Annotated in this window: 190 protein-coding genes and 3 pseudogenes (1 of these 193 cut by a window edge); 113 read left to right on the plus strand and 80 right to left on the minus strand. The window is 42.5% G+C overall.

Translation table 11 applies throughout. The features are described from left to right. Positions 1–222 precede the first annotated feature (222 nt). The gene (gene rlmF, locus PNC201_RS18015) at positions 223–1,080 is read right to left on the minus strand and encodes a 23S rRNA (adenine(1618)-N(6))-methyltransferase RlmF (protein WP_102057894.1); all 858 of its coding nucleotides are present in this window, start codon (positions 1,078–1,080) and stop codon (positions 223–225) included. Positions 1,081–1,256: 176 nt separating this feature from the next. Here rlmF and PNC201_RS18020 point away from each other — a divergent pair, with 176 nt between their 5' ends. Then, on the plus strand, positions 1,257–2,177 hold the full coding sequence (locus tag PNC201_RS18020) for an alpha/beta fold hydrolase (protein WP_102057895.1): 921 nt from the start codon (positions 1,257–1,259) through the stop codon (positions 2,175–2,177). Here the strand turns inward: PNC201_RS18020 and PNC201_RS18025 are convergent. Both PNC201_RS18025 and PNC201_RS18030 read right to left on the minus strand, forming a co-directional pair. Next, a complete protein-coding gene (locus PNC201_RS18025; RefSeq protein WP_102057896.1) occupies positions 2,119–3,585 on the minus strand; it encodes a tetratricopeptide repeat-containing sulfotransferase family protein in 1,467 nt (488 codons plus the stop codon). The genes PNC201_RS18020 and PNC201_RS18025 overlap by 59 nt on opposite strands. Positions 3,586–3,683: 98 nt before the next feature. Further along, the gene (locus tag PNC201_RS18030; protein ID WP_029215790.1) at positions 3,684–6,275 is read right to left on the minus strand and encodes a TonB-dependent receptor plug domain-containing protein; all 2,592 of its coding nucleotides are present in this window, start codon (positions 6,273–6,275) and stop codon (positions 3,684–3,686) included. Positions 6,276–6,806: 531 nt separating this feature from the next. On the opposite strand from PNC201_RS18030, the gene PNC201_RS18040 reads away from it, so the two are divergent. Next, positions 6,807–7,181 carry a hypothetical protein gene (locus PNC201_RS18040; protein WP_102057897.1) on the plus strand — a complete coding sequence of 125 codons (375 nt, stop codon included), beginning with the start codon at positions 6,807–6,809 and terminating at the stop codon, positions 7,179–7,181. Positions 7,182–7,236: 55 nt separating this feature from the next. Further along, the gene (locus PNC201_RS18045) at positions 7,237–8,598 is read left to right on the plus strand and encodes a leucyl aminopeptidase family protein (protein WP_102057898.1); all 1,362 of its coding nucleotides are present in this window, start codon (positions 7,237–7,239) and stop codon (positions 8,596–8,598) included. 101 nt (positions 8,599–8,699) lie between these two features. Here the strand turns inward: PNC201_RS18045 and PNC201_RS18050 are convergent, their stop codons facing one another. Together PNC201_RS18050 and PNC201_RS18055 are read right to left on the minus strand one after the other, a co-directional pair. Next, entirely contained in the window at positions 8,700–10,172 is a 1,473-nt protein-coding gene (locus tag PNC201_RS18050; protein WP_102057899.1) for an aminoacyl-histidine dipeptidase, read from the minus strand. 97 nt (positions 10,173–10,269) lie between these two features. Beyond that, positions 10,270–11,340 carry a ketoacyl-ACP synthase III gene (locus PNC201_RS18055; protein ID WP_010605206.1) on the minus strand — a complete coding sequence of 357 codons (1,071 nt, stop codon included), beginning with the start codon at positions 11,338–11,340 and terminating at the stop codon, positions 10,270–10,272. Between the two features lie 180 nt (positions 11,341–11,520). Here PNC201_RS18055 and PNC201_RS18060 point away from each other — a divergent pair, with 180 nt between their 5' ends. The 6 genes from PNC201_RS18060 (at position 11,521) to PNC201_RS18085 (ending at position 16,556) form a co-directional block, all read left to right on the plus strand. Beyond that, positions 11,521–12,762 carry an ATP-binding protein gene (locus tag PNC201_RS18060; protein ID WP_102057900.1) on the plus strand — a complete coding sequence of 414 codons (1,242 nt, stop codon included), beginning with the start codon at positions 11,521–11,523 and terminating at the stop codon, positions 12,760–12,762. Next, on the plus strand, positions 12,743–13,258 hold the full coding sequence (locus PNC201_RS18065; protein ID WP_102057901.1) for a response regulator transcription factor: 516 nt from the start codon (positions 12,743–12,745) through the stop codon (positions 13,256–13,258). The genes PNC201_RS18060 and PNC201_RS18065 overlap by 20 nt, the downstream gene beginning before the upstream one ends. Before the next feature lie 51 nt (positions 13,259–13,309). Then, entirely contained in the window at positions 13,310–13,720 is a 411-nt protein-coding gene (locus PNC201_RS18070; RefSeq protein ID WP_010605209.1) for a DUF1761 domain-containing protein, read from the plus strand. Between the two features lie 6 nt (positions 13,721–13,726). Then, complete coding sequence (locus tag PNC201_RS18075; protein WP_010605210.1) at positions 13,727–13,978, plus strand: hypothetical protein; 252 nt, start codon at positions 13,727–13,729, stop codon at positions 13,976–13,978. Positions 13,979–14,149: 171 nt separating this feature from the next. After that, the gene (locus PNC201_RS18080) at positions 14,150–14,410 is read left to right on the plus strand and encodes a CBU_0592 family membrane protein (RefSeq protein ID WP_010379248.1); all 261 of its coding nucleotides are present in this window, start codon (positions 14,150–14,152) and stop codon (positions 14,408–14,410) included. Positions 14,411–14,546: 136 nt separating this feature from the next. Beyond that, positions 14,547–16,556: a TonB-dependent receptor plug domain-containing protein gene (locus PNC201_RS18085; RefSeq protein ID WP_102057902.1), complete on the plus strand. Its 2,010-nt coding sequence runs from the start codon at positions 14,547–14,549 to the stop codon at positions 16,554–16,556. A 62-nt stretch (positions 16,557–16,618) separates the two neighbouring features. Here the strand turns inward: PNC201_RS18085 and PNC201_RS18090 are convergent, their stop codons facing one another. Beyond that, positions 16,619–19,000: a TonB-dependent receptor gene (locus PNC201_RS18090; protein WP_010605212.1), complete on the minus strand. Its 2,382-nt coding sequence runs from the start codon at positions 18,998–19,000 to the stop codon at positions 16,619–16,621. 205 nt (positions 19,001–19,205) lie between these two features. Between PNC201_RS18090 and PNC201_RS18095 the strand changes: the two genes are divergently transcribed. Next, a complete protein-coding gene (locus PNC201_RS18095; protein ID WP_102057903.1) occupies positions 19,206–20,009 on the plus strand; it encodes a kinase in 804 nt (267 codons plus the stop codon). 26 nt (positions 20,010–20,035) lie between these two features. On the opposite strand, the gene PNC201_RS18100 is transcribed toward PNC201_RS18095, so the two are convergent. From PNC201_RS18100 to PNC201_RS18140, 9 genes are all read right to left on the minus strand, one after another. After that, positions 20,036–20,881, minus strand: coding sequence for a Tim44 domain-containing protein (locus tag PNC201_RS18100; RefSeq protein ID WP_102057904.1), 846 nt, complete (start codon positions 20,879–20,881; stop codon positions 20,036–20,038). Positions 20,882–21,025: 144 nt separating this feature from the next. Further along, positions 21,026–21,745, minus strand: a complete 720-nt coding sequence (locus tag PNC201_RS18105; protein WP_102057905.1) for a DUF3379 family protein — start codon at positions 21,743–21,745, stop codon at positions 21,026–21,028. Beyond that, positions 21,745–22,260, minus strand: coding sequence for a sigma-70 family RNA polymerase sigma factor (locus tag PNC201_RS18110; protein WP_010605216.1), 516 nt, complete (start codon positions 22,258–22,260; stop codon positions 21,745–21,747). The genes PNC201_RS18105 and PNC201_RS18110 overlap by 1 nt, the downstream gene beginning before the upstream one ends. A gap of 156 nt (positions 22,261–22,416) precedes the next feature. Next, complete coding sequence (locus PNC201_RS18115; protein WP_102057906.1) at positions 22,417–24,048, minus strand: BatD family protein; 1,632 nt, start codon at positions 24,046–24,048, stop codon at positions 22,417–22,419. Next, entirely contained in the window at positions 24,042–26,024 is a 1,983-nt protein-coding gene (locus PNC201_RS18120) for a vWA domain-containing protein (RefSeq protein ID WP_102057907.1), read from the minus strand. Before PNC201_RS18120 ends, PNC201_RS18115 begins: the two co-directional genes overlap by 7 nt. 4 nt (positions 26,025–26,028) lie before the next feature. After that, positions 26,029–27,012, minus strand: coding sequence for a vWA domain-containing protein (locus PNC201_RS18125; protein WP_102057908.1), 984 nt, complete (start codon positions 27,010–27,012; stop codon positions 26,029–26,031). Further along, positions 27,005–27,436 carry a DUF4381 domain-containing protein gene (locus PNC201_RS18130; protein ID WP_102057909.1) on the minus strand — a complete coding sequence of 144 codons (432 nt, stop codon included), beginning with the start codon at positions 27,434–27,436 and terminating at the stop codon, positions 27,005–27,007. Before PNC201_RS18130 ends, PNC201_RS18125 begins: the two co-directional genes overlap by 8 nt. Next, positions 27,437–28,390, minus strand: coding sequence for a DUF58 domain-containing protein (locus PNC201_RS18135; RefSeq protein ID WP_010605221.1), 954 nt, complete (start codon positions 28,388–28,390; stop codon positions 27,437–27,439). It lies immediately after the preceding gene. Between the two features lie 4 nt (positions 28,391–28,394). Next, the gene (locus PNC201_RS18140; protein ID WP_010377722.1) at positions 28,395–29,351 is read right to left on the minus strand and encodes an AAA family ATPase; all 957 of its coding nucleotides are present in this window, start codon (positions 29,349–29,351) and stop codon (positions 28,395–28,397) included. 268 nt (positions 29,352–29,619) lie between these two features. Here PNC201_RS18140 and fadI point away from each other — a divergent pair, with 268 nt between their 5' ends. The 6 genes from fadI (at position 29,620) to PNC201_RS18170 (ending at position 36,812) form a co-directional block, all read left to right on the plus strand. Beyond that, positions 29,620–30,930: an acetyl-CoA C-acyltransferase FadI gene (gene fadI, locus PNC201_RS18145; protein ID WP_010605222.1), complete on the plus strand. Its 1,311-nt coding sequence runs from the start codon at positions 29,620–29,622 to the stop codon at positions 30,928–30,930. After that, a complete protein-coding gene (gene fadJ / locus PNC201_RS18150; protein ID WP_102057910.1) occupies positions 30,930–33,032 on the plus strand; it encodes a fatty acid oxidation complex subunit alpha FadJ in 2,103 nt (700 codons plus the stop codon). The genes fadI and fadJ overlap by 1 nt, the downstream gene beginning before the upstream one ends. Before the next feature lie 204 nt (positions 33,033–33,236). Continuing rightward, positions 33,237–34,769 (plus strand): sensor domain-containing diguanylate cyclase, encoded by a 1,533-nt coding sequence (locus tag PNC201_RS18155; protein ID WP_102057911.1) that lies wholly within the window; start codon positions 33,237–33,239, stop codon positions 34,767–34,769. Positions 34,770–34,845: 76 nt separating this feature from the next. Beyond that, entirely contained in the window at positions 34,846–35,412 is a 567-nt protein-coding gene (locus PNC201_RS18160) for an elongation factor P hydroxylase (protein ID WP_102057912.1), read from the plus strand. After that, complete coding sequence (locus PNC201_RS18165; protein WP_102057913.1) at positions 35,402–36,523, plus strand: ATP-NAD kinase family protein; 1,122 nt, start codon at positions 35,402–35,404, stop codon at positions 36,521–36,523. The genes PNC201_RS18160 and PNC201_RS18165 overlap by 11 nt, the downstream gene beginning before the upstream one ends. A 13-nt stretch (positions 36,524–36,536) precedes the next feature. After that, the gene (locus PNC201_RS18170) at positions 36,537–36,812 is read left to right on the plus strand and encodes a YfcL family protein (RefSeq protein ID WP_010377735.1); all 276 of its coding nucleotides are present in this window, start codon (positions 36,537–36,539) and stop codon (positions 36,810–36,812) included. Positions 36,813–36,881: 69 nt separating this feature from the next. Here PNC201_RS18170 and PNC201_RS18175 read toward each other — a convergent pair whose 3' ends face one another. Continuing rightward, the gene (locus PNC201_RS18175; RefSeq protein WP_102057914.1) at positions 36,882–38,114 is read right to left on the minus strand and encodes an NRAMP family divalent metal transporter; all 1,233 of its coding nucleotides are present in this window, start codon (positions 38,112–38,114) and stop codon (positions 36,882–36,884) included. 115 nt (positions 38,115–38,229) lie between these two features. Further along, positions 38,230–39,093, minus strand: coding sequence for an HDOD domain-containing protein (locus PNC201_RS18180; protein WP_010605228.1), 864 nt, complete (start codon positions 39,091–39,093; stop codon positions 38,230–38,232). Positions 39,094–39,279: 186 nt separating this feature from the next. Here PNC201_RS18180 and PNC201_RS18185 point away from each other — a divergent pair, with 186 nt between their 5' ends. Beyond that, positions 39,280–40,836: an AbgT family transporter gene (locus tag PNC201_RS18185; protein WP_010605229.1), complete on the plus strand. Its 1,557-nt coding sequence runs from the start codon at positions 39,280–39,282 to the stop codon at positions 40,834–40,836. 228 nt (positions 40,837–41,064) lie between these two features. On the opposite strand, the gene PNC201_RS18190 is transcribed toward PNC201_RS18185, so the two are convergent. Together PNC201_RS18190 and PNC201_RS18195 are read right to left on the minus strand one after the other, a co-directional pair. Next, entirely contained in the window at positions 41,065–41,784 is a 720-nt protein-coding gene (locus PNC201_RS18190) for a DUF4336 domain-containing protein (protein WP_102057915.1), read from the minus strand. A 120-nt stretch (positions 41,785–41,904) separates the two neighbouring features. Further along, positions 41,905–42,516 carry a TetR/AcrR family transcriptional regulator gene (locus PNC201_RS18195; protein WP_102058609.1) on the minus strand — a complete coding sequence of 204 codons (612 nt, stop codon included), beginning with the start codon at positions 42,514–42,516 and terminating at the stop codon, positions 41,905–41,907. Positions 42,517–42,713: 197 nt separating this feature from the next. Here PNC201_RS18195 and PNC201_RS18200 point away from each other — a divergent pair, with 197 nt between their 5' ends. Then, on the plus strand, positions 42,714–43,748 hold the full coding sequence (locus tag PNC201_RS18200) for an MBL fold metallo-hydrolase (protein WP_102057916.1): 1,035 nt from the start codon (positions 42,714–42,716) through the stop codon (positions 43,746–43,748). 68 nt (positions 43,749–43,816) lie between these two features. Here PNC201_RS18200 and PNC201_RS18205 read toward each other — a convergent pair whose 3' ends face one another. Beyond that, positions 43,817–44,446 (minus strand): LysE family translocator, encoded by a 630-nt coding sequence (locus PNC201_RS18205; protein ID WP_102057917.1) that lies wholly within the window; start codon positions 44,444–44,446, stop codon positions 43,817–43,819. Between the two features lie 116 nt (positions 44,447–44,562). On the opposite strand from PNC201_RS18205, the gene PNC201_RS18210 reads away from it, so the two are divergent. After that, entirely contained in the window at positions 44,563–45,480 is a 918-nt protein-coding gene (locus PNC201_RS18210) for a LysR family transcriptional regulator (RefSeq protein WP_102057918.1), read from the plus strand. A 33-nt stretch (positions 45,481–45,513) separates the two neighbouring features. On the opposite strand, the gene PNC201_RS18215 is transcribed toward PNC201_RS18210, so the two are convergent. Next, positions 45,514–46,122, minus strand: coding sequence for an outer membrane beta-barrel protein (locus tag PNC201_RS18215; protein ID WP_102057919.1), 609 nt, complete (start codon positions 46,120–46,122; stop codon positions 45,514–45,516). 151 nt (positions 46,123–46,273) lie between these two features. Between PNC201_RS18215 and PNC201_RS18220 the strand changes: the two genes are divergently transcribed. From PNC201_RS18220 to PNC201_RS18255, 8 genes are all read left to right on the plus strand, one after another. Next, positions 46,274–46,657 carry a hypothetical protein gene (locus tag PNC201_RS18220; RefSeq protein ID WP_233525278.1) on the plus strand — a complete coding sequence of 128 codons (384 nt, stop codon included), beginning with the start codon at positions 46,274–46,276 and terminating at the stop codon, positions 46,655–46,657. 124 nt (positions 46,658–46,781) lie between these two features. Further along, positions 46,782–47,255 carry a DUF411 domain-containing protein gene (locus PNC201_RS18225; RefSeq protein ID WP_102057921.1) on the plus strand — a complete coding sequence of 158 codons (474 nt, stop codon included), beginning with the start codon at positions 46,782–46,784 and terminating at the stop codon, positions 47,253–47,255. Continuing rightward, positions 47,255–48,577, plus strand: a complete 1,323-nt coding sequence (locus tag PNC201_RS18230; RefSeq protein WP_102057922.1) for a TolC family protein — start codon at positions 47,255–47,257, stop codon at positions 48,575–48,577. Before PNC201_RS18225 ends, PNC201_RS18230 begins: the two co-directional genes overlap by 1 nt. Further along, positions 48,570–50,297: an efflux RND transporter periplasmic adaptor subunit gene (locus tag PNC201_RS18235; RefSeq protein WP_102057923.1), complete on the plus strand. Its 1,728-nt coding sequence runs from the start codon at positions 48,570–48,572 to the stop codon at positions 50,295–50,297. The genes PNC201_RS18230 and PNC201_RS18235 overlap by 8 nt, the downstream gene beginning before the upstream one ends. 12 nt (positions 50,298–50,309) lie before the next feature. Further along, positions 50,310–53,426 carry an efflux RND transporter permease subunit gene (locus PNC201_RS18240; protein ID WP_102057924.1) on the plus strand — a complete coding sequence of 1,039 codons (3,117 nt, stop codon included), beginning with the start codon at positions 50,310–50,312 and terminating at the stop codon, positions 53,424–53,426. A gap of 398 nt (positions 53,427–53,824) precedes the next feature. Further along, on the plus strand, positions 53,825–54,487 hold the full coding sequence (locus tag PNC201_RS18245) for a hypothetical protein (RefSeq protein WP_102057925.1): 663 nt from the start codon (positions 53,825–53,827) through the stop codon (positions 54,485–54,487). Positions 54,488–54,557: 70 nt separating this feature from the next. Beyond that, complete coding sequence (locus tag PNC201_RS18250; RefSeq protein ID WP_102057926.1) at positions 54,558–55,151, plus strand: sulfotransferase family 2 domain-containing protein; 594 nt, start codon at positions 54,558–54,560, stop codon at positions 55,149–55,151. Between the two features lie 128 nt (positions 55,152–55,279). Then, positions 55,280–55,888, plus strand: a complete 609-nt coding sequence (locus tag PNC201_RS18255) for a GNAT family N-acetyltransferase (RefSeq protein WP_010605243.1) — start codon at positions 55,280–55,282, stop codon at positions 55,886–55,888. Between the two features lie 81 nt (positions 55,889–55,969). Here the strand turns inward: PNC201_RS18255 and PNC201_RS18260 are convergent, their stop codons facing one another. Then, positions 55,970–56,872 carry a phytanoyl-CoA dioxygenase family protein gene (locus PNC201_RS18260; protein ID WP_102057927.1) on the minus strand — a complete coding sequence of 301 codons (903 nt, stop codon included), beginning with the start codon at positions 56,870–56,872 and terminating at the stop codon, positions 55,970–55,972. A 262-nt stretch (positions 56,873–57,134) separates the two neighbouring features. Between PNC201_RS18260 and PNC201_RS18265 the strand changes: the two genes are divergently transcribed. Next, a complete protein-coding gene (locus PNC201_RS18265) occupies positions 57,135–59,318 on the plus strand; it encodes an OsmC domain/YcaO domain-containing protein (protein ID WP_102057928.1) in 2,184 nt (727 codons plus the stop codon). Between the two features lie 131 nt (positions 59,319–59,449). Here PNC201_RS18265 and PNC201_RS18270 read toward each other — a convergent pair whose 3' ends face one another. From PNC201_RS18270 to PNC201_RS18285, 4 genes are all read right to left on the minus strand, one after another. Further along, positions 59,450–61,039: a hypothetical protein gene (locus PNC201_RS18270; RefSeq protein WP_102057929.1), complete on the minus strand. Its 1,590-nt coding sequence runs from the start codon at positions 61,037–61,039 to the stop codon at positions 59,450–59,452. A 2-nt stretch (positions 61,040–61,041) separates the two neighbouring features. Continuing rightward, the gene (locus PNC201_RS18275) at positions 61,042–61,980 is read right to left on the minus strand and encodes a hypothetical protein (RefSeq protein WP_102057930.1); all 939 of its coding nucleotides are present in this window, start codon (positions 61,978–61,980) and stop codon (positions 61,042–61,044) included. 185 nt (positions 61,981–62,165) lie between these two features. Next, on the minus strand, positions 62,166–62,414 hold the full coding sequence (locus PNC201_RS18280) for a hypothetical protein (protein ID WP_010605248.1): 249 nt from the start codon (positions 62,412–62,414) through the stop codon (positions 62,166–62,168). Positions 62,415–62,424: 10 nt separating this feature from the next. Further along, positions 62,425–66,261, minus strand: coding sequence for a TOMM system kinase/cyclase fusion protein (locus PNC201_RS18285; RefSeq protein WP_102057931.1), 3,837 nt, complete (start codon positions 66,259–66,261; stop codon positions 62,425–62,427). A gap of 256 nt (positions 66,262–66,517) precedes the next feature. Between PNC201_RS18285 and PNC201_RS18290 the strand changes: the two genes are divergently transcribed. The 10 genes from PNC201_RS18290 to PNC201_RS18335 all read left to right on the plus strand — a co-directional run bounded on the left by PNC201_RS18290 (position 66,518) and on the right by PNC201_RS18335 (position 85,427). Next, a complete protein-coding gene (locus PNC201_RS18290) occupies positions 66,518–67,249 on the plus strand; it encodes a hypothetical protein (protein ID WP_102057932.1) in 732 nt (243 codons plus the stop codon). A 98-nt stretch (positions 67,250–67,347) separates the two neighbouring features. Next, complete coding sequence (locus tag PNC201_RS18295) at positions 67,348–67,965, plus strand: aspartyl/asparaginyl beta-hydroxylase domain-containing protein (protein ID WP_010377783.1); 618 nt, start codon at positions 67,348–67,350, stop codon at positions 67,963–67,965. Positions 67,966–68,023: 58 nt separating this feature from the next. Further along, positions 68,024–69,331, plus strand: coding sequence for a class I SAM-dependent methyltransferase (locus PNC201_RS18300; protein WP_102057933.1), 1,308 nt, complete (start codon positions 68,024–68,026; stop codon positions 69,329–69,331). Positions 69,332–69,349: 18 nt separating this feature from the next. Then, positions 69,350–69,859: a GNAT family N-acetyltransferase gene (locus PNC201_RS18305; protein ID WP_039494928.1), complete on the plus strand. Its 510-nt coding sequence runs from the start codon at positions 69,350–69,352 to the stop codon at positions 69,857–69,859. A 119-nt stretch (positions 69,860–69,978) separates the two neighbouring features. Continuing rightward, positions 69,979–70,272, plus strand: coding sequence for a DUF6916 family protein (locus tag PNC201_RS18310; protein ID WP_223192109.1), 294 nt, complete (start codon positions 69,979–69,981; stop codon positions 70,270–70,272). Between the two features lie 12 nt (positions 70,273–70,284). Further along, positions 70,285–70,806: a phage tail protein gene (locus PNC201_RS18315; RefSeq protein WP_102057934.1), complete on the plus strand. Its 522-nt coding sequence runs from the start codon at positions 70,285–70,287 to the stop codon at positions 70,804–70,806. Between the two features lie 11 nt (positions 70,807–70,817). Then, positions 70,818–71,342, plus strand: coding sequence for a phage tail protein (locus PNC201_RS18320; protein WP_102057935.1), 525 nt, complete (start codon positions 70,818–70,820; stop codon positions 71,340–71,342). 11 nt (positions 71,343–71,353) lie between these two features. Further along, on the plus strand, positions 71,354–71,887 hold the full coding sequence (locus tag PNC201_RS18325) for a phage tail protein (RefSeq protein ID WP_102057936.1): 534 nt from the start codon (positions 71,354–71,356) through the stop codon (positions 71,885–71,887). A gap of 139 nt (positions 71,888–72,026) precedes the next feature. Continuing rightward, a complete protein-coding gene (locus tag PNC201_RS18330; protein WP_102057937.1) occupies positions 72,027–73,358 on the plus strand; it encodes a S8 family peptidase in 1,332 nt (443 codons plus the stop codon). 93 nt (positions 73,359–73,451) lie between these two features. Beyond that, positions 73,452–85,427: an Ig-like domain-containing protein gene (locus tag PNC201_RS18335; protein ID WP_102057938.1), complete on the plus strand. Its 11,976-nt coding sequence runs from the start codon at positions 73,452–73,454 to the stop codon at positions 85,425–85,427. Positions 85,428–85,714: 287 nt separating this feature from the next. On the opposite strand, the gene PNC201_RS18340 is transcribed toward PNC201_RS18335, so the two are convergent. The 7 genes and pseudogenes from PNC201_RS18340 to PNC201_RS18370 all read right to left on the minus strand — a co-directional run bounded on the left by PNC201_RS18340 (position 85,715) and on the right by PNC201_RS18370 (position 94,975). Next, the gene (locus PNC201_RS18340; protein ID WP_102057939.1) at positions 85,715–86,470 is read right to left on the minus strand and encodes a hypothetical protein; all 756 of its coding nucleotides are present in this window, start codon (positions 86,468–86,470) and stop codon (positions 85,715–85,717) included. 198 nt (positions 86,471–86,668) lie between these two features. After that, positions 86,669–87,747: pseudogene (locus tag PNC201_RS18345) on the minus strand (alkaline phosphatase D family protein). Beyond that, complete coding sequence (locus PNC201_RS18350) at positions 87,744–88,871, minus strand: alkaline phosphatase family protein (RefSeq protein WP_102057940.1); 1,128 nt, start codon at positions 88,869–88,871, stop codon at positions 87,744–87,746. Before PNC201_RS18350 ends, PNC201_RS18345 begins: the two are co-directional and overlap by 4 nt. Positions 88,872–88,947: 76 nt before the next feature. After that, positions 88,948–91,284 (minus strand): TonB-dependent receptor, encoded by a 2,337-nt coding sequence (locus tag PNC201_RS18355; RefSeq protein ID WP_102057941.1) that lies wholly within the window; start codon positions 91,282–91,284, stop codon positions 88,948–88,950. Positions 91,285–91,546: 262 nt separating this feature from the next. Next, entirely contained in the window at positions 91,547–91,897 is a 351-nt protein-coding gene (locus PNC201_RS18360) for a gamma-glutamylcyclotransferase family protein (RefSeq protein ID WP_199539716.1), read from the minus strand. A 62-nt stretch (positions 91,898–91,959) separates the two neighbouring features. Next, positions 91,960–94,110 (minus strand): DUF6351 family protein, encoded by a 2,151-nt coding sequence (locus PNC201_RS18365; protein ID WP_102057943.1) that lies wholly within the window; start codon positions 94,108–94,110, stop codon positions 91,960–91,962. 115 nt (positions 94,111–94,225) lie between these two features. Next, entirely contained in the window at positions 94,226–94,975 is a 750-nt protein-coding gene (locus PNC201_RS18370) for a substrate-binding periplasmic protein (protein WP_102057944.1), read from the minus strand. 540 nt (positions 94,976–95,515) lie between these two features. On the opposite strand from PNC201_RS18370, the gene PNC201_RS18380 reads away from it, so the two are divergent. The 3 genes from PNC201_RS18380 (at position 95,516) to PNC201_RS18390 (ending at position 98,171) form a co-directional block, all read left to right on the plus strand. Next, positions 95,516–95,836 (plus strand): hypothetical protein, encoded by a 321-nt coding sequence (locus PNC201_RS18380; RefSeq protein ID WP_102057945.1) that lies wholly within the window; start codon positions 95,516–95,518, stop codon positions 95,834–95,836. Further along, positions 95,833–97,446: a PepSY domain-containing protein gene (locus PNC201_RS18385; RefSeq protein ID WP_102057946.1), complete on the plus strand. Its 1,614-nt coding sequence runs from the start codon at positions 95,833–95,835 to the stop codon at positions 97,444–97,446. The genes PNC201_RS18380 and PNC201_RS18385 overlap by 4 nt, the downstream gene beginning before the upstream one ends. Positions 97,447–97,550: 104 nt before the next feature. Beyond that, on the plus strand, positions 97,551–98,171 hold the full coding sequence (locus PNC201_RS18390; protein ID WP_102057947.1) for a LysE family translocator: 621 nt from the start codon (positions 97,551–97,553) through the stop codon (positions 98,169–98,171). Between the two features lie 53 nt (positions 98,172–98,224). Here the strand turns inward: PNC201_RS18390 and PNC201_RS18395 are convergent, their stop codons facing one another. Then, a complete protein-coding gene (locus PNC201_RS18395) occupies positions 98,225–98,833 on the minus strand; it encodes a hypothetical protein (protein ID WP_010605268.1) in 609 nt (202 codons plus the stop codon). A 331-nt stretch (positions 98,834–99,164) separates the two neighbouring features. Here PNC201_RS18395 and PNC201_RS18400 point away from each other — a divergent pair, with 331 nt between their 5' ends. Continuing rightward, the gene (locus tag PNC201_RS18400) at positions 99,165–99,863 is read left to right on the plus strand and encodes a hypothetical protein (protein WP_102057948.1); all 699 of its coding nucleotides are present in this window, start codon (positions 99,165–99,167) and stop codon (positions 99,861–99,863) included. Between the two features lie 204 nt (positions 99,864–100,067). Here the strand turns inward: PNC201_RS18400 and PNC201_RS18405 are convergent, their stop codons facing one another. Continuing rightward, on the minus strand, positions 100,068–101,027 hold the full coding sequence (locus PNC201_RS18405) for an integron integrase (protein WP_102057949.1): 960 nt from the start codon (positions 101,025–101,027) through the stop codon (positions 100,068–100,070). A gap of 246 nt (positions 101,028–101,273) precedes the next feature. Here PNC201_RS18405 and PNC201_RS18410 point away from each other — a divergent pair, with 246 nt between their 5' ends. From PNC201_RS18410 to PNC201_RS18425, 4 genes are all read left to right on the plus strand, one after another. Continuing rightward, positions 101,274–102,371 carry a hypothetical protein gene (locus PNC201_RS18410; protein ID WP_102057950.1) on the plus strand — a complete coding sequence of 366 codons (1,098 nt, stop codon included), beginning with the start codon at positions 101,274–101,276 and terminating at the stop codon, positions 102,369–102,371. 135 nt (positions 102,372–102,506) lie between these two features. After that, positions 102,507–103,358 (plus strand): hypothetical protein, encoded by an 852-nt coding sequence (locus PNC201_RS18415; RefSeq protein ID WP_102057951.1) that lies wholly within the window; start codon positions 102,507–102,509, stop codon positions 103,356–103,358. Positions 103,359–103,479: 121 nt separating this feature from the next. After that, a complete protein-coding gene (locus tag PNC201_RS18420; RefSeq protein WP_102057952.1) occupies positions 103,480–103,836 on the plus strand; it encodes a MerR family transcriptional regulator in 357 nt (118 codons plus the stop codon). 58 nt (positions 103,837–103,894) lie between these two features. Next, a complete protein-coding gene (locus PNC201_RS18425; RefSeq protein ID WP_102057953.1) occupies positions 103,895–104,272 on the plus strand; it encodes a carboxymuconolactone decarboxylase family protein in 378 nt (125 codons plus the stop codon). A gap of 479 nt (positions 104,273–104,751) precedes the next feature. On the opposite strand, the gene PNC201_RS18430 is transcribed toward PNC201_RS18425, so the two are convergent. Continuing rightward, on the minus strand, positions 104,752–105,723 hold the full coding sequence (locus PNC201_RS18430) for a transposase (protein WP_102057954.1): 972 nt from the start codon (positions 105,721–105,723) through the stop codon (positions 104,752–104,754). A gap of 154 nt (positions 105,724–105,877) precedes the next feature. Here PNC201_RS18430 and PNC201_RS18435 point away from each other — a divergent pair, with 154 nt between their 5' ends. The 5 genes and pseudogenes from PNC201_RS18435 to PNC201_RS18455 all read left to right on the plus strand — a co-directional run bounded on the left by PNC201_RS18435 (position 105,878) and on the right by PNC201_RS18455 (position 111,646). Beyond that, a complete protein-coding gene (locus PNC201_RS18435; protein WP_102056325.1) occupies positions 105,878–106,909 on the plus strand; it encodes an IS110 family transposase in 1,032 nt (343 codons plus the stop codon). A 400-nt stretch (positions 106,910–107,309) separates the two neighbouring features. Further along, a pseudogene (locus PNC201_RS18440) lies at positions 107,310–108,713 on the plus strand (transposase); the annotation flags it as partial. Between the two features lie 207 nt (positions 108,714–108,920). After that, positions 108,921–109,772, plus strand: coding sequence for a hypothetical protein (locus tag PNC201_RS18445; protein WP_102057955.1), 852 nt, complete (start codon positions 108,921–108,923; stop codon positions 109,770–109,772). A 79-nt stretch (positions 109,773–109,851) separates the two neighbouring features. After that, complete coding sequence (locus PNC201_RS18450; RefSeq protein WP_102057956.1) at positions 109,852–110,940, plus strand: hypothetical protein; 1,089 nt, start codon at positions 109,852–109,854, stop codon at positions 110,938–110,940. 124 nt (positions 110,941–111,064) lie between these two features. After that, positions 111,065–111,646 (plus strand): DUF6988 family protein, encoded by a 582-nt coding sequence (locus PNC201_RS18455; RefSeq protein ID WP_233525279.1) that lies wholly within the window; start codon positions 111,065–111,067, stop codon positions 111,644–111,646. A 32-nt stretch (positions 111,647–111,678) separates the two neighbouring features. On the opposite strand, the pseudogene PNC201_RS23535 reads toward PNC201_RS18455, so the two are convergent. Next, a pseudogene (locus PNC201_RS23535) lies at positions 111,679–111,774 on the minus strand (transposase); the annotation flags it as partial. 122 nt (positions 111,775–111,896) lie between these two features. On the opposite strand from PNC201_RS23535, the gene PNC201_RS18465 reads away from it, so the two are divergent. From PNC201_RS18465 to PNC201_RS18490, 6 genes are read left to right on the plus strand one after another with little or no spacing between them, the layout of a single operon-like run. Continuing rightward, on the plus strand, positions 111,897–112,931 hold the full coding sequence (locus PNC201_RS18465; RefSeq protein ID WP_010605285.1) for a sensor histidine kinase: 1,035 nt from the start codon (positions 111,897–111,899) through the stop codon (positions 112,929–112,931). Beyond that, a complete protein-coding gene (locus PNC201_RS18470; RefSeq protein WP_010605286.1) occupies positions 112,931–113,632 on the plus strand; it encodes a response regulator in 702 nt (233 codons plus the stop codon). The genes PNC201_RS18465 and PNC201_RS18470 overlap by 1 nt, the downstream gene beginning before the upstream one ends. 20 nt (positions 113,633–113,652) lie before the next feature. Next, positions 113,653–114,309: a potassium channel family protein gene (locus tag PNC201_RS18475; RefSeq protein WP_102057958.1), complete on the plus strand. Its 657-nt coding sequence runs from the start codon at positions 113,653–113,655 to the stop codon at positions 114,307–114,309. Then, the gene (locus PNC201_RS18480) at positions 114,309–115,679 is read left to right on the plus strand and encodes a TrkH family potassium uptake protein (RefSeq protein ID WP_199539717.1); all 1,371 of its coding nucleotides are present in this window, start codon (positions 114,309–114,311) and stop codon (positions 115,677–115,679) included. Before PNC201_RS18475 ends, PNC201_RS18480 begins: the two co-directional genes overlap by 1 nt. Positions 115,680–115,699: 20 nt before the next feature. Next, complete coding sequence (locus PNC201_RS18485; protein WP_233525280.1) at positions 115,700–116,731, plus strand: S66 family peptidase; 1,032 nt, start codon at positions 115,700–115,702, stop codon at positions 116,729–116,731. Further along, positions 116,728–117,171 (plus strand): GNAT family N-acetyltransferase, encoded by a 444-nt coding sequence (locus tag PNC201_RS18490; RefSeq protein WP_102057960.1) that lies wholly within the window; start codon positions 116,728–116,730, stop codon positions 117,169–117,171. The genes PNC201_RS18485 and PNC201_RS18490 overlap by 4 nt, the downstream gene beginning before the upstream one ends. A gap of 9 nt (positions 117,172–117,180) precedes the next feature. On the opposite strand, the gene PNC201_RS18495 is transcribed toward PNC201_RS18490, so the two are convergent. Both PNC201_RS18495 and PNC201_RS18500 read right to left on the minus strand, forming a co-directional pair. Continuing rightward, on the minus strand, positions 117,181–118,122 hold the full coding sequence (locus PNC201_RS18495; RefSeq protein WP_102057961.1) for a bile acid:sodium symporter family protein: 942 nt from the start codon (positions 118,120–118,122) through the stop codon (positions 117,181–117,183). Next, positions 118,119–118,970: an EamA family transporter gene (locus PNC201_RS18500; protein WP_102057962.1), complete on the minus strand. Its 852-nt coding sequence runs from the start codon at positions 118,968–118,970 to the stop codon at positions 118,119–118,121. The genes PNC201_RS18495 and PNC201_RS18500 overlap by 4 nt, the downstream gene beginning before the upstream one ends. Before the next feature lie 411 nt (positions 118,971–119,381). Here PNC201_RS18500 and PNC201_RS18505 point away from each other — a divergent pair, with 411 nt between their 5' ends. After that, positions 119,382–119,750 (plus strand): hypothetical protein, encoded by a 369-nt coding sequence (locus PNC201_RS18505; protein WP_102057963.1) that lies wholly within the window; start codon positions 119,382–119,384, stop codon positions 119,748–119,750. Between the two features lie 37 nt (positions 119,751–119,787). Continuing rightward, positions 119,788–120,159: a hypothetical protein gene (locus tag PNC201_RS18510; RefSeq protein WP_010605294.1), complete on the plus strand. Its 372-nt coding sequence runs from the start codon at positions 119,788–119,790 to the stop codon at positions 120,157–120,159. A 51-nt stretch (positions 120,160–120,210) separates the two neighbouring features. On the opposite strand, the gene PNC201_RS18515 is transcribed toward PNC201_RS18510, so the two are convergent. The 3 genes from PNC201_RS18515 to PNC201_RS18525 all read right to left on the minus strand — a co-directional run bounded on the left by PNC201_RS18515 (position 120,211) and on the right by PNC201_RS18525 (position 124,998). Then, the gene (locus PNC201_RS18515) at positions 120,211–121,182 is read right to left on the minus strand and encodes a carbohydrate kinase family protein (RefSeq protein WP_102057964.1); all 972 of its coding nucleotides are present in this window, start codon (positions 121,180–121,182) and stop codon (positions 120,211–120,213) included. A 15-nt stretch (positions 121,183–121,197) separates the two neighbouring features. After that, positions 121,198–123,588: a TonB-dependent receptor domain-containing protein gene (locus PNC201_RS18520; protein ID WP_102057965.1), complete on the minus strand. Its 2,391-nt coding sequence runs from the start codon at positions 123,586–123,588 to the stop codon at positions 121,198–121,200. A 183-nt stretch (positions 123,589–123,771) separates the two neighbouring features. Continuing rightward, complete coding sequence (locus PNC201_RS18525; RefSeq protein WP_102057966.1) at positions 123,772–124,998, minus strand: MFS transporter; 1,227 nt, start codon at positions 124,996–124,998, stop codon at positions 123,772–123,774. A gap of 186 nt (positions 124,999–125,184) precedes the next feature. Here PNC201_RS18525 and gtfA point away from each other — a divergent pair, with 186 nt between their 5' ends. The 5 genes from gtfA to PNC201_RS18550 all read left to right on the plus strand — a co-directional run bounded on the left by gtfA (position 125,185) and on the right by PNC201_RS18550 (position 131,021). Next, on the plus strand, positions 125,185–126,654 hold the full coding sequence (gene gtfA / locus PNC201_RS18530) for a sucrose phosphorylase (protein ID WP_102057967.1): 1,470 nt from the start codon (positions 125,185–125,187) through the stop codon (positions 126,652–126,654). A 182-nt stretch (positions 126,655–126,836) separates the two neighbouring features. Beyond that, complete coding sequence (locus PNC201_RS18535; RefSeq protein WP_233525281.1) at positions 126,837–127,598, plus strand: metalloregulator ArsR/SmtB family transcription factor; 762 nt, start codon at positions 126,837–126,839, stop codon at positions 127,596–127,598. A gap of 21 nt (positions 127,599–127,619) precedes the next feature. Beyond that, positions 127,620–128,630, plus strand: coding sequence for an ArsJ-associated glyceraldehyde-3-phosphate dehydrogenase (locus tag PNC201_RS18540; RefSeq protein ID WP_102057969.1), 1,011 nt, complete (start codon positions 127,620–127,622; stop codon positions 128,628–128,630). A 6-nt stretch (positions 128,631–128,636) separates the two neighbouring features. Continuing rightward, entirely contained in the window at positions 128,637–129,836 is a 1,200-nt protein-coding gene (gene arsJ, locus PNC201_RS18545; RefSeq protein WP_102057970.1) for an organoarsenical effux MFS transporter ArsJ, read from the plus strand. Between the two features lie 93 nt (positions 129,837–129,929). Further along, positions 129,930–131,021 carry a hypothetical protein gene (locus tag PNC201_RS18550; RefSeq protein ID WP_102057971.1) on the plus strand — a complete coding sequence of 364 codons (1,092 nt, stop codon included), beginning with the start codon at positions 129,930–129,932 and terminating at the stop codon, positions 131,019–131,021. Positions 131,022–131,057: 36 nt separating this feature from the next. On the opposite strand, the gene PNC201_RS18555 is transcribed toward PNC201_RS18550, so the two are convergent. After that, positions 131,058–132,089: a LacI family DNA-binding transcriptional regulator gene (locus PNC201_RS18555; RefSeq protein ID WP_102057972.1), complete on the minus strand. Its 1,032-nt coding sequence runs from the start codon at positions 132,087–132,089 to the stop codon at positions 131,058–131,060. Positions 132,090–132,259: 170 nt separating this feature from the next. Here PNC201_RS18555 and PNC201_RS18560 point away from each other — a divergent pair, with 170 nt between their 5' ends. From PNC201_RS18560 to PNC201_RS18590, 7 genes are all read left to right on the plus strand, one after another. Then, on the plus strand, positions 132,260–132,487 hold the full coding sequence (locus PNC201_RS18560) for a FeoA family protein (RefSeq protein WP_010605304.1): 228 nt from the start codon (positions 132,260–132,262) through the stop codon (positions 132,485–132,487). Positions 132,488–132,505: 18 nt separating this feature from the next. Beyond that, entirely contained in the window at positions 132,506–134,590 is a 2,085-nt protein-coding gene (gene feoB, locus PNC201_RS18565; RefSeq protein ID WP_102057973.1) for a ferrous iron transport protein B, read from the plus strand. A 267-nt stretch (positions 134,591–134,857) separates the two neighbouring features. Further along, positions 134,858–135,286, plus strand: coding sequence for a GNAT family N-acetyltransferase (locus tag PNC201_RS18570; protein WP_102057974.1), 429 nt, complete (start codon positions 134,858–134,860; stop codon positions 135,284–135,286). A gap of 105 nt (positions 135,287–135,391) precedes the next feature. Continuing rightward, positions 135,392–137,245 (plus strand): monovalent cation:proton antiporter-2 (CPA2) family protein, encoded by a 1,854-nt coding sequence (locus PNC201_RS18575; RefSeq protein WP_102057975.1) that lies wholly within the window; start codon positions 135,392–135,394, stop codon positions 137,243–137,245. 25 nt (positions 137,246–137,270) lie between these two features. Continuing rightward, a complete protein-coding gene (locus tag PNC201_RS18580) occupies positions 137,271–138,170 on the plus strand; it encodes a LysR family transcriptional regulator (protein WP_102057976.1) in 900 nt (299 codons plus the stop codon). 83 nt (positions 138,171–138,253) lie between these two features. After that, positions 138,254–138,943 (plus strand): pirin family protein, encoded by a 690-nt coding sequence (locus PNC201_RS18585; RefSeq protein WP_102057977.1) that lies wholly within the window; start codon positions 138,254–138,256, stop codon positions 138,941–138,943. Positions 138,944–138,989: 46 nt separating this feature from the next. Next, a complete protein-coding gene (locus PNC201_RS18590; RefSeq protein ID WP_102057978.1) occupies positions 138,990–139,727 on the plus strand; it encodes a sulfite exporter TauE/SafE family protein in 738 nt (245 codons plus the stop codon). Between the two features lie 62 nt (positions 139,728–139,789). Here the strand turns inward: PNC201_RS18590 and PNC201_RS18595 are convergent, their stop codons facing one another. After that, positions 139,790–140,224 carry a hemerythrin domain-containing protein gene (locus PNC201_RS18595; RefSeq protein WP_102057979.1) on the minus strand — a complete coding sequence of 145 codons (435 nt, stop codon included), beginning with the start codon at positions 140,222–140,224 and terminating at the stop codon, positions 139,790–139,792. A 282-nt stretch (positions 140,225–140,506) separates the two neighbouring features. Next, on the minus strand, positions 140,507–141,034 hold the full coding sequence (locus tag PNC201_RS18605; protein ID WP_102057981.1) for a hypothetical protein: 528 nt from the start codon (positions 141,032–141,034) through the stop codon (positions 140,507–140,509). 537 nt (positions 141,035–141,571) lie between these two features. On the opposite strand from PNC201_RS18605, the gene PNC201_RS18610 reads away from it, so the two are divergent. The 8 genes from PNC201_RS18610 to PNC201_RS18645 all read left to right on the plus strand — a co-directional run bounded on the left by PNC201_RS18610 (position 141,572) and on the right by PNC201_RS18645 (position 153,793). Further along, complete coding sequence (locus tag PNC201_RS18610; protein WP_102057982.1) at positions 141,572–143,755, plus strand: M4 family metallopeptidase; 2,184 nt, start codon at positions 141,572–141,574, stop codon at positions 143,753–143,755. A 136-nt stretch (positions 143,756–143,891) separates the two neighbouring features. Further along, positions 143,892–145,721, plus strand: a complete 1,830-nt coding sequence (locus PNC201_RS18615; RefSeq protein WP_102057983.1) for a M28 family metallopeptidase — start codon at positions 143,892–143,894, stop codon at positions 145,719–145,721. A 140-nt stretch (positions 145,722–145,861) separates the two neighbouring features. Continuing rightward, positions 145,862–147,583: a sensor histidine kinase gene (locus PNC201_RS18620; protein ID WP_102057984.1), complete on the plus strand. Its 1,722-nt coding sequence runs from the start codon at positions 145,862–145,864 to the stop codon at positions 147,581–147,583. Continuing rightward, positions 147,576–148,931 carry a sigma-54-dependent transcriptional regulator gene (locus PNC201_RS18625; RefSeq protein ID WP_102057985.1) on the plus strand — a complete coding sequence of 452 codons (1,356 nt, stop codon included), beginning with the start codon at positions 147,576–147,578 and terminating at the stop codon, positions 148,929–148,931. The genes PNC201_RS18620 and PNC201_RS18625 overlap by 8 nt, the downstream gene beginning before the upstream one ends. Before the next feature lie 161 nt (positions 148,932–149,092). After that, positions 149,093–150,043 carry a porin gene (locus PNC201_RS18630; protein WP_102057986.1) on the plus strand — a complete coding sequence of 317 codons (951 nt, stop codon included), beginning with the start codon at positions 149,093–149,095 and terminating at the stop codon, positions 150,041–150,043. 12 nt (positions 150,044–150,055) lie between these two features. Then, positions 150,056–151,504 (plus strand): SLC13 family permease, encoded by a 1,449-nt coding sequence (locus PNC201_RS18635; RefSeq protein ID WP_102057987.1) that lies wholly within the window; start codon positions 150,056–150,058, stop codon positions 151,502–151,504. A gap of 307 nt (positions 151,505–151,811) precedes the next feature. Next, on the plus strand, positions 151,812–153,215 hold the full coding sequence (locus PNC201_RS18640) for a coniferyl aldehyde dehydrogenase (protein ID WP_102057988.1): 1,404 nt from the start codon (positions 151,812–151,814) through the stop codon (positions 153,213–153,215). A gap of 203 nt (positions 153,216–153,418) precedes the next feature. Continuing rightward, entirely contained in the window at positions 153,419–153,793 is a 375-nt protein-coding gene (locus tag PNC201_RS18645) for a glyoxalase/bleomycin resistance/dioxygenase family protein (protein ID WP_010605320.1), read from the plus strand. A gap of 178 nt (positions 153,794–153,971) precedes the next feature. On the opposite strand, the gene PNC201_RS18650 is transcribed toward PNC201_RS18645, so the two are convergent. After that, positions 153,972–154,142, minus strand: a complete 171-nt coding sequence (locus PNC201_RS18650; RefSeq protein ID WP_102057989.1) for a DUF2986 domain-containing protein — start codon at positions 154,140–154,142, stop codon at positions 153,972–153,974. 184 nt (positions 154,143–154,326) lie between these two features. Then, on the minus strand, positions 154,327–155,052 hold the full coding sequence (locus PNC201_RS18655; protein ID WP_102057990.1) for a tetratricopeptide repeat protein: 726 nt from the start codon (positions 155,050–155,052) through the stop codon (positions 154,327–154,329). A gap of 140 nt (positions 155,053–155,192) precedes the next feature. Between PNC201_RS18655 and PNC201_RS18660 the strand changes: the two genes are divergently transcribed. Beyond that, positions 155,193–155,978: a DUF6279 family lipoprotein gene (locus tag PNC201_RS18660; protein ID WP_102057991.1), complete on the plus strand. Its 786-nt coding sequence runs from the start codon at positions 155,193–155,195 to the stop codon at positions 155,976–155,978. Between the two features lie 6 nt (positions 155,979–155,984). Here the strand turns inward: PNC201_RS18660 and PNC201_RS18665 are convergent, their stop codons facing one another. Genes PNC201_RS18665 through PNC201_RS18675 form a run of 3 tightly spaced genes read right to left on the minus strand, consistent with a single transcriptional unit; the run spans position 155,985 to position 157,741 of the window. Beyond that, on the minus strand, positions 155,985–156,626 hold the full coding sequence (locus PNC201_RS18665) for a flavin reductase family protein (protein WP_102057992.1): 642 nt from the start codon (positions 156,624–156,626) through the stop codon (positions 155,985–155,987). Positions 156,627–156,633: 7 nt separating this feature from the next. Beyond that, entirely contained in the window at positions 156,634–157,359 is a 726-nt protein-coding gene (locus PNC201_RS18670; protein ID WP_010605325.1) for an SDR family NAD(P)-dependent oxidoreductase, read from the minus strand. Next, positions 157,352–157,741: a thiol-disulfide oxidoreductase DCC family protein gene (locus PNC201_RS18675; protein ID WP_102057993.1), complete on the minus strand. Its 390-nt coding sequence runs from the start codon at positions 157,739–157,741 to the stop codon at positions 157,352–157,354. Before PNC201_RS18675 ends, PNC201_RS18670 begins: the two co-directional genes overlap by 8 nt. Before the next feature lie 125 nt (positions 157,742–157,866). Here PNC201_RS18675 and ppc point away from each other — a divergent pair, with 125 nt between their 5' ends. The 3 genes from ppc (at position 157,867) to cdd (ending at position 161,994) form a co-directional block, all read left to right on the plus strand. Further along, entirely contained in the window at positions 157,867–160,500 is a 2,634-nt protein-coding gene (gene ppc / locus PNC201_RS18680; protein WP_102057994.1) for a phosphoenolpyruvate carboxylase, read from the plus strand. A 266-nt stretch (positions 160,501–160,766) separates the two neighbouring features. Then, positions 160,767–161,084 (plus strand): hypothetical protein, encoded by a 318-nt coding sequence (locus PNC201_RS18685; RefSeq protein ID WP_223192100.1) that lies wholly within the window; start codon positions 160,767–160,769, stop codon positions 161,082–161,084. Positions 161,085–161,127: 43 nt separating this feature from the next. After that, positions 161,128–161,994, plus strand: a complete 867-nt coding sequence (gene cdd / locus PNC201_RS18690; protein ID WP_010605329.1) for a cytidine deaminase — start codon at positions 161,128–161,130, stop codon at positions 161,992–161,994. A 26-nt stretch (positions 161,995–162,020) separates the two neighbouring features. On the opposite strand, the gene udp is transcribed toward cdd, so the two are convergent. Then, positions 162,021–162,779: a uridine phosphorylase gene (udp, locus tag PNC201_RS18695; RefSeq protein ID WP_010605330.1), complete on the minus strand. Its 759-nt coding sequence runs from the start codon at positions 162,777–162,779 to the stop codon at positions 162,021–162,023. A gap of 377 nt (positions 162,780–163,156) precedes the next feature. Here udp and PNC201_RS18700 point away from each other — a divergent pair, with 377 nt between their 5' ends. The 3 genes from PNC201_RS18700 to PNC201_RS18710 all read left to right on the plus strand — a co-directional run bounded on the left by PNC201_RS18700 (position 163,157) and on the right by PNC201_RS18710 (position 166,241). Continuing rightward, a complete protein-coding gene (locus PNC201_RS18700; protein ID WP_010605331.1) occupies positions 163,157–163,936 on the plus strand; it encodes a DUF2189 domain-containing protein in 780 nt (259 codons plus the stop codon). A 296-nt stretch (positions 163,937–164,232) separates the two neighbouring features. Then, complete coding sequence (locus PNC201_RS18705; protein ID WP_010605332.1) at positions 164,233–165,345, plus strand: arginase family protein; 1,113 nt, start codon at positions 164,233–164,235, stop codon at positions 165,343–165,345. Positions 165,346–165,530: 185 nt separating this feature from the next. Next, the gene (locus tag PNC201_RS18710) at positions 165,531–166,241 is read left to right on the plus strand and encodes a transporter substrate-binding domain-containing protein (protein ID WP_102057995.1); all 711 of its coding nucleotides are present in this window, start codon (positions 165,531–165,533) and stop codon (positions 166,239–166,241) included. 16 nt (positions 166,242–166,257) lie between these two features. Here the strand turns inward: PNC201_RS18710 and PNC201_RS18715 are convergent, their stop codons facing one another. Further along, positions 166,258–166,500 carry a VF530 family DNA-binding protein gene (locus tag PNC201_RS18715; RefSeq protein ID WP_017216709.1) on the minus strand — a complete coding sequence of 81 codons (243 nt, stop codon included), beginning with the start codon at positions 166,498–166,500 and terminating at the stop codon, positions 166,258–166,260. A gap of 32 nt (positions 166,501–166,532) precedes the next feature. After that, positions 166,533–166,814 carry a DUF1496 domain-containing protein gene (locus PNC201_RS18720; protein WP_099028603.1) on the minus strand — a complete coding sequence of 94 codons (282 nt, stop codon included), beginning with the start codon at positions 166,812–166,814 and terminating at the stop codon, positions 166,533–166,535. Between the two features lie 60 nt (positions 166,815–166,874). On the opposite strand from PNC201_RS18720, the gene PNC201_RS18725 reads away from it, so the two are divergent. Continuing rightward, the gene (locus tag PNC201_RS18725; protein WP_010373121.1) at positions 166,875–167,105 is read left to right on the plus strand and encodes a TIGR02647 family protein; all 231 of its coding nucleotides are present in this window, start codon (positions 166,875–166,877) and stop codon (positions 167,103–167,105) included. A gap of 74 nt (positions 167,106–167,179) precedes the next feature. Here the strand turns inward: PNC201_RS18725 and maiA are convergent, their stop codons facing one another. Both maiA and hmgA read right to left on the minus strand, forming a co-directional pair. Further along, positions 167,180–167,806 (minus strand): maleylacetoacetate isomerase, encoded by a 627-nt coding sequence (gene maiA, locus PNC201_RS18730; protein WP_199539722.1) that lies wholly within the window; start codon positions 167,804–167,806, stop codon positions 167,180–167,182. 8 nt (positions 167,807–167,814) lie between these two features. Then, a complete protein-coding gene (hmgA, locus tag PNC201_RS18735; protein WP_102057997.1) occupies positions 167,815–169,110 on the minus strand; it encodes a homogentisate 1,2-dioxygenase in 1,296 nt (431 codons plus the stop codon). A gap of 112 nt (positions 169,111–169,222) precedes the next feature. Here hmgA and PNC201_RS18740 point away from each other — a divergent pair, with 112 nt between their 5' ends. Then, entirely contained in the window at positions 169,223–169,693 is a 471-nt protein-coding gene (locus PNC201_RS18740; protein WP_102057998.1) for a MarR family winged helix-turn-helix transcriptional regulator, read from the plus strand. 57 nt (positions 169,694–169,750) lie between these two features. Here PNC201_RS18740 and PNC201_RS18745 read toward each other — a convergent pair whose 3' ends face one another. The 3 genes from PNC201_RS18745 to PNC201_RS18755 form a co-directional block, all read right to left on the minus strand. Then, positions 169,751–173,029 carry a TonB-dependent receptor gene (locus PNC201_RS18745; RefSeq protein WP_010605339.1) on the minus strand — a complete coding sequence of 1,093 codons (3,279 nt, stop codon included), beginning with the start codon at positions 173,027–173,029 and terminating at the stop codon, positions 169,751–169,753. A 197-nt stretch (positions 173,030–173,226) separates the two neighbouring features. Next, positions 173,227–176,319, minus strand: coding sequence for a TonB-dependent receptor (locus tag PNC201_RS18750; RefSeq protein ID WP_102057999.1), 3,093 nt, complete (start codon positions 176,317–176,319; stop codon positions 173,227–173,229). A 36-nt stretch (positions 176,320–176,355) separates the two neighbouring features. Beyond that, positions 176,356–177,216 carry a S1/P1 nuclease gene (locus tag PNC201_RS18755; RefSeq protein ID WP_010605341.1) on the minus strand — a complete coding sequence of 287 codons (861 nt, stop codon included), beginning with the start codon at positions 177,214–177,216 and terminating at the stop codon, positions 176,356–176,358. A 378-nt stretch (positions 177,217–177,594) separates the two neighbouring features. Here PNC201_RS18755 and PNC201_RS18760 point away from each other — a divergent pair, with 378 nt between their 5' ends. Then, positions 177,595–178,332, plus strand: a complete 738-nt coding sequence (locus PNC201_RS18760) for a PhnD/SsuA/transferrin family substrate-binding protein (protein WP_010605342.1) — start codon at positions 177,595–177,597, stop codon at positions 178,330–178,332. Further along, a complete protein-coding gene (locus tag PNC201_RS18765) occupies positions 178,322–179,248 on the plus strand; it encodes a hypothetical protein (RefSeq protein WP_102058000.1) in 927 nt (308 codons plus the stop codon). The genes PNC201_RS18760 and PNC201_RS18765 overlap by 11 nt, the downstream gene beginning before the upstream one ends. 50 nt (positions 179,249–179,298) lie before the next feature. Here PNC201_RS18765 and ushA read toward each other — a convergent pair whose 3' ends face one another. From ushA to PNC201_RS18780, 3 genes are all read right to left on the minus strand, one after another. Continuing rightward, positions 179,299–180,888: a bifunctional UDP-sugar hydrolase/5'-nucleotidase UshA gene (ushA, locus tag PNC201_RS18770; RefSeq protein ID WP_102058001.1), complete on the minus strand. Its 1,590-nt coding sequence runs from the start codon at positions 180,886–180,888 to the stop codon at positions 179,299–179,301. Between the two features lie 63 nt (positions 180,889–180,951). Next, positions 180,952–181,143 (minus strand): hypothetical protein, encoded by a 192-nt coding sequence (locus PNC201_RS18775; protein ID WP_010605345.1) that lies wholly within the window; start codon positions 181,141–181,143, stop codon positions 180,952–180,954. Positions 181,144–181,245: 102 nt separating this feature from the next. Beyond that, positions 181,246–181,668, minus strand: coding sequence for an MAPEG family protein (locus PNC201_RS18780; protein ID WP_010605346.1), 423 nt, complete (start codon positions 181,666–181,668; stop codon positions 181,246–181,248). A 117-nt stretch (positions 181,669–181,785) separates the two neighbouring features. Between PNC201_RS18780 and PNC201_RS18785 the strand changes: the two genes are divergently transcribed. Then, positions 181,786–184,671, plus strand: a complete 2,886-nt coding sequence (locus PNC201_RS18785) for an insulinase family protein (RefSeq protein ID WP_010605347.1) — start codon at positions 181,786–181,788, stop codon at positions 184,669–184,671. Between the two features lie 118 nt (positions 184,672–184,789). Then, positions 184,790–185,299: a GNAT family N-acetyltransferase gene (locus PNC201_RS18790; protein ID WP_102058002.1), complete on the plus strand. Its 510-nt coding sequence runs from the start codon at positions 184,790–184,792 to the stop codon at positions 185,297–185,299. On the opposite strand, the gene PNC201_RS18795 is transcribed toward PNC201_RS18790, so the two are convergent. Genes PNC201_RS18795 through PNC201_RS18810 form a run of 4 tightly spaced genes read right to left on the minus strand, consistent with a single transcriptional unit; the run spans position 185,294 to position 189,573 of the window. Further along, a complete protein-coding gene (locus PNC201_RS18795; RefSeq protein WP_102058003.1) occupies positions 185,294–185,872 on the minus strand; it encodes a PqiC family protein in 579 nt (192 codons plus the stop codon). The genes PNC201_RS18790 and PNC201_RS18795 overlap by 6 nt on opposite strands. Next, positions 185,873–187,528 carry an intermembrane transport protein PqiB gene (pqiB, locus tag PNC201_RS18800; protein ID WP_102058004.1) on the minus strand — a complete coding sequence of 552 codons (1,656 nt, stop codon included), beginning with the start codon at positions 187,526–187,528 and terminating at the stop codon, positions 185,873–185,875. It abuts the gene before it with no gap. After that, positions 187,525–188,718 carry a PqiA/YebS family transporter subunit gene (locus PNC201_RS18805; RefSeq protein ID WP_010605351.1) on the minus strand — a complete coding sequence of 398 codons (1,194 nt, stop codon included), beginning with the start codon at positions 188,716–188,718 and terminating at the stop codon, positions 187,525–187,527. The genes pqiB and PNC201_RS18805 overlap by 4 nt, the downstream gene beginning before the upstream one ends. A 60-nt stretch (positions 188,719–188,778) precedes the next feature. After that, positions 188,779–189,573: an acyl-CoA thioesterase gene (locus PNC201_RS18810; protein ID WP_010605352.1), complete on the minus strand. Its 795-nt coding sequence runs from the start codon at positions 189,571–189,573 to the stop codon at positions 188,779–188,781. Positions 189,574–189,835: 262 nt separating this feature from the next. On the opposite strand from PNC201_RS18810, the gene dnaK reads away from it, so the two are divergent. The 6 genes from dnaK to PNC201_RS18840 all read left to right on the plus strand — a co-directional run bounded on the left by dnaK (position 189,836) and on the right by PNC201_RS18840 (position 198,400). After that, entirely contained in the window at positions 189,836–191,758 is a 1,923-nt protein-coding gene (dnaK, locus tag PNC201_RS18815; RefSeq protein ID WP_102058005.1) for a molecular chaperone DnaK, read from the plus strand. A gap of 153 nt (positions 191,759–191,911) precedes the next feature. Further along, on the plus strand, positions 191,912–193,048 hold the full coding sequence (gene dnaJ / locus PNC201_RS18820; protein ID WP_102058006.1) for a molecular chaperone DnaJ: 1,137 nt from the start codon (positions 191,912–191,914) through the stop codon (positions 193,046–193,048). 138 nt (positions 193,049–193,186) lie between these two features. Further along, entirely contained in the window at positions 193,187–193,645 is a 459-nt protein-coding gene (ybaK, locus tag PNC201_RS18825) for a Cys-tRNA(Pro) deacylase (RefSeq protein WP_102058007.1), read from the plus strand. Positions 193,646–193,922: 277 nt separating this feature from the next. Further along, positions 193,923–196,178, plus strand: a complete 2,256-nt coding sequence (locus PNC201_RS18830; protein WP_102058008.1) for an acyl-CoA dehydrogenase — start codon at positions 193,923–193,925, stop codon at positions 196,176–196,178. A gap of 449 nt (positions 196,179–196,627) precedes the next feature. After that, positions 196,628–197,566, plus strand: coding sequence for a phosphotransferase (locus tag PNC201_RS18835; RefSeq protein ID WP_102058009.1), 939 nt, complete (start codon positions 196,628–196,630; stop codon positions 197,564–197,566). A 3-nt stretch (positions 197,567–197,569) separates the two neighbouring features. Then, complete coding sequence (locus tag PNC201_RS18840; RefSeq protein WP_102058010.1) at positions 197,570–198,400, plus strand: EamA family transporter; 831 nt, start codon at positions 197,570–197,572, stop codon at positions 198,398–198,400. Positions 198,401–198,426: 26 nt separating this feature from the next. On the opposite strand, the gene PNC201_RS18845 is transcribed toward PNC201_RS18840, so the two are convergent. After that, on the minus strand, positions 198,427–200,070 hold the full coding sequence (locus PNC201_RS18845) for a S8 family serine peptidase (RefSeq protein WP_102058011.1): 1,644 nt from the start codon (positions 200,068–200,070) through the stop codon (positions 198,427–198,429). 142 nt (positions 200,071–200,212) lie between these two features. Continuing rightward, the gene (locus tag PNC201_RS18850) at positions 200,213–201,274 is read right to left on the minus strand and encodes an ABC transporter substrate-binding protein (protein ID WP_102058012.1); all 1,062 of its coding nucleotides are present in this window, start codon (positions 201,272–201,274) and stop codon (positions 200,213–200,215) included. Positions 201,275–201,463: 189 nt separating this feature from the next. On the opposite strand from PNC201_RS18850, the gene PNC201_RS18855 reads away from it, so the two are divergent. The 4 genes from PNC201_RS18855 to PNC201_RS18870 all read left to right on the plus strand — a co-directional run bounded on the left by PNC201_RS18855 (position 201,464) and on the right by PNC201_RS18870 (position 208,703). Then, positions 201,464–201,856, plus strand: coding sequence for a cytochrome b562 (locus tag PNC201_RS18855; RefSeq protein WP_102058013.1), 393 nt, complete (start codon positions 201,464–201,466; stop codon positions 201,854–201,856). Between the two features lie 281 nt (positions 201,857–202,137). Then, positions 202,138–203,586 carry a basic secretory protein-like protein gene (locus PNC201_RS18860; protein ID WP_102058014.1) on the plus strand — a complete coding sequence of 483 codons (1,449 nt, stop codon included), beginning with the start codon at positions 202,138–202,140 and terminating at the stop codon, positions 203,584–203,586. Positions 203,587–203,781: 195 nt separating this feature from the next. Next, the gene (locus PNC201_RS18865; RefSeq protein WP_102058015.1) at positions 203,782–206,610 is read left to right on the plus strand and encodes a TonB-dependent receptor domain-containing protein; all 2,829 of its coding nucleotides are present in this window, start codon (positions 203,782–203,784) and stop codon (positions 206,608–206,610) included. 17 nt (positions 206,611–206,627) lie between these two features. Further along, on the plus strand, positions 206,628–208,703 hold the full coding sequence (locus PNC201_RS18870) for a basic secretory protein-like protein (RefSeq protein WP_102058016.1): 2,076 nt from the start codon (positions 206,628–206,630) through the stop codon (positions 208,701–208,703). Between the two features lie 55 nt (positions 208,704–208,758). Here the strand turns inward: PNC201_RS18870 and ykgO are convergent, their stop codons facing one another. After that, positions 208,759–208,899, minus strand: coding sequence for a type B 50S ribosomal protein L36 (ykgO, locus tag PNC201_RS18875; protein ID WP_010373066.1), 141 nt, complete (start codon positions 208,897–208,899; stop codon positions 208,759–208,761). 5 nt (positions 208,900–208,904) lie between these two features. Beyond that, positions 208,905–209,162, minus strand: a complete 258-nt coding sequence (locus PNC201_RS18880) for a type B 50S ribosomal protein L31 (RefSeq protein WP_010373063.1) — start codon at positions 209,160–209,162, stop codon at positions 208,905–208,907. 458 nt (positions 209,163–209,620) lie between these two features. Here PNC201_RS18880 and PNC201_RS18885 point away from each other — a divergent pair, with 458 nt between their 5' ends. Then, entirely contained in the window at positions 209,621–209,875 is a 255-nt protein-coding gene (locus PNC201_RS18885) for a hypothetical protein (RefSeq protein ID WP_010373062.1), read from the plus strand. Between the two features lie 46 nt (positions 209,876–209,921). Here PNC201_RS18885 and PNC201_RS18890 read toward each other — a convergent pair whose 3' ends face one another. Beyond that, entirely contained in the window at positions 209,922–210,575 is a 654-nt protein-coding gene (locus tag PNC201_RS18890) for a DUF6058 family natural product biosynthesis protein (protein ID WP_029215798.1), read from the minus strand. Positions 210,576–210,749: 174 nt separating this feature from the next. Here PNC201_RS18890 and PNC201_RS18895 point away from each other — a divergent pair, with 174 nt between their 5' ends. From PNC201_RS18895 to PNC201_RS18915, 5 genes are all read left to right on the plus strand, one after another. Beyond that, positions 210,750–211,664 carry a dihydrodipicolinate synthase family protein gene (locus PNC201_RS18895; RefSeq protein WP_102058017.1) on the plus strand — a complete coding sequence of 305 codons (915 nt, stop codon included), beginning with the start codon at positions 210,750–210,752 and terminating at the stop codon, positions 211,662–211,664. 55 nt (positions 211,665–211,719) lie between these two features. Continuing rightward, positions 211,720–213,003, plus strand: a complete 1,284-nt coding sequence (locus PNC201_RS18900; protein ID WP_102058018.1) for a DEAD/DEAH box helicase — start codon at positions 211,720–211,722, stop codon at positions 213,001–213,003. Positions 213,004–213,248: 245 nt separating this feature from the next. Continuing rightward, entirely contained in the window at positions 213,249–214,145 is an 897-nt protein-coding gene (locus PNC201_RS18905) for a helix-turn-helix domain-containing protein (RefSeq protein ID WP_102058019.1), read from the plus strand. Positions 214,146–214,276: 131 nt separating this feature from the next. After that, positions 214,277–216,064 carry a TPR end-of-group domain-containing protein gene (locus PNC201_RS18910; RefSeq protein ID WP_233525284.1) on the plus strand — a complete coding sequence of 596 codons (1,788 nt, stop codon included), beginning with the start codon at positions 214,277–214,279 and terminating at the stop codon, positions 216,062–216,064. Positions 216,065–216,302: 238 nt separating this feature from the next. Further along, positions 216,303–217,499, plus strand: a complete 1,197-nt coding sequence (locus tag PNC201_RS18915; RefSeq protein WP_102058021.1) for an alpha/beta hydrolase-fold protein — start codon at positions 216,303–216,305, stop codon at positions 217,497–217,499. Positions 217,500–217,567: 68 nt separating this feature from the next. On the opposite strand, the gene PNC201_RS23540 is transcribed toward PNC201_RS18915, so the two are convergent. Beyond that, on the minus strand, positions 217,568–217,906 hold the full coding sequence (locus PNC201_RS23540) for a hypothetical protein (protein ID WP_233525285.1): 339 nt from the start codon (positions 217,904–217,906) through the stop codon (positions 217,568–217,570). Between the two features lie 659 nt (positions 217,907–218,565). Between PNC201_RS23540 and PNC201_RS18925 the strand changes: the two genes are divergently transcribed. Then, positions 218,566–219,435, plus strand: a complete 870-nt coding sequence (locus PNC201_RS18925) for a toll/interleukin-1 receptor domain-containing protein (RefSeq protein WP_102058022.1) — start codon at positions 218,566–218,568, stop codon at positions 219,433–219,435. A 122-nt stretch (positions 219,436–219,557) separates the two neighbouring features. On the opposite strand, the gene zapE is transcribed toward PNC201_RS18925, so the two are convergent. Next, complete coding sequence (zapE, locus tag PNC201_RS18930) at positions 219,558–220,646, minus strand: cell division protein ZapE (protein ID WP_102058023.1); 1,089 nt, start codon at positions 220,644–220,646, stop codon at positions 219,558–219,560. Positions 220,647–220,699: 53 nt separating this feature from the next. Between zapE and PNC201_RS18935 the strand changes: the two genes are divergently transcribed. The 3 genes from PNC201_RS18935 to PNC201_RS18945 all read left to right on the plus strand — a co-directional run bounded on the left by PNC201_RS18935 (position 220,700) and on the right by PNC201_RS18945 (position 222,448). Next, complete coding sequence (locus PNC201_RS18935; protein ID WP_102058024.1) at positions 220,700–221,299, plus strand: Crp/Fnr family transcriptional regulator; 600 nt, start codon at positions 220,700–220,702, stop codon at positions 221,297–221,299. Between the two features lie 61 nt (positions 221,300–221,360). Further along, positions 221,361–221,996 carry a nitroreductase family protein gene (locus tag PNC201_RS18940; protein WP_102058611.1) on the plus strand — a complete coding sequence of 212 codons (636 nt, stop codon included), beginning with the start codon at positions 221,361–221,363 and terminating at the stop codon, positions 221,994–221,996. A gap of 2 nt (positions 221,997–221,998) precedes the next feature. Next, the gene (locus PNC201_RS18945) at positions 221,999–222,448 is read left to right on the plus strand and encodes a DMT family transporter (protein ID WP_017216748.1); all 450 of its coding nucleotides are present in this window, start codon (positions 221,999–222,001) and stop codon (positions 222,446–222,448) included. Here the strand turns inward: PNC201_RS18945 and PNC201_RS18950 are convergent. From PNC201_RS18950 to PNC201_RS18975, 6 genes are all read right to left on the minus strand, one after another. Beyond that, positions 222,445–223,062, minus strand: a complete 618-nt coding sequence (locus PNC201_RS18950) for a glutathione S-transferase family protein (RefSeq protein WP_099028636.1) — start codon at positions 223,060–223,062, stop codon at positions 222,445–222,447. The two genes, PNC201_RS18945 and PNC201_RS18950, sit on opposite strands and share 4 nt — an antisense overlap. Before the next feature lie 222 nt (positions 223,063–223,284). Continuing rightward, on the minus strand, positions 223,285–224,889 hold the full coding sequence (locus tag PNC201_RS18955; RefSeq protein ID WP_102058025.1) for an AbgT family transporter: 1,605 nt from the start codon (positions 224,887–224,889) through the stop codon (positions 223,285–223,287). Positions 224,890–225,014: 125 nt separating this feature from the next. After that, positions 225,015–226,493, minus strand: a complete 1,479-nt coding sequence (locus tag PNC201_RS18960) for an FAD-binding domain-containing protein (protein WP_102058026.1) — start codon at positions 226,491–226,493, stop codon at positions 225,015–225,017. Next, positions 226,486–226,815: a hypothetical protein gene (locus PNC201_RS18965; RefSeq protein WP_102058027.1), complete on the minus strand. Its 330-nt coding sequence runs from the start codon at positions 226,813–226,815 to the stop codon at positions 226,486–226,488. Before PNC201_RS18965 ends, PNC201_RS18960 begins: the two co-directional genes overlap by 8 nt. Continuing rightward, complete coding sequence (locus PNC201_RS18970; RefSeq protein ID WP_010373027.1) at positions 226,808–227,071, minus strand: DUF3081 family protein; 264 nt, start codon at positions 227,069–227,071, stop codon at positions 226,808–226,810. Before PNC201_RS18970 ends, PNC201_RS18965 begins: the two co-directional genes overlap by 8 nt. A gap of 44 nt (positions 227,072–227,115) precedes the next feature. Further along, complete coding sequence (locus PNC201_RS18975; RefSeq protein WP_223193527.1) at positions 227,116–227,655, minus strand: isochorismatase family protein; 540 nt, start codon at positions 227,653–227,655, stop codon at positions 227,116–227,118. A gap of 103 nt (positions 227,656–227,758) precedes the next feature. Between PNC201_RS18975 and PNC201_RS18980 the strand changes: the two genes are divergently transcribed. Next, entirely contained in the window at positions 227,759–228,712 is a 954-nt protein-coding gene (locus PNC201_RS18980) for a ribonuclease Z (protein WP_199539718.1), read from the plus strand. Here the strand turns inward: PNC201_RS18980 and PNC201_RS18985 are convergent. After that, positions 228,709–230,022: a DUF2252 family protein gene (locus PNC201_RS18985; RefSeq protein ID WP_102058029.1), complete on the minus strand. Its 1,314-nt coding sequence runs from the start codon at positions 230,020–230,022 to the stop codon at positions 228,709–228,711. The two genes, PNC201_RS18980 and PNC201_RS18985, sit on opposite strands and share 4 nt — an antisense overlap. 3 nt (positions 230,023–230,025) lie before the next feature. Then, positions 230,026–230,686, minus strand: partial view of a polyphosphate kinase 2 family protein gene (locus PNC201_RS18990; protein WP_102058030.1) — the 3' portion only. It continues 170 nt past the right edge of the window; 661 of the gene's 831 nt are visible here — the last part of the coding sequence; its start codon lies off the right edge, out of view; its stop codon occupies positions 230,026–230,028.

Below are 230,686 nucleotides of genomic sequence, written 5' to 3' on the forward strand. Positions count from 1 at the left end.
GCAATGCGACGGGTTTTTTGCTATGTGTGATTTAAAAATCTCGCGAGGTAAACTCGCTCCTACCACAGTATAGGCACAGTGCAACATGGTGAGAGGTGGTTCACCCACCGATGGCTTGCAATGAAGTTCCAGCAAAAAATGTACCTCAAAACCCGTTGCAGTAATGCAACGGTGGGGTATAGAGAGTCACGCGAGGTGAGCTCGAGCCCACCATATACATTGCTAGGGTGTGAAAAAACTCCAGGCGATAAAACGGCTTGTCTTATTACCTTGCTCCATCTCGATCACTTTTACTTGCTCTGCAGCGAACTGTTTAAGTTGCTGTTTAAGTGGTTTGACGTTGTCTTTATTAGAGATAAGGGAAGTAAACCAATAAACTTGCTCTTTGAAAGTGGCACTCTCAGAGATCATATCCAGTATAAAACGCTTTTCTCCACCTTCACACCATAACTCTTGAGCTTGGCCGCCAAAATTTAGCGAGGCTTGTGGTGCTCGGTTAAGGTTTTTCCACTTTCTTTGCGTGCCCTTATTTGCATCTGCTTCACTGGAATGGAAGGGCGGGTTACACATTGAAAAATGATAAAACTGGTTTGCTTTTATTATTGTTTTAAAAAAGTGATTAGGCTGCTTTTGTTGCATCACTTTTACCGGCAGCTTATTTAGTTCTGCGATGGTTTTGGCACACTTCACAGCAAGAGGATTGATGTCAGAGGCCACAAAGCGCCAGTTATATTCTCTTGATCCCAAGATGGGATAGATCAAATTGGCACCAGTGCCAATATCTACGCCTTGCACCTTATCTGGCAAGTTACTTTCATCTAACAGATCTTTCAACGCATGGATATAGTCTGCTCTGCCTGGAACCGGCGGGCATAAAAATTGTGCGGGGATATCCCAAACTTGTATATCGTAGTCTGATTTAAGCAATGCTTTATTTAACAGTTTTACGGCATCTGGATTAGTGAAGTCGATGCTTTTTATGCCATCAGCTCGGTTGTAAGTAAAATTCTTTAAAGCGGGTTCAATCGCTATAAGCTTGTCTAGATCATAGCCTGAATTATGCTTGTTTCTTGGGTGCACAGGATTCTTCGAATAAATAAAAAGGATTATAACACTTTTAATCGAACGCTTAAGTCTTGAATACTGGCTTTATCTTAAAGGCATATCAACCCTTTTATTTGCTTCGTTTAAGAGTTTACTTATCAACCAGTCAACTGGTACGATGAGGTTAGTGTTAAAAGAATAAAAACAAAGAAATGATAGAGCAAAAATCACTATTAGTAGATATAGCAGATGGACATAAACTCCACCTCAGATATATAGCAAAACCGGATAGTAGCGGCCCCGCTGTGTTTTTTATGCATGGTGCGGTTGAAAATGGCAAAATTTTTTATACTGAAAGTAATAAAGGGCTAGCGCCTTTTTTAGCTGAACACGGCTATCGCTGTTTTGTTGGTGATCTTCGTGGGCGAGGAGAGAGCATACCTAAAATCGACGCTGAAGCGGATTATGGTCAAACTGAATCAATCTTGCACGAAATCCCTGAAATGCTGAATTTTATCGAACGATATACCGGATCTAGAGCACAATATTGGATTGCGCATTCTTGGGGAGGAGTATTGATGAATAGTGTTTTTGCACGCTTTCCTGAAGAAATTCAGCATGTTAAAGCATGTGTTTATTTTGGCTCTAAGCGTAGTTTACATAACAATCACCCGAGCAAATTACTTAAAGCAAACCTGATATGGTTTAACGTTGCGCACTATTATTCGAAAAAGCATGGGTACTTACCTGCGAAGAGACTTGGTTGGGGAAGTGATGATGAGTCTTTAAAGTCACATGCACAAAGCGCTGACTGGGCACAGAAGCACCCATGGGTTGACTCGGATGACGGTTTTAATTATGCCGCGGTATTACAAGACATGACGTTGCCTCCAATCTTGCACATTGCTGGCGTTAAAGATAAAGCACTGGCACAACCTGTCGATATTCAAGCGTTTATTTGTGAATCTGGAAAGGGGATACAAGAACTCAGAATTTATGGAAAAAAGCACGGCCATCGGCACAATTATGGGCACATAGACATGTTAACCCATAAACATGCACGTGATGATCAGTTTAAAGATTTGCTGGCGTGGTTTGATCGCTTTGTGGTTGAGCAATCATCTTCTCAATAAATGCTTCATAGCGCAGCCACTTTTCCAGTGGCTGCGTACTGATTGGCTTTCTGACCTGCGCCTTACTTAGGGTATGCACCGGCTTTTTAGATTTGTGAAACTCCAAGCATTCAGGTTCGTATTTTTGATATAAAAAGCTCAAGCATTGTCTGAGGGACTTTTCAGGCTCTGCAATAAGTTGTTCGTAACTGAGCGTAAAAATATCTCTTTTCATAAATTGGTTAAAATGTGACATCAAGTCGCTTTGCGCTTGCGCATACAAGGCAAATTCACTTAAAGAGCAAAAGTAAGGCTCGCTTTCGGCGAAATGATTACTGTAGACCGACCAGGCTGTTGCATTGAGGTTGCGAGTTAAATGAATAATTCGCGCCTCAGGGAAGAGCTTGTGGATTAAGCCCAGATTTTGAAAATTAGCTGGAAGTTTATTGATCACCACTTCTTCCGGCACTCGATGTCGCTTTATCTCGTCGACATAGAGTATGCGGCAATGATCTAACATAGAGTTACTTAGTTGGTCTAAACAACCTGGGAACTCTGAATTGTTGCGTTTACTGAGGTAAGGGACAATTTTATCGCTGATCACGGTATTCTCGCCTAGTGTACCAACATGTGAATGTTGTACTAGCATTTGTTCTAGGAGAGTCGAGCCAGTTCTTGGCAAACCAACAATAAAAACAGGGGTAAATGTTGTCTTAACCTTATCACTGGGTTTATCAAAAAACGCTTTGCCACAATACTTTTTGATTGATTCAAAAAATGGCAGCATGTCTACAGTACGAAACTCGCTCATCAGCAGCTGTGTATCATTCGCTAAAGCATAGTTATCTTGGGCTGCATTAAAGTTACCTAATTGTTCATGACACTTAGCAAGAGCATAGTGGACCACGGTTTTTAGTCTCGGTGCTTCAAACTCATTTTCCAATTTTTCTAAAATCGCTAAATATGTAGGTAATTCTTTGGCTGAGGACATTTGTACCAGTTCGTACAGCATAAAGGCAGTCACTGTACTATGAGGACAATCTAACCCCGCTTTAAAGACATTTTTGGCTTGTTCAATAAAGCCATAGTCCAGATAAAATTGACCGAGTTGGTAATGGGCTTGGGCATTATGTTTTGCCACGCTTAAGGTGTATTCAAGTACGGTTTTTGCGTCAACCGGTGAACCTACGGCTAAAAATGCATCGGCCAATGCGAAGAGCGGCTCAAGCATTTTTGGTAAATGTTCGCAGGCTCTTTTTAAATAGTAGATTGCGTTATCATACTGCTCTAAACGCATGCAAATGCGGCCTAGACCAAATAGAGCTGGACCGTTGTTTGGTGACTGTTTTAGTACAGACTTGTACATAAACTCAGCTTCTCTAAGCTTGTTTTCGGCTAATAATTCGTTGGCTCGCTTTAATAACAACATGTTTGTATTCAAAATTAACTGCTTTGTTATATAGGATAAAAATAAAAAGGCGAAATAGCTAATGCTAGTTCGCCTTTGTTTCTGGGTTACAGTAAAAGTTAGAACGTATAGGTTGCTTTCACATAGTAGAAACCACCATTAATACCGTATGGTGAAGTTTCATAGTATTTGCCACCCCAGTTGTTATTTGGGATACCTGTAGCGTCAAAGAAGTCTAGTTCTTCAGCATCTTGGTCAAAGATATTATTTGCACCAACAGATAGACTGATCGAATCTGTTGCAAAGTAGGTAAGCTCTGCATCAAATGTGATTGTCGCGTCCGCTGTTTTTGCTGTTGCATCATAATCGACGTGAACGCCTTGGTATTCGCCAAAGTAGTTCATACGAACAAAACCTGAGAAGTTATCCCATTGCTGAGCCCAAGTTAATGTGCCTCTGTGCTTCGGTAAGTCGTTTTCTAAACGAGATACCTTGAAGTCACCTGTGATAGCAGAGAAGCGGTCTACTTCGGTTTCATTCCAGTTGTATGCGGCACTGAATGTTGCATAACCACCCAGCATATCCATAGAATAGTTACCAACTAAGTCGATACCTTGAGTCGTGGTATCGAAGTCGTTAGTGAAGAAGCTCACCTGCGCTAAGTTATCAACGTTAGGAACACCCGCCGCTTTAAGGGCTGCTTTGTCAGCATCACTTAAAACGATTTTTTCAGACTGGCTTAGACGGTCAGTTACTTCAATGTTGTAGTAATCTAACGTAATAAATAAGTCGCCAGAGCGATATACCGCACCTAGTGTGTAACTTTCTGACTCTTCAGGAGTCAATTCAGTACCACCAAGCTGCTCTGAAACAGGGTTTGTTGGTGGTAATAGTGCTGAATCTACCAATACACCACTGCTTAAGTTTGTCTGCACGTTAGACACGTTAGCTTGACCTACCGTTGGCGCGCGGAAACCGGTACTGATTGAACCACGAACCGAGAAGTCTTCGGTAACATGATATTGACCCGTGATCTTAAAGTTTGTAGTCGAACCAAATGAATCGTAATCTTCGTAACGAAGCGCCCATCCCATCATAAACTCTTCAGTAAATGGGGTCTCGATATCCACATAAGCAGCATAGTTACGACGAGTGTATTCTCCTGCTGCAGAAGGTTTGAAGCCTGGGAAACCATTTGAACCTATCCCAAAGCCTTGCTCAGTCAGTGGCCCTGCAATAAATGATGCTTCATCACCTGAAAGTACTTCAAATGTTTCTTCATGCCACTCAAGACCTGCTGCAACGTTTACATCGTAAGCTAGGTCAAAGTCATAGCCTTTTGACACGTCAAAGTTAAAATTCTTTTCCAGTTGGATGTATTTACCTGGGCTGAAGTCCATAGGCGTATCTGCGCCAAGTGAAGCGTTTACCGTGTTAGTGATGAAGTAACGTGATTCGTTACGACCAACCGAGCCACTTAAGTCCCAGTAACCCCCCTCCAAAAAGCCGTCTTTAAACTCACCTTCAACGCCGATAGTTAGAGAGGTATCAGTGATGTTACCACCAAAGTTCGGCGTGAAACCTCCAGGTAAAATTTCATTAAAGGCAAAACAGTTTCTACCTAACTCGGTATCAGCAGCAATTAATTGATACGCTGGGATGTTCGCTACATTTTTATCCGTCAAGTTAACTACCGGACATTCGATACCCACACCTACACCATCTAAGTCTCCCACTAACAGCGTTTCACCACCGTCGTTAGAGTATACACCAGGACGGGTTTGTGGATTTCGATAATAGAATCCGCCTTTAACGTCTCGCTCGGAGTAGTTGCCAAACATATAGAATCGAGCATTGTCAGTGACATCTACGCCAACATTACCGAAGATACTTATATCATCTTTAATTTCTGGCGCACCCCAGATCTGCGCCGGGTCGCCAACTCCTTCAACTCCGGCACCAATGTAAGCTGCTGCATCAGGACGCTGAACACTGCGGCTAGTCGCATCCGCTTCTTTGTACTGAAAGCTTAAGTTAGCAAAACCATCATCTGTAAATGGCAAACCTACGTTACCTTCGATAACCGTCGTGTCGCCGTCACCTTCGTAGTATTCACCTTGACGAATAGAGAACGAGCCCCCTTCGCTAGCGTCTTTAAGTACAAAGTTCATTACACCCGCGATTGCATCTGAACCGTACTGCGCGGCAGCACCGTCGCGAAGTACCTCCACCTGTTTGAGCGCGATACTAGGGATCACTGAAATATCAGGACCTTGAGCACCGTCGTTAATACCGCCACCTAAAAAGGCAATAACCGATGAACGGTGGCGACGCTTACCATTTAACAAAATCAGCGTACTGTCCGCAGGCAATCCGCGTAAGTTAGCTGGCCTTACTAGAGTCGCTGCATCACTGATTGGGTTTGCATGTACGTTCAAAGATGGTACAGATCCTTTCAGTAATTCCAGCATGTCAGAGCCCGCAGCTTTCGACATATCTTCAGCACCGATGATGTCAATTGGCACTGGTGACTCGCCTACAGAGCGAGGAGCAGCCCGGGAGCCAACTACCGCGATTTTTTCAATTTTTTCATCTGCTTTTGCTTGGTTGGCTTCTTCAGCCATTGCGGTGGTAGTAAGAAGTGAGGTTGTTGCTGCTGAAGCGAGCGCGAAGCGAATTGCACGGCGCACCGTGTTACTTTTTAGTTTCATCCTGTTTCCCCAGTTGATTGTTGTTGTCATACCAATAAAAAGGCCATTTATAATATTTTTACCTTTAATACACATATAATTTAATTTGCTATGTGTTGGCAAGCGCTTTTTTAAAATTAGCAGTGATTTCTGAAACTGCAACTTTCTTAATAACTTTTTGTTTAGGCTAAGAAGAATTGCAAAGGTTGAATGATAAGTTATTGTTGAAGATGAACTTTTGGACGGTTTAACTAGTTTTGAAGAGAAACACCCAGTTGCTTATAATTTGTTGTTACAAAGTTTAGCGAGATTACGGAAATTTCATTATTCAGTTTTTGTAGATTAATTGAGCAATGCTAGGTGCTAGTCTTTGTGTGAGTGATTATTGTACAGTTTTGTGTGGTAATTGAGGTTGATTTTGTTCTAGTTCGTTGTTTTACACACTTTACGTATAACTTTACTCGTTAGAATAGCTAATTTGTACCAATGGCTAATAGCTAAAGTGCTAAAAATTTTGATAGACTCTGGACAACACTATCTTTGAGTTTATTAATGAAACTGATCAAAGTTGTCCATAAAGCACCGATGCGCGTTGCTCGGATCAGTAAACGCAGACAGCAAATAAGATTGCGCAGAGCAATGATTGCGCTCAAATGCGCACTAGAACAAGAGAAACAAGAAACGAAAGAAATGCTTGAGATATACAAGCGATATACTTTGGGGCGAGCGCATAAGGCTGAGTTAAAAACAGCAAACGCCCAACTTGTGGATATTCTCAAAGGATTAGGATTGGGTGTGTTTGCCGTTTTACCTTTTGCCCCCATTACCATTCCGATAATCGTAAAGGTCGGTCAATTAGTGGGCGTGGATGTTTTGCCTAGCTCATTCAACTTGAAAAAAAAGCCAACAAAAACCGAGGAACAGTGAATTTTCTTTTTAGCCTTGGTAATCTAAGTACGAACATAATAAATTTGAGGCCTACATGAACAACCTACTCGTTCACTCTGCGAAGGGTACACCCATTTCTATCTTCTCTGCTGCAGAATTAGCGTCATGGCAAGCGCAGCAGTCAAGTACGACACAGCTTTTCGTAAAAACCGCACAACTTCAATCGCAAAAAAATATTCTTATTCCGAATGCTGATTCTGGAGAAGTAGAGCGAGTTATTGTTATTGCTGAAGACGATGATTTTTGGCTATTGGGCGATCTTGCAAAGCAGTTACCAAAAGGTACTTATTTTATTGATATCGCTTCTGAGCAAGTTGAGAGCCACGCTATTGCGTTTTTACTGGGGGCGTATCAATTTTCTGCTTATAAAGAATTGCCAGCGATTGTCGCAAAGCTTGCTATCGAAGATGCTGATATATATGCCAAAGTAAAAGCGGCTGTCGAGTCTATTAATCTTGCAAGAGATTTAGTAAACACACCGGCTGCCGATATGATGCCTCAGCACATGGCTGAAGTAATGGAAGAACTTGCCGAGCAATATGGCGCATCATTTGAACAAATCATTGGTGATGAGTTATTGGAGCACAACTACCCAACAATCCACATGGTGGGCCGTGCGAGTGACAATGCTCCGCGTTTGCTTGACTTACGTTGGGGTAATGAAAACCACGCAAAACTTACGTTAGTTGGTAAAGGCGTATGTTTTGACTCTGGTGGTCTGGACTTAAAACCTGCGTCTGGAATGCGTAATATGAAAAAAGACATGGGCGGAGCGGCTCATGTTATCGCGTTGGCCAATATGATTATGGCGGCAAAACTGCCTGTAAGATTACGCGTACTTATCCCAGCGGTAGAAAATGCGGTTTCTCGCAATGCCTTTAGGCCAGGTGATGTGATCAAAACACGTAAAGGTATTACGGTTGAAATTGACAATACCGATGCCGAAGGACGCTTGGTTTTATGCGACGCATTGGCAGAAGCGCAAACAGAAGCGCCTGAGCTATTGATTGATTTCGCAACCTTGACTGGTGCGTGTCGCGTTGCACTTGGCACTGAACTACCTGGTTTTTATTCTACAGATCAAGCGATTGCTTCTGAGCTAATGGAAATTGGTCTGGGTAATGCGGATCCTATTTGGCAACTGCCTTTGTTTGATCAGTATAAGGCGCTGTTCAAGAGCGATATCGCCGATATTGCTAACTGTGGTTCGACGCCGTTTGGTGGTTCAATAACAGCTGCACTGTATCTAAAAGAATTTGTTGAGCCAGCCACGACACCTTGGCTACATTTTGATGTGATGGCTTGGAACGTGAGAGCGTTACCGGGTAGACCTGTTGGTGGTGAAGCATTGGGTCTTAGAACCATGTTTAGTTATCTTGAGAAAAAGTTCGGCTAATCACAATCACAGAGCCTGAAATCTATGAAAAACCCAGCTACGTAAGCTGGGCTTTTAGTTTGTCTAATAACCGAATTGGTATAATTAATTTTAGATTAGTTTTACTGCTTTTCAGGAATGTTTTCTAAGATCCCTTTCATTTGCTGCCAATATAGGCCAACGCTTGAAATTTCTACTTTTTCCTCGGGAGAGTGTGGAAATTTGATGGTTGGACCAAAAGAAATCATATCCATGTTCGGGTAAGGTTCTTTGAACAAACCACATTCAAGACCAGCATGAATAACCATAATATGTGGCTTTTCACCGTAGATTGATTCATACATATCACGGAAAATAGCTAATACTTCTGAGCTTGGATCAGGTTTCCAGCCTGGGTAAGCACCACTAAATTCAATGTCTGCTTGTGTCAGCTCAGCCAGTGAACGCAACATACCCTCGACATCACTGCGACCAGAATCAATTAATGAACGGATCAAACATAGGACTTCTAAACTGTTATCTGTAGTAGAAATTACACCCATATTAAGTGAGGTTTCAACAACACCTGGAATATCGTCGCTCATGCGTACAACACCATTAGGGCAAGCATTGAGAAGCGCTAATACTTTGCTTTCAGAAGCTTGGCTCATTGGCAACGTGGTACTTTTTGAGGTGCTGAGCGCAAATGTGATCCCGGTTTCTATGGCACATAATTCTTGCTTAATGATGGTTTCATAAGCTTCAATCAGCGCCTGGAACTCGCTTATTTGCGTTTCATCAAAACTAATGACAGCGTATGCTTCGCGCGGAATTGCATTGCGTAGGGAGCCGCCTCTGATCTCGATAAGTCTTAGATCAAAGTCTGCAATATGGTGTTTTAAGAATCTTGCGAGCAATTTATTAGCGTTTGCACGACCAGTGTGAATGTCGACGCCAGAGTGTCCGCCGCGTAAGCCTTTTAGAGACAGCTCAAAGATTTGATGGTGTTTAGGTAACGCTTCTCGCACGAGTTGTAGAGTTAAGGATGCATCTACACCACCTGCGCAACCCATATAGATTTCGCCTTCTTGCTCTGAATCGGTGTTGAGCAGAATTTCTCCTTCTAACCAGCCAGATTGCAAACCAAACGCGCCGCTCATGCCTGCTTCTTCATCAACGGTTAGTAACACCTCAAGTGGACCGTGTTTGATATCGTCAGCGTCTAATACGGCCAAACATGATGCCATGCCGATACCATTGTCTGCACCTAATGTAGTGCCAGTTGCAGTTACCCAATCATTATCAACATATGGTTTGATTGGATCGGTAACGAAGTCGTGTGCTGTATCGTCATTCTTTTGTGGCACCATATCAATGTGTGCTTGTAGTACAACAGGCTTACGATTTTCCATGCCACTTGTTGCAGCTTTTTTGATGAACACATTACCAGTGTTATCACGACGTACGTCTAAATTTTTGCTTTTAGCCCAGTCAACAATAAAGCTTGCTAGCGCTTCTTCGTGTTTTGAAGGGTGGGGAATGGCACAAATTTGGTCAAAAAACTTCCAAATTGCTTGTGGTTCTAATTGACTGATCTCGGTATGCGCTTTGAGCACAATAAACTCCTTGGATGAGCGATAATAATATTGCAATATTACCACCCACCCAAGGGCAAGATCGAGCAATTAACCTTAATTCGGGAGAGTAGGTTAGTTATTGAGCTTGACTCGCAGCCACTGCTGGTGCAATCAACTCAAGACCTGTTTTATCGCAATCAGGTAAACGTGCATCCGACATCGCAATTGGGGTCGTTCTTTCTCCCCATTTTAAATAGCTCGCAGCCCAGGTTAATCCAGCGCCAAATGCCGCCGACATAATATTAGCGTGTGGCTTAATAAGACCACTTTCGACAGCTTCACACAGTGCAATTGCAATTGTTGCAGCTGAGGTATTACCGTACTTGTCGATATTGACCATGACTTTATCATCTGAAATTTCCAAACGATTTTGGATCGCTTGAATGATACGAAGATTTGCCTGGTGCGGGATAAGTACATCAATGTCTTCTAGTGATAGCTGTGCTTGGTTGAGTACATCATCACATGCTTCACTCATACCTTTTACAGCACGCTTGAAGATTTCACGTCCCTCAAAAGAGAGGTCAGAAGGTCCGGTGCCTGCACAGCGGTCCATATCGGTACCATAGTTTGGAATGTGTAATATACTTCTGTCAGTGCTATCACAGCCAGTTTTGGTGCCTAATAGGCCGGTTGGTTCCTCACTTGCTTCAAGCACGACAGCACCAGCACCGTCGCCAAATAATACCGCGCTGTCGCGCTTTGCCCAGTTTACATACCAAGTCATACGCTCAGCTGCAACAATGACTGCTCTTTTAATCATACCGGCTTGGATCTGTGCGGTGGCATTTTGTAATGCATACAAAAAGCCCGAACAGGCCGCATTGGTATCACATGCTGCAGCACCCACGGCTCCAATATTCTTTTGTACTAAAGAAGCTGTATTTGCCACCATAGTTGACGGGGTGCAGGTTGCAAGTAGAACAAGATCGATGTCTTTACCTTCAAGTCCTGCACATGCCAAAGCGTGTTGGCTTGCAACCGTTGCAAGTTCGGCAGTGCTAACATGACTAACGCGTCTGGATTTTATACCTGTTCTTGTACTTATCCATTCATCATTGGTATCAACGATGGTGCTAATTTCATCATTACTGATGCTCGCTGGTGGAATGCACTTACCCCAGCCCGTGATTTTTGCATAAACCATAGTGTCTCTTATTCTAATCCGACCAGTTGGCCAATTTTTTATTTATACCAAATCCTTCACAGTATTGCCATAAAAGCGAAGCTGTGGCTTGTAAAACGGCGATATAACTGAGTTCGATCACACCTATTTTCGCTAGATTAGGTATAATTCTTTTATCTTAGCTTAGCTTCTTATATTTTCATGAAAATTGCGTTTTCTCCCAGCTCTGCATTGGGTCAACTGTTGTTGTTGCGATCTGTGGCAATCATCATTCAAATAGTGATGCTCGCTATCGCAGCTCTAGTTTTTGGTAAACAATTTGATTTTGTTGCAGTGGTTGGAGTGGTGGCAGCGGAGTCGGTATTTCAGCTATTAAGTATTTACGCCTACCGTAACACAAAAGAAGCCGCGTCTATTGGTATGACAATGCAATTGTTGGCGGACATTTTGTTTCTTACTATTTTGTTGGACCTGACGGGTGGAGCGACCAATGCGTTTGTGTCCTTGCTGGTATTGCCAACGGTTATTGCAGCAGTAACTATTCCAACTATCAACATGTTGATGGTGTCGGCTGGGGCGATTGGGGCTTATCTTTATCTTTATATAAAAATGTCTCATGAACATGTCCACCATATGGACATGAGCACTCACTTGCTCGGGATGTTAGTTAACTTTACTTTCACTATTATAGTCGTTGTTACCGTGGTGAGCATATTGGTAAAGCAAAATCGAAAAAAAGAGCGGGCAATTGCCATGTTACGAGAGCAGCAGCTACAGCAAGAACAATTAATCGCATTAGGTAGTGCGGCCGCACAAGCAACCCATCAACTCGCCACGCCAATCGCACATTTGGCGCTATTACACGAAGAGCTGGAGGAGTCGTATCCAAAAGATCCATGTGTTCAAGAAATGTCGGAACCTCTTGGGAAATGTAAGGAGCAGCTTAATGTCTTTAGAGAATTCACTGAGTATATAAAGTCAGCGTCTAAACAAATGATAACTGCAGAGCATCTTGCAGAGCAGTTAAAAGAATTAACGAATTTACAATTTCCACGGCAGCATTTTCGATTCGATATTACTAATGTTCAGGGGGGGCTGTGCGATGATCCTATGTTGATGCCTTCGATTTTGAACCTTATTAGTAACGGTGTGCGAGCAAATGAGCAAGCAAAACAGACGGACATAGAGGTGATATTTACCTCCGAGCCGACTGAGCATGTGATAACCATTCTTGATAAAGGTGAGGGAATAGCAGAAGAAAGGCTAGCGCAGCTGGGGCACAATGTAGTGAATAGTGAATCTGGGCTTGGCATGGCGGTACTGCTTAGTCATGCGACAATTGAACGGCTTGGTGGACATCTGCTTATTGAAAGCGACGTTACCGATGGGACAAAATGTACGATTAAACTACCAAGGGTGAGTGATGAATTTACTGCTTGTTGAAGATGACGTGCCTTACGCACAAACATTGATGAGGCGCTTGGAAAAACAAGACTTTGGTGTTGAACACGTCACTTTAATTGAAGATATGCAGGTGGCTTGTAAACGAGAAGCTTTCGACTACATATTGTTGGATATGAAGCTGGGTGAGTCCAACTCAATAAACTTCATAACACAAATCAAGCAGCTCAATCCAAGCGCTCGCATTGTATTATTAACGGGTTATGCTAGCATTGCAACTGCAGTTGAGGCGATAAAATTGGGTGCTGATGACTACCTAACTAAGCCAGCAAGTACCAGTTTGATAGTACAAACGCTATTGGGAGAGAAAACTCAAGAAATCGTAGAAGAAGTCATGTCTCCAGAACGACTTGAGTGGGAACATATTCAGCAAGTTCTAAAGGCAAACGAAGGTAATATTTCTGAAACTGCACGGCAACTTAATATGCACCGAAGAACGCTGCAGAGGAAATTACAAAAGAAACCTGTTTATAAGTAGGTTTTCACTTATACTCATTATTAAATAAAATGAAATATGCTGAGTTAGTCGATGATATTCTCATTTGAAGCATTGAACCTTTGGGCAATTATTCTCGCCGCTTTGTCTTCCTTTATGTTAGGTGGTATTTGGTATTCGCCTATGCTGTTCCAAAAAACATGGATGGAGGGGTGTGGGTTGACAGAGCTTGACTTACAAACGAGCGATCCCAAGATGACTTTTGGCGTCGCATTTCTGTTATCTTTGTTGTCCGCTGTGTTTATGGCTGTGATGCTTGATCTATCGCTCTCTTTGTTAGCGGCTACCGGAGTTGGGCTTGGTGTGGGAGTTTTTTTCGTCGCCTGTTCATTAGGAATAAGCTATATATTTGAGCAGCGCCCGATGAAACTGTTTTTAGTCAACGGTGGCTATCATGTGTTACAGTTTACGCTCATTGCATTTGTACTTAGGATCATGAGCTAACTCGGTATGGCAAAACCCAATAAAAAAGGCCCTGTTAGAACCGTCGATATTTATTGTTCTGGATGCCGCCAGCAGCTATTTAAGTATCGTAAGGGAGGCAAGGGCAGCCTCGTCAAATGTTTTAAAGAACGGATCACCCAGGACTTTACCACCAACCAAGTAAACTGCCCCAATTGTGAGCAAGAGTTTGCCCGGGATACATTAGTGAGAGGTGCGCCAGCACTGAAAATGATTGGTGGCAAGGTCACCTTCAAGTAGTCATTACTTGAATTTTCATTGCTCACTTTTTGTTGTTATCAGACAAATGTCCTGTCTTGAATTTCCCAGTTTGTTACTATTTCGCCGTTTGGCTTTGCTGTTTCAATGAATGAAAATGACCCTTCCCATGGAACTGGGCCAGCCTATTGGGTCTTGCTAAATGGAAAAAACATGATCGATTTAATGTTCGATATCATCGGTATGACAGGCACTTTCTTGGTTGTTGGTGCATTCTTTATGCTACAGCTGGAAAAGGCATCTCCCGATAGTTTAACGTATAACTTGATGAATTTAAGTGGTGCGATCCTACTACTGATTAGTCTTTGTTATAACTTTAACCTTGCAAGCTTTGTGATAGAGTTATTTTGGATCGCAGCGTCTTTAATTGGTTTATTTAAATATTTCAAAGCGAGAAAGTTGGCATCTGCTTAGGGTCTAAAAGAAAAGGCTAATCAAAAACTTGCGTAGTGGCTAGGAGCAAGTATTATTAAGTTAATCATATGCTGCTACGTAGGTTAGAGTAATCTAACACTACGAGTGAAGTGTGGGAACATAGAGCTCGTATAATATGAAAAACTTAAGCGCGTTAATTAAAGTCACTCCATTCTTAATTCCTTTTGCGGTAGTCGCTGAACCAGAAGCTATGGACGCCGACCTTTATCAGCTGTCGTTTGAAGAGCTGTTGAATGTAAACGTCTCTATCGCAACCAAAACCGATGAGACTAGGGCATCGGTTCCCTCTAGTATTACTGTCTTTAATTCAGAACAAATCAATAGCCTAGGTGTCGACAATGTTTATGATTTAATGAATTTTGTACCTGGCTTTCAATCTACTCGAGGCGATTGGGTTGGAGCCGTGCCAAAAGAGCATACCCGTGGTGTGTATCTGGATACTGGACATGTGTTAGTGATGATTGACGGGCAAAGGCTGAATGAGTCTTCATTCGGTAAAGCGTCGGTCTACACCCCGTACATTCCCATTGAAATTATCAATAAAGTTGAATTTATTCGAGGCCCGGGCTCCGCACTTTATGGCAGCAATGCCTTTCTTGGTGTAATGAATATTATTACCAAAAAACATAGTAATCAGCTTTCTGTTGGCTATGGTGAGCATGGCAGCGCTCAAGCGGCGATCAATATTTCAAAGCAAGTGTCTAACGAAACACTGGTCTACGCTAATATTGCATTTAATAAACGCACTGGTGATAGCTATTTTGGAGGTGCCGTAAAAGACCCGTTAGAATCACTTTTTGCTGTGTTTGGCGGCAATCATCAAGCGTTAACATGGCAAGTAAGGTTTAACCGCACTCAACTTGACGAGTTTTTAAATCTTTCCCGTTATTCCCCTGAAAACGAACACAAAAGCGAGAACTATGCGGCAACATTTGAGTATCAGTGGCAAATTACTGAGTTACTCGAGTTAACCCATAAACTGAGCTTTATTGAGCATAACATTGAAAGTGCAGGGCTCATCGTTACAGCAGCAGAAATAGGTATCACGCAAGGAGGTGACTTTTTAGTTGGCCCAGCTTGGCAATCTAGAGACTTAACTTATAACCTAGATGGTGGTTATAAACAAAATGACCATTTACAATGGAATTTCGGGATTGAGTTGTCAAAGGAAGAGCAAAGTAAAGCAGGTGTAAGAACTACTTACTATGACCAAACTGCTGGTGACATCATTATTTATAACCATACCTATTTGGGTGGTGTGCAGACAATATCTGACTACGCGCCATTTTATTCGCTACGTCAGGATTTTGATTCTTATGCGGGTTATGTTCAAGCTAAGCATCGATTTAGCGAGCAACTTAGTATGTTTGCAGGAGCACGATATGACGAAGTGAAAGACATAGACGATAATTTATCGCCAAGGCTTGCATTCGTTTACGGCTACGATGAAGCAAACACTTTTAAGCTACAATATGGAGAGTCTTTTCGTACACCAGTCAGTAATGAGCTTAACTCAAACGATGACGTTACATCAGGTAATTCGAACTTAACTTCAGAATATGTAAAAACGACAGAGCTGGTCTGGCATTATCAAGACGAGTCCAAACAATTTGACGCGGTACTGTTTAACAATGAACTAGAAGATTTTATTAATCTTGTATCCATTGATGATGAGCAAGCTGAGTTTACATTTGATAATGTCTTTGAGACGAGTATGCAGGGTATTGAAGTTAATGCTAATTTTAATTTAAGTGACTCAACATGGATACAAGGTGCATACACCCAGTTATTTGACGAGCCATTAAACGGCAGTTTTAAAAAGTTTGCTGCGCTTGCCTTTACTCATAAAAGAGGGGCGGTAGAAGTTACTTTAAATGCAATTTGGCGAGACACAACATTGATACTTGCACCCCCAGAGTCAACTGTAGATGATTTCAAGCAGTCAAGTTACTACCTCATTGGCGGTACCGTTTCTTTTAATTTGGATAACAATACTAAAATTCAACTGAAAGCTGAAAATCTTTTTGATAAAAAATACACTGTATTTGATCCAAGATTGATTGATGGTCATGTGCCACAACAGGGCAGAAATTTATTGATTCAGTATATTAAGAATTTTAATTAGCTGATGGGGTAGGTGTTTATAGAATGAATGTGCCACCTATACGGTGGCACATTTTTTATTACTTAAAAGAAGGTATAATCAACACGCAGGCTGATTGTGCGGCCATTTAGGTAGTTAATATACTCTTGTGCTGCTGAATTATTGGCGTTTCTAGAGCGAGCACGCATATAGGTAGCAGTTTCTTTATCAAATAGGTTATTAACGAATACACTTAGTTTTAGACTATCACTTAGCTGAATACGTCCTGAAACGTTAAAGACACTATATGCTGGTGTTTTATCTTCATCACGGACATTAAAGTGTGTTTTATATTCGTCATAGAAAGAGTATTCACCTCGGATGTAAGCATCTTTACCGAACAATTGAATATTTTGATCAAGCGCTAGATATGCATTCCATTCTGGTACCATTGTCATCTTATCACCAGCGCTTGCTGAGATAGAGTCATTGTCTTCTGTGATCTCAGAGCTTGTGTACGACGTGTTGAATGACATCGTTAGGTCGTCAGTTAAACGAGCTGTTGACTCAAACTCAAAACCTTCAGACTTAGCTTCACCACCGTTAGCTGTATATGAAAATCCACAAGTGTCCATATATACTGAGGTTTTAATATCAGTCCAATCGATACGATAGATTGCAGCAGAGAAATCCACTTTTCTGTCAAGTACACTTGCTTTAAGACCTAGCTCATAGTTTTCGATAGCATCAGACGTGTAACGGTCTTTACGATTTTTAGCAAGCGGATCAGCCTCACATGAAGCTGCTAATGGACCATTGTTACCACCTGGTCGATATCCTTCTGAATATAAGCCGTATACAGACATTTCTTCACTTGGACGGTAAGAAACACTGAACTTATAGCGGTTACCTGATTCTTCACCACTTAAATTATCTTCAGAAGTTGCCCAAATACCTTCTTGCGTGTAGTGAGAACCATCTTTAAGTTCAAAACGGCGTACACCACCATTCACTTCAAGGCTACCGGAATCACCTAAATCAAATTCGTATGCAACATCAGCGAAGAATGCGAGTTCTTCCGAGTAATCACGAATGTTGGTAAGGTTCCAGTTGTTCTGAGGGTTGCCAAATGTGTCTTTACCAATTTGTGTAGCATCTGCCCCCCACCAATTAAGTGCTAGCGCAGATACTTTGTCGCCTTTTTCATGATATTGATTTTGGTAGTCTGGATCGTAGCCGTATTCAACTTCGTCATAGTAAGCGCCGATAGTCCAAGATAGAGGCGAGTTTACATCAATATTTTGGAAGCGCAGTTGGTGAGTCACACGCTCATATTTGCGATGGTCAATGATCCAAGTACGGAACATATCTGATGCATCTAAACGACTCCATCCGGTTTGAATGCTGTCTTCTTCATAAGTACGGTGAGAGCCTGCGTAAGTTAAAGACGCTATATCTAGGAAGTTATCATCCTGAATATTTAAAGTGAAAAGATCATTAGTTGAGTCAGACCATGGGTCCATTAAGTCCCACACTTGGTATTTTTGTGGCACACCTTTGTTAGCAATTGGTGCGTTGCCCGCGTTACATTGAGGGCGCTCAGCTGTCTCAGGACAAGAAACTTTAAAGAAATCGACATCATATCCGTAAGCTGCTTCCTCATTGGCTGTTAGGCTGTAGTCCCAATAATAACCTGGTGTAGAACGGTCACCTGTTGTCGTACCTGTGTCGCTGAATGTCGTATGTGCGTAGCCTAGAGTAACAGAAGTTTCTGGGTCCACTTGCCACAATAGTTGGCTGCGGATAAAGCCTCGGTCTGCGTTACCCTGAACACCAGTATTCATATTAACCATTTGATAACGTTCATGTTCTGTATTACCACTTACACGCAGTGCTAACGTATCATCAACAAGTGGAATGTTAACACCCATTGAAATATTACGATGTAGACCATCTACATCTTTTTCACTTCCAACCTGTGTAGACGCGAAAAATTCAAATTCATCAAGTACAGGCTTTTTAGTGATGATCCTAACCGTACCACCGATAGCGTTTGAGCCATAAAGTGTACCTTGTGGTCCTCGTAAAACCTCAACTCGCTCTACGTCGTTTAAGTTTTCAAAAGTAAAAGGAACGTCGTCGACAAAAACGCTGGTTGTATCTGGAAATGCAGTGTTACCTCCACTTAAGCCACGCAAAATAAGTTGACCTCTAGGAGAAGCAGCCCCAGCGAGCGTTCTATAAAAGTCTTCTGCTGATACTAAGTTACGATCAGCGATGTCCATTGCTGAGATAGTAGAAACCTGCATTGGAATTTCTATGATGGTTTCTTCTTTACGACGAGAGGTAACGGTAATTTTTTCTATTTGTTCTTTAGCACCGTTTTCTGGTTGTTCTTCCGCGGTTACGTAAAAGCTTGCTGATGCAGCCAGCATGCTAAGGCAGAGAGTACTCTTAGCAAATGGTATCTTCCCCAGTGGTTTCATTGTGATTTCCCTTATTGTTTTTGTGTGAAAAATACAATAGTACCGATATTTGTACTATTGCCTATGTATCAATGAAGGGTAAAAATAATTTATTAATGTAAATTATTCAAGTTTAATGTAACTTTATTTTTGTTGTGGTGTTTTTGTTTTATTTAAGTCTATACTAATCATACGGTTATTAGTTTGAAAATTAATACTTAGAAATATGGAATTAGCCAAAAGTCTAATAGGGTTTGGAATATTTAATTCTAATAAAACGTTAGTCATCGGAGTTTCTGGCGTTCAGGGTTCTGGTAAATCAACACTAAGCTATTCTCTTTGTAAACAACTTAGGGAAGTTGGCATTACTTGTAAGTGTGTGTCGCTTGATGATTTTTATTTAGACCCAGAAGAGCGGGCATTACTTGCTTCAAAGTTTCATCCGCTGTTTCAACAAAGAGGCTTACCTGGTACACACGATCTTCAACTATTACAAGATGTTATGAGCAGATTTAAACGCGGTGAAGCATTTACTTTACCAGTATTCGATAAATCAATAGATAGGAAGTTGCCAAAATCAAAATGGCGAAAAGTTGATGCGGGTTTACAGGTACTTATTATCGAGGGATGGTGTATGGGAGTGGAGCCGCAGTCTAGCGATGAGTTAGCACCTCCCGTTAATCAATTTGAGCAAGAATTTGATAAAGACGGTTCGTTTCGCTTAAAAGTGAATCAAATTTTATGTGAAGAGTATCAAGCTATTTTTTCACAATTAGATAGTCTCATTTATTTAAATGGAATGAGCTTCGACAGAGTATATCTGTGGCGGCTGCAACAAGAGCATGTGCTCAAAGCATCGAACGGAAAAGGGATGAGTGATGAGCAAGTTAGACAATTTATTCAGCCATTTCAACGCCTATCGGCATGGGGAATGCGAAGCTTGCCAAGAATCGCGGATATTGAAGTGTGTTTGGGTGAGAATAGAGAAGTGCTGCAAATAAACACTCAGCTTGGCGAATACACAAGCTGAGTGTAATTTTTGTTAAAGTTGATGAGTTATGCTGCTAGCTCTTCAACACCAACGATTAGCCAAGGTGCATCTCCCGTCGTTTTACGCTCTAAGTGCCATATTTCGTGGATAGGTTCCTCTTGCATGTCGCCGAGATCACGATATTTTCCAGTAAACTTAATGCTTACTTCCCAAACGTCAGGACGTGTATCAGCACGAACTAACTCAGCGTCAACAAACATCACCTCAGTGTTAACGTCACCTTGTTGCTCTCGTTCACGCTTGAACTCTTCAACCAACTCTGGGCTCAAGTATTCAGAAACCGTCGAAAAGTCGTTGTTATTCCAAGCGGTTTGGATAGTTTGATAATGCTGTCTTGCGCCTTGTAAAAAGCCATTGATGTCAAAATCTCTCGGCAAATTCATAGGCACGCTACCTGCGCCAAAACCACCGCCAATTGGTCCTTGGCTTTGAAATTGCTGTGGTGGAGTATTGTTGTAGCCACCCATAGGTGGCGCGCCGGCATAAGTTGGCTGCTGTTTTCTTGCAAGCATGCCCTTAACCAATTTGAAAATTAAAAAGGCAGCAGCGGCAAGCAGAATCATCTCAAGGAATTGGAATCCTTCAAAATCATCGCCAAGCATCGCGGCAATTAGACCACCGGCTAGTAATCCGCCGAGTACACCAGCCATAATGCCTTTTTTACTCGATTTAGGCTTTGCTGTAGATTTTGCATTTAATGCTTGTGTATCAGTTTGTTGCTTTTGCTGAGTCGTTTGCGTTTGCTGGGTTTTGCCTGAGCTCTTACTACCAAACTTCTTTCTCGCTTCAGCATTAAAACTGGCTGTAAATAAAAAAGAAACAAGGGAAAGTAACACAATGAAATGTTTCATAAAGTTCCTATATACCAAAATAACTGTCGCCATTGTAAAGAACTAACATGGCTATTTAAATAGGTATGTACCTCAATTAAATTTGTATTTTGAGAGGTTTAGTAAGGATATTGAGACACCGCCCCAAAGAGTGGGGCGGTAGCATTATAACCAGCGTAGTGAGCTTGTCACTTCTGATTGGAAGGTTTCAATTGGCGCACCTCGGTTTGCCACCAGTATAGTGTTGGCTTTACCATCATGGGCAATTAAGCCCTCAAAGCGGCTATCACCAAAACTATCTTTGCCGTCAATCGTACTTTGTTGACCTGCTGGCACGACAAAAACCGTGAGTGGACCAAATTCGGATTGCATAACCAAGTGAAGGCTTTTTTGACCTTTAAAATTACAAAATGTCGCGTAAACCACTTTACCCGGCAAGTTGTCGAACTTACCCCCAAACATCGCGAGCTTCTCATTCACGGTTTGCAGTGACACTGTTTCTTGCTTCTGCAGTGCATTTTCTTCGTAATACACATGAGCAAGCGCATGTTCACCGGTATCGACAGGGTGTCCAAAACCGCCAAAGTAAAAGACCACGGCGGCAAAAAATACACTGGCGGCAATCGCAAATGGTGCGGTAGCGCGTCTAAACCAAGACGCTTTCACCACTTTTTGTTCTTCCGTTTCAAGCTTCTTTTGTTTTGCAATTATCTTGTCAGCCAACCCCTCTGGCACATCAATATCGAGTGATTTACCCAAGAAATCGTCGAAAGCTTGCATTTCTTCGACCAGCACTTGCAACTCAGGTTGCTGTTCGGCCTGTTTTTTGACCTCTTCATCATGAGGATCAGCAACGAGGCGGCGTCGAAATTCGAGTTCATCCATTAGTTTGATGCCCCCTTTATTGGTTCATATTCAGTCGTTAAAGCGTCTTTCAGCTGGTTTCGAGCACGGTATAATCTTGTCATCACCGTGTTTTTATTCAGCTCAAGTATATCGGCGATTTCATCCCCAGAACATCCCATCACCACTTGCAGAAGCAGTGGTTCACGATATTCTGGTGCTAAGTTGGCTATTTGTCGTTGTACAACGGTTTGCTCCATTGCATCATCCAAAGCCGAACTGGTATCGTCGACCAGCGTATCTTGTTCAACCTCCGCATAGTCAAATTGCTTACGCTCAAAACGACGTGCATTCTCTCGTCTTAAAATAGTTAATAACCAAGGCTTTGCTGCATTCTCATCTTGTAATGAATCGAGTGCGCGCCAAGCCCGCAAAAAAGTTTCTTGTACTAAGTCTTCTGCTATTGTCGGATCGCCAGACAACCAATAAGCGAACTTATATAGCTCTTTGTGGTACATCCGAACCAGTGACTCGTAGTGATGTTGTTTACTGGCCATATCTATGAGACCTATCTTTTTGCAGGTTTATTTCAACAAAAACTCATTTTATTTTAGTTGATTCTGGGAGTGTATCTCACACCAAGCATAATTGATCTGTTAATTATTTACTAACAAATCTAATTCGTCTTGCAATAAAAAAGCGCCCTGAGGCGCTTATTGGTATAGATTACCTAAACTTTGGCTTTTATTTGTGTGAACAGTGCTTTTAACACTGGTTTTAACTTCACCATATAGTTGAGACAAGTCTACTTTTTCTCTATTGCCTCCATACAACGAGCTTTGCAGCGTTTGTACTTGTGCTTGCAATGAGCTGGGTTGAAGTGCTAGCCATTGTGCCATGGTGATATTTTGTTGTTTGATGTAGTGCAGTAGCGCTTGATAAAAGCCCGCTGGGTTATCTTGCTTAACCGCTTTTTCAAACGAAATAAAAGGTGCTGAATTTTCATCAGTGACCGTATTTACTATGGGGCTTGCGGTCGGTTTTGTTCTTAGACGCCATATTAGTAATGTTATTAGCCATAATGCGTATCCGAAAGCGGCGAGTCCCCACATCCACAGCGGGATAATTTGTTCTGTGACCACGTTGGTTTGCGTAGCAGGTGATGGGTTTACGCTTGGGCTTGAAAGCGGCTGCTGGATTGGAGCTGTCTGTGGTAAAGTAGGCTGGTTTGGATCGAGAATCACGCTGATAGACTTACTTGGTAACGTCGCAAACTCTTCACGTTTAGTGATGGTATTAAACCAGGGGAGTTTTACTTCGGGCAGAGTAAAATCACCTGCAAGTTGCGGTAGGTAAGCAAATGAAATGGTTAACTGTGAGATGACTTTCCCATCTCGGGTAATTTGCTTGCGCTCTGACGCGTCTGGATAAATTCTAAATCCATTAACGTCTTCAAGCTGAATGTCAGGAAGCTGCTCTTTAGTAACACCTACTGCAGTGAGTGTTAATGTTCGCGTAATAGGCGTTCCAACGGTAAATTCAGCGTCTTTGGGCTGCCACTCTTCAGAAAAATTTAAATACTCACTTGGTAACCAGTTGTCAGCAGCGTTGGCTGGGATAGGGGACACTGAAAAATCGATGGTATTGCCAACCGCAGAAGTTGCCATTCTACGATAGCCATCTCTGATCTGCCCGTTGAAGATAGGTGGTTCAATAGTGAAATTGCCACTCTTTTGCGGTTGGATCATGTATTCTCGGGTGAGCACCATGAAACGTCGGCCATCTATAACTTCATATTCTTCATGGCCTTTGCCCAATTGTGTGAAGTTAGCACCGTCTGAAACTGGAGCACTTAGTTGGCCATCTAGTAACTCCTTTCCTACATATAGTTTAAGGGTATAGAGCGCAGCCTGTTGAACATATAGGTTTTTTGTCTTGAGTTCGGTTTTTACGAATATATCGTTGCTTTGTTGTTCATCATCACGAGCGACAACTTTGATTTCGATCGGCTGGGTCGTTTCACCATCTACCTCTAGCGCAGGAATGGTGTAAGTACCCGGAGTGCGCGCAACGAGCTGCATCTGCCAGGTAGTGGAACTTGAAACGCTGCCATTAATAATACTGGTTCTAGAGCTAGTATTTACAGGGCTGGTGACAAAATCATTACTAAGCGCTGAAACATCCGGAATGGTGCCTTTGACCTTACCCTCAGCGATAATCGACAACGTGAAATATTCGCCTGTCAGTACCGGGTTTTTGTCTACGCTTGCTGTGAGATTATCCAAAGCCAACGATGTCTGGCTTAATATCAACAAAGACAGAAAAAGTATAATGCGTTTTACCATGATTTTTCAGCTCCCCTTGGCAGACGTCTTTGTTTACGTTGTTGTGCTTCTAATTGCATTTTATTTCTCAATAATATGGCTGGATCATCAGGTACTTTTCTAAGCAGTTGATTAAGCTGTTGCGCTTTCTCAATTTCTTCAGGGGTAAGTGGCCGACTATCTTGCATCATTGCTGCCTGTGCCTTTTCTTCATCCTGCGGTGATTGTTCGGGATCGGGCGTAGGTGCGGCTTGCGCTTGCTGTTGTTTTTGCTCTTGAGTTTGTTCCTCGGCTGCTTGCTGGTCTTGGCGGGCAGCATCTAGCTCTGGCTCGTTGTTATTTTGTTCTGATTCACTTCCTGCTTGTGAATTCTGTTGGTCTTGCTGACTTTGTTGGTCTTGCTGACCTTGTTGGTCTTGCTGACTTTGTTGGTCTTGCTGACCTTGTTGGTTTTGCTGACCTTGTTGGTCTTGCTGACTTTGTTGGTCTTGCTGACCTTGTTGGTCTTGCTGACTTTGTTGGTCTTGCTGACCTTGTTGGTTTTGCTGACCTTGTTGGTCTTGCTGACCTTGTTGGTCTTGCTGACCTTGTTGGTCTTGCTGACCTTGTTGGTTTTGCTGACCTTGTTGGTTTTGCTGACCTTGTTGATCCTTTAACGCTTCGACTAGCGCTTTATTATCCTTCGCTTGCGTAAACTCAGGATCTAAGGATAAGGCTTTTTCGTAGGCAGAAATCGCGTCGTCTAACTTACCAAGCCGTGCTAGTGCATTGCCTAAATTGTATTGGCCTTCTGCTGAGCTTGTTTGTTCGAGTGTTTTTACCGCTCCTTCGTAATCTCCGGCTTTATAAAGGGCTGCGCCTTTTAGTACCGAATTATCGGCAAGGGCTGCCTCATCAAACGCTTCATTTTGGTAGGCCTGCAGTGCGTTTTGGTCGCTATTTTTAAACCACTGTGTCCATTCATTCGCCAGCGCTTTTTGCTTTGGCAACATGGCAAAAACAATCAAAGTACTGAGCATAACAGCATGATTTCTAAGCAGTAGTAGTGCGAGTGGGATAAGTGCAACCAGCAGATATATTCCAGCATCTACTCGCCACTTAGCATTTTCTCTGTCCCGTTTTACCACAGATGTATTTGCATCCAAATTAGGTTCGAATGTATCTATATCGCTACTGTCAGTTGTGTAGCTGGCAAACTTTCCACCCTTTACTCTAGCGAGTTTTTCGAGTCGAGTAGGGAATAGTTTTGGCACGACTATTTGACCATATTGGTCTTTTAAAAAGCCGCCTTCAGGTAATTTGATGGGGGCGCCTTGCGCCGTGCCTAAGGCATAGATACTTAGCTTAAATGGGCTGTCAGAAAGGAGGCTTTGCACATCTTCAGCGTCTTTTTGCTCAAGTCCATCGGTTACCAAAATAATGTCACCATAGGTTGCACTTGCACCTGTTAACAAGCTAACTGCTTCTTCGATGCCTGCATACACGTTTGAGCCTTTTGAGGGCATGATCTCTGGACGAAGGCTCGGGATCAAATTCTCAAGTGTGGTGACGTCCGTTGTGAGTGGCGACACGGTAAATGCATCACCTGCATAGGCAACTAAACCCGTCTCGCCTTCTTTAAAAAGCTTGAGCATATCTAAAGTTTTAAATCTCGCTTGTGTTAAGCGGTTTGGCGCGAGATCGGTTGAGTACATAGAATAAGACATATCGAGCACTAACACTCTAGGTGCTTGAGTTTTAAATACTGGTACTTCTTGTTTTTCAATACTTGGTCCCGCAACCGCAATAATGGCCAACAAAAAGAACACAATACTAAGCCAAGAGTTACTTTGTTTTTGGTGTTTTTGACCACTGGATCCCATCACCACCTTCATCAGGTGCGGTGCGATAAGTTGCGCTGATTTTTGATTGGACTTTTTAGACCATTGCAGTGCACTGTATATCACCCAAGGAATAAGTAACCAAAGCAGATGTGGGCGAATAAATTCAAATTCCATATATTTACCCTCTTAATTTTGTTCTTAATACGAGACTTAGCTGAGCCACAAAAAGCAAGCCGAGTATCGCGAGGAGAGGAATATAAAACAGTGAAATCTTAGGACGGAAAGTCTGTGTTTCATCACTTATTGGCTCTAGCTCATCGAGCATAGCGTAGATCTGTTGTAGGCCTTCCACGTCTTTTGCGCGAAAATATTGCCCACCAGTTTCTTTGGCGATATGTTGCAACGTTTTCTCGTCGATACTACTACCAGCCATAGAGTTAAAACCAAATAAACCAAAACCGCGTCTGCCATCAGAGCCAACGCCAACAGTATAAATCTTTATGCCTTCTTCTCGGGCTAAGATCAGTGCTTCTTCTGGTTGAAGGTTGCCCGCGGTGTTTTGACCATCGGTCAGCAAAATCAAGATTTTGTTACTTTGTTCACGTTCGCCAAAACGTTTTACCGACAAACCAATAGCATCGCCAATCGCTGTGGCGCGTCCAACTAAACCAATTTGTGCCTCACTAAGCATTTGGCTAACCGTCGCTAAATCTCGGGTGAGTGGCGTTTGCAAAAACGCGGTGTCACCAAAAAGAATAAGTCCTAGACGATCTCCTTGGCGCGCTTCGATAAAGTCGCTAACAACGGCTTTGACGACAGACAATCTGTCCACTAAGCGACCTTGGTATTCCATATCTTGCTCTGTCATTGAAGCCGATAAGTCAACGGCAAGCATAATATCGCGTCCCTCGTTTGGCACAACGATTGGGTCGTCAAGCCAAGTCGGGTTTGCCGCTGCGGTTACCAGTAGTAGCCAGACGAGTGTTTCCACTAGGCTTACTTTTGCGCGCTTATTGAGTTGATTTGTGCTCGCGAGTTGTAACTTTGCGGCACTTGGCATACGAATATTAATGTTGGTCTGCGCGATACTCGGTTTAAACTTCGCAATTAGCCAAGGCAGAGGTAACAATAAAAAGGCAAGGGGCCAACTAAACTCAAACATCGAGACGCTCCTTCACTTTGAAGGTATTAATCGCACGACATAGTTTATCGCTGAGTGCGGGGTCTTGAGTCGGAGCATATAACGAGTCGAGCTCTTGCTGAGTGAGTTCAACACGTGTGAGTCTTGCTTGCAGCGTTAACCATGCTTGGCCCGATCTACTCGCAGCGGTATCACCGTAATAATGTTTTACTAAACGTTTGAGTATGGTGTGTAATGCTTGGGCATTATCCTGCGAATGACTCAGTTTTACGGCTTCCTTTTTTGCCTTTAAAAATTGCTGGCGACGATATAATAGCCAACACGTAGCCCCAAATATTGTGAGTAGAACACAAATGGCTCCCCACATTGGATAAGAAAGTGGCCACCAGCTCACGCTTTGAGGGATGACCACATCATTAAGCTGGTCGAGTGGATTGACTTGCATTTAACCCCTCATGATTTGTAATTCGATTGGTAATGACGCGTCGTACTTTTGTAACGACATACCAGAACGCTTAAGTAGCGCTAATCTTCGATTGAAAAAGTCAGACGCATTTTGCGAGAATTTGTCTCTAAATTGCTTGTCCATCAAGGGCAATGTCCAGTTTTGTTCTCCAGCTGAGACCTCAATCGCTTGACTATATTCAGGCAGATGATGCTCAAAAGGATCGCTTACCATACAACCAATGACTTCGTTATGGCGAGTGGCTCGCTCTAGCAATTTAAAGCTTTCATCATTCAACTCCGTAAAGTCCGAAATGAGATAAATCAGGCTGCCAGGTTTGGCTAGATGCACAAGTCGTTTTAAATTCTCATTGAAACGATCCCCCGAGGGGTGAGTCTCTTTTTGAATTAATGCTTGTTCGTGTAGGGCACAGAACTGATGAGCTAGCGCAAGCACTCCACGGTCGCGAGCAATCGGCTTTAGCTCGTGGTGATTGCTGTCATTAAATACCACCCCACCAACACGGTCGCCGCGTTGGCATGCAGCCCAAGACACTAAAATGCCTAAGTGCGCAGCAAGTACTGACTTAAGTAACAGCTTTGAACCAAATAGCATGCTTGAGGAAAAGTCACAAAATACAAAAACGGGTCGCTCTTTCTCTTCTTGAAAGAGTTTCGTGTGTGCTTCACCGGTACGTGCGGTAACTCGCCAGTCAATTGCACGAATATCATCACCATATTGGTATTGTCTGACTTCAGCGAACTCCATACCTCGACCTTTATGCGGTGCAAGGTATTGACCTGATTGAGCACTTTTCACTTTTCCTCTCGGTTTGAGCGAAAGTAAATGCGCTTTGGACTTATAAAAAAGTAGCTCTTTCAGGCTGAGTTCGACACCATTACTGTGGCTTTCATTAAACCAGCTGGCCGAGTTAAACTGCTTGATGTCGTTCATAGTATTATGGAACAGCAACCAATTCTAAAATCTTACTGATCACCTGATCTTTGGTGATCCCATCGGCCTGTGCTTCATAACTCAGCACGATACGGTGGCGTAGCACGTTATGCACCACAGCTTGAATATCTTCTGGTGTGACAAAATCTCTGCCTTGTAGCCAAGCATGAGCACGAGAACATTTATCAAGCGCAATTGTAGCTCGAGGGCTCGCACCATAATCAATCCAGCTTGCAAGCGTTGCATCAAAGCGTTGTGGCTGTCTGGTCGCAATAATTAATTGTACAAGATATTGCTCCAGAGGCTCAGCAAGGTGCATGCTTAGTACGGTTTTACGGGCCTCAAATAGGGTTGCTTGACTGATCGGTGTGAAGGTCGCTTGGTACTCCTCCAACGCCTCGCCACGAGTGAGGCGCAAAATATCGACCTCGGTTTCTGCATCCGGATAATCGATATTCAGATGGAGTAAAAAGCGGTCAAGCTGTGCTTCAGGTAGCGGGTATGTACCTTCTTGTTCAAGCGGGTTTTGCGTTGCCATTACCATAAACAGCTCAGGTAACGGATACGTTGTTTTGCCAACGGTTATTTGGCGCTCGGCCATTGCTTCTAGTAGCGCTGATTGCACTTTGGCTGGCGCTCGGTTGATTTCGTCAGCCAAAATCAAATGATGAAAAAGCGGGCCTTTCTCAAATACAAATTCATTGGTTTGTTGGCGATAGATATCTGTACCAGTTACATCAGAAGGCAATAAGTCAGGGGTAAATTGGACGCGTTGGAAGCTCCCTTCAATGCCTTTAGCTAGCGCATTTACTGCGCGGGTCTTAGCTAGACCTGGGGGGCCTTCAACCAATAAATGACCATCTGCTAAAAGCGCGATAAGCAAGGATTCGGTCAGTGCACTTTGTCCTAAAATTTGGGTGTCTAAATATTCTTTTAGTTGAGAAAACTCGTTTACTGCCATGAGACTGCCTTTTAAGCCGACAAAAATAAAAATAGTTATATGGACGCTGAATGAATAATCAAGTTGATTAGACCCATAATTTTAGAAAAGTTCATAAATTTTAAATAACAATTTCAAATACTTTGAGATTGCTTGAAAAAGCATCTAAAGTTGGTTTTCACGGTTTAAAAAGCAGCCATTTCGTGCTTTGCTATTGGCAACTTCGATTTGGTTGTTTAGAATCGGAGGAAATTAACAGGTCAGACCTGTCAGCGGGAGAGCAAAATTCATGTCTGAACAAAACATACTAAAAACATCAAAAGGCGACCGAATCGCTATCGTGAGCGGCCTGCGTACGCCATTCGCAAAGCAAGCTACCGCTTTTCACCACGTTCCAGCCCTAGATTTAGGCAAAATCGTCGTCAACGAAATGCTTGAGCGTTTGAACTTCGATCGTAAAGAAATCGACCAACTGGTATTCGGTCAAGTTGTACAAATGCCGGAAGCACCAAACATTGCGCGTGAAATCGTGCTTGGCACTGGCATGCCAGTTTCGGTTGACGCTTACTCTGTATCACGTGCATGCGCAACCAGTTTCCAAGCGATTGCTAACGTTGCAGAGAGTATTATTTCAGGCCAAGTGAGTGTCGGTGTTGCTGGTGGTGCGGATTCTTCATCAGTGTTACCGATTGGCGTGAGCAAAAAGCTTGCCGGTAGCCTTGTTGACTTGAACAAAGCACGTACGCTTAAACAGCGTTTACAGATTTTCTCAAAGCTAAGACTCAAAGACTTACTGCCAGTGCCACCGGCAGTTGCGGAATATTCAACTGGCTTATCAATGGGGCAAACCGCTGAGCAAATGGCTAAGACTCACGGGATCAGCCGTGCAGATCAAGATGCGATGGCGCACCGTTCACATACCTTAGCTGCAAAAGCATGGTCAGAAGGCTTATTAAACAATGAAGTGATGGCTGCCCATGTTGAGCCATACAAAAGCTTTATTGATAAAGATAATAACATCCGTGAAAACTCCTCATTGGAAAGCTACGCTAAGTTAAAGCCTGTATTTGACAGACAGCACGGCTCAGTAACTGCAGCAAATGCAACGCCACTGACCGATGGTGCAGCGGCAGTATTAATGATGAGCGAAAGCAAAGCAAAAGCGCTTGGCTACGATATCTTAGGTTATGTGCGTAGTTTCGCCTTCTCTGCAATCGGCGTACACGAAGATATGTTGATGGGTCCTGCACATTCAACGCCTGTAGCACTTGACCGAGCGGGTATTACCCTTGCTGATCTTGACCTGATAGAAATGCATGAAGCTTTCGCAGCGCAAGCGCTGTCCAATATGAAAATGTTTGGCTCAGACAAATTCGCGCAAGAAAAACTTGGTCGCAGTAAAGCAATTGGCGAAATCGACATGGATAAGTTTAACGTGCTTGGTGGTTCACTTGCATATGGTCACCCATTCGCAGCAACCGGTGCACGCTTGATCACGCAAAGCTTACATGAGCTTAAACGCCGCGGCGGTGGTCTTGCATTGACAACTGCCTGTGCTGCAGGTGGTCTTGGAGCCGCATTCGTATTGGAGAGCGCATAATGTCAGTATTTTCTTATGAATTAAACGACCATAAAGTCGCCATCGTCACCATCGACGTGCCGGGCGAAAAAATGAACACCCTACGTGATACATTTGCTGATGAATTATTAGAGATCATCGCAAAGAGTAAGCAAGACGACGTAACGGGTATGGTTTTTATCAGTGGTAAAGACGATAATTTTATCGCTGGTGCAGACATTAAAATGCTAGACAGCGCGAAAACCCGTGAAGATGCGTTAGCGATTTCGGAAATGTGTCATAAAACCTTTTTTAAATTGGCTGATTTACCATTCCCAACCGTTGCCGCGATCCACGGTGTAGCACTGGGGGGCGGCTTGGAGTTTGCGCTGGCTTGTGATTACCGTGTTTGTACCGAAGACAGCAAGACTAAACTGGGTCTTCCTGAAGTACAGCTTGGTCTATTGCCAGGTGGTGGCGGTACACAGCGTCTACCAAAATTAGTTGGTATTCAAAAAGCACTTGAATGGATGCTAACTGGTAAACAAGTTCGACCTAAGCAAGCGAAAAAAGCGGGCCTAGTTGACGATTCCGTGCCGCACAGTATTTTACTCGACGTAGCGGTGAAGCTTGCGAGAAAAGGTAAGCCTAAGCCTCGCAAACCGAATTTAGACAAAATTAGCCAATTGCTAGAGTCTAACCCGTTCGGACGCAATATCATTTTCAAAAAAGCACAAGAAAATGTTGAGAAGAAAACGGGTGGTCACTATCCAGCGCCGTCCGCTATCATCAAAGCGGTACGTGCATCTGTAGAGCTGGACAAGCTTAAAGGTTATAAAACCGAAGCCGAGGGTTTTGCTGATTTAGTGATGTCTGAAGTATCCCGCTCGCTACGTGGGATTTTCTTTGCGACAACGGAAATGAAAAAGGATTTCCAAGGTGAAGATCTTGCTCCTGTGAAGCGTGTTGCAGTGCTAGGTGGTGGCTTAATGGGCGCAGGTATTACCCATGTTAGTGCGGTTAAAGCAGGCACTCCAGTACGTATTAAAGATGTTGCGCATCAGGGCATTAGCAACGCATTAAATTACAGCTATAAGATCCTAACGCAACGCCAAAAGCGTCGTATTATTTCAAAGGCAGAGATGCAGTCAACTTTGAATATGATCACGGGGACAACAGATTACTCTGGTTTTAAACACACAGACATGGTGATTGAAGCTGTATTTGAAGACTTAGACCTTAAACAGTCGATGGTAGCGGATATTGAACGCGAATGCAGTGAGAGTACAATATTTGCAAGTAATACGTCATCATTACCAATCGGCCAAATCGCGGCAAAAGCAACGCGTCCTGAAAACGTAATTGGTTTGCATTATTTCTCGCCAGTAGAAAAAATGCCGCTGGTGGAGATCATTCCGCACGATACCACCAGTGATGAGGTTATTGCGCGCACTGTGGCGTTTGCTCGCAAGCAGGGGAAAACCCCAATCGTAGTAAAAGACAAAGCTGGTTTTTACGTAAACCGTATTCTGGCTCCTTATGTCAACGAAGCGGCAAATCTTTTGCTTGCCGGTGAGCCGATAGAGAAAATCGATCAAGCCTTGGTTGAGTTTGGTTTCCCTGTTGGTCCTCTTGCGCTTCTTGATGAAGTAGGTGTAGACATTGGCTCTAAGATTGCGCCAATCCTAGAAAAAGAATTAGGTGCTCGCTTTAAGGCGCCGGATGCTTTTGCACGTATGATAGATAGCAAACGTCTTGGTCGCAAATCTGGTCGTGGTTTCTACACCTATGAAGGTAAAAAAGGCAAGCAAGTGGACGAGTCAGTTTATGAGTTACTCGGTGTCACGCCTTCTCCTAAATTGAATAAACAAGAAATTGCGAACCGCTGCGTTGCGCAGATGCTCAATGAGGCTGCTCGCTGTCTTGATGAAGGTATTATTCGTAATGCAAGAGATGGTGATATCGGTGCTATTTTTGGCATTGGTTTCCCACCATTCTTGGGCGGCCCATTTAGTTATATGGACAAAAAAGGCGCCAATAAGGTGTGTTCAGAGCTATCAACATACGCTGCTGACAACCCTGTATTTACACCTGCGGAGCCGCTACTCGCAATGGCCGAAGAAGGCAAAGCTTATTACGAGTAATGATACCAATTTATCTTAATTGAAAATATCCTATCTGTAAGCCGCTGTAATGCGGCTTTTTTCGTTCTCTGGTCTAGACTTAGTAGCTGTAATGGTATGTAACTTTTGTACCATCGACATGGATTCTACAGCACCTAGACGGCCTCTAATTTCTTCTTTTGCTTACTGCACTCTAGGATTTGCTGAATTTGGACAGCAGAGTATATGAATAAACGTATTTTTTTGCAGATCAGTGGCTTAGTTATATTTACTATTTTGGTGAGTGGTGGTCTATTTTATTGGTCCACTTTGTTAAACCACTCCATTTCCTCATTTCATCAGTCATGGCAATCAGAAACTGAAGTTGCAATTAAACGTGCCGAGCTGCTAGCTGAGCTAGAGCGTAGTTTTGGTTATAACGGCTTTATTCATCACTTCAAAAATTATGTACTACGTCAAGACGAGATTTATTACGAACAGGCTTTAGCTGATGTTGAAGCCACCAAAGCGACCATCTTAAAATTGCAAAGTACGGTGCTAAGCAGTCAAGAGACAAAGGCATTAGCCGTTATTCAACACACCTTTGATGAATATACACAAATGCTTGCGCTTGCTAAGTCAAAATTTACATCAGGTAGGTTGAGCTCTGAAGTGGTGGACCGCTTAGTGAGAGTAGATGACACTGACGCAGAAGTTGCATTTAACTATTTGCGTAAGTTGATTGGAGAAAAATTTGAGCTTGCAAAGCAAAATCAATCTGTAAAGCTTGCTCAAACCCAAGAGTTGAGTAACACCGGTGTATTGTTGTTACTACCAATAGTCTTGTTGTTTGCTTGCTTAAACATCTTCACGCTCATTTTTGTGGTTAAACTTATCAACGAGAAACGAAAGTTATTCAATTCTACTCCTGATGCCATTTTATATTGTGACAAAGACGGTAGGCTTAAAGAAGTCAATAAGGCGTGTACTGACTTGTTTGGTTATCAACCTCAAGAACTACTAGGTATGAAGGTTGAAGACCTCATCCCAGAACGGTATACCGGTAAACACGTCGCGGACAGAGAAAAGTTCCAAGGTACCTCTACGATGCGCAGAGTGACGCATGATGGCCTTAAAATTGTAGGGCGACATCAATCAGGTGTGGAGATCCCGGTGGATATCGCGTTATCCACGGTGTCCGTCTCTAAAAATGATGTTTTCATTGCGGTGATCCGAGATTTACGTCAAGAACAAGAATTGAAGAACCGAGCTGAACTGGATTTCTTAACTCAGGTTATGAATCGCAGAAAGATTGAAGCGCTGCTGAAAGAAGAAGTGCAGCGGGCCATACGTTATCATCGAGCGCTATCGCTACTGGTAATCGACGTTGATCATTTTAAACAATTAAATGATACCGCAGGACACCAAGATGGTGATAATGCATTGAAGGAAGTTGGGCAGTTTCTAAGAGAGCAAGCACGCCCAAGCGACCATATTGGACGATGGGGCGGTGATGAATTTGTGATTATCTGCCCTGAAACTCGGCCGGATGCCGCGCTTAATTTTGCACAACGACTGGTGCATGAATTTACCCGTTTCACCAGTTTTGGACTGACATTTAGCATTGGCGTCGCGGGGTACGAGCTTATTGGCGAAAGCTTTAATCACAAACGATGTTTTGAAGAAGCTGATTTAGCCCTCTATGAGTCGAAAAAGTCAGGTCGAGATCGTGCTTCGCTTTATATCGCGCCACGCAGCTCGTTGGACAAAAAGGCATAGTCTAAAACGAGATCTTTTACTTTAGCCGCTAAAAACTTTACAATTTGCGCCCAGTTTAGACTTGTGGCGGATGTTGATGCATAAAATAGAAGACCTCATTGCTGTTTTTAATGGGTTATTCCTGCACACGCTCAACACGGAGCTGGTAGTGGGCGACGACGAGCCCATCTATCTACCTGCAAATGAATCATACCCTCATCACCGCATTATTTTTGCTCATGGCTTTTATGCTAGTGCTTTGCATGAAGTTGCGCACTGGCTTGTTGCGGGTGAAGCGCGTCGTCAACTCGAAGATTACGGCTACTGGTATTGTCCCGATGGACGAGATAAAGCGCAGCAGCTCGAATTTGAAAAAGTGGAAGTGAAACCACAAGCGATTGAGTGGGCGTTAAGCGTCGCAGCTGGTTTTTCATTTAATGTTTCCGTTGATAACCTCAACGGTGAACAAACTTGCCGTTTCAGCTTTCAACAACGGGTGCATCAGCAAGTGCTAGCTTTATTAGAAAGCGGATTTAATACCAGAACAACTCAACTACTCAACGCATTACGCAATTTTTATAATACACCTTGGCCTTTACGCCAGCAGCAATTTAACTGGGATATCCCGACAGAGCTAAGCATGGAGTTTGACGATGCAATTTAAGCTTGGACTTATCATCAATCCTTTAGCTGGACTTGGTGGGAGCGTTGCACTAAAAGGTAGCGATGGCGCAGAAACAGCTCAACAAGCTTTGGCGTTAGGTGCAGAGCCTCGCGCTAATCAGCGAGCAAAAACGGCTTTAACACAACTGCTTTCACATCAAGAAAATATCGAAATATACACTGTTAATGGTGAGATGGGGGAGCGTACGGCAAAAGAGCTGGGTTTTAACACCCAAGTGATTTATCAAACTCAAAGTACGGCAACTCGTCCTGAAGATACCGAGACCGCAGCGCAAATGATGCAACAGCATGGTGTCGATTTGATTTTGTTTGCTGGTGGCGATGGTACTGCCCGCAACATTTGCCACGCGGTGGGTGATTCATGTCCTGTACTTGGGATCCCTGCTGGGTGCAAAATTCATAGCGGCGTATACGCGATAACGCCAAAAGCAGCAGGTAGAGTCGTTGAACTTTTGGTTACCGGAGAGCTTGTCTCCATTGGCGAAGCCGATGTGATGGACATTGATGAAGCAGCATTTCGTGAAGGGACTGTGCGCGCTAAGCGATTTGGTGAAATGCAAGTGCCGACCGAGCTGAGATATGTACAAGCGGTGAAAAACGGTGGTAAAGAAAGCGATGAATTAGTGTTAGCCGATATCGCTGCCTACGTGGTTGCCGAAATGGAAGAAGATGAAACCTACATTATGGGGTCTGGTTCTACCGTTGCAGCAGTGATGGAAGAGATGGGACTTGATAATACACTTCTTGGTGTTGATGTTGTAAGGGACCAAGCGCTGATCGCCCAAGATCAAACTGCGCAGCAATTGTTGTCCCTTGCTGATAACAAAACAAAGCTAGTGATCACATTAATTGGTGGGCAAGGACATATTTTTGGCCGCGGTAATCAGCAGCTAAGTCCTAACCTCATCAAAAAAATCGGCAAAGATAATATTATCCTTATCGCCACAAAATCGAAATTAAAGGCCTTAAATGGTCGTCCTTTAATTGCTGATACCGGTGACGAACAACTTGATGAGTCCTTAGCTGGATTTATTAAAGTGATCACTGGGTTCAATGACCATGTAATGTACGCCATAGGCCATCAAGAATAATTTAGGAATAACTATGTCTTTAGTAGAATATGTAGAGAAAGCGCAGCAGTTTTTTGATGAGCTTGTTGATAGAGCGAGCGATGATGAATTATTTGCTGGTGGCTATTTACGCGGTCACTTTGATTTAGCGGTAGGCTATGCACAAGTAGAGGAAGCAGATCTTTCGATTGATGAGCTAAATGCCAAAGTTGAAAGCAGCTTGGTAAAAGCATACCGAAATGGAGAGCTAAATGACGATGATAAAGCGCACGTGGTTTCTATTTGGGAGCAGGTGCAAAATCTAAAATAACCGCACCTCGCTCGAGTGTAGCAGATGCTAGAAGTCTAATTTGCATCTGCTACTTCGCCTCGCTTGGCTTTACATCAAAAATCGCCAATAGATGAATAACAGTGCAAAGCCCACTAAATAAACCAGCCCCAGTCCCGTCAAAATCTTGGTGTACATTGGTTGACTGCGATAGATCTCACCTTTCACTAATCCTAAATTCATCCAAGCAAAGATAGGAGTAGTGACAAACGCTGAGCTCATGGCAAACATTAGCATGCTCTTTAAGTCGGCTTTAAAAAACAGCACTACGGCCATACCAAGCGTTGCTTGTAGCAATACAATGAGCGTGTAACTCTTTTTCGTTGTGTTCGGTCGTAACAGCTGAAGTGATTCACTAAGCACTCGGGAGTAGCCATCTAACACTGTGATCGTTGTTCCAAACATACACAAAAATGCGACGCCAGCAATTAGCCATCTGGCCCATTCGCCGATTGTATTGGCATACATATCAATGAGCTGCTGTGAGAACGCAACACCAGCGAGTTCCACAGGCTTATCTTGACCGTATTGCATTAGCATACCCAGTAAACAAAACACGACAGCAAGACCCAGCGTAACAAAATATCCCACCTTGAAATCCAGTAGGATCTGGCCACTTGTTAGTGATTGTTTAGCCATCTTCGTCTTTAGCCAAGAGGAATTAATGGCTGAAATCTCGATTGGTGCGGGCATCCAACCCATTAAGGCAACTAAAAAGCCCAGTAACGCGATGTCGTACGGGGATATCGGATCAATGGGGGCTGGATGGGCCGGTCCATTATTAGCCGCAATGGCAAGTGCTATGACAGTGGAAATTGTCAAAATTATCATCACCCATTTGCTTGTTACATCGAGTATTTTGTAGTGTCCAACCAGTAAGATTGCCAAGCAACTAGTCAAAAGTATAAAGCTTAACAATTCAATATTTATTGGAAATGGCAGCGAGTAGCTCAAGAGACTTGCGGTAAGTAATAGCACACCCGCGGTATTTACAATGGCTGCGAAAATATTGAGTAGCACAAAAACCTTAAATCCGAAGCGGTAATGTGCGTGATAACCTTCGACGACACTATGCTTAGAGTGGCTTGTGTACTCGACTGCATATTTAAAAAAGGGATATTTGAGCAAATTAACAGCAACTATTAACCAGATCAATTGACTACCAAATAGTGCTCCAGCCTGAGTTGATGAAACGAGATGTGAACCACCGATAGCAGCAGTTGCCATTAATATTCCAGGCCCAAAGATGGCAAATTTGCCTTTAAGAGATAGCAGCGCTGGCAATGTAAATTCCTTAAGTTTTTTTATTTTAATTTTGCTGCCAGTCTACGAAGTTTTAAGAATTGCCGCAACAGTGTCGTTGAGTCGCATTTCACAGGCGGTGTTGAGTGTGAGATAACTAGTTGCTTACCCCATCCTGCTCTAAGAAGTATTCATCTAGGTCTTCTTTGATGTCCTGATAATCATCTTCATCTAAATTTAAAACCTTCAATACATCCGCTTTCATTAAGTGCCAATCAGGCGCTGCAACAAAACGTTTATTGATATGTACAAAATTTTCCGCCATTTTTAGAGCAGAGAAAGCTAATTTCTGTTCTTCATCTTTACAGTTCCCCAAAAACTCGGGGTCATGATGGCATAAAATCATCTGACAAATACTTTGTGGCAAGTTCCAGGAAGCCGCGAGGAAGTAGCCGATAATAGCGTGATTGGTCTCGTACTTTTCTTCTTCGTGTTCGACTAACAGCTTGTCATAATCTTTGTTAGCGGCAATGAGCGTTTCCATATAATCGGGGTAATTTACTGCCATAGCGGCAATCCCTGCGTCGTGAAATAAGCCTAGTAAGTGCAAGTTTTCGATAGGAACACGCGATTTAAGTTTATTACCAATCACCATGATACTATCCGCGATGTCTGAAGCGTTATCCCAAAACCGCTCCAAACTGATACAACATTTACGTTGGTCAAAGGTTTGTTTGAGCAAAAAGCCGGTCACCAGCTTACTAATAGAGTCTAGACCTAGAAAGACGACAGCCTGTTTTACATCAGTGACCGTTCTTGCCAAGCCGTATAGGGGCGAGTTGATGATTTTTAGCACCGCGGCTGAGGTGCTGACATCATGAGCGATAATAGAAGCGATGTCGTTCAGATCTGGATCTGCTGTAGCAAGTGCTGCTTGCAATTCGCTTATCAGCGCAGGTTTAGGTGGTAAATTGAAACCATGTTTGACGTCAGCTAACACTTTGTCGTCTAGATCTATCATCTAAAAATCCTTAATTTCAGACATATAAAAAGCATAGCGTAAATTCTTTATTGAACACTGACTTGAGACAAAAAAATACCAAGTCGGCTACTAATTCGGCAAAGTGTCTCGTCAATAGGCACGTTTTCTTGCTTAACATGTAAATATTAAGTTATGGTTAAGCAATTTTTTTCTTAGGGCAATGGTATGCACGAAACACAACAAGCGAACTCGCAAAACTCTGCGATCACCCGTTTTTTAAACGGGATTGAGCGGGTGGGGAATAAACTCCCTGATCCTGCAATCATTTTCTTATCAGCAATGTTGCTGATTTGGCTGCTATCTTGGTTATTTTCAGGCGTAGAATTTAGCGCTATTGATCCAAGAACCAATCAGGCGATTGTCGTTCACAATTTATTAGACCCAAATGCGCTTGCCGGATTTATGGCAACGATGGTAAAAACCTTCACGGGATTTGCGCCATTAGGCGTAGTGCTAGTTGCTATGCTAGGTGTGGGGGTTGCTGAACATTCTGGCTATATTAATACTGGCCTTAAAATCATGCTTAAACGCACGCCTCAAGCACTACTAACTCCTTCTATTATTCTTATCGCAATTGTAAGCCACACAGCGACAGACGCTGGATACGTGTTAGTTATTCCGCTTGCTGGTGTTATTTTCTATGCGATGGGAAGACATCCTCTTGCGGGTATTGCTGCGGCATTTGCTGGTGTAAGCGGCGGATTTAGCGCGAACTTTATTCCTTCAGGTATCGATCCGTTGCTACAAAGCTTTACCCAAAGTGCAGCGCAGATCATCGATCCAGAAATCGCGATTAACCCGCTAAATAACTGGTTTTTCACTTCAGCATCGAGTTTATTCATTATTTTATTAGGTTGGTATATCACCGATAAAATCATAGAGCCAAGACTAAAAGCGACAGAAATTGACGGCGATACTGATAGTTTGCCTTCGTTTGATGAGATCACAAGCAAAGAAAAGAAGGGCTTTGTGGTGGCGTCTATGGTGATGTTAGCAGGTATCGCGTTATTGGTTTATGCATCAAGCGGTGAAGATTCAGCACTACGCAGTCCGTCGGGTGCTTTAACTGATTTTAGTGCACCGTTAATGCAATCAATTGTGCCACTTATTTTCCTACTGTTTTGGATCCCAGGTGCGGTATACGGTTTCGTTGTTGGTACGTTCAAAACTTCAAAAGACATGATTGATGCCATGACTAAAGCCATGAATAGCATGTCTTACTATATTGTTATGGCGTTTTTCTGTGCACTTTTTATCAGTGCCTTCAGCCATTCAAATTTGGGCGCACTGCTTGCTATTGAAGGGGCCCAAATATTAAAGGCATTGGCGCTTCCAAGCTATGTTACCGTGGTTGGTATTATCTTCCTCACCGCATTTGTAAACCTATTTGTAGGGTCAAGCTCTGCGAAGTGGGCGTTGTTGGGGCCGATTTTTGTTCCGATGTTAATGCAATTGGGTATTTCACCAGATTTAACACAAGCGGCTTATCGTGTTGGTGATTCCGGCTCAAATATAATCACGCCGCTTATGCCTTACTTCCCGTTGGTTGTGGTTTACTGCCAGAAATACGTTAAGTCGACCGGGATAGGTACTTTGATAGCGATGATGTTGCCTTACTCAATTGCCTTTTTGATTGGTTGGAGCATCTTCTTATTGATCTATTGGATGCTTGGTATTCCGCTAGGTCTACAAGCAAGTTATACATACCCTGCTGGTATGTAATTTTAGGTTAAGTAAAAAAAGCGCTGTTCAGTAAAGTGACAGCGCTTTTTATATACTGCTATTTGTTCTGCGCCTTACGCGGCCTTATACCAATTGAATTAATTCTCCAATCAATTTGAAGAGTGAAATATCATATTAGCTTCGTTAAAAATTTCTCATTTAGAACAACTAAATAGCAAAATTTTTGCCTTGCTACTAAAGCTATTTCCCCGCTTCAAAATAGCTCATTTACTTAATACAATTGGTATTATTGATACCCAGCCAAGAAAATGAGCGATGTAAAAATGCCCCAGCGCCTGTTGTAATGCATTCACCATGGGCAATAACAATATATTGGGGTTGCCATGCGGCCATTTTTGAAAAACAGGCTCGGGCTTGCTGCTTCCCAAACATAAACGAAGTTCGCCAGTCTATGGGGGTTTTACCGTTAGGGCTAATAATCCCGGTGATTTTCGCTAATACTTTTTTAAAACCGGAGAAGTGATTAGGGTGAAAGTTTTCGATAAGATCCGTCAAAATTAATGTGTCACTCTCTTTGTGGAAGAATACGACTTCTTCCATAACCGCGCTGCCTTTAAAAATGAGTTGATCAATATCTTCTTGCCACTCGGGTTCTGCAATGTTGCCCAGTTGGCGCTGAAAAGTAAGATCAGGACGTTTTTTGTCGACACCTGGAGAAGCAAACATAATTGCATATGGGAACTTCTCCTGCCAATCTCCCATAAATAGGTGGTGTAGTTTATTTGGAGAAATTAGATATTTGACTTGCCCAAGTTGCGTCAATTCACGGAGTAATCCTGCCGTTAATTTTCCAGGAGAGTGCACCCATAATGCGCCAGAGGAAAGCTTTACTATAGTGCTTCGGGTAGTGTACGGCATGCCAAAGAATGGTACCGCGGGGCCGTTGTGGATCCAAATGTTTTTACCAATTGCAATTAATTCGCTCATCTGATTTCCTTACTCTTGCTAGCGTGGATAACTATATCAGGGAAGCTTTTTGTTTGAAATATAGCCTTATGCAAGTTGGTATGAAATTTATTTAAATCCTCGTATTAGCATACCTTATCATTAATCTTGGGCGCGTTGTTCAGTCCCATATCTCGCCATAAAAAGCGCAACGCTTTGCTCTACAATAAAGTCCATTTCCTCCATATTTGTGAGATCAAATCCATAAAGCCGTGGGTAAAAGATAAAAGACTTGAGTTGATATAAGAACTGTTGTGCTGCGAATGCCTGATGTTCGATATACAGTGCATTATTCGCAACTGCATCTGCTAAAAACGTTTCTAAATAACGCATACAACCTACTTTACTGTTATTGAAATGCGCAGCCAATGTAGGATTTTGCAACAACTCGATAAATGCCACGCGAGCCACTTTGATAAATGATTCAGAGGTGAGCAGATTGACTTCTCGTAAAGCGATTTCTTGAAGTTGTTTTGCAATCGAGACATCGGGTCGATATTGATAAATATCACCTTGGTCAACTTGAAGCATCATGTGTTCAAGTACGTTATAGAGTAGTAGCTCTTTGGTCTCAAAGTGATTATAGATCGTTCGTTTAGACACTTCAGCGTGCTTTGCGATGAGATCCATACTGGTATTTTGAGCACCGTGCTGAGCAAATAATTGCTGGGCAGCTTCTAGAATTTGCAGTCGCTTTCTTTCTGATTGTTTCATTTTATCTATTACAGGCAAGGGAATATCAACAAATGGATACTCCACATTCTAGCAAAACTAAAATAAATTACACTGCTTAGTTTACTTTCTATTCTCGATGTGTAAACTACACTGTGTAGTTTACTTTTGGTGGTTATATGAAAAAGCGAACATGGTTTGGATTGATTGTGGTCTTGTTGATAGGAGTAGGAGGAATTATGGCTTCTAATTTAAATGCTGCGGTAAATCAAGGTGGGTATTCATCAACCCAATATAGTGATGGTAAATTTCATAATACTCATGAAACGAATAAAACGAGCCTAGGTAAGACGCTGGAAATTTTTTGGCGCTTTTTTACCGAACAAAAAGTCAATGCGGTGCCGAAGGTTGATATGCCAATAAAAGAGCTCACAGAGGCGAATTTAAAGGCACTTTCAGATACGCAAACTCACGTTATTAAACTGGGACACTCATCAGTACTCATTAAAGCGCAAGGGCAGTATCTTCTGATTGATCCCGTTTTTGCTGAACGAGCATCGCCATTTTCATTTATTGGTCCAAAGCGTTTTCATCAACCACCGATTACAATTGAATCATTGCCTCAAATTGATAAGATGCTGATTTCACATAACCATTACGACCACCTAGACAAGGAAAGCGTAAAGCGATTAGCAGACAGAGTGGGGGCATTTTATGTACCTTTGGGTGTAGAGGGGGATTTGCAAAAGTGGGGAGTTCCCGCTGAAAAAATAAAGCAGTTTGACTGGTGGCAGTTTGAAGAAACCGCTGAGTTAACACTCACCTTTACACCTACTCAACATTTTTCTGGACGTGGACTTGGAGATGCAAATAAAACCCTTTGGGGAGCGTGGGCTATTCGCACAGCAGACAAAAATATCTTTTTTAGTGGAGACTCTGGTTATTTTGCTGGATTTAAGGAAATAGGTGAAAGACTTGGCCCGTTTGATCTAACCTTAGTAGAGACTGGTGCCTATGATAAAGATTGGTCTGATATTCACATGACGCCAGAGCAAAGCGTACAGGCTCATATAGATTTGCGAGGAACGCATATGATCCCCATTCATAATGGTACCTTTGACTTGGCCTTTCACTCTTGGTTTGATCCGCTCGCAAGAGTGAAAATCGCAGCTGAGCAAAATCAAGTAGCACTGGTAACACCTGTTGTGGGTGAAGTTTTGACGCTATCAGAAACGCTATCAAGTAGCAGCTGGTGGGAAGCGTTGATGCCCTAATATCCGTATTTTAGTAATTGAATAAGGGCTAACGCATGAGGCTGAAACCCTTATTCAGCATTCTTGTGTTAAGCAATCAACAGCCTTAATGAGAAGGCCATAAGCAACATAGCAAGTGCCTTTTCAACCAAGTTCATCTTGTTCAAGAACCAAGCGCGAGAAGATGGAGCTGAGAATAATAAGCTGACACAGATAAACCATAAAGCGTTAACACTGCACATCCAAGCGCCGTAAAAAAGTTGAATATGTAACGGAGTTCCTTGGCTGACGACATTGGTTACCACGGCTAAGAAAAACAGGGTTGCTTTTGGGTTGGTTGCATTAGTTAAAAAACCAAGACTAAAGGCTTTTTTGAGCGACTGTGAGCTTACATCAGCTTGGGCATTTTCTGTATCCAGTTGAATCGTTCCTGCACTTTTGAGCAGATGAATAGCGATGTAGATAAGATACGTAGCGCCGATTAATTTAGCTACTTGTAAAACCCAAGGTGAGGCCTGCATCAGTGCGCCGACACCAAGTAAGGTATATAAGATATGAACACTAAGTCCAGCGCCAATCCCCAAGGCTGTCATTGCGCCATGTAGTCTGCCGTATTTTAAGCTCTGTCTGACTGTAATAACAAAGTCGGGGCCCGGCAAGATCACTGCAACAAAATGAATGATGGCTAATGACAAAAACTCTGGCCAATACTGCACCATAATAAGCTCCCAATATAATATTGAATAATTGAGAACATTGTATTTTCAATCTCCTGAGAAGATAATAATCTAAAAATAGAAATAACTTTTGCGTAGAGCGCACAAATGGGAGAGCTATGGCGACCAGTAAACATATTGAGCTACTGCAAGAAATGTCGATTTTTGTCTCTGTTGTCAACACTGGAAGTTTTTCTGAAAGCGCTCGGCAATTAGGTGTCTCGCCGTCATCAGTGAGTCGTGCCATAAAACAACTTGAGCAGCAATTGGGGGTGTGTTTACTTCAGCGTACCACCCGCAGCTTAAGATTGAGCGAAACAGGACGAGCTGTGTATGAGCGCTGTACTCAGTTGGAACAAGCCGCCAAAGACGTCATCTCGCTTTGTGAAAGCCATCATCAAACGGCACAAGGAACAGTTAAAATTGCAGCGCCAAAAGCGGTCGCACATACACTAATTCATCCAAGTGTAATGGCGTTTCTAGGCGAATTTCCAAACATTGATGTTCATTTGGTGTTGGATGACAACGCACTGGACCTGATCCGAGATGAAATAGACATTCTATTTAAAATTACTAACGAACCACCGCAGGGTTTAATAGGCAGAAGCGTAATGACGATAGAACATATAGTAGCGGCATCACCAAAATATCTTGCAACACACTCAATTCCTACTCACCCTAAAGAACTAATACAACACAGCTGCATTGCTTTGGGGGAAACGGATGCCGATGCTAAGTGGCGATTCAGAAAAGGCACACAAAAACACACAACCCCAGTTAACGGGCGCTATAAGGCAAATCACACTAGAGTAAGGTTAGATGCTGCGCTGCAAGGGCTTGGGATCACAAGCTTACCTATGTTTGTAGCTAAAGATGCGTTAGCGTCAGGGGGGTTGATACAGGTATTACCTGAATGGCAATTTGAAACGAATTATTCTGGCGAGCTGTGGATGCTATACCCAGCTACTCGCCATATTCCTGCAAAAGTAAGTGTTTTTGCTGACTTTATTGTACAGAGACTCACCAGGGGTTGTTGAGTTTTACTGTATATTAAAACCCGCTCGTAATAATTACAGTGAAAAGCGATAACTTAATGTTGCACTCGCTTGATATTGGCTCATTACCTCACTGTCGAAGTGCCAGCTACAAGTATTTTTGGTGTCTGGGTCGACATCACAACTGACTTTAGAGTTGTTGTTAAGGATAGTTGCAATCCATCGTGCTTCAGCACCGAGATGAAAACCTGCACCAAGGTTGTATTCAAAACCCGTGTATAACCCTGATGCAAAAAAAGTGTCAGAGTCGATAAAGTTTGGATCCATGAAGGTAGCACCAATTTGTAAACCTAGATAAACATCTAAATCATCATTGATAGGGCGTAGTACTGCAGTTTGAAATAGTAGGTATTCCATTTCCACTTTATTTAGAGGGTATGCGGTAAGCTGAGTCTCGGTTTTACTGTAGTAGAAACCATAACGGCCTTCAGGCACATATTTGTCTACGCTCACTCCAAAATGCGAATCGTCTTCTAATTCGTATGTTTGGTGGCGAGAAGTTTCGATATCACTGCTATAAGTTTTGCCACCATATATAGAGATACCAAAGTCTCCGAAATCTGTAGCACTGACGTTGCAAGATGCTGCCAAAGCTAAAATAGTTGTTACTGTAACTAATTTCATATAGTTCATTTCCTTGAGTTGGAGGAGTTTTTTAGATTTGGGCGCTAGTATATCAATGATGAAAGAAAATAATAACGAGGTTGGGTGATTTACTTGCATTTCTTTGGTTAGGTTTTTATTATTAACCTGATTTTTGATTTGGAAAAGTACCTTGCGAGTATTCTTACGTTTACTTATCACATTGCTCGTGGTGGCTACACTCAGTGGTCAAAACGCGGCTGCCTCCATGGCAGCATGTGAAATGCATGGTACTGCAAGTCATAAAACATCTCATCAAATGCTTCAAAGTGACGTGCAATTGGCTGATCCTCATCACCATGAAATGATGGTTGAAATGGATTGCTGTGACCCTCAGATCACAGCACAATGCAGCGATTGTACTTGCCCTACACATATGTGCTCTACAAATCTTGCAGCGTTTTCGCCAAGAGAGTGGATAGCGCCTATTGTACTGAAAAACGATAAATTAAGTTTCACAACTGGTCAGCTTAGCGACCACCCTCGCTCTCTTTATAAACCCCCAATACTTGCCTAACCTCAGGGCAGATCTGCCTTAATTTCAAAGTTTTGTACGATTAATCGTCTTTTTTGGCGTAATTTTCAACGATTTTATTGATACCAGTTGCAGTAATTCAGTTGGTATTACATGCGAGGTTAGCATGAAAAAGTTTTATTTAGTGATGACGCTATGGCTTATGAGCGCCATGGCATATAGTAAATCTAATATAGAATTGGAAGTCTTTAAGTCCCCAACCTGCGGCTGTTGTGAACTGTGGTTAAACCATTTAACTGCACAAGGTATCGCGCACAAAGCCACCGATTTAAATTATCTTGGCTCACTTAAGAGTAAGTTTGGTATTAAGCAAAATTATCAATCTTGCCACACTGGGGTTTCTAAAAGTGGCTTTATTTTTGAAGGGCATGTTCCTGCCAAGTTTATTAAACTGTTTTTGCAAAACGAAACGTTAACTCAAGACATACAAAACATCGGCTTGAGTGTGCCTGCGATGCCACTTGGCTCGCCCGGTATGGAAGTTGGCGAGCGTTTTATGCCTTATCAAGTATTGCTACTCAAAAAAGATGGGAGCTATGAGATTTTTGCTAAAATCGACAGCTATGAGGAGCAATTCTAATGACAATCAAAGTTTCCCTGTTTATTGCAACTCTGATACTGCCACAGATAGCACAGGCCAATATTGCAACGTTAGAGCAAGCGATAGATGCAGCCATCAGCAACGATCCTTGGCTTCAATCTAGCCAATACAAGCGATCTGCGATGCAGTCGATGAGCCGAGAAGCACTAAGCTATCCTGATCCTCAGGTGTCCATAGGCATGATGAACCTGCCTGTTGATAGTTGGGAGTTTAATCAAGAGGGGATGACCCAGCTTAAAGTTGGTGTGATGCAGATGTTGCCGCGAGGAGATAGCCTCGAAATTAAGAGCCAACAATTGGCACTTGACGCTAAAAAGCAACCGATTTTACAAGCGGATAGAAAAGCGCAAGTGCGCCGCGATGTTTCTCAGGTGTGGCTTGATATTGTACAAGCCAAAAAGACGTTAGAATTGATTGAACGCGATAGTGTGTTGTTTGACCAAATGGTAGAAATTGCCAATGCTAGCTACTCCAATGCGCTTGGTGCTACACGCCAGCAAGATGTGATCCGTGCTCAGCTTGAGGTGATGCAATTAGATGACAAGCGTTCTGCGGCTTATCAGCAGCTTAACACTGCTAAGGCAAAGCTTTCGCAATGGCTGTTAAATGATGCATTCACTAATTCAAATGCGCTGAGTATCCTTGACCAAAACGAAGTGACACTGCCGTTGATCCGCTCAATTGCGCCAAAATTGATGCAGCAACGCCCAGTTGATAGCCAAGCTGTAGTACAACATTTGACTCATCACCCGTTGGTTGTTGCAGCCGACGTTGATACATTCCGTGCTAATCAAGGGGTAAAGTTAGCTGAGCAGGCATATAAACCACAGTTTTCAGTCAATGCGAGTTACGCGTATCGGGATGATGCACCAGATCAGATGTCTCGCACCGACTTTTTTAGCGTTGGTGTGTCATTCGACGTTCCGTTATTCACAGATGGAAAACAAGATCAGCAAAAAGCGGCAGCGACTGCACAAGTTGAGGCGAGTAAAACCGACCGGTTGCTGGTGCTAAAGCAGCTGTTTTCAAACTTAAATGGAGAAATTCAAACTATCCAACGATTGCAAGAGAGGCAATCGCTATACGCAAAATCAATTGTGGCACAAAGCGCTGAACAGGCCGAAGCTGCGTTGACTGCTTATACCAATGATGATGGCGACTTTTCCGAGGTAGTGAGGGCGCGTATCGCGAAACTGAATGCGCAGTTATCAGCACTTTCCATTGATATTGCACTGTTAAAAGCGGTGGTACGCAGTAACTACTATTTGGCTCAAATTGAAGAGGGTGCAAGCCATGAATAACAACTTAAAAATGACGCTGGTTGCCGTCACGACATTAACGGCAGGCGTGCTAGTTGGGATAAATCTCTCTTCAAGTAACGAGTCTGCGGTAGCGCAAAACGCTGAGAAAGCGCCACTTTATTGGGTTGCACCTATGGATCCGAACTATCGTCGTGATAAGCCAGGTAAGTCTCCGATGGGAATGGATCTCGTACCTGTGTACGAAGAAGAGTCTGCGAATGCAAAATTTGGTGAGGGGGTTGTGGAGATAGCGCCTCACGTTGAAAACAACTTGGGCGTTCGTACTGCGGTGGCCATGCGTCAAGCGATGTCTCACCAAATCCGTACGGTTGGGTATGTTCAGTACAACGAAGATAGCTTAGTTCACATTCATCCTCGAGTTGAGGGCTGGGTTGAAAAGCTCTACGTGAAAGCAGCAGGAGATCCGGTGAAGCAAGGTGAACCACTGTATACCTTGTACTCGCCGCAACTGGTTAATGCGCAAGAAGAATACCTTATTGCTAGAAAGCGTAATAATCAGGCGCTGATAAACGCAGCGCATGAAAGGCTCAAGGCATTGCACCTGAGTGATGACTTTATCAATACGCTTAAAAAAACGGGTGAAGTGCATCAAAGCATTACCTTTTATGCGCGTCAATCTGGGGTGTTGGATGGACTCCAGATCCGAGAAGGGTTTTACGTAAAACCAGGCACAACGCTCATGAGTATCGCCAAACTTGACGAAATTTGGGTCGAAGCTGATGTATTTGAACGTGATGCTATGTTGGTCGCTCAGGGGCAAGCGGTTTCCATGAGGTTAGACTTTTTACCCGGCAGAACGTGGCGAGGGCAAGTCGATTACGTCTACCCCTCACTCAATGAAAAAACACGGACACTTAGAGTAAGGCTCAGGTTTGACAACAGTGATGCGCTATTAAAGCCAAATATGTTTGCGCAAGTGAACATTCATGCCGATTCTCGTGACGATGTATTGCAAGTGCCGAGTGAAGCTGTGATCCGCACTGCCAAACAAAATCGTGTTGTCGTTGAAGTTGCACCCGGTAGCTTTAAATCGGTTGCCGTTGAACTGGGTCAAATTGGTGATGAAAACATTGAAATCCTCAAAGGCCTTAACGAAGGAGATAAGATTGTTACGTCAGCCCAATTCCTGATTGATTCTCAATCGAGCATTACTTCTGATTTTATGCGTATGGCGCCAGTTGCTGAGACTAAGTCAGTTTGGATTGAAGGAGAAATTCAAAGCGTGAACTACCAAAGTCGAGTAGTGAATATCGATCATCAATCCGTACCCGAGTGGGAATGGCCTGAAATGGTGATGGATTTTACCGTGGCTGAAAGTGTCGATGTTGACGAATTAAACGCTGGACAGATTTTGCATTTTGAAGCCACGAAACAGGATGACGGTAGCGTATTACTGACAGGCATTCACATTATGTCCGAAGGAAGTACGACCAAAAATACCTTACCAACAGCAACCGTGGGTGGCGTGATAAACACCATCACCCCTGACACCCGAGTGCTTAATATTTCTCGCGATGCCATTGAAAAATGGGACCGTCCCGCAACAACGATGGACTTTGTTGCAGCTGAGCACATTGATTTAAGCCAGCTTATGACAGGAATGAAGGTGACTTTCACCTTTGAAGTGGGTGACGAATTTGTGGTGACTGATATCAAACCTGCAGGCGAGATGTCGATGAATATGCACTCTGGCCACTAAGGAGCATTTACAATGATCCAAGCAATAATTCACTGGTCAGTATACAACCGTTTTTTTGTGGTACTGCTGACACTGATGCTGGTGGGGGCTGGGCTATTTACCCTTAAAAACACACCTGTCGACGCCATTCCGGATTTGTCTGATGTACAAGTTATTGTCAAAACACCTTATCCAGGACAGGCACCACAAGTGGTTCAAGATCAGGTGACATTTCCGCTGACCACTGCCATGCTCTCTGTGCCGGGCGCAAAAACCGTACGTGGTTATTCCTTCTTTGGGGATTCCTATGTTTACGTTATTTTTGACGATAAAACGGATCTTTACTGGGCGCGCAGTCGGGTGCTCGAATATCTAAGTCAAGTCGCACCACAATTACCCGATGCGGCAAAACCGCAGTTGGGCCCTGATGCCACTGGGGTGGGTTGGGTGTATCTTTATGCATTAGTTGATAAAACCGGTAGACACGATATTAGCCAGCTACGCAGCTTACAAGATTGGTTTTTAAAGTTTGAGCTGCAATCGGTTGCTGGCGTGTCAGAAGTAGCGCCGATTGGCGGTATGGTGAAACAGTATCAAGTACAGGTTGATCCCAACAAATTGCGCGCTTACGGTATTCCGCTTACGCATGTACAGCAGGCGCTGCAGCGGGGTAACCAAGAATCGGGCGCTTCCGTGATTGAGATGGCTGAAGCCGAATATATGGTGACCAGTACGGGATACATTCAAAGCGTTAAAGATATTGAAGCTATCCCACTTGGGCAAGCTGTCAAAGGCACGCCATTAACGATAGCAGATGTTGCGTCTGTCAATATTGGACCGCAAATGCGTCGTGGCATTGCTGAGCTTAACGGCGAAGGAGAAGTTGTTGGCGGTGTTGTAGTCATGCGCTTTGGAGAAAACGCGCAAAAAACCATCGACGGCGTAAAGCAAAAACTTGCTGAGCTACAACAAGGCTTACCTGAAGGGGTGGAAGTGGTGACGGTTTACGATCGCTCCGAGCTTATCACCAAAGCCATTGATAATCTTTGGTCTAAACTGCTCGAAGAGCTGGTGGTGGTGGCCTTAGTGTGTGTGGTGTTCTTATTTCATATTCGCTCTTCCGTGGTTGCCGTGATCACTTTGCCACTTGGCATTCTGGTGGCTTTTATCGTGATGTATTTTCAAGGGGTGAACGCAAATATCATGTCCCTTGGTGGTATAGCCATTGCTATCGGGGCGATGACCGACGGTGCAATCGTGATGATTGAAAACATGCACAAACACATGGAAAAAACGCCACTCAATGATGAAAATCGCTGGGAAATCGTCGCAAAGTCGGCTTCTGAGGTTGGTCCTGCGCTGTTCTTTAGTTTGCTGATTATTACCGTAAGCTTCTTACCTGTGTTTATTCTTGAGGCGCAAGAAGGGCGTATGTTTGCCCCTCTGGCATACACTAAAACGTATGCGATGGCCGCATCGGCAGGGCTTGCCATTACGCTTATTCCTGTGCTGATGGGATACTTTATTCGCGGTAAAGTTGTGCCCGAGCATAAAAATCCAATCAATCGAATGTTGGTTGGCGCGTATATGCCCTTGTTGAAACAAGTTTTACGCTTTCCTAAGCTGACGTTGTTGGCTGCTGCTGCTATTACTGTCGTTGGTTTTTATCCAATGGATAAAATCGGCAGCGAGTTTATCCCTCCTTTGGATGAAGGGGATTTAATGTACATGCCGACTACATATCCAAGTATTTCGATTGGTAAAGCCAGAGAAATTTTACAGCAAACCGACAAGTTGATAGCGACGGTGCCTGAGGTAAAAAATGTCTTTGGTAAAATTGGTCGCGCGGAAACCGCAACCGATCCTGCCCCGTTGACGATGATCGAGACCTTTATTCAATTAAAACCTAAAGATCAGTGGCGTGCGGGAATGACCACTGAAAAGCTCAAAGCAGAGCTCGATAAGCTAGTGCAGTTTCCGGGCTTAACCAATGCTTGGGTGATGCCCATCAAAACGCGTATTGATATGCTCGCGACGGGGATTAAAACGCCTGTTGGAATTAAAGTCGCGGGTCCAGATCTAGATACTATCCAAAAGATTGGTCAAGATCTTGAACGTATTTTGAGTCAGGTAGAGGGCACCGCTTCGGTCTATTCAGAGCGGGTAGCTGGGGGTCGTTATATTAAGGTCGATATTCAACGTGATAAAGCCGCGCGATTTGGGCTCAATATTGCTGATGTACAGCAAGTGGTCGCAACTGCAATTGGTGGAATGGACGTCACGCAAACCATTGAAGGACAAGAGCGCTATCCGGTTAGTTTGCGCTACCCGCAAGACTTACGCGATTCTCCAGAAGCACTGCGGAAGCTTCCTATAGTCACCGCCGAGGGATTAAATATTGCCCTAGGTGATGTGGCAACTATCTATATTGAAAACGGGCCACCGGGCATTAAAAGCGAGAACGCTCGCATTAATGGCTGGACGTTTATTGATTTAGATGGTGTCGATGTTGGCAGCTATGTGGCAGCCGCTAAACAAGTACTGAGCGAGCAGGTGGAGTTACCTGCAGGTTATTCCATCAGTTGGGCTGGTCAATACGAATATATGGAGCGTGCTAAAGCTAAATTGACTTATGTGGTACCGCTCACGCTTGGGATCATTATCGTTTTACTCTATTTGAACTTTAGAAGCTTTAGCGAAGTGGCAATTATCATGGCGACGTTACCTATGGCGATGATTGGTGGACTGTGGTTACTATACCTTGAGGGGTTTAACTTTTCGGTCGCAGTTGGCGTTGGTTTTATAGCGCTTGCTGGTGTTGCCGTTGAAATAGGCGTTATCATGCTCGTGTATCTCAACCAAGCCATCAGCGAGCTTAAGGAGAAACAACCGATCATAACCCTTGAAGCCATTAATAATGCCATTTTAGAAGGTGCGGGCAAACGCATTCGTCCAGTCATGATGACGGTGGCAACAATTATTATCGGGTTATTGCCAATCCTTTACGGTTCGGGCACAGGTTCTGAGGTAATGAGCCGCATCGCCGCGCCTATGGTAGGCGGCATGGCAAGCGCACTATTACTTACCTTAGTGGTGTTACCTGTAGTGTATATGTTGATGATCCGTTGGCGTGAGAAAGTTAATGATTAACCTGAGGTTTGGATAAGGAATGAACTAACTAATTGTTTTTAAACACACATTAAATTATTCCCTTATCTAGCCAGAGAGTTTTAGGGATAACTAGACGAATTTACGCACCAATAGCTGGCTATTGGAAGTGAATTCAACGCAGTTAGCGCTAAAATTGGCTGCTAGAAAGGCATTAATTATCCGAAGCTCAGGTTAGTTAATCGATAGCGGAAAAAGTTTGCCTCAAGCGCAGTAATATTAAGCGCTTGAACGGCAAACTTTGGTTTGGTAAAACCCGATTACATCGAAAAATTGGATAAAAGACTCCTAGGACTCTAACTAACCCGAGATCAGGTTAATAACGCTTCCTTGGCGCACTTATTGCTGTACTAGAACAGCCAATGCACCAAGGAGCGAGTATGTACATTCAAAATTCACCTTATTCACAAATGTATGGTTCGAACGATCTTTATAGTCGAAAGAACAATAATGCTGTGAGCGATCAAGACATTTCTAATTCAGTGGCAAAAAATTCAGGAACACCTTCGTTTATGGAAGCCGCAAAGGCCGTTCAAGAAAAAGCCCCGAACAACACCCAATCGACCTACCTTACCAAGCATTTTGAGCAAGCTGAAAAGCTAGCCCATGAAGCTCTGGTGAGTTCGAATCACAAAATAGGCAGCCGCGAATATAACATCGAGATGTATCGTGAAATGATGACGAACATTGTAGAGATGCCAATTGAAGTAGAAATTGCACCAGAAGAGATGAACCAAGCACTGTTATTTAATCATCTGGGATTGGACTTTAAAGAGTATAAAACGGTAACTGTACGCTCAGAGTTGTTAACTATGCTTGAGCAAAAAGTCGAGCAGGACAGTACGCTAATTAGATCAGATAAAGCAAAATTAACAGCAATTATTACTGATACGCAAGATAGGCTAGAAGCCGCGCAAGCGGCGCTACTTGAAGGTGAAGACATTACCCAGCGACTGCAAGATAGCAAAAAGGCTATCTATCATTCTTACGAACAGCTTAAACTTGGTAAGGTGAGTCAGCGAGACCTGATTTCGACTTTGTAGTTATTCTTGACCAAGGATGCTTTAACAAAGTGAAGAAAATGCATTTTGTAGTCTGAAATGATTGAGGCTTATGTTTTATTCTAAAAAGTACAATTTTTTGTTCTGCCATATTAGCCGCACTGGCGGTACGTCGTTATGTAGTGTCCTCAGGCAAACGGCGCCAGACCTAAGGATGATATGCAGCCAGCATGCATCGCTTCTAGAGGCTAGAGCGGCATTGCCGGAAGCGTTTGAGAGTACGTTTAAATTTGCTTTTGTACGTAACCCATGGGAAAGACTCGTTTCTTGGTATTCACTATTAGAGAAAGGTAAAAGTCTACACTCAGAAGCGGTATCTGAGAAGCATCATTATGCAGAGAAAGAGAGGTTTGAACTATTTGTACAAGAGATGGTTGCAGAGCAGCACGGCGGAATAGCGTGGAGTCAATGGTCCCAGTTATCTGACCATTTGGGAAATTCACTCGTTAATGAAATTTGCCGCTTTGAAAACTATCAAAAAGACAGTAAGCGAATTTTAAGGAAGTTGGGGAGCAAAGATTATTATTTACCTTATTATAATCAAGCATCAAGTAGGCACTACCGTCATTACTACTCTGATTTAGCGTTAAAATTGGCTGAGGAGCTTTTCCTAGATGATATTTATCAATTTGGGTATAAATTTTGATAGTGGTCGGCCTTGTGAAAAACGGTAAATATCCAAGCAAGAAGGAAATTGGAATAAATATTTGTATAAATCACAAGTTGTAACAATAATGTGTTAATTGTTACTTAAAAGAGCTTCTGAGTGTTTATATGGATATCACTGAGTTAGATGAAAAGGCATTTGTTGACGTATTTAACCTGCCAGAAAAAATCACCATAAAGACTGCTAGCACCGCAGATATAGAGGAAATGGCTTTAGTCACCAAGGTGAGTTGGCAAGCGGCCTTTAGCGGGTTTTTACCAGAGCACGTGCTAAAAAGGGGAAACGTCGAATTTTTTGCAACTATTTGGTCTGAGATTATCAAAAATTCGACAACCCAAACAGCATTGCTTGTGACTGATGGCAGGAAAATATTAGGCTGCGGCGCAGCTGGGATTTATCGCCGAATGTATAACCCGGTTAGCCAAAAAGTATCGAGAACGAATGCTGGCGAGCTTTATCGTGGTTACATTTTACCAAGTCACCAAAACCGCGGGCTCGGTAGGGCGCTGTTGAAAGCACGCTTGTTAAAGCTTTACGAGCTGGGTTGTCAAAGCGCTTACACCTGGATCTATGAACAAAACCAACAAGCAAGACGCTTTTACGAAAAGCATGGGGCGGTAAACCTCGACCAAGCCCAAGGGATAACAATGAAACGATTTAGGTTTGAAGAAGTGTGCTATGGCATTGAAGTAAATCGTGTTTTTGATTTTAGCTAAGGTGAAGTGAGAGGAAATTTCAAACACCGTATGGTCAGAGGTAATTGTCATCGATAAGCGGTGACAATTACTTCATGCAGACTAACGTAGGTCGGCGGGTGTAGGATAGTCTGGGTGCTCAACAATTTTCGGTGCCCAAACAGCTGGGATAACGGCCTCTCGTTTCTGTTTGATACGCTCTACTAGCGTATTCAAATCATAATTGGGTTCACCATAAACGGCTAGCCAATTCTCAGGCACGTCTTCTGGGTCTGCAGCCTGAATAACGTGTGCCATCCACTGCTTTCTAAGCTCAGCCCATTCACTACTTTGATTCTCATTGACACCTGCAAGTGGTCGAAGCTCTACATATATTGTCCTTCTCGGACCTTCACTGCGTTTCGGCTCAGAGCCATGTAAAACCATCATGTCTTGAACTAAGATATCTCCGGCTTTAGCTGGTTGCTGTACAACCCCTGGAATGTTCCAGCCATATTCGCTCGAGAGAGAATAAATATCCAAAATTTGGTGTTGGGAATTTGGCAAATAGCGTAAGCACCCGTCATCTATATTCGCATCATCAAGATAGATACCGACATTTAAATATGCAAAATGACGAGAATGAGGAGCATCTTGATGCCAAGCTATGTGAGGGTGGGGATGTGGATATTTGCAGACTAAGTCACATTGCAATGGAACACTGCCTACACCACAAAGGTGTTCACTGATCGCTAACATTGCTGGTGTTGCGAGTAGTTCGATAATTAACTCGGGCGCTTCAAAAAGCAAATCATTATAACGAAAGAGTTTTGGCTCACCTGATTCATTTGATAAATGGTATTGAGTCGCGACTTTTCCATCTTGCTGTGCTTGTTTTGCTTTACTCTCGAGCGCATTAGATAGTCGCTTCAGTTGTTCCAGCAGTGTGTCGGGTAAAGTTTGTTCAAATAAAACGAAGCCGTTGTTTTCGTAAAAATCGAGTTTGCTTTTGCTCACAATCGTCATGCGTGTACTTCCTAGTTATTTTGTTGCTTGTGAGACTTAAGTGTTGTTTGTCGAGTATATTCACTCGCCTGCCAATAGAGTCTGTCTCAGCTACAGCACTGACTATAGTGTCGTAAAATGCCAGTTAGCGCAATTACGGTGGGTTACATTGTGGATTTTGTTTATATTAACTCAACTCGAATAAACAGAAACTTCCATTGGCACCACTTTGCATCCTCAAGTACAATTGGCGTTTTCGATTGCAACACACCGGAACCTTCCAATGGAAATCAAAGTAAATTACCTCGACAATCTCAGAATTGATGCCAAATTTGACGACTTTTCTGTCATTGCAGATCAGCCAATTCGCTATAAAGGCGATGGCTCAGCACCAAGTCCATTTGACTACTTTTTAGCTTCTTCAGCGCTTTGTGCAGCTTACTTTGTGAAGGTGTATTGTAATGCGCGTGACATTCCAACGGATGGAATTCGTGTGGCGCAAAACAACATCGTTGATCCTGAAAATCGTTATAACCAAATTTTTAAAATTCAGGTGGAGCTTCCGGAAAGCATTTCTGAAAAAGACCGCCAAGGTATCCTGCGCTCAATTGATCGCTGTACTGTTAAAAAAGTGATCCAAACAGGACCTGAATTCCAAGTGGAAGCGGTTGAAAGCCTTGAAGATGACTCGCAGGCTATGCTGATGGTTGATACCAGCGAAAGCGACAGCACTTTTATCCTAGGTAAAGATCTTCCGCTGGAACAGACTATCGCAAATATGACCAAGATCCTGTCGGATTTAGGCATGAAGATTGAGGTTGCATCATGGCGTAATATCGTGCCACACGTCTGGTCTTTGCATATTCGTGATGCTGCTTCACCAATGTGTTTCACCAATGGTAAAGGGGCAACCAAAGAAAGCGCGCTATGCTCAGCACTTGGTGAGTTTATTGAGCGTTTAAATTGCAACTTCTTTTATAATGATCAGTTTTTTGGTGAAGAAATCGCAAATGCTGAATTTGTTCACTACCCGAACGAAAAGTGGTTTAAGCCTGAAGCTGATGATGCGCTTCCTACTGAGATTTTAGACGACTACACTCGTGAAATTTACGACCCTGAAGGTGAACTACGCGGTTCACATCTAATCGACACAAATTCAGGTAATGTAGCGCGCGGTATTTGTTCTATTCCGTATACTCGCCATTCTGATGGTGAAACTGTGTATTTTCCGTCAAATCTAATAGAAAACTTATTCCTAAGTAACGGTATGAGTGCCGGTAATAACCTGTTTGAAGCGAAGGTGCAGTGTTTATCTGAGATCTTTGAACGCGCGGTGAAAAAGCAAATCATCGAGCAGGAAATCGTGCTCCCTGACGTGCCAGAGTCTGTACTTGCTAAATATCCAGGTATTGTTGAAGGGATCAAAGGGCTTGAAGAGCAGGGGTTCCCTGTGGTGGTGAAAGATGCATCTCTTGGCGGTCAATTCCCCGTAATGTGCGTAACCCTGATGAATCCTAAAACAGGCGGTGTGTTTGCTTCTTTTGGGGCGCATCCTAGCTTCGAAGTGGCACTTGAGCGCAGTTTAACCGAGTTGTTACAAGGGCGTAGCTTTGAAGGCTTAAACGATGTACCAAAACCTACGTTTAACAGTATGGCGGTATCTGAGCCGGAGAACTTTGTTGAACACTTTATCGATTCAACGGGGGTGATCTCTTGGCGCTTCTTTAGTGCGAAGCATGACTACGATTTTGTTGAGTGGGATTTTACAGGCACTAATGAAGAAGAATGCGATAAGTTATTTGGCATTTTGGAAGGGTTAGGTAAAGAAGCCTATATTGCGGAATTTACAGACTTAGGGATCGCTTGTCGTATTTTGGTTCCGGGCTTTTCTGAAGTCTACCCTGCCGAAGATCTGATTTGGGACAACACCAATAAAGCACTGCAATATCGCGAAGATATTCTCAACATCCATTCTCTAGATGACGAAGCATTAGCTAACTTGGTTGAGCGCTTAGAAGACAGCCAGCTTGATAACTATATTGATATTATCACCCTAATTGGCGTTGAGTTTGACGAAAATACGGTGTGGGGTCAGCTTACAATTCTTGAGCTTAAGATTTTAATCTATCTAGCGCTTGGCGATATCGAAGCGGCCATTGAATTAGTTGAAACCTTCTTGCAGTTTAATGACAACACGGTTGAGCGTGGCTTATTCTACCAAGCAATGCATGCCACGCTTGAAATTGCGTTGGATGAAGAGCTAGAAATAGAAGATTACATTCATAACTTCACTCGCATGTTCTCTAAAGACGTGATGGATGCGGTTATTGGTTCAATTAATGGCGATGTGAAATTCTATGGCTTAACGCCAACTAACATGAAGTTGGAAGGTTTAGATAAGCACCTGCGTCTTATTGAAAGTTATAAGAAGCTTCATGCAGCAAGAGGGAAATTAGCGCAGCGCTAAGCTTTATGTTTCTAAGTAAAAGCAAGATAGCATGACTGCTTATCTTGCTTTTACTGTTTGATAGACTGGTGTGTATTTAGTGGTTACACATTAACTGTAGTAGCTAAGCCCCGAACCTCAGGTTAAAAACCTTAATTTGATTTTTCCTCTTTGATACAGTTTTGGTTTTTAAACTGTGTCTTTGCATCGTGATATATAAAAGAGAAATCTGCTGTACGTGGTGTAAATATTGGTTTGCCAGTACTCTTATCGCATTCAGTTGCGATCCCGCCTGCCGCATGACAATTCATACAAGAGGAGCTTTTATAATAAAGCGCTTCTTCTTTACCTTGAGGTTGGTTTCCTAGTTGTAAAAATGTCTCAATCACTTCATTGGTCAAATAAACTGGGTGAGGCATTCCTCCCGAATAATTAATGAGTTTGGTTTCAATCGTATCACTTGCTTGGCCGTTAATATCAGTCATTGGCTTACTTCGGTTATTAGTTGAGTATTGGGTACCAATCAGTTTGTAATATTGAAGGACAGCGTTTTCTTGTTTAAACAACTTAGAAATATGCTGGTTCACTTGCTCAACAACAGGTGATATTTGCTCTAATCGCACCACCTGAGTAGGCTTAGTGCCTCCTACTGGATGATTGATTGCGCATGTTGGGCATTGCTTGTTGAAAAATGTTGGTGAGTTGCCCCAAACATTATTCTGATGTGAAAAGGTTGCGTAAATCCAGTTACTAGACGTGCCAGTTTTCTGCATTATATGAAATCCAACAACGCCAACTTCTTTTTCTTCGATTTTAAATGAACCAGCTTCGCCATTTTGTATCTGGTTGTAGCGCTTTACGGGTAGTTTGGCTCGAATATATTTACTAGGGTCATCTGACTCATCTAGCAATTTCCAAGCTACCTTTATCTCTATAGCAAGGCCTGGCGGCTTAGGGTCAAAACTTGTCAAGTTTTGTGGCAAGTTACAAGTTGGTAGTGAAGATTTGTCGGAACAAGCTAAAAAGCCAATAGTATTCATGTTGATACACATATTACTTGCCTGCTGACTTTTGCACGCCCAACTATAAGTCGGGTTATTCGCGAATTCAATTTGGCCATCTATGCTATATAGTTTGTTTTTAGTAATAAAATTGAAAACATATGGACTGACGAACTTTTGATAATAAACAGGATTGTTTTTTTGATCGGTTAAAATAGCATGTTTTTTCGGTTCATTTTTAGGCGCAACTTGTTCCACAGCAGATAAAGGCTGCATCATGGCAAAGTTTTTGGATATATCCCAGTTTACCGGAGGCGTTGCATCTACTGTGAAAATGGTCTCGGTTTCACGCCAGTTTATCCAAAGTGGAAGCGGGCAGTTGGCGCCTGAGTCGGCAGTACACACTTTTAGATTATTTTGTGTGAGCTTATAATTTTCGTCCAATTGCCTGTTTAGTGCAATAAAGCTCAACCATGAAAATAGTGCGTAACGATGATCCAAATAGTCAAGCTTCTTCGATTCAGAGGGTTTTACGGGTTTTAACTTTTCACATGACTTCACTAACTTATTGTATGCGTCAAGAGGGTAAGGTTTTAGCTGAGTCAAGTCGCTAGGAAAAGGAAAGGGCTCAGTTAATGTGCATTCGTCTTTGACTAGCCAATCTGGAAAAATGCTGTATTCAGTAGCAAAAGTACCAGTACTTACTAATAGTAAAGAGAGCTTCGCTATTACACTTTTCATGGTTATTTCCTTTTCTTATAAGGTGAAGAATATAAATATGATTTGATATTAAATTCAGATGTTGATGTGAGGGTTATTTTTATATAGTAACCAGTTTGTACTTTCAGGTTGAGCCAAGGAGTTAAGTTAGTGCTTAATTTTTTGTCTGTTATTTTTCTTAGTGCGCTCAAAAAGCTGTCATGTAGGTAATTTTCGTCAAGGTTTGTGATCCAAGGCAGTTCAATTTCAATTTTTTCTGACAACTCCGTTGAATAGGAAAGCCCAACTTGTATTTCATCTGATACATGAACAATAGCATTTAATAACTGTTCCAGTAGATATAAGTTTCCTTTCCAGTCTAGATCTTTGAGTAAACCGGGAAGTTTCAATGTTTCTAATTTAAAAACGAATTTAGCTCTAAATTCCTTTCGTCCAAATGTAAAGCTGAAGTGGTTTATCCTAGTATTCTCTAAACTAGGAAGTAACTCTTTTGTTTTATTTAAAAATTCAGGAGCTAAAAACTCAGATGCGTTAATTATAAATGCGCTTAATAGGCTGAAGTCAGCAAACTGACAATGTTGTGTACTTATACAAAATGTTGGGACTGTGCTATAACGACCATCTTCCCAGTCAAAGCTAAACCATATTAAGTTTACAGGTTTGTAAGTAGAAGAAAGCTTCCTCCTCTTTATAAACTTGTTTATTCTGTGGGCGTATTCATTTGGAAGTTTTTGGTTTATATAAGATAAAACGCTATCTAAATTATGAGGAGAGCAGTAATAGCATACTAGGAAATCAACTGCTTCTTCAAACTGTTCAATTCTCTTTTCAAAACATATTGCATGTATATTTTCAGGAATGCCATTTACAATTGGCTGAAGCTTTTCCGTTATTGTGCGATTGAGATGTTGAACCTCACTATCAAGTGCAATGCTATAAAGCTCACTTTTACTATATTTCATGATGAATGCGGGTGAAATACCAATTTAACTTAATTTTTGGTCTATTTTTTGTTCTGTTTCTGATGTTAATAACATTAGAATTTTACAAAGTAAAACAACTAAATCGTTCCTGTACCGTTGACAGAGTTTCACTACAAAAAAATACACGCTTGATTAAGCTAAAAATCACCCGCTGCTCCTATGTATTACCAAATTGTTTTGATAGTGTGTTGAACTTCAGGTCTTAGTTCTGCAGATAGTTGATCCCACAGATCATCTGTCAATCCAGTCTCTAAAGAAATTTCAGTAATAATGCGTTTTTGATCTGCTGTTAAATCAAACTCAGCCATCACTTCAGCCAAGTTATCGGTCGCTCGTTGTTTCAAAGCTTCATCGTTAGTTACATTATAGATATAAGAGATTAAACCGGTTGGTAGTTTTGTATTATCACTCATTTTTCATTTCCTAATTTTCATAGTTTTGGAGGTATAAGGTTTTAGTGCTAGCCTTATCATTTAAGTATTCATTATAAGCATCATCTTTCATTGTGTTTTTATTAAATAGTAATACTTTATATAAAAAGTAATAATAAAAAGTTCGATGTGAACGATACCCAGCAAAGCTTGATATTTTTTCTTCGAATTCTTGTAAACTACCTATATCATCTAAATTTGCCAAGTAGTTGAGCATATTATTATAACCCAACCAGCCAGCGTTATTAGAGTTTTTTGCAAGGCTTACCCCTGTTGATGAGTAATATTTTGCTTCATCTTGATATTTTTTAAAATTAATGGAATCGTTTTGTATTGAAGCATGTATTAGCTTAAACCACGCCCATATTCCATTTGTTGCTGAGCTAATATCATTTATATTTATATCTTTGGAAAGTTCAGCTAAATTATTCATAGCGCTGTGTGCCAAATCAACCTTACCAGTGAGCAACTGTGATAGAGCTTTAAAAGCAATACAAGTGAGTTCAGAGCAAAAGCCGTAATTATCAGTTATGGCTTGAGAGCTATTATCGAAAAAGCCTTCTTTTGGTAACGTATCGACAAGCGCTATTACTTTGTCAAACTCCCCCAGTGAAAAGTAGGATTGCGATAAAAGCTCGAAGATCACTGGGTGTTGGTGAGGTGGATATTCGCTTTTGTTTTCGTGCAGCTGTAATCCTATATTATGAGCTTTTAAAATATCACCGGTAGCGTAGGCGTGCAGCCATTCGCCTCTCATCGTAATGAAGCGCTCTTTAGGGTCTAAAATTGTGGCGAGTTCACTGATATTTTGAAGCACGTGCTTTTTTGCCAACGTATCTAGCCAACCATTGTATGCAATCCTAGATGAGGCAAGTGCATTTTTAATCTTATGGAGTAAAGGCTGGTTATCGATTAAACCATTTTGGAAGAAATTCAATGCCTCTGCATAGTAAATACTGGCCTCTGCGACAGAATAAATCGCAGCGGCGCTTTTTGCTGATGTTAGTAATAATTCAACAGCCGCATCATGCTCTCCCACTTTTGCTAAATGGTGGGTTGTAAGCAGTGGTTGCTTTTGGCTCATTCCTGTATTGTTGAGTACCTCAATTATACTCATGTGGTGTGCATGCGATTCATGCTTACCCATACTTTCATAGGCAGCATCACGTACCAAAGCGTGTTTAAAAATATAGCTATCGTTATCAACACGACGTTGCTGCACAATAAGGTCGTTTGCTATCAACTCATTTAAGTCGTTTTGGATCTGGTTTTCGCTTAAAGAAGATGCCGCAACGAGTAAATCATATTCAAACTCTCGGCCAATTGTGGCTGCTAGTTGGGCTGTTTCTTTGGCGTGACTGAGGCTATCTAGTTTTTGTTGTAATGACTCTCTTAAACTCGTAGGTACATGGTCAAGTTTATCTGGTGCGAGGAAGTCAATCTCTCCGCCTTTATCTCCAACTAATGCCTTTTGTTTAAGCATGTTGACGAGTTCTTCAATAAATAGCGGGATCCCGTCGGTGCGGCTGGTAAGTAATTTGAGAACTTGCTCTGACACTCGGCGGCCATCAAACAAATTAATGATAAAATCTTCTGTGGCTTTTTCGGTTAGTTTTTTCAGACAAACATCCACTAAGGTGAGGTCTTTTAACTGAGTTGGTACCGCTTGTCTTGAAGTGCTTAGTAAAACATCACCTGAAGCGAGCGCACCGACAAAGTGATGTAAAAACTCTAAGGTGGTGCTATCTGCCCAGTGAATGTCCTCGATAATGTAAAGCTTAAACTTGCTGAGTCCATGGCGATTTGACAATAACAATGCACAAAGCCCTTTAAACAACACTTGCTTTTGCTCATCGGGAGAAAGTGTAGAAGGCGTGATTTCATCATCAAGTGAGATATTGAGCCAAACTAGCAACACAGGGATAGCTTGTGCTAAATCGAGCTTACTATCCATGTTGGATAATACATAACTAAAAACGGTATTGGCTGAATGAGCATCTAGCTGCTCGGTGTTAAATAGATACTTGACCAGCGTTAAAATTGGATACAAAGCATTATTTTGATGCTCTGGTAAACACTGGGCGACTAAATGTTGATATTGCGGTGCATTAGCACGAATTTCTTGCAGCAGCCGAGATTTACCTATGCCAGCCTCACCATGAATGTGAGCGATGCGGGTTGCACCTTCGACCTCGTTATTAATGAGTGAAAGTGTCTGTTCAAGCTCAAGGTGACGACCAACAAGTTCGTGATGGTTCTTTGTACCACGCATAAAGCCAAATGCTTCGATGCGACGTTCTCCTTGCAAGTTATAAACCGGCGTTAGTTCAAATAACGGGCCTATTTGTACTTGGCCGTACAGATTGAATTCAGAAAAAGCATCAAGGAGTGAGCGTGACTCTGCACTACATAAGACTTGGCGCTCGCCAGCTTCACGGGAGAGTGCTGCTGCAATATTCGCGTGATGTCCTTCAGGTACGGCATTAGCATAGGTAATAAATATCCCAGTGTGAATTCCTATATGGGCGTTAAGCGCGACTCTGTGAGCTTCTTGCATTAGCGCGTTACGCTTCGCAAGCTCGCTTATCATTTCAAGTGCGGTACGGGCAGATAATCGCGCATCATTATCGCTGCTAACGGGGTAGCCAAAATAAAACAAACTGGTATCGGCGAGATTACCCACATGATAAGCGCCGTAACGAGTCGCGATATCAATAAAGTGATTGCGTTGAGATTTATAAACCGTGTCTATGACATCGAAGTCTTTTTCATTGTTGTCGAGTGCTTTGACACTTAACCTTACAGCAAGAACGGTTAGCTGCTTGCGCTCAGTAAGCGCAGTATATTCTTGAATGGCGCGATGATTAGGATCGTCATCACGGATCATTACTGTGGTTTCGTCGTAACCATGCTGGGCTTTAACATCATTTAGCACACCAACAAGGTTCGATACGTTCATCCGAGCAAGTTCAGAAAATGCCTCGGTTGCGGTGATCACACGTTCCAACGCACTTTTATTGAGTACACGCCTAAGCAGTCCCGCAAGGGGGTGGCCAAGTAGGGCGCTGGGAATTGGAATGTGTACATCGCTTAATTGTTTGTGATAAATCGATGCGACGCTAGTGCCCGTCACCGCAGGCACGCCTGTTAAACATTCTAAGAATACTAGACCCCATACATAAAGATCTGATTTGGCAGAAGCTGGCTCGCCACGTAATTGTTCTGGTGCGCTGTAAGAAGGCGTGCCCAATGTTTCTTGCGTAAGCGTGATTGTTTCAAAGTCATGTTGGCGGCTTTCTTGCGCAAGTGTACCGATACCAAAATCAAGTATTTTGGCGTAAGTCTTAGCACCAGATTGGCTTAGCATAATATTGGTTGGTTTTATGTCTCTGTGAATAATGCCTTGTTGATGGGCATGAATAAGTGCATCTAGCACCTGCAACATGATGTCGGTTGCATACACAGAATCAATCGCGCCATTTTGACTTAGATAGTCCCTTAATGTTTGTCCTTCCACATACTCGAAGACTCCAAACATTAAATTTTCATTTAATTGTCCTTTATCTAATAATCGTACGATATTTGGGTGGTTTAATTGACTACAAAGTAAGGTTTCACGATTGAAACGTTCTGCATATCTTTGTTTTTTCGTCGCTTCTAGTTGTGGTTCTAACGCCAAAAATTTTAGTGCAACGATTTGCCCTGTGTTTATTTGGCGCGCCTTAAAAACTTTACCGAATCCACCTTCTCCAATTTTTTCAAGTAGTTGGTATTTGTCAGACTGGAATACATCGACAATATGGCTATCCGAAAACTGTGTCAGAGACATATGATTACTAATTCTTATTTTTTGTTAATGGTATAGGGTAATTGGAATGTAAATACTTGTCTAGCATGAGAATTTTAATTGTTTTTTAAAATTGGATAATTAACAGTCTGGGTTGACTGTGGGATTTCGTAAGTATTTGAAAATATTCTATTTTTATTTGGGTGGTTTTTTTGGAATATTGCTTGTAATGGAGTGTAATTCCTTCTGCTCGAAAAAGTTGGCATACTTTACCTATAAGAATAAAAAGGAAAAATGAATGAAACGCCGAACGTTTATGTTTGCTGGTGCAGCACTCACGGTTGCATCAGTCTTGCCTCCTGTTAGTTTTGCTAGACAAAGCTTCACTGCTTCTGGAGTATCAAAAGATACAACGGAAAGGCTTCCTGAAAATCTATTGAATGAACTCGGTATTCAAGTACCTATCAGGGATGTTCTAAGCCCTTCAGGGGAACGAGTTTCTTTTAAAAAAAGAGCCAATATAATTAGGCGTTACGGAGATTCTCTCTACGTTTACTTCGAACATGAGAGGGTGATCAGGGTTTTTGATACCCAGGGTAACCCTGCTTCCAATGAATTGCCTTTACCTAAATACATTAGCGATCTTAAAGATTTTGCTGTAGATCCGACACAACAACAGCTTTATTTATTGCAACCTGGAAAGCACCACATAGTGTTAGCCGACTTTAGCGGTGAAATATTGGGCACTTTTGGTGAGTTCGGAATTGAGCAAGACTATCAACTTAATGGTCCAAAGAGCATCACCATTGGTAAGTCTAATCAGTTATTTGTTTTGAATTCTGGCAGTTCTAGTATCAAAGTTTTTGAAAGCAATGGAGTATTTTTAAAAAACTATACATTGAGTCAAAAGCAAAAACGCACAGTTACAAGTATCGATGGCGCTAATCAGATTATTATCAATGGTGGGAAGTTTTCAGATCGCCAATGGAAATTAGATCAAAATATTCGCAATTTTATCGAGGTGGACTAAGCTGAGGAAGGGCTTGATCGGATTTTACTTTTTTGCCACTTAAGCAGTTTGGAGCTTGAGTTACGTTAGGTTAGTTATCTGTGAACTTAAGGATGGTTATGCCATATAGTAAGGAACGGTTAGCTTATTTTAAGCTTCCAATTTTTCTTGAACATCAACAAGTACTCGACGAGCTTGGGACGCTGAATGAGCTGGCCTGGACTGACCATGTAAATAAAGCAAATTACGACGGCGGGTGGGACGTAGTTGCGTTGCGTTGTTTGTCAGAGCATTTATCTGCTCACCCGATCTTACAAAACTTTGCGATTGAGTCAGGCACTCACTGGCAAAACTTACCTATATTAGAAGAAAAGCCGCTACTTAAATCATTCGTTGATAATTTCCCCTGTGAAGTTCTCTCTGTAAGAATCATGCGATTGAAAGCAGGTGCTTTTATAAAACCTCACAGAGATGGCGGCCTTTGTATCGAAAATGGTGAAGCAAGACTTCATATACCTTTGGTCATCGACACTGCTCTTGAGTTTGTCGTTGATGGTATGCAAGTACCAATGAAAGAAGGAGAGGTGTGGTACATAAATGCGGACAAAATACACAGTGTCGCTAACCGAGGAAACCTTGATAGAGTCAATATCGTTATTGATTGCAAAGTAAATGATTGGTTATTAGATTGCCAGTCAGGGTCAATGGGCGTTCCTTGTGAAGAGTATACAAGCTAAAAAATGCAGTGTGTTTCGTTAGCAAGCGATTTAAAAATAATAGGTTGAAGGATCTGTAATGACGTCTGGCAGCGTGTACCAAGTAAAAAAATTGCTAGAGCACTCTCAAGCTTTGCTCCTAAATGATATTGATGCTGGGCTAAATAGACCTCACGCACTATCTATGTCTGAGGCTCTAGCTGAGCTAACAGGCGTATCCACTGACTTCGATATGAATGATTGGTCTGATATAAACACTGACAAAGGGGTCGCGATTTCACCTGTTCAGGCAGCTAAATGTTTACTAGAAACGCTACGTAGTCAGATACTTATGCAGGGCGTTGCGAGCGCGATACGAGACAAAATCAATCAGCAAGATAATATAAATATCCTCTACGCAGGGACCGGGCCATATGGTGTATTACTATTACCTTTTCTCGCGCTCCACAAAACGAGTCCAGTCTCAGTAACACTTTTAGATATTCATCCAGAAAATACGCAAGCAATACATGAGCTGGTAACTAAACTTGATATCGCTCATATGGTGAAACGTATAGTGCACGCAGATGCAACGACTTGGCTACCTGAAGAACCAATAGAGTTTGATCTCATTATTTCCGAGACCATGAATACCTTATTACGCAGAGAGCCTCAAGTATGGATTTTTAGTCACCTTCAACAGTTTTTAAAGCCAGATGGAGAGCTCATACCTCAAGAAATTGAGCTTACTGCTTGGCTATGCAATCCAAGTTCTCTGACGAAAAGTGAGCAAAGAGTCAACCCAGCTGAGCTTGGTTCGTTTTTCCGTCTCGATAAAAACACAGCAAGCGCACTCAATGAGAATAATCTAGATGTTTTATCTGGTTCGTTTGAGGTACCGGATTGCGGGAAAGTTTATCATACACTGGAATTGAAAACGGAAATCAAAGTCTATAGGGAGCATAGACTCACCGAAAACCAATGCAGCTTGAATTTACCAATTAAGTACCAAGATAAAAATCTAAAGGCCGGTGATCGGATCATGTTTGAGTATATTAACGATCCAATACCTGAGTTTATCTTTAGCTTCCCTGATGAAAGTTTACCAAATCTTCCCGCTTATCATGAGGTGGGTGAGTCTGGAATTTTCCAAATTAAACGTATCTTCGTTAAATGCCAATTAAATAAAGTAAATAAGCTTGATATTAAAAACCATGAATGTGAGTGGTCTTTGGATACACAAATATGGGGTGAACTTGAGTTAAGTTTAGAATTGGTTTTAGAAGCCTTGTATCGGTTTAGGTTGTTTGAGGAATTTGAGTTTTGGCTGCTTGATAAAATTGGTAATCGACTTGATGATAAATTAGTTGGTGCTATTAATCGAAAAGTAGTTGGTTTTTATAGTTAAAATATAAAGGTAAGAGTGATGAAGTTTACGCCTCCAGATGGTTTATATGTTAGACCGTCAAAACCAGAAGATAAAGGCTTTCTGGAAAGCTTACACCATAGCACTCGGCAAGATTTGCAGTTGATTGATGGAGATAAGGATTTTATAGAGTCAATTATTGAAATGCAGTTTAAAGCGCAAAGTAATGGCTATGGAGATCAATTTCCAAACGCTATGTATTTCATTATTGAAAAACACCATGAGCGAATAGGCAAGGCGACAATTGACTTTGGTAATAATGAAGTGAGATTAATAGAAATTGCTTTAATACCTCAAGCTCGTGGATTAGGACTCGGTGCAGCAGTTGTTCAATCTTTCCAGCAAGCTGCTGCTCAATCCGGCGTGCCGATGACTCTGTCGGTATTGCAAAATAATTACGATGCAAAGCGTTTATATCAGAAGCTAGGCTTTAAAATTGAATCAATTAAGGCTCCTTATGAGTTACTAATTTGGTATCCGCCAGCGTTGAGGAATATAGTTTTAGGTTAATTTAAAAAGAGGGGTAATGAACGAAAGGTAATAAAGCGCCTCGCTTGATCATTGGTATTAATAACTGTTTTTTAGTTAACAAGAGCGAGTCTAACTTAATGAGCAAAGGAGCAAGTGTTGTGAAACTAACTAGTAGTTTATTTGAAGACTTAATCGGTCAGGATGTTGAAGTATTTACGGCCGATGGCAAGCATAAGCTAAACGAGTTGCAAGTTGATGCTATTGATGAGTGCAAGCTAAACAGTAATGAATTTGAAGGATTTTCTGTAACGTTAACCGCCAAATCAAATTTTCCGCTTACTGATGATACGTATACATTAAAGCATCAAAAGTTGGGTGAAATGCCACTGTTTTTATCTGCATACGAAAAAGACAAGTATCAAATAATTATCAGCATAAAAAAAGAAGCATAAAGGAGTTTAATAATGTCAGAACCCTATATTGGACAGGTTACCCTCTATGGCTATAATTGGGCACCTAAAAATTGGTCTTTATGTAATGGTCAGCTAATTCAAATTAGCCAAAATCCAGCGCTTTATTCTCTTACCGGCACCGCGTATGGTGGTGATGGTAGAACAACCTTTGGTCTACCAGACTTTCGTGGCAGAGTACCGGTGGGGCTTGGTGACTTAGGAAACGTTAGTTACGATAGAGGCAATGCTGGTGGCGCTGAAAACGTAACCTTAACCTTAGCAAATATTGCACACACCCACAGCGTGCAAGCAAGTACGAAAACGGCTAACTTTCCATTCGCAAATTTTCCCACACCAAACCAAATGGCGACGCAGACGGCAGAGCCTATATATGCTGCAGCATCGAATTTGGTAAATGCCTCTGGCTCTACGGTATCAAGCATTGGCGGCGGTCAGAGCCACAATAATATGCAACCCAGCTTATCTCTTAATTTTGCCATCGCACTAACTGGCATTTATCCAAGCCGAAACTAAGGAGGCCGTAAATGGAAGGGTTTATTGGACAGATAACGATGTTTGCCGGCAATTACTCGCCGTTTAAATGGGCGTTTTGTTATGGGCAGATCACTGCAATTACAGGGAATGAAGCATTATTCTCTTTGCTTGGGAATATTTATGGTGGTGATGGAAGAAGTAGTTTTGGGTTTCCTGATATGCGAGGTCGATTACCTATGGGATTTGGCAATGGTCCCGGGTTAACGCCAACACAGATAGGAACAATGAAAGGGGTAGAAACGGTCTCCTTAGATATCAGTCAAATACCATCGCATAGCCATAATTTTCAGGTAAGTAACAATACCGCGACGGGTACAAACCCTGGTGGGCAAGTGTTGGGTAAAGCTGATATTTACTGTGAACCAGCAACGGCCCAGCACAATGATGGCCCTTCAGCTATGTATGATGGCATCATTGCCTCCACGGGAAGCAATCAGGCTCATGAAAACAAAATGCCTAGCCTTGGGGTTAATTTTATCATATGCCTAAATGGCATATATCCACCTAGAAATTAAGGAGAAGAATAATGGCTGATTGTTTTTTAGGTGAAGTTCGAATGTTTGTTTGCAATTTTACACCAGAGTGGTGGACCAGTTGTGGAGGACAGCTACTACCTATATCGCAAAATTCAGCACTTTTTGCGGTAATAGGCTGTAACTTTGGTGGTGATTGTCGCACCACCATGGGGGTGCCAAATTTACAATGTAGAGTTCCGATGGGGACGGGGACAGGTCCAGGCCTAACACCAAATTGGTTAACCGAAAAGCAAGGCGACAATGAAGTTGTGCTAGTTGCGTCGGACTTACCTGCTCATACCCACACTTTTAATGGTACGACTTCGCTAGCTGGAACCGTTGATACGGGGCAGGGAAATCTACTCGCTCAGTCTACAGTTGGTGCTATTTATGATAACGCTCCTAATGCGCAAGAGCAGGTAGAGATGGACTATACTGCGCTTGGTGCCAATGGTATGGCAAATGCTGGACATGAAAACCGTCAGCCATTTTTGGCGATTCAGTTTGCATTGGCACTAGATGGTACATTTCCACCAAGGAACTAGCTTAGTAAGGCGCAAAGTATTGGTAAGAGATTGGTTTGGTGCTGATCCTTACTAATACTTATATTTTACGGCGGTAATTGGGTGTTATTATAGCTTTTAAATTAGTAACTTACTGTGGTGTTTGTAAGAGTGGTAACCAATGTGTAAAAAAGAGGTTTGTCAGCTTTTTTATCTAACAAGATTTAAGCTGGTGCTGTGCTTTATATTTGTTGTTTTATCTATTGGTACGACGAATGCACAGGGAATTGAGCTTGTTAATTTTGGCAACAAGATAAAGCTTGAAAAGAGCAGCGCTGAACCTAAGAGTGTGTATAAGTTTGCTAATTCAGAACAATTGTTAGAGCTGAATAACAGAATAATCATAAAAATAAAGGCTGGGATGGGCGGTGGCGTTACAAACGCCTTAAAACAAAAAATAGAGGTGGGTCAGTTAGCCACCTTTGGGCCATTTGCAGAGCACGAGTTTATGGTGGTATCGCTAAAAGACGCGTCCGCAAAGCGCTTAACTGCTGCACTAGCGATTGCCAGTGGTTTAGAGGGGGTAATATATGCCCAACCAGATATTTTACAAATAAAAAGTAAGCTCGAAGTTGAAAATCATAACGCTGCGCAATGGTTAACAAAAACCTTGTCGCAATCAGGTTCTATGAAAAGCTTACCCTTTCGTTTATTTCAGTTAGAGAAATGGCAAAAACAACTACAACAATTGACTCAAGGTGAGGGAGTAAAAATAGTTGTTATCGATGATGGCTTTGATTTAAAACATGAGGCCTTAAGTAAAACTAAGGTATTACTCACCTACGATATTGAAAGAAGAGTCAAGGACGTACAGCCGCAAAACCGCTTTGATAAACATGGTACTAAGGTAGTCGGAGTGATCTTTGCCAGAGAAAATGACGCTTTGCCAGCTGAAATGGCGGGCCTTGCAATCGACGCAGGGCTTATTGCAATAAGGCAAACAAAAAGCTGGACAAGCCATACATTGGAGTCGTTACATATTGCGCAACTGGCGCAAGCCGATGTTGTTAACATGAGTTGGCGAACACAGTTACTACTGGAACCAATAAAAGATGCCATTGATGGCCTAGCACAAACCGGCCGAGGCGGTAAAGGTGCGCTGGTAGTTATAGCCGCTGGAAACAGCGGGAAGATGATTAAAGCAAACAGCACAGAGGCGAGTATTGCATCTGCGGTGGTGGTGGGCGCAATGAATAGCAGCGGTATGCCGGCAAGTTTTAGCAACTTTGGTAAATCGGTTAGTGCTTGGATGCCAGGTTATAGTGCTAGGGGTATTGCAAGAAATAATGCATACAGTGGTTTTGGTGGTACTTCTTACGCAGCGGCATATTGCACGGGCATGATTGCACTGCTGTTGGCCGCTGAACCCAGACTAACGGCAAGTAAAGTCAAACAAAAGCTGGCTCAAGTGTCTGGTTTAGCGTTGGACAACCAGAGTAAGCAAAGTAATTAAACGGCTGTGTTAGCTACTGATAACACAACAAGTTGGATAAAGGTCGTTCCTACCTTGGAAGTGAGCTTCTGGGTATAAAATGTGGATAAAACTATGGATACAGAATATAACAGCGCAATGGTATTTACGCACAATAAACTACAAACCCATATTAAGGCCGCATTGCTATGCAGTGCTGCTATTCAGTTGCCTGTGGCAGTGGCTTCATCAACGCTAGCAAATGCAGAGGCGCTACAAGGCGTAGTGGCTGATACAACGGTCAATCAGCAAGCGTTCGATTATGTACAGTCAAGATTAACTAGCAAAGCCATTACGGTCACGCGCGATCCAAATTGGGGACGGCTTGAGTTTTTACAATGTACGGGTGTCGGAGGGTGTTCCAGCTTTCCAGACGAGGCCAGTTGTAATGCCAACGCTCCGCTTTGTAGTTGGGATCCTGGAACACCTAGTAATAATCCTCCATCCTTTAACAGCAACGCATCGACTAACTTTGCAGAAAATGGCACGGGCACAGTGCTGGATGTTAATGCTGACAATGGTGATGGCGGTAGCAATGACTCAGGGATCACTTATTCCTTATCTGGTACAGACGCTTCGCAGTTCAATATTAACTCAAGCTCTGGTGTCATCACGTTTAAGACTGCACCGGACTATGAATCGCCGGGAGACAATGGCGGCGACAATATTTACAATATTACGGTTACTGCCAATGACGGTGGAAGTAGCAACAACACGGCTGCACAAAATATTACCATTACGGTTACAGATATCGATGAGGTTGCACCTACGTTCGATGGTGGAAACTCAACACCGAATGACAATGCGACAGGGGTCTCAGGAAGTAGTAATATTACTATTGACTTCAACGAAAATATAGCCCTTGGAACTGGTAACATTACTATTCGTGACGTCAGTGGTAGTAGTGATTTTGAAGTGTTTGATGTCGCGACAGAAAGCGACGGTACGACGACTAGCCCAAGTGCAGGTCGTATTGGCATTACAAATGATAAAATTTATATAAACCCTACTAATGACCTAACCGGTAATCGCGATTACGCCATTCGTATTGATGCAACTGCTGTTGATGACTCTGCGGGAAACAGTTTTGCGGGGATCAGTGACGATACTACCTTTAATTTCTCGACGGTTAACACCGCTCCTGCAGTTGATTTAGATTCAACGAGTGGTAGCGATAATAGTAGTGCTTCATTTTCTGAAGGTGGTGGTGCGGTAAATATCGCCGCGAATGCTGCTGTGACGGAAGCTGATGGCGACACAATTACCACCATAACAGTAAGTCTCACCAACGATCAAGACGGTGCATCTGAAGGCCTGAATGTCAGTGCATCCGCTCAAGATGCATTGACGGGAATTTCGGGTTCTTCTGATATTTCGCTACAAGATACAATTTCTATAACTGGTGCAACTGCTTCAGCGTCAGAAGTGCAAACGTTCCTACAGGCGATCACTTACAACAATACCTCCGGTACTCCCAACGAAACCGCAAGAACCGTAACTGTTGTTATAAATGATGGCACAGATAATAGCACTTCTCGTACAGCTACTATTTCCGTAAGTAATGTTACTGCTGCGAGCAGTGTCGCAGCCGGTTTTAATACAACAAATGGCGCAAACTTATCTCCAGCAATCACCTTTACTGGCGACGATGAAACACTGACTATTGCTGATACTAGCCATATTGCTGGTTCAACTGCGGATGGGGACGGAGGTACCGATACACTATTTGTAGTAACTGGCTCTAATCTAGCTAACTTTACGTCGCTAGCTAATTTTGAAACATTAACCCCAGACAATGACGGTTCTTTAACGCTGACCGAAGCGCAGCATGATGCGTTTACTACCATCAATGGTTCAGGTACAAACCAATTTACAATATCTAGCGCTGATGGAGATCAAACCCTAACCGGTGATAGCGATATTGAAACCTATGTGTTAGGCGCTGCAATGAACTTTACCATGGGAGCAGCAGCACAAAATGTGACGGGTAGCAGCGGGGATGACACGGTTAATGTAACCGGGTTCACGCCATCAGGTATGCTCGCAGCTGGCGCAGGCACAGATACTCTACAAGCAGATAATGGTGCAAACATCAGTGGTGCTACGCTCAGCGGTTTCGAATCACTGACCTTAAGTGATAATGCGTCAGTCACTATGACGGAAGCTCAGCATGACAGCTTCTCAACAATCACAGCAGCGGCAACCGAGACGATTACAATCAGTGATGTGAGTGATGGCTTAACAGGTAACAGTGCAATTGAAACTTACATACTTTCAGCGGCTAATACCTTTACGCTTGGCGCTGCTGGGCAAAGTGTGACAGGCAGCAGTGGTGACGACACCGTAAATGTTGGTACATTCACAGCTACTGGTACTCTAGCAGGAGGCAGTGGTACAGATACGCTTTCAATTAGTGATGGCGGAAATATCGCAGGCGCGTCAGTAAGCGGTTTTGAAAACCTTTCTGTAGCAACTGGTGGCTCTGCAACAGTTTCAGTATCTCAGTTGTCATCGTTTACTGGTTCGGTTTCTGGCGACGGCACTAATTCTCTAACTGTCTCTGGCAATGGTGATATTACAACGGTCTCAGCGCTTGAAAATTATACTTTATCCGATGATTCAACCAATTCAAGAACGGTGACCGTGAGCAGTGCGGGTCATTCTGTTACTGGTACTTCAACTTCAGATGCAATTACCTTCGATTTAGGTTCGCTTACCTATACTGGAACAATTACTGGCGAAAATACCACTGCCGATACTTTGTCTTTAAGTTCTGGTGCTGATATTACGGCAGCAAGTATAAACGCGGTCAGTAATTTAACGATAGCCTCCGGCGCGTCTGTTTCCATGACAGTAGCTCAACATGAAAGTTTTACTGGTAATATTTCAGCCGCTGGATCAGAAACTATCAATATTTCTGGTGATGGGGATATCACCACTTTCTCTTCGGTTGAAGTTTATAGTGTTGGTGACGATTCTAGCAATACTAGGACCATTACCATCAGTAACGGTACCACTGATGTTTCAGCAACTGCTAATGATGATGCGATTACCTTCAATATAGGTGGTAGCACCTACACTGGCGATTTAACTGGCGACACGAACGTAGCAGATCTTGTTTTAGCGTCAGATGGTGCGGATGTAACTGGAGGTGGATTCTTCAATATAGGAAACCTTAGTCTATCAAGTGGTGCAACTGTTGCGATTGATACGGCCAATCTGAGTGATTTTGCAACAGCGATTTCAGGGGCGGCGGGCAGTGAGACATTAAAACTTATGGATGGTGGAGAATTTGACTTCTCGACCACCTCGGTTTCTGCTGTTGAAGGCATTTCAATTGGCACCAATAGCGCAGCAACGATCACCCTTACTGATAACTTTAATGCCGACGGTCAAACTGTGTCGGTTACAAATGCCAGCGGCAGTGCAATTACGTCAGACTTAGTCATAGACGCTTCTGCCTTTTCTAGTGATGTGCTAGAAATAACGGCAACAGATTTGGATGGTTCTGATACGATCACAGGTGGTAGTGGTGCAGACACTATACGTCCTGGCGGCGGTACAGATACCATGACAGGTAACGATGGTAACGATAATTTTGTCGGAGCGCAAAGTGACTTAAATGGTGACACAATAGCCGATCTTAGCATCGGAGATAAGATAACAATTACAGGCGTAACAGGATTATCAACCAGCAATATTCGCTTTAATGGTACTAGTACGCTGGAGGTGGACACCAACGCTACTACTTTTGTTAACCCAGAAATAAGTATTTCGCTCACGAATGCCGCAGGGAACGATCTTGCGTTTACGGTCGCTGACTCTGGCAGTGATACAGTGATCACCTTTGAAGCTGCGAATGATGAGCCTATCTTTAGTAATTTAAATGGTGGTAATACCTTTACTGAAAATGGAACTTCGATTGCGATAGACAGCGATGTAACCATTTCAGATACTGAACTTGACGCACTTAATAGCGGAAATGGTAACTATGATGGTGCGTCGCTAACAATCTCACGCTCAGGTGGCGCTAACAGTCAAGATATCTTTAGTAACACAGGGTTGCTTGGTACGCTGACTCAGGGAGGCACGTTAAGTTACGATAGCACTGAGGTCGGTACAGTAACAACTAACTCTGCAGGCACACTGGTACTCACTTTCAACAGCAGTGCTACTTCTGCTCTAGTGGATAATGTATTGCAATCAATTGGCTATGGTAGCAGCTCTGAGGATCCAAGCTCATCTGTAACACTTAACTATACCTTTAATGATGGTACGGCAGACAGTACTGGTACAAATCAGGCCGCAGTTACTATTACTCCTGTAAATGATGCCCCTACCGATATTGCATTGACAGCAACAAGCATAGACCAATCGAATACCGGAACTGCTGCGACCGTGGCGACAGCCAGCACCACAGATGTGGAAAGTGGTGACAGTCATACCTATAGCTTGGTTACGGCCGGCAGTAGCGATGGTGGTACATGTAGCGCAAATACGGGTAACGGCAGTTTCCAATTTTCAGGAGCTACGTTACAAACGCAAGCATCAACATCTCCGGGTGACTATGTTATTTGCATTCAAACGAGTGATGGAACCGCAAGTTATCAAGAGTCATTCACGATAACAGTCAACGATGACGTGGCCCCAAATGCGCCATCGACACCAGACTTGGATGCGGCTTCAGACTCTGGGGCTTCAAGCTCAGACAACATTACCAATGACACCACACCAACCTTCAGCGGTACTGCTGAGAGCGGGGCGACGGTTAAATTATATAGTGATCAGGTAGGCGGAGGTACCACGGTCATTGGTACTGGCACAGCAACTGGTGGTAATTGGCAAATTACAACGGATCCGTTGACTGCTGGGTTATCACATTCGATTTTTGCGACCGCCACGGATGCGAGCACGAACGTAAGTAGTAGCTCTAGTGCTTTAAGCGTAACGATCGATAATACAGCCCCTACCGCGCCAAGTACGCCAGATTTGACCGCTGGGAGTGATACTGGCTCCTCGAATGCAGATAACATTACTAATGATACAACGCCCACATTCACAGGAAGTGCATCTACGGGCGACACAGTGACACTAATTTCCGATCTTGATGGCGTTGTTGGCTCAGCCACAGCTGCGGGAGGTGCATGGACTATTACCCCAAGTTCGGCGATGACCAGTGGTACGCACGCAATCACAGCGCGATCAACGGACACAGCCGGTAATATTACCAATAGCAATAGCTTATCAATGGTCATTGATACGAGTGTTTCAGTGCCTAGTATTACGACTCCAATTGAGGGTGATGGTCAAATTAATGCCGCTGAAGACAATGATGTCTTGATTGCTGGCTCTGGTGCCGATGCTAACGTGACTGTTAGCGTGAGTATTACTGACGGTTCAGCAACGCTGAATCAAAATGTAACTTCCGATGGTAGCGGGAACTGGACTATCAGTGGCAGTGAGTTCAATGTTAGCGGATTTAGTAATGGCGAATTAACTGTATCGGCGACGCAAACAGATTCAGCAGGAAATATCTCTGGTGCAGCAAGTACCACTGTTACACTCGATAATACAGCACCTTCTGCACCGACAATTACGACACCAATTGAAGGTGATGGCCGAGTAAATGCGGCGGAAGATAATGATGTGTTGATTGTAGGAACGGGCGCTGAAGCGGGTAATAGTGTAACCGTTACTATTCATGACGGTGCAAATAGTTTTAATCGAACGGTCACTGCGGACGGCTCAGGGGCCTGGACTATAAGTGGCTCGGAATTTGATGTCAGTACGTTTAACAATGGCACATTGACGGTCTCAGCTACTCAAAGTGACGCAGCAGGTAATACCTCAAGTGCAGCTAGCACCACGATCACATTGGATAACTCAGCACCTTCAGCACCTGCGATCACAACGCCTATAGAAGGCGATGATTTAATAAATGCATCAGAAGATGATGATGTTTTGATAGTAGGAACGGGAGCGGAAGCTGGAAATAGCGTAGTTGTCACTATCAATGATGGTGCGAATAGTTTGGATCGTACTGTCACTGCTGATAGTTCCGGCGAATGGACAATAAGTGGCTCAGAATTTGATGTTAGCACGTTTAACAATGGCACATTGACGGTAACGGCATCGCAAAGTGATGCTGCAGGCAATACCTCAAGCGCAGCGAGCACGACAGTCACGCTAGACAACTCCGCACCAAGTGGGATTTCAGCTGCGATTGACCAAGATTTAATCAATGCAGGTAATGAAACTGCATTTAGCTTCACATTAACGGGCTTGGAATCAGCGGGTAGTTTTACTTATGAAATCTCAGACGGTAGCAGTTCAGTAACTAGCTCAAGTGCAATATCTATAACGGGTACTACCCACCAAGAGACTGGAATTAATGTCACCTCATTAAACGAAGGAACATTGACGTTATCTGTTACTGTAACTGATAACGCTGGGAATGAATCGAGTGCAGTAACTGACACCGTCACTAAAAAGTATAATGTTGCCCCTGTGCTTACAGGCACACCGGCAACGAGCGTCAATGAAGACAGTGAATACGACTTTACGCCGACCTTGACTGATTCTGACACAGCCGATACTCATACCTTTAGTATTACGAATAAACCAAGTTGGGCAACATTTGATACGCAAACGGGTAAACTTTCAGGTACTCCAGATGACTCTCATGTTGGCACGACTTCTAATATTGAAATTTCGGTGAGCGATGGAACGGATAGCGATACACTCACAGCATTTAATATTGAAGTAGTTAATACCAATGATGCGCCAACGGGGCAAAGCACTAGCTTCACTATAGATGAAGGCGCAACATTAACGCGGGACTTCAACAATGGCTTACTGTCGCTTGCGAGTGACGATGATCTCGATTCCAACGATAGTCTAACGATAGTAAAAGACACAGATCCGCAATACGGTACGTTAACCCTGAATGCCGATGGTAGTTTTAGTTATGTTCATGGGGGGAGTGAGAATCATACCGATAGCTTCACTTATCATGTTGAAGACAGTGCTAATGCCAGCTCACCGGTGTACACCGTAACAATCAATATGAACGCGATTGAAGACGCACCAACGGCTGTGAATGATACGCTGACTACGCTTGAAGATGCCTCAAACTCAGTGAATGTGCTTGCTAATGATAGTGACCCTGAAAACAACATGGTTGCCTCATCGGTTACTATCAAAACTCAACCGACTAAGGGACAGTTAAGCGTTACTAATGGGGTAGTGACCTTTACGCCAACCGCGAATGAAAATGGTTCGGATTCATATACTTATACGGTTAAAGACTCGACTCTGGCTGAATCTAATGAGGCAACGGTTAGTATAACCATTACACCTGTAAATGATTTACCAATCGCGGCTAACTTTACACCGAATATAGACGAAGACACGCCAACTTCAGCATTGCCCGTCAGAGCAAATGCAACGGATGTCGAAGATACCAACCCAACTGGTACTATTGCACTTGAGTCTCAGCCCAGTAAAGGTCAAGCGGCAATAGACTTGAATAATGGCACTATTACCTATACACCAAATGCCAATGAGACGGGGAGTGATAGCTTTACTTACTCGATTCTTGACAGTGAGGGTGGGAAGTCAAATATTGCGACTATTTCCGTCAATATTGGCGCTGTAAACGACCGACCTATAGCGGGTAATGACACGGTAACAACAAACGAAGATACCGCGACAACATTGGCAATTCTTGCAAATGACTCTGATGTTGAAGACCAAGGTTTTGATGGTTCGGATATTGCGCTTGAAGATAAAGGCGATGGTGCAGGTAACTACGACCTTGCAACCGTTACAGTTGGTTCGGATGGTGTGCTCGCGATCACTCCAAAACAAGACCAAAATGGTATATTGACCTTCACTTATACCGTAGAAGATAGTGAAGGGCTGCGTTCTGATCCGGCGACGGTTACAGTCAATATCACAGCAGTTAATGATGCGCCAGTTGCTGTTAACAATACGGCTCAATTACTTGAAGATGGCAACATTGAAATCAACGTATTGGGTAACGATACGGATGTAGATAGCCAGCTCAATGTCGCAAGTGTTGCTATTGTTAGTCAGCCTCAAGGCGGTTCACTACAAGTACTCACAACAGGTAATATTGTTTATACACCAAATGCTAATTTCTTCGGCAATGATAGCTTTACTTATACGGTACAAGATACTGAAGGGCTAGTTTCAAACGCGGCTACAGTGAATCTCACCGTGACATCAGTAAATGATGCGCCTGTTATTTCAGGAACGCCTTCAACTTCTGTCAATGAAGATGATGCATACAGCTTTACACCGACGGCGACGGATACAGATGGTGATAGTTTAACGTTTAGCGTCACAAACCTTCCAGTTTGGGCAAATTTCAACGATTTAACAGGGGCTATTACAGGTACGCCTACTGAAGGACAAGATGGCACATATAGCGGTATTGTTATTACGGTGTCAGATGGCCAAGCTGATGTATCGTTGCCTGCGTTCAGCATAGTGGTAAACGCTGTGAATGACGCTCCAGTTATCTCAGGTACGCCATCAACAAGTGTTAAACAAGACGAAGCATATAGCTTTACGCCGACGGCATCTGATGTAGATTCTCAAACATTGACGTTTGCTGTGACCAACTTACCAGCTTGGGCAAGTTTTGATACGTCCTCTGGTAATATTACGGGGACGCCGACTAGAGAAGATGTAGATACTTATAGCAATATTGTCGTTAGTGTAAGCGATGGTGCCTTGCAAGCAAGCTTACCTGCATTTGAAATCAATGTTGAGGCAGTTAATGCAGCGCCGATTGCAAACAATATGCAAAGAAGCGTGCTTGAAGATGGAACGACAAGCTTCTCAGCAGATGTTAGCGATCCAGATGGTGATGCATTAACAATGGAGTTAGTGTCGCAGCCACAAAATGGTGCAGTTCAAATTCAAGGCACCGTGTTTAGTTATACACCATTGCCAAACTTTAATGGTTCCGATGTATTTACTTACACTGTGTCAGACGGTGAATTTAAGTCAAATACGGCTTCAGTCACGATGACAGTAACTTCCGTAAATGATGCACCTATTGCGGTTGATGACAGTTTCACCTTCGATGCTGTGGCTTCTAATCAGTATGTTCTGCCAGTCTTGAGCAACGATAGTGATCCAGATGGCGGAACGCTAAGAATTATAGGTGCAAAAGCATCGATAGGCTCTGTGTTTATTTCAAATAACACCTTGACTTACCAAGCTGTGCAAAATACACAAGGGCCAATTGTTGTTACTTATATGATTGAAGATGAAGGTAAAGCCAGAGCAAAGGCTAATGCAAGTATTACGATTAATAATACAAGCACCGGCAATGCTCCTTCAATCACTACGCCAAGTGATTTAACAGTGGATGCAACTGGGTTATTCACAAAAGTGAACCTTGGTATTGCTGTCGCTACAGATAGCTCAGGAAACCCACTGCCAGTATCTTTGGTTAGAGGTACTCCTATCTTTGCACCTGGTAAACATATTGTTTATTGGCAGACAACTGATAATCAAGGACAACAAGCGACTGCGAGCCAAAATCTAAACGTCAATCCTCTGATCTCGCTGCAAAAAGATAGTCGAGTTGCCGAAGATCGTAGTCATTCTGTGAAGGTGTATCTAAATGGCACAGCACCAAGTTACCCAGTAACGGTGCCTTATACCGTAACTGGTACAGCCGATAGTAGTGATCACGATTTGCAGTCGGGTGAAGTGGTAATAAACGCAGGTACTAGTGCTACCATCACCTTTAATATCTTTGCTGATGGTATAAGTGAAGATAACGAAACCATTGTGATTTCCTTGAGTGACTCAGTTAACAGAGGCGCTAAATCCACTTCAACAGTAACAATTGTTGAGCAGAATGTGGCACCAAGCTTAACGGCAGTCGTGCAGCAAAGTGGTGAAGAGCGTAGCCTAATTACCGCCTCTAATGATGTGGTTACCATAGAAGCTTTGGTTGCTGATCCTAATCCAAATGATCAAGTGAGTGTCAGTTGGCAGCCAGATGCAGTGTTAGTCAATACATCGGATGATCCATTTATCTTTGAGTTTAACCCTGAAAATGTACCTACGGGTATTTATAGAGTAGGGGTTACGGCAGAAGATAATGCTAGCCCAAGTTTGTCGACATCTCGAACCGTGTTTATTGAGGTTGTTCCGTCATTAGGGTTATTGTCCGGAGAAGATACTGATGGGGATTTAATTCCTGATGATCAAGAAGGCTATGTCGATCAGGATGGTGATGGTATTCCTGACTTCATGGATGCGATCACCGATTGTAATGTGGTGCAAGAACAAGCATTAGAATCAAATCAGTTCTTGGTGGAAGGTGACCCTGGTGTTTGCTTACGTAAAGGTGCAACTGTACCGCAGAACAATACGGGTGGCTTACAGCTGTTAGAGTCTGAGTTACCTTCAGATCCGGATGCAAATAATGCAGGTGGTTTGTTCGACTTTATTGCGACGGGGTTACCACAGCCTGGTGATGTGTATAGTATCGTTTTACCTCAGCGTAAACCAATTCCATTCAATGCGATGTATCGCAAGCTAATTGGTGGTGAGTGGCAAGACTTTGTGATTGGAGAGGGGAACGAGTTGCTTTCAACTCAAGGTGAACCTGGCTTCTGTCCACCTCCTGGAAGTAACGAATGGACTGCTGGTCTTAGCGATGGTGACTGGTGTGTGCAACTACGTATAGTTGATGGTGGTCCGAACGATGACGATGGTATTGCCAATGGGAGTATTGTTGATCCTGGTGGAGTTGCAGTACCAATTACGGATAACGCACAACCTGTAGCTAACGCCGACAGTGTGACAATTGCTTCGGGGCAAACTATTGTTATTGACGTACTTGCAAACGATACGGACAGTGATAATGATGCACTCACCATAACTGGTGCAAGCGTTGATTTTGGTGTGGTTAGTATAGAAAATAATCAATTGAATTACACGCCACCAGCTGCATTTATGGGTAATGCTACTATCCAATATAGTGTCACTGATGGTCAGGGGGGATCGAGTAATAGTACCGCAACGGTTTCTATTATTGCTAATCAACCACCACAAGTTGCGAACGATACGGCAACCTCAAATGGCTCAAAAATTATCATTGATGTACTTGCAAATGATAGTGACCCTGAAGGTGGCGTGCTAAGCATTGTTTCTGCAACAGCAGGGCAAGGTTCTGTGGCCGTCAATATTGATGGTACGTTGAGCTACACACCAAAAACGGGATTTGAAGGTACAGATACAATTAACTATGTTGTTAAAGATGAGTTTGGTGCGACGGCTGAAGGCCAAGTAAATGTCACTGTAGCGGTGAAACAAGTTACATCAATAACTAACAAGTCCTCAGGGACTATGGGAGGAATGTTGATACTATTAATCAGCGCGGTGGTGATTCGCCGCAGAAAATCACTCTTACCTGCCTTTGCATTGGTAAGTAGTAGTTGTTTATTAACAACACAGGCACAGGCAAGTAATTGGGAGTTAGAGGCGACATTTGGGCAGTCAAATGCAGACAGTGAAATTAATTCTACTGAGCTAAACGTTGTCAGCTTAGATGAGGAAAGTAGCAGTTGGTCGATAGGCGCATTTTACGAATTAATACCCAATTGGCATATTGGACTTCGTTATATCGATCTTGGCCAAGGTCGCGTTGAGTTTTCGGGCTTAAGTGCTGATCCTGAACAAAGCCAAATGACTTTGGCACGAGTTGCTCCTGTCTTGCCTGAGGGTCTTGCGTTGCAGTTCAATTATTCAAAACCATTTGCAGACAAATTTGTAGGGAAGATGTTCTTGGGCGCATTTAATTGGGATTACAAGATTAACAGCGTTCGGGATGGTCAATTTTCCACTCGTTATGAAGATAGCGGTACTAGCGGTTACATAGGTGGTGGTGTTCACTATCAGTTAAGTGAATCATTATCACTTGGAGTCGATTATAGCCATTATTTCATTTCAGCAAATGATGTAAATGACCTAGCTCTTAATTTGAGCTATCGTTTTTAAGCTTAACTGCAGTTTTAGCATTGAAAAGGCCTCAACTAAATGTTGAGGCCTTTTTATATTGGCTGTCACTCGGTGCAGCTTGTTTCATGATGGAGCCATTTTGATACGAGGTAAGTCCCTTCAATAGCTTATTTGGAAATCTTCAGCTGCTTTGAATCGGAAAATGCGGGTAAGAAGTGGGATACACATTAAAGAAAAAGCTCTCTTGCGAGAGCTTTTGGGCTATGTTTACTTTAGACTAGTTATTCGAACGAACTTTTAGAAGAGGGGTAAGTTACGCTAATAAACTAATTTAAAGTAATTTTGAATTCTTCAGATTCTTTTTCTTGAATCGCATTAATTCGACTACCGGGTTTAAACTTGCTATCAATAGTACCTTTTCGGATACGGAACAACTTAACTGTTGTCTCACACGGTTTAGTTTTATCCAGTGCTTCGTTATCAAAGCCAGTTAATTCACCCAACAGGATTTTATATTGGCCGCTAGACTCAGAGATTTCAGACTCAAAATTAACAAAATGTGAAGCGCCATTATTCGCTATACAAGTTGAGTTTAAGCTGATAAGTAACGTGGTATTTATGTCACTTTCCGGTTTCCACTCGACTAAAAGATCATCATTACGATTAAACTGTTCAGAAACAGGAGAGTAAAGTTTAATTGGAGTAGGAAGTCTAACTTTGGAGGTTAGCGTTTCATCTTCTTTATCTCGAAGAAACTCAAGAGTTAACTCAGTGTCTTTTTCGGTCGCTGTAAAATAGCCTTGATAATCGACATCAAATAAGTCGTCATCTTTTTCTAATTGCTTCTTTTCGTTTCCTAGTTTGGCAACCACACTATCACCTTCGGAAAGAATGATGTTTGCGCCAGAACTGTTGTTTAAATTGAACTCTGTAACAACACGAGATGTGTCACCATTTGAAGTAACGCGGATATCCGCCCAAATCCCTTCTGTTTTTACTACATCTGATTGTGTTGATTCAGTTGAACAACCAATTAGTGATGCTAAAGCAATGCAGCTCGATAAAACACTGGCTCGTTTCACGAATATTTCCTTTTCTTCAATATGTGCAAAAAGAGTGTAGCGCTATTTTAATGTTTCTAGAATAGGGTTTAACAATTTATAACAATTTGTTGTGATGCAAAGTAGAAAGGGAACCTCCATGTTCCTAGATAAAAACGCTGTCATATTACTGCGTAAATATGGAGAAACAATGGAGGTATACGACTTAACTGGCGGCATTTATTGAATATCAGATAGCTTAAGCATATTTGACATCACTTCTTTACCTTCCACATTTTTAAGCCGATTGTGATTGTGGGATCTGATTGAGACCAATCAATATCGATGAACCCATAGTTCACATCATGAGTAAACCCAGACACTCGGTGCCGATTTGGGCTGACTTGTTTCCACTCTTCTGTAAGCCCCGAGCTGGTGACTTCCCAAAACGGGTAGCCTTGATGTACTACCTTCGAAATTTCACCCCAGTGTGTATCACCGCTAATCATGATAACGCCACCAAGTTTTTCGCGCGTGATGAAGTTCAGAAGGCGTGCTCTATCAGTAGGGTAGTTGGCCCAAGCTTCCCACCCAGTAAACTCGGGTAATATTTGTAGACTAGAGGCAATAATTCGAATAGCGGCAGGTTTTTTTAACTCAGACTCAAGCCATTGCCACTGTTGCTCACCCAGCATACTCGCATCTAGAACCGGGCTATACGGTTCCCTATTTTTTGGCTTACGTTTGTTGTCGTAATCTGATTTTGATACTGACGTTAACGCCGGTCGGTTCCATCTCAAGTCGGGCATAATGACGCGAATTAGCTGATTTCCTTGGCCGTATTCATACGAGGTATAAATTCCGGAGTCTCTAGTGCGTCGCAAAGAGTTTGCAGGTTCACGCCAAAAGTCTAACATGATCTTTCGTGAGGCTTCTTTTTGAGAATATTCCAAACCTGCGTCATTTTCACCGTAGTCATGGTCGTCCCAAATGGCGATAACTTGAGATTGTTGCCTTAGTTCTTGTATACCCGCGTTTGCGTTAAGCTTTTCATATTTCTTCTTAAGCACATCCATATCCGTGGTGTCACCATAGATATTGTCTCCGAGAAAGATAATTAGCTCTGGGTTCTCTTTATTAATTGCCGCTAATATAGGTATAGGCTTATCTTGATGAGAACATGAACCAAAGAGAATTGTTGACAAAGGGGCTTGCTTGTTTGCATACACGTTCATTGCAACAAACGCCATTAAAGGAAATAACATTAGGCAAGTGAAACGCTTGCGCTCAGAGAGTTTAGGTCGTTTTAGTTTGGTCATTGCGCTATGCCTTCAAGCGGTGGTGCTATCTTGGGGTTAAAGGTAGAAGGACTTTGCCCAAGTAATTGAAGTGCAGTCGCGGTAACTTGCGACAAGGTTTGCTCTTGCTTTGGGATCACTAATCCTTTGGCTTTTATCTTGGGTCCGATTGCTGCAAACCAAACTTGCTCAGAACCTACGATCCCCGCAGGCTGCTTCTCAAGCATGCTGGGGTAGTTCTTTTCAATCGCTGCTTTTGATGAATGATGTCTCCAATCCTCACGATCCATGCCTCGGCCGTGATCGGTAGTAATGAGTAGGTAGGTGTTGTTTTTGTATTGCGGAATTGCTTGTAAGGTTTGCCATAAGTCGGCCAATATTTTATCAGCACGGTGAATACTTTTGATGTACTCGTCGTAGTTTCCACCGTGCGCATAATCGTCTGGCTCGCCCAGTGCTAGCATCATCACTCTTGGTTTTTGGGTTTGAAGATAGGCTTTTGCATATTGATACGTAAAGGCATCTAAGCGCACAGAGGACCAAGGGCTCGGAACTTGCTCTTGTAATTCATTTAAAAATAGCAGCTTGGGATTAGTTGTGTGTTTTGCAATTTCAAATCCAGCGTTTATGTGCAATTTGCTCCTTTCACGATTAAAAATCGCAGGGAACACGTCCCAGCTACCAAACACGGCAAGATTTGGCTCGAAACTAGGCTGAGATTGCAGCCATTCTAGAAACGATATATTTGGGTTCGGATTTTTGTCATTAGAGTCAATATTGGGATCGGCAATACCAGTAATTACTTCGTTGTAACCCGGGTATGAAAAATACCATGGATTGGAAACTCGCATTGTTGAGTTTTGTTTTCTATCGCCGAGAATGACGCCATTTTCGACCACGTATTGCCATAAGAATGGCATTAGCTTTTCACGGCTTTGTTGAGCGTTGTGTCCTTGAAAAAGTGTATTTAGCGCTTTTGGATCGCTTGTTGATTCTTTATCGGTAACTAACTGATTATCCAATCCGTAAAAAACTTCTTGCCATCTAACACCATCTATTGTAACCAGAATAAGGTTCGGATCACTTTGCTTTGCTTGAGTAAATACACTAAAAGTGAGTATGAATAACCACATTGCACGCTTCATTTTATCTCCCAATCCACATTAGGGCGTATCGGTGTTAAAAGAGCACCGAAGTGCCCTTATTTACTTGGCTTTATTATTAAAAAGTGAGCTTAAAGTTCACAGCAGCGGTGCGTGGAGCACCTATCCATGCAGATTGACCAGCAATACCACCCATATAACTTTCATCGGTTAGGTTATTGATAGTTAACCTTAGCTCCATATTTTCAACACCAGATAGTGGTGAATCAATCGCAACACCGGCATAAAAATCTGAAGTCATATAGCTATCGACTCTTTGAGTATTCTTTGCATCTATGTAACGTTCGCCCACCCATTTCGTTGAAAGACCCACGAAATATGGCCCCTCAGCCCAATCAATAGAAATAACGGCTAAATCTTCTGCGGAGCCAAATACTGTGTTACCCGCCGGGAAGTCATTCAAACCACCCGTGTAGATGGAGTCGTTATATGTATATGATGCATAAATACCCCAGCTGTTGGTTACATACCAAGTTGCAGAAGCTTCAAAACCGTTCGACTCGATACCGCCAACATTCACGTATGAACCATTTGTGCCAATCAGATAATCAATACCATCTGGTGAATCTGGAGCTATAAAACTAATTCGGTTATCAAACGTTACATCATAATAGGTCAGGCTGGCATTAAATTCGGTAGATGAATACCTAAAACCTAAATCAATGTTTTCAGCAGTTTCAGGCTCGATTTGTTCAAGTGCAGAGGCTTCGCGTTCTAGTACGTTGTCTTTTATAGCTGCAAAGTTTTCGGCATAGCCTGCAAATAATTCTAGGCCTTCAATTGGCATGGGGGCGACGATCCCTGCGCTTAGTAATGCGTCAGAGTCTGAGTCTAGCGCCACTTTTTGACCACTAAACTTGTCGACACCTTCTAACTCGACCAAGAATTTCTTAGCGCCAACACGCAGTCGAGCTAGGCCAAAGTCTAATTCATCCTCAATGTAGAGCATGGTTGTATCGACATTAAACTCACGGCTATATTGGATCCAATATGGCGTATGATCAAAATTAGCAGAGACTCGAGCATCAATACGCTTGTGCCAATCTCGCCATTCTTCACGTTGGTAGTCTTCATACCAAAACCCTGCGCGAATGGTGTTATCCATATCGGCAATTTTGCCGTAGAAAGTAAAATCAGCATTGATCCCGAGACGGTCTTTACCGTAGTGCGTATGTCGGTAAGAGCCTACCGGAATGGCGCCTGCACCATAACATGCTGGGTCATACTCTTCGTCAGCACCACCGTATGGGAAAGTCAGGCTTGAGGTACATTTTGCATTTGGTTTTAGTGCTTTACCTTCGCTATCAACGAAGTAAATGCGTCCGATAGGACTACCGCCAGTATAAGGCGCAGTACCTGTTACTTCTGAATGAGGCTGATTTAATCCGTCGTTGTTGATATCAACTAAATAGGGAGGAACCCAATCACCACGACCTTCATTGGTGTGATAGTAGACATTACTCGTTAGTGCCCAATTAGTTTGTTCATAGGTTGCTTCTATGTAGCCGAAAATGTTTTCGCGGTGCGTACGCCAGCCATTGCGGTATACTTGGTCTATATGTGGAATGCCGGTGATAGTATCCGTTAGTCTATCCCATGCTGGATCTGCTTCAAATTGTTCTTGGCTTACACGTTGGTAGTTTGCTTCAACCACATCGTCATAAGATGCATAAGCTTTTACCGTCAGCGGGCCTTTTTGGTGTTTTATTTTAGCGGCTAAATGGTCGCGTTCATTATTCGCGACTTGTTGGATCCAGTCTGAGTTGCTTGAGCTAGAAACGCTGATCCAAGCATAGGTATTCTCAATTATTTCACCGGTTTCATAACGAGCGAAGTACTTTTGCGCTTCAAAGTCACCACTGGTGATAGACAGCGTTAAACCTTTCTTTTCAGTGGGGTCAATGGTAGTGAAGTTAAGTGTACCACCTAATGCCTCATTGGAGCGTGAGGCAATATCAGCGGTACCTTGAGATACTTGCACTGCACCCAAGTTTTCAGTATCAATGTAGCGGTTTGCTTTCGCACCACCACCATAGTTTGAATTACCATTGGCAATGCCATCAACCGTAATACCGATTTGCTGCTCGTCTAAACTCAGCTGAAAGCCACGAATAGAAACGGTGGTTGACCAGTCGTCAGAACCAAAAGTATCCCCTTCGTTGATGAGTACACCAGGTAAATTATCGATAACAGCCAAAGCCGATGTCATAGCAGACTGTTGCTTGCTCATTTCGTCACTTGTTGCGTTATTTGCAAAGGAAACACTTTGTCCAACAACCGTAACTTCTTCAATGACTTTATCGTCTTTAGTCTTGTCATCGTTAGCATAGGCGTTAATTGCTAGGGTGGATAGTAGTGCGGTAGTGATCAGATTTAGCTTGCGCTGCGTTTTCATAATTGTTCCAACTTCTAGGTTAATTGTGATCGCTGAAAGAGTCGGCGCAAGTATGGGGAGCTTTTATGACAATTCAGGCCATTTTTATTGAACGTTCAATTAATAAAAGTTTAAAGAATTAAGACACAGGAAGAATTAAGACACAGGGCATATTTGTATTTTATTCGTGGGACGTAAAATCTACATTTGAGAGTGGCTCTGAATAGCAAGCAAAGGAAAAGCGGAGTTATTCACAACGAATAACTCGAGGATTAGTTGGGAACTAAATTAATTGGGCATTAGGAGCCGCCGAGTAAATCCAGCAGATTTTTCCCGATCTTAGCGTTGCCGAAATGCGCTGATATTCATCCACTTCGTACCCATCTGCATGAGCTAATTCAGCTTCCGTGATTAAAAATACAGTGCCCTCTACCTTATCCTCTGCATCACCTGTCGTGATTAAAATGGGATGAATGTCCTTTTGGCTACTGGCAATAACAGCGGGATCTGTTATTTTAACTTGGCCAATTTTAAATCCACAAAGTACCGCTTTTTCGCCTTCTAATCGTCTGCCGAATGTATCAAGTTGCACTTGCTCCTGCTGCAGTGTGCCGTACGAAAATAATGCTTGCATCACTTAATTCTAATCCGTTGCTCTCCTGTAAGTTTTAAGTCTAAGCTGCGACATTTTCATGGTCAATCAAGATCTTGCGGTCTACCCATATCGGACTGGCTATAATCGCATACGCCCTTAGGGTAAATTTGTTTAAGTGTGGTGAGTTGTGTTGAGATATCTACATCCCCGTAGATCCCTTGCGCGAGCGCCGCTTCAATCGAAATTTTATGACACTTAAATATATCACCAGCCCAGTTTGCACCAGCTTGAATTCTGCTGGTAGAAAACATTGGATATCTGGCGGTACAAGTTCCTTGCGGCTGGTTATTCCAGATACCATTAAACACTGCGTTGCCGCTGGCGATGACTTTACCTTGTTCGTCGAAACACGTATCAGCAAGTGTCTTCGGTTTTGCGTCTGTAACGGATAAATTCGGCTGCGCTTTGAGGTTGAGTAACCATTCATCCATTTTTTCAAATGCGAGTTGAGTTGGATTAAACGCTTGATGTGCAACCCAAATCACTTGATTCTCTGGGGTTGAATCAGCGGCGGACATTCTCAATCGAGTATAAAATGAAGCAGACATATGATGCATATCTAACTCGTTCTCAAGATAATGTCTGGCATCAATAATAGGGATATCAACCTTGCCAATAAATACCTGTCCAGAGCGATACGCTTTTTCCATCGCCGCAAGGTTGCCACTGTGCCTTGGTGCTATACCATTGTCATCTGGCGTGGTGATATTATGATTGCCCCAAAGAGTGAGCCAAATAGGTACTTTGTGGCCAAACGGTAATACAATTTCTTCTTGTTGCATTTGGTTTTGGGGCTTCCATCCGCCTATTTTTTTGTTGAGATCAATAAATTCAGCCATCGTGATCTGCTGAGCCTTTAATGCTTCTAGTCCATATTGAACGCCTTCGTTATCCCAAGTGCTTAATCCTAAGCCTGATTGATCCGTGCCAAATACGTTGGCCATGTCTTGCCAGTAACTCCAGTTTGTTCTCTCTACTACCTCATCCTCAAAAAAGGCCCTTAAAAACCCTTGCCTCGGATTATTAATAAAAGTAGATAATCCAAAGTAACCATTGATGCATTCACTATTGCCGTCAGGAAAGGAGGGCACAAACCCGGACATTAATTGGTTGAGTGGTTGTAAAAAACCAGCTCGTTGCGGAAAGTCGTTGATTGCATTCATGCCTTCAATATGGCGGCGGCGGGTCCAATCACGCCATGCTTTTCTGTCATTGGCTCTAAAGGTGAAGTAATTATTCAGTAAATCACAATCTAACGCGTAAGTGGTTTGGGTGATCATATCAGGGTAACTATAAAGTGGGATAAGGCCATCTAAGATCCCTTGGCTATTTTGTGCAATCAAATATTGAGCGAGCCCACCGCCAGAGCCGCCAATCCCAACTGTATAGAGTGGCTCTCCGTATAAACTAGTAAATTGCTTTTTCACCCGTCTTGCAGTGTCTTCGGCCAGTAACATATTGTAGGTGTAGCTGGTTTTATTGCCACTAGAGCTTATAACTGCGTAGCCAAGCTTTAACTGCTCTAGCTGTCTATCTATTACACGCTCCGGTTTTTGCCTACCTTGTCTAAAGCCAATCCCTGAACCGCCATTAAATTGGTAGATAAGCCGGTTATTCCATTGAGACTTAGCCTGTCTATCACCCACTTCGTCAACTGTAATTGGCATAACGATAGTGTAAATGAAGCGATTGATGGTGCCTTGCTCAACGCGTAACAGTAAGTTTGTGTCTATCGCTTTATTTCTTTCGTCTAGCGGCTTGATTTGGTTGTCAGAAGTTATCGCAAAGTAGCGTAAACGCGTTTTTGCCATGCAATCTTTACTAAAACCAAGTACTTGATTTGATAGCTCATCCATCACCGGCACACCGAGTCCCGAGTGGTTATCTATTTCTGGTTGACCAAGGCCAGAGTCCAGAGTCATACAGTAAAAAGGATATTGGTTAGGGCCAGAGTATAGGTTGGTATTCGGACCAATATCTCCTAGCGCAATCGGAAATACGAAGGTATCGACGGGCCTGTCAACTTTTGAAATATGCGGATAAAACTCAAGAATAGGATTACTTTCGCTGCTTGCTATTCTTTCTACACTGTAAATTTCTTCTTGCTCACTCGTTAGCCAAAACCAATAGCCACAAGCGCCAAGAACAATCAAAGATAATAATGTGATGAGCCAAGAAAATAAGGATTTCATATGAGCTCCTTCGAGTGCTAGGCAAATGGATAAACGGATATTATAAGTGTAGGACTAGATCATCGTAGTGTGGTTATTTGTTTGTTATTTGAACATGAAATTATTGCGTTGAGAATTAAAAATCATCGCCTAAGTATTTAATCTCAATAGCTTTAATTGTTTTATCTGGAACCCTTTCTAAGAGCGACTCGATACGCCTCGCCATAGTTTGGTTCGCGATGTTGTATCCCATAAATTGCTGCTCAGCATGAAAGGGACGCGGTAGAAAAGTGACCTCGAGTTGATGACGGCGGATCATCTCTAAAGCCCACACTTTATCGACTAAAATGGCATCAACTCTGTTGTTATTGAGTACGCTAAAAAACTTTTTTCCGTCGTCATGGTTTTGCTCATAAAACGAACGTCTGACAATGGCTGCGTTGATTTTTTTCAGCCCTTGTACAGCCGCTTCCGGGTAGCTGTAATCCTCTGAGATCATGACTCTTGGGGCGGCAAGTTGATAAAAGTCATCAGGGTTGCTGAAGCGACCTTGTTTTACCGCAAGAGAAAGCAGCCAGGTGGTGAATGACACATCGATAATTGGAAAGCCATCGGCCTCATCCACATGTAAGGTAAAATCAAATGTACCATCGGCAACGCCTGCTAAACAGCGACGGTAAGGAAGTTCATGAAATGTGACTCGATAGGGAGTACCTATAAGTGCTGATTTAATTATATCAACCTCTATGCCCCGAACTTGTTTTTGCTCGTTAACAAAGCTGTAAGGCCACCACCGTTCAAAGCAAATGTGTACCGCCCGACTATCCGTTTTTGCCTGAGTACAAATACTGGAGAGAGTTAGTAGCAAAATAAAAAAAATGCGCATCGGCAAGTTTGTCCTAAATTACCTTCTCTAAGCGTAATGATAGATTGGAAAAAGCGCAACAAAAGAACATATTATGACTGTTTTACGTTTATACATAAATCAATTCAATGTGGCCGCTATTAGCTGACCGTTGCATCCAGAAGTATCAGGCTATTCGTTATATCTTGTATGTAATAAAAATGATTATCATATCAATTGTGTTTTGTGTTGCTGAAAATAAAACATTCGCTATAATCTTAATCTCACCTTAATCCTCAATCTAATTGTAAAACGGAGTTTTACCTTGTTAAGTGTGTTTTTTGTCGCTCTTCTGAGCCTTGCAATTACGTTAATTTACTGCACAAACAAGCATCAGCGCTTGTTAAAGCGACCACTGCCAAACAATGCTAGAACTGCTGGCTACATTCTTCTGGCAATTACATTCATTTTTGCAATACAAATTTTCACTGGTGCTGCGGTCGTATTTAGTTGGCTTATCGGTGTCATGGTACTTACCGCGCTTATTCCCTTCACCATTTTAATACTTTTTAGGAAATCACAATGAGCAGGTTGTCACATGCTGATAAAATTCAGCCTGACTGGTGGGGGAAGACACTTGCAGGTGTCATACTTGGCTTGGCACTAAGCTTTGGGATCGTTGGTCTTTTCGCTTGGGTGGGCAGTGATGGTTTGATGGAGACGTTAACTCCTGCGAGACAAAGTTGGCGGACTCAATTTAGTATGTGGATGATTTCTCCTATCTGGTTGCTCATTTTGAGTTTTGTTTTTATGTTCAAAAACTCAAAACAAGCAGTACTTTGGCTTGGCGGCGCTAATTTAGTTGTTTACGTTATTTTATTTGTTGTAAGAGGGATGGCATGAAGATCCGCGCCGATATATTAAGGATTTATCAAAGTGTACATACTTGGACGGGAGTAACGACCGGTCTACTGCTGTTTATCGGTTTCTTTGCTGGCGCTATCACCATGTTTGCAGGTAGCATCGACAAGTGGGCAACGCCTCCTTCTCACCATTTGCCTCAAGTCGATGCCAGCCAATATGATGCGCTTATCCACCGTGTATTTAAACAACATCCTGAAGCTCTAAGTGGTATCAATATTAGTTTCGAAGCAGACAATTCTCCAGTTAATTGGTATGAGCAAGGTGGCGCTCGGGGCTTGAGCCTTGATAAAACGCTCTGGCACGGCACTTTAAATGAAGCAGGGGAGCTTGAGGCGCATACCAGCTATATTAATGAGCTATCGTCGTTAGTGGATTATCTTCACCGCAGTGCAGGCATTGCGGGGGAAATTGGCCATGATCAGGCAGGGGTTTATGTACTCGGTATTGCGGCAATTTTGTATTTTATTGCGCTTGTTTCAGGTGTTATTTTCTTATTGCCGAGCTTAGTAAAAAGCTTTTTTGCCCTAAGAGATAAAAAAGGCGCGAGCCGTTTTTGGCTTGATACTCATAACCTAATTGGGATCACTAGCTTACCGTTTCATATTATTATCGCCATCACTGTGATTGTATTCGCATTCCACGATATTTTGTACGATGGTTTAGGTAAATTATATGGAGATAAACCTCTTTTTTCACGTCAAGCCCCCTCAGCTGTTGAATACAAGGTTGAAAACTTGCCAAGTCTCGACGTAATTTTGAAAAAAGCGAAAGACTACGCACCTGACTACCAAGTCAAAGGTATAACCCTGAGTCGATTAAATAGCGCCATGCCTTCTGCGTCAATTCAACTGTTAAGTGATAAACACTTGATGCGTGGACCTAAAACTGACTATTTGTTTATGAACCCTTACACATTTGAAGTATCGGCAAGCAGTGTTGCAGATGATGCGCAAGGGGTTTGGGGTGCGGTAGTGACCACGTTATTTGGTCTTCATTTTGGGAGTTACGGTGGTGAGTTTGGTCGTTGGGCTTATTTTATTATGGGTATTTTAGGCGCAGTGCTGTTTTATACGGGTAACTTATTGTGGCTTGAGAAGCGCCGTAAGCAAAAGCAGCCGGAGCAGTCAAAATCAACCAGAATAATGGGGAAATTGACTGTTGGCGTGGCAATGGGCTCATTACTTGGTGTAGCTGCCGCGTTTGCTGTAACAAAATGGGCCGCCTTGACCACAATAAACATCAATGTTGTGTATATGTGGGTCTATTATCTGTGTTTTGGTTTTACCTTGATTGCAGCGTTCGCTATCGGTATGAGTAAAACGGCAATTTGGTCACAAAAGGCGATTGCCATTTTGTGCTTCTCGTTGCCACTGACTTCAGTCATTGCGTTTGCAATCCCAAGTCTAGGTATTTGGTCTGCGACAGCTTGGTCTTCTATTGGTTTAGAGTTAACTGCTATGATCCTAGGTTTTATTTTTTGGCGAATGGCAGATAAGACAAAGCATAGAGCTTACTATGGCGAAGCCAACAGCATTTGGTTTATTGGTCAGCATAAAACAGAATGTGAATTACAAACGCAGTCTGTATAAAAAACACGTAGAAAGGGGCTGGTAGCTCCTTTTTACTTACAAAGTGCCATCTATTTTTTCAAATCTGTTATCCTACTCGTTTTGCAATTCTCTACGGAAAAATTATGGAGCTTACAGCCTGGTTAAGCCTTGCTGCTATTTGTGTTTTTGGTGCGATGTCGCCAGGTCCAAGTTTAGCGGTTGTCTTGCGTTATAGCCTATTTCATAGTGCCAAACACGGTATTGTCGCAAGCCTTGCGCATGGCTTGGGAGTTGGGATTTATGCCAGCCTAGCAATTTTAGGGTTGTCAGGGCTTATTCATCAATTTCCGATTGTATATCAATTTTTGGTTTACGGTGGTGCTGCCTACTTGGCATGGATGGGGATAAAAATCCTAATGAGTAAGAGCCAAGGGTTGGCGGTATCACAGTCTCAAGCAGCAACGTCGTATGGCAAAGCAGCACAGGATGGTTTTGCAATTGCATTTTTGAATCCGAAATTAGCTATTTTCTTCGTCGCACTCTTTTCGCAGTTTATCGACCCAGAAAAGATGACATTAACGGTAGGTTTTATCATGTGTATCACTGTGCTAACGATAGATGCGTTGTGGTATTTTATTGTCTCAATTTTGAGTGCTTCAGCAAGAGATAAATTCGATTTAACGGCTAAGCGAGCTGTGATTGATAAAATTCTTGGCTGTGCCTTTTTACTGCTCGCCATACGAGTGATTTACCAATCCTTGTAGCCATTGTAAGCACTTCTTGGTCGGCGCTCTATCGTTGCGCTTATCAAGTTGAACTAATCTAACCCCTTGCGCTGTATGTAGTTATGAAGAATAAATGCTTTGAGTTTTTCGTTATCGGTTTTATTCATTGCAAAGGATACGGCGAGCTCCAATGGGCTTGTCACCTTTATCGAGTGGACGTTTGCAAACAGTGGAATAGGGTCGGCAAGATATAATTTAGCTATCCGACTGATCACATTAATTTGGATTGCATTTGCTTGGTAGGGAAAAGTATTAATCAGTCCACCGGATTGGGATATGGAGACCATGTTAAACGGCATCATTTGAGGAGACAATCTAAACCTGACCGGTGTTGATGGGCAGGTACGCCAACTACGTGGGGCACTAGAGTTAGCGGCTTCCACGATATTAGGGGCTTCTAAGTTGTTGTCTAAAATCTCCATCAATGCCGATAGGTCGCTAAGTGGAAACTCGACCTGCTCGTTGGCATTTTTGGCAACGAGACTAAACTGAGAACTATTTGAAATACTCGCAAGTAACTTTTTAATCTCGCTGTGCGTTTGCTGCTTTTGATCCCTAGCTTCCGGCAATAGCGAACCTGCAACGCGATTACCGGCTAGGGTTCGGTTAATGAATTGTAATTCTTCCTTCGTCAATTTCATGATTAAGCACATCCATTGGGTGGTTGATATTTATACAGCAAGGTTTATACCAAATTCCGCTTTGATTGCTACTGCGGCGTTTCTTTTTTTAGTACGGGCTTTGCAATTTGTTCAGCAGTAGACTTCTTGCCATTTAGCCTTCAAATAGGGCAATCTAACGTACCTAAGCGGCAATGAATTGCCCATGAAGCTGTACGTGTTATTTAAGAAAATGAAATATTTCCGTGTTCAGTGGCTATTGATATCAATTCATCGGCTGATTGTTGAAAATATTTATTTGGAATAATGCTTGCAAAGATCCCTCACCGAGATTGTTTTTTAGACTTGCCCAATGCCAACGTTTTTAACTGGACATCAAGTAGCGCTCATAGAGCCTACTTCACTGAACTTTTCACCTGTAGAGCGAGAGAAATTAGTGATCCCGAGCGCTCATAATCAGCTTACAGCAAATGGCAATCACCTTGCTGCTGGTGGGGGGCGTGCTCACACCTTTAAACAAAACTTTATGAATGCCATGAGTAGTGGCTCGTCTAGCGAAACGTCGCAACATGACAAAAGTGAAGCGTTACTGCAGTTCCAATTTGCAGATCACGAAGTTCTATTCGACCTTACAAGCATCGCCTCTCATGATGAGGCTGCTTACGAAAAGCTCCGAGCGTTGTTGGCTGATATAATGACAGGGCCTGTAAAGGTTGATATCAGTAGTAAAGATCAAGCGCAGCAATTACTGTTTAAAAATTTAGAGCTAGATTTCTTAGCGTACAAGGAGCTCTCTGAGCGGCTGGAAATGTTGGCAAAGCTTGACCATGAAACTGAAAGTCAAAAAGCATTGGCACAGCAAGATAAAGATCGCATTCGTGCGGTAATTGCAAGTTTACATGCACGCCTCGAGAAGGGCCAAGAGGCGTTACTTGGTGGAACAACATTAAAAGCGTTGGATGTAAATCGCAAAGATTTTGAGCTTGAATTAGATAGCCTATTTACCACTATTGGCTTTGATTCGGAAATGCCAGTAACCGGCGCGACTTGATTGCCGTGATCATTATTGTTTGCTGGAATTTGTACTTTTTACCAGGTATAAAATGTAGCAGCCCATACCCGAACCTCACCGTTTAAAAAGAACGGGGCTAGACTTTACCTGACATACGTTTTGAGCGAACAAAAGACGGTCGTTAACGTTACTTTTGTTCCACAAAGCGCACGTTCCACTAACTCATGTATGCCCCAAAACGAGCTAGAAAATTTTGCTCAAAGGGCTAACAACACCGTTTGCGCCTTGCTGTAAAACATGGGTATAAATCTGAGTGGTTTTAACGTCTGAATGGCCTAACTGAGCTTGTACTGTTCTAATATCTGCCCCACTTTGTAACAGGTGTGTAGCAAAAGAGTGGGGCGTTATAGGTTTTGTTATTTGTGCTTTTTTGGCTGCGTCTTTAACCGCTTTACGTACTCCTGTTTGATGAAAATGATGTCGGCGGATCTCCCCAGTTTCAGGATCTGCACTTAACTTATATGAGGGAAATAGATACTGCCAAGCAATTGACTTATTGGCGCTAGGATATTTTCTTGCTAGTGCGTTTGGCATCCAAACACCTGCATATCGTTCATTCTGGGAATCTAATTTTAAGTATTCATCAGCCTGAGCAATTTGATTTCTTAGCAAAGGTATAAGTTCTGTGGCGAGAGTAACCACCCGATGTTTATTCCCTTTTCCATTCCAGATCCGAATGTACTTGTAGTCAAAGTCAATGTCCTGAACTCGTAGTTGAACAGCTTCCATTACACGTAAGCCGCTACCATACATTAAGCCTGAAATTAAATAATATCGTTTATTTAAAAACGATATGAGACGTTTAACCCCCTCGGGGGTCATAACAATTGGCAACTTAGATTGGCGCTTGCTTCTGATAAACGTTAGATTGGGGCACAAATCCTGTTTAATTATTTGCTTATACAGAAAAGATAATGCATTTAACGCTGTCGCTTGTGTTTTAGGCGACACATTACGTTTAAGCACAAGGTAGTTGAGATATTCGACAACCTCGTTATCGCCCATTGAAGCTGGGTGACGCTTATCATGAAAATGAATATAGGAAGAAATCCACTTAAGATATGTATCAACTGTTCTGAGCGAATATTGCTTAGTCAGCATAAACTCTGCGATGTGGTTTAGAAATGGTGAACGAGTTCTCATTGAATTAGCTCTAAAAAGAAACTGTATTTATATACAGTGTTGGCGTATTTCTCCTATAGTCAAGAAAACGACCCACTGGGTCGTTTTCATCCTTTTCATAATGATGAAAAATATATCTGTAGCAACAAGTTAGTTATTGTGATAAAACTGGTACAATGAGAATAATGACCCATGACTCGGTAGATAAACGACCCATTGGGTCGATATTAAATTGTTATACGCATTCGAATATTCAAGTGATGGATTATGATTGAACTAGAAAAAACAAGTGATAATTGGGAAGACTGGAATGTACTATTTAAAGGGAAAAAGTATAACCTAGCCGAATATGGGTCTAAATGGAGTGACAAGTCCTATCAATTTCCCGCGAATCGAGATTTAAAACTAACCATCACAGACTTTTCAGATTATAACTTTAGTGATTTTCATCCTGAGCTTTATTTTGGTATTGATAACGAACATGGAATCTTAGGAAAACAAATTTCAACTATCTATTTATGTACTAGCTCAGATGAAGACTCGAAGTACTTTGGCTATTGCTGGGATATTAAGCTTGATGATTGGGATGGACATTTCAACCCTTTTATTATTAGAAATGAAGTTGCCAAAGCAATAGAGGCTCAAACAGAATTTCCAATTAGTGGCAAGTTAGGTTTATCTGATGACTCTGGTTTCGCATCAATTTATTTTGATGTAGATGTCAATGAAGTAGAGTGCTTCAAAGATTTTTACTTAAAACTAGCGAGCTTTTTGGATAGAACTTTTGAAGAAGTAGAAGAAAAGTTATCGATAGGTGGCTTTTCAAATAAAGTAGTGGCTAAATTCTCTTTTGATGAAGAGGTACAACAATCCTGTATTAGTTACCTAAATTACTTTATCGAATTTTTGAAAGATCTAGGCATTAAATCTAAACCTCAAGTCAATTACTCAGGGCAAGATATTCTATTTTCGATAACTCCTGATTCAAAGGAAGAGTCTTTAGCTCTAGTATCTCAAGCGCTGTCTTTGTATTTGAAATTACCACAAATTGACACTGCAGAGTTAATAAATGAGTATTCAGACCCTCTTACTGAACTTAAGCTAGAAAGACTAAAAAGCGAAATTGATAAACTTAAAGGAGATCTGCGAACAAGTGCGGCGCTAATTCGTTATCAAGATAAACTTCTTTCAAATGGCACTGTAAAGTTAAAGGAGCCAATAGAGGCTTTACAATGTATTCATATTGATGATGAGGAAAAAAATAAAAGAGAATTTCTGAGTGGTGGAATTAAACTTGGCGTATTTAAAAAGGCTGGTATTGAGTTTGACTGGAATGCTCTGCTAGGTCATTTCAAATCAAAATAATGCGTATAACAAGGCAATAAACACGCCCGCAAGCGGGCTGGGACAGCAACACGGTGGCGGCTTCGATATTCTCGCCACCGTGTTACTGCCCGTTATTGCGAAGTTATGTAACTATGTCGAAGTTTGGAGAGTATTTTGAGTTCCAAAGTATGCAAATTTTGTGAGAAGTCTCCTGCTATAGATAATTCGCATTTAATTCCTAGCTTTATCTATAAATGGATTAAAGATACATCGCCTACTGGTTATATGAGGGCGACTAATGAACCAAACAAAAGGCAACAGGATGGGTATAAATCTGCATTGTTATGTGAAAGCTGCGAAGAAAAATTTTCAAAGTCGGAAGATCTATTTAAAAAAGAGTTATTTAATAAAATAGCAAATTATAGAAAACCTTGTCCTGAAAAATTATCTATCACAAACAATATTAGAACTTGTTTATATATTATCGCTTGGAGAGTGTTGGCTGATGCATATCACTTTCCTAAAGAAAATGACTACACTGATGATGAAATTAATGAGTTTCCTAATTTTATAGCTGATATGAAATCAGCTATAAACTCAGGTACTACAGACAAGTTTAAAACTCATATCATACCGTGTACTAAAGATGTACTTACCCAGTTAGGGCTGCCAAAAGTAGATTGGTATTTTTATGATCGTATGACTGGAGCAGAGCCAAGAATATGGGACAATTGGGAACGGTTTATCATATTTATAAAAATACCGTCTGCAATTGTTGCTTTTGAAGTAGTACCTAATGACAATGATGACTGGTCTGGAACTCAGATTGATAAAGTCGAAAGCATATCGCTGTCTAAAATAAAGTCTATACCTTCGTATATTTCAGATTTAGTTTCATTTTTTCATCGAGCTTTTGTTGCCAGTAAAGGTGAAGTTACTGAGTTACAACAAGAAAAAATGAAAAATGATATTTTAGCGGGTGATTTAGAATGCGGAGCTATAAAGTCATTAAATAAAACGTGGTAGCCGTTACATAACAAAGCAATCAGCGAAGGACGTAAAACGCTTGGCTTGCGCTCCTTCGCCGCTAATTATAGCCGAGCATTTTACGCCTGTTATTGCGGCGTTATGCCTAGGAGATGAAATCATGAATATGAAGGAGTTTTCAAGTTTGGTTGGCTTGTCGTCACACACTCTTCGATATTATGAAAAAATAGGCTTACTCAAGAATATCCAACGAAATAGAAGTGGGCACCGAGTATATACTTCGAAAGATTTGGGGTGGATTGAATTTGTGAAGCGCCTAAAAGAAACGGCGATGCCTCTCGAAGAAATCCTGGAGTATGCGCGGCTAAGGGAGTCAGGAGTAGATACTGTATTACAGCGTCAGGTGTTGCTAGAGCAACACAGAAAAAATTTGATAGCTCATATCGAGCAACAACAGTCACACCTTATTGCTTTGGAAGAAAAAATTAAACTTTATAATAATGGAAAAGTTCGTTGACTTAGAGTGAACTCTAACTTGTATGGTGTGCTTGTACTTACGAAATAGGAGCATACCAATGGACAAATCACGTTTTGATACCGGTCTTGAATTATTAACAAGCATTGATGGCGAAGCCGGAAAAAATGTTATCGAAAGTTTGCAAGATATCTGCCCTGATTTAGCCAGATATACAATAGAGTTTCCTTTCGGGGATATATATGCACGCACAGGGTTGGATGTAAAATCGCGAGAAATCGCAACGGTTGCCGCATTAACAGCGCTAGGGAATTGTGAGCCTCAGCTTAAAGTTCATTTAAATGCCGCTCTTAACGTTGGTTGTAGTGAAGATGAGCTCAAAGAGGTCATATTACAAATGTCAGTTTATGCAGGTTTTCCTGCCGCTTTAAATGGTATGTTTGCTTTTAAAGAAGTGATCACCGAGCGAAAGGCATAACAAACTGTTTAAGAGTGATTCGCAACGCGGGAGCAAAATAAGCCGCAACAAAATAAGCAACAAAATAAGCGACACCCATCACTATTAACATCAAAGCTGAGGAAGTGAAGTAAAAAAGCATGTAAACACTCCAATAATTTTGGTCAAAAACGTTCCTAGATAAGTTGATTTTTAGCACTCAATCGTATTTCTACACTAAAACTGGGTTATCGCGCACGACAAAGCGCTGTAAATACAACAGTAAGAAATTCTAGAGTTGAAGCAACAAAATAAGCGACACCCATCACTATTAACATCAAAGCTGAGGAAGTGAAGTAAAAAAGCATGTAAACACTCCAATAATTTTGGTCAAAAACGTTCCTAGATAAGTTGATTTTTAGCACTCAATCGTATTTCTACACTAAAACTGGGTTATCGCGCACGACAAAGCGCTGTAAATACAACAGTAAGAAATTCTAGAGTTGAGAATGTGAGCTTTGCTAAGCCAACAAACGCTCGCAGTTTGTTAGATTTGTCCGCCGTCGTTTTTGCAGTGTTTCACAGTAAGCGGTTATTGTTCGTTCTCGACCAACTGCACCGTGAAATACCCGAGAAAATTTCGTAGTGAGTTTTATCCAGTTTTCAGGTTCTATATTGAGTCGAGTAAGAATCGGTTGTGCTTCATTGATATACCCGCGTTTATCGACTCGAATACATTGGCCCGTGAGCTCAACTAATTCAATATAGGACTTGAGTTCAAAAGGTAGGCCTTTAGGCATATGTTTTCGCGGGCTGCCAGCAAAACGTAGTAGGCTTTTTGGTTGTTTGCCCAGCTTAGCGTGGTCGATGCGCTTTTTGATGCTGGTGTAGTCTGAGGTTTCAGGCGTTGCGGCGATTTTGGCTCTAATGGGGTTTAGGTCTACGTAGGCTAGACAAGCAGCCAATGCCGCCTCATCCAGTAATGCTTGGGATTTAAATCGTCCTTCCCAAAAACGGCCTGTACAATTATCTTCTTTATTTGCTCGGCGGGCGATGTTTTCGTTAAGTACGCGCATAAACCAGCTAATATCTGCGAGCCTTTCCCTGTACTTGGCGACATGCTCATTGAGTATCAATCGCTCCGACTCATTGAGTGGCTCACCTTCAGTAAATTTTTGGCTTACCCAATTACCTTTAAACAACTTGTGCCATCGAATAACAATCGCTTCATCAGACAGGCGCTTAGCCTTTTTATCATCAACATATAAAACAATGTGGGTGTGATTACTCATCACGGCATAAGCACAGACATCAATACAAAACACAGACCTCAACATCAGGAGCTTTTCTTCAACCCAATCACGGCGGTGCTCGTATGATTTTCCAGTAAATTTATCTTCACCGCACAGAAAGGCGCGCCTTACGCAGCGGGAGATACAGTGATAATATTTGGTGTCGGTTAAACTAATTTGTTTTTTACGGGCAGTTGCCATAGTTTGGTTTCCTCAATCCTTTGAGTGCAGAATTTAAGCTTAGGCGAATTTTAGGAAGGTGCAAATTAGTGGTGGGTGATGAGATGGACGCTCCCAAATCGGCGTCAATGCGCCAAACTGATAGTTGCAAACACAGTTATTAGGAGAGTCCATCATGAATAACGTTAGCACGCTTTCAATTGATCTAGCAAAAAATGTATTCCAACTTTTATCGTTTGATAAGCAAGGTAATAAATGTTTTTCCAGAAGGTTAGATAGAGCAAAGCTCTTGCAAACATTGACCCAATTACCTGCTTGTAATGTTGTTATGGAATCATGCTCAACGTCTCATTATTGGGGGCGGTACTGCTTACAAGCTGGGCACCAAGTTCAGCTTATCCCTGCGCAACATGTTACCCCTTTTGTCCGTGGCAATAAAAACGATAAAAATGATTGTATGGCGATTTATGAAGCGAGCCTTCGACCTAACATTCGCTTTGTTCCTGTAAAAACAGAGCATCAACAAGCAATCCTAGCACTACATCGCTATCGGGAACGGCTCATACATAATCGAACCGCCTGCATCAACCAAACATGTGGTTTGTTACTTGAATTTGGCATCGTCATCAAGAAGAGCTTAAAGTCTTTTCGTGCAACCATTGCTGATCTGCTCAACCGTAATTTACATGGAGCTTTAAATCTACTCCTCAGAGACGTTTATGAAGAAATGCAAAAGTTAGACGCCAATATTAAAAATGTAGAGGCACAATTTAAGCAGTTTAATGAACAGAGCCAAGCTGCTCAAATTATCCAATCCATCCCCGGAATTGGGATTATCAACGCATCGGCATTGAGTGCCACAATAGATAAAGGGCAAGCATTTTCTAATAAAAAGGAGTTGGCTGTGTGGCTTGGGATCACACCACGTCAATATGCTTCGGGTGAAACCAATAAGATGGGAGGGATCACCAAACGAGGTGATCGTTATCTAAGAAAACAACTCATTCATGGTGCCCGTACAGTGGTCAATCATGCGCACAAAAAGCAGGATGATTTAAACAAATGGATCAACGCATTGGTAGAACGTCGCGGTAAAAATAAAGCGGTGGTGGCCACGGCCCACCGATTGGCTCGCTTAATGTGGATATTGCTACAAAGAAATGAACCTTATAAAGCCCAATATACACAAAGTGAGGCGCAATCATGACTCAAATTATGGCTATCAAGGAGTCCGGTCGTGACAAGGGCCTCGAGCCCGAGTGGGTGTTTATGAGCCCTTGATAGCCATATTCTCATTGCTGTAAACATAACGATGAACAAAAGGTCAAACCTACCTAGTTAAACCCGTTATAGGCAAGGCATTCAATGCCGCGTGGGTGTATTCTACTTTTTGGGTGGCTAGGTTCGAAACTCATTAGGGGCGCTGAAAGTCAGTTAAGCCCGAATATATGTCAGAGCAGCACCTTATTTAGGGTGACTCAAAGTGACTGTTTATCAATACATACAAATAGTAAATGAGAGATAAATAAAAGAAGCAACAAGGCTGTTAACACAACCTTGTTGGATGAGTATTACTTGACAGCAGCTGAGCGTCCATATATGTCAGCGATTTATTACGTAACAATGATAAATCGGGCGCTGCGGCGTATCCGCCCACGGTGATGTTAAAGATAATTTTACTTGGTTATGCTCATGGATTAATTAGTAGCCGCCGAATAGCCAAGGCTTGTGAGAACAATATTCTGTTCATGAGTGTGTCAGGGGATCTTCAGCCGCATTACACATCAATAGCAAGTTTCGTGGCCAAAATGCACGAGCAGATTGAACCGCTATTTACGCAAGTGCTGATGATATGTGATGAAGAAGGCTTGATAGGACGCAACATGTTTGCCATTGATGGGTGCAAATTGAAGTCGAATGCGAGCAAGGAGTGGAGCGGTACATTCGATGAGCTAGGCCGTAAAAAAGCCAAATTAGAACGCGCAAGCAAACGCATAATTGAGCGCCATCAAGCGCAAGATGGCTTAAGTGAAGAGCTGGTCACTCAAGACTTAAAGCAAAAAGAAAAGCTAGATAAAAGTGCAGATAAAATCACCGCGTTCTTAGCTACTCACGAAGAGAAAACAGGCAGTAAAGGTAAGCCGGTTAAAAGTAATATTACCGACCCAGACAGCGCGAAAATGACCACGTCAAAAGGCACAATTCAAGGCTATAACGGGATAGCGATAAACGATGATAAACATCAAATTATACTACAAGCACAGGCATGGGGCTCGGTGGGCGAGCAACAAACACTGCAGCCAGCCGTTGAGCAATTAAAACGACAACTTGAAAAACTGAACAGTGATAAATTCTCTAACAAACAGGCCATTAAATTTACCGCAGACAGTGGATTTAATAGTGAAGCGAACCTTGAATTCATGGCGCAAAGTGGCTTTGATACTTACATAGCTGATAACCAATTTAGAAAACGCAACCCACTGTTTAAAGAGAGCGAAACCTACGAAACAGAGCAAGAAAAGCGCCGATTAAAACGCAGTAAAGGCAAGCCACGCTTATTTACCTCAGACGACTTCCATTATGATGAAGCAACACAAACCTGCCGCTGCCCCGCAGGGAACGAGATGTGGCGAAGCGGTATCAATGTAAAAAGCTACAACCAAGAATACACGCGATTCTGCGGTTACTTAAAAGATTGCAAAGTATGTCCACTACAACAGCAGTGCATGCGAAAGCCACCGATAAAAACAGGCCGACAAGTACAGTTTAAAAATGATGAATCACGTAAAAAACTCAGCTATATCGACAAAATGAAGGTTAAAATAGACAGCCCAATGGGGCGACGGCATTACAGCAAACGACTCGGCTGTATAGAGCCCGTGTTCGGCAATATTACGGTAAACAAAGGAATGAATAAACTGACTTTACGGGGTCAAACGAAAGTGAATGCTCAGTGGCAGCTGTATTGCCTTGTTCATAACATAGAAAAGCTGCAAAACACGATGCACTAATTAGAGTAAGCCCTTATCACCTCAAATAAGCCAATCAAACACCTGCAATACCTTCCAAAAAGCCAATTAAAGCAACAGCAAACCCTCTTTTTATATTTTACGTAAAATCGAAGTAACTAATTGAATCAAAATGGGAACTCGGCTATGGTTAATGCATCAATAAAAATAAATTAAAACGAGTTATTCTACAGGCTCGTTAGAGGTCTCATGAAATCAATCGTTTACCATACTTTAACAATGCTTGAAGATGTTGGGATGTCTATCAATTACCCTGATATCCGACATGTTACATTTGATGATGAAGGAGGGAGCACTCTTCATTGCTATGCTAGTTGTATGATGGGTACAAGAGTAAGCATTGAGCAAAACCAACCAATGAAGTTTATAATGATATTTACATTATTAGACTATTTCATTGATGCAACTTACCCTGAGCTAGAAGGAAAAAGTTTTTCTCAAAAATATAAAGCGATCCCTGAAAGTAATGACTATCAATTGATGCTCAGAGAGCTTTTTAGGATAGCAAAATTAATCAGAAATTCCCTTGTTCATAATCCATCATCATTTACTATAAAAAATGATAAACTTGATGTTAACTATAGCTTTAGAGGAACCAAATTTTGTTTGGTAATGTCTTTCTCTGCATTAAATGATTTCTATACAGCTATTGTTATGTATGTTAAAGGGGATTTAGGTGAAGGGGCATACTTTCATGGAATCATGAGATCTATATATAGCAATATGATTAGCGGTGTTGATTATATATCTGATGAGTTTTCCAAAGAGATAAATAAACCTTCTGATGAGTTGAAGATTATGCCCTATGTTAGGGATATTCTGATCAACCCTACTCACTCTATTAGAGACAATAAAATAAAATTTGAAATCGATCGTAAGCACCCAGAATGGCAGGGGTTCGATGTTTATTTGAAGAAAGAAAATAATGAATACCTAGTCCCTATGGAAGCTTTAAACATTGATAAAGAAATAGACGAATCAGATCTTTTTAAAAACTGGAGTTATGTTGGGCCTTTTCCTCAAATAAGAAAAGACCTCTAACAAGAAAATCCAGGTGACGCCTACGGCGCACCTGATTTAGGCGTTATGCCTTTCTGTAGTTTTGCAAGGATATTGAAATATGGAACACTTAAAATTTGATTTAGATAAAGTTCCAGAGTTAACTTTTAAACATCAGAATAATTATGAATCTAACATACCAAATACGTTGGATTTAAGAATGTTAGATGAAGTAAGTGCAGGGAACACTTTTTTAAGGTTGGCTTCTACATCTCAAAATCCTTTAGTTACGGTACTTGATGAGAAGCCAAGTGATAATTCATTCTCATTGGTAGGTATAACAACTCTACCTATGTATATTCCGATTATGGCTTCCAAATTTAGAGATTACAAAAAGGAGTTGATTCCTGATTTAGATCCTAATAATTGGTACATAAAGGCTGATGGCAAATACCTTTTTAAAGACTCTAGGGTTATAGGGGTCGGACAGAAAAAAGATGATGCAATTGCTCGATGGGTACTTTTTTCAAGCTTTTTAGATCATTTTCGTAAGTATTACTGTTTACATATTTCATACCTTAAAAAAGATGATCCAAGCTTTCAAAAAATAAAACGAAAAAAAGTTATACCTAAATATTATGAAAGTACATTTCGTGGTATCAAAGAGTCTTTACAACTATTTGGCGGTATTCCATCAGATATCATTTTTGATAATCTAGATTCAAATTGCTTTAGAAAAATTCAAAATGACAAATATAATGATTCATTTATAAATAGCATTCAGCGGCTACCGAAAGATGATTTTAAGTCAGATATGGCTCAAATAATGCAATTTGTTGATATGCTTACATACATTTGTTCAAGGTTTCTATTTCCCCCAAACTCGTTGGCCGTATTGTTGGATTTTGAAAAATACTCAATAGGGTTTTCTTCTGATTTATACATGCGTTATAAAGGTTATAGTCCATCAAAAACTGATGTGTGCGCTCATATGGTACTATCAAATATTCTTCATCAATTAAGGTTTTCAATTTTAGATCGCTTTATGCTTAATGATGGGAACATTTATGGATCTGTTAAAAAATATTGTAACGAAGAATATACTGACCTTTCAGGTAAAGTAGTTAACTCTATGATTTCTTTTTCTAATTTAAATGTAAGAAATTTAAATAGCTTAAAGTCAGTTTTTTTTGAAAGCGACTTTAATTAAGGTGCTAGAAGGCATAACAAACAAATCAACAAGGACTAAAAAAGTTTGGCTCCGCTCATGCCTCGCTATTTTAGCCAGAATTTTTTAGCCTGTTATTCGGGCGTTAAGTTGTAAAGGAGTTCAGTTGGAAAATCCCATTGGTGAAAAAGTATTAGAATTATTAGATGGCACTACTTTCCAAGGCTCAATCAGAGAAAACTTTGCATTAATGAATCACTACGTGGTGTTTGATACACAAAGGGCAATTTATGATTTGGTTGATCTAGGTCATATCGGCTCAGCTAAAGCATTGTTAAGAGTGATCTTCGAAGCGAATGTTAAAGCAACATGGATATATCAGTGTGCCAGTGAAAAACAACTTGAACAGCTCCAAAAAGACGCTGTCAAATCCACGGTAAATAAGAAGCGAAATATTCAATTTGGTGAGATGGTTGATGATGTCGAGAAAATGAATCCTAACCTGAAAGGTAAGCTAAAACAGTTTAAAGAAGAACACTGGAAAGGGTTAAATAGTTTAACTCATACGGGTGTTATGCAACTTAAAAGGTACTCATTAGCTTTTGAACAAAGTGGCTTAGAGACGGAAATTGAAACTATATTAGACTTTTCAAATCGAATGAGTATTAGTTCACTTGGTGATGTAGGGAAAATCACTAAGAATAAAGCAGCAATGCAAGTAAGTATTGATCTAATTAGTGCGCTGTAACTCGCTCTCGGCCATTCTTCAATGAATTTCTAAGTTATCCAGTTGCTTTTGAACAGCTTGTGCCAGCGTATCACAATGGCTTTATCAGATATGCGCTTAGCCTTTTTATCATCAACATGCAAAAACAAACTTGATAGATAAACAGGCTCTTGTGCTAAATAGCCTAAAGCTAAGTAAATTTTACGCAAATTATACGGCAACGAAATTTCGACAAGGATAGAATAAAGACATAGCGCAAGTTGGAGTTACTATGTTTTCCGAGAATGGATTTATTGCCAAGAATGAGTATCTCGTTAGTTTTCTGGTTTTGCTGTTAACCAGCGCCTTTGCCGTTGCTTTAGACTCGCTGTTACATTCGGCGATCAGTGTACTGCTGGTATTACAGTTGGGCGTTGTTGTTGTTTCTCTCATCGCAAAACGTTGGATGGCACTGGGAGTGGCGATTGTTAGCAGTCTAGTGTTCAACTTTTTTATCACAGAACCCAGATACACGCTTCATATGAATAACACCGAAGACGTGGTCAATTTAGTGGTATTTATCGCGGTGGCATTAGCTACCAGCTATTTATCGAGCTATATCAAAGAGCAAAAGCAGCAGCTTTTAGTTGCGAATGTGCGCTCCAATATCTTGTTGTCGGTTTCTCATGATCTACGCACACCGCTCGCTGCGGTGATAGGAGCGCTCGAAACGCTAGAAACCTATCGTGATAAGTTAGACCAAGACGAGCAAAATGAGCTGTTGGGGTCGGCACGATCAGAAAGCCACCGTTTGTTTCGCTATATCGAAAATATCTTGCAAGCCACCAAGTTACAGCATCAAGGGGATGAGCTTTCGCTTTTGAAGCAACCTACGTCTATTGATGTCTTGATCGATAACGTGATTTTACGGCTAGGCGCGCCATGCGTCTCGAGAATGCCACAGAATATGAGTCCAATTCTCACGATACAAGCTGCACTCATTGAACAAGCCCTGTTTAACTTAATTGAAAATGCAGTCACCTTTAGTCCCGATGGAGAGCGGGTTGAGATTTCCTTTGGAGAAACGCAGCAAGCGTTGTTGATATTTATTCAGGATAACGGCCCTGGGATCCCCGTTGCTCGGCAAAAAGAAGTCTTTACCGCCTTTAGCTCATTTCGACAAAGCGCCAGTAAAGACGGTGGCAGTGGTTTAGGGCTGAGTGTGGCGAGAGGTATTATTCGTGCACATGGCGGAGATATTCGCATTTTACCGACGACGCAAGGCTGCACAATGGAAGTTAGTTTGCCAAAAGAGGAGGCGCATTGATGACTCACACCATTTTATTGATTGACGATGAAGAAGAGATCCGTCGTTTTATCCGCTTAGCATTAAAAGCTGAAGGGCTGAATTATGTGGAAGCCAGCACCGGAAAGGAAGCCATGTCGGTGTTAAAAGGTGAGCTGCCAGACTTAGTTATCTTAGATCTCGGGCTACCAGATTTTGATGGATATAGCATTTTGAAGAAGATCCGAGAAACCAGCAAGTTACCTGTATTGATCTTAACTGCGCGAGATCAAGAGGCTGAGAAGATTAAACTGCTTGAGGGCGGCGCAAACGACTACCTGACGAAGCCTTTTAGCATCAAAGAGCTAATAGTGCGCGTCAAAGTGCTATTACGAGATTTAGTACCGAACAAACGCTTGCTCGCCATTGACTACGGCAAGTTGATGATAGATCTACAAAAGCATCAAGTCATTATGGATAACGCACCATTAGCACTATCGAAAAAGGAATTTGCACTACTTAGTATGCTTGCACAAAGAGCACAAGAATTAGTCAGTCAGCAAACCTTATTAAAGCAAATTTGGGGCGAAAGCCATGTGGAAGATAGTCACTATTTACGGATTGTGGTCAGCCAGTTACGTAAGAAACTCAGTGATGATGCTGCTACACCAAAAATCATAGAAACTGAGCCCGGGGTTGGTTATCGGTTTTTACTTTTACCGCTCAATAAGCATTTCTCATAACGGGGTATATAGAGGTTGTTATGGCACAATTTGTAGTTATTGGTTTAGGTCGATTTGGTTTTGCGGCTTGTTTGGAATTAAAGCGGCTTGGAAACAAAGTGATAGGGGTAGATAGTCGCGAACGTGTGGTGAACCAAGTTGTTGAGCATATTGATTATGCCACCTCTTTAGACGCGACCGATGAAACGGCATTACGCCAACTAGATATTACGAGAAGCAAAGCGGTATTGGTCGCCATAGGTGAAAACCTAGAATCGAGCATTTTATGTGTACTGTCGTTAAAGAACTTAGGCGTTGAGCAAATTTGGGTTAAGGCCAGCTCAGAAGCGCATCATACAATTTTATCCCGCTTAGGCGTAACACGCGTGATCCGCCCTGAAGAAGAAATGGGGATCAGGGTCGCACAAACACTGAATTACCCCATGGTGAATCAATATATGCAGTTGGGGCATGGCTTTTACATGGTGGAAGTCATCGTGAATAAATTAAGCTGCGGACAGTCTTTGGCGACGCTATTAAAGCGTGCAAAGGGCGAAATCAAGGCTGTGTTAGTACAGCGCGGCAAAGCGTGTTATACCAATCCGGCAGAGTCATTTTTGATCAACGAAGATGATAAAGTGATCCTCAGCGGTCAGTTAAAAGCGTTAAATTCTATCGCGCTAAAACTGGGGGCGTAATGAAAACATGGAGTCCCCATTATTATCCCTATCCAAGTAGCCAGCCCAAAGCCCGCAAAAAGCCGCTTAGGTTAAGCCCCCCAGCAGTTCTGTTTATTGGGTTTTGTGGGCTGATAGCTTTAGGTACTATGTTGCTGTTGCTACCGATAGCACACACCCAAGACATCAAAGTGATGCAAGCGTTATTTACAGCAACTTCCGCGGTAACGGTAACAGGACTTGCCGTATTGAGTACGCCAAATGATTTTACGACCTTTGGCCATCTCGTTATTGCTAGTCTTATTCAAATCGGTGGACTTGGTTTTATGACCATTACGGTTGTGGTGCTGCGGGGGATGGGGCAGCAAATGGACATTAGTAAACAACTTATCGCAAAAGAAAGCTTTGGCATAGCTCGATTTGATCAGTTGGTTGATACAGCCAAATGCGTGTTAGTTTATGCACTGATCATCGAATCTATAGGGTTTACCATTTTGCTTGCCCATTGGTATCAAACGCTACCGCTTGGTGATGCGATAATGCAAAGCTTCTTCTACACTATTTCGGCTTTTAACAATGCGGGATTTGCATTGCATGAGGACAGCCTAACCAGTTTTCGTGGTGATTGGGTCGTTAATTTTGTGATATCGGGATTATTTGTGATTGGCGGACTTGGATTTGTGGTGTTGATGGATATAGTAAAAAGACGCCGTTGGAGCCGGTTTGGATCTGCCACTAAGTTAGTCTTGATAGCAACAGCGGTGTTAAATGTGCTGGCATTTAGCTTATTTTGGCTTTTTGAAGCAAATAACCCAGAGACCCTTGGAAATTTGCCGGTGTCTGAGCAAGTGATCACCGCCTGGATGCAAGCTGTGACGCCACGAACAGCGGGCTTTAACAGTATCGACTTTGCGCTGGTGAATGACGAAAGTACCGTGTTGACCATTTGGTTAATGATAATAGGAGGCGGCTCTATGAGTACGGCCAGTGGTCTTAAAATAACCACGGTTGTGGTGCTATTAATGGCAACTTACGCTTATCTAAGACGCAGAGATCAAGTCGCTATCGGACACAGACAGATCTCGCCTGAAACGGTATTTAAGGCGCTTAGTCTCACCGTGGTTTACTTTTTTACCGTGATGCTCGCAACCCTTATTTTAACGATCACCGAGAAGGCAAATTTAACGGATATCACGTTTGAAGCAGTGTCGGCATTAGGCACGGTTGGCTTGTCTCGAGGGATCACCGGCTCATTGTCTTCACCCGGTGAAGCGGTAATCATCTTTTTAATGCTGATTGGACGCTTGGGGCCGTTAACCTTTCTATACTTGATCGCTCGCCCGAAACGGGAGAATTTAAAGTATGCAAAAGCGGAAATTCAGGTAGGATAAGCAAAAAAATAACGGAAATCATGATGAAGTATCCCAATCCGTTGAAAGCGGGCAGTAAAATTGCGATCACGGCATTCTCAGCGGGCGTACCTGCTGCTATGCACGCGAGACTAGACAGCGCTTTGGATTATCTAACGCAACAAGGTTTTGAACTCGTGGTTGGTGAATGCCTGCGCGATAACCACAACTACGTTAGCGCGGATGTCAAAACCCGTGCTAATGAGCTTATGGGATACTTACTCGACGACACAATAGACGCGATTATGCCGCCATGGGGCGGTGCAATTGCAATGGATTTACTGACATTACTTAATTGGGAAAAGTTGGCGCATGCTCCGCCAAAATGGCTCATCGGTTTCTCTGATGTCAGCACTTTGCTGAGCGCAGTGACTTGCAAACTAGGCTGGGCAAGCGTGCATGCAACTAACCTTATGCAATTAAATGCCCATCAACAAGACCCTTTAACGGTTGGACTTTTTAACCATTTGAGGCGCGCGCCTAAGGACTCTTTTACGCAGTTTCCCTCGACACATTTTGAAGCTGAGCCACTCAATTTTGTTGATTTTCCCGATGCTGGATTTAACTTGTCCGCGAGCACTCAATGGCGTATTTTGGCCAATGGCAATCACCGGCAGCAGTTTGCTGGTCGATTATTAGGCGGCTGTTTGGATATTCACATGTTATTGGCTGGTACGGAATATTTTGATCTGGACGCTTTTTCACAGGCGCACCCTGATGAGTCGATTATCTTATATTTTGAAAATGGCGAAATGCCGCCAGCGGCGTACTATCGTGCACTGCAAAGTATTAAATTACGGGGCTGGTTTTCGAAAGTCGCTGGAGCTTTGATTGGTCGAAATCCAGAGCCGCTAGCAAAAGATAGCGACTGGACGCACCTAGATGCATTGAAAAAAGTCTTTACTGGTTGCGATTTCCCTGTGCTATACGATGTGGATATAGGCCATCAAGCGCCGAATTTAACGCTGATTAACGGCGCTTATGCCGAAGTGACTGTTGGCGATACCTTTTCAATTACACAGACATTAATATGAATCTAGAATATAAAGTCGGCTCGATAGATGACCTCCTTGCGATAGAAAACCAAATTCCTGAATTTGCCACGCCAAGAAAGGGTGAGGAAGTTGGAGACAAACTGCGAGATAAACAATATTTATTGCTGGTGGCGTACGCTCAAGGCAAGCCTGTAGGGTATAAGCTAGGTCACGAACTGCCAAACAACGAGTTTTATAGCTGGTTAGGCGCGGTCATCCCCGAATATCGCGGCAAAGGTATTGCCAAGCAGCTGTTGGTGATGCAAGAAACTTGGTGCAAAGCGCAAGGCTATGGTGCCATTAGAGTAAAGTCGAGAAACCTATTCAAAAACATGCTATTGATGTTAATAAGCCGCGATTACCAGATTGTAAATTGTGAACAAATCAACGGCTCATCGGATTGCAAAATTCACTTTTATAAGCAATTACAAAAAGCCTAACCTTTGATATTAGGCTTTATTGTTATCAGATGAGCTGGTGGCGCTTCGTCTCCATATTCCAGCTAATATCGAGCCGCTGACATTATGCCAAATAGAAAATAGGGTACCTGCTACGGCCGCCGCAGGAGTAAAAAACTTCATGGCAAGCGCAACAGCAAGCCCCGAGTTTTGCATGCCCACCTCAAAGGCCATGGTGCGACATACCTTCTCGTCAAAACCGAGCCGTTTCGGAATGAAATAGCCCAAAAGTAGCCCTGTAGTATTGTGCAGGATCACTGCAACCAGCATAACGAGCCCGATGCTTTGAAGTTTAGGTTGATTAAGAGCAACGATCACTGCAATGATAAAAACGATTGAGAGCATTGAAAGTAAAGGCAGTATCGGAGTTGTTTTGATAACAGAGTGCGCTAGTGGTTTGGCAAACAAGGTATTGAAAGCAACGCCCACAGCCACCGGAAGTAGCACAATTTTTAGCAGGCTCGTCAACATATCAGAAAACTGAATATCAACCACCTGGCCTATCATCAATGTGGTAATCAGTGGCGTTAAGAACACGCCGAGTAAAGTACTAATCGCGGTCATAGAAATCGATAACGCGACATCTCCCTTGGCGAGATAACACAAAACGTTACTTGCCGTGCCGCCTGCAACCGTGCCCACTAAAATCATACCAATTAATAAGTCAGTTTCTAAGCTCATGGTGGTTGCAATCAAGTAGGCAACACTCGGCATTACGGTAAATTGAAGCAGTACACTAACGCAAATGGCTTTTTTGTTGTCAAGCACGCGTAAAAAGTCTTTTGTAGTGAGGGTTAAACCCATTGTGAGCATGATCAACATTAATAACGGAATAATACCGCCTTTAAACGCGCTAAATAGAGTTGGAAAAAGATAGGCAACTATTGAGCAAATAACGGCCCAGATTGGAAAGAGCTGTACTATTCTACTCATTTTTCGCCTTTAGTTCCGAGTTTGCTGTACAGAAGGGCTGCAAAAATAATAGCACTACCAATACCAAGGCGAACGAGGTCAGCTTCTCGGTTCCAAATCAGCAAATTGACAATGATCCCAGCTGGGATCAGCACATTGTTCATTACCGCGAGTTCACCCACCGAGACGCGGGTCAGTCCTAAGTTCCAGACGTAATATCCTACGCCTGAAGCAATCAAGCCTAAATAAATGAGTATTTCCCATTGTAGATTAGTACTTGGGAGTTGCTGGGGATTACCGAATAATATAAATCCAATGGCGAGCACTAGAGACGCACCAATAAAGAAAAAGCCGAAGCTTTGGTGGTGTACCAGCTGGTAATGGTTACTTAAGCGTTTGTAACTTACTTGGCCTATCGCAAAGCAAAGGTTTGCGCCTTGCACTAGTAGCAAGCCAAAAAGGTAATCGCTAGTAAGCTCTGTATATCTAATGGTGATTGCACCAATGATAGCTATGAGTGCAGACAGCAAAAAGGTGGCATTGAACGAGCGGTTTAGTAAGTCATTGAGTGCAGTAATATAGATGGGTGTCATCACAGTGAATAGCAACACTTCAGGTACGCTTAGGTATAAAAAAGAGTGATAGTAAAAGCCATACATCAGACCAATCTGCACTGCACCGATTGCCATCAGCTTGATTATCAACTCTTTATTCACTGAGTTCAATTTCAAAAATGGAATAAACACAATTGCAGCAAGCAAGGTTCTAGATAAAGCGCTAAACCAAGCATCGACTTGGCCTGCCAAATAGACACCAATTAAAGAAAACGAGAACGCCCAAAGTAAAGTAACAATCCAAAGTAATGGCATGGTTAATTAGTTGTAATTTTTAATCCCGCAATTGTATCACGAGTGTCGTAGAAAATTGACTGTTCGAAAAAAGCGATGATAACAATCTTTATAATGTGATTTTAATTTATGGTTATTCGCATAGAATGGCCTGTGTATTCACACTTACATCCCTTCATTGTTTTACCCATGATGTGTTTGGCCGCCGCTGCGGCCTTTTTTTATTTAGTCTATTATTTCGATAATCTCTACAGCTGACTCTCAGCGTTTAAATCCCTTGCCATCAAGTCGAATGAACATGGCCTTCTGAACTTATTGTGAATTTTATGTTTTTATTGGGTTAAAATAATTGAATTTTTTATTTTTATTGTGTAGTTTATTTTTTAACCAAGGTTTCTTGGTTGTTAACATAATAAATATAAGGAGAGCAAGATGAAACAAAAAATAACTAAGATACTTGCAGCTATTGCACTAGTTGGTACCTGCAGCGTTGGCGCAACAGAGTTGAATTGCGACCTACAAGTGAAAAGAGGTGGCAACGTCATCGGTAACGGACAAACCTGCTTTGGTATGGACTTCTCATTTGGCAACTCAACTACAGGTAAATTTTACTTAACAAATATCAGCAAGCCGATTAACAAAGTGATTTGGAATGGTGATGCAAACTGCTCCGGAGGTGTTGAATGTGCACTTACTGTTTATGCGTATCAAACACATACAGCAACGGCGACTATCTTATACAAAGATGGCACATACGAAGAAACGAATGTATCACGTATCTCGTATGAAACTGGTCACTAAAAATTACTTAACTTATTCTTAATCAAAGGAAATAATAATGAAATCAACATTAATTGCTTCAGTATTGGTTGTACTAGGTGGCCTGTCTTTTAGTTCGCAAGCGGCAGATTTAAAATGCTCTTTGAACGTGAAATCAGGCGGTAATGTGTGGGGTAACAATACTAGCTATTGTTCTGGAATTGATTTTTCTTTCGGTAATTCAACTTCTGGTAAGTTCTATATCGCAAATGCCACTAAAGCGATTAGTAAAGTAATTTGGAATGGTGATGCGAGCTGCAGCGGTGGTACGACGTGTAACATGACCATTCGTGCTTATCGTCAGTACAATGCGACTGCAACTATTCTTTATACTGATGGTACATACGAGACGACAAACTCTGCTCATATTGATTATGAAACCGGGTTCTAAGTCTCGACTTTTATAATAAAACAGCGGGAAAGCCTTTTCCCGCTTTAGGTATTAACCTAACAAAGCCTCAGGGTTGAAGGAAGAAAACCGTTCAGACACATCTATAAGCGTTGGCATAAAGGGCATGACACCTTTGTGTTCACAAGTAAACGCACCACATTTCACAGCAAAGCTAAGTGCCTTTTTTACGGTTGGGAAGTTTTGCACTAGTGTATCTTTTGAGATCCCATGTTGGCTGAGTTGAAATAGAAACCCTGCCATTAAGCTATCCCCAGCGCCGGTTGTATCAACCGCATCAATAGTAGGAGAGGCGACGGAATAAAAGTCTTTAGCTGTTAATACACTGCAAGGGTTTGGCCCATCGCTTGAGATCACCGCTTGTACGCCGACACTGAGTAACCAATCTAAATAGCTAGCCTCTCTCATGTTCTTTTCTTCAGCAAGATATCTCAGCTCATCTTTACTTACTTTTAATATGTCGACATAGGGGTAGCAAGCCTCTATACGTTCGGATAAGCAAGATAAGTCCTGCCATAGATTCAAGCGCAGGTTAACATCAAATGAAATTAATTGATTATGAGCCGCAGCAGACTTTAATAACGCCATGGTGGTACTTGTCACTTCTGCATCGGTAAGCGTGTTGGAGCAAAAATGAAATATCCCGTGATCTGGCCATTGCAAATGCTCAAAGTCTTTTGGGCGGATTGCAATATCAGCGGTACTGTTGCGGTAAAACGAAAAGCTTCGTTCTCCTTGAGCGTCTAGGTGGACGATAGCCAAGGCGGTTTGCGCTCCTTTTATGGATACACAATATTCGGTTCCAACAGCATATAGCGCCAAGGTTGATTTTAATTGCAGCGAAAAGGGATCTTCAGCAAAACCTCCCACAAACCGAGCACTGCCACCAAGTTTAGCAAAGCCTACCGCCACATTCGCTGGAGCGCCGCCAGCAATAGGTTTAAAGCTACCGTCGCCGGTAGGTAACAAATCGATAAGCATCTCGCCAAAACATGTTAATTGCATAACTACTACCCCTAATTAGAAACGGTATTTTAAAGTGACAGACGTAGTTCTGCCGTTAATACTGCGAGCGCGAATAATATTGTTAGTTGGAATTACACCTTCCTCGGCTTCTGTTAATCCAGTGGTATCAAAGAGATTGTTTACGTTTAACGCGATATTGAAGCGTTCAGTCAGATCATAACTTGCAAACGCGTTGACCTGAGTGTAACCGTCAAATTTTAACTCGTTGTTGTCTTGTGCGTACGCGTCAGTGGTGCCGATTAGGCTTAAACCGATAGCACCTTGATCGAAGTTATATTTACCCAATAAGGAATAAACAAAGTCAGCTTGCCGTCTTGGCGTGTTACCCTCGACTTCGGGAGTGAGTGCATCTTTTGCGATTTCAGCATCGGTCCAAGTTAAGCTACCTCGTAAGTCGAAGGAGCCAATAAAATAGACACCTTCAAGTTCAATACCTTGTGCTTCGTATTGCCTGTCAAAGAACTTTTGGCTGGTTGCCTCAAAGTTTTGCTCTTCTGTTTCGGCGTAAAATAAAGTTGCAAATAGACGACCTTGTTCAAACTTTTGTTTGATACCAAATTCATATTGTGTCACTTCATCCACAGCGTCTTCATCAGCAACACTGCCATCAATATTCACTTTACCGAACAATAGTCTGTCTGCATTTGCACGACCGCCCTCACTAAATCTGCCGAATATGGCGCTGCTTGAGGTCATTTGGTAGTTTGCGCCGACAGAGTAACTTGTGTAACTCCAATCGTAATTAACTACATTGGGGTTAGCGAGATCGATGGCTGCAACTTGCTCCTCTGGCTTCGAAATAGTGCCATCACGGTTGATATCTACACGAGATGTTACAGCACCTGCAAATGTACCTGTCGCTTTACCTGAATCATGACGCACACTCGCATCAACTGAAATATCGCCGAGCTTTGTTGAAAAGGCGATATATGGGGCACGAGTATCGTATTCAGTGTCGTAGTTGCGCTGGCAGCAATTTCCCCAATAGGGCGTACCGTAGGCATATAATCCGTTTTCAGAATATGCAGTGCCATCCGCAGCGGCCACGTTGACAAGCGCTGCGTTATCTCCTTTAACCTCGAGCAAGTATGAATTCCATAACCAAGACATATTGATATTTTGCGATGACATGAAGTAGCCGAAGGTGAGTGACGTGTCAGTACCAAATGACTTGGTGAGCTTTAGGTCATTCATGATGTTGTCGAAATCATTCATTTCCACTTCGAAGGTATGAACGCGCATTAGTAGTGCTTGATTGAACGCTTGATCCGTTTTTGGTCCGTTGGCAAAGGTGAGTGTTGCACCGGTACCGGCTATGCTCTCGGCAATTGCTTGGCTATTAGCGACCTCAGCAGGGAAAGGCGACATAAATGTGCCTGAGATACTCGACTTTCTGGACCTGTTTTCGATTTGCCAGTCATTACCTAGTTTGAAATTTGCTTCAAAGCCGATACTATCAACAACAGGGTGCATTCCGTCTCGCATATCCCCTTGACGAATTTGATTGTTACCACCTAAGCCTTGCGTGGCGGTGAAATAAACAGAGTGAGGTGTATCTGACAGTACATCAAAGCCGCTGATGGAGTCGCCATTAGAATACATTGGCATAGGAAGGTAGCCTGCTGTTTTATCATCAAGGTGTTTTATATACAAACGAACGTAGCCACTTTCAAATTCCTTGGTGATATTGGCTTTGAGTTGGCCGCCTTTATTTGCGGTATAGCCGGTGTCACGTGGGCCTTCACCTTGGCGCACAAAGCCACCAATATGAAATTTTATGTTGTCACTTAAATAACTCCCATACTCAAAATCAGTTCTAAACTCGTCATAATCTACACCAAACGTGGTGGCAACACTGCCTGACTCATTTTCACCCGTTTTTGAAATCAAGTTAATAATGCCTCCGGGAGCGTCGCTGGCGGCAGTCGAAGCCGAGCCACCACGAATAGACTCGATTGACTCCACGGTATTATCAAGGCGCATAAAAATATCGGCGTTACCAAAAGCAATGTCACCAAACTGCAAAATAGGCAAGCCATCTTCTTGTAACTGCAAAAATTTAGCGCCACCGGATGCGACAGGAAGACCACGTACAGCGATATTTGCATTACCTTCACCACCGGTTGATTCAGACCTTACACCAGGAATTAGTTTGAATGCTTCAGCGGTAGTTCTGGGGATTGCAACAGAGATTTGTTCCAGTCCTATGCTGCTAACAGAAACACTCGATGCCATAATGGTTGTTCGCTTTGGTACACCCGTTACGACTATTTTCTCGAAGCCATCGGCAGGCGTAGTGTGTGCTTTTTCTTCAGCGGCCGCCGAGTGAGAGATTGCAAGCGTGAGTGCGCTGAGTGTAAATAGGGTGGTTTTGATTGTTGTCATCATTTGCCTCTTGTTATCGTTGTCAAACTCGTGCGGTCTATTAAAAATAAACTTAATCGATTAAGTTTATTTTTAGCACAATTTAATTTGGTTGCAATTAAAAATTAATCAATAATTCAAACAAAATTTTAATGCTTTGGTTTTTATGAATTTTAACCCGTGAAAAATTTGTGGTTGGAGGGGTTACACTCGCTGCAACTTAGCGTTTTTGCTCAATAGTAAGCGGGCAGGGTCCTTTAACCAGTTGTACAGCATGGCCGCAAAGAGTAAAAATGCAAACCCAGTCGCAAGTACAAAGCCATAGCTAACATGGCCAAAGTAATCGCTCACCATGCCCATCAGAAGTGGTGCTAGCGCAGCTGAAAGCGCGGTGAAGAACAACATCACACCAGCAACAGAGCCATGCTGAGTTTTGTCAAAACAGGAGATCCCTTTTGAGTTTAATGTTGGGTAAATCATAGACATAAATAAACCACTTAGCGGGAGCGTATAGATAGCGGCATTAACACCATAAAGATAAGTCAAAAAATAGCATACAAATATAGCAAAGCTCAGCGCTAGCATTACGCTTTGCCAACGGTACTTAGCGAGTAACCATACAGCCATAAAGCGACCTACTGCACGTAAAATAAAAAAGATGGTGAGGGCATAAGTTGCAAGCCAAGTTAAATCACCTTGGTAATCCTGTAATAAAGTGGGCATCCAGACATAAATTGCGACTTCAGTTGCAACGTAGAGTGCTATGGCGAGGGAAAAGCCAAGTGCATATTTGTTCTTGAGCATCGCTGCTGTGTGTGAGAGGCCCGCATTGTTTTGTGCATGAGCGGTATTAAACTTGGGAAACTCAGTGCTTAAAGTCACGATACTGAGTATTAAGCACAGCCCACCAGCAAGCACATAAAGATAGGTCCAACTCACCCCCTGTATCAATAGATAACTGACAATTGCAGGGCCAATTATCGCGCCGATGGCAAAGAAGCCTTCGACTTTATTCATGGTTTGAGTATGTTCTTGTGCGCCGTCAGAAATGTCGCCTAGAAGAGCGAGGGCCCCTGTTTTAAATAGGCCAATGGCTAATCCAATCACACATAAAAGCATTAAAAACATGGTGAAAGTTTCACCCAGTGCGAACAAGAAACATGCGGATGAAAATAGCATGAGGCCAATTAACACCGTGAGCTTACGACCTATTTTATCTGCCAAAAATCCTAAACATAAGCCGCTAAAGGCAATTAAAATCATTGGCGCATAGTGAAAGGCGCTGGCTTGGGTCATGCTAAGTTGATATTCGCTGATCAGTGTTGGAATGATCACGCCAACGGCGTCTGATGTCATCGCAAACATCAAAAACATCATATAAGTTAACCAGCGCAATGTGTTGAGCTGAGTGTGATTTGACTTGCTGCTCATTGTTCACCTCTTGAAGGGCTTTGTTATGTAGCTGGTCTACTTCTTTACATAAGACTGAGTGTAATACTAATCTGCATTAAGCGAATTATTTTTAGTAGAACGCTACGATAAAACTTGATTATTGTTTGTTCATGATTAAAGATATAACTTAATCGATTAAGTCTCAACTTTTTTAATGAGTAAATTATGAAAAACCAAGTTCAGTTGATCACGTATGCTGACCGCCTGTCTGGCGGCGGCCTTGCACAATTAAATACGTTACTAACGGGCCCGTTAGCTGGACTATTTGGTGGTGTCCACATTTTGCCTTTTTACTATCCAATTGATGGTAGTGACGCAGGTTTCGACCCGATTGACCATGCCAAAGTCGACGAGCGATTGGGCGATTGGCAACATATTAAGTTGATTGCCGAGCACTATGAGGTAATGGCAGATCTTATCGTTAACCATGTGTCAGGAGAGTCAGCAGAATTTGCAGATGTGTTGGCTCATGGCCAAGAGTCACAGTTTTGGTCGATGTTTTTAAAAGAAGAAGATGTCTTTCCTAATGGCATTACGCAAGTGCAAGCGCAAGCAATTTATCGTCCGAGGCCAGGAAGTTGCTTTTCTAAAAAGGTGTTAGCGAGTGGCGAAGTTGTAGATTTTTGGACCACTTTTACTGATAACCAAATTGATATTAATGTTGAGTCAGAAGCGGGGCGCGCTTATTTAGAAAAAGTCTTAACATTGTTTGCAGACAGTGGAGTGAAAATTATTCGACTAGATGCCGCAGGATATGCAATCAAACGCGCAAATACCAGCTGTTTTATGACTGATGAGGCCTTTGCTTTTATCAATCAATTATCTAAGCGCGCCAATGAACTTGGCATGGAAACCATTGCCGAAATTCACAGTTATTACAAAACTCAAGTAGAGGTTGCCAGCAAAGTCGACCGTGTTTATGATTTTGCGCTCCCTCCGCTTATTTTACACAGTTTATTCAATAAAGATTTTTCGGCTTTAGCCAAGTGGTTGGACATTGCGCCGCGTAATTGTCTAACGGTGCTGGATACTCATGACGGAATTGGCATTATTGACGCAGGGCCTGAAGGGGATAAACCAGGGTTACTCGATGCCAATCAAATTGATGCTTTGGTTGAGCAGATCCATAGCAACAGTAATGGTCAAAGCCGCAAGGCAACCGGCGCTGCAGCGAGCAATGTCGACTTGTATCAAGTCAATTGCAGTTATTATGAAGCCTTAGGGAAGCATGATTTTTATTATTTAGTAGCAAGAGCAGTTCAGTTCTTTTGCCCTGGAGTACCACAAGTTTATTACGGTGGTCTATTGGCGATGGAAAATGACATGGCGCTCCTTGAAAAAAGTAATGTTGGGCGCGATATCAACCGCCCTTATTTGGATGTAGTGATGGTGGAAGCTGCACTCGATAAACCTGTCGTGAAGGGTCTGCAAACTCTAATTAAACTGCGTAATACTTGCTGCGCATTTGATGGCAATTTTGCAGTAACATGCCAAGGCTCAAATCTGGTTATAACTTGGGAGGGCAATAATGCCAAAGCGGAGTTGCGAGTTGATCTCGCAAAAGATGAAGCCATGATTAAAACTTCTGAAAACGCAACAGAGCAGAGCTATAACATTCAATCGCTGCTTTTCTAACCATAGCGAGGAGCCAAAGTTGCGCGTAGAAAGCTGGCTTTAAGTTCCTCAACATCGATTATCCTTGGTAGCGGCTCGCAATCTTAGTTGAGCTGCTATGTATAGATAAATATCAACAAAGCGTAATTGACATAGCGGATTATCTATATAACAATAAAGTTATATAATTAACTTGTTATGTAATGATGAAGATACTTTTTCTTTGTTCTGGAAACTCAACGCGGTCAATTTTAGCGCAGGCGCTAACTAACTTTCATGGCGGTTCGGATGTTCATGCCTATAGTGCAGGCACTAAGCCGAGCACCGTGAATGCGACTACGCTTTCAATGCTACGCCGTTTAGGGATTAATACGGACAATCTGTACAGTAAACACCTCAATGAGTATAAGGACGAACACTTTGATGTGGTGGTAACCTTATGCTCTGAAGTGCAATCTGAATGCGAAGGTAAACTGCAAGGAGAACATGTCCTTGCGTGGGATATTGCGAGTCCAGCTGAGCGAAATCGCAATAATGCTTATGAGCAAACCTTGTTCGACATCAATGAACAAGTTATTTCCCTACTACGCGAAGGTAAGCCACAACATACGCTACTTACACCCTTGCAATTTTATAAATCCTTAGCGGATGAGATCCGCTTAAAAACGCTTGCCATGTTGATGGTGGAAGGTGAGCTATGTGTTTGCGAGCTAATGGCTGCGCTTGAACAAGATAGCCAACCCAAGGTGTCACGGCATTTGGCGCAGCTAAAGAAGGCTGGAATTCTATGTGATCGCAAGCAAAAACAATGGGTATTTTATTCTATAAACCCAACGCTACCGCTATGGATGAAGGCGGTGATAAACGCCACGGTTATGCATCAACCAGATTATATAAAAGCTGAGTTAGTGAGGCTAAATGCGATGGGCGAACGGCCAACACGCATGGCAACTTGCTGTAACTAATAATTAGATTTTGGAGTTCTTATGACAATTAAAGTAGGGATCAATGGTTTTGGTCGAATGGGGCGTTTGGCGCTTCGCGCTAGCTTTGACTGGCCTGAAATCGAGTTTGTACAAATTAACGATCCTGCGGGCAATGCAGAAACCCTAGCACACTTGCTAGAGTTTGATTCTGTCCATGGTAAATGGCATCACAGTGTGTCTTTTCAAGATGAACAGATCCAAATAGGTGAAACAGTGTTGTCGGTGACTCAAAACAAAGAGATTGCGCAAACCGACTGGTCTCAATGTGACGTCGTGATCGAAGCATCCGGCAAAATGAAAACCAAAGCTTTGCTGCAACAGTATTTAGATCAAGGCGTTAAGCGTGTTGTTGTTACGGCACCGGTAAAAGAAGAAGGAGTATTGAATATTGTGATGGGAGTGAATGACCATCTATATGACGATATGCCCCACCAAATCGTTACAGCCGCTTCTTGTACCACAAACTGCTTAGCGCCCGTGGTAAAAGTCCTGCAACAAAATATCGGCATAAAGCACGGTTCGATGACGACTATTCATGACATAACCAATACGCAAACCATTTTGGATGCGCCACATAAGGATTTACGCCGTGCGCGGGCCTGTGGCATGAGTTTAATTCCGACAACAACGGGTTCTGCGACTGCTATTACCCATATCTTTCCAGAATTAAAAGGTAAGCTAAATGGTCACGCCGTTCGTGTCCCGTTGGCGAATGCTTCATTAACAGACTGCGTGTTCGAGGTCGAGCGGCCAACTACAGTGGAAGAAATTAACCACTGGATGGCGCAAGCTGCTGCTAAAGAGCTTAACGGAATTTTAGGATATGAATCACGACCTTTAGTTTCTATCGATTATAAAACAGATCCGCGCTCTAGTATCGTCGATGCGTTATCTACAATGGTAGTTAATGGTACTCAGGTTAAGTTGTACGTGTGGTATGACAACGAGTGGGGCTATGCAAATCGTACCGCGGAATTAGTACGTAAAGTCGGATTGTCGTTAGGCGAATAAAGCATTATGCAGCTGCGCAATATACCTCAAAATATCAAGCAATATCTCATTGTGACAGGCAACTATTGGGCGTTTACCTTAACGGATGGTGCGCTCAGAATGTTGGTGGTGCTTTACTTTCATCAATTGGGTTATAACCCGCTTGAAATTGCCATGCTATTTCTCTTTTATGAAATTTTTGGTGTTGTCACCAATTTAATTGGAGGATGGCTTGGCGCACGCATTGGCTTAAACCGCACCATGAATATTGGGTTAGGCATACAAATAGTGGCATTATTGATGTTGGTAGTACCAACGCACTGGCTCACCGTGCCTTATGTTATGGCAGCACAGGCGCTCTCAGGTATTGCCAAAGATCTCAATAAAATGAGTGCCAAAAGTGCGATAAAGGCCATCGTAAAATCGGGTGAAGAAGGGACCTTGTTTAAGTGGGTAGCAATACTTACCGGCTCTAAAAATGCGCTAAAAGGCGTCGGATTTTTTCTTGGCGGGTTGTTGCTTACCTTACTTGGCTTTACCGGCGCGATGTGGTTAATGGCAATCATGTTGCTATTAGTGTGGTTGTTTAGCCTTATCAGCTTAAAAAGCGATTTAGGCAAGGCTAAAAGCAAACCCAAATTTAGCGATGTATTTTCAAAAAGCCGAGCAATTAATATGCTGTCTGCCGCGCGATTGTTTTTATTTGCCGCACGGGATGTTTGGTTTGTGGTTGCGCTTCCAGTCTTTTTATCGCAGCAGTTCGGTTGGGATCATTGGTGGGTTGGTGGCTTTATGGCTACTTGGGTTATCGGTTATGGCATCGTGCAATCAACAACTCCAAGGTTTATTAGTCGCGATAAGTTTGCATCAACACCAAGTAAAGTCAGTGGATGGGCGTTGTATTTAGCGGCTATTCCGCTGTTGATTGCTATTTCACTTCAAACGCAGCTCTGGACAAGCTTAGCTGTAGTAGGTGGGCTTTTACTCTTTGGTATTGTGTTTGCTATCAATTCATCTCTTCATAGCTACCTTATTGTGAGTTTGGCCGATAGTGATGGAGTGTCACTTGATGTGGGCTTCTATTATATGGCGAACGCCATCGGGCGATTACTCGGTACCGTGCTATCAGGTTGGATCTTTTTGGAGTATGGCTTAGCGGCTTGTTTAGTAATATCTTGCATATTCTTAATCACAGCAGGACTGATTTCAAACAAAATTGTTAGGTGAATGTATCTGTTTGTAAATATTTGTTGTACCTTATATGGTTTCATGCTTTACTAATCTGGATTTATTCAGCTGATTATATTAAGGAGAAGATAAATGAATAAATACCTGTTAGTGTCAAGTTCGGTGGCAGCGGCTGTATTAACCTTAACTAAGGTTGCTACAGCCGAAGCATCAACCAGAAAAATGTATGATTCGGAATTATGTTATACATGCGATGCAAGTACTGCGGAAAGCTTTGCTAAAAAGTATGAGCCAGCACTGACGTGTTACGATAGTGGAGGAGTATTCGATAGGGATTACATCCAAGAATGTTACTCTGATACTAAAGAAGTCTTAATTATCAACGCAAACTCAAAACAGAAGTGGCTTTATAAGTTATGGCATACTAATCAAGGAGGGTTTAGCTCGGACATGGAGCTTCGTAGTCAAATTTTACCCGTACCAAATAACGCAAGTGCATTAGCGGACGAGTTAATCAAGTTCTATAATGCTTGGGATCAGGCAACAACGAAAGTTTCACAGTATTACAATTTATCAAGTACACAATCCACATTAGATACTTATCAAGCCAATATGCAAATGGCATCGGTGAATAACTGTGACAATGAAGGATTTACTCGAGCCGCAAAAATTGCCTACGACGGTAGAACAAGAATGACGCTGCAAGAACGTACTGAAGCCGCATTAATTGAGGAGTATGGTAGTTTAGGCGGGGCATTTGAAAGTTCTCGTATGACTCAATTTGGCTACACGATAGGTAAAGGAGGAGTTGGTTTTTCTGGACAAGTGGAATATGTTCCGGCTAGAAGGACGATCGACATAGAATTTTATGATGCCATCAATGGCAACCATAGAGTGGTATATAATCTAGATTTGAGTAAAGGTATTCGCATGGATTTAAATAAAGACATGACGAAATTTGCAGGAGTATCTGTGCGCAATTTAAGAGAGAATCCTGCAAGCCTAAATCAAGTATCGAATTGTGTTCTTGAAACGCTTAATAAATATAGAAAAGCTAGTGTTAAGAGCGGAGGCTCTCAAGGAAGTGGTGGTATTGACTTACCACCAGCTACAGGGAGGATCCCAAATCGTAGCTATGGTAATGAGTATTATCAAACTTGTACATGGACATTCTATGATCCTTGGGGAGAGGTGCTTTTCGAAATGGAAGGCATGTGTCCGTAAGGAACTTCTCGTATTTGAGTATTTAGCTTGGGGCAATTAACAGCTTTGCCCCATTTTTAAGGTATAGCCAAGCATTACTTTATCATCGCTTTTATTTAAGAAGAGTTTGGCTGCTTCTCGGCCTTTTTCTTCACTATTTTGATGAATGGTAGTTAAGCTGGGACTAAAGCGTAGTGCTTCATCAACGCCATCAAAACCAACGACTTTAAGATCCTGCGGTATCTTTACACCAAGTTTTTTGGCTTCTCTTAACAGCGGTAGTGCAATTAAGTCACTCATACACAGCACGGTATTAGGCCTTGGTGAGAGGTTAAGTAGTTCTTTTGCGGCGATATTTGCAAACCTTTCGCTGCTTTCAGGAATATTCCACACTCTGTCTTCGCCAAGTGTTAACCCACGCTCTTCAATGGCTTTGAGATATCCGCTATAACGCTGATGCGCAATAGAGGTCTCTATATCTGTTAGGTTCTGCTCATATACGCGGCATAGCAAATCAGTGTCTAATAATCTCAAACCAAAAATAGCAACATCACTATTGTCGTTTAATGCTTTACTCGCTACATCAAAGGCGGCTTGTTGGTTGTCGATATTAACACTGGCATGTGCGGGCAAATCAAAGTCAACCGTCACAACCTGTTTGCTAACATTCGCAAGATGCTCAATTAACTTGGGATTACGCGGGCGGCCATAACAAATTAAGCCGTCGACGAAATCGACAATGTCTCCGACATTATCTGCGGTGCCTGAGAACAAGAGTAGGTTAATATGCTGAGCTTCTAAAACGCTTGCAACTCCTCGCATAAAGCTACTTGCAACGGGATCTGATACCATATATTCAACGCTATCGGGTAGTACCAGCGCGACAATGTTAAACGAGCCCTTACGCAGCGATTGGGCTGCCTTGTTAGGTCCAAAATAACCCAATTCTTTACAGGCTTTTAGGATTTCTTCTCGTTTGGATTTAGAGAGTTGATCTGGTCTGTTAAAAGCATTCGATACAGTTGCATTTGACACACCTAATTCCGCCGCAATGCTTTTGAGCGTCCATTTTTTTTTGTCGTTACTCATTGGCAGGACCCCTTAATACAGTCAGGCATATGGCAATGGTTTAGTTCATCTTAACTAGTAAACACCTTAAATAACAAGCAATAATAGATTATTGTCGCAATCTAGTTTAAAGAAAATAGTCAATGAGGTATGATGCGCCATACTTTTATTGCAAATTGTTCTCATAATCAATGACATTAGATAAACTTTCCAAAAATAGCGCAGCGACCATCACTTCTCTTACCCATCCAGATACTGCGTTACTGAGTCGAATAATGGCACTTGGAATTATTCCTGGTGAGCAAATAGAAGTCATTAACGTCGCCCCACTTGGATGCCCGATGCAAGTGAAAATTGGTGACACCTTTGTGAGTGTGCGTAAGGCCGACGCACAGTTCGTTGAAATTGAAGTTTTATAAGTTATTAAGGGCTCACGTATGAAAATTGCGTTAGTGGGCAACCCGAACTGCGGGAAAACCACATTATTTAACCGCCTGACCGGCTCTAAACAAAAAGTAGGGAATTGGCCAGGGGTAACTGTCGAGAAAAAATTCGGCTATTTTGCTTTAGAAAACACAAACGTAGAATTGGTAGATTTGCCCGGCTTATATAGCATGGAGCAAATTGAGCCAAGCCAAGATGAGCAAATCGCGTGTGACTTCCTAAAGCAAAATGAAGCTGACGTCATCATTAACATCGTGGATGCCGCAAACTTACAGCGAAATCTAGTATTAACTTCCCAGCTGAAAGAATTAGGCAAACCTATTCTCGTTGTTGCAAATATGGTTGATGTCGCAACACAGCGTGGGAGAACGTTAGATTTAAAAAGACTCTCTGAACAGTTAGGGTTACCTGTAGTGCCATTCCACGGTGCTAAAGGTACAGGGCAAGAAGCGTTGTTGGAACAACTCGCACAGATCACGCGTTTTCCAAAAGCACCTGAGACGGCAAACACCGAGAGTGCCAGCAGCGATCCCCTCGAAAAAGCGGTTGCTCGTCACCAAGCAGTGAAAAAATTGGCTGATGGCGTAAGTATCATTACGCCAAAACGTGCAGATACGACAGAAACGCTTGATAAAATCGTGCTCAACCGCTGGCTTGGTGTACCTATTTTCTTAGCCATGATGTATTTAATGTTTACCATTGCGGTTAATGTTGGTGCTGTATTTATCGACTTTTTTGACATCGCCGTGGGCGCCTTACTTATCGATGGTGTAAAAATCTTGCTGGCAGATATTGGCGCACCTCAATGGCTAGGTGTGTTATTGGCTGCTGGTTTTGGTGCGGGTATTCAATTAGTGGCGACCTTCATCCCTGTTATTGCGGTGCTGTATCTGTGCTTATCTATTTTGGAAGACAGTGGTTATCTTTCTCGGGCCGCGTTTGTTATTGACCGTTTGATGTCATCCATTGGTCTACCGGGCAATGCTTTTGTACCTTTGATCGTTGGATTCGGCTGTAATGTGCCTGCGGTTATGGCGTCAAGAACGATGGGTCGAGAGTCCGATAGATTACTGACGATTATTATGGCGCCATTTATGTCCTGCGGCGCACGTTTGACGGTATATGCGTTATTTGCAGCGGCTTTCTTTCCAACGAACGGAGCCAATGTTGTTTTTGGTCTGTATTTGCTTGGCATAGTGGTCGCGGTAGGTTCTGGCTTTTTATTTAGAAAGCAAGTATTCAAAACGCAAAAATTACCCTCGTTTACCGAGATGCCAGCGTATCATATGCCAATTTGGCGCAATATATTCATTACCACTTGGCAGCGTCTGAGCGGCTTTATCAAACGTGCTGGCAAAACAATTGTCATGGTGGTTATTTTACTCAGTGCATTAAACTCGGTTGGTACCGACGGTTCGTTTGGCAATGAGAATACAGATAAGTCACTTTTGGCGAAGGCTGCACAAGTGGTCACGCCAATCTTTGAGCCAATTGGGTTAAAAGAGGAAAACTGGCCTGCTACGGTTGGTGTTGTGACTGGTATGTTTGCCAAAGAAGCCATCGTCGGTACTTTAGATGCGCTTTATACCGGTGCCGAAGAGGAAGGTGGAGAGTTTTCATTGTTGGCTTCGTTAAAAGAAGCGTTGATGACCATAGTAGACAATAGTAAAGATCTTATCGCAAACCTTGGTGATCCACTAGGACTTAACGAATTAGAGTCAGGCGCTGAAAGTGGCACTGCGCTACTTACGGCAATGGCTGCGAAATTTAATGGTCAAATCGGTGCATTTAGTTATCTTGTCTTTATCTTACTTTATACCCCTTGTGTAGCGGTATTAGGTGCAATTAAACGTGAATCTGGCGGTAAGTGGATGTGGCTTGTTATTGGCTGGACGACTTCAATTGCTTATATTATGGCGACTTTAGTTTACCAAGCTAGTCAGTTAAGCACCTCGCCAACGAGTGCTTCGCTTTGGATTATAGCGATGTTGTTGTTTGGATTTACATGGTGGAAAGGATTATCCAGACTGGGTAATAAACTTAACCAACCACCAACCTATCAGATAAATTTAGGTTAGTTATTCAAAAGCTTGGTTAATTGAGCGGCGCTTAGAGCGCCGTTTTTTATGTTTTGGTATCAAGCAAAAAAAAGCAGTGTTAACTGAGTCAACACTGCCAACAACTCTAAATCAATCAAGGGGAGTCTTCGTAAAGGAGGTTACACCGCTTTATTGACGGAAGGGTGACGCAATAATGAAAGATTTATGACTGTGAAAATTTCACTTTGCTTCTTGCTAAAAATCGCTTAATTTTTAGCTCTATTCTTGCCGTTAACTGGGACAATAATGATAACCACTGATACTCCTCTAATTTTACGCCATCTTGATACTATCCATGCGCTGATCTCTAATTCTTATTGGGCAAAACAAATGCCTAAAGTATTGCTGGAAAAGGCCATTCAAAATAGCCTGAGCTTCATGTATTTGGACGATGAAGGTGAGTTTCAGGGTTTTTGTCGCGTGATAACTGACTATGCCACCTTTGCCTATCTTGCCGACGTGATAGTTGATGAAAGTGCCAGAGGTAAAGGGGTAGGCAAAGCGATTGTTCAAGCCGTAGTTGAACATCCAGAGCTACAAGGCTTAAGGCGCTTTATGCTGGCAACTTTTGATGCGCATACTCTATATGAAAAATTCGGCTTTGCAGCGGTGCCAGATCCGAGCATTTTGATGCAGATCTGCCACCCCACTATATATTCGGATTTACAAGATTAATTGCAGGATTTCGGTCATTTATATTTTGTTTTTTAGAACGAAGACTGGATAAATGCACTTACCCTGAACATAATAAAGACGATAACAATAACAGGTGTCTTTATTATGTTACTGCTCGCGACTATCTATTTGGCTGCTGCGATATTGGCGGTGCCAATCGCTAAACGGCTAGGGCTTGGCTCTGTGCTTGGATACTTATTGGCAGGGATCCTAATTGGTCCTCACCTTCTTCATCTTGTGGGGGAGCAAACTGACGTCATGCACTTTGCCGAGTTTGGTGTAGTGATGATGCTATTCTTAGTCGGGCTTGAGTTACAGCCCAAAAGGCTCTGGACGATGCGCCGCTCTATAGTTGGTCTCGGTGGCTTACAAGTGGTTATAACAACAGCTGTACTCTATTTCGCGATTGATTTAGCGCTTGGTTTTTTGTGGCAGCAATCATTAGCCATCGCGTTAATGTTGGCACTGTCTTCTACCGCCATTGCACTGCAAACCTTAAATGAAAAAGGCTTAATTAAACAATCTGGCGGTCAAAATGCGTTTTCGGTGTTGTTATTTCAAGATATAGCCGTGATCCCCATTCTCGCTATTATGCCGTTGTTAGCATTTAGTGATTTGGCTGTGAGTGATGGCCACGGCAATTTATTACACGCTTTTCCGACTTATCTCCAAGTGATTATCTCTGTTTTTGTGATTTTGGCTATTATCGCTGCTGGGCATTATGTTGCCGCGCCATTATTTAGGTATATTGCCAGCACTCGAATGCGCGAACTATTTACCGTGGTGGCGCTATTTATCGTTATCGCAACCGCGTTATTGATGCAAAGCATTGGTTTATCCCCAGCGCTTGGAACATTTCTCGCGGGTGTTGTTCTCGCGGAAAGTGAATTTCGCCATGAATTAGAAGCCGATATTGAACCGTTTAAAGGGTTACTTCTTGGCCTCTTTTTCATGACCGTCGGCGCATCAATCGACTTTTCCTTATTGGCGCAAAAATGGTTATTTATTTTAGCGTCAGTGGTGCTGTTAATGGGGTTAAAGGCGGTTATTTTATATTTGTTGGCAACGGCGTTTTCACTGCATAAGCGAGCGACATGGTTATTTACCGCAGCCCTGTGTCAAGGCGGTGAGTTCGCGTTTGTACTCCTTTCGGTTACTGGCAGTTTAGCAATCTTAACTCCAGATCAAGTCGCGTTAGTTACACTGGTTGTTGCGGTATCTATGCTCGGATCGCCCCTCATTTTTATTCTTTATGACAAAATAGTTGAACGCCAGGCCAATACTCCTCAAGAACAAGATAGCTTAGAGACGATGGAAGCGACACAAAACGTTATTGTGGTCGGCTACGGGCGTTTTGGCCAAGTGATAGGGCGTTTGCTTCATGCACAGGGTTATCATTTATCGATTTTGGATCACAGCCCAAGCCAAATTGAATTACTCCGTCGCTTTGGCAATCAAGTGTTTTATGGCGATGGTGCTCGATTAGATTTACTCGAAGCCGCAGGGGCTCACGAGGCGCAAATGCTGGTCGTGGCGATTGATGAGCCAGATAAAACCCTCGAAATCGTCAGGTTGGCGCAGCAACATTTCCCTAACCTAAAACTTGTAGTTCGTGCGACCGACCGTCGCCATGCCTACCAACTGATAAAATTGGGTGTCACTGCGTTTGAGCGAGAAACCTTTGTCTCTGCTGTGAAGTTAGGTGAACAGGCGCTCAAGTTATTGGGCCATAGTGAAGAAGATGTTGCACGAGCGGGTTACCTCTTTACCAAACACGATGTTGAATCTATGCATATGCTCGCCGATGTGTGGGGAGACGATGAAAGCTATGGTATTGCGATCCGTCAGCGTATGGCTGACCTCAAACAGGTGTTGCAGGCGGACGAAAAAGCGCAAGAAGATCTTAATACCTGCCATGGTGAAGATTGTGAAAATAAACCATCAACCATTGAGCAATAACGCATAAATATTAGGTTAAATCAGTATGTTGAGAGTGACATTAGAACAGTGGCGAATGTTTAGAGCCGTTGTTGAATATGGTGGTTTTAATCAAGCTGCCAAAGAAGTGCATAAAAGCCAGTCAAGTATCCACACTGCGGTCCATAAAATTGAGGAATGCCTTGGTGTTAAGCTTTTTAGAGTCGAAGGGCGAAGAACCCTGTTAACCGAAGCGGGTGAAATGATGCTGCGCCGTGCCAATTATCTCTTGGAAGAAGCGGCAAAAGTGGAAGCGGTAGGGCAGACGCTGGGCGAGGGAGTTGAGAGTCAATTGCGCATTGCGGTCGATGAAATTTTCCCACAGCAGGTACTCTATAAGGTGCTAGAAAATACATCTGCACAATACCCTTTATTGCGTGTCGAGTTGGTCGAGTCAGTATTAACAGGCGCATCAGAACTTTTACAAAATACCGACGTAGATATCGCCATTTCTCCGGTTACTTTACAAGATGGGTTCAGTGAAGAGTTGTGCCAAATCGAGTTTGTTGCAGTGGCAAATCCCAATCACGCATTACATCAATTTGGTCGCGCGCTTACATTCGAAGACTTAAAATCCCATCGTCAAATCGTAGTGAGAGATTCTGCAATCTCGCGTAAAAAAGATGAAGGATGGTTGGGGGCGCATCAACGTTGGACGGTGAGCCATATGACAACCTCGATAGATATGATAGCGCAAGGCTTAGGATTTGCTTGGTTACCTATTCCGGCTATTAAAACGCAACTAGACTCTGGCGTCTTGAAACCACTACCACTTTCGCAACATAGTCAGCGTAAAGCACAGCTTCATCTTATTTTTAAAGATGGTGACAGGCTTGGGCCCGCCGCGCGCGCTTTTATTGGTGAGTTAAGATATCTGTGCATGCAGCTAGAAGATTCTGTTGAGTAGAATGGTTGATATTAAATTATCAAATTTTATTCGTTTCAAACAGGCAATAGACTAAGGTCATCAACATGCGTTTGGAGCGAAACATGCGATATATTCGAAAAGCACAAGATAGGGGTAAAGCAGATTTTGGCTGGTTGCAAAGCCAACATAGTTTCTCATTTGGTCGATATTATGATCCCGCCCACATGGGATTTGGTAATCTTAGGGTGATCAATGATGACACAGTACTTGGTGGTCATGGCTTTGATACTCATGGTCACCGAGATATGGAAATTATTTCCTATGTCATTGACGGTGAATTAGCACATCAAGATAGTATGGGTAATCAGTTTACTGTGGCGGCAGGTGAAGTTCAGAGAATGAGCGCCGGTAGTGGCATTCTTCATTCAGAATATAATGCTTCAAAGACAGCGCCTGCCCATTTTTTACAAATTTGGATAGAGCCAAAGCTTAAAGGCATAACCCCGAGTTATGAACAAATTCAAATCAAACAAAGTAGTGCACTTACGCCGATTGTTACGCCTACAGGCGTGGAGAGCACTCTGAGTATCAATGCTGACGCTGAAATACACCGATTGCAACTACATCAAGGTCAACAGATTGAGCTGAATGCGCACGCGCAAAAAGCCTATTTGCACATTGTTGGCGGCGAAGCGACGCTCGATGGTGAGGCATTTCAGCAAGGCGATGGCATCGGTCTGATTGCTGGTGACAACATGCAGGTTACCGCAGTAACGGATGTTGAAGCGCTGTGGTTTTTATTACTTAACTAAGCAAATTGGTATTAAATTCAGCGCCTAAAATTAAAGGAATTGAAGAATGACAGAACCAATTCAACTTGCAGTAATTGCCCTTGTCGTTCTGCTAAGTGGTATTTCAAAGTCTGGCTTTGCAGGCGCGTTAGGGGCGTTTTCTGTTCCAATTTTGATGATGGTGTTGAATCCAAGGGACGCCATTGCGTTGATGCTTCCGTTACTTATCGTCGCGGATGTTTTTAGCCTGAAGAGCTATTGGCGCTTATGGAATGTGTCAGAATTAAAGCGGTTATTGCCAGGTACGCTAGTCGGGATAGCTTTAGCAACACTTTTTCTTCAAGGCGTCAGTGAGTTTTGGCTGACGGTTGTGATTGCAGCGATGAGTATAGTATTTGCGCTTAAAAGCTTACTGATTAAAAATACACCTGAAAGTGTTGGGCACTTGAGACTACTGGCCGCGAGCACCTCTACCGCGGCAGGTATCTCCACGACCTTAATTCATGCTGGCGGCCCACCACTCATGGTGTATTTTAACGCTCGAAAGTTGGAGCCAACGGCTTATATCGCGACGGTTGCGGTACTATTTGCGCTGATGAATGTGATTAAGTTGGCTACCTTCTCTGCAACTGGGTTGTTACAGTGGCAACATGTGCTGCTTGCTATCTGTTTTACACCTTTAGCGTTGCTCGGTAATAGACTCGGTGTGCACCTATCGAAACGCTTACCTAAAAAGCAATTTTTGCTGGTGATGAATGGACTACTGCTCATGCTTGGACTGGTATTAATTGGTAAGTTGTTGTGACTGTGTAGGCTTACCAACATGCAGCAAAGTAAATGCCCACAACATGTTGTGGGCATAGAAAACTATAGCTGTTCTTCCATCTCTTTTTGATACTCATCTGCAAGTTGCGACTTTTCACTTTTATCAAGTACCTTACCCGCTCGCTGGAAAAACGCTTGCTCTTCGTCAGCCAAGTGATGCTCAACTTTGTCTTTGAGGTTTTTCAATTTAGTTAGCCAACTAGGGTCGGAAAACTCCGTATTATCCAGTGCCTCAATTAACTCATCAATCTCATGATGCTCGGCGATACCGTGGCGAGAGTCTTCGATCGTCATATCGCTTTCCATTAATGGGGCGTAAAAGTACCTTTCTTCTGCGATGGCATGCGCCTCTAGCGCGTCCTTCAACTCTTTATAGTACTTTTCGCGGACCTTTGAATCACCAGACGTTTCTGCCAACATGTTCAATAGGGCGCGTTGATGATCATGATCTTGCTTTATTGCATTAAAAATTTCCATGTAGATTACCTCTTATTCTAGGGCCTGTTGACCTTTCAAGTTTGTTTTTGCAGCAGTTTGATTGGTATTTATACAAGGCAGAGCCTGCGTAGCATAGTTATTCTATGTAAGTTAGGCGATAACACAGTAGAAATTCCAATCAAGCGCTGCCGTTTGGGTTCGCCTGAGTGCGCTTTGTTCATTGTTGCTCAACTTTTGCCTAGATTACTAGGCGGCAAGTCGAGCGTCGCGATCAAAACACACTCAGGAGAACAAAAATCAAACAGCAAAGGTCAACAGGCCCTAGTTTAAAACGTCTGCTTTGGTGCTGTTTTTAAAAAACGACATGAGTTTGCTTCGATGCGCCTCATTATTCGTTTTAATGATAAGCAGCCACTTGCCCTCTGCGATTTTATTCATCACCGCCTGATTAAATGCATCTTTGTCTGGACGCAAAGAAATAAGGCCTGAAGCAAATAGCCCTAAAAATAAGCCGGGGCTTAATAAAGCGATAAACGTTAAGTAAGGATTAGCTTGTGTGAAAGCCGGTCCATAACTTACCAATAGTCCCGCGATTAGAAAGCCTAATATCACCCCCATGCTGCCAAGGTACAAATGCCAATTAAGCATGTTTTTGGCAAGGCGACTTTCGCTTTTAGGCTCAAGTTTTTTGTCGGCATCTTTGTCATACGGATTAACCAGTTCTAGATGCTCATGTTGAACAAGGTGGCTGTTTAACAATTCATTTTGCAATTTTTCTGCGGCTGCTTTCCCTGTTAGAACGGCCCCAACTCTATGATCTGTGTAGGATAATATTTCAAAAGTATCCATTACTCCTCCTAATTTCGTTGCAGCTTGTAATTATTCAAACTGCAAGTGTTATACCGGGAGAGTAAGATTTCTAAGATATTGAATTTTATTAATAATTTTAGATTTCAGATGTTGTGGGGTTGAACAAATGAAGCACAAGGCAGAAAGAATTACTGAGTAGTTACTACATGTTTTGATACAACATAATGATTATAAAGTTAGTTTAGGGAAGAAATTGGCTTATTTACTCATATTGTATCAAAAAATTTACAAAGGTATGTTTTGTTACTTAATTCAAGATATTAAGTGTGGGTCTATTTTTTAAACAAATGCATGAAAGCATTGCATAAATATTTAAAGTAAATTAAATATTATTAAAATGTTAACTTTGGGGTTTATTTATTTGAATTGCTGCCTAGTCTAATAAGGCGTGGCGAGTGCTAATGGGCTTGCCATGTCTTCTGCAGTTGAAGGAGAAAACAGTCACATTTCATCTAATGTTTTTTGTTAAGCAGTGATGAAAAGGACAATAAAACAACAATACTAGGAGTGTAATTCGTGAAATTATCTACAGTAACTATGGCTACGGCGTGTGCGATTGCGTTTACTTCGCTCAGTGCTCAAGCTGCGACAAAACAATACTTAAACCAGCAAGCTGACATTAATACTATGCTTAAGTCAGCTTCTCAAACAGTGTTGAGTACACAACCAGAAGTGCTGATTGGTTTGGAAAGCGCGAGCCAACTAAAGGAGCTTAAAAGCTTCAATAGTAAAAAAGGTGAAGTAACTAAGCGTTTTCAACAAATGTACCAAGGATTACCAGTGATTGGCGATTCGGTCATTTTAACGTTTGATGATGCCGGTGCGCTTAAAAAGGCTCACGGTGCAGCGGTTTATAACATCGCGGCTGACATCGGTTCGGTAAAACCCAAGCTAAATGCCAAAATGGCATTGAATCAGTTTGAAAAGCAATCGCTTAGTGCAGGCAAAAAGCTTAAAAAACATAACGAGAAATCTCGCCTTGCGATCTGGCTGGATGGCAATTCAACGGCACGTTTAGTCTATGAAGTCACTTTTGTTACTTATGGTGATGAGCCTAAACGCCCATATTTGATCATTGATGCAAACACAGGCGAAGTGTTAGAAAGCTTCAATAACTTGCAGCATGCAGATGCGATAGGCCCTGGTGGTAACCAAAAGACTGGTCGTTACCAATATGGTACTGATTATGGTCATCTAGACGTTGCACAGTCAGGCAATACTTGTACCATGACTAATGCGAACGTTAAGACAATTAACTTAAATCACGGTAGTAGCGGCTCGACTGCACATAGCTTTACGTGCCCAGAAAATACAGTTAAAGAAATTAACGGTGCATACTCACCGCTGAACGACGCCCATTATTTTGGCAATGTAGTATTTAATATGTACAACGATTGGCTCGGCACAGCGCCATTGTCGTTCCAGCTTAAAATGCGCGTTCACTATAGCAGTAATTATGAAAACGCGTTCTGGGATGGCAGCGCGATGACTTTTGGCGATGGTGCGAATACATTCTATCCGTTGGTAAGCCTTGATGTATCTGCTCACGAAGTGAGTCATGGCTTCACTGAGCAAAACTCAGGTCTAGTATACCGTTATAAATCAGGTGGCTTGAACGAAGCGTTTTCTGATATGGCTGGTGAGGCTGCTGAATTTTATATGAAAGGCAGCAATGACTGGTTAGTTGGCCAAGACATCTTCAAAGGCAGTGGCGCATTGCGTTATATGAATGACCCAACGCAAGACGGCCGCTCAATCGATCACCAGTCTAACTATACGTCTAGCATGGACGTTCACCACACTTCAGGGGTGTTCAACAAAGCCTTCTACAATCTGGCAACTACAGCGGGTTGGGATACGAAAAAAGCCTTTATCGTAATGGCAAAAGCTAACCAAATGTATTGGACTGCGAACACCGATTGGGATACTGCAGGTAACGGTGTAATGGATGCGGCATGTGACCTAGGTTATGAACCTGGTGATGTACAAGCTGCGTTAGCAGCGGTTGGCGTTAACTCTAACTTAAGCACAGGTAGTAGCTGTGACACTAACCCACCACCACCTCCTGGTGGCGATGAAGAGTTAACGAACGGTCAGCCTCGTACTGGGATAAGTGGCGCGGCAAAAGAGCAAATGTTTTTTACCCTTGATGTGCCAGCTGATGCGACTAGCCTAAACTTCACCACTTCTGGTGGTAGCGGTGATGCGGACCTTTATGTCAAGTATGGTTCTCGTCCGACGTTAAACACTTATGATTGTAATAGCACAACGTCTACAAGCAACGAAAGCTGCGATATTAGTAACATTCAAGCTGGTAAGTACTACGTGATGGTTGAAGCATGGAATCAGATTTCGGGCGTGACTTTGACTGGTACATACAGCTCAACGGGTGGAACTCAACCAATTGATCGCACTGAGTCTAATATCAGTGTTGCATCTGGCAGTTGGGCACGTTTCACGCAAGATCTAAATGCTAGCTACAGCAATCTTGAAGTGAGTATTTCTGGCGGTTCAGGTGACGCGGATCTATACGTAAACTTTGGTTCTCAATCAACAACGTCGAGCTATCAGTGTCGCCCTTATAAAAACGGTAACAATGAGACTTGTACGATTGCAAACCCGCAGCAAGGTACTTGGTATATTGATTTACGTGGCTATAGCGCAGCAAGCGGTGTAACACTGAATATCAAAGCGAACTAAGTAAAAGTTTAAAGGGAGCGCAAGCTCCCTTTTTATTAGGCCCCAAAAAATCATAAATTTACCTCATTTGAATAATCCTTTTATTTTGCTCAGCGCTTAAATCATGTTGTTATTCAAATGAGTTGAGGATACAACAATGAAATTAACTACACCTATGCTACTGAGCATTGCCTGTTTGAGTGGCTTTTCTGAAGCGTCAGAAGAGGTTTGGGTGACGATGGATGCGAAGTCTAGTCAGCATTTCCAAGTCCATAATTCTATTCGCGGTACTCACTTTGAGCAGCTTTCTTTACCGAACAGTGAAGTCAAAGCGTTAAAAGTACCTGCAAACTTACATTCACACCTGAGTGCATTTATGCACGACGAATATCACCGCTGTGGTGGCTTTGTCGCTCATGACTCTTTAGAGCAGGCGCAAAGCTACCTTGCACAGTTAGAAAGCATAAACCCAAGTGCGACGCTGGTTAACTACAGCATTGATAACCCCGCGCGGGTTAACAGCTTAATCTCAAAAGTCAGTACGGTAAACTTAGACAGCAGTGTCAATTCGCTAACCAGTTTTTATAACCGCTATTATACCTCGCAAACGGGTGTTGATGCCGCTGCATGGGTCAAGCAAACATGGAGCGATATTGCAGCAAGTCGCTCAGATATTAGTGTTGAATATTTTAGCCACTCTTGGGCTCAGTCTTCAGTGATTGTCACCATTCCAGGTAGCGAACTGAGCGATGAAATCGTTATTATCGGCGGGCACCTTGATTCAATTAACCAATCTAACTCGAGTGGGCTTGCGCCGGGTGCGGATGATAATGCCTCAGGGATCGCTGTGCTTACTGAAGCGCTAAGCGCTATTATTGAAGATGGTTATCAGCCTCAGCGGACAATCCAAATCATGGGCTTTGCGGCAGAGGAAGTTGGGCTTCGAGGTTCTAAAGCTATCGCGCAGTCTTACAGCTCTCAGGGAAAAAACGTAGTCGGTATGACACAATTTGATATGACTGGCCGCAATGGCAGTAGTGCGGATATTGTGATGATGACAGACTATACAAACAGCGCACAGAATCAGTTCTTAGGCCAATTAATTGAAACTTATTTGCCAAACCTTAGCTATGCCTATGACCAATGTGGCTATGGCTGCTCCGACCATGCATCTTGGTATCAGCAAGGGTTCCCAGCTTCTATGCCATTTGAATCAAGAATGTCTGAGATCAACAGAAAAATTCATACCACCAACGATACTGAATTTGATTCAACACATGCACAAAAATTTGCAAAACTCGCGCTGGCGTTTGTTGCTGAGCTTGGTAAAAATGCGGGTGATACACCTCCGCCACAACCAAACAATAAGCTTGAAAATGGTGTGGCTAAAACGGGGATTTCTGGCGCTTCTAAAAGCCAGCAGTTTTTCACCATGGAAGTACCACAAGGTGCAACTAATTTAAGTTTTACCACCTCAGGTGGCAGTGGTGACGCCGATCTCTACGTTCGCTATGGCTCCAAACCTACTTTGGATACTCATGACTGCAAGAGCACTAACTCGTCTAGTAACGAGCAATGCAATATTTCCGCTGTGCAAACTGGTACGTATTACGTGATGGTAGAGGCATGGAACGCGATTTCGGGGGTCAGTTTGGTAGGACAATACGATACCTCAAGTGGCAATACGCCTATTGACGAAACTATCAATAATATTTCTGTCGCCAGCGGACAGTGGCAGTATTTTAGTCAAGCACTAACCGCGGGATACCAAACCCTGACAATTACGACGTCGGGAGGCACGGGAGATGCGGATCTTTATGTTAATTTTGGCACGCAACCAAATACCAGCACCTACCAATGTCGGCCATACAAAAATGGCAATAATGAGGTATGTACCATCTCCAATCCTCAGGCTGGCACTTGGCATATCGGCCTGCAAGGCTACCAAGCAGCGAGCAATGTAACGCTAAGTATTAGCGCGAATTAATACGCGTTTAAAATTAAGACCAGAGATAAAACCTTGTTTATCTCTGGTCTTAGCGCTTAGTGATACATTGATTTAAAGAGATTTGATTTAATTGATATTCTGCTTCTGATAGACTCAATGAGTTCAATTAGGAGTTGCGTGTGTCACATAAGTTCTCAGTTAAGATATTAATTTATCTTTTATTATTATTTTGTGGGCTGTGGGCAAGTTATTTGTTCAATGTGGCACAGGATGAGGAAAATGTCCTTGGTCAGACTAAAACCAACCTAGAAAAGTTCAATAGTTATATCCAGACTGAATTTACTCGTTATCAAGCTATCCAAACGCAATTGAGTCTAAGCAATTTGGTGCAATCAGGCTTACAGCAAGCAACCGCTATTAACTCCAATGAACTGGACAGATACCTTCAGGACATTCAAATATCCAGTGGTGCGTCAGACGTTTACCTGCTAGACCTCAGTGGAACTGTGATTGCGAGCAGCAACTGGTATTTACCGCATAGCTATAAAGGCAGCAATTTTGCCTTTCGCCCCTATTTTTACGAAACAATCAAGGGCAATGAGCATGTCTCTTTTGCGCTCGGTTTACGTTCCAAAACCCGTGGTTTCTATTTTGCTAAGTCTGTCTATAAAGACGGCTCGCTTGTGGGCGTGGTGGTGATGAAGGTTAACGCCAGTAAATTTGAATCAGATAAAGCCCAGCTTGATACGGGAACTGATAGCCATTTCTTAATTGTGGATGACAATCATATTGTACTGGCATCTGATGTTGAGCAGTGGCGGTTAGCATCATTAGGGGAACTGTCCCCAGCAAAGCGCAAAGAAATTGAATCCTCAAGGCAGTTTGAAAACGAATCTCTGTTTCCGATTGATTGGCGCGTGCTTTCACCAACCAGAGTGAAAACTTCATCTCATGGCAGCGACGCGCTGATGCAAAAGAGGCCGCTTAACAAGCAATACACTCTTTATTTGCTACATGAAGTTGCGCCTATCAAAGCGGCACAGTGGCCGCGGCTTGGGGTAACCGCACTGGTATTGATTTTACTCTTTGTCGTTGTCGAGTACACGTTGAGTAAACTGACAGGATACAGACAACTGCTTTTCAGTCAGCGGAGTTTAGAGGCTGAGGTTGCCAGCCGCAAGCAAGCGCTTGAGCAGGCACAAGATGCACTGATTCGCGCTGCCAAGTTGGCAACCATAGGGCAGCTCAGCGCCAGCATTAACCATGAAATCAATCAACCACTTAGTGCCATGAGTGCGTATGTCGCCAGCGCCAAACGGTTGGCTCAAAAGGGAGACGTAAGCAAAGTAGTCGAAAATATGGTCCTGATCCAATCTTTGATCACTCGAGTGCATAAAATCGTGGCGCAGCTAAAATCATTTAGTCAGCATCATGATAATAAGATGCTGGTGGCCAACCTTAAACACTCTGTAGATAACGCCTTAGTTATAGTTGGGCCTGAACTCAAACGCTACGGTGTAGCAATTCAAAGTGAGGGGCTTGCGTGCAATATCTGGGTTGACCCATTTAAGTTTGAGCAAGTACTGGTGAATATTATTAGCAATGCGTGCCAAGCCATTGTTGAGCAAGATGATAAATGTATTTATATTCGCGCCGTGGAGCATGAAGGTAAGATCCAGCTGTCTATTATTGACTCGGGCGAAGGGATAAAACAGCACGCTTTATCTAACATATTTGAACCGTTTTACACCACTAAATCAGGTAATGGCTTGGGCTTAGGGTTATCCATTTCAAAGCAAATCATTGAATCGTTTCATGGCAAACTCAGTGCCCATAATCATCCTCAAGGTGGTGCCGAGTTTTTAATTAGTTTACACACAAAGAATCCGCAAAATGACTGAAGAGAAAACACTGTTAATCATCGATGATGAACAAAGTATACGAGATGCACTAAAGCAACTATTTGAAATAGAAGGGTACTCAGTGCAGTGTTTTTCCAGTGCAACGCCTGCATTAAAAAAACTTTCTCGTCAGTTTAGCGGTGTTGTGCTTTGCGATATCAATATGCCCGAGGTCAATGGTATTCAATTTTTAGAGCAGGTGATGCAGTTTGATTCTGAGTTACCTGTGGTATTTCTGACCGGCTTTGCGGATGTTGAAGTGGCGGTAAAAGCCATTCAAAAAGGGGCTTACGACTTTTTTGAAAAGCCTGTGTCAGAGCCGCTACTTGATTGCATAGCAAGGGCGCTTGATAAACGCCGGTTGGTGATGGAAAACCGAGAGCTAAAAGCGCAAGTCAAGAAAAAGTCTGCACCGGGGGTGCGGATCTTAGGTGAGACAAAACAAATGCAGCAAATGCTGCACTTGCTTGATGCTGTGATTGATACCCCAGCTGACGTATTGATTGAAGGTGAAACCGGTACAGGAAAGGAATTGGTGGCGCGATACTTACACGACCATAGCGCGCGCTCAAACCATAACTTCGTCGCCATCAATTGTGGTGCGATTCCAGAAGAGCTGATTGAAAGTGAATTATTTGGTGCCAAAAGCGGAGCATTTACGGGTGCTAAAGAGTCTCGCGAGGGAAAATTTTCTTTTGCCCAAGGTGGCACGGTTTTTTTGGATGAAATCGAAGCTATGTCTGCGGCTTTACAAGTGAAGCTGCTGCGCGTTTTAGAAGAGAGAAGTGTGACGCCAGTTGGTAGCAACACTGCGATAGCACTGGACATTAGAGTGGTTGCGGCGACGAAAGTGGATTTACAAACCTTAGTCGCACAGGGTAAATTTCGCTCGGATTTATTTTATCGACTTAACCTCGTCAAAGTGATGATCCCGTCACTTCGTTCCAGAAAAGCTGATATTCCGCTGCTATATAAACACTTTAGCTCCATTGCCGCTACTCGCTTTCATAAACCTATGCAACCAATTAGCCCTGAATTAGAGGCGCAGCTACTGGCACAAGACTGGCCTGGGAACGTGCGAGAGCTGAGAAACCACGCCGAGCGCCACATTTTACTCGGTGGTGCGATGACTACGAGTAACATGCAAAGCAATTTGTCTGACGAAACGTTGAGTTTGGCTGAGAAGGTGAGCTACTACGAGCAATCGCTAATTGAAGAAGCGCTGGCACAAAGCCAAGGCAGCATAAAAGATGCGATGAATTTGCTAAAAGTGCCGAGAAAAACCTTGTACGACAAGATGAACAAGTATGGTTTAAATCGCACTATGTTCACCAATGATGATGGGTGAATTTAGTGACACATTATAGATTTAAGTGTGTGGAAATCCGCACATTTTAGCTGGTGTTAATCTTAGATTTTTATTTATCCATCTGATTTATATTAAAAAATAAACTCTGGTCTCAGAATTGCGTTGTCTTAAGCGACAATAATCAAAAAATGAGACAAGTTATGACAGCAAGTAAATCTTTAGTGGCGTTGGCAGTTGCCAGTGCAACGCTATCAGCCTCTGCGTTAGCCGCAGACTACAGCATTTATGGTAAAGCAGAAGTTCAAATTGCCAACACAGACAAAGGTGTGATGCGTTATACCAAAGAGGGCACACAAATTGACGCACCATTTTCAAGAATTGGTGTAAAAGGCACTCACGGCTTATCAAGCGATCTAAAACTCGTCTACAAATATGAAGTACAAGTTAAAGGTTTTGAACACGACGATACCACCGAGCCATTTTCAGCAAGAAACACCTATGTTGGCCTTGAAGGTAAATTTGGTACGGTTTTAGTGGGCAGAAACGACACGCGTTTTAAATTCAGTGAAGGGAAAATCGATCAATTTAACGAAACCCAAAGTGATATTGCCCAAGTGCTAGCAGGCCAAGACAGAGTTGGTGATTCAATTACCTATTCTTCACCTAAATGGAACGACTTTTCTTTTTCTCTGACCTACACACCGAAAGACGACGCGAGCAACGACGAAACTGGGTTTGCAGCTACCGCAATTTATGGTGACCGAGCATTAAAAAATAAAGATTACTATGTTGCTCTGAGTCATACCGACAGTATTGGTAATTTGGTTGCTACGCGTATCGCGTTGGCTTACAAGTGGCAAAAGCTACAACTTGGTGCCATCATCCAAGACAGTGAAAATCTAGCGAAAGACAAATCAGGTAATGGCTATGTGCTAAGCGCAAGTTATCAACTCGACGATAATTGGCGTCCGAAGCTACAGTTTGCCAAAGACTCAAGCGGATTACGCCACAGTGAAGATGCGACTCAGTGGACGCTAGGTACAGACTATATTTTTGATAAACAAACTAACTTGTATGTAATGGCAACGCAGCTCGACCTTGAAACACAAGACGATACTAGCATCGCTGTTGGTTTAAAATATAAGTTTTAAAGGTTCAAGATAATGACAGAAGAGAATAAAAAAACGATAAAAACGCAGCTGTTTCTGTGGCTTGGTCCCTTGGTAATGTTACTGATCTGTTTGGTTGAACCACCATATGGCATGTCGGTTGAGGCATGGAGAACCGCAGGCTTAGCGTTTTGGCTAGCCTCTTGGTGGATAACCGAAGCTGTGCCTATTCCAGCGGCTTCGTTATTACCTTTGGTTATTTCGCCTTTAGTCGGGATTGCATCTATTAAAGCAGTCGCTGCACCGTTTGCGCATCCTTTGATTTATCTATTTCTGGGTGGATTTTTGCTCTCAATCGCCATGGAAAGGTGGGGGCTGCATAAACGCATCGCGCTGAATACCATGTTGTTCGCAGGCACTAAACCGAGTATACAGATCTTAGCGATGATGGGCGTGACAGCATTTTTATCTATGTGGATGTCAAACACGGCAACGGCAGTAATGATGTTACCGATTGCACTTTCGGTTATTCACTTGGTAAAAGAGCAGGGTGGAGATAGCCAAAGCTTTGCTAAAGCGCTATTACTTTCTATCGCTTATGGTGCCAGTATTGGAGGTATTGCAACTTTAATTGGTACGCCACCAAATGCGTTAATGGCTGCATATTTATCCGACAGTTATCAAATAGAGATTGGTTTTGCCACTTGGATGATGATTGGTGTGCCTTTGTCTTTGGTGATGCTGGCATTTGCTTGGTTCTGGTTGACCAAAGTGACTTACAAGGTTGATAAAGAAGAAATCAATGTTGATACTAAGTCGTTATTTACTTCCCAATTAAAAGCACTCGGTGAAATGTCTCGTGCGGAGAAAGGGGTTTTTGCGGTATTTATTTTAGCGGCAGTATGTTGGATCTTTAGACCGCTAATTGGTGATGTTACGGGTCTTAAATTGTCAGATACTGGCATTGCAATTGCCGCTGCACTGTTACTATTTGTTCTTCCTGCTAAGTCGGGAAGTGACGAACGTATTTTAGATTGGGAAAGCGCTGCTAAGGTGCCTTGGGGGATTTTGCTATTATTTGGCGGTGGTTTATCGCTCGCGGCACAGATCAAATCTTCAGGACTTGCCGATTACATCGCTAACTTACTTGCGGGCGCGGATGCCATGGGCTTAGTGCTTGGCGTGCTAGTTGTTGCAGCGCTTATTACGTTCTTAACGGAAATTACCAGCAATACCGCAACGGCTGCAGGCTTTTTACCTTTACTTGGACCTGTCGCTGAATCAATCACGGGCTCTCCTTTAGCTTGGGTTATCCCTGCAGCAATCGCGGCCAGTTGCGCCTTTATGATGCCTGTCGCAACACCACCAAATGCTATCGTATTTGGCTCGGGTGAGATTAAAATTAAAGACATGATCCGAGCAGGGTTTGTTTTGAACTTAGTCGCAATTGGGTTAATTACAATCGTTACCTTGACTTTGGCAAGGAGCATACTAGGGTTTTAAAGTTGCCATTCTCCACAGGCTGTGTCCATCGAAAGGCAACTCGGTCATACGCAGCCTGCCTCCATAGTAATACCAATTGTGTTAACTCTCCAACCTATTTGAAGGGTAAAATACCGTATTAGCGTCGTTAAAAATTTCTCATTTAGAACAACTAAATAGCAAAATTTTTGCCTAGCTACTAAAGCTATTTTTCCGCTTCAAAATAGTTCATTTACTTAATACAATTGGTATAATACCTAGCTTTTTGAAGATAGACCCGTTGTTTTTTCCTTGCTATATTCGAATTAGACATTAGCAGGACCTGATAATGATTGAAGATAATACCAGCACTCTAATAGCCACATTTACTCAGTTAAAAAGTCGCTTTAACCAAGATCCTTACCCAGCGCTTGAAAAGCGCTTACGTTTACTAGCGGAAATAAAAGCACGTATATTGCAACGGCAAGATCAATTAGTCGAGGCGGCGGATCAGGACTTTGGTACTCGGAGTCGATTCGATACTGTGATTGCAGACATCATGCCTTGCATTAATTCGATTGATTATATCGCTAAGCACCTGCGCAAATGGAGCAAAGTGCAGCATCGTTCACCCGGTGCGCAGTGGCTACCATCTAAGGCGAAAATTGAGATTGTGCCAAAAGGAGTCGTGGGCGTGATAGCCCCGTGGAATTATCCAATTCAGTTGGCGATTGTCCCCGTGATTACCGCCCTCGCCGCTGGAAACAAAGTCATGCTCAAGTTGAGCGAGTTCACTCCCAATGTGAATGCGGTGATAAGAGCCATTTTTAAAGGATTGGATAATGAAGTGTGCGTCATTGAAGGTGGACCTGATATTGCCACGACTTTTACTGAGCAGCCATTTGATCACTTGCTATTTACAGGTTCAACAGCAGTTGGCAAAAAGGTGATGGCGGCGGCGGCTAAAAATCTCACGCCGGTCACCCTAGAGTTAGGGGGGAAATCACCTGTTATTGTGCTTGATGACGCTGATATCAGCGCCGCTGCGATGAGCGTGTTAATGGGTAAGCTCTCTAATTCAGGTCAAATCTGTGTTGCACCAGATTATGTGTTAGTGCACGAAGAAAAATACGACGCATTTATTGCTGAGCTGGAACAGCACTACGAAAAAACATATAAAACAAAAGTAGGTGTAAAAAACCAAACTTCAATTATTAACGACAGACAATTTCAGCGCTTAAATGACATTATTATTGATGCCAAAAGTAAAGGCGCAAATGTATGGCAAGCTGAGCCGGCATGCGACAATCGTCAGCTCCCTCTGCATATCATTACCCAGGTCAACAAAAGCATGAGGGTGATGCAAGAGGAGTTATTTGGAACGATTTTGCCGATACTAAAAATATCCGACTTAAATGATGCGATTAACTACATTAGAGAAGACACCACACCACTTGCGAGTTATTTGTTTACGCAATCTCAGGTTGCTATGAATAAAGTGTCAAAGGAGCTCGCAACGGGGACTCTAGCGATCAACGAAACCATAGTGCACGTGGTTGTTGAGTCTTTACCCTTTGGTGGCCTAGGTCACTCTGGTATGGGTCAATATCATGGCGAAGAAGGCTTTTATACCTTTAGCCACAAAAAGCCCATTCTCCAATCCAATAATACTAAATGGCGCAACAAGATGTTGCTTAGCCATTCGAAGCTGCTTACAAAGCCTTTAGAGTGGCTATTTTTGAGGAGAAAGTAGCGTTAATGTGTTGAGCGAAGCGCCATTACATATTGAGATCCAATGTACTTGAAATAAGACTTAGCCTGAAATATCACTGGTTATTTTTATGGGACTTCACAATATCGACAGATAAAAAGCTGATGCTAGAGAGAGTGCTGGCTCAGCCCAATATTCAGGCTAACACGATACAGGATGACAGTTTCAGTCAGGAAGGAGTTCACATGAATACTAAGGTTAAGTTTACAGCTGGTCGTAATATCGCCATGAAGCTGCCGCCTCATCAGTACGAGGCAACGCTTCAGTTCTACCGCGATGTCATTGGCCTCAAAGAAATAACAGAGCATGCTCCATCGGTTGGTTTTGAGTTTGGCTCCAATAATCTCTGGCTCGACAGCGTACCTGGTATCAGCCAAGCCGAAACATGGCTCGAGATTGTTACCAATGATATTGCAGCAGCGTCAGAGCACCTCAAAGCTGCTGGCGTCGTACGCTGTGATGAAATCGAGCCGTTACCTGAAGGATTTCAGGCATTCTGGGTGTCCAGCCCTGCATCGATTATCCACCTTGTTTGCAAAGACTCAGAGTCATGGAAATAGTAACACCTAACACGTGTGAATTTTCACTGTTCAAACCAGCAAATCAATTTTAATTTGAGAGCAGAGATCCTCATCTAACGTTGGAGGATTGATTGAGGTAGGCAACAATGCAGAATCATAGTTAAAAAGTGCTTGAAATTAAAATAGTTAATGACGAGCTGACACAAAACTGGGGCTATTAATGCTCGTTGTTTTCGCTATCTAATTCCTCTCTTTCTTGCTGTTGGGCTGCGATTTTCTCACGCTCAGCTTTTGAAATATAACGAGGTTTGTTGCTTTTGTGGAGTTTAGCATTAGCACGTTTGTCTTTTTTCTTTAAGGTTTCGTAAATTTTCTTTTTGCGGTTCATTTTCACAGCTCATTATGAATGAAGTGCTAGTTTACCTTAGTGTTAGCGGGTTCAACAATGTAAAAAGATTGCCGCAGTTAACAATGAGCATGACTTTTACCTAGGTGTGATGGTACTAGCTCAATCTCTTAGTAAGTAAAATAATAAGGGCCTCACATGAGACCTTTATTATTTACCACTTTACTTACTTTGTACGTGTTTCAGCTACGTATTTACCGGCTTGAATTCGCTCGTAAATACTATTAGCGAGCTCTTTCGCTTGCTCGATTTGTGAAGGGGAAAGCTGTTTTTCGTCGAGTACTCGGCTCTTTGTGGCTTCAGCATAACCATTAAATTCGGCTAACGTGTTCCATACGTACGAGCGTTCAATATTTTTCTCGACTCCTAAGCCCTGAAAATACATGAGTGCTAAATTAAACATGGCTAAGGTGTAGTTGTTTGCGGCGGCTTTTTCATACCAGTTAAGTGCGTGGCGGTAACTTTGTGGTACACCGTCACCGTTTGCATACATTAGCGCTACGTTAAATTGCGCGGCTGGCATGTTTTTGTTTGCCGCTCTGGTCATTAGCTCAACGTATTTTGAGCGGTCCTTTTTAACGCCGCGACCTTCGTCATACATGACTGCTAGCGCAAACATTGCGTCGGCTTCACCAAGTTTTACGGCCTGTTGAAATAACTCTGCAGCTTTGCGTTGATTTTTAACGACACCATAGCCGCCTTCATACATTACACCGAGTTGATAAATGCCTGGGGCGTAGTTCATTTCAGCTAAATAATTGAATTCTTGTAGTGCTTCTTCGAACCTGCCAGCATTGAGTGCATCTATGCCTTCTTCCAATCCAGCTGTTGCCAAAGGTGCTTGGCTTAAAAGTGCAATGGCGATACATGTTTTTGAAATCCTGCCTAACATCATAGACCTCCTTAAGGTAGCTATGCTAACTATGTTGTTAGTTATTCTAATGCCAGAAACACAGATTTACAAAATACAAATCTAAAATGGCAGATACTGCGTTAATATAAGGTAATAAAAACAAAAATTGAGGCTATGGGATGAAGAAATTAATAGCACTGGCGCTATGTTTACTGTGTTTGGCTGGATGTAGTCAAAGATTGGCCTATAACAACTTAGGATGGTTAGCGAGTTATTATATTTCCGATTATGTTGAGCTGACGGATGAGCAAGAGGAAAAGCTGGAGGCTGATGTAGAATCTTTGGTTGCGTGGCATCGACAGTCAGAGCTACCAAAATACAAATCTCATATCCAATCACTGTTGAAGCACTGGCAAACCATGACAGAGAGTGACATGGTGCATATGGTGTATACCACAAGGAACTATTGGTATTCCGTCGTTGAAGCCGTATATCCCAAGTTAGAAACACACCTAAATTCGCTTAACCGTGAACAGCGAGAAATGCTGATAGCCAACATAGAAAAAGAAATGTTGGACGATGACTGGGAGGAAGGAGACCAATTTAACCGCTACGAGCGTTGGCTTGGTGATTTGAGTGATAAACAAAAGGAGCTTATTAACGAATATTACGAGCAAGGCGAGTTTGCGCGTCAGGTTTGGCGTGCACATGAACAAAGACGATTTAGCCAGTTTAAACAAGCCATGATACTGAGCGGAGTCGAGCAGGTTTCACCTGAGCTGTTGCAGCAAGCGATAGTTACTACACCCACAGCGCTGCCTGAGCGCATCCTAGATATTCAAGCAAGGCGAATAAAAGAGTATGCAAATCTCGCTGTTAAACTTAAAGGCACTATGAGCGGCAAACAAAAGAAGCACTTTAAGGAAGAGCTCGAAGAATTACTCGAGCTCTTGGAATCATTGTAGAGATACCTAGCCAAGTAATTTAATTCTGGTTGGCTTGTTTGGTTTAGCATACTCCAAGCGATTAATACGCTTGGTACTGTGATAGCAGTCTAAACTGGAAATCGCGACACAGTCGAGCGCCTCTATATCGATATAGCCGTCCTCGAGTAGAGCGTTTTCTTCAATGTGAAGAGACTCAATTTCGCCTATTACCAGCTCGGTATCGTTGAGCTTGATGATTTGGTGCTCTTTGAGGCTAAGCCCGTATTTTAATCTGCTTTCCTTGACGAACGGAGCTGGAAAAGCATTTAAATACTCGGAGGTTAAACCTGTTTCCTCAAATTCAGATTGATTCTTTTCATATCTGGCTGAGGTTTGATGGGCTGTCATATAAATTTGAACATTAACTTGATTAATGGTGTATTTTTCAGTCGCTAAGATATTTTCCAATGTGTGCCTAGGTACGCTATGAGGCCTAAAAATCACACCCACGAGCGCCGGGCTGGCACCGAGGTGGAAAACGGAGCTGACGATAGACAAGTTTTCTTGACCTGTCTCATCAACCGTTCCAATTAAGTTAGCGCTTTTGAAGCCTGATAGTGAATTTATCATCAATGCGCGATAACGCTCGTCTAAGGTTTTAATATCGTTACTTGAGAAGTGTTTCATGCTGTGTTCACCATTCAATTAATTTATTTTGCCAGTCAACATAGCTCACCGTACCATCAGGATGACTGTTTGCGATGATGCCACTAAGTTGATGTGCTACAAATTCCGGCGTAAAGAGTTTTTCGTCCGGGACATTGGCTTGAAAAGGTTTTGAAAGTGGCGTGTCGGTAGTACCTGGATGGAACAAAATGAGCTTAATGTTTTTTGCTCGACGCGCAAGCTCGACTGCTGCGGTTTTAAACATCATATTAAGCGCAGCCTTTGAGCTGCGGTAGCTGTACCAGCCGCCCATCTGGTTGTCACTGATGCTTCCAATACGGGCAGAGAGTGCTGTAACTACGCATGACTGCTTACCTTTTAAGACTGGCAATAAAGCTTGTAACCAAAGCATGGGGATCATGGTATTGATATTAAACAGCGCCATGCTGTATTCAAGATCAATGTCCTCAAGCTTTTTCTCTGGGAATGTATCAAACTCGTCATGGAGTAAGCCATTAAAAATGGTGACGCTTTTAATCGTTAACTCTTGCTCGAGAATACGGCTCGCAACTTGTTGAATTTGTGCTTTAGAATAATCACACTGAAAATGCAGGTTATTGGCATGTGAAGCCGCTTTAGCTTGCCTAGACACCGTGATCATTTTTACGTCGGGATTTTGTTCGGTTTGCGCTTGTATAAAGGCATCAGCGATCGCTGAACTTGCACCAATCACTATGATGGCGAAGTTAGTCACGATTGCAATCTCCACTATTTTGTATACTGCATTGATTTGGGACCAGAAGTTTAGAAATTTTCATTCTGTGCCTTGCAAAAAACAGGTAAACGCCGTCTGCAATTGTTCGGATGATGGGTAATCTTAATAACTTGATCCAGCGATGTTTGCCAACTTGACTCCAAGCCGCTGCGGTAACATCTAGTCCTAAAATAAGCTTACCTTGGTTATCATAACCGTGGAGTTTAGTCATAGCCGCTTCATGCTCTATCTTAGGAAACTCGCTCGAGAAGCGATCATCATGAATATTCACAAAATCAATTTTATTGTGTTGATCGAAATGCTTAAGTTCATTCATTTCTCTCACACATAGCGGACAGTTACCATCGTAAAATACAATCATTCGCTCACTCGAATAATACTTATCTTTGTCATGTTATTACGTTAACGTCTTGAAAATAGATCGTTCGCAAATCAATTTATTCTCGGTATAGTGGAGTTCGAGTATCTTTTCATCAAGGAGATTGTATGACTGAGCAATACGCAAGCCTACGTAGTAATGTGAGCCTTTTGGGGCAGATGTTAGGGCAAATTATTCAACAAGCGCAGGGTCAAGAAACATTAGACAAAGTTGAAGAAATTAGACACCTAGCAAAATCCTCTAGAAGCGGTAATGATTCAGATAGGCAAGCGCTGATTGACACCTTACGTAGCCTAAGCGATGAAGCGCTACTTCCCGTTGCTCGCTCATTTAATCATTTCTTAAACCTGGCGAATGTCGCAGAACAATTCCACACCATTTCAAAATCAGGCTCTCCAGACGGCGTGATGATCGAAGTCGATAAGGCGCTTGATGAATTGCAAAGTAAAGTTGATGCTGGTGCGCTGACACTAAACGAAGTTGCAGATGTAATAAGCAAACTAAAAATCGATTTGGTGCTAACCGCTCACCCGACGGAAGTAACACGCAGAACCATCATCAATAAACACGTTGAGCTGAGCGAATGTTTAAAAGTGCTTGAGGTGACCTCAGGTGAGGACCCTGTCTACGATGAGGTCATTGACCGCATTGAGCAGTTGATCTCACAAGCGTGGCACACAAGCGATATTAGAGAAAAGCGACCTACGCCGCTGGATGAAGCAAAGTGGGGATTCGCGGTTATTGAAAATAGTCTTTGGGAAGCCGTGCCTAAGTTTGTTCGGTATTTCAACGCCCAAGTGAAAACGCGATTAAACTTACAACTACCAGCCAATTTTAGTCCGATTCAACTCACTTCTTGGATGGGGGGCGATAGAGACGGCAACCCGTTTGTTACTTCTCATGTGACGCAATCTGTGCTTGATCACGGCCGCTGGATGGCGCTTGATTTATATCGTCGAGATCTAGAAATTTTGGGCGCAGAACTCTCTATGAGTAATGCATCCGAAAGCTTTATAGCGCGAGCGGACGGCAGTAATGAACCTTATCGTTATGTACTAAAGCAAGTACGCGCTGAGGTAGAAGAAACCATTGCAGCATTGGAATATAAAATCAAAGGCACGCCCTCTCATTATCAGGACAAGATTAAACAGGTATCACAGATAAGAGAGCCACTAGAGGCGTGTTATCGCTCGCTGGTTGATTGTCGCATGGCTAATATTGCCGACGGTTTGTTGTTAGATGTATTAAGACGAATCGACTGTTTTGGCGTGTCTTTATGTAAGTTAGATATTCGCCAAGATTCCGCCAGACATACCGAAGTGTTTTCTGAATTAACGCGCTATTTGGGTCTTGGTGATTATGCTCAGTGGCAAGAAGCAGACAAGCAAGCTTTCTTATTAACCGAGCTAAGCTCGAGACGACCGTTACTGCCACGTCATTGGCAACCTTCTTCTAATGTTCAAGAGGTGCTAGAGACATTTGCAACGATTGCGGATCAAGACCAAAACGCACTTGGCATCTACATTATCTCAATGGCGCAAAGTGCCTCAGATATTCTCGCCGTGCATTTATTACTGCAAGAAAGCGGATGTAAATTCAACTTACCGGTAGCCCCGTTATTTGAAACGCTGGATGATTTAAATAATGCACAATCAGTGATCAGCGGGTTATTTGAGAACACTTGGTATAAAGGCACGATTGGTGCCAAGCAATATGTCATGATCGGCTATTCCGACTCTGCAAAAGACGCAGGGATGATGGCGGCAGGATGGGCGCAGTATGATGCAATGGAAAAGCTGGTTAACCTTGCTGATGCGAAGGGCGTTGAGCTGGTCCTTTTCCATGGCCGTGGAGGTACGATTGGTCGAGGGGGGGCGCCTGCTGCACAAGCGCTGAGATCTCAGCCTCCTGGTTCGCTAAAAAGTGGCTTGCGAGTGACCGAGCAAGGCGAAATGATCCGCTTTAAATTTGGTTTACCTAAAGTCGCGATGCAAAGTCTATCTATTTATACCAGTGCGATTTTACAAAGTAATTTGTTGCCGCCCCCAAGGCCCGAATCGAAATGGGTAGAGGTTATGGAGACGATTAGTGAAGCTTCCTGCAAAAAGTATCGCAGTATTGTTCGAGAGAACCCTGAGTTTGTGCCTTACTTTAGAATGGCAACGCCAGAACAAGAACTGTCTAAATTACCGCTAGGCTCGAGGCCCTCTAAACGAAATCCAAACGGCGGAGTAGAGAGTTTGAGGGCTATTCCATGGATTTTCGCATGGAGTCAAAACCGCTTGATGTTGCCTGCTTGGCTAGGGGCGAAAGAAGGTCTTGAAGCTGCCGTAGAAACGTTTGGTAAAGACATGCTGCAAGAAATGAGCGCAAAGTGGCCATTTTTTAGAACCCGTTTAGAAATGCTCGAAATGGTATTCTGTAAAGCCGACCTTTGGCTCAGCGAGATGTATGATGCAAGTTTAGTTAGTGACGAGTATATAGGCCTAGGGGATGAGTTAAGAGACAACTTACAACAGGCCATCGAGCTTATTCGCGGCCTTGCGCCAGAGTCGTCGCTGTTGTCACAGCAACCTTGGATCAAAGAATCGATCGGGCTGAGAAATCCGTATACTGATCCTCTAAACTTGTTACAAATAGAACTGTTAAAGCGTGTGCGTGAAGAAACCAATCACGATTTGGAACTGGCACTTATGATCACGATGACAGGGATTGCGGCGGGGATGCGCAACACGGGTTAGTGCAACAATTTGAATAATCTATTTTTGTAAAATTTTACATTTATAAGCATAATAGCTACAAAACCAATCCCAATGGATTGGTTTTTTTATTTTGATTGGTTTTTTATTAGTATATTTATTGACAGTAATTCTCATTGATTTAAAATGCGCGGCTGGTTTTACCAGTCGTTTTATTTGTTTTATTCAAGAATTGTCGGTTGATAGGTCTACGATACATGCACAAAATATCTACTAGCGTCACATTTGATGAGTGTAATGATCTGATTATGATGAAGATCAGAGGAATTGCGAATGCAAACGATGTGGTCTCGGCATACGAGAAAGCCAATCTATACGCAAAAAAGCATAATAGTAGCAAAGTATTAGTAGATGTGAGTGAACTTGAACACCGCTTCGCCGCAATTGATATTGTGAACATAATGCCAAAAGTTGCGCACAATATTGGCAATTTACATATTGCACGCGTCGTTGGTTTTGAAGGTTATATGCATGATCTTTTTCTACAGAAAATTAAGCGTTTTAATATCAGCGCTGAAAACTTTGAGTGTTTTAAATCTGCAAGAGAATGGTTGAGTCGGCTGTAACTCTTGCGTAAACTATCCTGCCATAGATAAACATGACAACAATATGGCAAAGATAGAACCATCAATAAAAAGTGCGTTAACGCAATACGCCATCGCCCATCGTGGAATATTTAGTTATTCCCAATTAGTACAATATCAAAACCGCTTTCACTTATCTCGATCTGAGCTTGAGGCAGCATTACTTGAAGTTGCAGCTGAGTTTGCTACGCCTCCTATTTCACAATTTTATGTTGGTGCCATTGCTTGGGATGATAAATCGCAACAAGCGTTTTTAGGCGCGAATTTAGAATTCTCGCATCAGGCGCTTTCTTTGGTTGTTCATGCCGAGCAAGCGGCAATTAACAATGCGTGGTTAAATGGTGCAACGGAAATCTCTAAAATGACGATTAATGCCGCGCCTTGCGGATTTTGTCGTCAATTTATGAATGAGCTAAGCACGGCAAAGGAGCTTGAAATTTTATTGCCGACAGGCAAAACCTCGTTGTGTGACTTGCTGCCGACTTCGTTTGGTCCGGACGATCTGGGCAACAGTGAAAAGCTCTTTTCTCAAGCGCAACATCTTGCTGCGAATGAAACATCGCCTGCATCAATCAGTGCGGCGCTTTATCGGCATTATCTGCGCGCTTATTGCCCCTACACACACAACCAAAGTGCGGTGGAAATTAAACTAGACACTGGTGAGTGCTTTTATGGGCGTTATGCTGAAAATGCGGCTTATAACCCAAGCTTATCGCCATTACAAAGTGCACTAAGTCAATTAGCTATGTCGGGTAAAGTATTATCTGAGGTAAATGTCGTAGAGATCACTTTGCTAGAAAAGCAGGGCAGTGCTAATCAGCTGCAAGTAAGCTTAGCGGTTTTAAAGGCATACAATGCCGAGCATTTGCTTACACATATAGAGATTGAGTAACCGCTCAATCTCTACGTTTACTGCTACTACTTCGAAAGTAACAGTTCAGCTGCTTTTAAAACTGCAGTGACAGCTTTCTTTTCAACAGCTTGATGGTCGACATTAGGAATTTCTTGGCGTGTTCTGTTTACCAATACGCCTGCAAGACAAGCTGCCTTCAATCCAAGTGCTGCACACATGGTAAATAACGTCGCAGATTCCATCTCATAGTTCATCACATTAAGCTTTTGCCATTCTGCACACGAACCTTGATACGCTTTTCTGACGTAGCCTGAGTATGTGTCGTAACGTTCTTGCCCTGGGTAGAAAGTATCGCTAGACGCAGTGATCCCAACATGGTGAGTAATACCCAACGATTCACAGGCTTGTACCATTGCTGAAGTGGTATGAAAATCAGACACAGCAGGAAACTCGATAGGCGCAAAATGCTGGCTAGCGCCATCTAAACGCACTGATGCCGTGCTCACCAAAATATCACCTTCATCGATATGTGGTTGAATGGCACCAGTCGTACCTATGCGTAAAAAGGTAGTGATACCAAGCTGTGCTAATTCTTCAACGGCGATTGACGTAGATGGGCCGCCTATACCAGTTGAGCAAATTACCACAGGACTTTCATTTAAAAAGCCAAGGTAAATATGAAATTCGCGAGTTTGTGCTAAGCAGACTGGAGAGTCGAGATATTCAGAAATGCGTTTTGAGCGCTCGGGATCACCCGGAACAATTGCTAGTGAAGCGCCTTGTAGGTCGGCTTTCGTAAGACCTAAGTGAAATACCTTTTCCATAGTAAACCTTAGTTATAATTAAAGCGTAATGTTTATAGTTAACGCCTATCAAGTACAGGACAGATGTCCTATTTAAGTGTGGTGTGTTTAAATTATACCAATCGTATTAAGTAAATGAGCTATTTTGAAGCGGGAAATAATATTAGTAGCACCGCTCTCGCGTCCTGCTACCGCTTTGGCAACTAAATCCATATAGGCAAGGCAAAATTTTGCTATTTAGTTGTTCTAAATAAGAAATTTTGAACGAAGCTTGTATGATATTTTACCCGTTAAATTGGTTAGAGAATTAACGCAGTTGGTATTATAGCTCAGGATAGCTTGCGGGATTGTCGATGTTCCACTAAACCTTAACATGAGAGCAACAATGAGGAATGGTTATGCCTGCTACACATTCTATAAATAAAGATAACGAATTTGCGCGTTGCTTTGAATGCAACAAAGTTCCAACCTTGGCACCGTTTCACTGGCTTGCATTAGCATTTAAAGATATTGCGAATGCACCATTACTTAGCCTAGTGTATGGACTTATTTTTACCCTAATACCTGCTTTTATCATGTGGTTAGTGTACCAATCGGGTACCCACTTGGTAATTCTGCCTGCCGCTGTCGCCTTTGCGCTTATTGGACCTGCTTTCGCAGCTGGCTTGTATGATGTTGCGTGGGAGTTGGAAAAGGGCCATAAACCAACGTTAACGCATAGTCTTAAATCAATGTTTCGTAATCCCGCTGGCGAGTGGGGTTTTGCGGTGTTACTGATGGTCATTATGATTGTTTGGATGCGCTTAGCGGCGCTTATCCATGCATTATATCCAAATGTTCCGAATCCTACGTTTGAACAGCTTTCGGCATTTTTAGCACTCGGCTCGATAGTGGGAGGCATTTTATTGGTGTGTGTATTTGCAATCTCAGCGTTTACGCCACAAATAATGATGGAGCGCCGAGTGGATATTATGACTGCGGTAATAAGCTCAATGCATGCTGTGAAAGAAAATGTCGGCGCTATGGTGGTATGGTGTGGGATCTTAGTGTTCTTGGTGATGCTTGGGTTTGCAACTGGAACGGCTGGGTTTATCGTTATTATGCCGCTGCTAGCGTACGCAAGTTGGCATGGCTATATCGCTGTAATTAAAACAAAAGTGCCACGCCACTACGAATAACTAAACACCCTCTATGAATAAACAACCGTAGCATCAATGAGCATTGTTGGTACTGCGGTTGACTTCTTATTTGAACCTGTTATATGTGCTGCAACAACGACCTAATGAACAGTCAATGTCTTTCGAAAACGAAGTTAGAGATCAAGCAAGTCTTTTGATTTATAAGGATTTTTATTTTTAATTTGTCGTTTTTACTCATTTTAAGCCAATCGTATTTTGAGTGTTTCGCAATATATAAAGCGCAATAGGGAAGATTTTTCTGGGTCGCATGATTATGCATATAAGAGGGGATAGCGATGTCTGAGAGCAAAAAACAATTCCATAAAAAACTTGAGCACTGTTTATGCCCACCGGGAGATGGTGTGTTTACAGTAAACACAGCGAAAGAAAGAAAAGACGCGCTAAGACAAAAGCTATATGGACAAACAGAAGGAGTCGATACTTTATGGAAAGCGTCACTGGAGAAATTGGGCGAAAGTGAACATAAAGCGGCAATTCTTGGGATCAGTTCAGATTGTGGCGGTGGTATTTTACGCGGCGCCAACTGGGGCCCGTTATTTTTGCGTTCGACATTAATAGAGCAACAGCCGCAAACGAGCGCGTTTGACCTTGGCGATGTGCGTGTTATTCCACATTTACTACACGACAAATATTTAAACGAGAGCACGATCAGTAACTGTCAAAAGGCACTTTATGCTGACCCTGAGAGCGAATATTACGTGTCACCATTATCTATTACAGAAGATGTGTGCGATGGCTTTTACGAAAATTACCCAAATAAAGGTGTGTTCGGTATTGGTGGTGACCACTCAATCAGCTACCCGTTAACAAAAGCGTATCTTAAAGCAAAGCGTGCTCGTGGTGTAAAAACAGCGATTATCCATTTTGATGCTCACACGGATTTACTTGTTGAGCGCTTAGGTATCGATTTATGCTTCGGCTCTTGGTGTACGCATATCCTAGAGTTTTTACCTGCACCCCACCACTTAGTGCAATTTGGGATCCGCTCTAGTGGCAAACCCAAATCTCATTGGGAGTCTACATTCGGCGTTAAGCAGCATTGGGCTCATGAGATCAGAGAACGTGGTGCACAAGTGATAGTTGATGAGGTTATTGCGCAGTTAAAGGCTGATGATGTTGAAGAGCTTTATGTCAGCTTCGATATTGACGCACTTGATGAAGAGTTTGCTTCTGCAACGGGCACTCCAGAGGCAGGCGGTATGACTCCAGACGAAGCGATGTTAATTCTACAAGCTCTGCGTGGTGAGTTTAAAATCACAGGTGCAGACATGATGGAAATAGCCCCATTTACCGACAGCTCTCTTGTTGGACAAACGAGCTCAGAAACCACGCTTAAAGAAGGCGCTAAGCTGAGTGCGTTTTTAATTGATGCTATCAACAATAGCTAAAGTAACTAAATAACCAAACAGCACTGTGATAGGCGGAGGCATCTTTGTCTATCACTCATTCACTTCAATAAGTTACCCATCTGTTGTGGTTCACCCGCATTCACAAGCAGCTATTCTATCTCTTTAAAAATTGCTCAACCTTTAAGTTAAGACTATATTATTCAAGTAGCTATGGGGAGAGTTTCATGAAGGGTGCATACTCTTTTGGTCTTTGTATTTTACTGATGAGTTTCAGTGCGCTTGCCTATACGCTAAATATTGTCACTGAGAACTTTCCTGACTTCCAATACCTTAATGAAAAAGGGGAGCTAATTGGGCGTTCAGCGGATAAAGTTAGGGCAGTGCTTGATGACTCTGGCGTTGATTACACCATCAACGTACTTTCATGGCCTGCAGCCTATAATGCCGCATTAAGAAAAGAAGATACCTGTGTGTTTTCAACAGCCAGAAATACCATTCGCGAAAATGAGTTTAATTGGGTATTTCCAATTGATACGTTTACCACCTCTTTTTATGCACTACGTGAAAGCAAAATCAAGCTGAATAAATTAGAAGATGCTCAAGCTTATCGAACTGCGGTGATCCGAGATAATTTTAGCCACCAATTTTTAATGGAGCATGGTTTTCAAGAAGGGAAACAGCTTATCCTGATTAATTCTTTTGATAAGGTTTTTGAGCTACTCAAGACGCGCAAAGACTTTGTTGATTTGGTGATATTAAGCGATGCCCAGTTTAGGTTTCGAAGTGCAAAAGAGCAAACGGCTCAATTACTTGAGCCGGTATATACATTAGATCAGTTTAATACGTCTCTTTATCTAGCCTGTAATAAAAATGTTCCCAAGCATATTCTTGATAAGCTTCAGGAGACTTACAACGTGCTTTATGTAGCCAAATAAACTTAGAGAAAACGGATTATTTTTTTATATCTGGCCACTGAAAGCCGTGGAAGGTATCTAGATACAGTTGCTCCACTTTGGTTCTTGCCCAAGGTGTGCGACGCAAAAACTTGAGACTAGATTTAACGCTTGGATTATCTTTGAAGCAGTTGATATCTACGGCGGCTGCCATTTCTTTCCAGCCTAGCTGCTGTTCAAGTTTTACAATAATTTCTTCTAACTTGATACCGTGAAGGGGGTTATTTGCTTGGGTTGTCATCTTCTACTTCTATATAACTTTAGATATTACGCCTAGTTTACCCTAATTTTATCCGAAATTTCAGGTCTAATTGGTGCCCCAGACGCGTCAGCCTTTACCCACACAAGTTTGCCATTGTCTTCGTTGTACTTTTTCGTTGCACAGACAAACAGCATGTCAAACTGTAGCAATAGTGCGCCTTCGCTATATGACTTTCCTTCATACCAACAGACTTGCTTTGGTATTTCTCCATATAACCTTAAATCAGCGGGCGTTGTAGCCAAAACAGGCAGTGAGATCAAATTAACAGCGATTAAACAAATTAAAAACTTCATCAAATTTGGGTTTTTGAACTAGAGTGTTAAATGACTATAGAAGAATAAGGAAAAATGACAATGGCATTAGACCAAAAATTGTTGGATGAGTTGACCTTACTAGCTAGATTTCCAAGACATAGTTTGCATCAGGGGATAAAAATTCATAGCAGCGCGCCTGAAGGTATACAAGGTGCCGCGATGAGGCTATTTGAAAAAGGGGTCATTGACAGCCCCGATGGGGGTTATTTGACTGATCTTGGTCACGACCTTATTGGCCATTTTGATCATGTCTATAGCGCGTTGAAATAACAAACGTTCGTTTGATTGAAAGAGTGATATGCTTAGCATGTCACTCTTTTTAGTTGGCTTATCGTTTACTAGCCTTATTGTGCGTCTAATTGATTTTCAGGCGCCGCATCAGAAAACGCATCAAGCGTATTACAATATTCGTACACTCGACTGATCTTAGGAAATGCAGTCATATCAACTTTAAAACGCAGGGCATTAAACACTTGTGGTACTAAACAAACATCCGCAAGTGTGGGCTCCGTGCCAAAGCAAAATTGACCGTCGCCTATCATAGGCTCGAGCTTTTTAAAGCCTTCGATAACCCAATGGCGATACCACTCATTCTTTTGCTCATCAGATGCACCTAGCTCACTTGAGAGATATTTAAGTACACGCAAGTTATCGATAGGGTGGATATCACAGGCGATGGCGTAGCAAAAGTTTCTTACCTGCGCTTTTTGCCAAGGATCTTGTGGTAGCAATGCTTGGCCTGTTTGGGTTTCTTCTAGCCACTCTAATATCGCTAAAGATTGTGCAAGAACGCCATGCTCAGTTTCAAGAGCCGGTAGCAATCCTTGACCATTTTTACTTAAATATGCCTCGCCGTTTTGCTCCGATTTAAGCAAGTTTACTGGGACTAACTCGTGGTCTAATCCTTTAAGATTTAAAGCAATACGCACACGATAGGCTGCAGATGAGCGAAAATAAGTATAGAGTTTCAACATAATCTTTATGCTCCTTTAAAGTACTTTTTAATGCCTTTCCAGCAATCAGCATAGTTAGGCTGACGTGCTTTGCCTTCTAAAGCATACTTAGTTGGAGAGATAATGTAACGTGACTCAAACATAAACGCGAGTGTGTTTTCATAGCGCTGTGGTGCAAGCTCTGCGTTGCTCGCCTTTTCAAATACATCAGCTTCTGGCCCATGAGGAGACATACAGTTGTGTAGACTCATGCCACCTGGCACAAAACCATGTTCTTTGGCGTCGTATACCCCTTCAATTAAGCCCATAAACTCACTCATGATATTACGGTGATAATAAGGCGGACGGAATGTATTTTCTGCCACCATCCAGCGCGGTGGGAAGATCACAAAGTCTACGTTTGCAACACCTGGCGTGCCTGATGGAGAAGTCAGTACAGTAAAGATTGACGGATCTGGATGATCAAAGCTTACGGTGTTCATTACGTTAAATCGTGCTAAATCATATTTGTATGGGGCGCTATTACCTGTCCATGCAACCACATCAAGTGGTGAGTGGCCAATCTCACAGCGGAACAAATTACCATTAAACTTTGCAACGAGTTCAAAATCACCTTCTTTGTCCTCAAAGGCGGCAACCGGGTATTGAAAGTCACGTTCGTTGGTATAGCCATTCGCCCCAACAGGGCCTCGCTCAGGCAATATATAAGGGTGTCCGTAGTTTTCACAAATATAACCACGCACCGTATCGCTTAAAAGCTCTACACTGAATTTGATACCTCGAGGGATAACGGCAATCTCACCTGGTTTAATTGCGAGTTTTCCGCACTCTGTGTGTAAAATGAGTTCGCCTTGCTGTGGGACGAATAACAGCTCGCCATCCGCATTATAGAAGTAACGATCTTCCATTGATGCGTTAGCAACATATACATGAATACCAATCCCGCTTTGGCCATTGGCACTGCCGTTAGCAGCCATCGTTACTAAGCCATCGATAAAATCTGTTTTTTCGTGTGGTATATCGATAGGGTTCCAGCGCAACATGGAAGGGGGGGTAACGGCTTCAGTTATTGGTGCCGTGCGTAATAGGCCATTATCCATCGCTTCATATTCACCTTGTAAAACAGAAGGGCGAATACGGTAGAACCAATTTCTACGATTATCAGCACGAGGCGCTGTAAAAGCGGTGGTGTTATATTGCTCTGCATAAAGATCGTATTTTACTTTTTGCGGTGAAAATTGACCAATAGGTAAAGCGCCCGGCAGTGCTTCACTTTCAAATTGATTACCAAATCCAGTTAAATATTGAAGTTCTTGGCTCATGTGTCTCGACTCCTTTGTGTTTTATAGTAAGATACTCTCATGTGAGAGTATTTTCAATGTTTGTCATCTAGTCGCTCTGTAAAGTTATAGTGACAGTTGGGAGTGTGAAATAATGTCTAAAAATAATGGAAAGCTGCTGAATATAAACGAATTTTTGCCATATCAACTTGTTTCACTGTCAACAAAAGTGAGCAATGACTTTGCGCACGTCTACGAACAAAAGGGGGAATTAACGCAGCCACAATGGCGAGTATTATCTCACGCAATACAGACGGAGGGGCTTACTGCAAAGCACATATGCGAATTGGCAAGCATGGATAAATCAACCGTTTCAAGAGCAATTAAGCAGTTACAAGACAGAGAGTTGATCGAGATGTTAGTGAGTCCAAGTGATAAACGTGCAAAAACTATTGCGGTGACAGAGCAAGGAAGAGTGCTTTATCAAGCATTAACGCCGCTTGCATTGGCATGGGAAGCTGAGTTACTTAGTTGTTTTAGCGATGAGCAGAAAGAAAATTTTATTGGGCTGTTAATGACGCTTCAAAATAGACTAGCAAACTGTGATACCAGCAATGCTGATTAATGAAAAAAGACCAACGATCGTTGGCCTTTGGGAGATTATCTAATTACGTGTTAGATATTAGAATGTGTAACGAATACCAATTTTAGCTTGCCATGCTGACGCGCCTTTATCGATAGTCGAGTAATTGCGAACATCAGCACCGTTGTAGCGTGGCTCGATGATTAGCTTGCCATCGTCATCTAAACCGCCGAAGTCATAAACGGCTTGGTCAGAGTAACTTAGCTTCTTCTCTACACCCCAGTCACTATTAAGTAGGTTAGCGAAGTTTTCGATCATAAAGTAAAGTTCGCCTTTATGCTCTTTATAGAAACCTGGGATTTCTTGTTTAAAGCTAACATCCATAGTGGTAACCCAAGGCTGAGTTCCCGTATTGCGGTCTAATAGTTGTCCACGCTCAGTTATGCCTGCACGGTTAAGCAAGGCTTCTAGCTGATTCCAAGATAAATCTGACTGTTCCCAGTTTACATTCGCATCATCAGGACCTGATGGGATGTACGCTAGGTATGCAGATGTACCTGCAAAGTCACGGGTATCTCCCAAGTCATAATCATTGTATGAACCCATTGTGTAGCTAAATGGACGGCCAGATCTACGTTCAAAGAACACGTTAAACTTCGACGCATAACCGTCAAAGAATTCAGTAGTGTAGCGCAAGTTAATCTTGAAGCTATGTTCTACTTCGTAGTGACCACGACCTACTAGATCAACATTACGGCTGTGCGTAGTTGCGTGTTTGTAGTTACCATCTGCTTGAGAAGCACTACCAGGTGATACATCTTCAACATCTTGATTCGTGTAACTTGCAGAAACGTAAAGACCGTTATCCCACTCTTTAGCAATTGCGGTGCTTAAAATAATAGAACGTGCGTCTTCATCAGCATTGGTCATCATGATGTCATAGTTATCTCTAAGCTCACCAGAGTACTTGTTATCATAGATGATTCGACCAGTTGCAGAGCGCACGATGTTACCGTTTTCATCAAGCTTTGGCGTAATAGAAGTGTTATGCCATACCGCTTCGTCTTGCTTGTTGTGGTAAGCAAGTTCAGCTGTCCACTTGAAGCCGTCACCTAGCAGTTCAGAATCAAATTCGTATTCAAACCCAACCTGTGCACGAATGCTTGATGGTAGCTTGAAGTTAGGATCCGTATAAGCTGTGCTGCCAGCACCTTGCTGTAAAGAATCTTGAATTTGCTGAGGCACGCGAGTGAAATCAACTTGATCTACGCCTGCAAAGTAATTATTGATAGCGTCTTGTGTCGCATCAACTTGCGTTAAGCCGTCTTTTTGGAATGGGTTGTTAAACCAAACATTTGGAATACCGCCGTGGAAGCGACCAACACCACCATTAATTGTTAATGACTCAGTAGCATAGTATTTAAAGCCAATACGAGGTAGAACGATATCAGCACCATCCAAGTTTTCCTGGTTCGTATAACCATAAGTTTCTTGGAAAGCAGTATTTAATGTAGGCTTGTCACTTGAAGATAAACGCTCATAACGAAGGCCCGCCGTCACTTCAAGGTCATCTGTTAGATAAAACTTATCTTCAACGTAAAGCGCAAGTTGCTCACGCGTTGCATCATAAGCTAAGTCATTGACATCATTAGTATAAGCATTGGCGTAAGAAAATTGGTAGTCATCGTATCTATTTAAAAATAATTTCTTATTTTCAAAGTCTTCAATGCTACCAAACGTCCAACTACCCATCGAACCTTCGCCAAATAGGTTGTAAAGACGTTTGCTCTCATATTGACCACCAAAGTTAATCTCATGGTCGCCCATTAGATAAGTTGCATCAAGTGTAAACGCAAATGTTTCGGTTTCTGATTCATTGGCATGACGATAGATGTTACGGCCAAATTGGAAACCAGCACCACGACCATCGTTTAAGTAAACTTCAATAGTACCTAAATCTGAGTTGGTTACACTGTCATTGGTTACATTTTTATACGCAAGGCCTATCTCTGTAGAGAATTCATCTGACCAGTCTGAGTATAACTTGGCGGCAAAGTTATCGAACTTAGTCGTATAAGTATAACGACTTGAAGCCATAGATATAGTTTCACCACCTGTAGCGAATTCTTTCTCATCCTCTTCATCCTGCCATTGGTAAGTAAAGTCAGCACGATGTAGATCGGAAATGTTCCAGCTAAGCTTAATTAGGACACTATCACTAGTATCTTCAGGGTCACCACCGAATTCATCTTCGATACCATATACATTATTTAGTACAGAAATAAAGCGGTTATAGTCAGATTCACTAACGTCAAACTCATTTGCGGTGCCAGAACCATCAAAACCGTAGTCCAAGTCCATCTCTTGTTTCCAAGAGTTATAGTTAACAAAGTAGAATAACTTGTCTTTGATAATCGCGCCACCGGTACTAAAGCCTAAACGCTTTTCGGTAATGATAGGATCTGTGCTTGCCACTTCGAAAGTCTTGTGACCATCTTCATCAAGAATATTTGAGCCAGCACGGTGGATTACATTACCATCAGCGTCTTTAACATCTTCTTTATATTTGGCGTCGGAAATATTATCTAACTTACCTGCAAGGCTTGGTGTACTTGTCTCATAGAAGCCTGTGAAAGTATATTCATTAGAGCCGGACTTAGTAACCGCATTGATTGTACCACCACCAAAGTTACCTTTTTTAGCAGAAAAAGGTGATGTATCAACTGAGATCTGCTCAATTGCATCAAGTGCCACAGGTGGTTGTGCTGTTGGGTAACCGCCAAAGTTGAGGCCAAAGTCATCATTTTGGCCGATACCGTCAACGGTTAAGCCATTCGTTCTTGGGTTATTACCCGCAATCGTGAGTTCACCATTTCCATTGATGCTGGCAAGCGGATTTAAGCGCGCAATGTCTTTGATGTCATTATTGAAACTAGGTGCATTTTCAATGGTATCAGCACCAAATACGCTGCTTGAACCACCAGCTTGTTGTACCAGCTTATAGCCTGTAACTTCAATTTTTTCGATTTGCTGTAATGGTTGAAGTTGATTATTGATACGGTGAGTGTCGCCTAACTCAAGATAGATATTGTCAAGTTGGGCATCTGAATATTTGTCAGAGTCAAGTACTACTCTGTAAGGTCCGCCAACGCGAAGACCTTTTGCGATGAAAGCACCAGATTCATTAGTAGTGAATGTGCTTATAGTACCAGTTGGTTCGTGAATAACTGTAACTTTAACATTTGCAGCTGCTTCACCGGTTGGGGTGGTGATCTTACCGCGCATTGCAGACGATGTATCTGCAGCGTATGCGCTGACTGATACCCCAAGAGCTAATGCAAGTGCGCCGGCCACTCTAGTTAAGCGAACGTTTTTCATTGTTTCATTTCCCGTGTAAGTAGATTATGAGAGTCAGATTTTTAGATGTGTTTAAACAGCATCTAGTACTCCTGTTCTCTAACTATGTTGATTAATTTATAAAGCACAATCATCTGCTGGTTTACGACGTAGCACGGCTAGCTTCTATAGAAGGTAGCCGTGTCGTAAAAGTGATAAATTCAACCAAGACTTATCATCTAGAAGTTATATTTAACGCCAAAACGGATTTCATATAACGATGGTTTAATTTCAAAGTCAGTGCCTGAAGGGTTGTTGAACTTCTCAAACACATATTGACCGTTGTCATTGATAGATGCTGTCACTGCGTTTTGCATTGAGGTACCACGCTCTAAAGTGCCCCAGTCATCGTTAAGTAGATTGCCAACATTCTTTATTACGAAGAATGCAGAACCTTTATGTCCATCAGCAAAACCGCCAAACTCTTGTTCAACTTTTAAATCGAAAGTAACAAACCACTCGCCGTCTTGCGAGTTACGGTCTTGAATTTGACCGCGTGAAAGGCCCTCACGATTAACCCAAGAGTCAAACGCAGATTTATCGAAATCTTCACCGAAGACCACTCGTTGATCACCTTCACTTGGGACGTACAACAAGTCGCGTTTTTCGTCAGCGTAACCAAACATACCCGTGTTATCAAACGTGTATGAATAAGGGTTTGTCATACTTGCCTGTCCGAATAGGCTAAAGCGAGTTTCTAAGCCATCAAATAGTTCAGTTTTATACGATAGAGACATTGTTGCGCGATGTGGTACTTCGTAATCTGAAGTCGCGACTTCTGGGTTTTGCGGATCCGCAGTTGCTATTCTGTGATAGTTCGAAAACGCGACAGAGCTACCCATTGGATGCACATCTTTTGCAACGGTGTATGCATAAGAAAGCGCTAAATCTATACCATTATCAAATGACTTGTTCATGCCAAAAGATAGAACATGGCTATAACCATCATCACCGGACACATTGGTTAGCATTAAGTCTGATTCGCGAGAATGAAGATTATCGTTGTAAATTGGACGGCCATCGGGTGCAGTTTCATCAGATGCCAATGTGATATTCTTGATAACTGCTGAATCTTGTTTATCTGTATATAAGTAGTCAACACTGAATACATAATCAGATTCAGTAACGTAAGTTGCACCTAGTGAAAGCTTCCACTCTGAAGGAATTTCAAAATCAGGGTCAGTTACGTTAGTACTATCATCAGCTCCACCCGCAGAGATAGTATCGTATAATTCTTTAGGAATATCGAAACCAGCTTTACCGTCGCCAACGAACGCAATTGCATTTGGGCCTAGCAACTGAAGGTTTTTCTTGTCTGTTTGGATGTTACGAATACCATCGTTTGAATAGCTGTTTGAGATCCATACATTTGGGTTACCACCAGAGTAAAGGCCTATACCACCACGCAATTCTAGCTGGTCATTGTAAGTCCAGTTAACACCTAAACGCGGTTGTAATAGGTCAACGCCATCCAGATTTTGTTGGTTTGAAAAGCCAAAGCGCTGTTCAAAGTTTGGATTATATGCTGGTACGTCATCACTGGTATACCAGTCATAACGAACGCCTGCCGTGATGGTCATATCGTAATCGATAAAGTCGAACTTATCTTGGAAGTACAACGTATTTAGTGCGTACTTAAATTCACCAGCTGCATCTTCAGGGTTATGTGATGAAGCATTGCCATAGTAAACGCGCGCAATGCCATTACTGAGATCTTCAATACTGCTAAAGCGATATTCACCTTCGTTGTGTTGCACGAACATATTGAATACGTCGAGTTCTTCACGTTCATATCCAAAATATAGCTCATGCTCATCAAGGTAATAGGTACCTGCAAGTTTCAGAGAAAGGTTATCGTACTTTAATTTGTTTGCTTGACGAGAGTCGTCCGGACCTAAGTAAACAGTGACATCATCAACATTTACTTGAAACTCGCCAAAACCAGATGCTTGATCTAGTGATAATTGACTGTTATCAAGCTCTGAATAACCAATACGGACTTCGGTCGAAAACACATCGCTCCAATCCGAATAGATTGAAGTAACAAAAGAGTTGAGCTCTGCGCCACGTTCATAGAAGTGGTTCGATAAAGATAGCCTGTCAGAACCAGAATCAGATTGAGACAAAGAAAAGCCATCGTTATAGTTATATACGAAGCTTGCACGATGATCGTCGTTGATGTTCCAGTCTAGTTTTACTAATAGTTTTTCATCTTCTACAGGCATACTTGGGATCATACCGCCTGCATCATAACCATATTTTTCTTGCGTTATTGCAGTAATACGGTCAATGCTCGCCTGACTGATTTTTCCATTTGCAAATGGTGTGTATTCGAAGATCTCTGATCCTTCCAACTTTTCATAGCTGGTAAATAGGAACAGAGAGTCTTTAATCAGCGGTAGGCCAACGTTAAAACCGTAGCGTTTCTCGTCATAATCGCCGATATTTTGCTTTTGACCATCAATTTTATCACCAGATAGCGAATCACTGGTATAGTCAAAAAATAGACCGCCCGTCAATGTGTTTGTACCTGATTTTGTTACGGCATTGATGTTACACGAAGTAAAGCCACCGTATTGAACATCGAATGGGGCAAGTTCTACAGCAACTTGATCAATAGAATCAAAAGAAAAAGGCATCCGCTCAGTTGGGTAACCATTGCTATTTAAGCCAAAGTTATCGTTCATTCGCATACCATCAACAGTTAAGCTGTTGAACCGAGGGTTACCTCCCGCACATAAAATAGCGCCTGAACTGCTTTCGTCTACGTAGATTCGAGGGTCAGTACGTACAATATCTTTCAAATCGCGGTTAATTGCAGGCTTATTTTGTAATTCAGCCAGAGAAAAGTGAGATGCGGGGCCTGTTCCACCAGACTGTGCAGTTAAAGGACGGCCAGTTACCACTATTTGCTCAATGTCTTGTCGTGATTGCAGTTGAACTGAAACTGGGTATGTTTTACCTAAAGATAAATAAACATCATCAACTCTAGTATCTTCAAATTTATCAGAGTCAATTATAATTTGGTATGGGCCACCAACGCGAAGGCCTTTTGCAGAGAATACACCGCTTTCATTCACTGTGGCTGTTTTTACGGAGCCTGAAGGGGTATGAATAATTGTTATTTTTGTACCAGCAGCAGGATTACCCATAGGACCTACTACTTGACCTTTTAAGCTAGAAGCTGTGTCGTTTGCGTGTGCAAAGCCGCTTGCAGCTAAACTTGCTGCAATAGCAAGAGACAGCGAAGTTTTGCGTAAAAGAGTATTCATTTTGTTGTTTCCCGTATATTTCAGAACTTACTAAAGTTATTTTATATTCGCAGTATTAGAAGTCTTTTTTAATGCTTCTTTTAATGGCTGCGAGTCCTTATCGAAAATTTGGTTTAATAGGCCGGCTAATCTAATGCCACCTTGTTGCAGCCTAAATTTAACTGTTGGCATATATTTATAAATGTAACCGTAACTTATTTCAGTTTCATTGCTGTTATAAACTTTTTCAGCAATATTATTTGACTCAAGCAACCAATCTGCTGGCGAGCTATCTAAGTATTCAGCAATTATTTCATTATTTGTGGTTTGAATAAAACGTGTAAATTCTGTAAATGAAAGATTTTCATTTTCGATTAATTTGGTGTCCCAAGTGCTGTGTAAGTTTGAATCACTGCCAAAAAACTTTACTTTAATCATGTTACCACCACGGTCTTTACCGCGACCTGCGTGAAATGGTTGGTGGCTGTCACCTACAAGGTGAACTAGGAAACGAAATGCAAAACGCTTTTCATCGATTGACTTAGATTCTGACTTCAGTGTATTGATGGAGTAGTAGATACCGTCTAGGATGTGTTTTACTTTTTCTTTGTCATTCAAATCGGCATGAACATGCTCGTGCATTGCCTTTGGGTTGTCGATATTGATGTAATGCCACTTTGAAGATTGTTTACGCCAAAATGTGCTTGGATCCGAACGCATTTCATCTGCCCAAGTTGAAATCTCAGCCAGAGAATCACCTTCTAATAACGGTTGAATCGCAACGCGAGTCTGATCGGTTAAATGCGCCTCCGCCAATTCGCCAATGATCCTATGACCATTTTGACCCCAGGCATGTGCACTTGACGTCGTTATAGTCATCCCTACAGCGAAAAGTAATGACAAGCTTTTACGTAACATTTGTATCTCTTGTAGAAAAGGGAACAATCTTCCCAACCGAAAAGTGAGGCCAATTGTCCGTATTTTTCAACAAAATAAAAGGACTCAATAAGATTCATAATTTCCTGTCAATAAAGCAATAAATTCATGGTGTTATGATTTATTAGTAAAATTACCTATTGCAATGAGTAAAGAAAATTGATCTAATAGCGGTCAAGAAAGGATAGGTTATTCCAATTAGTGATACATAGTAACATTTTGACTAGTAAATCAACAATTGTATCTTTGTTGTTTATAAGCGCATTATTGTGCTGGATTTTAGGGGCTCGATTAATATCGACAAAGCCTCTTATTCTTGATCCCGTTGTCCAGTACTCAAATACTTGCAAAACGCGTTCAGTGTCCAATATCAACACTTTAAAAATACATGTTCCGATTAAAAGTCTCGCGTTAGACGTTTTAGTTAGAGCGTGTGAAGATGAAGTGGTCACTAGACAATATGGGCAGGTGAAAGTGTATTGGGGAGGAAGCCTCGCTGAGCAAATAGAGTTTTTAGCTAAGGGAATTGCCGATCTTATTTTAACAAAAGACAATATCATGTCGGCTTTGATGGCTGAATCAACGCATAGTTATAAGCCTGTTATAGGGTACCCGGCTTATTCCGCCTTTTTTATCTCAAACACAGAAAAACCCAAATTATCTAAATCTTATTTCTTAGATAAAAAAATAGGCTTACTAGACTATCCAACAAGTCGCTCTGGTCACATATTACCAAAAAGTGCGTTTAAAGAGTTAGATATCGATATTAATGCGCTCGATATTACCTATTTAAGCTCGCATCAAGCGCTCCGCGATCGTCTAGCTGCTGGTGAAGTTGATATTATTGCCTCCTATTGGTCCGAAGAAGACGAGTTGCGGTTTTCGAAGAATTACATTACGCCAATTGCAAATAATGTTAGCGGCAGTAAATGGTATTTAAAGATGAACAACAATAACACTGATCTAGCTTGTGCAATGCAGGGAATTATTAACCAAGTCGCTCAATTAAGAACATCGAGTTACTTTGATAAGGTAGATCGATACTGGCAATGTGAAGCCTCACCTTATGGCTTTATCGGAGAAGCAGATGGACGTTAGCCAGCGCAATATATCCGTTTTTATTGCTTTGGCGTTATTGTTTAGCGGCATTTTCTACATTTCTCAAAGTATTGAAACTAAGCGGGTTTTGAAGCAACAAAAAGAAGCGGTTGCGCTTCGCGTTGCTATTGATATGAATCGTTTACCTGTCGCAGATCCTTTTCTACATTATGCAGGTAATGAAACTGAGTTAAGAGAATATATAAACTCACTCAATGCTGCGTTAGGCGCTCAAGGTGCCCGTTTAACTGTTCTTGACATTAATACGTCTGGGGCAGGTGAAGGTGAAAAAAGTGAAGTGCTAACATTGTCTGCGCCACACAGAAATTTCTATGTAGCGGTGTCATTAGACGACTCCAAACCGAAATTTACCTATATTTTCCCTCTGATTATGGCGCTTATCGGCGTTGCGGTGTTCAACTGGGTGAGAAGAAAAGGTATTGATGCAAAAGTAAGTTCAAATCAAACACTAGAGAAGTTGCCGGAATTTAAGCTTGTTATTGATTTGTACTCAAAAACAGTAACAACGAATAGAAACAAATTAGTCAGTGTTCAATTAGCCAATAAACCATTGTGCTTTTATTTGGCACTTGTTGAGTTTTGCGAGGTAAACCCTGACACTATTCTCAACCAAAACAAAGAGATGCCAAAAGAGTTATTGGATCTCGCGGATAAATACTTTTATCGTTTAGTTGAGCTTGGTCATACTATAAGAAAACGGCCAAACTTCACCAATAGTTTAGAAAAAACACTAAGTGAAATTAGAGCTGCACTAGACGAAGTATTAGACGCATTCCCAGAAAAAAAGGTGTTGTTTTATCCGCCAAAAGCACACGGAGAAGGGTCTCGTTCCAAATTACATAGTTATGGACTGAGCGGAGTGAAAAAGTCTGATGTTGATATTATTGGTAAATAGAGCAGGTGTCAGTAAAGCGGTGAGTCACACCGCTTTACTGGATTGTCTTTCTATAAATCGATAGCTTTTATTGGACTATTCTTTTGGAAGTAATCTTTTAGAACCTGTGCATCAGTTAGATCTGTAGCAGTATATTCAGGAAGATGATTAATCTTTGGATAGCCATCACCACCAGATGCATTATAGCTATTCACACTCATACGATAGGTCTTATCGTTAGTTAATGGCTCGCCCGCAATGCTAATATTGGTTACCTTATCATTCTTGATATCAAACTTAATATGGTGGAACTGTAAGTAAGCACCAGAGTCAGGCGGGAATTTAGCAACAATGTTTAAGTAATTAATAAGATCTCTGGCCTTCCAGTCTATGTAAGTAATACGATTTTTAAAAGGGTGAACTTTCAGTACATCTTTGTAGCTGACATCACCTTGTTCTATGCTATCTCGGATCCCGCCGCCGCTGATAATGCCAAAGTCAGCTTCGACAGCTGCCATTTGCGCATTAATGATAAGATCTGCGAGGTTGCTTTGCTTAAATCTCACTGTACTGCGACGACCATCTAAAAAACTATCAACGTATCCTACTGCACCAGCAATTTGCGCTTGTCCTTTTTCTTGAAAAGGCTTCAAAAAAGCAAGCATTTGCGGATCTTCTTGAATCGTTTCACCAATCACAGAGCCAGCTTTATCTTTTAAGTTTACAGGGATTAAGTTATAGCTAATCAAGGTTTTTGTATCACCATCAATCCTAAATACGGCTTTACCCACATACTTACCCCACTCATGTGCTTGCATAATCCAAACACCATTTTGATTATCTGGTTTACATGTTTTGCCAGGAGCGAATGACGTATCCTCGTTACCATTGTTGTCGACACAGACAGGTTCTTGAGAATGTCCACCGACTATCAAATCAAGCATACCTTTAGGAAGTCGGCGCGCAAGTGTTACATCACCGGGCGCATTGATACCATGATTAGCACCGTGATAATGGCCCATATGTGTGACAGCAATCATAACATCTGGGTGATATTTGGCTTTGATCTTAGGAACCCAGTTTTCTGTGGCTGTTAAAGGCTCAATAAAAGTAAGGCCATGAACATGTTTTGGATTGGCAATTTTAACAGTATCAATTGTCGTAAGCCCAAGGACAGCAATGGTCAATCCTGCACGTTCAATAATTGTGTAAGGCTCGTATGCTGGCATTTGATTTGTATTATCAAGAATATTTGCTGACAGTACTGGGAAGCTTGCCCACTCAATTTGTTTGGCTAGTACATCTCGAGTGTTATCAAATTCATGGTTACCAATTGCCATGGCATCGTAACCGAGTTTACTCATTCCCCTAAAATCAGGTTCGGCAAACTGTAAATCAGATTCTGGTACACCGGTGTTTATATCGCCTCCAGAAAGCAATATAACGGCATGTCCTGCTTTTTCGGCATCGCTCTTTAATTGGTCAATTAAGGTTTTTCTGGCAGCCATACCATATTCACCTTTTTCATTTTGCCAAAAACGACCATGATTATCGTTGGTGTGTAATACGGTTAGGTATTCTGCTTGTTGCGACTGCTTAGGAGAGGAAAAATGGCATGCTGATAATAGCAAAGCGGTTGAAAGAATAAGTAAGTTGCGCATAATTTAGAAGCTATTTGATAAATTATGCGCGTATTCTAGATCATTATAATTATTTTAATAGTGCTAACACTCAAAATTGCTATATTTTCTGGCGTTTTGTGCCACCGCAGATACTCTTCTGTCCAGTTCAAACTTTGCTAACTCACATTTTGCATGGTCTGTTTCTATCATCCAGTTTAAAAAGCTAGCTGGCAGCGTGGAGTACGGTTCTCCAGCATGAAGTCCAAAATCGCAGATATCATTATCCTGTTTCATCTATGTGCCCCTGTTGTTCTTTTTGCCATCGCCATGCTAACAAATTGACTCAGAGATTAAAGAACAATTAGTTAAAACGAATGGCGTTTTTATCGTTTTTAGTTATATAAGTGTTAAAAGTAATGTGATCCACTGCAACACAATGAACGCACATCCAGCAAGGTAGAGGCGAAAACGCGTTCTAATATGATTACTGCCGATATGAACATAGGCATGTGCAATACGGCTAATTACAAACAGTAAGGCGAAAATGCTGAACCACAAGGTGACAAGTTTCATTGCGAGTGCGGCGAGAGAAACAACAAAAAACAACATGGGAATTTCGAACTGATTGGTAAAGTTTCGGGAAGCCAGAATGACTTTTTCAGGCGCATTGTCGAGCGCCATGGTTTTGAACTGATCAAACTGGATCTGTTTTTCTCGTGCCGCTTTAAATCGACGTTTACCCATAATGACCATGATGACTAAGGTCAGCAGAGTTTGTAAAAATAGTGCGGCGAGCAGTAAATAAGTGGATGTTGGCATAGGCTCCTCAGTTTACGAAGTGTTACAAAACAAAAAATTTCTATATTGCAAAAGCTTAGTTGAATGACGATGATAGTCTGGTTCCAAAAAGTAATTATCACAATAATGGATTGTTTTATGAAAAAGCTATTCGCAATTAGCACACTTACCTTAGCAGTTTTGACTGGATGTGGTACAACTTCTTCACTTAATCATTCAGGCACGACTGAGAATCTTCTTTCAGAGCAACTGGTTGTAAGTCCTAATGATGATAGGCAATATCAAACGTTAACCTTAGAAAATGGCATTGAAGTTATTTTGGTATCAGATCCATCTGTATCGAAATCAGCGGCCGCGCTGAGTGTTGGCGTTGGTCTACTACACGATCCGATGTCACAGCAGGGCATGGCGCATTATCTTGAACATATGTTGTTCCTTGGCACAGAAAAGTATCCAGACAGCAAAGGTTATTCTGAGTTCATGACCAAAAACGGTGGGGCACACAATGCTTACACTTGGTTGGATATTACCAATTATATGTTCAAAGTGAACAACGATGCCTATGACGAGGCGTTAGACAGGTTCTCCGATTTCTTTAAATCTCCAAAGCTCTACCCTGAGTACACGGAAAAAGAAAAAAATGCAGTGAATGCTGAGTGGTCTATGCGTCGTGAAATGGACTTTTTTGGTCAATTTAAACTTGCACGAAACATGATGGGAGAACATCCTGCTAACCGTTTCCTTATAGGTAATCTAGAAACGTTAGGGGATAAAGAAGGAAGCAAGCTACATCAAGAGACTGTTGCTTTCTATGATAAGTACTACTCTGCGAATATCATGAAGTTAGCCATGATTTCTAATGAGCCGATTGAGCAGATGGTGGTAAAAGCGAAAAAGCACTTTACGACAATTAAGAATAAGAACATCGAGAAGCCACAGGTCAAGCAATCGCTTAACTTCGATAATGTTGGACAAAAGTTGGTCCATTATAAACCGAATGAAGACGTAAAGACTCTACAGCTTGATTTTACTATCAAGAACAACGCCAATGCGTTTGCGGTTAAGCCGAACTATTTCATTACTTATCTGCTAAGTAATGAAATGGCGGGTAGCCCCGCTCAAGTTCTAAAAGATAAAGGTTTAATCTCATCGTTAAGTGCATTCGCGACTCCAAATAGTTATGGCAACTACGGGACGTTGCAGATTGATATTCAGCTAACCGATGAAGGCCTAAAGCAACGTGAGTTAATCACAGGTACAGTACTGGATTATATCGATATGATCCGTGATAAAGGAGTCGATAGCCGTTACTTCAAGGAAATCCAAACGTCGCTAAATAATCAATTTAGGTTTTTAGAAAAAGGCGATGAGTTTGGTTACGTTAGTAACCTTGCAGATAGCATGCAGCATTACCCAATGAACCATGCTATCAATGCAAGCTACTACTACGCGCAGTTTGATGCTGATGCAGTAAAGGCTGTCTTGAAGCAACTTACACCTGAGCAAATGCGGGTATGGTATATCAGTAAAGGTGAGCCTACCGACGCAAAACTGCACTTCTATGATGGTGAATATCAGATCGTAGACTTAAAGCGTAGCGATTTTGATAAATGGAAAGAAGAGGCAAATTTCGATTTAGCACTTCCTAGTGTAAATACCTTGCTACCTGAAAACTTCGCACTGAAAACATCTGCGGATGATGCGAAAAAGGGCGTTCAGAAGGTTATTGATGCTGATGGGGTAACGGTTTGGCATGCCGCGAGTGAGCGCTTCTACCAGCAGCCTAAAGGCAGTCTGAAAATCTACTTGAATAACCCAAGTGCATTAAAAGACATCAAAACTGAGGTTGCACTGTCGATTTGGGCCGATCTATACCGGCTGGATAAAGCAAAACTGATGACGGAAGCGAGTATCGCTGGTATGCACCTTGGCTTGACCCCAGCAAATGGGGTAATGCTAGATATTTCAGGTTTTACTGATAAACAAGCATTATTACTAAAAGATGCGCTCTCAGGTGTTCGTGTAGAAACGAATAAACGCGCATTTGACCAGGCTGTTGATCGTTACGTGCGTGGCATTAAAAACCAAGAAAAAGAATTCCCATTCAGACAAGCTTTTGGTGTATATCAAAAACTTATCCGTTCAGGAAGCTATGATGATTCTGCATTGATATCAGCAGCTAAGTCTTTGACTTTGGCCGATCTAGATAAAGTGCAAAATCAAATTTTAACGAATAACCAAGTTCGCGTTTTTGCTTATGGCAACTACGATAAAACGGACTTGCAAACAGTAAAAGAGACGCTTGATAATGCGTTGCCTAAACGCCAAAAAGTGACCAAGTACGCGCGAGCTAAATATTGGCAGCCAGAGCAAAAGCAGACAATCGTATGGCAGCAAGACATTGACGTTGCTGATGTTGCCGTAATCGATTTTGCAGTGCACCCAGTCAAAGGTTATGCACAAAAGGCTGCGGCGATGGTGCTTCAAGGGCACTTAAGAACAGCGGCATTTGAACGTCTGAGAACCGAAGAGCAGTTAGCGTATGCGGTTGGTGCAACCAGCGTTGCTATTGACGAATATTCAGCGCTAGGCTTCTATATTCAAACACCGGTAAAAGATGCTAAGAGTATGCAAGCTCGCTTTGACGCGTATAAAGATGAATATGCTAAAGACTTAGCAGCGTTAGATCAGGCAACGTTCGAGCAGTTAAAAAATGCAGTGTTAGTCTCATTAACCGAAGAGCCAAAAAATCTTTCTGAAGAACTACAACCGTTATTGGGCGATTGGTTCAAAGAAAATATGGCGTTTGACTCCGAAGCTAAGCTAATTGCTGCAGTTGAAGCGGTCACATTAGAAGATATTAAAGCGTACTATCAGCAAACTGTAATGAACACCGATGCTGCTAGATTAAATATTCAATTACGTGGCGCCAAGTTCCAAGCTGAACCGTTTGCAGATCTACCGAAGCAAACTAAGCTGGATTCAGTTGAACAGATGTATAAAAACGTGAAATTCCAACAATAATCAGTCGGTATTTCAGTGATGATTAAAAGCTGGGAAAATTCGTTTCCCAGCTTTTTTATTAGCTTTTGCAAATGCTAAAGTATAAACGGAAATTAATTACAGTATTTTCGGAGACTAGATGGTGATTGTGACGGGAGAAAAGATCTTTTTAAGAAAGGCAAATTTAAATGATGCGGGGTTTTTACTCAGGCTTTTGAATCAAAAAAGTTTTATCGATAACATTCGGGATAGAGGCATAAAAACACAAAAGCAAGCTGAGGAGCATATCGAGCAAGCTTACCTAATTCCTTATCAAATCGGTACGCCAGCGCCTTACGTTGTTGTTGAACTTAGTAGCAATACGAGCATCGGAGTATGTGGCTTATATCAAAGACCTTTTTTTAATATTCCAGACTTAGGTTACGCGTTTTTAGATGATTTTACAGGGAAGGGTTATGCTTCCGAGGCTGCCAAATTGCTAATGCAATATGTTAAATCAGAAGGGAACCACCCTAAGCTGAGCGCTATCACGCTAGAAAGTAATGCAGCTAGCATAAGCCTGCTTAACAAAGTGGGATTTAGTCGTATTGGTAAAATAATAATTGATAACGATTTAACACCTGTGGTGGTGTTTGATTGTCAATTATAATTGTTGACTTATTTGTGTCGTTAGTTGAATAAAGTTTCTCTGATGTGCCGCAACCAGAGCGCTAAAGCCATCCTGATCAAGAGCTGTTTCAAATTGGAATGGTTGCACTTGAGTTAGTTGATAGCTCCCTTTTGTGTATTGATAAAGATACCAAGTCCCGCTCATCACAGCACCTTTTTCAAAGTGCCCTGCAAACTCATTAATTTCTACAACGAGGCGTTGGTGCTCTTGCGCATTGCGATAAAATTTATCGCTTTTAATTGCAGTAGCTTTGTTGGTTCCATTTAGTGCGTTTACTAAGTTCCATGTCAACATATCGGCGGGGGGTTGGGCCCAAAAATGGAAATTAGCGATGTTTACTCTATTGTCTCGCTGAAATTGCACCAAGGCTTGTTGATCAAACAGTTCGATTAACTGCACTTTATCAATCAGTAGTACACGATTGAGCTCAACTTGCTTTTCACCTGCGACATTATTTGCTTCTAACTGATAATAACTAACCGGTTGGGATGGATTAGTTATACATCCTGTTAAACAAAATAGAAGCAAAAATATCACAGAGCCAGTCTTCATTTATTTTTTCCTTGGGAGCGGATCCGCGCCACTTTCTTTATTAAAAATAAGCATATTCGGCTGCTCATTCAGCCCTTTAGAAATAGGCTTTAAGCGATTGGACAGGCTTTCAAGCTCCTCAAGGGTATTACTAAGTTGATCCATGACACCTGAGCCTTTTTGGTACTGCGTCATAGTTTGTTCAAATTGCTTTAAGCTTGATGTGAGCTGGCTTAATGTATCTTTTAAGTTCGTTAAATTGCCGCCAACCTTGTCTGTTATCTTGTTGTTATTGATAGACTCTACGAGTTGATTCATTTCCATTGCTAGTAACCTGTGTTGCTGAAGGGCGCCTTCTAGTTCCTTAACAGTTGTTTCAAGAGGTAACCCATTTAACTTGTTCAGTAAGCTTGTGACCTGTTCAGAAAGTGCTGTAATACCGCTCGGAACGCTGGGTAATACCGGGTAAATAGTCGTTTTGTTTGAACTAACGACTTCTGCACTTGGATAAAAGTCTAACTCTATATATACCGCACCTGTTAATAAATTGCCACTTTTTAGTGACGCCCTAAGGCCGTTACTAATCCATTTGTCTATGTTTTCTGACCAATATGTTTGAGCAAGTTGCGCATCTTCGTAAATGCGTCCGTACTCAATTTTAACCAATACAGGCACAGAGGTGTTATTTTGTTGAAAGTATAAAGGTCTATCATCGCTAACACCAGTCGCTGGTACCTGCTCTATTGTGCCAATCCGCATCCCGCGGTATTCGATTGGTGCACCAGCTCGAAGTCCTCGAATTGATTGCTCAAACTCAATAAGATAATAATCGAAGTGATCAAAGCGTTGCTCTAAGGCCATTGCGAAATTTTTGTGCAAGGCGAAGGTTTTATTTTCGAGTGCTTCTTTGCCACTTGGCATGGTTGGTGGATAGTCTACAGAAATTCCGCCTTTAACCATTTTGGCAAGAGATCCTGTCGACACTTCAACACCTTCCGTTGACAGCTTAAAATCAATGCCGGAACTAATCCAAAAAATAGCGTTGTCTGTGATAAGCGTATCGTATGGAGAATAGATAAAAATACCGTACTCCATTTTTAAGCTTTCGACGCTAAAATGTGCAGACTCAACTTGACCCACTTTATAGTTGCGGAAAAATATACTGGAGCCAACGTCTAACACTTCAGCATCTGAAGCCACGAGTTGATAGCGTTTTCCTTGCACTTCTGAGCCGATTAATGCAGGTTCATCCATTAAGGTGAATATGCTCGAACGTGCTTTCGCTTCACCGGGGGATAGCTCTATATACACTCCAGAGAGTAGCGTATTCATGCCTGATATTCCGGATTCGTCAATTCGAGGTTTAACTACCCAAAACGATGAATCTTCAGCTAATAAATCACGATAGGGCTGTAAAATCCTAACTTTCGCAACCACTGCATTTTGCGCTAATTCAAGCTTTAATGACTCGACTAACCCGACCTTAACGCTTTTTACTCTCACCTCAGTTTTGCCTGCAATTATGCCATCTGCGTCAGTCATTTTTATAAAAATAGTGTGGCCTTTATTTGCCTGATGTTGATATAACATCCAGCCTGTGATGAGCAACGCGATAATTGGAATAATCCAAATCACTGAAAATTTTGGTTTGTCTTCTATATCGGCTTGAGTAGTCATTGACTATTTTTATCCCACAATAATCTCGGATCAAAACTATTAACGGCTGCAATTTGGCAAAGCACCATCAAAGTAAAAAACACGATACCAATTTCCGGCTCGACATTTAGCACCGTACCAAGTTGTACCAAAGACACTAAGATTATCACCACAAACACATCTATCATCGACCAGCGACCAATAAATTCGAGCAAGCGGTACACTTTTGTTGCTGTGATTGGGTCTTTGGGCTTCTTAACTCGTATTAGTAAGTAACTCAATAGTAACGCTTTTGCGATAGGAATACATATACTTGCGAGAAAAATAAGTGTTGCTACGGGATAAGAGCCGGCTTCCCAAAGCACTTGAACGCCGGAAAAAATCGTTGCAGGAGTATGAAGCCCAAGACTGATGGTATCCATGATGGGCAGAAAATTAGCAGGTACAAGTAGCACGACGCTGGTGAGCATCCAAGCTAAGCTTTTTTGCGTTGATTGAGATTTGCGGTATTTTAGTTTGGCGTAGCAACGCTGGCACTTTTCGCCTTCACCTAAAAAGCCACAAACCTTGCAACGTTTTAGCGTGGTAGATAAATTCTTTGGTTCGGCCAAGTGACGATTACATTGAGTCTGATTACGCCACATATACTCGTGATCAAAAAGTGAGAGGGCTTCAATAAAACACAAAACGAACAAAATATAGGCCCAAAATCCAAGGCCCATTTCCAATTCAGCGAAAGACATTAATTTAAAAGCGCTTACGAGCACGGCTACTAAAAATATATCGGTGAGATTAAGTGGTTTTAGTGCTGAGAGTAATTTTGCTAAATGCCGAGCATTGTGCGCATTGATGATTTGCCAATACTCGGTGTGTGCAAGCAGTAGCAATGAGCATACGGCAACAGGCATGACTAAAATAGTGAAGGCAAATAATCCAGCGAGAAAATAGCTGTAATGCTCAGCTAACAATATGAGTGCTTGCCAGAGGCTTACAACTTGAGTGATACCGTGTTGTGTGTAGGAGATAAAGTCTGGAAATAAGCTTGCGAATAAAAATAGTAACGCAGAAAAGCTGAAGGCTTGTACTAATTGGTTTTGGTGTCCTTGTACATGACACAACACGCACCGACAGTTTGGGCACACCGCACGCTTTTGGGACTCGATAGCGTCTATTTCAACAAGCGTATCGCATTCAGGGCAAGCTGTAATCACATAAAAATCCGTTGATTTCCTTTTATGCTAGTTTGCTTGATGCGCCCAAATTTATCAATGTTAATCAAATACCGCGACGGTTTGGCGACTTAGGGCGAGCAGCTTGCCATTTTGTGACCAAATTTTTGCATCTTCAATACCATAACCATTTTGGCTATGGTGAGTCACGGCTTCAAAGCCAAGCCAAGACTCTGAGTCGAGTGAAATATCACACAAAAATTCTATGTACCAAGACATACTGCTAGCGGGGCTTGGTGCTTTACACATCTGGAGTAACGTTGGCGGCCATGAGTCAGCAAGTGCCAGTGTATGTAGTTCGTTTACCGATGTAGTTTGTGCTTTAAATCGCATCCAACCACCCAGATTTGAAGATGGTGCGCCGGAAAATGGCAAAGCACCTTGCTGAGCATTGAGCGCGACATGTTGGAAAAATGCAGGCATCACACCTTCTTGATATGGAAGAACAGCCTTTGGATTGACATCTGAAAGAGTAGGGCTATCCGCATTTGCAACTTGGATAGCAGATTCTCTATCCTTGCCAAAGCACCCGATAGCAATAAGACAAACTTCGCCTGACTGGATCAGTTGAGTTTGCATTTGGGTTGCATTTTTGCCGCTACGCAAAATGGTTGTTGCAACGGTAAATGGTGCGCCTTCTAGCAGTGGTCCGACAAAATTTACGCTCACAGAGAGCAGTCGACGAGGCTCTGTCAGTTGATGCTTCATGCTTTGCACCGCGATTGCCGCAGACAATCCGCCAAACGCAGTGCGGCCTTGACACCAACTTGCAGGAAACGTCATTTGTGTTTGCGCTTGCTGTAAATGCTCCGACTGAATAATTTCATCAAATGTCATGTTGTCATTTCTCATTATTTATTATGTTGCATTTAGCATAACTGGTCTAACCAGGTAATCAAGCGTCAAATACATCGTATTTTATTCTTCACTTGTTTCAAAATAAGCAATTAAGGGTGATTTTTTGACCGAAACGTTCGAAAAGCAAAAAAATTTCAAATTTTTTCATTTTTTTTTAGTTGTGACGCTTGAATTACAAATCGGTGACCTTATTTATCAAATCAACTAACTGAACAACGAATTTTGAAGTCGGAGATGATTCATGGGTAAAATTATTGGAATCGATTTAGGTACTACTAACTCTTGCGTAGCGGTACTTGATGGTGACAAGCCGCGCGTTATTGAAAATGCTGAGGGCGACCGCACAACTCCTTCTGTTATTGCATTTACAGATGATGGTGAAACACTAGTAGGTCAGCCAGCAAAACGCCAGGCCGTGACTAACCCTAAAAACACACTTTATGCTATCAAGCGTCTAATTGGTCGTCGTTTTGAAGATGAAGAAGTACAGCGTGACCTTAGCATCATGCCTTTCAACATCGTAAAAGCGGACAACGGCGACGCTTGGGTTGAAGTACGTGGGGAGAAAAGAGCTGCACCTCAGATCTCAGCTGAAGTTCTTAAGAAAATGAAGAAAACAGCTGAAGACTTCCTTGGTGAGCCAGTAACTGAAGCAGTTATTACAGTTCCTGCATATTTCAACGATTCACAGCGTCAAGCAACAAAAGATGCTGGTCGTATCGCAGGTCTTGAAGTTAAGCGCATTATCAATGAGCCGACAGCAGCAGCACTTGCCTACGGCATGGATAAGAAGCAAGGCGACAACGTTGTTGCAGTATACGACTTAGGTGGTGGTACATTCGATATCTCAATCATCGAGATTGATGAAGTTGAAGGCGAGCACACCTTTGAAGTACTAGCAACTAACGGTGACACTCACCTAGGTGGTGAAGACTTTGATAACCGCGTTATCAACTACCTAGTTGCAGAATTTAAGAAAGACCAAGGCATCGACCTAAAAACCGACCCGCTAGCGATGCAGCGTGTAAAGGAAGCGGCTGAGAAAGCGAAGATCGAGTTGTCTTCAGCACAGCAAACTGAGGTAAATCTACCTTACGTTACTGCTGATGCAACAGGTCCTAAGCACATGAACGTTAAGCTAACTCGTGCAAAACTTGAGTCACTAGTTGAAGACTTAGTTGCGCAATCAATCGAGCCACTAAAACGTGCACTTGCTGATGCAGACCTTTCTGTAAACGACGTAAATGACATCATCCTAGTTGGTGGTCAAACACGTATGCCACTGGTACAGAAAACAGTAGCTGAATTCTTTGGCAAAGAGCCACGTAAAGACGTTAACCCTGATGAAGCGGTAGCAGTTGGTGCGGCGGTTCAAGGTGGTGTACTTGCGGGTGACGTGAAAGACGTACTACTACTTGACGTTTGTCCTCTGTCTCTAGGTATTGAGACTATGGGTCAGGTAATGACTGCGTTAATTGAGAAAAACACGACTATTCCAACCAAAAAGTCGCAAACTTTCTCGACAGCAGAAGACAATCAGTCTGCAGTAACAATTCACGTACTACAGGGTGAGCGTAAGCGTTCAAGCGATAACAAGTCTCTAGGTCAATTCAACCTAGAAGGTATTCGCCCAGCGCAGCGCGGTGTGCCACAAATCGAAGTTACTTTTGATGTGGATGCTGATGGTATCTTACATGTGTCTGCGAAAGACAAGGACACAGGTAAAGAGCAGAAGATCACAATCCAAGCTTCTTCAGGTCTAAGCGACGATGAAGTTGAAAAAATGGTACGTGATGCAGAAGCAAACGCAGAAGAAGATAAAAAGTTTGAAGAACTAGTTGGCGCTCGTAACCAAGCTGATGCACTTGTTCATGCTACACGCAAGCAAGTTGAAGAAGCGGGTGACGACCTTCCAGCTGATGACAAGACAGCAATTGAAGCTGCACTTGGCGAGCTAGAAGCAGCAATCAAGAGTGATAGCAAAGACGAAATTGATGCTAAGACACAAGCACTAGCAGAGAAATCGCAAAAGCTTATGGAAATCGCTCAAGCAAAAGCGCAAGCTCAACAAGCTGGCGGTGACGCAGGTGCCCAACAAGGTTCAGCGAAAAAAGACGACGACGTAGTTGACGCTGAATTTGAAGAAGTTAAAGACGACAAGTAATTGTAGTTCTTGAAGGAGGGCGCGCTGGCTGTATGGCTTGTCGCGCCCTACGTGTTTATAAATTAGACTGTTGTCTGGCATTAATTTGCAAGCGACAGAGCTCGGCAGAGTTTGCAACGATGTAAGTTGCCAAGAAAGAGTAGTGTGATAAAAATGTCTAAACCTGACTATTATGAAGTATTAGGTGTTGCGAGAGACGCCAGTGAACGTGACATTAAAAAGGCGTATAAACGCCTTGCAATGAAATATCACCCTGATCGTACTGCTGGTAACGCTGAACTCGAAGCGAAATTCAAAGAAGTAAAAGAAGCTTACGAGGTATTGACTGATAGTCAAAAACGCCAGATGTATGATCAATACGGCCATGCAGCTTTCGAACAAGGTGGTGGTGCTGGTCATGGTGGATTTGGCGGCGCTGGCGACTTCGGCGATATTTTTGGGGACGTATTTGGTGATATTTTTGGTGGTGGCGGTGGTCGTCGTCAATCAAGACAACAGCGTGGTGCAGATTTAAGATATAACTTAGAGTTAAGTCTTGAAGAGGCAGTACGTGGGAAGGAAGTGGATATCCAAGTACCAACTTGGGTGAGTTGTAAACCATGTGACGGCAGTGGTGCAAAAGCAGGTTCTAAGCCTAAAACTTGTACAACCTGTCATGGTGCAGGTCAAGTACAAATGCGCCAAGGCTTCTTTGCAGTACAGCAAACTTGTCCAACTTGCCAGGGCACAGGTCAGATCATTTCAGACCCATGTAACAGCTGTCACGGACAAGGCCGTGTAGAGAAAACGAAGACACTTAACGTTAAGATCCCAGCAGGGGTTGATACGGGTGATAGAGTACGTTTGTCTGGCGAAGGTGAAGCGGGTGCGCATGGTGCTCCAGCTGGCGACCTGTACGTACAAGTGAGTGTAAAAGAGCATCCAATCTTCGTACGTGACGGCAACAATTTGTACTGTGAAGTGCCAATTAGCTTCACAACGGCAGCACTCGGTGGTGAGATTGAAGTGCCGACCCTAGATGGCCGCGCAAAACTGAAGATTCCATCGGAAAGTCAAACTGGCAAAATGTTCCGTATGCGTGGTAAAGGCGTGAAATCTGTGCGTAGCGGTGCAGTAGGCGACTTAATTTGTAAAGTTGTCCTTGAGACGCCAGTAAACTTAAACGAGCGCCAAAAAGAGCTTCTGCAAGAGTTTGAAGAGTCTATGGGTGAAAACAACGGTAAGAACCGTCCTAAGGCACAAGGTTTTTTTGACGGCGTTAAGAAGTTCTTTGATGACTTAACTAAGTAACTTAAGCTTATTGAAAATGCCCGCTGCGATAGCGGGCATTTTTGTTTTGACGGATGATGGGTCTCATCGTAAGGCGATAGCATAAGCGTTTGTTTCTTGGTATAACAGAAATCAACATCTGCTTAAAAGGAGTTTGTAATGACACCGGCAATTAACCTACTTAAAAAGGCGAAAGTGGCGTTCCAAGTGCTGCAATTTGAGCACGACCCTAACGATCACGACTTTGCTAATGAAGCAGCGAAAAAGCTCAACCTAGACCGAGAAAAAGTATTTAAAACCCTGCTGATTGACGTTGATGGTAAATTGTATGTAGCCGTTTCTCCCGCCACGCAACAAGTGGATTTAAAAGCCTTTGCTAAAGCGTGTATGGGGAAAAAAGCACAGCTTGCAGATCAACAAAACGCGCAAAAGGTAACTGGTTATTTAATTGGCGGTATAAGCCCGTTTGCGCAGAAAAAGCAGCTGCCCACGTTACTTCACGAGAGTGCTTTAGCATTTGAGCAAATTTATGTTAGTGCGGGCAAGCGGGGAGTTGAAGTCGTTGTTTCACCTGCTACGGTAGAGCAGCTATGCAAAGCAAAAATCGCACTGTTTTAATGGCAGTGCTGGTTTTAAAAACCATCTTTATTATAGATAAAATGTCAGTCTAGAACTGCTAAGGGTGTCAAAGTCCCTCTTTTACTCCTATTTCCCCCCTAAGAACAGTAATTTACTTTTTTCGACTTACAGCTGTAAGCCATTAATTTAGCAGTCATTTATATTAATCACTCGATAACTCAGTAAAAAAGCCGTTAAAAAATTAAGTAGAGTAATTGATCTAAACGAATTTTTATGCCGTAATGTAGATATATCTATCTGGTCGGATGAGTTAATTATGAGCCTAAGAACGAATTTAAGAAAGATCCTCCCAAGCATTTCAATTACAGAACAAGAAGCATTAGATGCAGGTGATGTTTGGTTAGAAGGGTCAATTTATCAAGGTAAGCCTGACTTTTCAGCGCTGCGTGCTGTACCTGAAGCTAAGTTAAGCGCAGAAGAGCAAGCCTTTTTAGAAGGTCCAGTTAAAGAATTAATGGGTATGATCGATGACTCGGAAATTCAAAATGGCAAACACTTGCCAGAGCATGTGCTTGAATTTTTGAAAAAAGAGAGATTTTTCTCTTTGATCATTCCAAAAGAATACGGCGGTCTAGAGTTTAGCCCTTACGCAAACTCAACGATAGTGGGTACAATTGCGACTAAATCCTCTGCGGTAGCGGTAACGGTGATGGTTCCTAATTCACTAGGTCCGGGTGAGTTATTGCTTCATTACGGCACTAAAGAGCAGCAAGCGCACTACCTTCCTCGCTTAGCAAACGGTCGTGATATTCCATGTTTCGCGCTAACAAGCCCTGAAGCTGGTTCCGATGCCGGTGGCATTCCGGACCAAGGTATTGTTAAAAACGGCATGTATAACGGTGAAGAAGTACTTGGTCTTGAAGTAACATGGGACAAACGCTATATCACACTTGCGCCGATTGCGACGGTACTCGGTTTAGCCTTTAAAGTATTGGATCCTGAGGGATTACTAGGCGGTAAAAAAGAACTAGGGATCACCTGTGCGTTAATTCCACATGACCATCCAGGTGTACAACTTGGTAACCGTCATGACCCGATGGGAATACGCTTCTATAACGGTACGACACGTGGTGAAAAAGTCTTTATCCCAATGGACTTTATCATCGGTGGCCAGAAGAATATCGGTCGCGGTTGGCAGATGTTGGTAAGTTGCTTAGGTGCAGGGCGTGGTATTTCTTTACCGGCGCTAGGTGTTTCAACTAGCCAAGTCGCACTGAAATCGGCATCTGAATATGCGGCGGTACGTGAGCAATTTGGTCTCTCGATCGGTCAATTTGAAGGTATTCAAGAAAAGCTTGCAGATATTGCAGGCAAAGCATACATGCAAGAGGCGATGCGGGTATTAACAACAGAAGGTTTAGGTATGGGTCTTAAGCCATCTGTAGTAACAGCAATTGCAAAATACCACATGACTGAAACTGGTCGTGACGTATTGGACTCTGCAATGGATATTCTTGCAGGTAAGGCTATTCAAAATGGTCCTCAGAATACCCTTGCAAGCGGTTATGTTGCCCAGCCAATAGCGATTACCGTAGAAGGTGCAAACATCCTAACGCGTAACTTGATGATCTTTGGTCAAGGTGTAATGCGCTGTCACCCATATTTGCAGTCGATGGTTGAATCTATTCACAGCGAAGAGAAAGACGCCGACAGTAAATTCCGTGGTATTTTGACAAAAACAGTCAGCTATAGTGTTGCCAACAGCTTACGTGCTTTCAAATATGGTCTTATGCCATTCACGGCTGATGCAAAATCACCATTACCTGAAGTGCGTGCGTATGAAAAAGCCGCGCATAGATTAGCAGCTAAGCTTGCGGTATACGCAGACTTTTCATTGCTCGTACTAGGTGGAAAGCTGAAACAAGCAGAAATGCTGTCAGCACGCCTTGGTGATGTAATGAGTCACTTGTATGCAGCAATGGCTTCAATCAAATACTATGAGCAAAAAGTAGCGGTAGCAGAGCGTGAGCAAGCAGCACCTTATTTCCATTATGCGACAAGGCATGCACTTATCAGTGCAGAAGAAGCGCTACATAAATTCTTAGATAACTTCCCGGCAAGTGGTACTCGTAAATTTATGCGTGTGATCACGATGCAGTTTAGTGGTAAACAAATGCCCAAAATTAATGATGATATGATCAGAGAATTGGCCGCCGCGGCGCAAATGGATACGCCAATCAAAGCGCAGCTTACTCATCTTGTGAAGCCTACCGCAGGTGATGGTCATGATATCAATGAGCAAGCATATAAAGCTAAGATGGGTTGCCTTGACCTGCTTGCCAAAGTTAAAAAGGCAGTTCGCAAGCGCGAGATCCAACCAGGTGTTCGTTTCGAGCAAACATTAGATAATGCGCTCGTTGGTAACCTTATCAACGAAGAAGAGTATGCAAAACTGGTTGATTACAATCGCAAGCGTGAAAAAGCAATCCGAGTGGATGAGTTTGACTTCGATTTAAACTTGTTAGATGAACAAAGTGCGAAAGAAACAGTCAAGCAAGCCGTGAATGAGTAAGTTAAACAAATAACTTTTTTGTAAAAGTAAAAGCCCTTAACCAATTGGTTAAGGGCTTTTTCATGTTGGGTAAAGATAATAACACCAGCTATAATTATCAAGCACTGTAAAACGGTTTGCTTATTATACCAATTTTTTGTTAATACTTGCTCAATTTGAAGGAGCATATCTGACGTTAACAGCGTTAAAATTTTTTATTTAGAACAACTAAATAGCAAAATTTTTGCCTTGTCTATATGGATGTAGATACCTTGGCGGTAACAGGATGCGGTAGCGGAGTTATCGACAAGATTATCTCGTCTCAAAATAGATCACTTAATTAAGCAAATTGGTATTCGTAATAGTAAGTAAGGGGTTGTACTGTGTTTAAGTAACCTGAGTTATACAATAAAGAAGTTTGGCTATTTATTGAACGGCTCTCAGGTTAAATAACAAAAGGGTGTAACACAGTGAAAATAAGTATTCCGAACGATGTAATTTCTGCGCCTATGTCAACACAGCAAGAGCAACAATTATGGAGCGGTTGTGGTGATATGTTATTTATCAATCATGATGCTGGGAAGCTTGCAATTAAGCGCACTAAAGTGCCTAGTGACATTGCACATCGGCGAATTGAACAATCTTCAGTAGCGCTTGCGCGTAAAGCTAAGTCTTATCAAGTAGAACGTCACTTTTACAAGCATCATGCATGCGAGTTACTCTCACCCTGTAATACGCCGAGTTATTTAGGTGAAGGGGTAAGTGAAGGGATGGACTACATCGTCTTTAGAGACTTCTCAACTCAAGGTTTTTCGCAAACCGCTAATCCATCCGAGTCACAAATATTAGCAGTGATAGGGTGGTTAGCTAAATTCCATGCTCACTTTTTACAAAGTCCTGCAGAGCATGTGTGGGAGCAAGGAAATTATTGGCACCTAGATACACGACCGGATGAGCTTGAGCGAATGCAACACAGTAGCATCAAACAAGCGGCACCTCGATTACGAGATCGTATCAAAAATAGCCATTGGCATACTTGGATCCATGGCGACGCTAAGCTTGATAACTTTGCCTTTAATGGCGATCAAGCACTGGGATTCGATTTTCAGTATGTTGGAAAGGGTATTGGTGTATCAGACTTAATGCTGTTTATTACGTCGGTATTAGACGAAAAAGAACAGCTCCTGCATGCCGATGAGTATCTCAAATTGTATTTAGATATGTTGAGAATAGAATTATTAGGCAAAGCAGCCTCTATTGATATCGCTCAGATCCTTTCTGAGTGGGAGTCGTTGTGGCCTGTGGTGTGGGCTGACTTTTATCGCTTTCTGTTGGGTTGGAAACCGGACCATGTAAAAATCAATGATTACATGAAATTTCAAACGGAAATAGCATTACAACAGGGATAATAAATGGCCATAGCCTTATTCAGTGCGTTAAATTGGGCTGTATTTGATTTTTTACGAAAAAGGCTAGCAAGTCATTATTCAGCCGCACAAATGTCGGTGATATTTAGTCTGCTAGTCTTACCTGCATACGTAGGCTATTGGTTGGTTTTTGACAAACAGCTCCCAAGTTCTGCTTATCTAGCGCCTGCGATAGCTAGCGGAATGTTGGCTGCAATTGGTAGCGTAAACTTTATTCAGGCGCTTGCGCTTGGGCGAATGGCGGTTATCCTGCCTCTGTTATCTATCACTCCAGCACTTGCAGGTGTGTTTGCTTGGTTGCTACTTGGAGAACCTTTAACCACGCTGCAGTCAATGCTAATCGCTGCGATTGTTCTCGCTTCATTTTTATTGCAAGGAGGCAGATTCTCTTTTCAAGAGCCAGGTGCAAAACAAGTTGCAATCACCTCTTTTTGCTGGGGGCTTTGCATCGTGTTCGATAAACAGGCTTTGCAATACAGCTCGCTCTCTTTTCATGCTGGGTTTCTAACCTTTATGGTATTTTTTGTTAATCTAATCTTGTTACGACCACAGTTTAAAAATCAAAATTTCCGCGCACATTGGTTGCTCTGGACTATTTCTGCAGTGGTATTCGCTGTCGCTGTTATCTTCCAAATGCAGGCGCTAACCGAAATTCAGCCGGGGCTTGTTGAAGGATTGAAAAGAGCCATTGGCATAATCAGCGCGAGTATGCTTGGGATGTGGTTTTTTAAAGAGACAATTTCAACAAAAGAATGGCTTATGATCTCTGTTATTCTGTGTTGTAGTGCAATGTTAGCATTAAACAGTGGCGCTTAAGCGCCACTTAAAATGACTAATTGGTATTACTTACATTGCGCGACTTTAGTCCAAACGTTTGAATAGATCTCTGGGCTTGCGCCTTGTGACCAGTACGTAGCACGGTATTCAAAGCCTTTGAATGAAACCCGGTCGCCCGTATTGTAGAACTTAGTTGCATTCCATTCTTGGATACCATTGCAGCCAGCTGGTGCATCACTAACGGTAACTGCTAGAGTCTTAGAAGCAGTTTTGTTATTTGAAGCTGTCACAGTGAGTGTCACTTGGTATGTACCAGCACTTGCGTAGGTGTGTGATGGGTTAGTTTGTGAGCTTGTTGCACCGTCACCAAATTCCCACTGATAACTACCTGCTGTTGATTGGTTGTTAAATGTCGCAGTGAGGCCGGACACGCTGAAGTTAAAGTTTGCATTGACTGCACCTGAAGTATCACAACCATTATTTGTTAGATAATCAACCGCCGCTTTTGCTTGCACAATACCATAGCCGTAAGAAGTATCACGACCTGCTTGGCCTTTGTCTTTTGCTGTTGTATTCAACACTTGGCGAATTTGCTGAGCTGTACATTGCGGGAAGTGGCTCCACACTAGTGCTGCGACACCAGAGACATGCGGTGTTGCCATTGAAGTCCCACTAATACTGCGATACGCGCCATTATTCCAGGTTGAGTTTACACCAACACCCGGGCCTGCAATTTCTACTTGGCTGTTGTATTGAGAGAAAGAGGCTTTTGACTCAGAACTGTCTACTGCTGCCACGGATACAACTGCATTATACGATGCTGGGTAGCTCAACGAGCTATTACCCGCGTTGCCTGCGGCTGCGATATGTAGCATGCCACGCTGATAACTCTGCTCAAATGCGCTTCGTTCTGCCGTAGAGCTGCCGCTGCCACCTAAACTCATGCTGGTTACATTGGCGCCAGCCTGCTCACACTGCTCAATTGCTTTAATGAGATCGGAACCGTATGCCCAGCGGCCTTGGTCATTAAACACTTTAACAATATGAAGACCTAGTTGCCCTGATGGATTCACCCCGACCACACCTGTGCCATTACCACCTAAAGCGGCGATTGTGCCGGCAACGTGTGTTCCGTGGCCGTTACCATCGTTACTCCACACACCTGTATCGTAGTTACCGTAGCCATCATTACCTGTAATGCCTGTGCTAGGTAAATCTTGGTGACCTAGCGTATAACCTGTATCCATAATACAGACTTTACGGTTGCCGCTGTAGCCGTCAGATACTTGGTTAGCCTGCACCATATTAATGCCATAAGGTGTGGTTTCAGCGAGTAAATCAATTGCCGAAGTTTTTACACTTGGCAAATAGCGTTTAGGGTCAACTTCTACGTGTGCAATATTACCGCTTGCTTGTAGTTGTTGCATTTGCGTAGAAGAAACTTCGGCGACATATGCATTAATGCTTGGCAATGTGTTGACTGCAGCAGTACCCAAGGTGGAGTAGGCAGCTTCAGACAAAGCCTGCGCTTTAAACTGCGCCGTTTCCGCTTGATTTAAGCGCACTGGCAGAACATTTGGTGTTGCGCTGTCTTTTAACGTGACAATAACGCGCTGTGTATCTGCGTGAGCAACTGAAAGGCTTGCACAAACGCAAGCGCTAAGGGTCGAAAGCTTAAGAAGTTTTACTACTGTATTACTGTTTTTCATATTTCACCTGTTTTACATGTTGTTTACGTTTGTTACTAAAACAGGTGTTGACATCGCTGTCAATGCGTAAAGATTAGACAGGTGTAAATTGCATTATCTTTCTGGGTTTTGTTTATTGCATTAATTAATCGTTCTTAAATTCTCAATTCTTCACATTATTATTGTGGTTATTTTTATTAAGTGAGTGAGTTAGTTCTGTAATGGTAAATTGCGCTGGATCGTTAATGTAACGTAAAAAGTCCAGGTGTTCAGGAAAGTTTCCATGTATGGCATGATACAAAGGTAAGTGAGCGTCATCCAGCGATTCGAAAATAGACAAGGTCACGCTGTCTATTGGTGTAAAGTCTCTATGATATTGTGCTAGTCGAGCTAAAGTATAGGCCCCAAGCAACACATGCCCTCCGATCGAAACATCTAACTTTGGCGCAATACCTTCATCCCAATTAATCCCACCTATGACGATCTTACGGCTTAACTCTTTAGCAGCGAGTAACGCGCCATAAGCAATAGGATCATTAGCAGCCCAAACGGTTGTGATTGCGGGATCTCGCTGTAACCACGCTTTAGTGAGACGATAAGCTTCATTCTGAGACCATTGACAATTTGCCTCTGCGATTAATTCTAGCTTTGTATGGTGCTCAAGATAAGCGCGCATGCCTTTTTGTCTGTCTAATGCCGCAGTCGTCGCCACGTCTCCTAGCAAAGCTAATACATGTTGCGATGGATTGGAGGACCTAAGTGCTTTTCGCGCAAGTTGATGCATTAATTTAAAACCGGCTTGGAAATTGTCTGGCTCAATGGTGCCAATAATTTGGTGTCCTGACTTTAACAGAGCTACTTCCTCTGTTTTAGTCGGTCCGTTGAGCAAGAAAATAATCTTGATTTTGGTGGCTTTGGTATTTAACAAATAGGGAACGACACTCGACTTTTCGTTAACCAGCACAAGGTAATCAGCATCACTTTTCAAGGCTTGCTCTACGAGCGATTTCATCAAAATATGGTTGCGCTGCGCATAACTGATTTTGAGGGAAATATTCATGTTATTAGCTGCCGCAGTCATCACGTTGCTGACGTTATACCAAAAGTCTCCAGTAGGGTTTTTTGTTGCAAAACCGGGGTTTACAAATTGAACGTTGAATCGTTGTGCAGATAGCACGGCCATCGGCGATAAAAATAAAAAGATGAACAACAATTTTCGGATCATAAGTCTCTACATTTTTGATATTCAAAAAGTGTGCTGCTAAATACGCTACAAGTATAGTTTACGCTAGAATCGTTGCGCTATCTGCCTGTTTTTTGAATGCTATTCAGGATCAGCATATTTTTCATAGCATTGAATTTAGCTCATGCGTTAATTGCTTTATACTAGCGCGCAAAGAGTAAGGGGACTTTGATGAGAAAAATCGTATTTATATTCGTGTTGTTGTTTTCGATGTCAGGGGTTGCGCATGAGTCAAGCGAATTGAATAGAACCATGAAGGAAATGGGCCATATTTATAAGCAGGCTATGAAAGCGCAATCTGCTCAAGAAATGCAGGCGCACTTAACCGAGCTGACTACACTCGTTAATGAAAGTAAGCAATTTCAGTTTAAGCAAGAGGTGTCTGCCGAGTCAGTTGAGGGCTTGAATAAAGTACTCGAAACCATTACTAAGGCGAGCCATGAAATTGACTCGGGAAGAGTCGAGAAAGCCCGTGAAATGCTATTAAAAATTGATGAGCTGAGAAAGCAATACCACAAACTACACGAGCCACCGGGCTTTTGGGAGTTACTATTTGGTAGTTAAGCTGAGATTCGAATAGTTAACTTATCCTATCGCTGTGGTTATTCCTTGTTCTATCACAGCGGCTTTGCTTATCGGTCTTGGCTTTAGTTGAATATGGCAAAAAGACTAGCGAGTCGTGGCTTGACCTTTCAAGCTCGTTAGTCTTCCATAAGATTCAAAAGCGATGAAATAGCGTTATCCTTTTCTGCACTTATTAAAAATTACGTGAAAATCTACTCAAAATAAGTTGCATTATAAATTGGAACGATCCAGTATGTTTGTTTTTAATCTGGGAAATTTCAATGAAAACCTCCTCAATAGCTAGTCTAATTTTACTTTCATTTTGTGGCTCCTCATTAGCGAATGCCAATGTGCTCTACGATATCACCGAACGCGATGCATTCTCTGTAACGAGTGACGTAAAGGAGCAAATCCAAGGTGAGGGGATAGAGCAACTAGTTGATAGGTCGCTAAAAAGCAAATTCTTATCTAAGCAATCCAGCGTTGAGATTGTATTTGATTTGAAAGACGTAAAAGCGCTTAGACAGTATCGTCTCACTTCAGCCCAAGATGCCCCGGCGCGAGATCCAAAGCATTGGACTGTAGCCGTATCTAAAGATGGTAAGGTGTGGCAAGAGGCTGATAAACGCAACGATATCGTATTTTCAAGACGGGGTGAAACGCTCGCTTTCGACCTGTCTAAAACAACGGATGCGAGGTACGTGCGCTTTACTGTAGCACAAGAAGGTAAAACGCAATGGGGCGACCGCTTTTTGCAAATCGCTGATCTGGCGCTCTATGCGCAAACAAACTTACCACTGGCAAACTTTACTGCAGATAAAAAGGTTGCCAAGCTTAATGAGCCAATTTCTCTGCAGTCGATATCTGAAAACTCACCAACAGCACTAAATTGGAAGGTTGAGGGTAAAGCGATGCTGCCAACCACAAAAAGTGTTGAAGTAGTTTATGACAAGCCTGGTAACTACGATGTTACTCTAGCCACTAAAAATGCGCATGGTTCGGACCTAAAAACCCGTGCGAACTATTTAAAAATATACGATCCAATTCAACCATGGAAAGGCTTTGAGCCGCCAAAGGTCAAAGTAGTTATTGAAGATACTGAGTCGGCGGGGTCGAAACGCCTGCAAGCGCTATTTCCTGATATAGCCACTACGGTGGATGACGTAACTCGCCAACTGGCCCCAAGGTTGTACAAACACTTTGCAGAGTTACCAGAGTTTGAGCAAGTCACATTTAGGCTGAAGTGGATGGACACAATAGCGTATCGTTCTGGAGACGAAACAAATATGGAAATCGTGTTTAGTTCAAAGTACATCACCGAAAAACTCGCTGCGCAGCCAGATGAGCAAGTGGAATACGAACTCCTTGGTGTGCTCTGGCACGAACTTACACATGGATATCAGCTATTTCCAAAAGAGAGAAGTTATTCTGAGCCCGATGTACATGCATTTATTGAAGGAATGGCGGATCTCATTCGCATTCAAGCGGGATACCATAAAACCCGTTCACCTAAGCCGTCGGATTCTTGGATTGGTGGATACACAAATACAGGGTTTTTTCTTGCGTGGCTCGCTGAGTCTTATCCAGATTTTACCTATCGTTTTAATCAAACTGCGGTAGAAATAGAAGATTGGTCATTTGAAGATGCAATAAAATCAGTTACTGGAGAGCCTCTTGATAAGCTCTGGTCTCGCTATCAAAGTGTGCTAACTGCCAAGAAATTGCAGTGAACTAGCAAGAACTAGATGATTACAACTTGTCATCACTATGCTGTAAATGTACATAATTTGTTGACAGATTTGTTTTATTGCTCATAATTGGAACGTTCCCTTTTTTGATTTCTGCCTGAAGCTTTGTTGGTTTTGCTAAGGGAGAAATGAAATTTTAATAAAAATTGGAACGTTCCTTTAAATTGTGGGGGTCTTATGACAACAATAATATATAAACATAGCCTGATCGCCGCTGCTGTCCTAGCAGCGGTAGCAACTAACTCAGTAACAGCCGCAACAGAAGAACAAGCAGAAGAAATAGAACGCGTTGAGGTGACAGGATCTCGTATCAAGCGTATCGCCATTGAAGGTGTTACCAATGTCCAAAGTCTCTCTTCCGCTGATATGGTCAGAAGTGGCTTTAACACAGTGTATGATGCACTGAGTAGTATTTCAGCCGCCAGTGGTGCCGTTCTCGGTGAAGTAGAAACTGGCTCCTATACACCTGGTGCCAAAGAGTTAAACCTGTTAGGTGTTGGACCTGAATACACACTAATTCTCGTTAATGGTAAGCGCTTGGCTTATTACCCAATGCCGTACGGTGGCCAAACCAATTTTGTTAATCTCGATATGTTGCCAACGGCGATGGTTGAGCGCATCGATATTCAATCCGGCGGAGGCTCTGCAATCTACGGTTCAGATGCGATGGCTGGGGTAGTCAATATTATCACCAAAAAAGGTATGGACGAGCATGTCGTTGAAGCATTCTATGGCCAGGATACTTATGGTACGGGTGATAAAAAAGGCTTGTCGTTTGTTGGTGGTTTTGAGCAAGACGACTTTACGTTTGACTACTCACTAGAATACAAGACGGAAGAGGCGCTAACTGGTGCCGACAGACCTTTTCATGACAGTGTTTGGGATAATCCAGATCCAACAAACAAGCGAGAGCTCAATCGTTCAATTACCGTATGGGCTGAGAATACCGAGTTCAAAAATCAATATTCAGCGCAGTACTGTAATACAGATAATAATCCACACCCGACTGCGGTTCAGCACTTTATTAGCCGCAATGATTACGGCCTAAGCTGTGGGTGGGATGAAACTGGCAACAATTTATTACGTAACCAAGTTGAAACCATGAGTTTGTATATCAACTCGGTGTACAGTATCAACGACGAACACAGTTTTTTTGTTAACGGATTTTATATCGATCAAGAAAAGAAAGGGGCACGAAACCCATTCTTCTTTGCTCATGCAGAGTCAATTCACGGATCTATGTTTTGGGATCCTGATATAAAAAATAAAGCTGGTGGGTACGGCGCTCCAGTTAAGTATATGTGGCGGATAGTGAATGATTCAGAATATACAAATGATGGCTTAGGTCGGGTATACGATGATAAATCTTATTCATTTAGTTTTGGTCTTGAAGGGGAGATAGCGGATTACTATTACTCCGTTGGCTTCAGCCGTTCACAATACGACTTCTCTGATAGGTACTTGCATCACACGGTTGAAGGAAATAACTGGCTAAAAGGCCCTAAGTTGGGAGAGGTTGATGGCATGCCAATCTACCGTCCAAATTACCAAGCTTTTTTTGCACCTCTGACCCAAGACAATATGTATAACATGGCTGATTGGGCAACCTACGATGGCTTATCGTTCAATGAAACCCTAACCGCAGATCTGTCCGGGGATTTATTTGAATTGCCAGCAGGATTTGTGTCTTTTGCCGCATATATTGAGCTGATGAAAGAAGGGACGAGAGCGACGCCCGATAGCAGAATACTAAATAAAGAATTTGTCGGTCTGACTGGCGTTATCACCGATGGTGAGCGTAACCGTTATGCTGCGGCGACAGAATTTATGATCCCTATTACTGAACAGATCTCTAGTGAAATTGCGCTGCGTTATGACCACTATGATGATATTTCTGATGTTGGTGGAGCATTCACTTATCAAGTTGGTTTTAAATACTCTCCCACTGACGCGCTGATGCTAAGAAGTGCATATGGAACAACGTTCCGTGGTCCCAGCATGAGCTCGGTATATCAAGGGTTTGCCGGTAACTTTGGACGAGGCTCGGACAGAGTGATTGCAGATGCTTGCCTACGTTTTCAAACCACAGGGGATCCCGCTCAATATAATGCTGATGCATTAACTATCAGCTGTGCAGACTTAGACACAACAAATAGCAATGAGCCAAAGCTAGATGCTGACTTTGAGACAATCTCAGCAGGGGATCCAACTTTAAAAGAAGAATCTGGTCATTCATTAACCTTTGGTCTGGTGTATGAGTATTCCCCTGAGCTGTCATTCAATGTTGATGTTTATGACATTGTCTTAAAAGACAAAATTACTCGACTTGGGTCTGGCGAAATTCTTGATAATGTCTGGAAGTGTGAAAACGGCCTAATTGATTCATCTTCTGCTAAATGCGCCAATATGCAAGACAGAGTACAGCGTTTTGATCAAGATGGTCTGGCAACCGACTGGTTAGGGAACACGAAAAAAGGGTTACCGTACACCGCAGCAATTATCAGAGAAGGTTATATAAACGCCGCGGAAAGGCAGCATGGCGGCGTCAACTTTGGTGTGAAGGGCACGTTTGAGTCAGAGCTTGGTGAGTTTATTTATAAGCTTGATTACAGCCATGTTTTAAAGAAAAAAGAAAAGCTTCGTCCCGAAGATCCGCTTGAGGATGTGCTAGACAGTCAAGATAACTATAACTTCAAAGATATGGCATCGTTTAACCTGACTTGGCAGTTGGAAAAGACCGCAATTTCATGGCAGGTAAATTATAAAGGAAAAAATTGGAACGGTGCTGATTTTGGTCAAAGAGAAAAGTTACCTGCATGGATAAAGCATAACCTAACCATTGGCCATTACATCAATGACAATACGCGAGTGATGTTTACGGTTCAAAACTTATTAAATGCGATGCCGCCTCAAGATGACTCGTTTAGAGGTTACCCATTTTATAAAGCGGGTAATTATGACACGAACGGGCGTGAGTTCTTACTAAAAGTTAACTACCAATTTTAATAATAAAGGGTAACGAAATGAGAAAATTAATGCTATCAGCGGTGGCAATGGCCGTCGCTGCGACACTTATAGGCTGTAATGATGGTTCTGAATTTGTTGAACGTGATAAGCCTGAACAAACTCAATCATCTGGGCAGCCAGACTCTGGCGCACTGCGTAATATCACCTCAGATACTGGAGTAGAAATTGAGGCTATTTTAGCGGATGGTGTACAAGCCTCACCTGCAGGTGAAAGTGTCGACAAACTTATCGACGCTAACACGAGTACAAAATTCCTCGCTTTTGCGCCAAACGTCACTGTAGTGTTTAAAGCCGCGACAGAGATAGAACTTAGGGAATATAGCTTTACATCAGCAAACGACGAAGCGAACCGAGATCCAAAACAGTGGGTCGTATATGGCTCAAATGATAAAACAGAGTGGGTTGAGCTGGACTCAAGAGCGGGAGAAGTATTCTCTGCTCGAGGACTGACTCGCAATTTTGAATTGGCCGAAAGCGGCGAAAAGTATCGCTACTTCAAATTTGATTTAGTACATGGTGGTACGGATAGCTATGGTGCTGATATTACGCAGCTAGCGGAACTCGAGATCAAAACGGTATCGGATATTCCTATCGTCGCATTTAATGCGACAAACATGACTCCAGAAGTCTCTGAGTATATTGTTTTTGGAGATGAGTCGTTGGTTAACCCGACTCACTGGCAGTGGACATTTGAAGATGGTATTCCTGCAACAAGTACAGAGCAAAATCCATTGGTTAAGTTTGAAGCATTAGGGCCAAAAACCATTACACTGGTTGCGAGTAACGACAAAGGGGAAGCGACATTAGTTCAGCAAGACTTTATCCGTGTGTGGGATCCAGCCTCGCCATGGGCAGGGTTTCCAGAGCCTGTAATTGAAGTGAAAAAAGAACTACCAGAGCACCCAGGACAGCTGGCGCTTGAACGTGCGGTCCCAGACCTAAATACCCTTATTCATGAGATCTCTTTGAAGATTGCCAAGCGCTTGTTCAATAATGTAACCGAAATCAACGTTTTTGAGCACGTTACTTTTATTACCGGAGACTTTGATGCGCCGGCTTCAAAGGCCGGTGAAGGCAAATTTATGGAGCTTAGGTTTGATGTTAAGCACATCGCCAACCTAGAGGGTCTTGGAGATGAGGCTATCCGTAACGAAGTTATTGGCGTGCTGTGGCATGAGCTGACTCATGGCTACAATAATGTTCCGGCTGAAGGTGAATATCGTCCGGGCACGGATTATCATACCTACTTAGAAGCGCTGGCTAACTTTATTCGAATTGATGCTGGTTACTTAGAGCATAGACGCGGTGGAGTTCGCTGGATGGAACACTACAATGTTGATGCTTACGATCAAACAGCATTCTTCTTTGAGTGGGTAGAAAACAGTCACCGTAACACCGATTTTATCCGTAAGTTTAATGCGGCAGCAAAAACGCTTGATGCGTGGAGTTTAGACACCGCTTTTAAGTCTATATTTGGTGAACAACGGGGGATTGATGCAGTATTTGAAGAGTATCAAGTCTACCTTGCAAGCGTCGGTAAGTTACCACCAGTACCACTTGGCTATCAGAACTTTGCACCCACTAGCACTCAGGTAACAACAAACGGAACTGCACTTGTGCCTTTTAATGAGGGGGCAGACAAGCTTAATGATAGAAATATTACCTCTAAATTTAATGTGGTGTTGGAAGCCCCTGCTTGGCTTGCACAATATGCGCCTGACTTGTTGCCGATAAAACAGGTTGATAAAGCCCAAGTGAACTATGTGTTTGACAGCGCCAAAACAGCAAAATACTACTCATTAGCGACAGCGGGAGACAACCCTCATCGCTTTCCTAATGCATGGCAGCTACAGGGCTCAAATGACGGTACGAATTGGATTACGCTAGATACTCAACAGTTCAACGAACTACCTAATACGATGGAATACTATAGCTTTGCTATCGAGAGTCCAAATGCGTATACCCAGTATCGTTTGGAACTTGAGCATACCCGTGAAGGCGGTGGAATTGGCGGCGCTAGCGGAAGGCTAATTCAACTAGGCGAATTCTCATTGTGGGAAGCAAAAGACTAGCCTTTTAGTTTAAAGGTGGGCAATGCCCACCTTTAAAACGTACTTATTTTGACCTTTAACGTTTCTTCTTCTTTTTACCTTGAACCGCTTTAAATCGCGGATTAGATTTACAAATTACGTAAACCCGACCGCGTCTTTTTACGACTTGGCACCCCGGTCTATTTTTAGCGCTTTTGAGTGAGCTCAGTACTTTCATCTGGTTTATCCTTTTTTAGTCGCAAGGTTTTTAAAGCGACGGTTAAATTGTGCAACTCGACCATCACTTGCCACCAACTTCTGTTTACCAGTGTAGAAAGGGTGAGACGCACTAGAGACGTCAATTGGGAAGTAAGGGTAAGTCTTACCATCTAGTTCAACGGTTCTGTCTGATTTAATGGTTGAACCAACAATAAAGTACTTATCAACCGATGTATCATGGAAGGCAACAAGTTGATAATCAGGGTGGATATTGGGTTTCACGACAACGACTCCTAAATAATGTGTTGTTATATTGTATCAATATAAATCAAATAAAAACTATTCTCAACAACTAATTTGTCGTTGCCGCTATTTAGTGCGATACGCCTAATTCGTCGACGCATGCGGAACTAAACTGAATGCATCTTGAGCAGTTGATTAAAAGGGGCTTACTTTCCTTAAAATTGCCTGATATAACTAGTTCTAGATAGTTTCTCAAGTAGTCATATTGGTGTTGACACCTAACCGGAATAGTAGCGAATAGACTTTTTTTGGAATATAGCTATCGATGTAAGCCTGTTGGTTTGATAGATATGAGATAAAAGAGTGAGATCCAATTGAGGCTGGCTTAACGGTTGATAACCTTCACTAAATGAGAGAGGTCTAGCAAATAATTAAAACCTAGTACGTTCGCGAAAGTACTTTGTTCGCTAACGCAATACAGATATAGAGCATTTATTATGGATAAACATGCTGAGTTAGATAACTCAATTTTGGCTAAGCTTCACAGCAGCGATGACAGCGCGTTACAGCAAGAATTAGACACACTCTCTTGCACACATAGTGACATAGTGACACTACTGGCACAGTATCAAACGCTCAGTGAGCAAGATGATGAACTGTTCGATGCTTGGTACGACAGCTTATGTAAAGATCAGTTAAAGGTCTTAAAAGCATTTGAGATAATTCGTGCGCACATAGAACAGCAAATATAAATACGCATAGATTGTCTGGCGAAACGGTTGTGCGCCAGACTGCAGATTATTTGATTGATAAGTCGTACTTACTAATCAATTGGTCAATGTATCGAGTGCGTAGCGATTCTGTTTGCTCAGCTTGAGTATTGGCTGCCAATGCTTTGTTTAGTAGCTTCATGGCGCTGTGTACTTGAATACGTTGCTCTGGGGCAATGCTGCTGGCGGTTCTTGCTTCTGTAATGTCGTCGATAATCGCGCGGCCTAGGTCAATATAAAGTGCTTCCTCTACGAGACCATTTTGGCTGATCACCCCATACTTGCCACATAAAAACTGTTGCCAAACTTGCTGTACATGCTCTGTAAGGTCATCACTAAAGCTTGGATCTTCGGTGTAAAAGCCTTTTTCAATACATTTCGTAAGTGCTTCACAGTAACGCTGTTGAAATAACTCAAATGCACTACTTGATTGATCTACTTTATGTTTAAGTAAAAGTTGCCCCCAATTGAGTAGGCCTCGGGCATAAAAATCAGTATATTCTTCACATTCGTACAGGCCAAAGTACGAACTACACTTAATTTGATTTTGAATACTATAACTCGGATTTGGGAATAGGCTCATTTGTTGCCATTCTAAGAGCTGTTCTTCAGGTATCTTTAAGCTGCTGCTCAGCTCCAAAGTGGTATAAAAGTGCGTATTTAGAAAATGTGTCAGTCCCATAAAATTAAACTGGATAAATATACAGTGCTTTTGATTTTGCTGGATCTTTACGCAAATAACAAGCACTAAAGTTAAATTTCGTTAGATTTAACCGATTTACTCAGGTTTATGGGTCGGATCTCAGTCAGATTTATGGTAAAAATGGCTGTCAACTGGAAGAGTAATAGAAAGACCATGCATCAGATCCAATCAATAAAAAAAGCAAGCTTAATTACCGCTATTAAAACCCCTTACACAATGGCGGGTGAAATTGACTTAGATACTTACGACAAGCTAGTCGAAGCGCAAATCGCCGGCGGTGTCGATGGTATTGTTGTCGGTGGCACCACAGGTGAAGGCCAACTGATGAATTGGGAAGAGCACTTAATGCTCATTGCCCATTCTGCGAATAAATTTGGCGATAAACTGCTGATTGTTGGTAACACTGGCAGCAATAACACCAGAGAAGCAAAAAAAGCGACTGAATATGGATTTGCATCAGGTATGCACTGTGCACTACAAATAAATCCGTATTATGGCAAAACCTCAATTACGGGTGTGAAGGCTCACCTGAAAGAAGTCTTGGAAATCGGTCCTGGCTTTATTTACAACGTGCCTGGCAGAACGGGACAAGACATTACGCCTGATATCATTGAGCCGCTGGCCAGCCACAAGCATTTTGTTGGTATGAAAGAATGTGCGGGTGATGAGCGTATCGCACACTATGAAGCGAAAGGCATTGCGTGTTGGTCAGGTAACGATGATCAAGCCCACGATAGCCGTCATAACAGCCAATCTCATGGCGTTATTTCTGTTGCTTCAAACATCATTCCGGGCTTATTCAGGCAATTGATGGACACGCCTAACCAAGCGCTTAACCAGTCTTTGCAACCGTTAATGAACTGGCTCTTTTGCGAACCAAATCCAATTGCTATCAATTCAGCTTTGATTATGACTGGCGCAGTCAAACCGGTATTTAGATTGCCTTATGTGCCACTGTCGCCAGCACAGCAAAAAGAGGGGATTGAACTCCTTTCTCAGTTAAAAGAAAGTGACTTTGTTGGCTCGACACCAAAATTAATTGACGAAACCTTGCTTAAGTTTTGTTAAAAGTCGGTTTGTCATTTATAATCTGCGACCGTTTTTGACTCGGTCGTAGGTTATTATGGCAACGTTTTCTTCATTTAGTTTCGCACAGCCTCTTTTAGATGCGCTGCAAGACATCAATTTTCATACATTAACGCCAATTCAACAGGCGGCTATCCCAGCTGTCCGTCAAGGTAGTGATGTGCTCGCAACAGCGCAAACTGGAACAGGGAAAACCGCAGCTTTTGCATTACCTATCATCCAAAAATTGCTTGAGGCTGAAGCACAGTCGACGCCAAGAGCGTTGATTTTGGCGCCAACGCGTGAGCTTGCCGAGCAAATTGCCAACAACTGTGCGACATTTGCTAAGTACACAGACTTAAAAGTGCAGGCACTGTTTGGCGGAGTTAACGCCAATGGCCAGGCTGAGCGCTTAAAGCAGGGCGTGGATATTTTAGTGGCAACCCCTGGACGCTTGTTAGATCATATCCGCCTAGGTAATGTCACGTTAAGTAACGTTAAACACTTAGTGTTAGATGAAGCTGACCGCATGTTAGATATGGGCTTTATCACCGACATGCAAAAAATCATTGAGCTGGTGGATAAGCAAAAGCAGCTATTGTTGTTTTCTGCAACTTTCCCGTCGGCAATGAAGCAGTTCGCGAAACAAGTGTTGGAACACCCTAAGTTAATCCAAGCGGCGCCGGAAAATAGTACAGCCGACACGGTTCGCCACGTTGTTTACCCAGTTAAAGAAGAACGTAAGCGCGAGTTACTATCTGAGCTGATCGGGACCAAAAATTGGCAACAAGTGCTAGTGTTCGTCAATATGAAAGAAACCGCGGACAAGCTGGTTGAAGAGCTAAAGCTTGATGGTATAGATGCAAATGTATGTCATGGCGATAAAACTCAAGGCGCTCGTCGTCGCGCTTTAAGAGAGTTCACCGAAGGCAAAGTACGCGTTATGGTTGCAACCGAAGTCGCAGCTCGCGGATTGGATATCGTTGGCCTGCCACGCGTGGTTAACTACGATGTGCCTTATCTTGCCGAAGATTATGTTCACCGCATCGGAAGAACTGGTCGTGCAGGTCAGTTTGGTTATGCGATCACCTTTGTAAGCCGCGAAGAAGAATCTGATCTTATTCATATTGAGCAGTTAATCGAGCAGCAAATTTCACGCTATTATCTGCCGGGCTACGAAGTAGCAAACCGTGAAAGACTGGTTGAGACTATCCAGAAGAAACCAGCGCATCAACGTCGTAAGGCGCGGGTGAATAAGCCTTCGAATCAAGCAAGTGCAGAAGCGAGATTAAAAAACCGCTCTCGTATTGCAAATGTACGTAAGCAGCAAAAGAAGAAGTAAAATTGTTTTTTTGCTTTATTTACAACGCCAGCTAGCACGCTGGCGTTGTTGTTTTTAGCCGATGTGGCGTACAATAGCGAAAAATAATTATAAAAATACGGCTTGTGCTTCAGTCATTTCACATTGTTCCAGTTAATGTAATCCAACTCGTCTCTCTTGGGGCTTATCTCCTCGCAATTTTAATTTTTGCCAATCAACCACGCGGAAGAATGCTCGTCATCTATTTGTTATGTCAATGTGTGCTGATGACAACCAATTTTGCTGAAGAAGCGTTAGGGGCTAGAAGCTATTTACTTATCACGCCTGTATTTACCCTAGCTACTGGGCCTTTAGTCTATTTTCTGTTTAAAAATCTACTGCATGCTAATCGGAATAAGCAAGAGCGAAGATTAGTACATTTCTTACCTGTTTTGCTGGTGCTTCCATTTACTGAATACACCCAGCTTGTGATTGCGTTTGGCACTGTCAGTCAGTTGATTTATTTTGCTTTTACGGTGCAACTTGTTGGCTTTTACCAGCAAGCATCCGCGGAGATCAGAGCGGACGTCAACACGTGCGATTTACAATGGATAAGAACAACGGTTGTCTTGTTTGTGATCTTTGCTCTGGTGGATTTGGTTAGACTCAATATGCAAACATACAACGACACCAGCACTAAAGCACTCTGGTATTTTATTGACTTAGTTTGGTTACTTGCAATTAATCTTTACCTAGTTGTCAAAGTACACAATCAACCACACCTCGAAGATTCTATAACGCAAGCCCAAGAAATAACGTTCAATGAGGTGGACAAACAGTCAGAAGATCCAACCGAGATATTCAATGCAATTCATAACACGATTATGCAGCACTATTTATATCGACAGCCACGCCTGACTATTCACGACGTTGCTGAGGTTATTGGACTTGGGGTAAAGGATATCTCTTGGGCCATCAATACTTGTGGTGGTTACAACTTTAATGAGTATATCAATAGCCTGCGGGTCGATGAGGTAAAACAGCAACTACAGTGCGAAAAGCAAACAACGCCCAACTTGTTAGCGCTCGCAATGAATGCTGGGTTTAACTCAAAATCCTCGTTTAACAGTGTTTTTAAAAAGCAAACGGGTTACACTCCAAGTCAATTTTCAAAATTAATATAAGTATATTAAACAATTGCTTATACTTAATTCTGAGTGTTTTTTAAAAGTCCTAGAAGTACAAAATCCTGATATTGCACGCCATATAAAGTCGTTATAGGTAATCTGGAGTTAAATCGATAACAAGGATAAAGATGATGTATTCAAGTTTTCTCACTCATGTGGCCACTTGCCTGACTTTTAGTAGTTTGTTTATCGCGCAGCCTGCAAAGGCTGAACCTATTCGGGTGCTGACATCAACAAGCGAACAAGCGCATGTTTCACAGCAACTATATGTTAAATCCCCAGTGGATTACCTAAATATACGGATTAACGCACTAGCGCTGGTACGTAGCAAAAATTGGCAACAGGCGTTACCACAACTGCAAAAGCTTACTAAGTCGTATCAAGATGACGGAGACACTTGGTATCTATTGGGATTAACGCAAATACAATTAGCGCATTATGAGCAAGCTATCATTGCGCTGAAAAAGGCGTTGTCACTGGGTGTAAACCTAACCAATGTACCTACCGGTTCGCGCCCCTCAAATGACATTATGATAAAGATTGCAGGCGCGTATGCCGCGCTAAGTAAAGTGGATGAAGCTAATGAGTGGCTGAGTAAGTCTTTGTCAGCGCGGTACGACGAACGCAGTAGCTTAGCAAATAAAAGTGTTTTCGACTCCATCAAAGATAACCAGCAATTTCAGCGTCTTACAGGTAACTATAAAGACACTTCGCTCACTCGGGATCAGCAGTGGAATGCGGATTTAGATTTCTTACTCTCAGAAATTAAGCGATTGCATGTTAACGAACAGGCAAGTAACAACCCGGATTTAATTACGTTGGCAAATAATTTGCGCTCAGATATACCCAAGTTAACTGATCAGCAAATTGTCTTCGGTATGATGCAAATGATAGGCAGGCTTGGTAACGGGCATAACTTTATCGTACCGACCTTCGGAGAAAAAGGGAATTTCACTCGTTTGCCAGTGCAGTTTTATGCCTTTATCGATGGCCTTTACATTGTTGATGCTGAAGCTGAGTTTAGTGATTTAATCGGCTATAAAGTCACAGCCTTTGGACAAACACCAACCGCAGAAGCAATGGCGAAAGTTGCTGAGATTAATCCGCGAGATAATGAAATGCAGCAGCTTTGGCTTGCGCCTTATTATCTCGCCATGTCCGAAGTACTCGCAGGACTAGAGTTAAGCGATGCGTCAAATGAGGCGTCTATCACGGTAGAAAATGCACAGAATATGCAAAAGACCATTCGCCTTAGAGGTCGAACATTTGAATTTCGCGGTTTTCCGACTTTGCCAGATAATCATCAAAAAAGCCCACAATATCTGCAAAACGTCACTAAACCTTATTGGTACGAAGTGGATAAAAGCAATGAGGTTTTGTACGTGCAATTTAATGCCGTTGCACAGATGAAAACGCAGTCGCTAGCGCAATTTAGTGCGGAGTTGATAGAGACAATAAAAGACGGTGAAGTAAATCACTTGGTGCTGGATTTACGACACAATAGTGGTGGCAATGGCTCCATCTTACCACCATTACTAAAGGCACTTATTTATTTTGAAGCGGCAAAGCCAGAAGGCAAGTTATTTGTAGTGATGGGACGTAATACCTTTTCTGCAGCGCAAAACCTCTTGACCAATATTGATAGCTTTACCAATGCCATATTGGTTGGAGAGCCAAGTGGTTCTCGGCCAAATCATATTGGTGAAGCTGGAAGGTTCCGTTTACCGTTCAGTGGGGTGTTTGGACTCGTTTCGTCGCAGTTTCACCAAACTTCTCGCGCAGAAGACCACCGTATTTGGATTGCACCACATATGCCGGTATTGCCGGACTCTGCAAGCTACTTCAATGGTGTCGATCCCGCCATGAAAGCCATTTATAGTGTATTGGATAAAAACGTCGATGGTTTAGTTAAGTAACCATCGCGTAAGTGAACGCTTTTTAGGCCAAATCTTAAAAGGAAGTGGCAGAAATGGTAACTGCAGCAGCGTTATTGTTGTTTTCTTTGTGATTGCCGCCTTGCTGTATTTCTCCGTTTAAGTGTATGTGCTGACTATCTAAAAAGTAAGCTAGCAACAAGAGGGACATGGGGTGCTATCAATTCCTGAACCATTATGCTAGCTTTGTTAGTGAAATCAACTAAATGGAATAATAATAATGAGAATTGGTAAGGCAGTTCAGTGCTTGTTTGCTGTGACGTTAGCGGCTTTCTTTTCGGTAGCTGCGATGGCTGAGTCCGAAGAAAAGACAAAGCAAGAATATGAGCAACAAACAAAAACCTTGATGTCAAAAGTGCTTGATGAAAAGAGAACTTTTACAATTCAACTACCCAAAAATTATCACACCAACTCCAATAAAAAATACCCTGTGATTTATCGCCTTGATGGTAAAGGCAACCTTCCGTTGATGACCGCTGTACTTGAGCGTTTGCAAGGAGCAAACGTTTCTGCCGCACCTGAAGTTATTATTGTTGCAATCGAAAATACAGACAGGTTAAGAGATCTTTATCCAACTAAGAATAAAGAGCCTGCAGGACCTATGGATATTGGCGGCGGGGCACCTAAGTTTTTAGAGTTTATCGAGACTGAACTTATTCCTTATGTGAACCAGACCTATCGCACTCATGATTTTAAAGTCATTGCAGGTGCATCTGCAGCGGGTACTTTTACGCTTTATGCTTTGCAGGCAAAGCCTGAGCTATTTCAAGCGCATATTGCTTATAGCCCAGCGGTATGGTGGAACTTTGGCGCGACAGCAAAGAGTACCAAAGCATTTATTTCCAAAACGAAGCAACTAAATAACTTTCTATATATCACAATTGGTGAGGAAGGTGGCGTGATGCGCGAAAGATACGATGATATGGCACGCTTTCTAGCAGCAAATCAACCACATGATTTGCGCTTTTTCAGTGAGGCTTACGACAATGTTCCTCATGGACTTGTGTCTGCAGCTGGTATGTTTAGCGCGTATCAAAAGCTGTTTTTGCCAACTCAAATGCCTGCTCGTGCGTATACCGGTGAATTGAGCTCTATTACTAAGTATTATCAACAACTGTCTGCTCAATATGGCGAGGTTTTTGAGCCACAGGAAGCAGTGATCAGAGAGCTTGGCTATTACCACGTAAGCATGGGTAACGTGAAAGAAGCAATTAAGTTGTTTAAGTTTGGCGTTTCACGCTATCCAAATAATGCAGATGCCTACAACGGCTTAGCATATGGCTATGAAACCGACAAACAATACCAAGCATCTTTAGAGCAAGTAAACAAAGCGCTGGCATTGTCATCGAATGGTGATGGTGGCTACGATGTCTTTGTTGCTCGCAAAAAGCGGTTAACTAAACTACTTGGTGAGTGACAATCAAAATGCGTAAATAGACCACTTAGGTAATCGATGTGGTCTATTTTCTTGATATTTAATGCCACTTAAAAATAGTGGCGAATACGCTTTATTTTTTCGCCGCTAAACTCAAACAGTGTCATAAGCTTTTGCTTATTTTCTTTTTCATCCGTGTTACCTTGCTGATCAACGCAAGGATGTAGATACTCAACGGTCACCGCATTAAGGCCTTCAATGATGTTTGTGACTTCGATATCGCATTTTCCGTATTGGCCTAGATAGCTGAGTAAATAAGTAGAACAAGAGATAGCAAGTAGAGAAACAGGACAGCCACCTTTAATGCTTGGTGTGTTGGGCCTGTTGTCCTCGTGACGGGTTTCTGCGCCCGTCCATGGGCGCCGACATACTTTTCTTTGCTTGCCCAAAGAAAAGTATGCAAAAGAAAAGGCACTCCCAGCATCACACCAGGAGCCTCAAGTCATCAGCCAATTTTAACATTACCAGCATAAAAGGACCGTCCTTGGCCCTGTTATGCTTTTTCGCGCTTCCCTGCGCGAAATAAGTTAATTGGTTGATGTCTTGAGGATGTGACGAGGGAGGAGGTGTCGCTGTTAGAGCATAGCTTTTAGTCTACATTTATATTGCTGCTATGATGTTCTACGGACAGTGAGCAAAGCTGTGCGAACGGTTAGCTGCTAGGTTTACTTTTTAAATCAACCTGTTAATTTTCTTAATTGTTCTGAGCGGGTATGAGGTGTGTAAAAATGTCGCAGTTTATCTGGCTAAATTAGGTGTAATGGAGGCATACTAAGCACTAAGCACTAAGCACTAAGCACTAAGCACTAAGCACTAAGCACTAAGCACTAAGCAATGCAGAGGCAGCTTGATTAATAATAGATTAGCCGGTCAAACTAGCTATGAGCGCTAAAGCCTCTAAAAAGTCTATTTTTTCTAAATTAAGTCATAGCATAAGCAACATCAACTCTGACACACCGAGCAGGTAGAGGCTCAGTCCAACAAGCGAATATGCACCACAAAGTGCGTGTCGCATAAATACTAAATGTTATACCAATTAGGAGGGGGTATGGGCACGAGCGTATTTCTCAGTCACAATCATAAGGATAAGGATTTTGTTAGGCGTCTCGCTATTGATATAGAAAGTCATGGCATAAGAGTTTGGTTAGATGAAGCAGAAATGAAAATCGGTGATTCCCTTGTACAAAAAATTAGAGAGGGAATTGATAACGTAGACTATTTTGCTGTAATCCTATCATGTAATTCAGTTAAAGCCCCTTGGGTCGTAAGTGAGCTTGATGTGGCTATGAATTATCAGATCGCAGGAAAGATAAAAATTCTACCAATAATTCTTGAAGATGTTGACTTGCCAAGTTTTCTTGTTGGAAAGCTGTACAGTAATTTTTCGAACATTGATTCATACGATGATGAGTTGAAAAGACTAGTTACCAGTATGGGGGTAGTCTTTAATAATAATGTTGTTGCTCCACTGACGGCATCAAACTTAGGCCAATCTTTAGATTCTGCAAACATGATAGGCCTACCGATTATGTCCGCCCCATTTCATCGGCCCTATCAGTATCTTGGCATGGTATTGAGCGACGTGGAAAAGATAGTTGGTGTGCAAGCAAATGAAGCTCGAAATATAATTGTTGAGAATGAACTCTGTAAAATGGTGTTATGGGGAGAAGGAAATTTTGTGAGTTTTGTGGAAGTAGATTTGCTCCAAACGGAACCACATTCACAAAGTGAAGACTTCAACAGTGAAGCTTTATTAGGCGCTTTAAGTATCGGCATTCACGAACTAGAGCTCGTGAGGAAAAGAACCGATTTCCATACATATTATGATCACAAAAAGCGAATGAAAGTTACCGCAAGTTGTTTATATGATGGAGCTCCGCTATCTGTGAGCTTTGGAACAAAGTACTACAATATGTAAATTGGTATAACAAATGCGGTCAGCGGATTCTTTACACTCGCCGCTGCTGTAAGCGTTACCACCGTCCGCTCATAGCACAGTCAGGTTATATGCAGTAGGGTAGCGCTAGGTCTAACATGTACCTAAAGGCCTTCAGGTTTAAGAGACCAACTTTGCATTTCTGTCACTCGACTAATGCAGCGAGCGAAAGCAAATGCCAGTTGCTCACCTTGGTAGATTTGCGATATGGGCGCAGCGGCCAAAAAAGCAACCAGTACTTTGGCTTCGTAACATTCATCGATAAGCGCAATCAGGCGTCTGGCCTCATCATCACCAATTCTAGTTTGTGTTGTATCACTTGGGCGGATATAGCCTTCCTCTGTCCCTTGTGCTACATCTTTGTTTTCAGGGGTGACACCCAGTAGCGGTAACTCTGAGATGAAAATACAGCTAAATTGCTCTGCAAGCTCAATATAGTCATTGATTGCGCGAGGGCTTGAGCAGATCTCCATAAAATCAAAACATGCTACACTTTCATTTGCGCCAAGCACTTTAATTAGACGATGATTAATTTCAAGGATGCCCGGTTTGAATATGCCACCTACATTAGTAAAGGCGTTCCAAAACGCTTGTTTATCGTTGACGAAGTAGTGGTTTGCCGTTGTACCTTTGCTAAATCGATGGTCCGTCTCACCACATACAGATATGACATCGCAGTGACTTATAAGCAGCGCAATTGTTGGCTCAAAACGGTCTCTATGTAGTCCATCTTTGTATAACTCGGTTGGGTGGCAATTGGAGGTTGCAACTAAGGTCACGCCATCTTCAAAAAGGGCTTCAAACAATCTCGCCATAATAATGGCATCGCCAATATCGGTGACAAAAAATTCATCAAAACACAATAACGATGTTTGCTCTGCCCAATTTTGGGCGATGCGCTTTAAAGGATCTCTCACACCTTGAATTTGATTGAGCTCTTTATGCACCTGTTGCATAAAGTGATGAAAGTGTAGGCGAGTTTTGTCTGTGACGTCAGTGAATTCATAAAACCAATCCATCAGCATTGTCTTGCCACGCCCGACAGGGCCATAGAAATAGATGCCTTTATTCGAGTGACCACTAGCGAGTGAACGAGAAAGGGCATCTAAAGCTGAAATTGCAGCTTGCTGCGCTGCATCAGGAGTAAGATTTCCACATTCAATTTGTGCTTGGTAATGGCTAGAGATTGACATAGACACCGCAAATAGGAATAGTTAATCCGAATAATATCATAAAGCTATAACTCATGGATGCACTAACAAGATTAAAACAAGCAGTAGACGCCTATTACCCGCTTTCTCAAGACACCTGGTCCGCTATTGCTGCGATCACCAGCATCAAACTACTTGCGAAAGATGAGTGGCTTTACAAAGAAGGAGAGTATCTGACTACTTTTGCATTTTTACATCAAGGGTTAGTTAGATTAGTAAACACCAATGCTGCTGGGCAGGAATACAATAAGCGTTTTTTTGTGGCGGGGGAGTTTCCTGGTGTGATGCATGCTCTACATCGCCAAGAGCCCGCCAATCAAGGGATCCAAGCGCTTGAAACATCACAGGTAGTCCTAATCAATTTCAAGCAGTTTAGAGCACTATTAATGGATAATCCGGAATTAATGCGATTTCAAATACTGTATCTTGAAAAGAACTGGTTGTTAGAAAAGGATAAGCGAGAGCTTTATATGGTGCAGTTAGATGCCACGGAGCGCTATCTCGCATTTTTAAAAGAGCAGCCAGAACTTGCTGAGCGTGTACCACAATACCATTTAGCGTCCCATCTTGGGATCACTCCTACACAGTTAAGCCGAATAAGAAAATCGTTAAAAAATTCAGGTTCGTTTACATAGGTAAATGAGCCAAGCTCTTCACCTTGTTAAAGTTGTCTCAACACATAATGGAGAGCAACTTATGCACACTACGCAACTAGAATCGTTATTGAATTGGCGTTACGCCGTCCGCAAATTTTCTGAGCAAACCATTGCTCAGGACAAAGTAGATAAGTTAATCGAACTGACGGGGTTGAGTGCTTCAGCATTTGGCTTACAGCCTTATAAGATTATTCAAATATCCAAGCTATCGATGAAAAAAGCATTGTTACCGCATTCGTATGGGCAACAAAAAGTGCTTGATAATAGCCATCTATTAGTTTTTGCTGCGGATATGTCACCTTTAGATAGCCAAGTAGAGCGCTACATTCAAGACTTTAAGGCGAATCGAAACCTTGATGAGCTTGTCTATGCGCAGATGGAATTGGGTATGAAAGACGCGCTACACACCATGGACTTTGAGTCTCAATATAGCTGGTGTTCTGAGCAGGCTCACTTGGCCCTCGGTACATTACTACTGGTAGCCGCCAGTATGGAAATTGATGTTTGCCCAATGACCGGTATCGATAAGGTTGCCTACGATGACATCTTGGGTCTGTCATCCTTAAATTTACGCACGGTATTAATTGCGCCAATTGGCATTCGTGACAGCACGGATGTGAACGCGAATACAAGCAAAGTAAGGAAATCGAGAGACTTGCTGCATATTGAGGTGTGACGATGATTTTTGCCATATTAGCCGTTTTTGCAGGTGGTGCAATTGCGGTGCAGGCAAGCATGAATGCACAGCTTGGCGGTTTATTAAAAAGTCCGATATTGGCAGCTGGAGTGGCGTTTACCGTCAGCGCATTCTATGCCTTTATTGCCTTTCGGGTATCTGATAACGTGCTGCCAGCAACCTCAGAGCTAAAAGCCGTGCCTTGGTACTTGTGGTGTTTAGGTGGGGTGCTAAGTGCAACAGGGGTGGGACTCTGTTATTTTTTAATTCCTAAAATGGGTATAGGTAATTTAATGGCTTATTACTTGTGTGGTCAAATGGTGGTAGCTATGGTGATCGGTCAGCTTGGTCTCTTTGGTGTACCTTATACGCCTATTAACCTGCAAAAAGTAGTGGGTGTGATTGCTGTGCTGACCGGTATTGTACTTATTAACGTTAATCGTTCAGGCTAAAACTCAGCCATTTCTAAGGCTTTGCTAATAGCTGGTGTTGCCGCAATTTGGCGATAATAGCGGCGTAAATTCTTAAGCGAAGGCGTTTTTTCTAAAAATGTCTTCGCACGTTCACAAAGCATAAATAAATAGCTGTCGCACAGCGTAAATTGATTTGCAAACAGGTAATGATTGTCTGCAAGTAAGGTATCAATAATACCAAACCCTTCTTCTAGTCGACCTTGCTGCGAGCGAATAAGGTCGTCATACATCAAAGCACTTTGGGTGTGTCGTTCGGGGTAGGTATACATCAATAAGTCGCTGTGAATAGAAGCGCTCATAAAATGCATCCATTGCAGGCACTGTGATTTTAGTTTTAGCTCAGTTGGGATAAGTTGCTTGTCAATGTGCTTTTCAGCAAGATACTGAGAAATTGCAGCGCTTTCAAATAAGGTAAAGTCGTCATCAACGAGGGCTGGTACTTGTCCGGCAGGGCTTAGTGTTAAGTATTGTGCACTACGGTTGGCGTTTTTTTTGATATCCACCAGTTCAAGTTGATAAGGCTCACCAATGAGTTCTAATAAAATATGAGGCGCAAGGCTCGCACTTTGTGGATAGTAAAAGAGTGTATACATAATTCACCTAATGTTAGGTCACGTGTATCACTCAGGAACAGGGCATAAAATAACAGTGATCACGTGAAGTTAGTTTAATACCAATGTAATAATTGCAAGGTTATTGGTATCCAAAATCGGCTCCTTCTTCGCTGTCTCCTATTCAACCTTAGGTGAGGGTTGAGGTTTTCACAAATAAAAATGCCAGCAAATGCTGGCATTTAGATAATTTTAAAGTATTAGCTACGGATTGTAGTAGATAGGAGAGTTAGGTCCAACTGGTAGACCAAAGCCAAATACCCACACGTAGAATAGTGCTACCCAACCTATAAAGAAGAACATGCTGTACGGCAACATCGTTGCCACTAGTGTACCTATACCCATATCTTTTTTGTATTTCGTCGCAACCGCTAATATTAAACCAAAGTAACTCATCATCGGAGTGATAAGGTTAGTAACTGAATCTCCAATACGGTACGCTGCTTGAATGGTTTCTGGTGCATAGCCGATAAGCATTAGCATTGGAACAAATATCGGTGCAGTGACAGCCCATTGAGCTGATGATGAACCAAGGCTTAGGTTAACGAGTGCACACATGAATATAAACAGTACGAATACTTCTGGGCCGGTTAGGTTTAGCGCCTGTAACAATGCTGCGCCATTAATCGCAAGAATAGTACCTAAGTTCGTCCATTTAAAGAATGCAACAAACTGGGCGGCAAAGAACACCAACACAATATACATGCCCATAGAACTCATGCTTTTACTCATTGCATCAATAATATCGCGGTCATTTTTCATGGTCCCAACCACACGGCCGTACACAAAACCCGGGATAGCAAAAGTAACAAAGATAAATACCACGATCCCTTTTAAAAATGGTGAGCCTGCTACTTCGCCTGTTACCGGATGACGTAAAATGCCATCTTCTGGCACTATGGTTAAGGCAAGTAAAATGCTTACTACGAGTAGTGATACGCCCGCCCATTTGAGACCTGATTTTTCTTTTGCAGAAAGCTTTTCTATGTTGTTTTCGCTTAAATCAACACTGGCCTCTTTCGGGTCATATTTTCCTAAACGTGGCTCTACAATTTTCTCAGTAACTACGGTGCCTAATATGGCAATTAGGAATACAGAAACTATCATGAAGTACCAGTTTGCTTCTGGACCAACTTGGTATGTTGGGTCTATCATCTGTGCTGCGGGAGTGGTAATACCAGCTAATAGCGGGTCGATAGTGCCAAGTAGGAGGTTTGCGCTGTAGCCACCAGATACGCCTGCAAATGCGGCTGCTAAACCGGCAAGAGGGTGTCTACCAAGGCTATGGAAAATCATTGCGGCGAGCGGAATAAGTACAACGTAGCCGAGTTCTGAAGCGGTGTTCGATAAGATAGCGGCAAACACAATCATAAAGGTAACAAGACGTTTTGAAGCGCCCATCACCATGCCACGCATTGCTGAAGATAGCAGACCTGAGTGTTCAGCAACGCTAACCCCAAGTAGTGCTACAAGTACAGTTCCAAGTGGTGCAAAGCCAGTGAAGTTAGTTACAAGATGGGTAACTATCCATCGCAAGCCCTCTGCACTCATCAAGCTTACGACTTCAATCACCCCGTCGGGATCGCGACCAGCTGAGCCTTCTAATTGAGGATCGATGGCAGATAACCCCATCCAATCGGCAATACCACTAAATAACACGATGGCGATACAAAACATTGCAAACAAAGTAATAGGGTGGGGAAGCATATTCCCTAAGAACTCAACAGTTGCCAAGAAGCGATTAAATAATCCCCCTTTTTGTCCCTGTTGGTCTTGACTATCAGCTTGCGTCTCTACAGCATTTGACATAGCTAAATTCTCAGTTCCAAAAAAATGGCGCAACCTTAGCATTTTTTTTACATGAGGTCATGCTTAAGCGGCTATTTGTCCTCTTTCTGGGTTGAAAGGCGGAACATTGTGCAAAAACGGATCAGTTAGAATAGCTTAAGCTGATTTTTATCAGAACTTGCTTGTTTTTTGCGTCCACGACTCGAGCGACGCCTTGAAGCGTGAGTATGAAGCACTCTGCCTGTTTCATCTTTATCTAGATGTTGCTTATAAAATGCGGAGATTTTTTCACGGGCAATTTTTGCTGCGTCATCGGGTAATATAGCAGGGCGCTGATATTGGTCTTCTTTTAAGCTGGTATAAAACCAAGGTGTATGTAAGTAATGCGTTGGAACGTGATTAAGCTCAGGAATGTAGCGGCGAATAAATTGGCCTTCTGGATCATATTTTAGCCCCTGCGTTATGGGGTTATAGATGCGAAACGGATTTATCCCAGTAGTGCCTGACTGCATTTGTACCTGAGGATAGTGGATCCCAGGTTCATAATCTATAAATAGAGTGGCAAGTCTTGCTGCTGGTTGTTTCCAATCAAGCCATAGATGATAGCTTGAAAACGCCATCAACATTGCGCGCATGCGAAAGTTTATCCAGCCTGTGGCGATCAGCATTCGCATACAGGCATCAATAAAGGGGACGCCCGTGTTGCCGTGAGCCCAAAGTTCATAACGTTGCGTATTAAATTCACTCGCACGCATATCAACTAAGGATGCATGCACAGCGCGCTCAGCATAAAGCGGTTCTGATTCGAGCTTTTGCACAAAATGGCTATGCCAGTAGAGCCGGGATAAAAAACCGCTCTTATTGCGTTTTGAGTCAACATTTAATGCAAGAGTTTGTTGTAAAACATCTCTGAGGCTTAGCACGCCATAGGCCAAATACGGACTGAGTCTGGAGCTACTGGTTACGGCTTTTACCGGGCTTGAGATACCAAATAAATAGTTGTCTATCCTATGATTAAAAAAGCTATTCAAGGTTTGCTGCGCGGCTTTGAGTCCACCTAATTGTGGCTTTGGCGCTGAGTTGCTGTCATTCCCTGAGTAGTCATTTAAAAGTGCAATACCACTATGCTGTTGCAGCAGAGGATTAATTTTTGAAGGCGTTGGTAGACAGTCGCCTTGCAGCCAGTCTTCAGCTTGCTGTTGCCACTTATCACGATTAATTTTTCCCCTAAATACGGCTTGTTGGCGATATTCTTCATACGATACGTGTCTTTTTTTGCACCAGGCAATAACACGCAAATCGCGCTCAAATGTCCATGTATTCCCCGTTTCTTGATGGCAATAAAGGGTTGCGATCGCGATGTGCTGATGGATCTTTTCTAGTATTTCAATGATATCACCCTGGCGAATCGTCAGCGTGCCACCTAAAAGCTGCAGCTGCTCAGCAAGGCTTAGCAGCGACTCTTTTACAAATTGAAATTGTCTTTCGCTGGTATCGGGGAGCTGCCAGTATTCAGGTTCGATAACATACAATATCAGGGTTGGTCTGCCATTATTACACGCTTCGTAAAGTGGTCTATGGTCGGACACTCTTAAGTCACGTTTGAGCCAAACGAGGTTAATCATCTAACACACCCTTAAACAATAAAGGGTAGCGGCGTAGGCGTTTTCCTATGTAGTCGTCGGCGAGGATCTGCTGGCAAATTCGCTCTACGTCATCGTCCACCGCAAACACCCAATCAAAGCGCTCAATGGCGAGCAAAAGGCCACGTTTTAAAAAGCGTTGCTGGCGAAATTCATCGCAGTTCTGTTTGATTATCTTGAGTTTACTTGGATTTCCCCTGAGCGCTTCGACGACCTTACTTACATATGCGCGGGTTTGTTTGCTTTCAGGGTGGGGACGTCTAACGCGACGTCCTCGGTTGGTATTTGGATATAAGCTACTCATTCGCCTCTTTAAAAATGTAATCTAGCTTCTTAATAAAATCGTCTTTGTGCTTATCTTGTTCATAATCCAAGTGATAAGTATTATGAAACCCAGAGCGCAGTAACACGCCACTGCCTTGCAGGTATATGGTGTAACCATCTGGATCTGAATAGGCCACTATGCCCTCATAGCGTTTACCTTCTTCGGTTACTTCACCGTGCTTTTGAATATGCTCGAACACCGTTAATAAGAACTTGCTATCTAATTCATTTTTCATTGTTCACCTCGATACTTGGAATACGCTTTCACTGTGATAGCCGATCACTTAACTAACGCTGAAATTGCCTTAAATTGCTCATTCTTGGCCGATTTTAGCCACTGAAATAAAATAGACTCTAAAGCCAAAAAGCGTGCGCCATCTGCCTGCATCTGCATTAGCGCCCAATCTGTGTGTTTTGGATTACGTGAGCAAATACCATCGGCAACTATCACAACGTTGAAATTGTCCGCAAGTAGGTCATTGACGGTTTGTTGTACACAGATATGACTTTCGAGGCCAACCACGACGATGGTGTCGCGTTTATATTCTTGAATAGCTTGCTTGCAAGATTCAACGTGGTAGGCACTAAACGCGGTTTTTTCGATAACCGGGAGATTAAATTCAAGTAAACTCGGTGCTGTATGGCCAAGCCCTTTGGGATATTGCTCAAAAATCAGTGCAGGAACAGACAAATGTTCTGCAGCTTGTAGCAGGGTGGTTACTTGGCGCTCGATATCGCCAAATACCTCAATATGAGGACGAAATTTTTCTTGAATATCGATCACCAAGATCATGCTGTCCGAAGGTATCAAATTCATCATCTTCTCCTTAGAGATTACGTTGCAAGGGAAGCTCGCGTGCTTCGCTATTACGTTATTTATTCGTTACAATGGTATACCCACTTAAAAAGTAAACGGTTTTGGCGTGAAAGTACATTTTCTTGGCACTTCTTCAGGTAGCCCATCTAAGCAACGTAATATGTCGGCAGCGGCAGTAAGCTTTGAAAATACCAAAGCCTGGGTACTAATTGACTGCGCCGAAGCGACCCAGCATGCGCTGCTGCACAGTGAGTTAACCCTATATCATCTCGAAGCGATTTGTATTACCCACCTTCATGGGGATCATTGCTATGGATTACCCGGACTCATTTCATCCATGGCGTTAAACTCTCGCAAAGCGCCGCTAAAATTAATTGCGCCGAGGGCCGTTATTCAGTTTGTGCAAAGCTGTTTTACACTGACAGAGGTGAGGCTAAGTTTTGACTTAATCACCATCGCCCTTGAAGAAATAAACGATAAGCTACAGCTTGAATGTTGCGATATCGACATCATAGCGCTACAACACAGAGTGCCCAGTGTTGGCTATAAGCTCACGGAAAAGTGCATTCCTCGCAAGTTAAAAATAGACAAACTTCAGCAAGATGGTATTGCGTCTGGTGGACACTACAACTTGTTGCAAAAGGGCCAAGACGTGGAATACCAAGGTCGACTTTTAACCTCAAATAACTACAGTTTTTATAGTTGGCAACCTCGAGTTGCAATAATTTGTGGTGATAACGAAAAGCCCGGCTTGCTAACGCAGATGATAAAAGGGGTCAATTTACTTGTTCATGAAGCTACCTTTACCGCTGCTGATCTTCATAAAGTGGGATTTCATACAGGACATAGCGATGCCAAGCGCATCGCTCAATTTGCACAACTACATCAAGTACCCATGCTCGCGCTCACTCACTTTAGCGTACGCTATCATGGCGAGGGCATGCTGCAGCCTCTTATTGAAGAGGCCAAGTTGCACTTTAGCAATGCACTCATCATTGCAGAGGATGGCCTGATTGTAGACATTCCAAAGCAAAAGCAAGTTGAGTGCGCAACTGCTTAGCTCTGGGATTGCTCGCAAAACCAACGCCAATCGGCTACGACTTGCTCGCTGTAATGACTGGCCGATTTGACCAATTCATCGATGAGACTAGGCAAAATAGCTACGGCATCCTCTTGAAATTGTAAGGATCGTCTATCTGCTCGCATATGTGAAAGGGCAAGTGCTTCACCACAAGCTTCTGCATATTGGCTAAAGCCCGACTTAGTCGCTGCACGCTTACCAATGGTGATGTCTTCTGGGTCTATACCAACGCGAGCATGATGGCGCGAACGCACCAGCCAATGGCTGCCTTGCCACAGTGCATTATCTAAAATGAGATCGGTACGGCGCTGCATTTTTCTTTGACTGTTGACGGTTAAGTGTGCGGGATCTAAGCGATTTACTGGGCTTAAATTTGCAAAGTAAGCAAGAGGCGAAGCGAGTTGCTGTTGTTTTACCTCCACAATGTGACATAGCGGCAAAATATCTTTAGTGGGCTTTTGTACGTTTGGGCCAACCAACAAATAATATCTACTCAGATGCAATGAGCCTGTGCCTTGGTCGATACGCTCAACACAATCTAAAATTTCGTCATCAACATAGGGCGCGAAGTGATGAATAAGATTTTCTTTTAAATCGGGATCAAGTTGCTTAAACTTCAGTTTGTCTTCGCGAAAACGTAGCGGTTTAATGCTGAGGTCGATTTCCTTTGCGAGCGTGCTTTTTATCGTAAATGCGGCGCCACCCGCCATTCTTTGCAACCCTTTTTGCCATCGTTTATGCAATATATGGTTATTATCAAACTCGGTTAAGCCTGTGTTGCTATCGACCTTATGTTCCAGCGACAACTGACAGGCTTTTAGGTAGCTGTGTAAAAAGTCCAATTGTGCTTGGGCAACCAGCTCTTTACTGACCAAAGGTTTACTTCGGTCTTTAATATCCTGTGCTTGCTCTTGAATACGCCCACCTTCTAGTTGGGTAAGCGGTAAACTCACTAAAAAGCGAAACAGGTCCCATACAGCGTGTCCGACGCAGGCATCATCGAAGTCATTAGGTTCAAAAATTAAGGTGTCGCCGTGGCTGCCTTCTTCACTATGAAAGCCAAAATTGCCCGTATGACAATCGCCCATTACGTAGGTGAGTGGCAGGCTGGTGGCCGCTTCAGGTAACTGCAGTTGTTGCTCCAGTAAGTCCTTATACATAAGCGCGGCACTACCACGGAAGAACCGAAATGGACTGAGTCTCATTTTGTCGAATTTACTGCACTCATTGCTTACGTGAATGCCTTCACGCTCATTAAAGTAAGATGCAAGATAGTCGTGACGATTCATGGATTAGTCCTCCCTTTGAACAATACCCAATTGAGATTTTGCCAGTTTTACAACGGCTTTATCGATAGGTGGGGGACTAATATCAACCCCCTTGCTTAACGCTTCGACAATGGTTTTCATCACTTGTACGCGGGCATACCATTTATGTTCCGCGAGGATCAAATGCCAATCCGCTAAATTTGTATCGGTTTTAGCAAACATATCATCAATTGCTTGCTCATAATCTTGTCGCTTTTGGCGGTTGCGAATATCTTCTTCCGTTAGTTTCCAGCGCTTATACGGATTATTTAAACGCTCTGTAAAGCGCTTGAGCTGTTCGTCTTCGCTAATGTGTAAAAATAGCTTAACAATACGGACGTTATCATCTGTTAGCAGACGCTCAAATTCGTTGATTTCTTGATAGGCACGACGCCACTCGTGCTCACTAGCAAACGCTTCAACCCGTTCTACCAACACTCGGCCGTAATATGAACGGTCAAAAATAGTCATAGTACCCCGAGGAGGTAGCTTAGTTTGAAACCGATACAGGTAATGCCGGCCTTGTTCCTCAGGCGTTGGTTTTGCGATTGGGTAGACCTTAACGCCGCGCGGATCGAGCTTTTCTGTCATGCGGCGAATCGCGCCTCCTTTACCAGCCGCATCCCAGCCTTCAAACACTAAAATA

Origin of the sequence: Pseudoalteromonas sp. NC201, from assembly GCF_002850255.1 — a bacterium.
Taxonomy (GTDB): domain Bacteria; phylum Pseudomonadota; class Gammaproteobacteria; order Enterobacterales; family Alteromonadaceae; genus Pseudoalteromonas.

Excerpts from the sequence above, each read along its gene's own strand:
- PNC201_RS18945 (WP_017216748.1), top strand. The coding sequence starts at position 221,999 with ATGATTTTTGCCATATTAGCCGTTTTTGCAGGTGGTGCAATTGCGGTG.
- fadI (WP_010605222.1), top strand. The coding sequence starts at position 29,620 with ATGTCTGAACAAAACATACTAAAAACATCAAAAGGCGACCGAATCGCT.
- PNC201_RS18080 (WP_010379248.1), top strand. The coding sequence starts at position 14,150 with ATGATCGATTTAATGTTCGATATCATCGGTATGACAGGCACTTTCTTG.
- PNC201_RS18595 (WP_102057979.1), bottom strand. The coding sequence starts at position 140,224 with ATGGAAATTTTTAATGCAATAAAGCAAGATCATGATCATCAACGCGCC.
- PNC201_RS18400 (WP_102057948.1), top strand. The coding sequence starts at position 99,165 with ATGCCAACGTTTTTAACTGGACATCAAGTAGCGCTCATAGAGCCTACT.
- PNC201_RS18195 (WP_102058609.1), bottom strand. The coding sequence starts at position 42,516 with ATGAAACAATCAGAAAGAAAGCGACTGCAAATTCTAGAAGCTGCCCAG.
- PNC201_RS18915 (WP_102058021.1), top strand. The coding sequence starts at position 216,303 with ATGAGAATTGGTAAGGCAGTTCAGTGCTTGTTTGCTGTGACGTTAGCG.
- PNC201_RS18420 (WP_102057952.1), top strand. The coding sequence starts at position 103,480 with ATGAATATGAAGGAGTTTTCAAGTTTGGTTGGCTTGTCGTCACACACT.
- PNC201_RS18385 (WP_102057946.1), top strand. The coding sequence starts at position 95,833 with ATGAAGATCCGCGCCGATATATTAAGGATTTATCAAAGTGTACATACT.
- PNC201_RS18970 (WP_010373027.1), bottom strand. The coding sequence starts at position 227,071 with ATGAAAAATGAATTAGATAGCAAGTTCTTATTAACGGTGTTCGAGCAT.
- PNC201_RS18495 (WP_102057961.1), bottom strand. The coding sequence starts at position 118,122 with ATGAGTAGAATAGTACAGCTCTTTCCAATCTGGGCCGTTATTTGCTCA.
- PNC201_RS18665 (WP_102057992.1), bottom strand. The coding sequence starts at position 156,626 with ATGAAACACTTCTCAAGTAACGATATTAAAACCTTAGACGAGCGTTAT.
- PNC201_RS18430 (WP_102057954.1), bottom strand. The coding sequence starts at position 105,723 with ATGGCAACTGCCCGTAAAAAACAAATTAGTTTAACCGACACCAAATAT.
- hmgA (WP_102057997.1), bottom strand. The coding sequence starts at position 169,110 with ATGAGCCAAGAACTTCAATATTTAACTGGATTTGGTAATCAATTTGAA.
- PNC201_RS18765 (WP_102058000.1), top strand. The coding sequence starts at position 178,322 with ATGGACGTTAGCCAGCGCAATATATCCGTTTTTATTGCTTTGGCGTTA.
- PNC201_RS18940 (WP_102058611.1), top strand. The coding sequence starts at position 221,361 with ATGCACACTACGCAACTAGAATCGTTATTGAATTGGCGTTACGCCGTC.
- PNC201_RS18085 (WP_102057902.1), top strand. The coding sequence starts at position 14,547 with ATGAAAAACTTAAGCGCGTTAATTAAAGTCACTCCATTCTTAATTCCT.
- PNC201_RS18850 (WP_102058012.1), bottom strand. The coding sequence starts at position 201,274 with ATGATCCGAAAATTGTTGTTCATCTTTTTATTTTTATCGCCGATGGCC.
- PNC201_RS18295 (WP_010377783.1), top strand. The coding sequence starts at position 67,348 with ATGCCATATAGTAAGGAACGGTTAGCTTATTTTAAGCTTCCAATTTTT.
- PNC201_RS18100 (WP_102057904.1), bottom strand. The coding sequence starts at position 20,881 with ATGAAACATTTCATTGTGTTACTTTCCCTTGTTTCTTTTTTATTTACA.
- PNC201_RS18785 (WP_010605347.1), top strand. The coding sequence starts at position 181,786 with ATGAAAAAGCTATTCGCAATTAGCACACTTACCTTAGCAGTTTTGACT.
- PNC201_RS18355 (WP_102057941.1), bottom strand. The coding sequence starts at position 91,284 with ATGAAAACGCAGCGCAAGCTAAATCTGATCACTACCGCACTACTATCC.
- PNC201_RS18590 (WP_102057978.1), top strand. The coding sequence starts at position 138,990 with ATGACAGAACCAATTCAACTTGCAGTAATTGCCCTTGTCGTTCTGCTA.
- cdd (WP_010605329.1), top strand. The coding sequence starts at position 161,128 with ATGGCAAAGATAGAACCATCAATAAAAAGTGCGTTAACGCAATACGCC.
- PNC201_RS18830 (WP_102058008.1), top strand. The coding sequence starts at position 193,923 with ATGAGCCTAAGAACGAATTTAAGAAAGATCCTCCCAAGCATTTCAATT.
- ushA (WP_102058001.1), bottom strand. The coding sequence starts at position 180,888 with ATGCGCAACTTACTTATTCTTTCAACCGCTTTGCTATTATCAGCATGC.
- PNC201_RS18935 (WP_102058024.1), top strand. The coding sequence starts at position 220,700 with ATGGATGCACTAACAAGATTAAAACAAGCAGTAGACGCCTATTACCCG.
- PNC201_RS18260 (WP_102057927.1), bottom strand. The coding sequence starts at position 56,872 with ATGACGATTGTGAGCAAAAGCAAACTCGATTTTTACGAAAACAACGGC.
- PNC201_RS18125 (WP_102057908.1), bottom strand. The coding sequence starts at position 27,012 with ATGTTTGAGTTTAGTTGGCCCCTTGCCTTTTTATTGTTACCTCTGCCT.
- PNC201_RS18845 (WP_102058011.1), bottom strand. The coding sequence starts at position 200,070 with ATGAAAAACAGTAATACAGTAGTAAAACTTCTTAAGCTTTCGACCCTT.
- PNC201_RS18870 (WP_102058016.1), top strand. The coding sequence starts at position 206,628 with ATGAGAAAATTAATGCTATCAGCGGTGGCAATGGCCGTCGCTGCGACA.
- PNC201_RS18105 (WP_102057905.1), bottom strand. The coding sequence starts at position 21,745 with ATGGATGAACTCGAATTTCGACGCCGCCTCGTTGCTGATCCTCATGAT.
- PNC201_RS18110 (WP_010605216.1), bottom strand. The coding sequence starts at position 22,260 with ATGGCCAGTAAACAACATCACTACGAGTCACTGGTTCGGATGTACCAC.
- PNC201_RS18425 (WP_102057953.1), top strand. The coding sequence starts at position 103,895 with ATGGACAAATCACGTTTTGATACCGGTCTTGAATTATTAACAAGCATT.
- PNC201_RS18120 (WP_102057907.1), bottom strand. The coding sequence starts at position 26,024 with ATGGAATTTGAATTTATTCGCCCACATCTGCTTTGGTTACTTATTCCT.
- PNC201_RS18540 (WP_102057969.1), top strand. The coding sequence starts at position 127,620 with ATGACAATTAAAGTAGGGATCAATGGTTTTGGTCGAATGGGGCGTTTG.
- feoB (WP_102057973.1), top strand. The coding sequence starts at position 132,506 with ATGAAAATTGCGTTAGTGGGCAACCCGAACTGCGGGAAAACCACATTA.
- PNC201_RS18510 (WP_010605294.1), top strand. The coding sequence starts at position 119,788 with ATGAAATCAACATTAATTGCTTCAGTATTGGTTGTACTAGGTGGCCTG.
- PNC201_RS18165 (WP_102057913.1), top strand. The coding sequence starts at position 35,402 with ATGCAATTTAAGCTTGGACTTATCATCAATCCTTTAGCTGGACTTGGT.
- PNC201_RS18055 (WP_010605206.1), bottom strand. The coding sequence starts at position 11,340 with ATGGTTTATGCAAAAATCACGGGCTGGGGTAAGTGCATTCCACCAGCG.
- PNC201_RS18140 (WP_010377722.1), bottom strand. The coding sequence starts at position 29,351 with ATGGCAGTAAACGAGTTTTCTCAACTAAAAGAATATTTAGACACCCAA.
- PNC201_RS18640 (WP_102057988.1), top strand. The coding sequence starts at position 151,812 with ATGATTGAAGATAATACCAGCACTCTAATAGCCACATTTACTCAGTTA.
- PNC201_RS18445 (WP_102057955.1), top strand. The coding sequence starts at position 108,921 with ATGAAATCAATCGTTTACCATACTTTAACAATGCTTGAAGATGTTGGG.
- PNC201_RS18905 (WP_102058019.1), top strand. The coding sequence starts at position 213,249 with ATGACAACCAATTTTGCTGAAGAAGCGTTAGGGGCTAGAAGCTATTTA.
- PNC201_RS18585 (WP_102057977.1), top strand. The coding sequence starts at position 138,254 with ATGCGATATATTCGAAAAGCACAAGATAGGGGTAAAGCAGATTTTGGC.
- PNC201_RS18280 (WP_010605248.1), bottom strand. The coding sequence starts at position 62,414 with ATGAGTGATAATACAAAACTACCAACCGGTTTAATCTCTTATATCTAT.
- ykgO (WP_010373066.1), bottom strand. The coding sequence starts at position 208,899 with ATGAAAGTACTGAGCTCACTCAAAAGCGCTAAAAATAGACCGGGGTGC.
- PNC201_RS18395 (WP_010605268.1), bottom strand. The coding sequence starts at position 98,833 with ATGAAATTGACGAAGGAAGAATTACAATTCATTAACCGAACCCTAGCC.
- PNC201_RS18570 (WP_102057974.1), top strand. The coding sequence starts at position 134,858 with ATGATAACCACTGATACTCCTCTAATTTTACGCCATCTTGATACTATC.
- PNC201_RS18840 (WP_102058010.1), top strand. The coding sequence starts at position 197,570 with ATGGCCATAGCCTTATTCAGTGCGTTAAATTGGGCTGTATTTGATTTT.
- PNC201_RS18900 (WP_102058018.1), top strand. The coding sequence starts at position 211,720 with ATGGCAACGTTTTCTTCATTTAGTTTCGCACAGCCTCTTTTAGATGCG.
- PNC201_RS18180 (WP_010605228.1), bottom strand. The coding sequence starts at position 39,093 with ATGATAGATCTAGACGACAAAGTGTTAGCTGACGTCAAACATGGTTTC.
- PNC201_RS18480 (WP_199539717.1), top strand. The coding sequence starts at position 114,309 with ATGAAAACATGGAGTCCCCATTATTATCCCTATCCAAGTAGCCAGCCC.
- dnaK (WP_102058005.1), top strand. The coding sequence starts at position 189,836 with ATGGGTAAAATTATTGGAATCGATTTAGGTACTACTAACTCTTGCGTA.
- PNC201_RS18725 (WP_010373121.1), top strand. The coding sequence starts at position 166,875 with ATGGCATTAGACCAAAAATTGTTGGATGAGTTGACCTTACTAGCTAGA.
- PNC201_RS18230 (WP_102057922.1), top strand. The coding sequence starts at position 47,255 with ATGACAATCAAAGTTTCCCTGTTTATTGCAACTCTGATACTGCCACAG.
- PNC201_RS18520 (WP_102057965.1), bottom strand. The coding sequence starts at position 123,588 with ATGACAACAATCAAAACCACCCTATTTACACTCAGCGCACTCACGCTT.
- PNC201_RS18605 (WP_102057981.1), bottom strand. The coding sequence starts at position 141,034 with ATGGATACTTTTGAAATATTATCCTACACAGATCATAGAGTTGGGGCC.
- PNC201_RS18025 (WP_102057896.1), bottom strand. The coding sequence starts at position 3,585 with ATGTTGTTATTAAAGCGAGCCAACGAATTATTAGCCGAAAACAAGCTT.
- PNC201_RS18240 (WP_102057924.1), top strand. The coding sequence starts at position 50,310 with ATGATCCAAGCAATAATTCACTGGTCAGTATACAACCGTTTTTTTGTG.
- PNC201_RS18855 (WP_102058013.1), top strand. The coding sequence starts at position 201,464 with ATGAGAAAAATCGTATTTATATTCGTGTTGTTGTTTTCGATGTCAGGG.
- PNC201_RS18950 (WP_099028636.1), bottom strand. The coding sequence starts at position 223,062 with ATGTATACACTCTTTTACTATCCACAAAGTGCGAGCCTTGCGCCTCAT.
- PNC201_RS18810 (WP_010605352.1), bottom strand. The coding sequence starts at position 189,573 with ATGACATTTGATGAAATTATTCAGTCGGAGCATTTACAGCAAGCGCAA.
- PNC201_RS18330 (WP_102057937.1), top strand. The coding sequence starts at position 72,027 with ATGTGTAAAAAAGAGGTTTGTCAGCTTTTTTATCTAACAAGATTTAAG.
- PNC201_RS18200 (WP_102057916.1), top strand. The coding sequence starts at position 42,714 with ATGGCTTCTAATTTAAATGCTGCGGTAAATCAAGGTGGGTATTCATCA.
- PNC201_RS18865 (WP_102058015.1), top strand. The coding sequence starts at position 203,782 with ATGACAACAATAATATATAAACATAGCCTGATCGCCGCTGCTGTCCTA.
- PNC201_RS18250 (WP_102057926.1), top strand. The coding sequence starts at position 54,558 with ATGTTTTATTCTAAAAAGTACAATTTTTTGTTCTGCCATATTAGCCGC.
- PNC201_RS18115 (WP_102057906.1), bottom strand. The coding sequence starts at position 24,048 with ATGGTAAAACGCATTATACTTTTTCTGTCTTTGTTGATATTAAGCCAG.
- PNC201_RS18960 (WP_102058026.1), bottom strand. The coding sequence starts at position 226,493 with ATGATTAACCTCGTTTGGCTCAAACGTGACTTAAGAGTGTCCGACCAT.
- PNC201_RS18650 (WP_102057989.1), bottom strand. The coding sequence starts at position 154,142 with ATGAACCGCAAAAAGAAAATTTACGAAACCTTAAAGAAAAAAGACAAA.
- PNC201_RS18780 (WP_010605346.1), bottom strand. The coding sequence starts at position 181,668 with ATGCCAACATCCACTTATTTACTGCTCGCCGCACTATTTTTACAAACT.
- PNC201_RS18700 (WP_010605331.1), top strand. The coding sequence starts at position 163,157 with ATGCCTGCTACACATTCTATAAATAAAGATAACGAATTTGCGCGTTGC.
- PNC201_RS18965 (WP_102058027.1), bottom strand. The coding sequence starts at position 226,815 with ATGAGTAGCTTATATCCAAATACCAACCGAGGACGTCGCGTTAGACGT.
- PNC201_RS18470 (WP_010605286.1), top strand. The coding sequence starts at position 112,931 with ATGACTCACACCATTTTATTGATTGACGATGAAGAAGAGATCCGTCGT.
- PNC201_RS18360 (WP_199539716.1), bottom strand. The coding sequence starts at position 91,897 with ATGCAAGCATTATTTTCGTACGGCACACTGCAGCAGGAGCAAGTGCAA.
- PNC201_RS18755 (WP_010605341.1), bottom strand. The coding sequence starts at position 177,216 with ATGTTACGTAAAAGCTTGTCATTACTTTTCGCTGTAGGGATGACTATA.
- PNC201_RS18305 (WP_039494928.1), top strand. The coding sequence starts at position 69,350 with ATGAAGTTTACGCCTCCAGATGGTTTATATGTTAGACCGTCAAAACCA.
- PNC201_RS18370 (WP_102057944.1), bottom strand. The coding sequence starts at position 94,975 with ATGCGCATTTTTTTTATTTTGCTACTAACTCTCTCCAGTATTTGTACT.
- PNC201_RS18575 (WP_102057975.1), top strand. The coding sequence starts at position 135,392 with ATGTTACTGCTCGCGACTATCTATTTGGCTGCTGCGATATTGGCGGTG.
- PNC201_RS18215 (WP_102057919.1), bottom strand. The coding sequence starts at position 46,122 with ATGAAATTAGTTACAGTAACAACTATTTTAGCTTTGGCAGCATCTTGC.
- PNC201_RS18325 (WP_102057936.1), top strand. The coding sequence starts at position 71,354 with ATGGCTGATTGTTTTTTAGGTGAAGTTCGAATGTTTGTTTGCAATTTT.
- PNC201_RS18975 (WP_223193527.1), bottom strand. The coding sequence starts at position 227,655 with ATGATGAATTTGATACCTTCGGACAGCATGATCTTGGTGATCGATATT.
- PNC201_RS18435 (WP_102056325.1), top strand. The coding sequence starts at position 105,878 with ATGAATAACGTTAGCACGCTTTCAATTGATCTAGCAAAAAATGTATTC.
- PNC201_RS18275 (WP_102057930.1), bottom strand. The coding sequence starts at position 61,980 with ATGAAATATAGTAAAAGTGAGCTTTATAGCATTGCACTTGATAGTGAG.
- PNC201_RS18040 (WP_102057897.1), top strand. The coding sequence starts at position 6,807 with ATGAAACTGATCAAAGTTGTCCATAAAGCACCGATGCGCGTTGCTCGG.
- PNC201_RS18885 (WP_010373062.1), top strand. The coding sequence starts at position 209,621 with ATGGATAAACATGCTGAGTTAGATAACTCAATTTTGGCTAAGCTTCAC.
- PNC201_RS18185 (WP_010605229.1), top strand. The coding sequence starts at position 39,280 with ATGCACGAAACACAACAAGCGAACTCGCAAAACTCTGCGATCACCCGT.
- PNC201_RS18255 (WP_010605243.1), top strand. The coding sequence starts at position 55,280 with ATGGATATCACTGAGTTAGATGAAAAGGCATTTGTTGACGTATTTAAC.
- PNC201_RS18580 (WP_102057976.1), top strand. The coding sequence starts at position 137,271 with ATGTTGAGAGTGACATTAGAACAGTGGCGAATGTTTAGAGCCGTTGTT.
- PNC201_RS18320 (WP_102057935.1), top strand. The coding sequence starts at position 70,818 with ATGGAAGGGTTTATTGGACAGATAACGATGTTTGCCGGCAATTACTCG.
- PNC201_RS18710 (WP_102057995.1), top strand. The coding sequence starts at position 165,531 with ATGAAGGGTGCATACTCTTTTGGTCTTTGTATTTTACTGATGAGTTTC.
- pqiB (WP_102058004.1), bottom strand. The coding sequence starts at position 187,528 with ATGACTACTCAAGCCGATATAGAAGACAAACCAAAATTTTCAGTGATT.
- PNC201_RS18630 (WP_102057986.1), top strand. The coding sequence starts at position 149,093 with ATGACAGCAAGTAAATCTTTAGTGGCGTTGGCAGTTGCCAGTGCAACG.
- PNC201_RS18130 (WP_102057909.1), bottom strand. The coding sequence starts at position 27,436 with ATGCAAGTCAATCCACTCGACCAGCTTAATGATGTGGTCATCCCTCAA.
- PNC201_RS18860 (WP_102058014.1), top strand. The coding sequence starts at position 202,138 with ATGAAAACCTCCTCAATAGCTAGTCTAATTTTACTTTCATTTTGTGGC.
- PNC201_RS18720 (WP_099028603.1), bottom strand. The coding sequence starts at position 166,814 with ATGAAGTTTTTAATTTGTTTAATCGCTGTTAATTTGATCTCACTGCCT.
- PNC201_RS18090 (WP_010605212.1), bottom strand. The coding sequence starts at position 19,000 with ATGAAACCACTGGGGAAGATACCATTTGCTAAGAGTACTCTCTGCCTT.
- fadJ (WP_102057910.1), top strand. The coding sequence starts at position 30,930 with ATGTCAGTATTTTCTTATGAATTAAACGACCATAAAGTCGCCATCGTC.
- PNC201_RS18210 (WP_102057918.1), top strand. The coding sequence starts at position 44,563 with ATGGCGACCAGTAAACATATTGAGCTACTGCAAGAAATGTCGATTTTT.
- PNC201_RS18060 (WP_102057900.1), top strand. The coding sequence starts at position 11,521 with ATGAAAATTGCGTTTTCTCCCAGCTCTGCATTGGGTCAACTGTTGTTG.
- PNC201_RS18475 (WP_102057958.1), top strand. The coding sequence starts at position 113,653 with ATGGCACAATTTGTAGTTATTGGTTTAGGTCGATTTGGTTTTGCGGCT.
- PNC201_RS18910 (WP_233525284.1), top strand. The coding sequence starts at position 214,277 with ATGATGTATTCAAGTTTTCTCACTCATGTGGCCACTTGCCTGACTTTT.
- udp (WP_010605330.1), bottom strand. The coding sequence starts at position 162,779 with ATGGAAAAGGTATTTCACTTAGGTCTTACGAAAGCCGACCTACAAGGC.
- PNC201_RS18715 (WP_017216709.1), bottom strand. The coding sequence starts at position 166,500 with ATGACAACCCAAGCAAATAACCCCCTTCACGGTATCAAGTTAGAAGAA.
- PNC201_RS18235 (WP_102057923.1), top strand. The coding sequence starts at position 48,570 with ATGAATAACAACTTAAAAATGACGCTGGTTGCCGTCACGACATTAACG.
- PNC201_RS18705 (WP_010605332.1), top strand. The coding sequence starts at position 164,233 with ATGTCTGAGAGCAAAAAACAATTCCATAAAAAACTTGAGCACTGTTTA.
- PNC201_RS18645 (WP_010605320.1), top strand. The coding sequence starts at position 153,419 with ATGAATACTAAGGTTAAGTTTACAGCTGGTCGTAATATCGCCATGAAG.
- PNC201_RS18985 (WP_102058029.1), bottom strand. The coding sequence starts at position 230,022 with ATGAATCGTCACGACTATCTTGCATCTTACTTTAATGAGCGTGAAGGC.
- PNC201_RS18505 (WP_102057963.1), top strand. The coding sequence starts at position 119,382 with ATGAAACAAAAAATAACTAAGATACTTGCAGCTATTGCACTAGTTGGT.
- PNC201_RS18265 (WP_102057928.1), top strand. The coding sequence starts at position 57,135 with ATGGAAATCAAAGTAAATTACCTCGACAATCTCAGAATTGATGCCAAA.
- PNC201_RS18635 (WP_102057987.1), top strand. The coding sequence starts at position 150,056 with ATGACAGAAGAGAATAAAAAAACGATAAAAACGCAGCTGTTTCTGTGG.
- PNC201_RS18300 (WP_102057933.1), top strand. The coding sequence starts at position 68,024 with ATGACGTCTGGCAGCGTGTACCAAGTAAAAAAATTGCTAGAGCACTCT.
- PNC201_RS18675 (WP_102057993.1), bottom strand. The coding sequence starts at position 157,741 with ATGATTGTATTTTACGATGGTAACTGTCCGCTATGTGTGAGAGAAATG.
- PNC201_RS18135 (WP_010605221.1), bottom strand. The coding sequence starts at position 28,390 with ATGAACGACATCAAGCAGTTTAACTCGGCCAGCTGGTTTAATGAAAGC.
- PNC201_RS18490 (WP_102057960.1), top strand. The coding sequence starts at position 116,728 with ATGAATCTAGAATATAAAGTCGGCTCGATAGATGACCTCCTTGCGATA.
- PNC201_RS18555 (WP_102057972.1), bottom strand. The coding sequence starts at position 132,089 with ATGAGTAACGACAAAAAAAAATGGACGCTCAAAAGCATTGCGGCGGAA.
- PNC201_RS18290 (WP_102057932.1), top strand. The coding sequence starts at position 66,518 with ATGAAACGCCGAACGTTTATGTTTGCTGGTGCAGCACTCACGGTTGCA.
- PNC201_RS18410 (WP_102057950.1), top strand. The coding sequence starts at position 101,274 with ATGATTGAACTAGAAAAAACAAGTGATAATTGGGAAGACTGGAATGTA.
- PNC201_RS18155 (WP_102057911.1), top strand. The coding sequence starts at position 33,237 with ATGAATAAACGTATTTTTTTGCAGATCAGTGGCTTAGTTATATTTACT.
- PNC201_RS18500 (WP_102057962.1), bottom strand. The coding sequence starts at position 118,970 with ATGCCATTACTTTGGATTGTTACTTTACTTTGGGCGTTCTCGTTTTCT.
- PNC201_RS18525 (WP_102057966.1), bottom strand. The coding sequence starts at position 124,998 with ATGAGCAGCAAGTCAAATCACACTCAGCTCAACACATTGCGCTGGTTA.
- PNC201_RS18925 (WP_102058022.1), top strand. The coding sequence starts at position 218,566 with ATGGGCACGAGCGTATTTCTCAGTCACAATCATAAGGATAAGGATTTT.
- PNC201_RS18190 (WP_102057915.1), bottom strand. The coding sequence starts at position 41,784 with ATGAGCGAATTAATTGCAATTGGTAAAAACATTTGGATCCACAACGGC.
- PNC201_RS18245 (WP_102057925.1), top strand. The coding sequence starts at position 53,825 with ATGTACATTCAAAATTCACCTTATTCACAAATGTATGGTTCGAACGAT.
- ybaK (WP_102058007.1), top strand. The coding sequence starts at position 193,187 with ATGACACCGGCAATTAACCTACTTAAAAAGGCGAAAGTGGCGTTCCAA.
- PNC201_RS18775 (WP_010605345.1), bottom strand. The coding sequence starts at position 181,143 with ATGAAACAGGATAATGATATCTGCGATTTTGGACTTCATGCTGGAGAA.
- PNC201_RS18685 (WP_223192100.1), top strand. The coding sequence starts at position 160,767 with ATGATGAAGATCAGAGGAATTGCGAATGCAAACGATGTGGTCTCGGCA.
- PNC201_RS18485 (WP_233525280.1), top strand. The coding sequence starts at position 115,700 with ATGATGAAGTATCCCAATCCGTTGAAAGCGGGCAGTAAAATTGCGATC.
- ppc (WP_102057994.1), top strand. The coding sequence starts at position 157,867 with ATGACTGAGCAATACGCAAGCCTACGTAGTAATGTGAGCCTTTTGGGG.
- PNC201_RS18170 (WP_010377735.1), top strand. The coding sequence starts at position 36,537 with ATGTCTTTAGTAGAATATGTAGAGAAAGCGCAGCAGTTTTTTGATGAG.
- PNC201_RS18095 (WP_102057903.1), top strand. The coding sequence starts at position 19,206 with ATGGAATTAGCCAAAAGTCTAATAGGGTTTGGAATATTTAATTCTAAT.
- PNC201_RS18740 (WP_102057998.1), top strand. The coding sequence starts at position 169,223 with ATGTCTAAAAATAATGGAAAGCTGCTGAATATAAACGAATTTTTGCCA.
- PNC201_RS18890 (WP_029215798.1), bottom strand. The coding sequence starts at position 210,575 with ATGGGACTGACACATTTTCTAAATACGCACTTTTATACCACTTTGGAG.
- PNC201_RS18655 (WP_102057990.1), bottom strand. The coding sequence starts at position 155,052 with ATGTTAGGCAGGATTTCAAAAACATGTATCGCCATTGCACTTTTAAGC.
- PNC201_RS18660 (WP_102057991.1), top strand. The coding sequence starts at position 155,193 with ATGAAGAAATTAATAGCACTGGCGCTATGTTTACTGTGTTTGGCTGGA.
- PNC201_RS18550 (WP_102057971.1), top strand. The coding sequence starts at position 129,930 with ATGAATAAATACCTGTTAGTGTCAAGTTCGGTGGCAGCGGCTGTATTA.
- PNC201_RS18625 (WP_102057985.1), top strand. The coding sequence starts at position 147,576 with ATGACTGAAGAGAAAACACTGTTAATCATCGATGATGAACAAAGTATA.
- PNC201_RS18335 (WP_102057938.1), top strand. The coding sequence starts at position 73,452 with ATGGATACAGAATATAACAGCGCAATGGTATTTACGCACAATAAACTA.
- PNC201_RS18020 (WP_102057895.1), top strand. The coding sequence starts at position 1,257 with ATGATAGAGCAAAAATCACTATTAGTAGATATAGCAGATGGACATAAA.
- PNC201_RS18450 (WP_102057956.1), top strand. The coding sequence starts at position 109,852 with ATGGAACACTTAAAATTTGATTTAGATAAAGTTCCAGAGTTAACTTTT.
- PNC201_RS18365 (WP_102057943.1), bottom strand. The coding sequence starts at position 94,110 with ATGAAATCCTTATTTTCTTGGCTCATCACATTATTATCTTTGATTGTT.
- PNC201_RS18380 (WP_102057945.1), top strand. The coding sequence starts at position 95,516 with ATGAGCAGGTTGTCACATGCTGATAAAATTCAGCCTGACTGGTGGGGG.
- PNC201_RS18075 (WP_010605210.1), top strand. The coding sequence starts at position 13,727 with ATGGCAAAACCCAATAAAAAAGGCCCTGTTAGAACCGTCGATATTTAT.
- dnaJ (WP_102058006.1), top strand. The coding sequence starts at position 191,912 with ATGTCTAAACCTGACTATTATGAAGTATTAGGTGTTGCGAGAGACGCC.
- PNC201_RS18795 (WP_102058003.1), bottom strand. The coding sequence starts at position 185,872 with ATGAAGACTGGCTCTGTGATATTTTTGCTTCTATTTTGTTTAACAGGA.
- PNC201_RS18790 (WP_102058002.1), top strand. The coding sequence starts at position 184,790 with ATGGTGATTGTGACGGGAGAAAAGATCTTTTTAAGAAAGGCAAATTTA.
- PNC201_RS18350 (WP_102057940.1), bottom strand. The coding sequence starts at position 88,871 with ATGAAGCGTGCAATGTGGTTATTCATACTCACTTTTAGTGTATTTACT.
- PNC201_RS18065 (WP_102057901.1), top strand. The coding sequence starts at position 12,743 with ATGAATTTACTGCTTGTTGAAGATGACGTGCCTTACGCACAAACATTG.
- PNC201_RS18205 (WP_102057917.1), bottom strand. The coding sequence starts at position 44,446 with ATGGTGCAGTATTGGCCAGAGTTTTTGTCATTAGCCATCATTCATTTT.
- PNC201_RS18225 (WP_102057921.1), top strand. The coding sequence starts at position 46,782 with ATGAAAAAGTTTTATTTAGTGATGACGCTATGGCTTATGAGCGCCATG.
- PNC201_RS18560 (WP_010605304.1), top strand. The coding sequence starts at position 132,260 with ATGACATTAGATAAACTTTCCAAAAATAGCGCAGCGACCATCACTTCT.
- zapE (WP_102058023.1), bottom strand. The coding sequence starts at position 220,646 with ATGTCAATCTCTAGCCATTACCAAGCACAAATTGAATGTGGAAATCTT.
- PNC201_RS18895 (WP_102058017.1), top strand. The coding sequence starts at position 210,750 with ATGCATCAGATCCAATCAATAAAAAAAGCAAGCTTAATTACCGCTATT.
- PNC201_RS18515 (WP_102057964.1), bottom strand. The coding sequence starts at position 121,182 with ATGCAATTAACATGTTTTGGCGAGATGCTTATCGATTTGTTACCTACC.
- PNC201_RS18405 (WP_102057949.1), bottom strand. The coding sequence starts at position 101,027 with ATGAGAACTCGTTCACCATTTCTAAACCACATCGCAGAGTTTATGCTG.
- PNC201_RS18745 (WP_010605339.1), bottom strand. The coding sequence starts at position 173,029 with ATGAAAAACGTTCGCTTAACTAGAGTGGCCGGCGCACTTGCATTAGCT.
- PNC201_RS18045 (WP_102057898.1), top strand. The coding sequence starts at position 7,237 with ATGAACAACCTACTCGTTCACTCTGCGAAGGGTACACCCATTTCTATC.
- PNC201_RS18955 (WP_102058025.1), bottom strand. The coding sequence starts at position 224,889 with ATGTCAAATGCTGTAGAGACGCAAGCTGATAGTCAAGACCAACAGGGA.
- PNC201_RS18030 (WP_029215790.1), bottom strand. The coding sequence starts at position 6,275 with ATGAAACTAAAAAGTAACACGGTGCGCCGTGCAATTCGCTTCGCGCTC.
- PNC201_RS18465 (WP_010605285.1), top strand. The coding sequence starts at position 111,897 with ATGTTTTCCGAGAATGGATTTATTGCCAAGAATGAGTATCTCGTTAGT.
- PNC201_RS18160 (WP_102057912.1), top strand. The coding sequence starts at position 34,846 with ATGCATAAAATAGAAGACCTCATTGCTGTTTTTAATGGGTTATTCCTG.
- PNC201_RS18750 (WP_102057999.1), bottom strand. The coding sequence starts at position 176,319 with ATGAATACTCTTTTACGCAAAACTTCGCTGTCTCTTGCTATTGCAGCA.
- PNC201_RS18390 (WP_102057947.1), top strand. The coding sequence starts at position 97,551 with ATGGAGCTTACAGCCTGGTTAAGCCTTGCTGCTATTTGTGTTTTTGGT.
- PNC201_RS18270 (WP_102057929.1), bottom strand. The coding sequence starts at position 61,039 with ATGAAAAGTGTAATAGCGAAGCTCTCTTTACTATTAGTAAGTACTGGT.
- PNC201_RS18315 (WP_102057934.1), top strand. The coding sequence starts at position 70,285 with ATGTCAGAACCCTATATTGGACAGGTTACCCTCTATGGCTATAATTGG.
- PNC201_RS18615 (WP_102057983.1), top strand. The coding sequence starts at position 143,892 with ATGAAATTAACTACACCTATGCTACTGAGCATTGCCTGTTTGAGTGGC.
- PNC201_RS18535 (WP_233525281.1), top strand. The coding sequence starts at position 126,837 with ATGATGAAGATACTTTTTCTTTGTTCTGGAAACTCAACGCGGTCAATT.
- arsJ (WP_102057970.1), top strand. The coding sequence starts at position 128,637 with ATGCAGCTGCGCAATATACCTCAAAATATCAAGCAATATCTCATTGTG.
- PNC201_RS18070 (WP_010605209.1), top strand. The coding sequence starts at position 13,310 with ATGATATTCTCATTTGAAGCATTGAACCTTTGGGCAATTATTCTCGCC.
- PNC201_RS18285 (WP_102057931.1), bottom strand. The coding sequence starts at position 66,261 with ATGTCTCTGACACAGTTTTCGGATAGCCATATTGTCGATGTATTCCAG.
- gtfA (WP_102057967.1), top strand. The coding sequence starts at position 125,185 with ATGAAAAACCAAGTTCAGTTGATCACGTATGCTGACCGCCTGTCTGGC.